The sequence below is a fragment of the Pseudomonas triticicola genome, assembly GCF_019145375.1.
GTDB classification, from domain to species: Bacteria; Pseudomonadota; Gammaproteobacteria; order Pseudomonadales; family Pseudomonadaceae; genus Aquipseudomonas; species Aquipseudomonas triticicola.
Genome location: NZ_JAHSTX010000001.1, coordinates 3,980,515 through 4,211,200 on the forward strand (window position 1 = coordinate 3,980,515; position 230,686 = coordinate 4,211,200).

At 60.4% G+C, this 230,686-nt stretch carries 181 protein-coding genes, 2 tRNA genes, 3 pseudogenes and 1 riboswitch (2 of these 187 running past the window's edge); of the genes and pseudogenes, 82 read left to right on the plus strand and 104 right to left on the minus strand.

What is annotated here, in order from left to right; all coding sequences use genetic code 11:
- Positions 1–1,805, minus strand: the 5' portion of a protein-coding gene (locus tag KVG85_RS17640; protein WP_073471692.1) for a YgiQ family radical SAM protein. It extends 499 nt beyond the left edge of the window; 1,805 of the gene's 2,304 nt are visible here — the first part of the coding sequence; it begins with the start codon at positions 1,803–1,805; its stop codon lies off the left edge, out of view.
- 227 nt (positions 1,806–2,032) lie between these two features.
- Between KVG85_RS17640 and KVG85_RS17645 the strand changes: the two genes are divergently transcribed.
- The 3 genes from KVG85_RS17645 to KVG85_RS17655 are packed head-to-tail and all read left to right on the plus strand — an operon-like array spanning position 2,033 to position 12,064.
- A complete protein-coding gene (locus KVG85_RS17645) occupies positions 2,033–4,735 on the plus strand; it encodes a hypothetical protein (protein ID WP_217864503.1) in 2,703 nt (900 codons plus the stop codon).
- A gap of 3 nt (positions 4,736–4,738) precedes the next feature.
- A complete protein-coding gene (locus tag KVG85_RS17650; protein ID WP_225926686.1) occupies positions 4,739–7,387 on the plus strand; it encodes a hypothetical protein in 2,649 nt (882 codons plus the stop codon).
- Positions 7,388–7,423: 36 nt separating this feature from the next.
- Complete coding sequence (locus tag KVG85_RS17655; protein ID WP_225926687.1) at positions 7,424–12,064, plus strand: NEL-type E3 ubiquitin ligase domain-containing protein; 4,641 nt, start codon at positions 7,424–7,426, stop codon at positions 12,062–12,064.
- Positions 12,065–12,103: 39 nt separating this feature from the next.
- On the opposite strand, the gene dnaB is transcribed toward KVG85_RS17655, so the two are convergent.
- From dnaB to rnr, 7 genes are all read right to left on the minus strand, one after another.
- Positions 12,104–13,501 (minus strand): replicative DNA helicase, encoded by a 1,398-nt coding sequence (gene dnaB, locus KVG85_RS17660; protein WP_016771936.1) that lies wholly within the window; start codon positions 13,499–13,501, stop codon positions 12,104–12,106.
- A 119-nt stretch (positions 13,502–13,620) separates the two neighbouring features.
- Entirely contained in the window at positions 13,621–14,067 is a 447-nt protein-coding gene (gene rplI / locus KVG85_RS17665) for a 50S ribosomal protein L9 (protein ID WP_003221136.1), read from the minus strand.
- Positions 14,068–14,085: 18 nt separating this feature from the next.
- Entirely contained in the window at positions 14,086–14,979 is an 894-nt protein-coding gene (locus tag KVG85_RS17670; RefSeq protein ID WP_016771937.1) for a hypothetical protein, read from the minus strand.
- Between the two features lie 36 nt (positions 14,980–15,015).
- Positions 15,016–15,246 (minus strand): 30S ribosomal protein S18, encoded by a 231-nt coding sequence (gene rpsR, locus KVG85_RS17675; protein ID WP_002551829.1) that lies wholly within the window; start codon positions 15,244–15,246, stop codon positions 15,016–15,018.
- A 29-nt stretch (positions 15,247–15,275) separates the two neighbouring features.
- The gene (gene rpsF / locus KVG85_RS17680) at positions 15,276–15,698 is read right to left on the minus strand and encodes a 30S ribosomal protein S6 (protein WP_016771938.1); all 423 of its coding nucleotides are present in this window, start codon (positions 15,696–15,698) and stop codon (positions 15,276–15,278) included.
- A gap of 287 nt (positions 15,699–15,985) precedes the next feature.
- Positions 15,986–16,756, minus strand: coding sequence for a 23S rRNA (guanosine(2251)-2'-O)-methyltransferase RlmB (gene rlmB, locus KVG85_RS17685; RefSeq protein ID WP_039756866.1), 771 nt, complete (start codon positions 16,754–16,756; stop codon positions 15,986–15,988).
- Positions 16,753–19,383, minus strand: coding sequence for a ribonuclease R (gene rnr, locus KVG85_RS17690; protein WP_073471681.1), 2,631 nt, complete (start codon positions 19,381–19,383; stop codon positions 16,753–16,755). The genes rlmB and rnr overlap by 4 nt, the downstream gene beginning before the upstream one ends.
- A gap of 225 nt (positions 19,384–19,608) precedes the next feature.
- Here rnr and KVG85_RS17695 point away from each other — a divergent pair.
- From KVG85_RS17695 to KVG85_RS17710, 4 genes are all read left to right on the plus strand, one after another.
- Positions 19,609–19,695 (plus strand) — tRNA-Leu (locus KVG85_RS17695).
- Positions 19,696–19,875: 180 nt separating this feature from the next.
- Positions 19,876–19,962, plus strand: a tRNA-Leu gene (locus KVG85_RS17700).
- Between the two features lie 185 nt (positions 19,963–20,147).
- Entirely contained in the window at positions 20,148–21,158 is a 1,011-nt protein-coding gene (locus tag KVG85_RS17705; protein ID WP_016771941.1) for an extracellular solute-binding protein, read from the plus strand.
- The gene (locus KVG85_RS17710) at positions 21,158–22,723 is read left to right on the plus strand and encodes an ABC transporter permease (protein WP_217864504.1); all 1,566 of its coding nucleotides are present in this window, start codon (positions 21,158–21,160) and stop codon (positions 22,721–22,723) included. The genes KVG85_RS17705 and KVG85_RS17710 overlap by 1 nt, the downstream gene beginning before the upstream one ends.
- Positions 22,724–22,813: 90 nt before the next feature.
- Here the strand turns inward: KVG85_RS17710 and KVG85_RS17715 are convergent, their stop codons facing one another.
- The 12 genes from KVG85_RS17715 to KVG85_RS17770 form a co-directional block, all read right to left on the minus strand.
- Positions 22,814–24,748 (minus strand): methyl-accepting chemotaxis protein, encoded by a 1,935-nt coding sequence (locus KVG85_RS17715; RefSeq protein ID WP_217864505.1) that lies wholly within the window; start codon positions 24,746–24,748, stop codon positions 22,814–22,816.
- A 139-nt stretch (positions 24,749–24,887) separates the two neighbouring features.
- Positions 24,888–26,177: an adenylosuccinate synthase gene (locus KVG85_RS17720; RefSeq protein WP_217864506.1), complete on the minus strand. Its 1,290-nt coding sequence runs from the start codon at positions 26,175–26,177 to the stop codon at positions 24,888–24,890.
- A 54-nt stretch (positions 26,178–26,231) separates the two neighbouring features.
- Positions 26,232–27,419, minus strand: a complete 1,188-nt coding sequence (locus KVG85_RS17725; RefSeq protein WP_016771944.1) for an ATP phosphoribosyltransferase regulatory subunit — start codon at positions 27,417–27,419, stop codon at positions 26,232–26,234.
- Between the two features lie 313 nt (positions 27,420–27,732).
- Complete coding sequence (gene hflC / locus KVG85_RS17730) at positions 27,733–28,602, minus strand: protease modulator HflC (protein WP_016771945.1); 870 nt, start codon at positions 28,600–28,602, stop codon at positions 27,733–27,735.
- The gene (gene hflK / locus KVG85_RS17735; protein WP_024011368.1) at positions 28,602–29,768 is read right to left on the minus strand and encodes an FtsH protease activity modulator HflK; all 1,167 of its coding nucleotides are present in this window, start codon (positions 29,766–29,768) and stop codon (positions 28,602–28,604) included. Before hflK ends, hflC begins: the two co-directional genes overlap by 1 nt.
- A gap of 96 nt (positions 29,769–29,864) precedes the next feature.
- On the minus strand, positions 29,865–31,166 hold the full coding sequence (hflX, locus tag KVG85_RS17740; protein ID WP_217864507.1) for a ribosome rescue GTPase HflX: 1,302 nt from the start codon (positions 31,164–31,166) through the stop codon (positions 29,865–29,867).
- A gap of 12 nt (positions 31,167–31,178) precedes the next feature.
- Positions 31,179–31,445: an RNA chaperone Hfq gene (gene hfq, locus KVG85_RS17745; protein ID WP_016771947.1), complete on the minus strand. Its 267-nt coding sequence runs from the start codon at positions 31,443–31,445 to the stop codon at positions 31,179–31,181.
- Positions 31,446–31,540: 95 nt separating this feature from the next.
- Complete coding sequence (gene miaA, locus KVG85_RS17750) at positions 31,541–32,512, minus strand: tRNA (adenosine(37)-N6)-dimethylallyltransferase MiaA (RefSeq protein WP_217864508.1); 972 nt, start codon at positions 32,510–32,512, stop codon at positions 31,541–31,543.
- Positions 32,512–34,419: a DNA mismatch repair endonuclease MutL gene (mutL, locus tag KVG85_RS17755; protein WP_133337186.1), complete on the minus strand. Its 1,908-nt coding sequence runs from the start codon at positions 34,417–34,419 to the stop codon at positions 32,512–32,514. Before mutL ends, miaA begins: the two co-directional genes overlap by 1 nt.
- Positions 34,416–35,795, minus strand: coding sequence for an N-acetylmuramoyl-L-alanine amidase (locus KVG85_RS17760; protein WP_370593506.1), 1,380 nt, complete (start codon positions 35,793–35,795; stop codon positions 34,416–34,418). Before KVG85_RS17760 ends, mutL begins: the two co-directional genes overlap by 4 nt.
- Positions 35,796–35,846: 51 nt before the next feature.
- Positions 35,847–36,317: a tRNA (adenosine(37)-N6)-threonylcarbamoyltransferase complex ATPase subunit type 1 TsaE gene (tsaE, locus tag KVG85_RS17765; protein ID WP_041480731.1), complete on the minus strand. Its 471-nt coding sequence runs from the start codon at positions 36,315–36,317 to the stop codon at positions 35,847–35,849.
- Entirely contained in the window at positions 36,305–37,804 is a 1,500-nt protein-coding gene (locus tag KVG85_RS17770) for an NAD(P)H-hydrate dehydratase (protein WP_217864509.1), read from the minus strand. Before KVG85_RS17770 ends, tsaE begins: the two co-directional genes overlap by 13 nt.
- 63 nt (positions 37,805–37,867) lie before the next feature.
- On the opposite strand from KVG85_RS17770, the gene queG reads away from it, so the two are divergent.
- Positions 37,868–38,980, plus strand: a complete 1,113-nt coding sequence (gene queG / locus KVG85_RS17775) for a tRNA epoxyqueuosine(34) reductase QueG (protein WP_217864510.1) — start codon at positions 37,868–37,870, stop codon at positions 38,978–38,980.
- 32 nt (positions 38,981–39,012) lie between these two features.
- On the opposite strand, the gene KVG85_RS17780 is transcribed toward queG, so the two are convergent.
- The 6 genes from KVG85_RS17780 to orn all read right to left on the minus strand — a co-directional run bounded on the left by KVG85_RS17780 (position 39,013) and on the right by orn (position 50,273).
- Positions 39,013–43,785: an RHS repeat-associated core domain-containing protein gene (locus KVG85_RS17780; protein WP_225926689.1), complete on the minus strand. Its 4,773-nt coding sequence runs from the start codon at positions 43,783–43,785 to the stop codon at positions 39,013–39,015.
- A gap of 93 nt (positions 43,786–43,878) precedes the next feature.
- A complete protein-coding gene (locus KVG85_RS17785; RefSeq protein ID WP_217864511.1) occupies positions 43,879–44,820 on the minus strand; it encodes a hypothetical protein in 942 nt (313 codons plus the stop codon).
- Positions 44,821–45,151: 331 nt separating this feature from the next.
- On the minus strand, positions 45,152–47,578 hold the full coding sequence (locus KVG85_RS17790) for a leucine-rich repeat domain-containing protein (protein WP_217864512.1): 2,427 nt from the start codon (positions 47,576–47,578) through the stop codon (positions 45,152–45,154).
- Positions 47,579–47,763: 185 nt separating this feature from the next.
- Positions 47,764–48,789: a hypothetical protein gene (locus KVG85_RS17795; protein ID WP_217864513.1), complete on the minus strand. Its 1,026-nt coding sequence runs from the start codon at positions 48,787–48,789 to the stop codon at positions 47,764–47,766.
- A 175-nt stretch (positions 48,790–48,964) separates the two neighbouring features.
- The gene (locus KVG85_RS17800) at positions 48,965–49,576 is read right to left on the minus strand and encodes a trimeric intracellular cation channel family protein (RefSeq protein ID WP_041480737.1); all 612 of its coding nucleotides are present in this window, start codon (positions 49,574–49,576) and stop codon (positions 48,965–48,967) included.
- A 154-nt stretch (positions 49,577–49,730) separates the two neighbouring features.
- On the minus strand, positions 49,731–50,273 hold the full coding sequence (orn, locus tag KVG85_RS17805) for an oligoribonuclease (RefSeq protein WP_217864514.1): 543 nt from the start codon (positions 50,271–50,273) through the stop codon (positions 49,731–49,733).
- Positions 50,274–50,380: 107 nt separating this feature from the next.
- Between orn and rsgA the strand changes: the two genes are divergently transcribed.
- From rsgA to KVG85_RS17820, 3 genes are all read left to right on the plus strand, one after another.
- Positions 50,381–51,412 (plus strand): small ribosomal subunit biogenesis GTPase RsgA, encoded by a 1,032-nt coding sequence (gene rsgA / locus KVG85_RS17810; protein WP_024011360.1) that lies wholly within the window; start codon positions 50,381–50,383, stop codon positions 51,410–51,412.
- Between the two features lie 311 nt (positions 51,413–51,723).
- On the plus strand, positions 51,724–52,683 hold the full coding sequence (locus KVG85_RS17815; protein WP_217864515.1) for a caspase family protein: 960 nt from the start codon (positions 51,724–51,726) through the stop codon (positions 52,681–52,683).
- Positions 52,683–53,168: a toll/interleukin-1 receptor domain-containing protein gene (locus KVG85_RS17820; RefSeq protein ID WP_217864516.1), complete on the plus strand. Its 486-nt coding sequence runs from the start codon at positions 52,683–52,685 to the stop codon at positions 53,166–53,168. The genes KVG85_RS17815 and KVG85_RS17820 overlap by 1 nt, the downstream gene beginning before the upstream one ends.
- A 263-nt stretch (positions 53,169–53,431) precedes the next feature.
- Here KVG85_RS17820 and motB read toward each other — a convergent pair whose 3' ends face one another.
- Both motB and motA read right to left on the minus strand, forming a co-directional pair.
- Positions 53,432–54,472 carry a flagellar motor protein MotB gene (gene motB / locus KVG85_RS17825; RefSeq protein ID WP_217864517.1) on the minus strand — a complete coding sequence of 347 codons (1,041 nt, stop codon included), beginning with the start codon at positions 54,470–54,472 and terminating at the stop codon, positions 53,432–53,434.
- A 3-nt stretch (positions 54,473–54,475) separates the two neighbouring features.
- Positions 54,476–55,327, minus strand: coding sequence for a flagellar motor stator protein MotA (gene motA, locus KVG85_RS17830; RefSeq protein ID WP_024011357.1), 852 nt, complete (start codon positions 55,325–55,327; stop codon positions 54,476–54,478).
- Positions 55,328–55,493: 166 nt separating this feature from the next.
- Between motA and KVG85_RS17835 the strand changes: the two genes are divergently transcribed.
- The 4 genes from KVG85_RS17835 to KVG85_RS17850 all read left to right on the plus strand — a co-directional run bounded on the left by KVG85_RS17835 (position 55,494) and on the right by KVG85_RS17850 (position 60,584).
- Entirely contained in the window at positions 55,494–57,032 is a 1,539-nt protein-coding gene (locus KVG85_RS17835) for an HDOD domain-containing protein (RefSeq protein ID WP_217864518.1), read from the plus strand.
- A 42-nt stretch (positions 57,033–57,074) separates the two neighbouring features.
- Positions 57,075–57,890 carry a thiosulfate sulfurtransferase gene (gene rhdA / locus KVG85_RS17840; protein ID WP_217864519.1) on the plus strand — a complete coding sequence of 272 codons (816 nt, stop codon included), beginning with the start codon at positions 57,075–57,077 and terminating at the stop codon, positions 57,888–57,890.
- Positions 57,891–57,908: 18 nt separating this feature from the next.
- The gene (gene asd, locus KVG85_RS17845; RefSeq protein ID WP_024011354.1) at positions 57,909–58,769 is read left to right on the plus strand and encodes an archaetidylserine decarboxylase; all 861 of its coding nucleotides are present in this window, start codon (positions 57,909–57,911) and stop codon (positions 58,767–58,769) included.
- 66 nt (positions 58,770–58,835) lie between these two features.
- Positions 58,836–60,584 (plus strand): cyclic-di-GMP receptor FimW-related protein, encoded by a 1,749-nt coding sequence (locus KVG85_RS17850; protein ID WP_217864520.1) that lies wholly within the window; start codon positions 58,836–58,838, stop codon positions 60,582–60,584.
- A gap of 103 nt (positions 60,585–60,687) precedes the next feature.
- Here the strand turns inward: KVG85_RS17850 and serB are convergent, their stop codons facing one another.
- Entirely contained in the window at positions 60,688–61,902 is a 1,215-nt protein-coding gene (gene serB, locus KVG85_RS17855; protein WP_041477650.1) for a phosphoserine phosphatase SerB, read from the minus strand.
- Positions 61,903–62,036: 134 nt separating this feature from the next.
- Between serB and KVG85_RS17860 the strand changes: the two genes are divergently transcribed.
- Positions 62,037–63,548, plus strand: a complete 1,512-nt coding sequence (locus tag KVG85_RS17860) for an AhpA/YtjB family protein (RefSeq protein ID WP_217864521.1) — start codon at positions 62,037–62,039, stop codon at positions 63,546–63,548.
- Positions 63,549–63,894: 346 nt separating this feature from the next.
- Here the strand turns inward: KVG85_RS17860 and KVG85_RS17865 are convergent, their stop codons facing one another.
- The 9 genes from KVG85_RS17865 to KVG85_RS17905 form a co-directional block, all read right to left on the minus strand.
- Entirely contained in the window at positions 63,895–64,605 is a 711-nt protein-coding gene (locus KVG85_RS17865) for a PqiC family protein (protein ID WP_039756820.1), read from the minus strand.
- Positions 64,606–64,790: 185 nt separating this feature from the next.
- Complete coding sequence (parC, locus tag KVG85_RS17870; protein ID WP_217864522.1) at positions 64,791–67,055, minus strand: DNA topoisomerase IV subunit A; 2,265 nt, start codon at positions 67,053–67,055, stop codon at positions 64,791–64,793.
- Between the two features lie 7 nt (positions 67,056–67,062).
- Complete coding sequence (locus tag KVG85_RS17875; RefSeq protein ID WP_024011348.1) at positions 67,063–67,587, minus strand: retropepsin-like aspartic protease family protein; 525 nt, start codon at positions 67,585–67,587, stop codon at positions 67,063–67,065.
- Positions 67,584–68,573 carry an esterase-like activity of phytase family protein gene (locus KVG85_RS17880; RefSeq protein WP_217864523.1) on the minus strand — a complete coding sequence of 330 codons (990 nt, stop codon included), beginning with the start codon at positions 68,571–68,573 and terminating at the stop codon, positions 67,584–67,586. The genes KVG85_RS17875 and KVG85_RS17880 overlap by 4 nt, the downstream gene beginning before the upstream one ends.
- Positions 68,573–70,480 (minus strand): DNA topoisomerase IV subunit B, encoded by a 1,908-nt coding sequence (parE, locus tag KVG85_RS17885; RefSeq protein ID WP_024011346.1) that lies wholly within the window; start codon positions 70,478–70,480, stop codon positions 68,573–68,575. The genes KVG85_RS17880 and parE overlap by 1 nt, the downstream gene beginning before the upstream one ends.
- Before the next feature lie 41 nt (positions 70,481–70,521).
- On the minus strand, positions 70,522–71,130 hold the full coding sequence (locus KVG85_RS17890; RefSeq protein WP_217864524.1) for a YqiA/YcfP family alpha/beta fold hydrolase: 609 nt from the start codon (positions 71,128–71,130) through the stop codon (positions 70,522–70,524).
- Positions 71,131–71,417: 287 nt separating this feature from the next.
- Positions 71,418–72,233 carry a 3',5'-cyclic-AMP phosphodiesterase gene (cpdA, locus tag KVG85_RS17895; RefSeq protein ID WP_217864525.1) on the minus strand — a complete coding sequence of 272 codons (816 nt, stop codon included), beginning with the start codon at positions 72,231–72,233 and terminating at the stop codon, positions 71,418–71,420.
- Positions 72,234–72,330: 97 nt separating this feature from the next.
- On the minus strand, positions 72,331–72,783 hold the full coding sequence (locus KVG85_RS17900) for a DUF1249 domain-containing protein (protein WP_016771972.1): 453 nt from the start codon (positions 72,781–72,783) through the stop codon (positions 72,331–72,333).
- A complete protein-coding gene (locus tag KVG85_RS17905) occupies positions 72,774–73,391 on the minus strand; it encodes an NUDIX domain-containing protein (protein WP_024011344.1) in 618 nt (205 codons plus the stop codon). Before KVG85_RS17905 ends, KVG85_RS17900 begins: the two co-directional genes overlap by 10 nt.
- 227 nt (positions 73,392–73,618) lie before the next feature.
- On the opposite strand from KVG85_RS17905, the gene KVG85_RS17910 reads away from it, so the two are divergent.
- Positions 73,619–74,365: an RsiV family protein gene (locus KVG85_RS17910; RefSeq protein WP_024011343.1), complete on the plus strand. Its 747-nt coding sequence runs from the start codon at positions 73,619–73,621 to the stop codon at positions 74,363–74,365.
- On the opposite strand, the gene cytX is transcribed toward KVG85_RS17910, so the two are convergent.
- Positions 74,334–75,626, minus strand: a complete 1,293-nt coding sequence (gene cytX / locus KVG85_RS17915; RefSeq protein WP_217864526.1) for a putative hydroxymethylpyrimidine transporter CytX — start codon at positions 75,624–75,626, stop codon at positions 74,334–74,336. The two genes, KVG85_RS17910 and cytX, sit on opposite strands and share 32 nt — an antisense overlap.
- Before the next feature lie 144 nt (positions 75,627–75,770).
- Positions 75,771–77,660, minus strand: a complete 1,890-nt coding sequence (thiC, locus tag KVG85_RS17920) for a phosphomethylpyrimidine synthase ThiC (protein WP_130927047.1) — start codon at positions 77,658–77,660, stop codon at positions 75,771–75,773.
- Between the two features lie 144 nt (positions 77,661–77,804).
- Positions 77,805–77,910, minus strand: a riboswitch (TPP riboswitch).
- A gap of 206 nt (positions 77,911–78,116) precedes the next feature.
- Here thiC and KVG85_RS17925 point away from each other — a divergent pair.
- Positions 78,117–79,550: a TolC family outer membrane protein gene (locus KVG85_RS17925; protein WP_016771977.1), complete on the plus strand. Its 1,434-nt coding sequence runs from the start codon at positions 78,117–78,119 to the stop codon at positions 79,548–79,550.
- A 93-nt stretch (positions 79,551–79,643) separates the two neighbouring features.
- On the opposite strand, the gene KVG85_RS17930 is transcribed toward KVG85_RS17925, so the two are convergent.
- From KVG85_RS17930 to KVG85_RS17940, 3 genes are all read right to left on the minus strand, one after another.
- The gene (locus tag KVG85_RS17930; RefSeq protein WP_217864527.1) at positions 79,644–82,391 is read right to left on the minus strand and encodes an RHS repeat domain-containing protein; all 2,748 of its coding nucleotides are present in this window, start codon (positions 82,389–82,391) and stop codon (positions 79,644–79,646) included.
- A 123-nt stretch (positions 82,392–82,514) separates the two neighbouring features.
- Positions 82,515–83,795, minus strand: a complete 1,281-nt coding sequence (gene waaA / locus KVG85_RS17935) for a lipid IV(A) 3-deoxy-D-manno-octulosonic acid transferase (protein ID WP_217864528.1) — start codon at positions 83,793–83,795, stop codon at positions 82,515–82,517.
- An 11-nt stretch (positions 83,796–83,806) separates the two neighbouring features.
- The gene (locus KVG85_RS17940; RefSeq protein WP_073471658.1) at positions 83,807–84,703 is read right to left on the minus strand and encodes a LysR family transcriptional regulator; all 897 of its coding nucleotides are present in this window, start codon (positions 84,701–84,703) and stop codon (positions 83,807–83,809) included.
- A gap of 107 nt (positions 84,704–84,810) precedes the next feature.
- Here KVG85_RS17940 and KVG85_RS17945 point away from each other — a divergent pair, with 107 nt between their 5' ends.
- From KVG85_RS17945 to KVG85_RS17960, 4 genes are all read left to right on the plus strand, one after another.
- Complete coding sequence (locus KVG85_RS17945; protein WP_217864529.1) at positions 84,811–85,143, plus strand: DMT family transporter; 333 nt, start codon at positions 84,811–84,813, stop codon at positions 85,141–85,143.
- Between the two features lie 117 nt (positions 85,144–85,260).
- Positions 85,261–86,436, plus strand: a complete 1,176-nt coding sequence (locus tag KVG85_RS17950; RefSeq protein WP_217864530.1) for an NAD(P)/FAD-dependent oxidoreductase — start codon at positions 85,261–85,263, stop codon at positions 86,434–86,436.
- Positions 86,433–87,245, plus strand: coding sequence for an aldo/keto reductase (locus KVG85_RS17955; protein WP_217864531.1), 813 nt, complete (start codon positions 86,433–86,435; stop codon positions 87,243–87,245). The genes KVG85_RS17950 and KVG85_RS17955 overlap by 4 nt, the downstream gene beginning before the upstream one ends.
- A gap of 32 nt (positions 87,246–87,277) precedes the next feature.
- Positions 87,278–88,243 (plus strand): metal ABC transporter ATPase, encoded by a 966-nt coding sequence (locus KVG85_RS17960; RefSeq protein WP_071174214.1) that lies wholly within the window; start codon positions 87,278–87,280, stop codon positions 88,241–88,243.
- Here the strand turns inward: KVG85_RS17960 and KVG85_RS17965 are convergent.
- The 7 genes from KVG85_RS17965 to msbA form a co-directional block, all read right to left on the minus strand.
- Positions 88,240–89,040 carry a hypothetical protein gene (locus tag KVG85_RS17965; protein ID WP_217864532.1) on the minus strand — a complete coding sequence of 267 codons (801 nt, stop codon included), beginning with the start codon at positions 89,038–89,040 and terminating at the stop codon, positions 88,240–88,242. The two genes, KVG85_RS17960 and KVG85_RS17965, sit on opposite strands and share 4 nt — an antisense overlap.
- 57 nt (positions 89,041–89,097) lie before the next feature.
- Positions 89,098–89,784: an HAD family hydrolase gene (locus KVG85_RS17970; RefSeq protein WP_217864533.1), complete on the minus strand. Its 687-nt coding sequence runs from the start codon at positions 89,782–89,784 to the stop codon at positions 89,098–89,100.
- A complete protein-coding gene (locus KVG85_RS17975) occupies positions 89,785–90,759 on the minus strand; it encodes a glycosyltransferase family protein (protein ID WP_217864534.1) in 975 nt (324 codons plus the stop codon).
- Positions 90,760–90,889: 130 nt separating this feature from the next.
- Entirely contained in the window at positions 90,890–92,311 is a 1,422-nt protein-coding gene (gene hldE / locus KVG85_RS17980; RefSeq protein WP_076565323.1) for a bifunctional D-glycero-beta-D-manno-heptose-7-phosphate kinase/D-glycero-beta-D-manno-heptose 1-phosphate adenylyltransferase HldE, read from the minus strand.
- 64 nt (positions 92,312–92,375) lie between these two features.
- Positions 92,376–93,773 carry a PIG-L deacetylase family protein gene (locus KVG85_RS17985; protein ID WP_217864535.1) on the minus strand — a complete coding sequence of 466 codons (1,398 nt, stop codon included), beginning with the start codon at positions 93,771–93,773 and terminating at the stop codon, positions 92,376–92,378.
- Positions 93,774–93,777: 4 nt separating this feature from the next.
- Positions 93,778–94,674 (minus strand): GNAT family N-acetyltransferase, encoded by an 897-nt coding sequence (locus KVG85_RS17990; RefSeq protein WP_217864536.1) that lies wholly within the window; start codon positions 94,672–94,674, stop codon positions 93,778–93,780.
- Entirely contained in the window at positions 94,668–96,494 is a 1,827-nt protein-coding gene (gene msbA / locus KVG85_RS17995; RefSeq protein ID WP_217864537.1) for a lipid A export permease/ATP-binding protein MsbA, read from the minus strand. The genes KVG85_RS17990 and msbA overlap by 7 nt, the downstream gene beginning before the upstream one ends.
- A gap of 125 nt (positions 96,495–96,619) precedes the next feature.
- Here msbA and KVG85_RS18000 point away from each other — a divergent pair, with 125 nt between their 5' ends.
- Positions 96,620–97,273, plus strand: a complete 654-nt coding sequence (locus KVG85_RS18000) for a lipopolysaccharide kinase InaA family protein (RefSeq protein WP_217864538.1) — start codon at positions 96,620–96,622, stop codon at positions 97,271–97,273.
- Positions 97,274–97,276: 3 nt separating this feature from the next.
- On the opposite strand, the gene KVG85_RS18005 is transcribed toward KVG85_RS18000, so the two are convergent.
- The 13 genes from KVG85_RS18005 to KVG85_RS26080 all read right to left on the minus strand — a co-directional run bounded on the left by KVG85_RS18005 (position 97,277) and on the right by KVG85_RS26080 (position 112,453).
- On the minus strand, positions 97,277–98,737 hold the full coding sequence (locus KVG85_RS18005) for a hypothetical protein (protein ID WP_217864539.1): 1,461 nt from the start codon (positions 98,735–98,737) through the stop codon (positions 97,277–97,279).
- Between the two features lie 50 nt (positions 98,738–98,787).
- Positions 98,788–99,696 carry a glycosyltransferase family 2 protein gene (locus KVG85_RS18010; protein ID WP_217864540.1) on the minus strand — a complete coding sequence of 303 codons (909 nt, stop codon included), beginning with the start codon at positions 99,694–99,696 and terminating at the stop codon, positions 98,788–98,790.
- Entirely contained in the window at positions 99,689–101,443 is a 1,755-nt protein-coding gene (locus tag KVG85_RS18015; RefSeq protein WP_217864541.1) for a carbamoyltransferase family protein, read from the minus strand. The genes KVG85_RS18010 and KVG85_RS18015 overlap by 8 nt, the downstream gene beginning before the upstream one ends.
- Before the next feature lie 172 nt (positions 101,444–101,615).
- A complete protein-coding gene (locus KVG85_RS18020) occupies positions 101,616–101,945 on the minus strand; it encodes a YceK/YidQ family lipoprotein (RefSeq protein ID WP_217864542.1) in 330 nt (109 codons plus the stop codon).
- A gap of 178 nt (positions 101,946–102,123) precedes the next feature.
- Positions 102,124–103,575, minus strand: coding sequence for a lipopolysaccharide kinase InaA family protein (locus KVG85_RS18025; RefSeq protein WP_217864543.1), 1,452 nt, complete (start codon positions 103,573–103,575; stop codon positions 102,124–102,126).
- A complete protein-coding gene (locus tag KVG85_RS18030) occupies positions 103,575–104,327 on the minus strand; it encodes a lipopolysaccharide kinase InaA family protein (protein WP_217864544.1) in 753 nt (250 codons plus the stop codon). Before KVG85_RS18030 ends, KVG85_RS18025 begins: the two co-directional genes overlap by 1 nt.
- Entirely contained in the window at positions 104,324–105,058 is a 735-nt protein-coding gene (locus KVG85_RS18035; protein WP_217864545.1) for a lipopolysaccharide kinase InaA family protein, read from the minus strand. Before KVG85_RS18035 ends, KVG85_RS18030 begins: the two co-directional genes overlap by 4 nt.
- A complete protein-coding gene (gene rfaP / locus KVG85_RS18040) occupies positions 105,058–105,864 on the minus strand; it encodes a lipopolysaccharide core heptose(I) kinase RfaP (protein ID WP_217864546.1) in 807 nt (268 codons plus the stop codon). The genes KVG85_RS18035 and rfaP overlap by 1 nt, the downstream gene beginning before the upstream one ends.
- Positions 105,864–106,985, minus strand: a complete 1,122-nt coding sequence (locus KVG85_RS18045) for a glycosyltransferase family 4 protein (protein ID WP_217864547.1) — start codon at positions 106,983–106,985, stop codon at positions 105,864–105,866. Before KVG85_RS18045 ends, rfaP begins: the two co-directional genes overlap by 1 nt.
- Positions 106,985–108,046 carry a lipopolysaccharide heptosyltransferase RfaC gene (rfaC, locus tag KVG85_RS18050; RefSeq protein ID WP_217864548.1) on the minus strand — a complete coding sequence of 354 codons (1,062 nt, stop codon included), beginning with the start codon at positions 108,044–108,046 and terminating at the stop codon, positions 106,985–106,987. The genes KVG85_RS18045 and rfaC overlap by 1 nt, the downstream gene beginning before the upstream one ends.
- 1 nt (position 108,047) lies before the next feature.
- A complete protein-coding gene (gene waaF / locus KVG85_RS18055; protein WP_122881210.1) occupies positions 108,048–109,082 on the minus strand; it encodes a lipopolysaccharide heptosyltransferase II in 1,035 nt (344 codons plus the stop codon).
- A 309-nt stretch (positions 109,083–109,391) separates the two neighbouring features.
- Positions 109,392–112,331 carry a bifunctional [glutamate--ammonia ligase]-adenylyl-L-tyrosine phosphorylase/[glutamate--ammonia-ligase] adenylyltransferase gene (gene glnE, locus KVG85_RS18060; protein WP_217864549.1) on the minus strand — a complete coding sequence of 980 codons (2,940 nt, stop codon included), beginning with the start codon at positions 112,329–112,331 and terminating at the stop codon, positions 109,392–109,394.
- Positions 112,328–112,453, minus strand: a complete 126-nt coding sequence (locus KVG85_RS26080; RefSeq protein WP_258604617.1) for a hypothetical protein — start codon at positions 112,451–112,453, stop codon at positions 112,328–112,330. The genes glnE and KVG85_RS26080 overlap by 4 nt, the downstream gene beginning before the upstream one ends.
- Before the next feature lie 262 nt (positions 112,454–112,715).
- Here KVG85_RS26080 and aceE point away from each other — a divergent pair, with 262 nt between their 5' ends.
- From aceE to msrA, 5 genes are all read left to right on the plus strand, one after another.
- The gene (gene aceE / locus KVG85_RS18065) at positions 112,716–115,361 is read left to right on the plus strand and encodes a pyruvate dehydrogenase (acetyl-transferring), homodimeric type (protein WP_217864550.1); all 2,646 of its coding nucleotides are present in this window, start codon (positions 112,716–112,718) and stop codon (positions 115,359–115,361) included.
- An 11-nt stretch (positions 115,362–115,372) separates the two neighbouring features.
- Positions 115,373–117,337, plus strand: coding sequence for a dihydrolipoyllysine-residue acetyltransferase (gene aceF, locus KVG85_RS18070; RefSeq protein WP_024011315.1), 1,965 nt, complete (start codon positions 115,373–115,375; stop codon positions 117,335–117,337).
- A 277-nt stretch (positions 117,338–117,614) separates the two neighbouring features.
- Positions 117,615–119,012, plus strand: coding sequence for an alkaline phosphatase D family protein (locus KVG85_RS18075; RefSeq protein WP_217864551.1), 1,398 nt, complete (start codon positions 117,615–117,617; stop codon positions 119,010–119,012).
- Between the two features lie 254 nt (positions 119,013–119,266).
- Positions 119,267–121,963, plus strand: coding sequence for a putative bifunctional diguanylate cyclase/phosphodiesterase (locus KVG85_RS18080; RefSeq protein WP_217864552.1), 2,697 nt, complete (start codon positions 119,267–119,269; stop codon positions 121,961–121,963).
- Positions 121,964–122,165: 202 nt separating this feature from the next.
- On the plus strand, positions 122,166–122,816 hold the full coding sequence (gene msrA, locus KVG85_RS18085) for a peptide-methionine (S)-S-oxide reductase MsrA (protein WP_129998224.1): 651 nt from the start codon (positions 122,166–122,168) through the stop codon (positions 122,814–122,816).
- Positions 122,817–122,880: 64 nt separating this feature from the next.
- Here msrA and KVG85_RS18090 read toward each other — a convergent pair whose 3' ends face one another.
- Positions 122,881–123,717: a 23S rRNA (adenine(2030)-N(6))-methyltransferase RlmJ gene (locus KVG85_RS18090; protein WP_217864553.1), complete on the minus strand. Its 837-nt coding sequence runs from the start codon at positions 123,715–123,717 to the stop codon at positions 122,881–122,883.
- Positions 123,718–124,125: 408 nt separating this feature from the next.
- Between KVG85_RS18090 and KVG85_RS18095 the strand changes: the two genes are divergently transcribed.
- Entirely contained in the window at positions 124,126–124,668 is a 543-nt protein-coding gene (locus KVG85_RS18095; RefSeq protein ID WP_225926690.1) for a hypothetical protein, read from the plus strand.
- On the opposite strand, the gene KVG85_RS18100 is transcribed toward KVG85_RS18095, so the two are convergent.
- From KVG85_RS18100 to putP, 4 genes are all read right to left on the minus strand, one after another.
- The gene (locus KVG85_RS18100; RefSeq protein WP_217864554.1) at positions 124,634–124,954 is read right to left on the minus strand and encodes a hypothetical protein; all 321 of its coding nucleotides are present in this window, start codon (positions 124,952–124,954) and stop codon (positions 124,634–124,636) included. The genes KVG85_RS18095 and KVG85_RS18100 overlap by 35 nt on opposite strands.
- 326 nt (positions 124,955–125,280) lie before the next feature.
- Positions 125,281–125,994: a DUF4123 domain-containing protein gene (locus tag KVG85_RS18105; protein WP_217864555.1), complete on the minus strand. Its 714-nt coding sequence runs from the start codon at positions 125,992–125,994 to the stop codon at positions 125,281–125,283.
- Entirely contained in the window at positions 125,984–127,999 is a 2,016-nt protein-coding gene (locus tag KVG85_RS18110) for a type VI secretion system Vgr family protein (protein ID WP_217864556.1), read from the minus strand. The genes KVG85_RS18105 and KVG85_RS18110 overlap by 11 nt, the downstream gene beginning before the upstream one ends.
- A gap of 350 nt (positions 128,000–128,349) precedes the next feature.
- A complete protein-coding gene (putP, locus tag KVG85_RS18115; RefSeq protein ID WP_217864557.1) occupies positions 128,350–129,834 on the minus strand; it encodes a sodium/proline symporter PutP in 1,485 nt (494 codons plus the stop codon).
- Between the two features lie 458 nt (positions 129,835–130,292).
- On the opposite strand from putP, the gene putA reads away from it, so the two are divergent.
- Both putA and KVG85_RS18125 read left to right on the plus strand, forming a co-directional pair.
- A complete protein-coding gene (gene putA, locus KVG85_RS18120; RefSeq protein WP_217864558.1) occupies positions 130,293–134,246 on the plus strand; it encodes a trifunctional transcriptional regulator/proline dehydrogenase/L-glutamate gamma-semialdehyde dehydrogenase in 3,954 nt (1,317 codons plus the stop codon).
- Positions 134,247–134,410: 164 nt separating this feature from the next.
- Complete coding sequence (locus tag KVG85_RS18125) at positions 134,411–136,213, plus strand: acyl-CoA dehydrogenase (RefSeq protein ID WP_217864559.1); 1,803 nt, start codon at positions 134,411–134,413, stop codon at positions 136,211–136,213.
- 201 nt (positions 136,214–136,414) lie between these two features.
- Here the strand turns inward: KVG85_RS18125 and KVG85_RS26340 are convergent, their stop codons facing one another.
- From KVG85_RS26340 to KVG85_RS18140, 4 genes are all read right to left on the minus strand, one after another.
- Positions 136,415–137,260 carry a methyl-accepting chemotaxis protein gene (locus tag KVG85_RS26340; RefSeq protein WP_437182201.1) on the minus strand — a complete coding sequence of 282 codons (846 nt, stop codon included), beginning with the start codon at positions 137,258–137,260 and terminating at the stop codon, positions 136,415–136,417.
- 83 nt (positions 137,261–137,343) lie between these two features.
- Positions 137,344–138,351 carry a cache domain-containing protein gene (locus KVG85_RS26345; protein ID WP_437182189.1) on the minus strand — a complete coding sequence of 336 codons (1,008 nt, stop codon included), beginning with the start codon at positions 138,349–138,351 and terminating at the stop codon, positions 137,344–137,346.
- Positions 138,352–138,450: 99 nt separating this feature from the next.
- Positions 138,451–138,753 (minus strand): cell division protein ZapA, encoded by a 303-nt coding sequence (locus KVG85_RS18135; protein WP_039756738.1) that lies wholly within the window; start codon positions 138,751–138,753, stop codon positions 138,451–138,453.
- Positions 138,750–138,980 carry a hypothetical protein gene (locus KVG85_RS18140; RefSeq protein WP_217864560.1) on the minus strand — a complete coding sequence of 77 codons (231 nt, stop codon included), beginning with the start codon at positions 138,978–138,980 and terminating at the stop codon, positions 138,750–138,752. Before KVG85_RS18140 ends, KVG85_RS18135 begins: the two co-directional genes overlap by 4 nt.
- A gap of 343 nt (positions 138,981–139,323) precedes the next feature.
- On the opposite strand from KVG85_RS18140, the pseudogene KVG85_RS26350 reads away from it, so the two are divergent.
- From KVG85_RS26350 to selO, 5 genes and pseudogenes are all read left to right on the plus strand, one after another.
- Positions 139,324–139,980, plus strand: a pseudogene (locus KVG85_RS26350) (MCP four helix bundle domain-containing protein); the annotation flags it as partial.
- Positions 139,981–140,283: 303 nt separating this feature from the next.
- Positions 140,284–140,883: pseudogene (locus KVG85_RS26355) on the plus strand (methyl-accepting chemotaxis protein); the annotation flags it as partial.
- Between the two features lie 321 nt (positions 140,884–141,204).
- Positions 141,205–142,947, plus strand: a complete 1,743-nt coding sequence (locus KVG85_RS18150; RefSeq protein ID WP_024011302.1) for a potassium/proton antiporter — start codon at positions 141,205–141,207, stop codon at positions 142,945–142,947.
- Between the two features lie 34 nt (positions 142,948–142,981).
- Positions 142,982–146,335: a mechanosensitive channel MscK gene (mscK, locus tag KVG85_RS18155; RefSeq protein WP_217864562.1), complete on the plus strand. Its 3,354-nt coding sequence runs from the start codon at positions 142,982–142,984 to the stop codon at positions 146,333–146,335.
- A gap of 48 nt (positions 146,336–146,383) precedes the next feature.
- Positions 146,384–147,847, plus strand: coding sequence for a protein adenylyltransferase SelO (gene selO, locus KVG85_RS18160; RefSeq protein WP_217864563.1), 1,464 nt, complete (start codon positions 146,384–146,386; stop codon positions 147,845–147,847).
- A gap of 5 nt (positions 147,848–147,852) precedes the next feature.
- Here the strand turns inward: selO and mazF are convergent, their stop codons facing one another.
- Positions 147,853–148,215, minus strand: a complete 363-nt coding sequence (mazF, locus tag KVG85_RS18165) for a type II toxin-antitoxin system toxin MazF (protein WP_217864564.1) — start codon at positions 148,213–148,215, stop codon at positions 147,853–147,855.
- Positions 148,215–148,484 (minus strand): type II toxin-antitoxin system antitoxin MazE, encoded by a 270-nt coding sequence (gene mazE / locus KVG85_RS18170; protein ID WP_008077592.1) that lies wholly within the window; start codon positions 148,482–148,484, stop codon positions 148,215–148,217. Before mazE ends, mazF begins: the two co-directional genes overlap by 1 nt.
- A 235-nt stretch (positions 148,485–148,719) precedes the next feature.
- Between mazE and trxC the strand changes: the two genes are divergently transcribed.
- Positions 148,720–149,154 (plus strand): thioredoxin TrxC, encoded by a 435-nt coding sequence (gene trxC / locus KVG85_RS18175; RefSeq protein WP_095181008.1) that lies wholly within the window; start codon positions 148,720–148,722, stop codon positions 149,152–149,154.
- 130 nt (positions 149,155–149,284) lie between these two features.
- Here the strand turns inward: trxC and KVG85_RS18180 are convergent, their stop codons facing one another.
- Entirely contained in the window at positions 149,285–150,055 is a 771-nt protein-coding gene (locus KVG85_RS18180; RefSeq protein ID WP_024011296.1) for a ParA family protein, read from the minus strand.
- Between the two features lie 356 nt (positions 150,056–150,411).
- On the opposite strand from KVG85_RS18180, the gene KVG85_RS18185 reads away from it, so the two are divergent.
- The 21 genes from KVG85_RS18185 to KVG85_RS18285 are packed head-to-tail and all read left to right on the plus strand — an operon-like array spanning position 150,412 to position 168,988.
- The gene (locus KVG85_RS18185) at positions 150,412–151,137 is read left to right on the plus strand and encodes a beta-ketoacyl synthase chain length factor (RefSeq protein ID WP_217864565.1); all 726 of its coding nucleotides are present in this window, start codon (positions 150,412–150,414) and stop codon (positions 151,135–151,137) included.
- Complete coding sequence (locus tag KVG85_RS18190) at positions 151,113–151,925, plus strand: lysophospholipid acyltransferase family protein (RefSeq protein ID WP_217864566.1); 813 nt, start codon at positions 151,113–151,115, stop codon at positions 151,923–151,925. The genes KVG85_RS18185 and KVG85_RS18190 overlap by 25 nt, the downstream gene beginning before the upstream one ends.
- Entirely contained in the window at positions 151,903–152,178 is a 276-nt protein-coding gene (locus tag KVG85_RS18195) for a phosphopantetheine-binding protein (RefSeq protein WP_039756723.1), read from the plus strand. Before KVG85_RS18190 ends, KVG85_RS18195 begins: the two co-directional genes overlap by 23 nt.
- Positions 152,179–152,187: 9 nt before the next feature.
- The gene (locus KVG85_RS18200; protein WP_217864567.1) at positions 152,188–152,442 is read left to right on the plus strand and encodes an acyl carrier protein; all 255 of its coding nucleotides are present in this window, start codon (positions 152,188–152,190) and stop codon (positions 152,440–152,442) included.
- A complete protein-coding gene (locus KVG85_RS18205; protein ID WP_217864568.1) occupies positions 152,439–152,984 on the plus strand; it encodes a COG4648 family protein in 546 nt (181 codons plus the stop codon). Before KVG85_RS18200 ends, KVG85_RS18205 begins: the two co-directional genes overlap by 4 nt.
- A complete protein-coding gene (locus KVG85_RS18210; protein WP_217864569.1) occupies positions 152,981–154,660 on the plus strand; it encodes an acyl-CoA synthetase family protein in 1,680 nt (559 codons plus the stop codon). The genes KVG85_RS18205 and KVG85_RS18210 overlap by 4 nt, the downstream gene beginning before the upstream one ends.
- Positions 154,653–155,387 carry a glycosyltransferase family 2 protein gene (locus KVG85_RS18215; protein WP_217864570.1) on the plus strand — a complete coding sequence of 245 codons (735 nt, stop codon included), beginning with the start codon at positions 154,653–154,655 and terminating at the stop codon, positions 155,385–155,387. The genes KVG85_RS18210 and KVG85_RS18215 overlap by 8 nt, the downstream gene beginning before the upstream one ends.
- Positions 155,384–156,331, plus strand: coding sequence for a lysophospholipid acyltransferase family protein (locus tag KVG85_RS18220; protein ID WP_122881227.1), 948 nt, complete (start codon positions 155,384–155,386; stop codon positions 156,329–156,331). Before KVG85_RS18215 ends, KVG85_RS18220 begins: the two co-directional genes overlap by 4 nt.
- Complete coding sequence (locus KVG85_RS18225; protein WP_137215151.1) at positions 156,312–157,856, plus strand: HAL/PAL/TAL family ammonia-lyase; 1,545 nt, start codon at positions 156,312–156,314, stop codon at positions 157,854–157,856. Before KVG85_RS18220 ends, KVG85_RS18225 begins: the two co-directional genes overlap by 20 nt.
- Positions 157,849–158,274: an acyl-CoA thioesterase gene (locus tag KVG85_RS18230; RefSeq protein ID WP_217864571.1), complete on the plus strand. Its 426-nt coding sequence runs from the start codon at positions 157,849–157,851 to the stop codon at positions 158,272–158,274. The genes KVG85_RS18225 and KVG85_RS18230 overlap by 8 nt, the downstream gene beginning before the upstream one ends.
- Positions 158,271–158,873: an outer membrane lipoprotein carrier protein LolA gene (locus KVG85_RS18235; RefSeq protein ID WP_016772032.1), complete on the plus strand. Its 603-nt coding sequence runs from the start codon at positions 158,271–158,273 to the stop codon at positions 158,871–158,873. The genes KVG85_RS18230 and KVG85_RS18235 overlap by 4 nt, the downstream gene beginning before the upstream one ends.
- The gene (locus KVG85_RS18240) at positions 158,857–161,187 is read left to right on the plus strand and encodes an MMPL family transporter (protein ID WP_217864572.1); all 2,331 of its coding nucleotides are present in this window, start codon (positions 158,857–158,859) and stop codon (positions 161,185–161,187) included. The genes KVG85_RS18235 and KVG85_RS18240 overlap by 17 nt, the downstream gene beginning before the upstream one ends.
- Positions 161,184–162,347: a cation:proton antiporter gene (locus KVG85_RS18245; RefSeq protein WP_217864573.1), complete on the plus strand. Its 1,164-nt coding sequence runs from the start codon at positions 161,184–161,186 to the stop codon at positions 162,345–162,347. Before KVG85_RS18240 ends, KVG85_RS18245 begins: the two co-directional genes overlap by 4 nt.
- Positions 162,334–163,581, plus strand: coding sequence for an NAD(P)/FAD-dependent oxidoreductase (locus tag KVG85_RS18250; protein ID WP_217864574.1), 1,248 nt, complete (start codon positions 162,334–162,336; stop codon positions 163,579–163,581). The genes KVG85_RS18245 and KVG85_RS18250 overlap by 14 nt, the downstream gene beginning before the upstream one ends.
- Positions 163,578–164,303, plus strand: a complete 726-nt coding sequence (locus KVG85_RS18255) for a class I SAM-dependent methyltransferase (RefSeq protein WP_130911767.1) — start codon at positions 163,578–163,580, stop codon at positions 164,301–164,303. Before KVG85_RS18250 ends, KVG85_RS18255 begins: the two co-directional genes overlap by 4 nt.
- Positions 164,303–164,914, plus strand: a complete 612-nt coding sequence (locus KVG85_RS18260) for a hypothetical protein (protein ID WP_217864575.1) — start codon at positions 164,303–164,305, stop codon at positions 164,912–164,914. The genes KVG85_RS18255 and KVG85_RS18260 overlap by 1 nt, the downstream gene beginning before the upstream one ends.
- A complete protein-coding gene (locus KVG85_RS18265; protein ID WP_217864576.1) occupies positions 164,911–166,107 on the plus strand; it encodes a beta-ketoacyl-[acyl-carrier-protein] synthase family protein in 1,197 nt (398 codons plus the stop codon). The genes KVG85_RS18260 and KVG85_RS18265 overlap by 4 nt, the downstream gene beginning before the upstream one ends.
- The gene (locus KVG85_RS18270; RefSeq protein WP_073471610.1) at positions 166,104–166,568 is read left to right on the plus strand and encodes a hotdog family protein; all 465 of its coding nucleotides are present in this window, start codon (positions 166,104–166,106) and stop codon (positions 166,566–166,568) included. Before KVG85_RS18265 ends, KVG85_RS18270 begins: the two co-directional genes overlap by 4 nt.
- Positions 166,561–167,289 carry a 3-oxoacyl-ACP reductase FabG gene (gene fabG, locus KVG85_RS18275; RefSeq protein WP_041477582.1) on the plus strand — a complete coding sequence of 243 codons (729 nt, stop codon included), beginning with the start codon at positions 166,561–166,563 and terminating at the stop codon, positions 167,287–167,289. The genes KVG85_RS18270 and fabG overlap by 8 nt, the downstream gene beginning before the upstream one ends.
- Positions 167,289–168,515: a beta-ketoacyl-ACP synthase gene (locus KVG85_RS18280; RefSeq protein WP_217864577.1), complete on the plus strand. Its 1,227-nt coding sequence runs from the start codon at positions 167,289–167,291 to the stop codon at positions 168,513–168,515. The genes fabG and KVG85_RS18280 overlap by 1 nt, the downstream gene beginning before the upstream one ends.
- A gap of 29 nt (positions 168,516–168,544) precedes the next feature.
- Positions 168,545–168,988 carry a hypothetical protein gene (locus KVG85_RS18285; protein WP_016772042.1) on the plus strand — a complete coding sequence of 148 codons (444 nt, stop codon included), beginning with the start codon at positions 168,545–168,547 and terminating at the stop codon, positions 168,986–168,988.
- 209 nt (positions 168,989–169,197) lie between these two features.
- On the opposite strand, the gene KVG85_RS18290 is transcribed toward KVG85_RS18285, so the two are convergent.
- Positions 169,198–169,581, minus strand: a complete 384-nt coding sequence (locus KVG85_RS18290; protein ID WP_217864578.1) for a type II toxin-antitoxin system PemK/MazF family toxin — start codon at positions 169,579–169,581, stop codon at positions 169,198–169,200.
- A 186-nt stretch (positions 169,582–169,767) separates the two neighbouring features.
- Here KVG85_RS18290 and KVG85_RS18295 point away from each other — a divergent pair, with 186 nt between their 5' ends.
- Complete coding sequence (locus KVG85_RS18295) at positions 169,768–170,205, plus strand: hypothetical protein (protein ID WP_024011278.1); 438 nt, start codon at positions 169,768–169,770, stop codon at positions 170,203–170,205.
- Positions 170,206–170,306: 101 nt separating this feature from the next.
- Here the strand turns inward: KVG85_RS18295 and KVG85_RS18300 are convergent, their stop codons facing one another.
- On the minus strand, positions 170,307–171,209 hold the full coding sequence (locus KVG85_RS18300; RefSeq protein ID WP_024011277.1) for a LysR family transcriptional regulator: 903 nt from the start codon (positions 171,207–171,209) through the stop codon (positions 170,307–170,309).
- Positions 171,210–171,327: 118 nt separating this feature from the next.
- On the opposite strand from KVG85_RS18300, the gene KVG85_RS18305 reads away from it, so the two are divergent.
- Positions 171,328–172,602, plus strand: a complete 1,275-nt coding sequence (locus KVG85_RS18305) for an MFS transporter (protein WP_217864579.1) — start codon at positions 171,328–171,330, stop codon at positions 172,600–172,602.
- A 176-nt stretch (positions 172,603–172,778) separates the two neighbouring features.
- Here KVG85_RS18305 and hemE read toward each other — a convergent pair whose 3' ends face one another.
- From hemE to KVG85_RS18360, 11 genes are all read right to left on the minus strand, one after another.
- The gene (hemE, locus tag KVG85_RS18310; RefSeq protein ID WP_076565240.1) at positions 172,779–173,846 is read right to left on the minus strand and encodes a uroporphyrinogen decarboxylase; all 1,068 of its coding nucleotides are present in this window, start codon (positions 173,844–173,846) and stop codon (positions 172,779–172,781) included.
- Positions 173,847–174,099: 253 nt separating this feature from the next.
- Complete coding sequence (locus KVG85_RS18315; protein WP_039757038.1) at positions 174,100–175,518, minus strand: FAD-dependent oxidoreductase; 1,419 nt, start codon at positions 175,516–175,518, stop codon at positions 174,100–174,102.
- Positions 175,519–175,641: 123 nt separating this feature from the next.
- Entirely contained in the window at positions 175,642–180,087 is a 4,446-nt protein-coding gene (gene gltB, locus KVG85_RS18320) for a glutamate synthase large subunit (RefSeq protein WP_217864580.1), read from the minus strand.
- Positions 180,088–180,438: 351 nt separating this feature from the next.
- Positions 180,439–182,025, minus strand: coding sequence for an AAA family ATPase (locus KVG85_RS18325; protein WP_217864581.1), 1,587 nt, complete (start codon positions 182,023–182,025; stop codon positions 180,439–180,441).
- 10 nt (positions 182,026–182,035) lie between these two features.
- A complete protein-coding gene (gene aroB / locus KVG85_RS18330) occupies positions 182,036–183,136 on the minus strand; it encodes a 3-dehydroquinate synthase (RefSeq protein WP_217864582.1) in 1,101 nt (366 codons plus the stop codon).
- A gap of 152 nt (positions 183,137–183,288) precedes the next feature.
- On the minus strand, positions 183,289–183,807 hold the full coding sequence (aroK, locus tag KVG85_RS18335) for a shikimate kinase AroK (protein ID WP_024011270.1): 519 nt from the start codon (positions 183,805–183,807) through the stop codon (positions 183,289–183,291).
- 4 nt (positions 183,808–183,811) lie between these two features.
- Positions 183,812–185,899, minus strand: a complete 2,088-nt coding sequence (locus KVG85_RS18340; RefSeq protein WP_217864583.1) for a type IV pilus secretin PilQ — start codon at positions 185,897–185,899, stop codon at positions 183,812–183,814.
- 13 nt (positions 185,900–185,912) lie between these two features.
- Positions 185,913–186,437: a pilus assembly protein PilP gene (locus KVG85_RS18345; RefSeq protein WP_122611069.1), complete on the minus strand. Its 525-nt coding sequence runs from the start codon at positions 186,435–186,437 to the stop codon at positions 185,913–185,915.
- Entirely contained in the window at positions 186,434–187,057 is a 624-nt protein-coding gene (gene pilO / locus KVG85_RS18350) for a type 4a pilus biogenesis protein PilO (RefSeq protein ID WP_186567531.1), read from the minus strand. Before pilO ends, KVG85_RS18345 begins: the two co-directional genes overlap by 4 nt.
- The gene (locus tag KVG85_RS18355) at positions 187,054–187,620 is read right to left on the minus strand and encodes a PilN domain-containing protein (RefSeq protein ID WP_217864584.1); all 567 of its coding nucleotides are present in this window, start codon (positions 187,618–187,620) and stop codon (positions 187,054–187,056) included. Before KVG85_RS18355 ends, pilO begins: the two co-directional genes overlap by 4 nt.
- Positions 187,620–188,684, minus strand: a complete 1,065-nt coding sequence (locus KVG85_RS18360; protein WP_024011266.1) for a pilus assembly protein PilM — start codon at positions 188,682–188,684, stop codon at positions 187,620–187,622. The genes KVG85_RS18355 and KVG85_RS18360 overlap by 1 nt, the downstream gene beginning before the upstream one ends.
- 219 nt (positions 188,685–188,903) lie before the next feature.
- Between KVG85_RS18360 and KVG85_RS18365 the strand changes: the two genes are divergently transcribed.
- Positions 188,904–191,348, plus strand: a complete 2,445-nt coding sequence (locus tag KVG85_RS18365) for a penicillin-binding protein 1A (RefSeq protein WP_437182202.1) — start codon at positions 188,904–188,906, stop codon at positions 191,346–191,348.
- Between the two features lie 128 nt (positions 191,349–191,476).
- On the opposite strand, the gene KVG85_RS18370 is transcribed toward KVG85_RS18365, so the two are convergent.
- The 3 genes from KVG85_RS18370 to rpmE form a co-directional block, all read right to left on the minus strand.
- On the minus strand, positions 191,477–192,745 hold the full coding sequence (locus KVG85_RS18370) for a malic enzyme-like NAD(P)-binding protein (protein WP_016772053.1): 1,269 nt from the start codon (positions 192,743–192,745) through the stop codon (positions 191,477–191,479).
- A 184-nt stretch (positions 192,746–192,929) separates the two neighbouring features.
- A complete protein-coding gene (locus tag KVG85_RS18375; RefSeq protein WP_217864585.1) occupies positions 192,930–193,712 on the minus strand; it encodes a thermonuclease family protein in 783 nt (260 codons plus the stop codon).
- A 41-nt stretch (positions 193,713–193,753) separates the two neighbouring features.
- Positions 193,754–193,975, minus strand: a complete 222-nt coding sequence (gene rpmE, locus KVG85_RS18380) for a 50S ribosomal protein L31 (protein WP_016772055.1) — start codon at positions 193,973–193,975, stop codon at positions 193,754–193,756.
- Between the two features lie 284 nt (positions 193,976–194,259).
- Here rpmE and KVG85_RS18385 point away from each other — a divergent pair, with 284 nt between their 5' ends.
- A complete protein-coding gene (locus KVG85_RS18385) occupies positions 194,260–196,479 on the plus strand; it encodes a primosomal protein N' (protein WP_217864586.1) in 2,220 nt (739 codons plus the stop codon).
- Positions 196,480–196,598: 119 nt separating this feature from the next.
- Here KVG85_RS18385 and KVG85_RS26085 read toward each other — a convergent pair whose 3' ends face one another.
- Positions 196,599–196,721 (minus strand): hypothetical protein, encoded by a 123-nt coding sequence (locus KVG85_RS26085; RefSeq protein ID WP_016772057.1) that lies wholly within the window; start codon positions 196,719–196,721, stop codon positions 196,599–196,601.
- On the opposite strand from KVG85_RS26085, the gene argS reads away from it, so the two are divergent.
- The 9 genes from argS (at position 196,720) to KVG85_RS18430 (ending at position 207,273) form a co-directional block, all read left to right on the plus strand.
- A complete protein-coding gene (gene argS, locus KVG85_RS18390; protein ID WP_217864587.1) occupies positions 196,720–198,456 on the plus strand; it encodes an arginine--tRNA ligase in 1,737 nt (578 codons plus the stop codon). The two genes, KVG85_RS26085 and argS, sit on opposite strands and share 2 nt — an antisense overlap.
- Position 198,457: 1 nt before the next feature.
- Entirely contained in the window at positions 198,458–199,168 is a 711-nt protein-coding gene (locus KVG85_RS18395; protein WP_016772059.1) for an SPOR domain-containing protein, read from the plus strand.
- Between the two features lie 290 nt (positions 199,169–199,458).
- A complete protein-coding gene (gene hslV / locus KVG85_RS18400) occupies positions 199,459–199,989 on the plus strand; it encodes an ATP-dependent protease subunit HslV (protein WP_007968352.1) in 531 nt (176 codons plus the stop codon).
- Positions 199,990–200,044: 55 nt separating this feature from the next.
- Positions 200,045–201,382 carry an ATP-dependent protease ATPase subunit HslU gene (hslU, locus tag KVG85_RS18405; RefSeq protein ID WP_016772060.1) on the plus strand — a complete coding sequence of 446 codons (1,338 nt, stop codon included), beginning with the start codon at positions 200,045–200,047 and terminating at the stop codon, positions 201,380–201,382.
- Between the two features lie 153 nt (positions 201,383–201,535).
- Entirely contained in the window at positions 201,536–201,913 is a 378-nt protein-coding gene (locus KVG85_RS18410) for a gamma-butyrobetaine hydroxylase family protein (protein ID WP_217864588.1), read from the plus strand.
- A gap of 257 nt (positions 201,914–202,170) precedes the next feature.
- On the plus strand, positions 202,171–203,850 hold the full coding sequence (gene phaC / locus KVG85_RS18415) for a class II poly(R)-hydroxyalkanoic acid synthase (protein WP_071174139.1): 1,680 nt from the start codon (positions 202,171–202,173) through the stop codon (positions 203,848–203,850).
- A gap of 94 nt (positions 203,851–203,944) precedes the next feature.
- Positions 203,945–204,799, plus strand: coding sequence for a poly(3-hydroxyalkanoate) depolymerase (phaZ, locus tag KVG85_RS18420; RefSeq protein WP_016772063.1), 855 nt, complete (start codon positions 203,945–203,947; stop codon positions 204,797–204,799).
- Between the two features lie 140 nt (positions 204,800–204,939).
- On the plus strand, positions 204,940–206,622 hold the full coding sequence (gene phaC, locus KVG85_RS18425) for a class II poly(R)-hydroxyalkanoic acid synthase (RefSeq protein ID WP_122751640.1): 1,683 nt from the start codon (positions 204,940–204,942) through the stop codon (positions 206,620–206,622).
- A gap of 30 nt (positions 206,623–206,652) precedes the next feature.
- Positions 206,653–207,273: a TetR/AcrR family transcriptional regulator gene (locus tag KVG85_RS18430; RefSeq protein ID WP_024011259.1), complete on the plus strand. Its 621-nt coding sequence runs from the start codon at positions 206,653–206,655 to the stop codon at positions 207,271–207,273.
- A 252-nt stretch (positions 207,274–207,525) separates the two neighbouring features.
- Here KVG85_RS18430 and KVG85_RS18435 read toward each other — a convergent pair whose 3' ends face one another.
- The 3 genes from KVG85_RS18435 to KVG85_RS18445 all read right to left on the minus strand — a co-directional run bounded on the left by KVG85_RS18435 (position 207,526) and on the right by KVG85_RS18445 (position 209,370).
- Positions 207,526–208,431: a phasin family protein gene (locus tag KVG85_RS18435; RefSeq protein ID WP_217864589.1), complete on the minus strand. Its 906-nt coding sequence runs from the start codon at positions 208,429–208,431 to the stop codon at positions 207,526–207,528.
- 10 nt (positions 208,432–208,441) lie between these two features.
- Positions 208,442–208,864, minus strand: a complete 423-nt coding sequence (locus tag KVG85_RS18440) for a phasin family protein (RefSeq protein WP_016772067.1) — start codon at positions 208,862–208,864, stop codon at positions 208,442–208,444.
- Positions 208,865–209,094: 230 nt separating this feature from the next.
- Positions 209,095–209,370, minus strand: a complete 276-nt coding sequence (locus KVG85_RS18445) for a polyhydroxyalkanoic acid system family protein (RefSeq protein ID WP_016772068.1) — start codon at positions 209,368–209,370, stop codon at positions 209,095–209,097.
- Between the two features lie 154 nt (positions 209,371–209,524).
- Between KVG85_RS18445 and ubiE the strand changes: the two genes are divergently transcribed.
- The 11 genes and pseudogenes from ubiE to KVG85_RS26365 all read left to right on the plus strand — a co-directional run bounded on the left by ubiE (position 209,525) and on the right by KVG85_RS26365 (position 217,766).
- Positions 209,525–210,295 (plus strand): bifunctional demethylmenaquinone methyltransferase/2-methoxy-6-polyprenyl-1,4-benzoquinol methylase UbiE, encoded by a 771-nt coding sequence (ubiE, locus tag KVG85_RS18450; protein WP_016772069.1) that lies wholly within the window; start codon positions 209,525–209,527, stop codon positions 210,293–210,295.
- The gene (locus tag KVG85_RS18455; protein WP_217864590.1) at positions 210,295–210,918 is read left to right on the plus strand and encodes a ubiquinone biosynthesis accessory factor UbiJ; all 624 of its coding nucleotides are present in this window, start codon (positions 210,295–210,297) and stop codon (positions 210,916–210,918) included. Before ubiE ends, KVG85_RS18455 begins: the two co-directional genes overlap by 1 nt.
- On the plus strand, positions 210,915–212,519 hold the full coding sequence (gene ubiB, locus KVG85_RS18460; protein WP_217864591.1) for a ubiquinone biosynthesis regulatory protein kinase UbiB: 1,605 nt from the start codon (positions 210,915–210,917) through the stop codon (positions 212,517–212,519). The genes KVG85_RS18455 and ubiB overlap by 4 nt, the downstream gene beginning before the upstream one ends.
- 120 nt (positions 212,520–212,639) lie before the next feature.
- The gene (gene hisI, locus KVG85_RS18465; protein WP_007899278.1) at positions 212,640–213,041 is read left to right on the plus strand and encodes a phosphoribosyl-AMP cyclohydrolase; all 402 of its coding nucleotides are present in this window, start codon (positions 212,640–212,642) and stop codon (positions 213,039–213,041) included.
- Positions 213,034–213,366 (plus strand): phosphoribosyl-ATP diphosphatase, encoded by a 333-nt coding sequence (locus KVG85_RS18470; protein ID WP_003220849.1) that lies wholly within the window; start codon positions 213,034–213,036, stop codon positions 213,364–213,366. Before hisI ends, KVG85_RS18470 begins: the two co-directional genes overlap by 8 nt.
- 25 nt (positions 213,367–213,391) lie before the next feature.
- Complete coding sequence (locus KVG85_RS18475; protein ID WP_073471591.1) at positions 213,392–213,673, plus strand: twin-arginine translocase TatA/TatE family subunit; 282 nt, start codon at positions 213,392–213,394, stop codon at positions 213,671–213,673.
- A gap of 10 nt (positions 213,674–213,683) precedes the next feature.
- The gene (gene tatB / locus KVG85_RS18480) at positions 213,684–214,142 is read left to right on the plus strand and encodes a Sec-independent protein translocase protein TatB (protein WP_217864592.1); all 459 of its coding nucleotides are present in this window, start codon (positions 213,684–213,686) and stop codon (positions 214,140–214,142) included.
- Positions 214,139–214,930, plus strand: coding sequence for a twin-arginine translocase subunit TatC (tatC, locus tag KVG85_RS18485; protein ID WP_016772075.1), 792 nt, complete (start codon positions 214,139–214,141; stop codon positions 214,928–214,930). The genes tatB and tatC overlap by 4 nt, the downstream gene beginning before the upstream one ends.
- Entirely contained in the window at positions 214,927–215,634 is a 708-nt protein-coding gene (locus tag KVG85_RS18490; protein WP_217864593.1) for a 16S rRNA (uracil(1498)-N(3))-methyltransferase, read from the plus strand. The genes tatC and KVG85_RS18490 overlap by 4 nt, the downstream gene beginning before the upstream one ends.
- Before the next feature lie 332 nt (positions 215,635–215,966).
- Positions 215,967–216,911, plus strand: a pseudogene (locus tag KVG85_RS26360) (methyl-accepting chemotaxis protein); the annotation flags it as partial.
- A gap of 141 nt (positions 216,912–217,052) precedes the next feature.
- Positions 217,053–217,766, plus strand: a complete 714-nt coding sequence (locus KVG85_RS26365) for a methyl-accepting chemotaxis protein (protein ID WP_371262571.1) — start codon at positions 217,053–217,055, stop codon at positions 217,764–217,766.
- 250 nt (positions 217,767–218,016) lie between these two features.
- Here the strand turns inward: KVG85_RS26365 and mdoH are convergent, their stop codons facing one another.
- The 9 genes from mdoH to KVG85_RS18540 form a co-directional block, all read right to left on the minus strand.
- On the minus strand, positions 218,017–220,587 hold the full coding sequence (gene mdoH, locus KVG85_RS18500; RefSeq protein ID WP_024011251.1) for a glucans biosynthesis glucosyltransferase MdoH: 2,571 nt from the start codon (positions 220,585–220,587) through the stop codon (positions 218,017–218,019).
- Entirely contained in the window at positions 220,580–222,361 is a 1,782-nt protein-coding gene (locus tag KVG85_RS18505; protein ID WP_225926694.1) for a glucan biosynthesis protein G, read from the minus strand. Before KVG85_RS18505 ends, mdoH begins: the two co-directional genes overlap by 8 nt.
- A gap of 350 nt (positions 222,362–222,711) precedes the next feature.
- Complete coding sequence (gene dtd, locus KVG85_RS18510; protein WP_217864596.1) at positions 222,712–223,149, minus strand: D-aminoacyl-tRNA deacylase; 438 nt, start codon at positions 223,147–223,149, stop codon at positions 222,712–222,714.
- Positions 223,146–224,117, minus strand: a complete 972-nt coding sequence (gene pip, locus KVG85_RS18515; protein ID WP_073471584.1) for a prolyl aminopeptidase — start codon at positions 224,115–224,117, stop codon at positions 223,146–223,148. Before pip ends, dtd begins: the two co-directional genes overlap by 4 nt.
- A 242-nt stretch (positions 224,118–224,359) precedes the next feature.
- The gene (hutG, locus tag KVG85_RS18520) at positions 224,360–225,163 is read right to left on the minus strand and encodes an N-formylglutamate deformylase (protein ID WP_217864597.1); all 804 of its coding nucleotides are present in this window, start codon (positions 225,161–225,163) and stop codon (positions 224,360–224,362) included.
- Between the two features lie 10 nt (positions 225,164–225,173).
- Entirely contained in the window at positions 225,174–226,379 is a 1,206-nt protein-coding gene (hutI, locus tag KVG85_RS18525) for an imidazolonepropionase (RefSeq protein WP_217864598.1), read from the minus strand.
- 244 nt (positions 226,380–226,623) lie between these two features.
- Positions 226,624–228,156, minus strand: coding sequence for a histidine ammonia-lyase (hutH, locus tag KVG85_RS18530; protein ID WP_217864599.1), 1,533 nt, complete (start codon positions 228,154–228,156; stop codon positions 226,624–226,626).
- Between the two features lie 116 nt (positions 228,157–228,272).
- Positions 228,273–229,796: a histidine ammonia-lyase gene (gene hutH / locus KVG85_RS18535; protein WP_217864600.1), complete on the minus strand. Its 1,524-nt coding sequence runs from the start codon at positions 229,794–229,796 to the stop codon at positions 228,273–228,275.
- A 133-nt stretch (positions 229,797–229,929) separates the two neighbouring features.
- Positions 229,930–230,686: the 3' portion of a quaternary amine ABC transporter ATP-binding protein gene (locus KVG85_RS18540; protein ID WP_042608737.1), read on the minus strand. The gene runs 74 nt beyond the window's last position; 757 of the gene's 831 nt are visible here — the last part of the coding sequence; its start codon lies beyond the right edge, outside the window; its stop codon occupies positions 229,930–229,932.

A 230,686-nucleotide genomic window follows, 5' to 3' on the forward strand; every position in this document is an offset into this window, starting at 1 on the left:
GGCGACGGGTAGAACGCCTGCACCTGGTCGGCGCGGAAGCCGTTGCCCTTGAGCCACAGAGCGAGGTTCATCATGTCTTCGTCGGTGGTACCCGGGTGGGCGGCGATGAAGTACGGAATCAGGTACTGCTCCTTGCCCGCTTCCTTGGTGTACTTCTCGAACATGCGCTTGAACTTGTCATAGCTGCCAATGCCCGGTTTCATCATCTGGTTGAGCGGACCTTCCTCGGTATGCTCCGGGGCGATCTTCAGGTAGCCGCCAACGTGGTGGGTCACCAGCTCCTTGACGTATTCCGGCGACTCGACCGCGAGATCGTAACGCAGGCCCGACGCGATCAGAATCTTCTTCACGCCCGGCAAGGCACGGGCGCTGCGGTACAGCTGAATCAGCGACGAGTGATCGGTATTCAGGTTCGGGCAGATGCCCGGGAACACGCACGACGGCTTGCGGCACGCGGATTCGATTTCCGGGCTTTTGCAGGCGATGCGGTACATGTTCGCGGTCGGGCCGCCGAGGTCGGAGATGACACCGGTAAAGCCCGGCACCTTGTCGCGGATCTCTTCGATTTCACGAATGATCGATTCTTCGGAACGGTTCTGGATGATCCGGCCTTCGTGCTCGGTGATCGAGCAGAAAGTGCAGCCACCAAAGCAGCCACGCATGATGTTCACCGAGAAACGGATCATGTCGTAGGCCGGGATCTTCTCCTTGCCGTACGCCGGGTGCGGCACACGCGCGTAAGGCATGCCGAACACGTAGTCCATTTCTTCAGTGGTCATCGGAATCGGCGGCGGGTTGAACCAGACATCGAGCTCGCCATGCTTCTGCACCAGCGCACGGGCGTTGCCCGGGTTGGTTTCCAGGTGCAACACGCGGTTGGCGTGGGCGTACAGCACCGGGTCGTTACGCACCTTTTCCATCGAGGGCAGGCGGATCACGGTCTTGTCGCGGGTCATGCGCGGGCTGGCCAGAATCTGCACGACCTTGGCTTCCTGCGGATCTTCGACCGGGCCTTTTTCCTGCTCGATGGCGCAGGCCTGGGTGTCCTGGGTATTGACGTACGGGTTGATGATCTTGTCGACCTTGCCCGGACGGTCGATGCGCGTGGAGTCGACTTCGTACCAGCCCTGCGGCGTGTCGCGACGGATGAACGCGGTGCCGCGCACATCGGTGATGTCTTCGATCTTGTGGCCCCACGACAGGCGCTGGGCGACTTCGACGATGGCGCGCTCAGCGTTGCCGTAAAGAAGAATGTCGGCGCTGGCGTCGATCAGGATCGAGTTGCGCACGCGATCCTGCCAATAGTCGTAGTGGGCGATGCGTCGCAGCGAGGCTTCGATGCCGCCGAGCACGATCGGCACGTGCTTGTAGGCTTCCTTGCAGCGCTGGCTGTAAACCAGGCTGGCGCGATCCGGACGCTTGCCGGCCATGCCGCCGGGCGTGTACGCGTCATCGGAACGGATTTTCTTGTCCGCGGTGTAGCGGTTGATCATCGAGTCCATGTTGCCCGCCGCGACGCCGAAGAACAGGTTCGGCTCGCCGAGCTTCATGAAGTCGTCTTTGGACTGCCAGTTCGGCTGCGCGATGATCCCGACGCGGAAGCCTTGCGACTCCAGCAGCCGGCCGATGATCGCCATGCCGAACGACGGATGATCGACGTAGGCATCACCGGTAACAATGATGATGTCGCACGAATCCCAGCCGAGCTGATCCATCTCCTCCCTGCTCATCGGCAGGAATGGCGCTGGCCCGAAACATTCGGCCCAATATTTTGGATAGTCAAATAACGGCTTGGCTGCTTGCATGTCGACGACCGGTGTTGAAGTGAAAAATCGCGGGCGCGGAATATAGCACAAATTTTGACCAATTCCGACGACGGTGGTCGGTTTCTCTGTGCGCTGCTCCCGCGCCACCAACCCGCCACACATTACGCGTTTTGTTGCACGCACGACGCACGAAACGGCAAGGAAGCCGCCCGCCCTTCGCACTCCCAAGAGCAGCGGGGCATTAGAAATGTAAAGGAAGACAGGCAATGTCACCCAAACCGCCAACCAGAGGCGTTACTACCGTCTCGGTACATCATCCGCGACCCGATTATTCGATAGCCCGACCTGGTTTTACGCCGCTTTTCGATGGCGGACCGGGGCACAGAATTCCCGCACGCCCGACTCCCACAACGGTATCGACATCGATCGATCACGGACTCAACCGCATTATCTCCGTGCCTTCGCGGGCAACGGTCAGCACGACAGCGGCCGCCGAATCGGCTGCAGTTGTGCATGAGCGGCCCTTGGGAGATTACTGGATCACTTCGCTGGTCGTGTTGCCGCCAGCCAATGCCGAAGGCATTTCGACGCTCAAGGGACGTCAGTATGTCCAAGTGCCTGAGGGTGGCACCGTGCAGGTCGGTCTGGACACCGCCAGCGGTCTTTACCGGGCGAAATTGCCCAGCGAATTGCACCCGTCTGGACCGCTATTGCAGTTCGATGCCGACAGCCGTCTCTGGCAACCGATCGAAACCTGGGCGCCATCGACCTACCCGCTATCCCCGACCCGTCTGGAGGCGTTTCGCACCGATCTGGATTTCAGCACGGCCGAGCCGGGGGAGGATGGCCTGTTGCGCTTCAACGGCAAACTCTATGTGCAGATCGAGAATCACGCCTATCAGGTCCTGCATGATCTTGATGCATCAGCGCCGCAGAGGGCGGTCATGCGCATCGTTCGCCCCGACGATCCTATCGCCACCGACGCCGCGAATGTTTACGTCGCATCCCGTTCAGGCAGGTCGGAACCGATCATTTTCCACGCTCGCCATGGCTGGCGAGGAACCTCTGTAACGGGGGCAGCCGGGATGCAGAGAGGGACAGGAGCGGCGCCCTTGGAGCCATGGCAGTACCTGGAAGTCGGAATCAGACTCAACCGTTTCAACAAGCGTATGGAGCAAGACATCGCTAAAAGTGAACACCTGAAGGATGTGTGGCGGAGCGTGAGGGAAGCAGGGGGTGAGCGCTCAGAAGCGGTCAGGCGCGAAACAATGGCACTGCTTGATCGCGAATTACACGGCCATCAAGCGCTGAAGTCCCTTGCAAAAGCAATCAAGTTCCATGAGCAGGAAAAACCCAAGGTACGGCGCTTCATAAAAAAGGACGATTACGAACAAAAAATGATTGTGCTGCAGAAGACCCAAATGAGCTTTTACAGTCAATTGGTCGAATGCGGCTTGACCCGCCATGCGCTGGGGGGGCCACTTATCGACATCGAAAGGCTCCCGCGAACAGTCAACGTCCTGGGTAAAATTCTCGGCCACATGCGAGAGCGCCAGCACATCGCCGACAATCTGGTGAACACATGGCGGGTCTCGCCGGACGCATTCAGTGCATACGCTCTGACACCAATGGACACACATGACGTCGTGGCTTCGTGGGTCTTGGCTAAAAGCCTGATACTGGATAATCCACAATCGACCGGCCACGCCCCTCTGGCATCAGAACTGGCAGCCCGCTTTGGTCAGGCGACCTTTGTTTACGGAGCGCTTGACGCAGTTCCCGAGGTTTCCCACCCTGCCGTATTGAACGGTCTGCTCCAGGAATGCACAGCCATCCGCCATTGGTTCGAACGCCTTGATCTGGCTGCGGGGGAGCAGCACGCGACTTCACGCATGGAGATCACTGCAGAACTGGAAATATTCGAGCAAACGCTGGTACACCGCTTGAACCAGCTGCTCCAACAGGCTGACCGTCCGGTGCTGACGTTCGACCAGCAGAACGTTGATTTCGAGTTCATACCGGCCCAGGACAGAAGCGGCGACCAACCGCCGCCCAAGCTCATCTTTCGGGCAAAGAAGAACGGCGTCTACAAGTTCCATGTCGGCGAGGGTCGACGCACTGCGCAAAACGAAAAGGTCATCGAGGTCCGCAACCTGCACAATCCCAGGCAGCCGTCACAGACCTATGACCCTGGACGCGGTGAATGGCGTACGCCCCGGGCAACGCCGCAGAGGAGCTTGCCGTCATTGGTTGCCGAAGCCAATCGGCACCTTGAGCGCGTCGAAGCGCATGTAGGCGCTGCCCGGCGCGAAGAACGGCGAAAAAACCATCCGAACAACATCGTCGAGATGCTTGAAAGCAGAGCCGAGGCATTGGATGACACCGCATTGCAGCTGCAGCGACCGGAACTGGCCCAAGGCGAGACAGGCGCGCTGATTCGGCAACTGCGGGACGCCAGTCAACGCCTGCGTGATGAGGGCGAAAAAATCCGCCTGCGAATCTATAAGGACAAGCACGTTCTGAACATCGACCGGCTGCTGTACCTGATCGACAAGGGCCACGTGAACGCCCGGAAAATCGAGAGTCGATTGAAACGTGGCAAAGGTTCGGATCGGGATTATCTCGACATCTATGTAGTCACCGATGCCCGTACCCACGATCCCCTCTGGCACGCACACTTTCATTATGCGAGGCGGGATTCCTCCGACTTGAATTTCAACGTGCGCGGCGCGCATCTGAAAACCCTTGAGCAAAGCCGCAGGGGTGTCAGTTCGCAGCGCAGGGAAGAGCTGGCGCAGCGGCCACACAGACCTATCTGGCGGGTCCCCCTCGATGGCCACACAGCGCAGAAAATCTTCGACCTGGCCGCCGCCTCTGCTCCCCCCATGACACAGCCTCAGGCAATGACGCCGAACAGGCCGGCAGCTTCCGTTGAAGAAGCTACCGTGCAACGACTACAAGGAATGTAAGACATGCCAGGCAAAACGCCTTCCAAAGGCACTGCAACCGTTACTGTCCATCGCCAACCGGATACGCCAGGGGCCCCACTCGCGCTACGCCCTGACCCTCCCGACATAACCCTGCGACCGGGCTTCGAAAATGCAACATCGATCGACCCACAATTCCGACCGGGCAGGCCAACAGGCAGCATCGACCAAGACGCAATCACTCCAGCTCCTACCGTTAGCGTGCGCCCATTGGCATCGCCGAACGAAACGTCACGCGCAGCCTTTCTACCGCTGGAGCATTATCGGGTGATGGCCGCTGCCAGCTTGCCGACAGCCAATACCGAGGGTTTCAGAACTCATAAAGGCCGCCAATACGTCGACGTGGTCGATGTCGGGATCGTGCTGGTCGCCAAAGACGCCGACACCGGACTGTACCGGGCACATCTTGCAAGCGAATCGAAACCTTCCGGCCCGGTTTTGTTCCGCGATCGTGATAGCGGATTCTGGCGGGCAAATGATGATGACGAAGTCAATACTGCCCCTCTTACCCAAGTCGGCCTGCAAGCGTTTCGCACGGATCTGGACTTCAGCACCAGCGCACCCGACAACGACGGTTTGTTTCGACACGACGGCAAGCGCTACGCGCTCATTAACGATCATGCTTATCAGGTAATGCTTGATAAGGATGGATCTACGCCGGTGCAAAAGGTCTGGCGCATCGTTAATGGCAAAGATCCGGTGGCTATTGATGATGACAACATCTATCACGCCAGCCGCAGCGGAGAGTCGAGGGCTGTCACACGCAACGCCAACAATACCTGGGTTGCTGTCTCCACCGGTTTGCTGGGAGGCATGCGCCGCCAGGAGGCGATCCCGATTCTGCTGCAACGGTATGAGCCATTCGTCACGAGAATGAACGAGATCAACGAGTCCGCTGAGCGCTATTACGTTCTTTCGGCGCAGGCAAATGCTCTGCCGAGCGGAAGCGCCGAGCGGACGGCGGCATGGATTGCCGTTGAAGTTCACTTGCTCAAGCACATCAAAAAGCAGGCTGACAATTTGCAGTCAATACTCGACCACAAATCCTGGTTGATTCATCTGAAAGCCAACGGGGTTTTCGCCGAAGAGTTACACGCACTTCGCCTGGATCGGGTGGTATACCTGAACCGACTGATGAGAGTCATGAACTTCAGAGGCGAGTCTGTATTCACCTCTCTGACTGCTGACAACTGTAAAAAAATCATCAGCTTCATGAACAAAAAGCTGAAGCTTCTCGAAGACCGGGAAGTGGTGATGGGGCAGATCCTGAAAGCAGACCGAGGAGCAGCCCCGGTACTTGCAGAACTCCGTAATGAAGTGGACACGGCCGAGCGAATCAACTTCAACAAGCTGAACATGTACGTCCACTTGTTCGCAGGCACGCCTGACTACCCGCCAAACGTGACCATGCGCTCGCTTCACGCCATCGACCTGATCACCGGCGACCTGCAAAACATTCCCGAAAGCGCGCAGCCGTTGTCGCTGATGCTGACCCTCGATCAAATAAGAGCCGAGAGAAGCCGCTTTGAAGCAGAGCTGTCGGCAGGCGGCGTCAAATCCGATTACGCCAGGGAGATCCTCGCGCTGACCGATCAGTTCGAGACCGGCATCGAAACCCGCTTGAAAGAAATCTTTGCCTCGTTCAACCGCAATACCGAGCTGCCCAGCCTGGATCAGAACATTGACTTCGACTTTATTCCCCCCCAGCCAAGCGATAGCGTGTCAGCCCGACCGCCGTCGATGAGGAAAGTGTTCCGCACCCGACGGCACGGCACTTCCAGAGTAATGGTTGGCGACACGGAAACCGCCGCAGACGGCAGCGTTATCGTCAAGGTTTCCAACCCGTTCCAGCCGAATGGCCCGGTCGAGCGATACGAAAAAAGACAGGGTGAATGGCTGCCTGTTCGCCCGCCCATCGCCAGCACTCCGCGGCCGGAACTGATCGCCGAGGCCAACCGCTTATTGGTTGACGTTGAAAGGCACATTGCCCAGGCACGGACCAGAGAAACCGCTAAAGACAATCCGACGGAAATAATTGAAGAGTTGGAAAAAGCCATCGACCCGCTCAATGAGCAGGCACGCCGCCTGCAAAACCACGATACAGCAGCCGAGGATGCCGAGATTCAAAGCCTGAGCGAGCGCTTGCAAAGAGCTGCAGACACACTGTCCGCGCATGGCCAAAGCGTGCTGGTGCGGATGTATAAGAACAAGGACGTGCTGGACATTTTGCGGCTCAATTATCTGATCGATCACGCTGAGCTGAATGCCGTCAAAACGGTTGACCGCAAACAGCTGGGCAAAGGCCGGGACAAATCCTTTCTCGACGTTTACTCGATCAGGGATAGCGCTAACGATGCGCCGTTGTGGGAAGCGCATTTCCACTATGAAAAACAAAGCAGCGAGCCGCTGAACTTCACCATCAAGGGCAGTCATCTCAAAACGCTGGAACAGAGCAGACGCGGCATCCAATCCCAACGCCGCGACGAGCAGGCCGGCCTGACCCACGTGCCAATCTGGCGCCAATATCTCGATGGACGCACAGGGCAGAAAATCTTCGACCTGGCCGCCGCCTCTGCTCCCCCCCATGACACAGCCTCAGGCAATGACGCCGAACAGGCCGGCAGCTTCCGTTGAAGAGCTACCGTGTAACGACTACAAGGAATGTAGGACATGCCAAGCAAACCACCGTCGAAAGTGACGCTCCCCGGTCATTTACATCTTCGACCGGACACATCCGTAGATACGCCCCCGCCACGCCTCAAGCTGACTCCGCGCCCCGGCCTCGATCAGACAACGTTGAGCGGCCCGTCAATCCGCGCGAACAGACCCACAGACGGCATCGATCCTGATGCAATCGTCCCTGCTCCGAACGTCACGGTGCATGCGATTGCTTCAATGCATCACCCCCTCGCTGATGCAGGCCACCCGCCTGAGCATTACCGGCTCGCTGCCACGATCGGCTTGCCCGACGCCAACGCTGAAGGCCTGAGAACGTTCAAGGGCCGCCATTACGTGGAAATGGCCGAGGGTGGTTTTGTGCAGGTGGGCAAGGATTCGCAGAGCGGCCTCTGGCGCGCCAGACTGGCGAGCGAATCGACACCCTCCGGACCGCTGATGCTGCACGACCTGGAGAGTGGGCGATGGCATGCGCTGGAATTTTCGCCACCGAACACCTTCGCTTTATCGGGGGCGCGTCTGCAGGCGTTTCGCACGCCGCTCGACTTCAGCACCAGCTCACCCGACAGCGACGGACTGCACCGCCATGACGGCAAACTCTATGCGGTTATCGATGATCACGGCTATCAGGTCTTGCACGACCCCGATGCGTCGACGCCTCTCGCCGAGGTGATGCGCATCGTTCGCCCGCAAGATCCTGTCGCCGCCGACGTCGACAACATCTACAGCGCGACGCGCCCGGGAAGATCAGAGCCTGTGGTGTTCGATGCCCATCAGGGCTGGCAAGGCATCGTAGTCGGCGGAGCCGGCGGAATGCAGCGCGGCAGTCCCGACCAACCGGCTTCGCCGGGGCTGCGGGAACGGCTCAACGCCGCGATCAACCGACTGCGCACGCCACAATCGCGACTGCGAAAACTTTACCCCTCTCTGGACAGCGAGCAGATCCGCGCGCTGCTGAGCCTCCACAGCGGCGATGTACAAGGCTTCTTGACCCGCGTCGAGACTGAATACAAGACCTTGAAGCTGGAACTCGCGACGTGGCTGCAGACCAGTGCGCTGGCCGGCGGGGCGGTCCATCCCTCGGTGGAGCGCGCCGCGCAAGAGATCAAGCGTTGCTGGAAACGGCAGACGGGAACAACGCTGCAGCTGGATCTTGGCGGCGCTGGCATCGCTGCGCTCTCGGCAGATTTCAGCCATGTACGCACGCTGCACTTGCAGGCGGTGGCATGGTCGGCGGGATCCGAAACTTTTCTCAAGGGGTTCACAGCCCTTGAACGCTTGAAAATCAATGCTTCGGCGCTCGATACACCGCCGGCGAACCTCACGCAGATGCCCGGTCTCAAGGAATTGGACCTGCGGGCGAACCGCATTGAACTGAGCGAGCAAACCGCCGCCGAGCTGGCCTCGCTCAGCCAACTGGAAAACCTTGATCTGTCGGATAACCCGCTGGGCAAAACCTTGGATTTCAGCGGCATGCTCCAGCTCAAGACGGTGAATCTGCGCAACACCCGGCTGGATGAATGGCCAACCGGGCTGCGAGATCAGCTAGCGATAGAGTCAATCGATCTGCGCAACAACCGATTGCGCGAAATACCACAGACAGTCATCAACCCGGCGAGTGATCAAGTGCTCGCCATCGCCAACATCAACCGCGTCACCCTGATTGAAGGCAATCCCTTTGCCAGCGGTTATTGGCGGCGGCTGGAAGTCTACTGGCAGAGGGTTACGGCCGAATACCCGGCACTGATCACCAGCGCACGCACGGATGCATTCCGGATTGATGGCGACATCCCTGAAGTCGTCATGCTGCTACAGATGTATCCAGAGAGAACCGCGCAAACTGCCCGGGAATACCTGATCGGTCTGGGGGATAATGCAGAAGCCACGATCAGCCGGCGTTTCGAGGAGTTCAAGGTGCTCGACGCACAGCTGCAGGCTTACGTTGCCGACAGCACGTCGGCAGCATCCAGCGCCGCCGGTAAGGAAAAGATCCGGGCAGAATACATTGCCCGGACTATCAAGGACTGCTGGCTCCAGGAATCGACGTCCCTCCTGCTGCCAGCAGTGAACGGACCGCTACCGCCACTGACTGCCGACTTCAGTCGATTGAAAATGCTCATCCTCAGTAACGTCGTCTGGTCCGACACTGCCGACACGTTTCTGTCGGGCTTGCCTGATCTGGACATCCTGACGATCACCCGCTCCGGCCTGGAAAAATTGCCCGCAGCCATCAGTGGGATGAGCCGGCTCGCCCACCTGGATCTGACTTCAAACCAGATAAAACTCGATGAGCACAGCGCTGGTGCATTGAGTGCATTGCATCAGCTGGTTACCGTCAAACTCTCTGACAACCCACTGCAGATACCGCCCGATTTCAGCGCGATGTCCGGGCTGCAGACACTGGAGCTGAGGAACACCGGAATAAGCGATTGGCCCCTCGGGCTGGCTGACAAGACCACTTTGACTGGCGTCGACCTCAGCAACAATAAACTGCGCAACGTCCCCGACGCGCATATCAACCCGCCTGTCGATCAACTGGCCGTGGTCGCGCGGATCAACAACCGCACGCTGATTGAGGGCAACGACTTCCCTTCGCCTTACTGGAGAAAGTTCGATGGCTACTGGCGAAGACTCAATCAACTGCATCCCGAGTTGATGACTCCAGCCCACCCCGCCGTATTCGATAGTGACAACTCGCGAGCGCAACGCTACCGAAAACTGTTCCCTGGCAAAAGCATCAAGGAATGCCGGGAATTTATCTGGAACCATGACAAGGGCACTGTCGCGACCAGGCTGTTGGCGCTCGAGCAGGATTTCGCCGTGTTGAAAAACCAGTTGGATGACTGGGTGTTTTCCGGAGGCAGCAATCGTCTGCGCTATGTCCGCTTCAATCAATTGCAGACCAACACTCAAACCCGCAATGAGCGCATCGAGGCACGCGATCGGATCATCAGTTGCTGGCGACGTGAGACGCCGCAGAAACATGCCTTCGACGGCACGCCGATAGGTCTGGAACTGGATTTGAGTGGCCTGACGTTGCCAACCCTGCCGGATCTGAACACCGACTTCAGCCATGTCGGCTCACTCAAACTCAACAACATGAATCTCACCGAATCCCCGGAAGGTTTTCTGACCCGCTTCCGCCATTTGCGCTGGCTGAACATGGCAAACAATCGACTCAGGGATCTCCCGCCGGCCATCGGCGAAATGCACGGCATGACGCGGTTGTTCCTGCAGGGTAACCAACTCGAACTCACCGCCGAGACCGCGCAGATACTGGCCGGGAGAACCACTCTGCGGGCCCTGTGGATTAACGATAACCCGCACTTGAGCGTGAGCCCGGATTTCAGCGCGATCACCGACATGCGCGAGGTCGACATGTCAAACACTGGCATCGATAGATGGCCAACCGGACTGTTCGATCAGCCCCTACTGGGCCAGATCCATCTGAACAACAACCGGATCACCATCCTCCCCGACTTTGTCGTCGCACCGGCAGCGGGTCGCCTGACGCATTCGATTCAAGTCAACAGCGGCACTCAGATAAGCGGAAATCCGCTGAGCGCATACACTCGAGAACGCCTGGCCGGCTACGGTGAGCGGCTGCGCCACTCCGCACTATCGCTTTACAACCCATTGAACCTGCTGACGACTTCAGTTCCGGTGGCCCGCCCGCAACCAATGGCAATAAATTCTGACCCGGTTCATCCGAAGTTGACCGTCGGCATGACGGCAAACGAGGCGATGATTCGCACCGGGCAATTGAACACGCTTAAAGCACAGGAGGGCTCAGATGGCTTTTTCAACATCATTGCCAAGCTCGCCCACCATGCCGATTTCCGCCGGCAGATCTGGGACGTGGTCGATGCCATCAGCGAGAACAGCGTGCAAACACGCGCTCTGCGCAGAGACGTTTTTGATCGCGCCTGCGAGGCTGGTTGCACTGACCTTGCCGCTGCCACGTTTACAGACATGCAAATACTGACCATCACCCATGGGGCGCGAATGCAGGCGAGGCAAGACGGCGATGGCACACGATTATTGAACCTGTCCAGAAGCCTGTTCAGACTCAGACAGGTCGATGATCTGGCCGCAGCCGAGATTGCTGCAAGCAGGGCAATTGTCGAGGATCCGCAAACATCAGCGAGTGAGCGCAATACCCATCGCCTGCGCTTGCGCGACCCGCATGAGATGACTATGGCATACCGCTTTGGGCTCAAGGATCGGCTGCAGTTACCGTTTCAGCCGCAGACACTGTCCTTTATCGGCATGGCTGGCGTCACATCGCCGATGCTTGAAGTGGCCTATCGAAAGATCATCGCCTTGAACGACTCCCCCGAAGAGTTTCAGGCTCTGGTATCGATGGATTCCTGGCAGGACTTCATCACGCACAAATACTCGTCCCGGTTCGACGCCGCACGTCAGCCCTATCAACAGAAACAGGCCGCACTGGACGATCAGTTCGCAACAAAAGTACTGAGCCAAAGCGAATATCAGGCGCAAACCAATGACGTCACTGCACAGTTGGCCATCAGCGAAGCGACGCTGATCCAGTCGCTCACACGCGAGGAAATTCGCACCGGCGGCGCCGTTGAAAAGCCTGCCGGCAGCGAGACGGCTGCTGTGGCCGATTAAAGCTGATCAGGACAGCAGGCCGGATGATCCGGTCTGCTGTTACTCGTCGTCGTCGAAGTTGTAACTGCCCGGCGCGAGGTTTTCGAAGCGGGTGTATTTACCGATGAATGCCAGCCGGATGAAACCGATCGGGCCGTTACGCTGTTTGCCGATGATGATTTCGGCGATGCCTTTGTGCTCGGTCTCCGGGTGATACACCTCGTCGCGGTAAACGAACATGATCACGTCGGCGTCCTGCTCGATCGCTCCGGATTCCCGCAAGTCGGAGTTGACCGGGCGTTTGTTGGGGCGCTGTTCGAGGGAACGGTTGAGCTGCGACAGGGCGACTACCGGGCAGTTGAATTCCTTGGCCAGGGCCTTCAACGATCGGGAGATCTCGGAAATCTCGTTGGTACGGTTGTCACCGCTGGAACCGGGGATCTGCATCAGTTGCAGGTAGTCGATCATGATCAGACCGACATCGCCGTGCTCACGCACCAGACGCCGGGTCCGCGCGCGCATTTCCGACGGGCTGATACCGGCGGTGTCGTCGATGAACAGTTTACGGTCGTTGAGCAGGTTGACCGCCGAAGTCAGGCGCGGCCAGTCATCGTCCTCGAGCTGGCCGGAACGCACCTTGGTCTGGTCGATACGGCCAAGCGAGGACAGCATACGCATGATCAGCGATTCGCCTGGCATCTCGAGGGAATAAACGAGGACAGCCTTCTCGCTGCGCAACACGGCGTTTTCCACCAGGTTCATCGCGAAGGTAGTTTTACCCATCGATGGACGACCGGCAACGATGATCAGGTCGGACGGCTGCAAGCCGCTGGTCTTCTCGTCGAGGTCGGTGTAGCCGGTGGACAGGCCGGTGATGGCGTCGGCGGTATTGAACAGGGTATCGATGCGGTCGATAGCCTTGGTCAGCAACTCGTTGACGCCAACCGGGCCACCGGTTTTCGGCCGTGCTTCGGCGATCTGGAAGATCTGCCGTTCGGCTTCGTCGAGAATCTCTTCGGCGGTGCGGCCTTCGGGGTTGAAAGCGCTGTCGGCAATCTCGGTGCTGATGCCGATCAGTTGGCGCAACGTCGCACGCTGGCGGACGATCTGCGCATAGGCCTTGATGTTGGCGACGGACGGGGTGTTTTTTGCCAGTTCGCCAAGATAGCCGAGGCCGCCGACTTGCGACGTCTGGCCTTCCTTATCCAATTGCTCGGCAAGGGTCACGACGTCGATCGGCGAGTTCTGATCGGCCAGTTTGGCGATCGCGCGGAAGATCAGACGGTGGTCATGTCGATAGAAATCGCCATCGGAGACTTGATCAAGCACGCGTTCCCAGGCGTTGTTGTCCAGCATCAGACCACCGAGTACAGCCTGTTCAGCCTCGATGGAATGCGGCGGCACCTTCAGGGCAGCGGTTTGCAGATCGTATTGCTCGGGAGCGGAGATATCGTTCATGGCCACTTGAGTATTAGTGAAAAGCAGGGAATTCAGAAAGACAAAGGGCACGACCTGTAAACAGGATCGTGCCCGATGTTAACCGCCTGACGGACAAGCCGCCAGCCGATCCGTGTTGCTTAAGCTGCTACCACGACAACGCGTACGGTGGCTTCAACTTCGGCGTGCAGGTGCACGGCCACGTCGAATTCACCCACGTTGCGGATGGTGCCGTTCGGCAGACGAACTTCGCTCTTCTGCACTTCAACGCCGGAGGCGGTCAGTGCGTCAGCGATGTCGTGAGTACCGATCGAACCGAACAGCTTGCCTTCGTCGCCAGCGGTGGCAGTGATGGTCACTTCCAGCTCGGCCAGTTGGGCAGCACGGCTTTCAGCCGATGCTTTACGGTCTGCGGCGGCTTTCTCCAGCTCGGCGCGACGCTCTTCGAACGCAGCCAGGTTGGCAGCGGTCGCAGCGGTAGCCTTGCCGAAAGGCAGCAGGTAGTTACGGCCGTAACCGGCCTTAACGTTTACTTTGTCGCCCAGGTTGCCCAGGTTGGCGATTTTTTCCAGAAGGATCAGTTGCATGTGAAAATCCTCTAACTTTTAACCTTCACCGTTCGCGCTGTCGGTGTCTTTCGACACGTGACGACCGCGAAAATCAATCAGGCTGTCGACAATGGCCAGAACCACGAGCAACGGATAGATCAGCTGCATGAACAACAGCAGCGTGACGTACAACCCCACCAGCCAGAAACCGGCCAGTCGCTTCTGCCCGACCAGCCCGTGAATCAGGGCCAGCCCGGCGAACACCAGCGGTACACTGCACAACGGCGTCAACATGGCCATCTGTGCACCGAGATTCGGGCCCAGAAGCATCAACGCCAGCAGTAACATCGCCGGCCCCAGCGGGATGCGGATGGCGCGAAACTCGCGACCGAAACCACCCGGGTTGTACAACAACGCCTGCCAATGCCGCCCGACAATCAGGCTCAGCACGCTGACGATCTGCAACAAGGCCGCAATCAGTCCGGTCAGGACCGGTGCAATCAGGGACGCGAAACGCGCTTGCTCATCGACCGACAATTGCTTGTAAGTCTCACCGAGGAGCGCCGGCATGACCTTTATGAGGGCCTGTGCAAGCATCTCGATCTGGGCCGCAAACGCGACCCCGAGCACCACTGAAAACACCACTCCGATCACTACGCTGACCAGCAGCGTGCGGACCCAGGATTCGCTTGCGCGCAAAACCAACGCAAGCCCCGAAGACCCCAGCAGCACCAGAAGTGCCCGTGGGTCGTCGGCATACAGCCACCAGATCAATGCCGGCAGCAGTCCCAGTGACAGAACGCCAAGGGCGTCCGTCAATCCGCGCCGCAGCAGCACAAGGCTCCCGGCGGCAGCACCCAACCAATACAACAACGGCAATGTTGCACATCCGGCCACCACGAGAGTGGCCTGCATTCGGCCTCGCATGATGAACTCAGCTAAGGCGCGCATGCATTCAATCCTTTGCTACTTGTCGACTGCCCGGTCTCAGCGGCCGTGGCTGTCGGTGTAGGCCAGCAGGGCCAGGAAGCGGGCGCGCTTGATAGCGGTGGCCAGCTGACGCTGATAACGAGCTTTGGTACCGGTGATGCGGCTTGGAACGATTTTGCCGGTCTCGGATACGTAGGCTTTCAGAGTGTTGAGATCTTTGTAATCGATCTCTTTCACGTCTTCAGCGGTGAAGCGGCAGAATTTACGACGACGGAAGAAACGTGCCATTTGATAGGCTCCTTAATAAGGTCCGTGGATTACTCGTCAGCGTTATCGCTGTTGTCGCTGTCATCACTGTCGGTGCCTTCGGCGCCTTCGTGCTCAGGACGGTCGCGACGCTCACGGCGCTCACTGCGGTTTTCTTCAGCCTTGAGCATCTCGGACTGGCCGGTAACGGCTTCGTCGCGACGGATGACCAGGTTACGGATCACTGCATCGTTGTAGCGGAAGTTGTCTTCCAGCTCGGCCAGGGCCTTGCCAGTGCACTCAACGTTCAGCATCACGTAGTGAGCCTTGTGAACATTGTTGATTGCGTAGGCCAGTTGACGACGGCCCCAGTCTTCCAGACGGTGGATTTTGCCGCCGTCTTCTTCGATCAGCTTGGTGTAACGCTCAACCATGCCGCCGACTTGCTCGCTCTGATCCGGGTGGACCAGAAAGATGATTTCGTAATGACGCATGAATGCTCCTTACGGGTTGTAGCCTGCCGCTCAAAAACGGTCAGACAAGGAGTGAATGACACTTATGGACTTGCTGGCGCGGGGCACATGCGTGCCTGCCGTCACAGCAAGGGGCGCAATTGTAGAGAAGGGACTGCGGGGGCGCAAGGCAATTGGTGAATAAATGAACAGCAGCTATGAGCTACAAGCCTCAAGCTGCAAGCGGACCGCTTTTGACTTGAGGCTTGCAGCTTGCAGCTTGCAGCTTGCAGCTTGCAGCTTGCAGCTTGCAGCTTGCAGCTTGCAGCTTATAGCTTGCGCGAAGCGCTGGCCTTGGCCTTCGCACCGCGCTGGCGCTGGGCTTCGAACAGACACACGCCAGTGGCAACCGATACGTTGAGGCTGCTGACACTACCGGCCATCGGCAGATTCACCAGATAGTCACAGTGCTCGCGGGTCAGGCGGCGCATGCCTTTGCCTTCGGCGCCCATGATCAGGATGGTCGGGCCGGTGAGGTCCTGGTCATAAATGCTGACCTCGGCTTCACCTGCGGTGCCGACTACCCACAAACCGCGCTGCTGGAGTTTTTCCAGAGTGCGCGCCAGGTTGGTCACGGCCACCAGCGGAATCACTTCCGCGGCGCCGCAGGCAACTTTACGCACCACCGGAGTCAGCGTGGCCGACTTGTCCTTCGGCACGATCACCGCCAGCGCACCGGCCGCATCGGCCGAGCGCAGGCAGGCGCCGAGGTTGTGCGGATCGGTCACACCGTCGAGCACCAGCAACAGCGGCGCGCCTTCGGTGCGATCAAGCAACTCGTCGAGCATCGCTTCGCCCCAGACCTGACTCGGGCTGACTTCCGCGACCACGCCCTGGTGCACGCCTTCAACCCAGGCGTCCATTTCGCGACGCTCGGCCTGGCCGACCTGAACACGGTTTTCATTGGCCAGCTCGACCAGCGTCTGCACGCGCGGATCGTTGCGGCTTTCCGCCAGCCAGATCTGCTTGACGCGTTTGGGGTGGTGACGCAGCAACGCTTCTACCGCGTGAACGCCGTAGATTTTTTCCAACTGACTCATGACTTCGCCTTCGGTTTACGCGCCCCGCCACTCTTGGCTGGAGCGGAACCCGCTTTTGGCGGGCCCTTACGGTGTTTGCTCGGCTTGGCTGGCTTGCCGTCGGTCGCCCTGTCAGGCGCCGACCGTCCGGTCTTTCCCCCGGACGCCGCTTTACCACCGTTTTTCGCATCGGCCAGCAAGGCCTTCTTCAATTCACGGCTTTTGCGCAGCTCGGCGTTTTTCGCCACGGCGTCGCTCGGGCGATAGGCTTCGGCGACCTTTTCCTTGGCCGGACGACGGCTGGCGGTTTTCGCTGGAGCCTTTTCTTCCGCAGCCCTGGCAGCAGGCGCAGCGGTTTCGGTGCCACGTTTCTTGCGACCGATCGGCGCGCTGATGGTTTTCTCGGCCATCTCGAAGTCGATCTTGCGCTCGTCTAGGTCGACGCGCATGACCCGTACTTCAACGGTGTCGCCAAGACGGAAACTGCGACCGGTGCGCTCGCCCGCCAAGCGGTGATGCACAGGATCGAAGTGGTAGTAATCGCCCGGCAGCGCGGTGACGTGCACCAGGCCTTCGACGTAGATATCGGTCAGTTCGACGAACAGACCAAAACCGGTCACAGCGGTGATCACGCCCGGGAACGACTCGCCGACGCGATCCTTCATGAACTCGCACTTGAGCCAGTTCACCACGTCGCGGGTCGCTTCGTCGGCACGGCGCTCGCTCATCGAGCACTGCTCGCCGAGCTGCTCCAGTGCCGCTTCGTCGTACGGATAGATGCGCGCTTTCGGAATGGTCATCGCCCCGGCACGACGAACGTGCGGGGTGTCCTGTTTCGAATGGATCACGCTGCGGATCGCGCGGTGCGTGAGCAGGTCCGGATAACGACGGATCGGCGAAGTGAAGTGGGTATAGGCTTCGTAATTCAGGCCGAAGTGGCCGTCGTTTTCAGCGCTGTACACCGCCTGACTCAACGAACGCAGCATCACGGTCTGGATCAGATGGAAATCCGGACGATCCTTGATGCTCGCCAGCAGGGCCTGATAATCCTTCGGCGACGGACCGTCCTTGCCTTTGTGCAGGGACAGGCCGAGCTCACCGAGGAACGCGCGCAGTTTTTCCAGACGCTCTGGCGGCGGACCGGCGTGAACACGATACAGCGCAGGAATTTCGTGCTTCTTGAGGAATTCGGCAGTGGCCACGTTGGCGGCCAGCATGCACTCCTCGATCAGCTTGTGCGCATCATTACGCACGGTCGGACGGATTTCGGCAATCTTGCGCTCGGAGCCGAAGATGATCCGGGTTTCCTGGGTTTCAAAATCGATCGCGCCACGTACGTGACGGGCAGCCAGCAATACTTTGTACAACGCGTAGAGCTGTTTGAGGTGCGGCACGACGTCGGTGTACTCACCGCGCAGTTTGCGCGCTTCGGTCGCCTTCGGCGTTTCCAGCATCGCGCTGACCTTGTTATAGGTCAGACGAGCGTGGGAATGGATCACCGCCTCATAGAAGCAGTAGTCGGTCATTTCGCCGGACTTGGAGATGGTCATCTCGCAAACCATGGCCAGACGATCGACTTGCGGGTTCAGCGAGCACAGGCCGTTGGACAGTTGCTCGGGCAGCATTGGAATCACGCGCTCGGGGAAATACACCGAGTTGCCGCGAACCTGAGCTTCGTTGTCCAGCGCCGAGCCGATCTTCACGTAGCTGGAAACGTCGGCAATCGCCACGTACAACTTCCAGCCACCGGAGAACAGACGCAGCTTGCCCGGTTTGGCTTCGCAATAGACCGCGTCATCGAAATCGCGGGCGTCTTCGCCGTCGATGGTGACGAACGGCAGATGACGCAGGTCGATGCGCTTCTCTTTGTCTTTTTCTTCAACTTCCGGCTTGAGCTTGGCGGCTTCTTTCACAACCGCTTCAGGCCAGACGTGCGGGATATCGTAAGTGCGCAGAGCGACGTCGATTTCCATGCCCGGCGCCATATAGTTGCCGACCACTTCGACCACATCGCCTTGCGGCTGGAAACGCGGCGTTGGCCAGTGGGTGATTTTCACCTCGACGAACTGACCGATCTGCGCGTTGGCGTTGCGGCCCGGCGTCACCAGCACTTCCTGCTGGATCTTCGGATTGTCGGCAACGACGAAACCGATACCGCCTTCTTCGAAATAGCGGCCGACGATGGTTTCGTGAGCGCGGGAAACTACTTCGACGATTACGCCTTCACGGCGACCACGACGGTCGAGACCGGAAACTCGGGCCAGCGCACGGTCACCGTCGAACACCAGACGCATTTGCGCCGGGCTCATGAACAGGTCGTCGCTGCCGTCGTCCGGCACCAGAAAGCCGAAACCGTCACGGTGACCGCTGATGCGGCCGAGGATCAGGTCGAGCTTGTCCACCGGCGCGTAAGTGCCACGGCGGGTGTAGATCAGTTGAGCGTCGCGCTCCATGGCGCGCAAGCGGCGGCGCAGGGCCTCGATCTGGTCTTCTGTGGTCAGACCAAACTCTTCGACCAGTTGCTCGCGGGCAGCAGGCGAACCCCGATCGGCGAGGTGCGCCAGGATCAGTTCGCGGCTGGGAATAGGGTTTTCGTATTTTTCCGCTTCACGAGCGGCCTCGGGATCGAGGGACTGCCAATCGGCCATTAGAGAGTTTTCACCTTGTCTATATGCGGGTTAGTTTGGCATAGGCGCCGGGAAACGGGAAATTTCCGAATCTATAAGGCCTTACAAGGCCCTGTATCGACGCTCTGATACGGTTTTGAACGCCGCTGGTAAAAAAATTCAGTTTTTTCTGCAGCAGGGGTTTACAGTTAAAAAGGCGCTCCGTATAGTGCGCGCCATCGACGACGCACAAGCGCTTTCGATGATGCCCAGGTGGTGAAATTGGTAGACACGCCAGCTTCAGGTGCTGGTGACCTTACGGTCGTGGAAGTTCGAGTCTTCTCCTGGGCACCAATTTCGAGTTTGAGACTAGATCAGTTTCAACACTCACACAAAACCCGCGAAAGCGGGTTTTTTGCATTTGCGGGAAAGCTTTTGCTCACACTGATTTATTAAAACCAAATCAGGGGTTTACAGATCAAAAAGGCCTCCGTATAGTGCGCCACATCAACAGCGGCAACGCTTGCGATGATTGCCCAGATGGTGAAATTGGTAGACACGCCAGCTTCAGGTGCTGGTGACCTTACGGTCGTGGAAGTTCGAGTCTTCTTCTGGGCACCAATTCAAATTCAAGGTTCAGGCCTTGGATTTCACAAAAACCCGCGAAAGCGGGTTTTTGCGTTTCTGCCTTCCTGAATTTCGCCATCCCTACAGGATCGCCAGTCGCCCCACAAGGCGCACTTGAGAAACAATATCGTTTATCATTGTTGCAAGTTTTTGCAATGCGACAGTGAGGAACCCTGCGAATGACGTTTCGAAATACCCTGCGCCGAGGCCTGACCTTCACCCTCCTCGGCCTGGCGCTCGCCACTCCCCTCACCCAGGCTGCCGATGCGGTTTCCCTGACTCTCTACAACGGCCAGCACAAGGAAGTCGGCGACGCGATTGCCAAGGCTTTCGAAGCCAAGACCGGCATCCACGTCAACGTGCGCAAAGGCAGCAGCAACCAGCTCGCGAGCCAGATCATCGAAGAAGGCGACCGCTCGCCCGCCGATGTGATCTACACCGAAGAGTCGCCGCCGCTGAACAACCTCGGCGAACAGGGTCTGCTGGCCAAGGCCGATGACGCCACCCTAGCGGTTTTGCCGGAAAAATACGTCGCCGCCAACGGTACCTGGATCGGCGTTACCGCGCGCGTGCGCGTGGTCGCGTTCAATCCGAAACTGATCGATGAAAAAGACCTGCCGAAATCGGTGATGGAATTCTCCGAGCCGCAGTGGCAAGGCAAGGTCGGCTTCGTGCCGACCAGTGGCGCCTTCCAGGAACAGGCCGTAGCAATCATCAAGCTGCACGGTCGCGACGCTGCCGAAGAATGGCTGACCGGCCTGCGCGCGTTCGGCAAGACCTACAGCAACAACATGGTCGCGCTTAAAGCGGTGGAAAACGGCGAAGTCGCTACCGTACTGGTGAACAACTACTACTGGTTCGCCCTGCAACGCGAGAAAGGCAAGCTCGACTCCAAGCTGCATTATTTCACCGGCGGCGACGCTGGCGGCTTGATCACCGTGTCCAGCGCTGCCGTGCTGAAATCCAGCAAACATCCAAAAGAAGCCCAGCAATTCCTCGCCTTCATGGCCAGCGAAGAAGGTCAGCGGGTGATCACTCAGACCACCGCCGAATACCCGCTGCACAAAGGCATGGAGTCGGATCGCGGCCTCAAGCCGTTCAGCGAACTGGAAGCGCCGAACGTCACTCCGGCGGATCTGGGCAATGCTGAAGAAGCGCTGGAGCTGGAACGCGAAGTTGGCCTGAACTGATGGCAGCATCGTTATCGGCCCCCGCCGCGCGCGGGGGTTATGTACCAAGGCGCAAACGTCCGTCGATCTGGCTGGTGCTGCCGGTGTTGCTGCTGGTGGTCATGAGCCTGCTGCCACTGGCCTACGTCGGACTCAAAGCCTGGCAGGCCGGATGGGCCGAGGCGCTGCATTTGTTGTGGCGTCCGTATGTGTTTGGCTTGCTGCGCAACACCCTGGCGTTAATGGTCGGCGTAACGGTTACTTGCGGCGTGATCGGCCTGTCCCTGGCGTGGCTGCTGGAACGCAGCAACCTGCCGGGGCGCCGGCTATGGGGCGTGATCCTGTGCCTGCCGTTTGCGGTGCCGGCGTTTGTCAGCAGCTTTACCTGGGTGTCGCTGAGTGCGCAGTTCGAAGGCCTCGGCGGGGCGATTCTGGTGATGAGCCTGTCAAAGTACCCGCTGATCTTTCTGCCGGTCGCGGCGACCCTGCGCAATCTCGATCCCTCCCTCGAAGAATCCGCTCGCACGCTGGGGCAGCATCGCTGGGGCGTGTTTTTCCGCGTCACTCTACCGCTGCTGTGGCCATCGCTGCTGGCCGGCTCGCTGTTGATTGCCCTGCACATGCTGGTGGAATTTGGCGCGCTGTCGATCATCGGCCTGCAGACCTTCACCACGGCGATCTATCAGCAATTCGAGCTGGAATTCAGCAACGCCAATGCCGCGATGCTTTCGGCGGTGTTGCTGGCGCTGTGTCTGCTGCTGTTGTGGCTGGAGTTGCGCGTGCGCGGCAAGGGTCGCCATGTGCGCACCGGCCAGGGCGCCGCCCGACAGGCCGAACAGGTAAAGCTTGGGCCGTGGGCCGCGCTCGGTCAGTTGTATTGCCTGTTGCTGGCGATTATCGGCAGCGGCATTCCGTTGGGGATGTTGGCGTATTGGCTGGCGGTCGGCTCATCGGCGGCGTTCCCGGTCGCGGCGATCACCGAGGCGCTGTTGTCATCGCTGGCATTGTCATTGGGCGGCGCGGCGCTGTGCCTGGTATTGGCAGTACCGGTCGGACTGCTGGTGGTGCGCTATAAAGGCCGATTGGCAATCTGGGCCGAACGCCTGCCTTATCTGTTGCACGCGCTGCCGGGCCTGGTGATTGCGTTGACGCTGGTGTATTTCGCCCTGCATTACGTGCCAGTGCTGTATCAGACGTCGGGCTTGCTGCTGATCGCCTATGCGCTGCTCTTCCTGCCATTGGCGCAGGCGCCGATCCGTACTGCGCTGAACAAGGCTGCACCGCAGCTGGAGGAAGCGGCGCGGACATTAGGCGCATCGTCGTTCACCGCGTTTTGCCGGGTGACCTTGCCGATCATTTTCCCGGCACTGGGCGCAGCGTTTGCGCTGGTATTTCTTGATGCGATGAAGGAATTGACGGCAACGTTGCTGCTTAGCCCAACCGGACTCAATACATTGGCGACCGAAGTCTGGGCGCATACGGCGAATGTCGAGTTTGCCGCGGCGGCGCCTTATGCGGCGTTGTTGATTGTGGTCTCGGGGTTGCCGGTTTATCTGCTGACGACACGGATGTATCTGAGCCGCTGATACCGTATTCGCGAGCAGGCTCGCTCTCACAATGGGTTGAGTTTCCCTGTGGGAGCGAGCCTGCTCGCGAAGAGGCCAGCCCGGATACCACTAAGCGCGGAACTGCCCCAGGCTGGCTTTCAATTGCGCAGCCAGACCATCCAGCACCTTGCCACTGGCCGTGGTTTCCACCACTGCCTGCGCCGCTTTCTCGGCCTGCGCATGAATCGTTTCGACGCGCCCACGCACTGCCTGTGCACCCTGCGCCTGATGCGCTGCTGCTTGCGTCGCCAGACCGATCGCCGCGTGCACCTGCTCGACCGAAGCCTGCACCGACTGCTGCAAACGCGCACTGTCGCGCAAGACCAGCAAACCTTCGCTGGCCTGTCGTCCGGCCTGACCAATCGCCTCGACTGCCTCACGTGCGCCCTGTTGCAGAGCGACGATGTGCGCTTGGATATCACCCGTCGAGCTTTGCGTCTTGCTCGCTAGCGCACGAACTTCATCGGCGACCACAGCGAATCCACGCCCAGTCTCACCGGCCCGCGCCGCCTCGATCGCAGCGTTCAATGCCAGCAGGTTGGTCTGTTCGGCGATTCCGTGGATTACCGTCAATACCACTTCGATCTGCTCGCTCTGCTGCGCCAGTCGCTCAATGACTTTCGCCCCGGTATCGACCTGCCCGGCCAGCGCTTCGATCAGGCTGCCGACCTTGGCGGAAGTACGGGTGTTCTCATCGGTAGCCTGGCGAATATCGACAACCTGCTTCAGCGCCGCCTGCATCGCCTGACTTTCCGACTGCGCCTCGTCTGCCATTTGCGACAGCGCGCGAAGGCTTTCTGCAACTTCATCGCGCTGCATTCCGGCAGCCGCATCGGCGCCAGCGTTGCGCAAAGTCATCGCGCCGATTTCCACGCCAGTGCGCTGCGCGACATCGCCCGCCTCGCGCACGATCGGCTGCAATTTATCCACAAAGCGATTGACCGCTGAGGCCATGTCGCCGATTTCATCCTTGCTGTTGATCTGCACACGCTTGGTCAGGTCGCCCTCGCCTGCTGCCAGATCGTCCATTGCCGCATTGAGCATTTTCAGGCGATTGACCACGCGATGACCGAGCACCACGGCCAGCAACAGCAGCACGCCGCAACCGACCAGCGCCAGACCGACACCGATGCGCCAGCGCAATGTTGCGGCCGCCTCTTGGACGGTTTGCGCGGTGTTGGCTTTCATTTCGCCAGCGGTGCCCTGCGCCGATTGCAGACGCGCCTGCATCGCTTTGGCACTGTCCGCCGCTGCGCCTTTGAGGCTGTCGCCGACCAATTGATCGCTGCTGGCAATCAGCGCGAGGAAGCGCTTGTCGAGCTCGGCCAGATCGGTTTCCACCGAGGCCGTGGACACGCCCATCAGCACTTTCCCGATTTCCACGCCATTGGGATTGATCGAGGCCTCGAGGTAGTAAACCGAAGGATCGTTTTTCGCCGCATCCAGTACTTTATCCAGCGCACGCTCGCCCTGACCTTTTTCCAGCAAGGCCTTGTTGATCGGATTTTCACGGTTGAGATAACGGGTCAGATGCTGGCCGGTGGCGTCGTCATACACCACGAACAGCACGTTGGGATTGCGCTGGGCGCGACGGGCGAACTCCGACAGCGTCGGCACGTCGCTGTCCCACATCGCACGCGGCGCTACGGATGCAAGCAACTGCGCCATGTCGTTGGCCGAATCCTTCAGATCCTTTTCCAGCGTTGCGCGCAGTTGCGCCTGCTCTTCTTTGAGGCGCGCCGACAGGCCAGCCGTGAGGCGCTGACGAGTACTGGCTGACAGTGCATCGAGACTTGAAGTGACTTCACGCCCGGCCTGCTCCAGCTCACCGGAGAGCTTTTGACTGTCGGCACCCAGGCGCGTGGCCAGATCGGCTTCCAGCGCGGTCACCGTGCTCCGCGTCAGGGCAACCGCCACCAACACCTGCACCAAAAGGGCGATACCAAGGGTAACGAACACCGGCCGCAACAAACGGCTTTGTAACAGTGAGAGAACGGCTGACACTTTAAATCCCTCTACTTCTGACGCCATTAATTTGATGGCACTCTTGTAGACAGATTCACAGCAAAGGTCATGCCGTCCAACGGGCATAAACGACAAAGGCCCCGATTAAGGGGCCTTTGTTTTTTACATCAACGACTTATCAGGCAAACGGATGACGCAGAACGATGGTTTCGTTGCGGTCCGGACCCGTCGAAATAATGTCGATCGGCGCGCCGATCAACTCTTCAACGCGTTTGATGTAGGCACGAGCATTGGCCGGCAGCTCTTCCAGGGTCTTGGCACCCACGGTCGATTCGCTCCAGCCCTGTACTTCTTCGTACACAGGCTGCAGGCCTACGTAGCTGTCAGCATCGGTAGGCGCAACGGCATTGCCCTGCGCGTCTTTGTAGCCGACGCAGATGTTGATGGTATCCAGACCGTCGAGTACGTCCAGCTTGGTCAGGCAGATGCCCGAGATGCTGTTCACATCGATAGCGCGACGCAGGATGACGGCGTCGAACCAGCCGCAACGACGGGCGCGGCCAGTGGTAGCGCCGAACTCGTGGCCTTGCTTGGCCAGGTGCGCACCGACTTCGTCAAACAGCTCGGTCGGGAACGGGCCGGAACCGACGCGAGTGGTGTAGGCCTTGGTGATGCCCAGGATGTAGTCGAGGAACATCGGACCCACGCCCGAACCGGTCGCCACACCACCAGCGGTGGTGTTGGAGCTGGTCACGTACGGGTAGGTGCCGTGGTCGATGTCGAGCAACGAACCTTGCGCGCCTTCGAACATGATGTCCTTGCCGGCACGACGCAGATCGTGCAGCTCGGCAGTCACGTCGAGCATCAGCGGCTTGAGCAGCTCAGCGTATTCCTTGCACTCGGCCAGAGTCTTTTCGAATTCTATGGCTGGTTCTTTGTAGTAACCGACCAGCATGAAGTTGTGGTAATCCACCAGTTCACGCAGTTTGTCTTCGAAGCGCGGCATGTTCAGCAGATCGCCGACACGCAGGCCACGACGGGCAACCTTGTCTTCGTAAGCCGGGCCGATGCCGCGACCGGTGGTACCGATCTTCAGCTCGCCACGGGCCTTTTCACGGGCCTGGTCCAGCGCGACGTGGAAGGACAGGATCAGCGGGCAGGACGGGCTGATACGCAGGCGCTCGCGCACCGGTACGCCTTTCTCTTCCAGCTTGGTGATCTCGCGCAGCAGGGCGTCAGGTGCAACCACCACGCCGTTGCCGATCAGGCATTGCACGCCTTCGCGCAGCACGCCCGACGGAATCAGGTGCAAGACGGTTTTCTCGCCGTCGATCACCAGCGTGTGACCCGCGTTGTGGCCACCCTGGTAGCGCACTACGGCGGCAGCATGTTCGGTCAGCAGATCAACGATCTTGCCTTTGCCCTCATCACCCCACTGGGTGCCCAGGACTACGACATTCTTACCCATAACACTTGTCCTCATTCGCGCAAACTTGGTGCCGGCGATGGCCGGCAGGAAAACTCAAGAAGCCAGTGGCGATACTTGCCAAAGCCCGTTCTGCTGAATCAATTGCCGGTCGCAGTCCGCATCACGGGCGGCGGCCAAAGGTTGCCCAGGCAAAGCCTGAACGACACGCTGACCCTCACTGCGCAACTGGCAAACCTGCTGCCAGAGTGCCGCATCCGTACTGTCAGGCATCCAGATACCGCCAGACGGTAGCTCGATCTCAGCACGCCCCAGGGTCACCAGGGTTTTCAAATCGGTAGAGAAACCAGTCGCCGGACGGGCGCGACCGAAGTCGGCGCCGATGTCATCGTAACGACCGCCCTGAGCGATGGACTGGCCAACGCCCGGCACGAACACCGCGAACACCACACCGGTGTGGTAGTGGTAGCCGCGCAACTCGCCGAGGTCGAAATACAGCGGCAGCTGCGGGAAACGCACGGACAGCCGCTCGGCGATCGCCAGCAGATCTTCCAGCGCCGCCAGCACCGGCGCCGGCGCATTGGCCAGACGCTCGCGGGCAGCGCTCAACACTTCACGGCCGCCGCACAGATCAACCAGTGCGCGCAGCATGCCCGACAGATCCGCCGGCAGGCCTTCGGTCAGGGTAATAACTTCGTCGATAGCCTTGCGTTGCAGGGCATCGAACAACTGCTGCTCGACTTCACCGGACAGACCGGCGGCGCGCGCCAGACCACGATAGATACCGACATGGCCGAGGTCCATGTGCACGTCCGGCACATCGGCCAGTTGCAGCATGGCCAGCATCAGGCTGATGACCTCGACGTCGCTGCTCGGGCTGGCGTCGCCGTACAGTTCGGCGCCCAGCTGGATCGGGCTGCGCGAGGACGACAATGCACGCGGCTGGGCGTGCAGCACGCTGCCGGCGTAGCACAGACGGCTCGGGCCTTCGCGACGCAGGGTGTGCGCATCGATGCGCGCGACCTGCGGCGTGATGTCGGCACGGAAACCCATCTGCCGGCCCGATTGCGGGTCGATGACCTTGAAGGTACGCAGATCCAGGTCCTGGCCCGCGCCGGTCAGCAGGGATTCCAGGTACTCGATATGGGGAGTCACGACGAACTCGTAACCCCAGCTCTGGAACAGATCCAACACCTGACGACGCGCGACTTCAATGCGCGCCGCCTCCGGTGGCAGTACTTCTTCGATGCCATCTGGCAGCAGCCAGCGGTCTACCGTTGCCATTACGCCATTCCCCTTTGATCCGGGCGGCCAGCACGAGGGCGAGCCTTGAGTGAAGCAGAAAATGACCGGGGCGTTCAAAACGCACGCGCATGAACGACGCAGCGAAAGGCCGGCTGGCGGCTTCGCCCATCACTTTCCTCGAAAAACGCTCGGGCTATTCAAACCCGATGTCTGCAACAAAAACAGCAATCAAACGTGCAGACGCAAAAAAGCCGGGAATTTCCCGGCTGCCGCATCATACACACGTTTTCCGAAAGGATCACCCCGCCCGAGGTTTTAGCCGCCGGGCGGACTGATTCAGGTCAACGTCGTATCAAGGTTTGGCTTTTTCCAGATAACGGAAGAAGTCGCTGCTTGGGTCGAGGACCAGGACGTCGGATTTGTTCGCGAAGCTTTCACGGTAGGCACGCAGGCTACGGTAGAAACCGTAGAACTCCTGATCCTGGCCGTAGGCCTTGGAATAGATCGCAGCAGCCTGGGCATCACCGTCACCGCGAACCTCTTCGGATTCACGATAGGCTTCGGCCAGCAGCACGCGGCGTTGACGATCGGCGTCGGCACGGATGCCTTCGGCCAGCTCGTTACCCTTGGCGCGGTGCTCGCGAGCTTCACGCTCACGCTCGGTGCTCATGCGTTCGAACACACTGCGGTTCACTTCTTTCGGCAGATCGATGGCCTTGACCCGGACATCGACCACTTCGATACCCAGCTCTTTTTCCGCCATCTTGTTCAGCGACGCAGTGATGTCAGCCATCAGCGCATCACGTTCACCCGACACCACTTCGTGCAGGGTGCGCTTGCCGAACTGGTCACGCAGGCCCGATTCGAGACGACGGGACAGACGCTCGTCGGCGATCTGCTTCAGACCCGAAGTCGCGGTGTAGAAGCGCTCGGCATCTTTCACCCGCCACTTGGCGTAGGCATCGACCATCACGGCTTTCTTTTCCAGGGTCAGGAAGCGTTGCGTCGGTGCATCCAGCGTCAGCAGACGCGCGTCGAATTTGCGCACCTGGTTGACGTAAGGCACTTTCACATGCAGACCCGGCTGGACATCGGCCTGAACCACGCGACCGAATTGCAGCAACACCGCGCGCTCGGTCTGAGCGACGATATAGAAGCAATTCCAGCCCACCAGTACCACAACGACGCCAACGATCAGGGCGATCAGCGATTTATTGCTCATCAGCGGGTCTCCCTTGTACGCGTCTGCGGCACGTCAGTGACATGCGGCGTGACGTCCGTGTTGTTGCTGGCGGCCGAACCGGTCACCGGTGCATTACCCGAACTGTTCTGGATCATTTTGTCCAACGGCAGGTAGAGCAGGTTGCTCTGGCCGTTCTTGTTGCCGGTCACGAGAACCTTGCTGGTATTGCTGAAGACTTCCTGCATGGTGTCCAGGTACAGACGCTCGCGGGTGACTTCAGGTGCCTTGCGATACTCGGCGACCAGTTTGGTAAAGCGATCAGCCTCACCCTTGGCGCGCGAGATGGTCTCGTCGCGATAACCGTTGGCATCTTCGATGATGCGCTGGGCCTGACCACGAGCTTCCGGCACCACGCCGTTGGCGTAGGTCTCGGCCTGGTTGCGCGAACGCTGTTCGTCTTCACGGGCGCGGATCACGTCATCGAAGGCTTCCTGTACTTCACGCGGTGCCGCTGCGCTCTGTACGTTGACCTGGGTGACGGTGATACCGGTGCGATAGGTATCGAGGAAACGTTGCAGACGCTCCTTGATTTCGCTGGCCATCAATTCACGACCTTCGGTCAGCACCTGGTCCATGGCGGTGGAACCGACCACGTGACGCAGCGCGCTTTCAGTCGCGTGCTGCAGACTGATTTCCGGCTGATCGACGTTCAGCACGAAATCCTGCAGGTTGCTGATCTTGTACTGCACGGTCAGCGGCACTTCGACGATGTTCTCGTCTTCAGTCAGCATCTGGCCCTGCTTGGTGTACGCACGCTCACGCGTCACGTTCTCCATGTACTTCTTGTCGATCGGCGGGAAGTAGATGTTCAGACCCGGGCCGACAGTCTCGTAGTACTTGCCGAAGCGCAGCACCACGGCTTGCTCCTGCTCGTCCACCACGTAGACCGCGCTGTATAGCCAGACAGCCGCCAGCACGACCAGGCCGATGCCGAGCAGACCGCCGAAGCCGCCACTGCTGCGCCCCGACCCGCCGCCGTCATCACCGCGTTTCTTACCACCACCGAACAACCCGTTCAGGCTTTCCTGCAGCTTTCGGAAGGCCTCGTCGAGATCCGGTGGCCCCTTGCGGTCGCCGTTATTGCGGCGCTTGCCACCCCAGGGATCCTGATTATTCGAGTTGCCACCCGGCTCATTCCAAGCCATAGCGCTCTCCATCTGATAAAGCAAAGACGCACCCACGGCGCGCCGACCAATGCTACAGAATGCCTGCCGTTGCGGCACAACCGCTTTGTCAGGCTTTTATTGCAAAGTGTGTTGCTCGATGAATTCCATCGGCTGCAATCCTTCGCGGCTTACCAATCGATTCAGCTCGATCCGGGGCAAACGAACGGCCAGCAGGCTGACACCTTCTTCATCGTATTCTTCTTTCTGCACCGCACCCAGTTCGAAGAACTGCGCACGCAGCCGAGCGAATCGTTGCGGCAAGCGCAAGGTACCGACGAACAGATCACTGCCGAGCAACTCGGCGATGGCCTGTTCAAGCAATTCCAGACCGCTGCCATCCCGCGCCGAGAGCCAGACCCGTTGCGGCTTGCCATCGGCATCGCGCTGGATCTGCGGCTCGACGCCTTCGAGCAAATCGAGTTTGTTATAGACCTCGAGGATCGGCAAGTCCTGGGCACCAATCTCGCCCAGCACCACCATCACCTGCTCGATCTGCAACATGCGATCCGGTTCGGCCGCATCGATCACGTGCAGCAGCAGGTCGGAATTGCTCGACTCCTCGAGCGTAGACCGAAATGCCTCGACCAGCTTGTGTGGCAGGTGACGAATGAAACCCACGGTGTCGGCGAGAACGATCGGACCGAGGTCGTCAAGCTCCAGCCGGCGCAGGGTCGGGTCGAGTGTGGCGAACAGTTGATCGGCCGCGTACACCTCGGACTTCGTCACGTTGTTGAAGAGTGTCGATTTGCCGGCGTTGGTGTAGCCCACCAGCGAAACGGTAGGAATGTCCGCACGGGATCGGCCACGGCGCGACTGCTCGCGCTGACTGCGCACCTTCTCCAGCCGCCCCTTGATCTGACGCAGGCGAACTCGCAGAAGACGGCGGTCGGTTTCCAGCTGGGTTTCACCCGGGCCGCGCATACCGATACCGCCACCCTGACGTTCAAGGTGAGTCCAGCCGCGAACCAGCCGCGTGCTCATGTGGTCAAGCTGGGCCAGTTCGACCTGCAGCTTGCCCTCATGGGTGCGTGCGCGTTGGGCGAAAATATCGAGAATCAGCCCGGTGCGGTCGATCACGCGGCACTCGAAAACACGTTCGAGGTTGCGTTCCTGGCTGGGCGTGAGGATGTGATTGAAAATCACCAGATCGGCTTCTTCAGCCTTGACCAGGTCGCGCAGTTCCTCGACCTTGCCGCTGCCGATCAGATATTGGGCGGTTGGCCGATGACGCGGCACGTTAAAAAACGCGACGGTCTCGGCGCCAGCCGAATTTGCCAACTCCTGAAACTCCTGCGGATCTTCGCGCGCCTCAGGGTCCTGTCCATCCAAGTGAACGAGGATGACTCGTTCACCACCACCGTGGCGCTCAAAGAACAAAGGAGACTCCTATCAGGCGTTACCCGGCGCTGCATCGGCATCGCCCTGTTCGTTTTCGGTTGCGCTAGGCAGACGAATTGGACGAACCGGCACGACGGTCGAGATAGCGTGTTTGTAGACCATCTGGCTTACGGTGTTTTTCAGCAGGATCACGAACTGGTCGAACGACTCGATCGTCCCTTGCAGCTTGATACCGTTGACCAGGTAGATGGAAACCCCGACTTTCTCTTTACGTAAAGTGTTCAGGTAAGGGTCTTGTAGCGAATGCCCTTTTGACATGTGCCGCACTCCTTTAAGGATTCAATAATAAAAACAGGTAAATTCAGATGGCTTCGGCCGTCACACCCCCAAGGATAGACGGCAATTGCAAGGACTCAGCTCAATATGGAGATGGTCCCAAGGTATTTCAAGGCGCGTGGCAGATTGTTGCAATCAAGACTGTCCAGCCAGTGCAAATCGTCCCAGCTGCGCAGCCAGGTAAACTGGCGTTTGGCCAATTGGCGCGTGGCGATGATGCCCCGCTCCTGCATCTGGGCCAATGTCAGCTTGCCGTCCAGGTAATCCCAGACTTGGCGGTAGCCTACCGCACGTATAGACGGCAACCCGGAATGCAGGTCACTTCTTTTACGCAGGGCTACGACCTCGTCGATGAATCCCTGTTCCAACATATTTGTGAATCTTTGTTCAATTCGCTGGTGCAGAACCTGACGATTCGCCGGAGCAATGGCCAGGTTCGCGACAGTATAGGGCAATTGTTGGCGTCCCGAAGCGGCTGCTTCAGTACTTTGCGCAGATTGTTGCTCGCGCAGGGCGGTCATGCTCTGCCCGCTGACTCGATACACCTCCAGTGCCCGACTCAAGCGCTGCGGATCATTGGGATGAATGCGCGCCGCCGACACCGGATCGATTTGCGCCAGTTGATCGTGCAGGGCTTGCCAGCCGAGGCGTGCAGCTTCTTCCTCGATCTGCGCGCGGACCTCGGGATCGGCTGCCGGCATGTCCGCCAGACCTTCGACCAGAGCCTTGTAATAGAGCATGGTGCCGCCGACCAGCAGCGGGATCTTTCCTCGCCCAGTGATTTCGGCCATGGCCTGCAACGCGTCGCGACGGAAATCGGCAGCGGAATACGCTTCAGCGGGGTCGAGAATGTCGATCAGCCGGTGCGGATATTCGGCGAGCAGTTCTTTCGAAGGCTTGGCCGTGCCGATGTCCATGCCGCGGTAGACCAGTGCCGAATCGACACTGATCAATTCGCACGGCAGCACCTTGGTCAGCTCGATGGCCAGATCGGTCTTGCCCGCAGCGGTCGGGCCCATCAGGAAAATCGCTGGAGGAAGCTGGCTCATCAACGACCGCGCAGGAACAGTTTGTCCAGATCGTCCAGGCCCAATTGGGTCCAGGTCGGTCGGCCATGGTTGCATTGACCGCTGCGCTCGGTGTTTTCCATATCACGCAACAGGCCGTTCATTTCCGGCAGGGCCAAGCGCCGGTTGGCGCGGATCGCGCCGTGGCAGGCCATAGTGCCGAGCAGTTCGTTGAGATGCGCCTGGATACGGTCGCTGGTGCCGTACTCCATCAAATCAGAAAGCACGTCGCCGACCAGTCGATTGGCTTCGGCCTGCTTGAGCAATGCCGGAATCTGCCGGATCGCCAGGGTTTCCGGGCCAAGGCGCTGCAATTCGAAACCGAGACGCTGAAACCACGCCGCATGCTCTTCAGCACAATCGGCCTCGCGCTGACTGACCGCCAGCGACTCCGGCACCAGCAACGGCTGGCCACTGAGACCTTCGCTGGCCATGGCGATCTTCAGGCGCTCGTACATGATCCGCTCGTGGGCGGCATGCATATCCACCAGCACCAGACCATGGGCGTTCTCGGACAAAATATAGATGCCCTTGAGCTGCGCCAGTGCATAGCCGAGCGGCGGGATATCTTCCTGACCGGTCGGCAGTGCGCTGGCATTGGCTTCAGGCAGCGGCGCAAAAAATTCCTTGTAAGCGGCTTGCGCCTCGGCAGCAGGCAGCGCCGATTGCGGACGCGGCGTGTATTGATACTGATAAGCGCCGCCAGCGCTGGCACCGGACGAAGTATTGAACACCGGCTGCGCCTGCGGCTGCTCCAGCAGCGCATTGGCGGCCAGACGCATCTCGCCTTGCGGGCCGAATTCGCCCGCCTCGATCCCGCTCGGCCGAACGATCGCCGTGGTGACCGAGCCAGCCAGCTGATCTTCCGGGCGCACATCGCCCAACGCGCGGTGCAGCGTGCCATACAGGAAATCGTGGACCATGCGCCCGTCACGGAAACGCACTTCGTGCTTGGTCGGGTGCACGTTGACATCTACCGCCGCCGGATCGACTTCGAAAAACAGCGCGAAGGTCGGATGCCGACCGTTGAACAGCACGTCGCGATAAGCCTGGCGTACCGCGTGGGCCACCAGTTTGTCGCGCACCGCACGGCCGTTTACGAAGAAATACTGCAAATCCGCCTGACTGCGGTTGAAGGTCGGCAAACCGACCCAGCCCCACAGGTGCAGGCCATTGCGTTCAATTTCGATCGGCAACGCCTGCTCAAGGAAACCTGAACCGCAGATCGCCGCCACACGCCGCGCACGGGCCGCATCATCGTGGGCCTCGTGCAGGCTGAGGATGGTCTTGCCGTTGTGGCGCAGATGAAAAGCCACGTCGAAGCGCGCCAGCGCCAGACGCTTGATCACTTCTTGCAGATGATCGAATTCGGTTTTTTCGGTCTTGAGAAATTTGCGCCGGGCCGGGGTGTTGAAGAACAGGTCGCGGACTTCCACCGAAGTGCCGACCGGATGCGCCGCCGGCTGCACGCGCGGCGCCATGTCCCGGCCTTCGGTTTCGACCTGCCAGGCCTGATCGGCATCGCGGGTGCGCGAGGTCAGGGTCAGACGCGCCACGGAGCTGATCGACGCCAGCGCCTCGCCACGGAAACCCAGGCTCATCACCTGTTCAAGATCCTCGAGGTTGCGAATCTTGCTGGTGGCGTGACGGGCCAAGGCCAGCGGCAGGTCATCGGCGGAAATACCGCTGCCGTCATCGCGCACGCGCAGCAACTTGACGCCGCCCTGCTCGACATCGACGTCGATACGCTTGGCGCCGGAGTCGAGGCTGTTTTCCAGCAGCTCCTTGATCACCGAAGCCGGGCGCTCAACCACCTCACCGGCGGCAATCTGGTTCGCCAGCCGTGGGCTGAGCAGCTCGATGCGCGCCGTGTTCAGTACCTGGTTCATTCTTTCGACGCCAGTTCGGTGCCGGGAATGGTCAGATGCTGACCGACTTTCAGCTCATCGCTTTTCAGGTTGTTGGCGGCGCGCAGGGTGGCCGGCGAAACCTGATAGCGCACGCCGATCATCGCCAGGGTTTCCCCCGGGCCGACACGGTGGTCACGCGGGCCTTGGGCGATCTTGCCGGAATCACGCAGCCAGGCGATGTAGGTGCCCGGCGGCGGATTCTGCTGGAAGAACTGGCGCACGCCGCTACTGATCGAGCGGGCCAGCGCCTGCTGATGGCTCGACGCGGACAGTTTGTTCGCTTCGTTGGCGTTGGAAATGAAGCCGGTTTCGACCAGGATCGACGGAATATCCGGTGACTTCAGCACCATGAACCCGGCTTGTTCCACACGTTGTTTGTGCAGCGGCGTAACGCGACCGATGTTGGTCAGCACCTTTTGCCCGACGTTGAGACTGGAAGTCAGCGACGCAGTCATCGACAGGTCGAGCAACACGCCGGCGAGCATGCGGTCCTTGTCGTCGAGGCTGACGTTGCCGGCCCCGCCGATCAGGTCGGAACGGTTTTCACTGTCGGCCAGCCAACGCGCAGTCTCGGACGTAGCGCCACGATCGGACAGGGCGAACACCGACGCACCGAACGCGGCTGCGGACGGCGCAGCGTCGGCGTGGATCGAGACAAACAGATCGGCGCCCTTCTTGCGGGCGATCTCGGTACGTCCGCGCAATGGAATGAAGTAGTCGCCGGTACGGGTCAGTTCGGCGCGGAAGCCTTTCATGCCGTTGACCTGACGCTGCAATTCGCGAGCGATCTGCAGCACAACGTCCTTCTCACGTTGGCCGCGCGAGCCGGACGCGCCCGGGTCTTCGCCACCGTGGCCGGCATCGATCACGACGATAATGTCGCGCTTGCCAGCCGGGGCTGGCGGCAGCTTGATCGCCGGTTCGGTCGGGGTCACCGGCACTGCCGGCACGGTCGCCACCGAAGGCGTCGGAGCTGGCGGCGGCGCGGCATCGGCCGGGTTGTCGAACAGATCGACCACCAGACGGTTGCCGTACTGCGCGTTCGGCGCCAGCGAGAAGCTTTTCGGGGTGACGGCTTTTTTCAGGTCGATGACCACCCGCAGGTCGGTCGGGGTGCGCTGGGCCGAGCGCATCGCAGTGATCGGCGTGTTCGCGGTCTGCACGTTCAACGGCGCGCCGAGGGTGGCGCCGTTTATGTCGATCACCAGCCGGTCCGGCGCGGTCAGGGTGAAAACGCTGTGCTGCACCGGGCCGCTGAGGTCGAAGACCAGTCGCGTGTTGTCCGGCGCCCGCCACAGGCGCACGCTGTTGACCTTTGAATCGGCCACAGCGTTGACGGTTACTGCCATCAACATCAGTCCAGCGGCAGCCACCAACGCGCGAAAGCGCATACCAAACCCCATCATTTAATTGGATTCCAATGCCAAAGCGGCACACCAGGCCTCGCCACGCGAGCCCTGGGCTAAAATTTTCAGCGAACGCCCGCTGTCTTGCGGGCTAATGGTAATGGTCAGGTCAGGCTTTGGCAAAAAGCCTGCACCTTTATCGGGCCATTCGATCAGGCACAGGGCATCGTCTTCGAAGTAGTCGCGGATGCCGAGAAACTCCAGCTCCTCGGGATCGACCAGACGATAGAGGTCGAAGTGGAAGGCACGAACGTCACCGATCTCGTAGGGCTCGACCAATGTGAAGGTCGGACTTTTTACCGCGCCGACATGCCCCAGCCCACGAATGATGCCCCGTGACAGGGTGGTTTTGCCCATACCCAGATTGCCTTCGAGAAAAATCAGGCCATGGCCCTGGGTGACGCGGGCGATTCGTGCGCCAAAGTCGCTCATCGCCTGTTCATCGGCCAGGTACAGGGTTACTTCAGACACGGTGCTTGCTCCTCCAACAACTGACGAATGGCTGGAATCAGATCACTGGCCGCCAGCCCACGGCCGAATTTGCCTTGTTGCATGCCGGCGTTGGCGTGCAGCCAGACGGCCAGGCATGCCGCATCGAACGCGCCCATGCCCTGGGCCAGCAATGCGCCGGTCAGACCGGCCAGCACATCGCCGAGCCCGCCCGTGGCCATCGCCGGATGGCCCTGATGACAGAGGGCCAGACGCCCGTCTGGATGGGCAATCAGACTGCCGGCACCTTTCAGAACCACTACCGCTGAATACTTCTTGCTCAACGCCAGAGCAGCGGCCGGGCGATCGGCCTGCACTTCGGCGGTACTGATGCCAAGCAAGCGCGCCGCTTCACCCGGATGCGGGGTGATCACGCAATCCTTGGGCAACTGGACAAAATCGCTGGCCAGCAGGTTCAACGCGTCAGCGTCCCACACTTGCGGCAACGCAGCATTGGCGGCCGCCGACAACAGGGCACGGCCCCAACTGGCCTGACCGAGACCCGGTCCGACCACCAGCACCGAAACCTTTTCCAGCAGCCCCATCAGTTGATTGGCTGACGAGGTGCCGAGCGCCATCGCCTCCGGGACCCGAGTCAGCGCCGCCGGCACATGCTCTGGGCGAGTCGCCAGCGAGACCATGCCCGCGCCGCCGCGCAAGGCCATTTCCGTGCTGAGCAGAATCGCTCCGCCGAAACCGTGATCGCCGCCGATCAGCAACACGTGGCCAAAGCGGCCCTTGTGCGAGGTCGGCGCACGGGACGCAAGTGCTGGAAGATTAGCGGCACTCAGGCGTTGAGCGCAGACGGGAATGTCACTGGAAATTTCGTCGGTGGCTTGCAGATCGTTGAAGACCAGTTCGCCGATATGATCCGCCGCATCACCGGTCAACAGCCCGATCTTCATAGCAATGAATGTCACCGTCAGATCGGCGCGGACCGCGACGCCCAGTTCACGTCCGGTATCGGCACATAGCCCTGACGGAATATCGACCGCCGCTACCGGCAAACCGCAGGCGTTGATCGCCTTGATCGCCGATGCATAGGGCTCACGCACTTCGCCGCTCAGGCCAGTGCCGAGCAAGGCATCGAGGACGACACCGCGCAGCTCGCTTTGCCCCTGCCAGCCTTGCACCACAACACCAGCAGCCACCGATTCGCCATGGGCCAGTGCGGCATCGCCCTGCAAACGCTGCGGATCGCCGACGGCGAGAACCCGCACCGTCCAACCGGCCCGCAGCGCCAGCCCGGCCACCAGATAACCGTCGCCAGCGTTGTTGCCGTGCCCGGCGAGCACGGTCAGTTCGTTCGCTGCCGGCCACTTGCGCACCAGTGCGCGCCATGTCGCGCGGGCGGCGCGCTGCATCAATTCGAAGCCCGGGGTGCCGGCGGCGATCAGCCGCGCGTCGAGTTCGCGCACCTGCGCGGCGCGGTACAGCGCGTCGGGTAATTCATCTTTCGTCTGCGGCATGCGTCTTCGGGCTCCGATGTCTGGCAGAATTATACGCACCTCAGCTCCGGTTTCTCTCGCCTCATGTCCGCCATCACCACAGACCTGCCCGCCCTCGCCCAATCGATCAAGGATTGGGGCCGCGAGCTGGGCTTCCAGCAAGTCGGCATCAGCGGTCTGGACCTGGCCGAGCACGAGCAGCATCTGCAACGCTGGCTCGACGCCGGCTATCACGGCGAAATGGACTACATGGGCGCCCATGGCAGCAAACGCTCGCACCCGGAAGAACTGGTGCCGGGCACGTTGCGCGTGGTTTCGCTGCGCATGGACTACCTGCCAGGCGATACCGAAATGGCCAAACGCCTGGCTGAACCGGAAAAGGCTTACGTGTCGCGTTATGCCTTGGGCCGCGATTACCACAAATTGATCCGTAAACGTGTTCAGCAATTAGCGGACAAGATTCAGGCGGAGATCGGACCGTTCGGTTTTCGTGCATTTGTCGACAGCGCGCCGGTGCTGGAAAAAGCCATCTCCGAACAGGCCGGGCTGGGCTGGATCGGCAAAAACACCCTGGTCCTCAACCGCAAGGCCGGCAGTTACTTCTTCCTCAGTGAGCTGTTCGTCGACCTGCCGCTACCGGTGGACGAGCCGCACAGCACCGAACATTGCGGGCGCTGCACCGCTTGTCTGGATATCTGCCCGACCAACGCCTTCGTCGGCCCCTATGTGCTGGACGCCCGGCGCTGCATTTCCTATTTGACCATTGAGCTGAAAACCGCGATTCCCGAAGAATTGCGGCCGTTGATAGGCAATCGGGTGTTTGGCTGCGATGACTGCCAGATCGTCTGTCCGTGGAACCGCTTCGCCCGGCCGACCGGGGAAAACGATTTCAAGCCACGGCACAATCTGGATAACGCACAGTTGGCCGAGTTGTTTTTGTGGGATGAAGATAAGTTTCTAAGCAGCACCGAAGGTTCGCCATTGCGGCGCGCCGGGTATGAGCGCTGGTTGCGCAATCTGGCGGTGGGGCTGGGAAATGCGCCTTCAACGATTCCGGTGCTGGAAGCGTTGAAGGCGCGACGGGATTATCCGTCAGAGTTGGTCAAAGAACATGTGGAGTGGGCGTTAAGCCAGCATTCGGCTTTGATCCATACCCATGCCACTACATTGCCAACGGACGGAACGGGTGACCCGTAGACTCTGCTACGAAAACGGGTCCGCCCCGCTAATCACCATTGCGGGTCGTGAGTGCCGACTTGCTTGATGATGATTTGTTTGGTGTTGTCATTCACCAGAAAAAAAGCACGGTGTCCATACGTCACACGCATGTGTGCATGCATGAACCCCTTATGCTCACCATTGGGCTTGAAGTTGTTGTAGTTGGGATAGTTCTCGTACAGGCCCGTGGGAAAAACCTTGGCTGCTTCTCGAGGATGCGTATTGTGGTTAATGATCTCTGCCTTGTACTCGTAGTACTTGGCAAGCTGTGCTTTTCCACGTTTTCCCTCATCGAGATAATTGTGACCGGCAAAATCTTCAATAACCGTCCAGTTTGCTGGCGGCTCCGCCTCAGCAGCAGCTGCTCCGGCTTTGCTTGATTTGGAAAACTCTTTTTTGAAAGGCATGCCGAACGTCGCGTATTCCTTTTCAACGATCCTGACTGGCGGCTCGTCAGCCAGTTTCACAAGATACGGGCGCGGCTTCAGTGTTTGCGCGACTGCGTGTCGAACCGCCAGTGCACCCGCAGCAGCCGACGCAATACCCAGTCCCATACTTACCCAGCCGAGTATTTCGCCTACCCGCGACTGCGGGTCATACGCATAGGCAATCTCGCTGCCAACGGCAGTCACCCCTGAAGCGACGCCCAACCCCATTGCCAACAGGGCTAATGGCGTAGCAGCACCGAGGGTCACGATACTCGCGACAATCCCGATAACCCCCAGCGCAATCCCCGCAATCGACTGCCAGGAAATATGTCCCGTAGGGTCAATGCGGTTGACCGGATCACCCAGGCAGTATGCATAGGCATTCAAACCGCCCGCACCAAACGGACTCATGCTGTCGGGACTGGTGAACCGCATCAGGGTCGGGCTGTAGGCCCGATAACCGTTGCCGAGCAGGTACAGACCTGTGACTGCATCCAGTTGCTCGCCATTGAACCCCGCCAGGCTGAACAACGCGCCTTCGGCAGGACGATGCCCATAAGGGCTGTAGGCATTATCTTCCCATTGCTCCCCGTGTAACTGTGTCAGCACTGTTTGCTGTTGATCCGCCCCGAAGATCCGGCTGCCGACGTTAGCCCCGAATTGCTGTTGCCCCAGTATCAGGCCACCATCGCGCACGACACTGCGCGAATCCGCGCCACGAATTTCGCTACTGACTGCCGAGTCGTGATAGTAGCGCTGCACATCCGGCATGCGCGGTTGCGACAGTTCAACGACTCGGTCAAAACCGTCGTAATGGAAACCACGCACCACATCCCCGCGTGCATTGCTCACCTGAGTCAGCCGACCGAAGGCGTCATAAGCCAAAGTGCGCGTCTGATCGTCCTTGATTATTCGACCGTTGGCGTCGTACTCCAGGGTGACCGGCGCGGGATAGTCAGCATGGGAGTGCATTACCCCAATAAGCTGCGCCGGATCGATTTCGCTGAAACTGAAGGTCGTTACGTTGACACCTTGGGGAAAGGTGGTTTGCAGCGTCAGGATGTTGTCCTGCGCGTCGAAGGTAAATATTTGCTGAGCAATCTCCTTTCCGTACGGATCCCGTGGCCGCTGGCTGCCATCACAGTCGTACTGTTTGAGGCGCCCGCGCACGTCGTAAGTGAAACGCTCGTCACGCAGCACGAAAGCGCCGCGCCTCAAAACCTTCTGCGCCAGTTTACCTGCCACGGTGTAGCTGGAGCTCAGCGTCTGAGTGGGCAAACCGCTGACTTCAAAACTTCGTTTTGTTTCACGCCCTATATCGTCGTAGGTCAGACGCGTCGTCAACAGGCGCTTGGTCGAAGTATCGCGTGTTTCGATCCTCTCCAGCAGGCCGCGTTTGTCATAGAAATAATCAGCCTGCACCGCACCTTGCTTGAATGAGGTTCTTCGCCCCCAGTTGTCGTACTGGGTCTGGTGCTTTGTACCGAGCACATCCATGTAGGTAAGGGGCAAACCGGCGAAAGAATAGGTATGGGAAACCGTCTTGCGCTGTTCGCCGAATTGGCTGGTTTCCGACTTCAGGCGTCCAGAGGGGAAATACTCGAAATGACGCTCGCGACCTTGTTCGATGCAGCTCTTGGTTTTTCCGTTCTGGACATCGTAGGTGAATCGGGTGGTCAACCCGTTATCTTCCCCCTCGGTCACTGCTTTGCGCTCAGTCAACACCCCGCCCAGCTCAGGGGCATGGACGAACTCGATCTTCTGACCCGCTGCATCTGTGGAGGACTTGGGTAGGCTGCGCCCGGCCTCGTAACTGGCGACCGACTTACGCCCCCCCACAGTAATCTCGGTCACACGGTTCAAACCATCGAACCTCTGTTGTCCCAGTGGCAAACCCGCCACTTTGATTTCAACCGGCAGCTCACCAGTGCTATGGGCGGCAAATGTGGTTTCCACGGCATGGCCGTCCGGCAGAACACTGCGAACCATCCGGTCGAACGCATCATATTCGTAGCGAGTGATGTTGCCGGCGGGATCGGTCTGACTCAAGGTTCGGCCCAAACCGTCATATTTATAAACGGTTTTACCCAGGCTTTGATCCTTGAGATCGAACATCTCGACGCTGTCCGGCTTACCGAAAGCATTGACGGCGACAACTGTCTTGCCCATGCCCTGCTGCCAGTTTTGCTGCTGGCGGCTGATCGGGTCGAACACACTATGCTCGATGCGCCCATCGCCATGGCGGGTCTCCGTGACCTGCCCCCAATTGTCGTAAGAAAACTCCGTCTTGACCTCACGCAGAAGGCCTTCCCACCAATCGCTGTGAATGACCTCCACGGGCCGTCCCGACTGGTCATGAAACGCGCTGTAGACCGTGCGCATCGGGCAGTTGCCATGCGTGTCGGGGTTGTCGCAATCCTTTTCCTGAATCGCCATGATGCGGCCCAGACCATCGTATTTGGCGATTTGCATACCACCTGACGAGTCTGTCGTGGTCATCCTCGCAGGCTTGTTATCTTTGGCAGCCTCATAGTTCCAATGAGTAGAGGAGGCATACGCCGTACCGGCTGCGAGTGTCTTGCGCAGACGGCGGCCAAGCTTGTCGTATTCGTACTCGATAACGCGGTCGTCAGCATCTCGCTCCGACACTATCAGTCCATTCAGGGTCGAGAGCGTTTGCTCACTCGAACTGGTGGTGTTGTCAAAACCGTGCACGGTTTTTTTCAGCACCAGCCTGCTACCGTCTAATACATACGAGTACTCGATGCGAGTTGTCGTGGCGTTGCGGACCACGCTTTGCTGTAGCAATAATCCGTGCCTGGCAGGGTCCTTGGGTGTATTGAGATAAGTCAGGTCGACTTGGGAGCGAAGAATCTCACTTCCATCCACCAGTTCGAAAAACTCCTCCTGGATGGGCACCACATTAGCGTGCGTCGCACCTTCGAGTGCGGGATGCAAAGCGTATCGATAGCGGGTAACGGTAGAGGCACCGCCGCCAACCGCAGGCACTACGGTCTTCTGCTTCAGAAAGCGGACAAACCCTAGGGGATCTTTCGGGCAGTCTTTTGATTCGGAGTTTGGGTAGTATTCAAACTGCGTGGTCAGCCCGTTGGCACTCACTTGCTTGACAAGGTTGCCGACAGAGTCGAATTCAGTGGTGGATACCTCGGTGCGCTTTTTTTTGGTCGTGCGGTTTTCATAACTGAGTGTAAGGGACTTGGGCATCCTGAATTGCGGGTCCTGCTCAGTAAACGGCTTGGTGACGTTACAGTGATATTCGGTAGCAGCCGCCGTCACCGCATTACCACACTGCGTCACTTCAGAGACCAACAGATGAAATTTGTTGTAAGTGCGTTTGGTGTGAGTATGGAGCTTACTCCCCACAATCAACTGTTCAGTGGAGCTGTACTGATATTTCGCCTGTGCACGGTAAAGCAGGTCAATGTCATCCTTGCTATCCGCTTCTACACCATAGCCCAGGTAGTTTGGTTCCGAGTAGGTATAGGTCTTGATTATTTTTCGCTGTCCTTGCTTGGCAAAAATATCATGCGCTATCACGTACGGCACGCGTTGCATTCCACCAGGAAGCAAGTGGCCATCGCGCTTGTAGCGAATGATTTCAACGGTCCCGAGAGGCGACTCCACACGACTGACATAATTAATACCGTCAATGATTTCGTACTGGAGATCCCAGCGCCCGCCGACCGGTAAGGCAATGGTGGTGACACGATCATTACTGAATGTCAGCGAGAACTCTGTGCTTTCCAGCATGCCGGGATTCTGCGTCAACGTAAGCTTGCCAGCAGTACCGCTGACCTTGAGCAGTACTCTTTTTGCGTCCCTTATCTCAACGAGTCTTGGTTGCTCATTGAACAAGGCATACTTCAAAGCGATGCTTGCGCCGTTCGCAGCGATAATTTTCTTGGGCACCGCGATCTGGGTGGCACCAAAAACCTCAAGCTCTTCTCGCCGACCATCCTTGTAGTGGACGGCATACTGCCCGACACCCGTTTTCAGAACCTTGGCGCTCTCCAGCTTCATTTCCTTAAAAAATAAAGCCTTAGAAGTTTCAGAGGCTTTATAGGTCTCACCGTTGGCCAGCGTCATGACCTTACTGCGCAAGTCATAACGACTGGTCGCCAGCGACCACCCTGAGCCATAACCTGCGTTACGCGTGTCAATAGGGTTGAAGCCCAGCGAAAGATTGAATGATGGTCCGTTAAGGTCGGTAGAGCGAATGGCACCTAGTGTCAGAGCCAAGGTATATATCCCCGTGCGGGGATCTACGCCACCAGCGACAAATCCGCCGAAATTGAATGCATTGGAACGCACTGAATCAGTAGCTTGACTGTTCATGGATAACTCCCTGTCATTTTCAAAAAAAGCACACCAGCTAGCGCCCCGCTTACTTTGCACAGAACAACGAACACGGGGGAATCGCAAAACTTGTCAACTCAATGTATAAGAGCGAGTAGCAATATCAGGATTGACACGAACTCTGTGCTCGGTACCGTATTCATCAAAAACCTGCAGACTCAATTGAGCCGTACGACCAGGTTTGTTCGGATAGTCTTGTGTCAAATGGCTAAGTATCGATATGACCCCAGGATCCTGAGCCAAAGAGCGAAATCCTTTTGAAGTGCGGGCGGTGACTTGCACACCATAGATCGGCCCAATAAAACCAACATAACTTCTCATCCCATGAGATACATTGAGGGCATTACCCGATGAGAAAAATTCGGTTGCAAACTCTTCGTCGTATCTGGTGTCGAAACTCGTCCAATCCAGCAAATTGATCTGCCGTCCTTCCGCATGTAAAGAGAGACTGTGTAATTCGGTTCGTTCAAAAAGGCTGGGCAGATCAAGAACTCTGGTTTTTTTTATCATGAAATTCGCGATTGGATACTGCTTGGGGGCGATCGCCTCCAGGGTAACGCTACTGTCATAGCCGTTCCGGCCATCGCTTCGATATGTTACGCCTTGCAATGTGATTTCAGCGGCAATCTGAATCGAACCCGGTCGATTGCTGGTGACCCAAAATTCAAAAATCTGCACACGTTCCGATGGACCCGATATCCGGTTATCAGGCGCTGGCACTAGCGGAAAAACGCGGGATGCGCCACCTGACATATCGTGCGCGTAACGGTTCTCCTGAGTTCCGACACTCCAGCTACCCCCCAATGGTGCGGAGGTGTCATAGCCGATCAGCTTGAGAGTCTCAAGGGCCGGATGCCCATAGAGCGACACCTCCTCAGCATTCGAATTTTCTCCCGAAATTAGCACCAATACCCTGACTTGCATACGACCGTTGGCGTAAAGCGCCTTATGCCGAATTGTTGAAGTGTCGAGCGTTACTTGAAACCGCTGAATACTCAAATCTTGCTCAAACATATAAAACCCTTTAACCAATTTATTTACGCAGCACGACAGCGCTGCTTGAACCGGTATTAATACACGCACTAAACACAAATAAAACAAGCGCTTTATTTCCACTTGTAATGATTAAAAACGCCCCGAATAACACAAACCGAAAAAACTTAGTCAGAGCCAGAAAATAATCTCAACACCGAAACCAACCAAACAGCCAACACAATGCAACACCGAAAACCTTCACACACAAAAAAGCCCACTCACACGAAACCGTTTGCAAAACGCGACTGAAAGTGGACTTTGTTAATATTGTCAATTGTTACTGGAAGGTGATTATCACGTCAGAAAAACTTCAACCCTCGTCACTATCAGACCCTACACCGCTGTCCGAAAATTCGGAAAGCTCGAAAATCTCATCAAACACCTGTTCCTGAGTCCTGATATCGATTTCGCTATCCATACTGGTGTTCTGGAGATAGTCATTGATACGCAATAGTGCTACCTGGCTTAACGGATTACCCCTCAGATCGACATACGTGTCTTGGGTATCCGGGATCTCAAAAAAATCATCCCCGACATCAACAATATTGTTATCGCGTAAATCAAGAATTTTCAGTCTACTCAATTGCTCTACACCGCCAGGAATACCGGTCAGCCCCGAGTTAGCCAGATACAACTCTTTCATCTGACGCATGAATCCCAGATGAAGAGCGACACCCAACGGGTTTCCATCAAGCCTTAACAGTGTCAGCGTTTCAATTCTCGAAAGCCCCTCCGCATCATTTTCGGACAGTCTCAGTGAGCAATCTTTCAAGATCAGGTGTTGCAAGCCACGCATCTGAAAAATGCCCGGAGCGAATCGATCCATGCGCACGTTTTCAAGGACCAGATAAGCCAGGTTGGGGAAGCTGTCGAGAAACCTACCCAATTTCACACCTGGATTGCGCGCCTCCAGCCCCAGCCCGGCCACATGCTCGAATCTGGCGCTCATTTGCGGCAACTCGTCGGTGAAATCGATAAATGAATCGAAGCTTTCATCTGCTACGCCGTCAACTGAAAGCAGCTTTTGCTGCCAAGTGGATTGCAGTTTTTCGCTAAACCTCTGACGCAACCGCGATTGCTCAGCAAACGCCTCGGCGCTCCATTCCACTCCCTTTGATGGATGTGGAGGCACCTCAGCGCGCCACACTTCCAATTCATGACGCAGCGTGGCGAACTCATTTTCCAGACGACTTAAAACTCCAGAGGGGTCGTGCTGTAAACGCTTGTGGATAAAAGCAGCCACGTCTTCATCCGAAATTTCTGGATGAAGATCACGCACGCGACGTTCGAAAGACTTTGGCGATTCAGGCCTGACGTCGGCTCCGCCGCGCAATAGCCCTTCTTGCCGGCCTTGCGTTCTGGCAGCGTTGACGGTGGCTGGTAGCGGTGCCAGGCGCAGCACTTCACTCACCACTCGCCGCGATGGTGAAGGCTGACTACGGATTAATTTTTGCAGCGCCTGGGCAGCGTCGTCCGAGATGCCGAGCGATTGGCGATGTACTGGCAACAACAGGGTCCAGAGTGTCGTATACAGATTTTGCGCACCCAGAACGGACGGCGGGCCGCCGCTTGCAACGATGTAACCATCATCATGACGAATCAGCAGGTGACGATCCGATGACCGGGCATCGCCGATCGCCGCAAAGACGTCTCCGTCAATCGCACCCTGGCGAATCTCGATACGAATCTGGTGGGGCCAATCCACGAGATCTCCGATCATATGCAGCACTAACCGATCACTGTCGGGATTGACTACCGCCTCCAAATAAATGCCTTCCACGGCCCTTGCCAAGCGTACTTCTCGCAGAGCCAATAGAGCCTCTAGCGCCACTCTCTGTGGGATGCCCGGTTGGTTATGCATATGCAAACGCTCGGCAGCACTGGTATTACGCCATATCGCTCGTGCAGCGGTTTTCGGTAGATCAGGAAATACCCGGCGCATCCGCAAAGTATCTTCATCACAATCGGACTCGAACGCATCCTCAACGTCCTTGAAGCGCGTGAAACTCTCAGGGGCTACCCGGCCCTCCGCCTGTACTTGCTGATCAAGTTCGAATCGCCTGAGGGTGTCCTCCAACAAAAAAGGCACAGGGCGATCATGCGCAATCACATCGCGCAGCACTGCTTCGTTGACCCCGCTCACTGCCAGCATGCGTACAACCGTGGTGTCGGAAAGCTGCGCAACGGAGCGTCCCGATCGGCGAAAAAGTTCTGCGGCCTGCGCTGCAATTAAATCGGAGATATTAAAACCGTCACTCTCCACTGCAACCCAGAACCGACCCTCGCTGTCAGGCCTCAACAGCGGACCGGAAGGATGCAATTCTCTGGCATGTGTGGCGCGAAACAGGCCACTTTCGGCGTCTCGGACCACTTGTACGATGTGATTATCAGCGACGGCAACATACTGACGCTGCTTCATGATTCTGATACCCCCTGCAACGGTCTCGTCGAGACGCTCCTGCGTAGGTATCCAGTAGCTCTCCAGCGAATTCCCTGCGGAAACACTTGCGAACTCGTCAATGGTGGAATATTTCGGGCTCGTGCTCAGACTGATGACCGGCATCACTGCCAGCGAATCTGAAGAAGATGGCGAAGTCAAAGGTCCCTGATGGTGTGCAATAGTCAAATGCGCCGCTGTCAAAGACGAAGACAGGAGTCGGGGGGAGCCGTCCCTGCTGGAATCGGGGGGTCTGGATGGGGCAGATACAGGTTTGATTTTCGGCGGTTTGCCAGTCATGGAAGCTCATCCTTGAGGAGTGGTTACGCTGGCCACCCATAGCTGCGTGGCCACCGCAGGACATCAGAAAGAGCACTTTCGTGCACATGCCTGATCATCGGACATGGCAGCTTAACTGCGGCCGCCATGCCAAACGCATATACAGCTACTACATCCAACGACATTGCATCATCGGATGATGAAACTCAGCCTCGCTGAAGAGACAAATTGCGCTCGTAAAAATTCACGCGAATCGCCAATTTATGCCCGGTACCATATTCATCGATAGCGATAAAGTAGAGGACATTTCCATATTTTTGCGCACCGGTATTTTCCGAGTATTCGGATAACGCCTGGACAATAGTCAGCTCCCCGTCGCTTTGAGTATTCACTTTGTAATGCTTGTGATTCCATGTTTGTGCATCGCCGGTGAAAGCATATACAAACGGATCACCCCTATCAGGCAAGGTGACGGTCACACTGGTTTTTTCGGGACGGACGAAAATGCACTTCATATAATTTGTTTTTATTTCGTTAAGCCTGTTCCCCCCCGCAAAATCGAGATTTTCGCCCTCTTCTGCCCCTTCGACAACCCAATCGACCAGGCGGATTTGCTTCCCGTCCGGGTACAGCCCCAGATGGTACTTCCAGATACGATTACCCGGTGACTCATTACCAATCCTGTTCTGATACAACTGAAAGACTGAATATGTCTCAGGCTTTTCAGCCGCTAGAGTCACGCTGCTGTAATGAACACTGGCAGGGGTGGTTCCGTTGCTCAAGATCCTCTCCCCGTTGAGAGACAGGCGCGCACCGACTTCAGTCGTTCCGGCGCTTGACGAGGAAACCCAGAACGTACGCACCTGTGGATGAACGCTGTCATTCTCAAGATCATCATCGTACCTGTCCAAGGCATCCGGTGCAGGCCGAGCCTCACGCGTAAACCGCCCTTGGGCTGCGCTCGCGGCCCAACCATTGCGCAAGGTCTTGCCGGTCGCGTAATGAATAAGCTGGATGCTTTCCATTACATCTTCCGGTACATGTACAGCGTTGCCGTCGGCGTCTACTCCGGCAACGAGCACCTGAACTTTAACTTGCATCCGCCCATTAGCGAAAAGTGCCCGGCTTTGAGTATTATCACTGGCGTCAAACTTTACCTTCAGACTGGACAACCCCACAAGAACAGGCGAAGTGCTTTGTTGATTACCTGTAGCGTCCATGCTTTCACTCATAATACAGCCCTCTGTGAGAATATAATTGATAGTGACATCGAAAACATGCCAGTAAAAAAAGTTACATACCCACCAAGAAAATATCAAAGTGAAAAGTGTAAGAAATATGCGCGCGCCAGCCGCCAGCAACTCATATGTCTCTAAGCCGGCTGCAAATACACCAATTCAAGAATGATCAATGTTCGTCGTTATAGACGAACTTCGGCATTTCCCAATGGAAACGGATGGCCAGCAGACGTAACAGGAACCCGCCAAACAAAGTGATCAGGATAGCTTGTTCGCCCGGCACATTTATATAAAGACAAAACATGTAGCACCATGCCGCAGCGAATGAAACACTGGCATAAAGTTCGCGGCGAAAGATCAGCGGAATGTCGTTGCAGAAGATGTCGCGCAGGATGCCGCCGAACACACCAGTGATAACGCCGCTGACCGATGCGACCAACATGCCGTGACCCATTTCCAGCGCCGTCATGCAACCGATCAAGGTGAATGCCACCAGCCCCACCGCGTCGAGCACCAGAAACAGCGAACGCAAATGACGCATCCAGCGTGCGGTGAACACGGTAAACATCGCCGCCACCGAGGTCAGCACCAGGTATTCGGGGTGTTTGACCCAGGTCAGCGGGTAGTGCCCGAGCAACACGTCGCGCACCGAACCGCCACCGAGCGCGGTTATGCAGGCGATCAGCACCACGCCGAACCAGTCCATGCCACGTCGTCCGGCGGACAGCGCGCCGGTCATGGCTTCGGCGGTGATGGCGATCAGATAGAGCATCAGCAACATGGTGGCAGTCCAGGCAGGAAGGCGCGCAGTCTAGCCATTTCAGCGTCGCACCAGAAGAGGGCGCGCCTCTCTCCAGCCAGCTCGCGTCCACATACGGCGCATCCCGCGTGGGAGCGAGCCTGCTCGCGAAAGCGTCTGGGCTGATGCCGCTGCCTCAGAACCTGATGAAGTGCTTGCGGTAGTGCTGCAGCTCGGCGATCGATTCGCGGATGTCATCCAGCGCCAGATGCGTGCTGCCCTTCTTGAAGCTGTCGCGCACATCCGGAGCCCAGCGCGCGGCCAGTTCCTTGAGCGTCGAGACGTCGAGGTTGCGATAGTGGAAGTAGCTTTCCAGCGCCTTCATGTGGGTATAAAGGAAGCGACGGTCCTGGCAGATGCTGTTGCCGCAGATCGGCGATTTGCCCTTCGGCACCCACTTTTCAAGGAAAGCAATGGTCTCAGCTTCTGCCTCAGCCATGCTGATGCGGCTGTCGCGTACACGCTGGGTCAGGCCGGAATTGCCGTGGGTGCGGGTGTTCCATTCGTCCATGCGCGCGAGCACTTCGTCGCTGTGATGGATGGCGATCACCGGGCCTTCGGCCAATGTATTGAGCTCACTGTCGGTGACGATGGTGGCCATTTCGATGATGACGTCGTTGTCCGGGTCCAGACCGGTCATTTCCAGGTCGATCCAGATCAGGTTCTGCGGGTTTTGCATATTCGGGCTCCTAGGCAATGCTGCGCAGTTTAGCCTAGGCCGGTGACCGGGCGTGCTAAACTCGCGGCCGTTTTACCTAATCGCTGCATTCTTCAGACGGAACACCCATGGCCAAACGCCAACTCAATCGTCGTCAAAACTGGCGCATCGAAAAGATTCAGGGCGAGCGCGCCGCACGCGCCGCCAAACGCGAGTCCTCGGCGGTCGAGGCCCTCGAGGGCGGCGACCTTGGCCCTGAGCAGCACGGCCTGGTGATCGCCCACTTCGGCGTGCAGGTCGAAGTCGAAGCTGTTGACGGCGAACTCGCCGGTCAAGTGTTCCGCTGCCACTTGCGCGCCAACCTGCCAGCGCTGGTCACCGGCGACAAAGTCGTCTGGCGCGCGGGCAACCAAGGCATTGGCGTGATCGTCGCGCAACTGCCGCGCAGCACCGAACTGTGCCGCCCTGATAGCCGTGGCCAGCTCAAACCGGTTGCTGCCAACGTCGACATGATCGTCATCGTGTTCGCGCCGCTGCCCGAGCCTCACGCCAACCTGATCGACCGCTATCTGGTCGCCGCCGAACATGCCGGCATCCGCCCGCTTTTGCTGCTGAACAAATTCGACCTGATCGACGAGCAGAACGCCCCGGCGCTGAACGCGTTGCTGGCGGTGTATCGCACGCTGGGTTATCCGGTGCTGGAAGTTTCGGCGCACCACGGCGATGGCATGGAACAGCTGCAAAAGCAGCTCGACGGGCGCATCAGCGTGTTCGTCGGCCAGTCCGGCGTCGGCAAGTCGTCGCTGGTCAACAGCCTGCTGCCGGAAGTCGAAACCCGCGTCGGTCCGTTGTCGGAATTGTCCGGTCAGGGCACGCACACCACCACCACTGCGCGGCTGTTCCACTTCCCCGGTGGCGGTGAACTGATCGACTCCCCGGGCATCCGCGAATTCGGTCTGGGCCACGTCAGCCGCGCCGACGTCGAAGCCGGTTTCATCGAGTTCGACGACCTGCTTGGCACTTGCCGCTTCCGCGACTGCAAGCACGATCGCGAACCGGGTTGTGCACTGCTCAAGGCGCTGGAAGATGGCCGCATCCAGCAGCAACGGATGAACAGCTATCGCTCGATCATCGCCAGCCTGCCTGAAAACGGCTATTAAACAGCCACGCCGGCAGTCCTACGCGATGGGCTGCCGGTTGTCGGACTGCATCTGACTCACCCTCTTCTCTTAAACGTCAGCTTCTTCTGTAGGCACTTGCGCGACTGCTTGCAGGACCTTTCTGTTTTGCCGCGCAGACCTTGTAGGCCTGAGCCAGCGGCCTACATTTTTTTCCTCCTTCGCTCACAGCGACCATCGAGGAAAGCCATGAAAAAACATCTTGTGTTCATCAGCCATTTGTCTCGCAGCGCCCGCCCGTGCAATACCCACAGAATCCCCGGCGCGATCCGCCTGCACAAGGCGGTGTGACCATGCGCAAGGGATTGTTCATTGGCATCAACGATTACACGCATATCGGCGGGCTCAGCGGTTGCTGCAACGACGCCATGGCCATGGCTTCGGTATTGAAAACCAACGCCAACGGCGACCCCAACTTCAAAAATGTCCTACTGACGTCTGCCGAGGATTACCTGAGCCGGGAAAAACTCGAAGATCAGATCCGCGAGTTGTTTTCCGGTGACTGCAACGTCGCGCTGCTGTATTTCGCCGGTCATGGCGGTTTCGATGCCGACACTGACGAAGGCATGTTGATACCCCAGGACTACCGCAACGCCAAGGACGGCATCCGCATCAGTGACATTCTCAACTGGGCGGACAAAACCACGCGGATCAAAAACAAAGTGATCATCCTCGACTGCTGCGAAAGCGGTTCGGCCGGAGAAGTCCGCGCCTTGCGCAGCGAGAGCAGCATGGTCAGCGAAGGCATGACCATCCTCACCGCCTGCAAAAAAGCCGAGCCGGCAATGGAGAGCGCGCAGCACGGCGTGTTCACCGGCCTGCTCCTGCAAGCGCTGCATGGCGGTGCGGCGAATATCCTCGGCAAAATCACCCCCGGCAGTCTGTATTCCTTCGTCGACAACGCCCTCGGCGCCTGGGAACAGCGCCCGGTGTTCAAGACCAATGTGTCGCAGTTCATTTCCCTACGCGAAGTCTCGCCGCTGATTCCCAAGGAGATCCTGCGCAAATTGCCGGACTGGTTCGCCGAAGCCGAATCGGTGTTCGCGCTCGACCCCAGCTATGAACCTACCGAAAAGGCTTTCGTGCCAAAGCACGGCGCGGTTTTCGCCCAGTTGCAAAAGTGCAACCGCCACAGCCTGATCGAACCGGTCGACGCCGAGCACATGTACTACGCCGCCATTCACTCGACCGGCTGCCGCCTGACGGCACTCGGCGCCTATTACCGCGAACTCGCCCTCAAAGGACATTTCTGATGCCAGTCTTTATCAGCTACCGCCACATGGATCGCGCCCATGCGATCGCCATCAACACCCGCCTGACTCAGGCGAAGATCAGGACTTACCTCGACGTGCTGGACCCGGAATCGCAGACCACCGACGACATCACTGGGGTCATTACCCGCAACATCACCGAGTGCACGCATCTGCTGGCGGTGGTATCGGAGAAGACTGCACTGTCGTGGTGGGTGCCGTTCGAGATTGGCGAGGCGACGATCAGCAATCGGCGAATCTGTACGTTCAAGACCGGGCCGGCACAACTGCCGATCTATCTGGACAAGTGGCCAAAGCTGAGCACGGCCAGCGATCTGGATCTCTTTATCGATGCGTATCGGGATGAGGTGTCGAACCAGCGCTCGATAACACTGGATTCGTTCAGCGACTCGGTCAAGGGTGCTTACAAGCGCGATGCGGAGATGTTTCATGAACAGTTGAAGAACCGGATTCGTCGCGGGTTCTAGAGTTTCGTTACTTTCGAAAAGCCCCTCACCCTAGCCCTCTCCCAGAGGGAGAGGGGACTGACCGAGGTGAATGTTCCGAGTACGCCGACCTGAAATACCGAGTCGAACTCGAATTCGAAAAGCACACAAATCGGCTCCCTTTCCCCCTCGCCCCCCTTGGGGGAGAGGGCTGGGGTGAGGGGGTTGCTCTTGGCAACGCACTAAATACAAAGCCGAAAATCAGCCGAAAAAAAACCGACATCACTGTCGGTTTCTTTTTTTAATCATTGCTTCGGCGCTGGCGCCGCCCCACCCGGCTCAGCCGGCTTCGGCGCAGCGTCATCAAACAGATTCAAGCGTTCGCGCAACTCATGAGCCGGCACCGGCTGCTTGTCCGCCGGCAAGGAATTCGGATCAACCGGGGCTGCCGGAGCAGCACCGTTCTGACCCTGATCCGCCGGTTTGGCCGCCTCGGGACCTTGCGCACCTTCAATCGCCGCCTGGGCTTTTTTGGTCAGCACGACAATGTCGATCCGGCGGTTGACCGGGTTGAACGGATTTTCCCGATCGAACAACGCCGACGAGGCATAACCGACCACCCGCGCCACCTGCGCGTCCGGATAGCTGCCGGCGACCAATGCGCGACGCGCGGCGTTGGCGCGGTTGGCCGAGAGTTCCCAGTTGCCGTAGTCGCCAGTACCGATGTACGGCTTGGCGTCGGTGTGGCCGCTGATGCTGATCTTGTTCGGCACCGCTTTGATGGTGTCGGCCATGGCCAGCAGGATGTCTTCGAAGTACGGTTTCAGGCGTGCGGACCCGGAGTCGAACATCGGCCGGTTCTCGGCGTCCATGATCTGGATGCGCAAGCCGTTCGGGGTGATTTCGAAGAGGATCTGATCCTTGAACTTCTGCAGTTGCGGGTTCTCGTCGACCTTGTTCTGCAGTTCTTGCAACAGCAGCTCGAGACGCTCCTTCTCGACCTGCTCGGCCATGCCTTCAACCTGATCGGTGTCGACCGTGACCTTGTCCGGTTGCGGCTGCGACTTCACTTCCGGGTTGAGGGTGTTTTCCGGCGCCAGGGTCGGTGTACCGCCGAGGTCGATGATGTACGGCGTGCCGCTTTCGGAGAAGCCGACCGGGTCCTTGAAATAACCGGCGATGGCGATCTTCTGTTCCGGCGTAGCAGTGGACAGCAGCCACAGCACCAGGAAGAACGCCATCATCGCCGTGGCAAAGTCGGCGAAGGCGATTTTCCACGCCCCGCCGTGGTGCCCGGCAGCAATGCGCTTGACGCGCTTGACGATGATCGGCTGATTATTTTCCATGACTTAGCGACCGCGAACCGCTTGTTCCAGCTCGGCGAAGCTTGGACGGTGCGCCGGGTACAGAACCTTGCGTCCGAACTCGACCGCCAGCGACGGCGGCATGCCGGACGCCGAAGCCACCAGCGAGGCCTTGATGGCTTCGTAGACGTTGAGCTCTTCCTTGGCATCGTGGGCCAGGGAATGCGCCAGCGGACCGAAGAAACCGTACGCCGCGAGAATACCGAAGAAGGTACCGACCAGTGCCGCACCCACGTGCAGACCGATCGACGCCTGGTCACCTTCACCCAGCGAGGCCATGGTCACCACGATACCGAGTACCGCCGCAACGATACCGAAACCGGGCATGCCGTCGGCGATGCCGTTGACTGCGTGCGATGGGTGCTCGAGGTCTTCCTTGAGGCTGTACAGCTCCATGTCGAACAGGCCTTCCAGTTCGTGCGGAGCCATGTTGCCGGAGGACATGATGCGCAGGTAATCGCAGACGAACGCGGTCATGCGTTCATCCTTGAGCACCGCCGGGTACTTGGCAAAAATCGGGCTCGCGGCGGCATCTTCGATGTCGCCTTCGATCGCCATCATGCCTTCGCGGCGGCTCTTGTTGAGGATCTCGTAGATCAGCCCGAGCACTTCCAGATAGAAGGTGTGGGTGAAGCGCGAACCGAACATGCTCAGGGATTTCTTGAGCACGTGCATCGTCATGTAACCGGGGTTGGCCTGGAGGAATGCGCCGAGGGCCGCACCGCCGATGATCATCACCTCGAAGGGCTGGATCAGGGCGGCAATCTTGCCGTGGGAGAGCACGTATCCGCCGAGCACGCTCGCGAATACGACGATGATGCCGATAATTTTAGCCATAGGTAGAAGGTACTTGTTTAAGTCGGGTTCAAGGTCATATTCGGAAGTTAAAAAATCTCTTCTTCTACTTATCGGCAAAACTGCGCCAGACTATAGCCAGTTCAGGCGAAAAGCCAATTTAGCCCATGCCGGGCGCGTCTACAGTCAGTGAAGATCTCGTCCAGACATGGCTAATGAAACGAACATTCCATCGGTAAAACCGACCACGCTCCAGGCTTGGGTCAAGCTGCTCGACAGCGTCCGCCTGCCCGTACCACAAGAGGCTCACGACAAAGTCTGCCGGGCGATCCGCGACAATCGCAGCTCGCTGCGCGACATCGCCGATCTGATGCAGGACAGCCCGGCGCTGGCCTTGAGCATCATCCGTGAGGCGAATCGTCACACCCACGGGACCATGGCCGCGCCAGCGGAAAATCTTGAGGTGGCAATCAATCGCCTGGGCCTTGCGCGCACCGAAGAACTGCTCGCGCGCCTGCCGGCCGAACCGCACCGACAGATCCCCAAGGCCTTGCGTCAGTTGCAGTTGATCAGCCAACACGCGACACAGCAGGCCAACGGTTTTTTTGCCAGTCGCCTGGCGCGGCTGTGGCAGGACATCCACTGGGGCAGCCTGCTGTTTTTGTCGCCGCTGTGGCCGTTGGCGCTGACCTATCCGCAGTTGCTCGAAGAGTGGGAACTGCGGGTGATCCACAAGGGCGAGTCGGCGCGGGTGGTCGAAAAGCAATTGTTCGGCGTGCGACTGTTGAAGATTGCCGAGGCTCTGGTCCAGGCCTGGCATCTGCCGATCTGGGTCGAGCAAGGCTACAAGTTGCTGCTCAGCGAACAACGCGAACTGGTCAAAGTGCTGCGCATCGCCCGCGACAGCGAACACCCACTGCGCCAGCAGAATCGCCTCGACGATGACCCGACATTGCGCCGCTGGCTCAACCAGCCGGCGAATACCGTGCTGCTGGCCAATGGGCTGGCGCTGTCGGCGCAACAGGCCTGGGACAGTCCGCACAGCAAGCGCTGGCAGTACCTGACCAGCCTGTATCTGCAGATTTCCATGGACGAAGTGCAGCAACAGCTGCACCAGCAAGCGGCGAACAGCGCGCGTCAGCATGCGATGCCTGATTTGTGGCACCCGGCGGTTTCGCTGATCTGGCCTTGGGGCGCTCGTCGTTTGCCGGCCGGCATGCTTCCGGCAGCAGCGCCGAATGCGGATGATCTGGGCCAGTGGCGTCGGCAATGCGCCGAACTCCTCGCCGAGCCCAGCCGCTTCACCAATGCCATGAGCCTGACCGTCGCCGCCCGCGAGGCACTGGTCGCCAGCGGCATGCGCCGGGTGATGATTATGATGGCCGACCGCACACACACGACCCTGCGCGTGCACCAGACCGCCGGTTTGCCGAAGGATGCGGCGGCGCTGAGTTTTGCCGTCGGCCAAAGCAAAGTCCTGCAACGCCTGCTCGCTCAGCAGGCGCAGGTGCGAATCACGCCGGAGAACAACGGGCAATTCTCGGCCTTATTGCCAGCGAGCCTGCGCACGCTGTTTCGCGGTGAGCATCTGTTCCTGCGTTCGCTGGTCAACAACGGCCGGGTGATCATGATCGTCGTTGCCGATCAGGGCGGCGGGCCGTTCGCCGACATCACCGTACAAGCCTTCGGCAAAACCGCGCAGTGCATCGAAAAAGCCCTGCACAGCTTTAGCAGCCGTGGCCAATGAGCCTGCGCTACAATCCTCCCCTTTGTGCTCTGGAGACCTCACATGTCTGACTTCTCTGGCTTGGCGCTTGTCATCGAGCCGAGCGACCTGCTGCCGCGTCTGGAGTCCCCGGAACTGATCCTGGTGGACCTGACGAGTCCTGCCCGGTATGCCGAAGGTCACTTGCCCGGCGCACGTTTTGTCGACCCGAAACGCACCCAGCTCGGCCAGCCACCGGCGCCGGGGCTGATGCCGGCGAAAGCCGATCTGGAAGCATTGTTTGGTGAACTCGGTCATCGCAAAGACGCGGTCTATGTGGTGTATGACGATGAGGGTGGTGGCTGGGCCGGACGTTTCATCTGGCTGCTCGATGTCATTGGCCACGACAAGTACCACTATATAGACGGTGGTCTGCCGGCCTGGCTGGCGGACGGTATGCCGATGTCGATCCAGGTACCATCCGTTGTCGGCGGCCCGGTCTCGCTGACCCTGCACGACGAACCGACCGCCACCCGCGAATACCTGCAAAGCCGTCTCGGCGCCGCCGATCTGGCGATCTGGGACGCGCGCGGGCCGCTGGAATATTCCGGCGAGAAAGTCCTCGCCGCCAAGGGTGGCCACATCCCCGGTGCGGTCAATTTCGAATGGACTGCCGGCATGGACCAGACGCGTCAGTTGCGTATCCGCAGCGACATGCCGCAGATCCTCGAAAAGCTCGGGATCACCAAGGACAAGGAAATCATTACCCACTGCCAGACCCATCACCGGTCGGGCTTCACTTATCTGGTGGCCAAAGCCCTCGGTTATCCCCGGGTCAAGGGCTACGCCGGTTCCTGGGGCGAATGGGGCAACCACCCTGACACGCCAGTCGAGATTTAAGGTTTTTAAGGACAACTAATGAAAGAGCGTCTGTTTATCCTCAGCCAGTACCTGCTGCCGCATCACCTGCTGTCGCGCCTGGCCGGCTGCATCGCCGAATGCCGTGTGCGCTGGTTCAAGAATGCCTTCACCCAATGGTTCGCCAAGCGTTATCAAGTGGACATGTCGCAAGCACTGGTCGAAGACCTGACCGCTTACGAGCACTTCAACGCATTCTTCACGCGTGCGTTGAAAGACGGCGCGCGTCCACTGGACGAAACTCCGGGCGCGATCCTCAGCCCGGCCGACGGTGCGGTGAGTCAGCTCGGCCCGATCGAGCACGGTCGCGTGTTCCAGGCCAAGGGCCACAGTTTCAGCGTGCTCGAATTGCTCGGCGGTGATGCGGCCAACGCAGCGCCGTTCATGGGCGGCGATTTCGCCACGATCTACCTGTCGCCGAAGGACTACCACCGCGTGCACATGCCGCTGGCCGGCACCCTGCGCGAAATGGTCTACATCCCGGGCCGCATTTTCTCGGTGAACCAGACCACTGCCGAAAACGTCCCGGAGCTGTTCGCCCGCAACGAGCGCGTGGCGTGCATATTCGATACAGAACGCGGGCCGATGGCCGTGGTGCTGGTCGGTGCGATGATTGTCGCTTCGATCGAAACCGTGTGGGCCGGTCTGGTCACGCCACCGAAGCGCGAGCTGAAAACCTTCCGCTACGACGAAGCCGCACGCGCACCGATTCATCTGGAAAAAGGCGCGGAACTGGGGCGCTTCAAGCTCGGTTCAACGGCGATCGTGCTGTTTGGCCCGGATCAGGTGAAGTGGGCCGAAGAGCTGGTGGCCGGCTCGCCAGTGCAGATGGGCCAAGGCCTGGCACTGCCAAAAGCGTGACCCAATTTGCGGAAGCAGCCGAGGCTGCTTCCGCAAACCGCGGCATTTGCTGCTATGGTTTTGCTCATGAGCCAGACCAACTTTTCTCCCAAGCTGCGCGCTCCGACTCCCACGCAAACGCGCCTGTCGTTCTGCGACGCCAGCCCGCGCGACCTCAAGCGCTGGATCGCCAGCCTGCCCAAGGCCAACATCGGCGAAACCGCCCGCCTGCTGTATCAAGGCCTCGGCGAACTGAACCTGTTGCTCACTCCCAGTGACAATCGCCTGCAACTCTTGGAACTGCTGCGGCCCGAGGTGTATTTCGTCTGCCAGCATCTGGAACGGCACTTTCTGCATCAGGCGATCATGCTCGACGAGCGCTCGCGCAAGGTCAGCAACCTGTGTCAGGCGCTACAAGGTCAGCTGGCCATCGGCTATAAACAGATCGTTCTGCGCATCCTGCCCAAATACAGCAAGGACCGCGCGACGTTGGTCAGCACCGCCTTGCAACGCGCCGCGCATGCCCTGAAGGCGCAACTGGTGCGCGCCACGCAGTTGTACAGTTCACCGCCGGAACATGCGTGGTTCGAATTGCACCAGCTGTATCGCAGCGCGGCGCAATTGCAGCTGCAACAACGGCGGCTGCGCGATGATCTGGCCTTTTTGACTAGCGAACTGAGCGTCGAACAGACCTACATCGCCGCACTGCTATTGGGCAGTGCCCGTTGCAACCAATTGCGTCAAAGCCAGATTGCCCGGCTGGCCGAGGTGATCGAGCCGTGGAGCGCCCTGCTCAAACTGCATCCCGACAGCGCCGACGACGGCTTGTTTGCGGTCAGTCCGGAACTCGATGTCGGCCCGCGCTACCGCAAGATGTTTCGCAGCGAACAACAGAACGGGCTGCTGGGCTTCGATCCGCAACCGCTGGTCAAACAGCTCGAAACGCACCTGCTGCACCAGTCCACCTCGACCCCGTTACCCGTTTCCGTCGGCCTCAGCGTCGACACCCTGCAACATCTGCACGCTACTTGGGGTCAAGCGGCCGAACGCAGCTTTCAACGCATCGCCGGCCAGGGCTCGCTGACCGTGTGCGTTGGCATGAGCGCCCTGCACTTCTACCTCGGCGGCGAGCGCACTTTCAGCGAGTTGCTCAAACATCCCGGCGCCCGCGCGGCAAACTTCAGCAGCGTCGTGGCCAACGGCGAAAAGGACAGCTGGAGTCAGGCGTTCGACGCTGCCCCGCAAAGTAACGATGAGCTGTTGCCGTACGAGGAAATCCAGTACGACCAGTTGAGCGAAGAAGAAGGCCCGGGCAACGCGCCGAATTATCCGACTTACGCCTTGCCGGTGATCAACCATAGCCCCGGCGGCTATTGCCTGGCCTGGCCGAGCGAAGTACCGGCCGAATTGCAGGCCGGGGAAATGCTCGGCATTCAGGACAGCGAGAGCAAAGGCTGGAGCATTGCGGTGATTCGCTGGATCCGCCAGGTGCGCGGCAGCGGCACGCAGATGGGCATTGAACTGGTCGCGCCACACGCGCAGCCGTGCGGTCTGCAACTGGTGCGAGCGAAAGACGATCACAGCCAGTATTTGCGCGGCTTGCTGTTGCCTGAGATCAGCGCGATCGATGTGCCGGCCACCGTGCTTGCGCCGCGCCTGCCGTTTCAGGAAGGCAACAAGGTGTTGATCAACACCCAGGGCGAGGAACACCGCGCCGGACTGGATCGGCGGGTGGCGAGTACCCACAGCTTCAACCAGTTCGCCTATCGCTCGCTGGATCCTGCGCAGAATGGCGGAGGTGAGGAGGATTTTGATTCGTTGTGGAATTCGCTTTAGACCGAGGTGCGGCCTTCGCGAGCAGGCTCGCTCCCACACTGGAATGAGGTTTCCCGTGGGAGCGAGCCTGCTCGCGAAGAGGCCAGATCAGCTTATCGAGATCTCAGAGCTGCCCGTCGCGATCGCGGAAACCCAGCAGATATAACACGCCATCGAGCCCCAGCGTTGAGATCGCCTGCTTCGCCGACTGCTTGACCAGTGGTTTGGCGCGGAACGCCACGCCCAGCCCGGCAATCGCCAGCATCGGCAAGTCGTTGGCGCCGTCGCCGACGGCAATGGTCTGCTCCAGACGCAGACCTTCCTTGTGCGCCAATTCCTTGAGCAAGTCAGCCTTGCGCTGCGCATCGACAATCGGCTCGATCGCCACGCCGGTGCACTTGCCGTCGACCACTTCCAACTCGTTGGCAAACACGTAGTCGATGCCCAGCCTGGCCTGCAGTTGCTTGGCGAAATAAGTGAAGCCGCCGGACAGGATGGCGGTTTTGTAGCCAAGGCGCTTGAGTTCGGCGAACAGGGTTTCGGCGCCTTCGGTCAAACGCAGCGAGGCACCGATCGAGTCGAGCACGCTGACGTCGAGGCCCTTGAGCAGCGCCAGACGCTCCTTGAAGCTGGCGCGAAAATCCAGTTCGCCGGCCATCGCGCGCTCGGTGATTTCCGAGACCCGATCACCGACGCCGGCCGCCTTGGCCAGCTCATCGATGACTTCCGCTTCGATCAGCGTTGAGTCCATGTCGAACACGGCCAGACGTCGGTTGCGACGGAACAGCGAGTCTTCCTGAAAGGCGATATCGACGTTCAATTCCTGGGCAACGCTGAGGAATTCGGCGCGCAGGGCCTGCGGATCGGCCGCTTCGCCGCGCACGGAAAACTCGATGCAGCCCTTGCCCTTGTCGGCCGGTGTGTCCAGCGGCATGCGCCCCGACAGACGGTCGATATGGTCGATGTTCAGGCCATATTTGGCGGTGATCGCGCTGACCGCCTGCAACTGGCCGGCGGTGACCTTGCGCGTCAGCAGGGTAACGATATGGCGCTTCTTGCCCTGATTGCCCACCCATTGCTGGTAATCCTCTTCGGACACCGGGGTGAAGCGCACTTGCTGATCCAGTTCGTAGCCCTTGAACAGGATGTCCTTGAGCACTGACTTGCCTTGTTCGGAATCGGGAATTTCAACCAGGATGCCGAACGACAGGGTGTCGTGGATCACCGCCTGACCGATGTCGAGAATGTTCACACCACCTTGTGCCAGAACACCGGTGATGGCCGCCGTCAGACCCGGACGGTCGACTCCCGTGATGTTAATCAGGACGATTTCGCGCAACGCGCACCCCCGCAACTGGAAAAAAACCGCATTCTACCCACTTTCAGTGACCATCGGGCACCGCGAGCGCTTTGCCGGTCTGGGGCCTGTCGCTATACTGCGCGTCAACTTCACGGACAAAGAGCCGAGCTCAAGTGAACCGGCCCACGCCAGTCAAAACCGATAACTTCTTCCTGCTGATCTTCCGTGCACTGCGCCATCGCCGTGTACCGATTGCATTGCGCATTGCCAGCCACAACGTGATCCTGGTCGCTCTGGCCCTGGTGATCTATGCCGGGGTGATGGGGCTGCAATTCAAGCAGGCCATGCACGAGCAGGCCGATGCGCTGGGCGAAAGCCTGACCACGCAGACCGCCACCTCCGCCACCGAGCTGCTGGTGTCCAACGACATACTCAGCCTCAACGTGCTGCTCAACAACCTGACCAAGAACAAACTGGTCGCCCACGCGGCAATCTACAGTGTGGACAACCGCATCCTCGCCGAGTCCGGTCAGCGTCCCAAGCACAGCCTGCTGGGCGAAGCCGAGGGCATGTACGAGAGCAAGATCACTTTCCAGGACGTGACTGCCGGGCAACTGCGCATCAGCCTGGACATGGATCAGTTCCAGCAGCCGATGACGATCAGCCTGCAGAGCATGGGCATTTTGAGCGCGATTCTGCTGGCACTGTCGCTGGCTCTGAGCCTGCGCATGGGCCGTTATCTGTCGACGCCGTTGCTGCAATTGCGCGTGTGGCTGCGCCGCATCGACGCGCACACCCCGGGCATCGATCGTCAGGATGAAATCGGCGATCTGGCGCGCCAGCTGCACGCCAGCTACGCCCCGGAACCGGAGCCCGAGCCTGAACCCGAGCCGGAATTCGCCGAGGAAGACGACGAGCTGGAGTTCGAGGTGCGCAACCTGCGCGATCCGAGCTTCGACGAAAGCCGCCCGCTGGCCGCGAAGAAACCGGCACCGCGTCACTTGGTCAGCACCGTCGAAGACGATGATGACGATGACGCCTTCGCCGACCTGCGCGACGAATCGCTCAACGGCGCCGCCCAACCGCTCACGCGCAAACCGAGCCCTGACGTGCCACAGCACACCGCCGTACTGGCCGTGCAACTGGGCTCGCAGGAACAATTGCGTCGTTTGCCTCGCGCACGTCTGGAAGAATTGCAGGAACGCTATCGCGACTGCCTCGAGCAGGCCGCTTCGCTGTATCAGGGCGAAATCGAGACCCTCAACGACGGCAGCACGCTGTTGCTGTTCCACACCGAAGATTGCGGCGACGATTACCTGACCAATGCCATCTGCTGCGGCGAACTGCTTCGTGCACTCGGCCACCAATTGCAGATCGAGGTCGCAGACAGCGGCATCACCCTGCAATTGCAGCTGGGCCTGACCTTGGGCGATGAGCTGTTTGGCCTGAGCCAGATTGATCTGCTACTGACCGATTCGGCCCAGGATGCACTGGCCTTGTCGCAGCACAGCCGCAATCTGCTGCTGGTTGAACGCAAGATCAGCGATGACGCGTTGATCCGCCAGCGTGCGCGGATCCGGCCGATCGCCAGCCCTGAGGGCGCTTGCTGTGTGGAGCGGTTGATGGAGCCTTATCCATCGATGCTGGAACGGCAACTGGCGCGGATGCATGAGCGCCGGGCGTAAGGCTTAGGCCAGATACGCAAAAGCCCGCAGATGAGTGATTGTCTGCGGGCTTTTTTGTGCGCGGTCTTATTGGAATCGTGCGCATCCCTGAAAAGCCCACCCTAGCCCTCTCCCTCCGGGAGAGGGGACCGACCGAGGTGTCTAGCGTCATACGTCGACCTGACAGATCTTGGCGATTATGGATTCACCGCCGCGCGTACACGTCGGTGTAGCTCTCGAATATCCCCCAATCGGTTCCCTCTCCCTCTGGGAGAGGGCTAGGGTGAGGGGCTTTTTGATCTTCCACCCTGCCTCCAGACACAACAAAGCCCGCACTAGGCGGGCTCTGTTCTGACGCGTTCCAGCTTCAGAAGCGAAACACTTCCATATCCGTACGAATCGGCGACGCCATCGGGATCTTCGGTTGCTTCTCCGCATCCGCCGCTGGCGCTGCGGGCTTCGGCGCGGCTTTACGCGGTGCCTCGGCCACGGGCGGCTGGTTGGCCAGTGGCTTGAGCGCCACCGACAATTGCTCGGCCAGACGCTGCAACAGAATCCCCTGTGCCTGCACCTGGGAAGCGGTGCTGCCGGCGTGCAACTCTTGCAGATGAATGATGCGGTTATCACGCACCTTGCCGCGACGATCGATCAAACGCCACTGCGCATCGAGAATCGCCGGTTGTTTCGCCCCGGAATCCAGACGGGTGATGGTCAGCAAAACCTGCACATCCGGCGTGAAGCCGGCGGTAGCAGGCGCCAGCACCACACGCTGGCTGTCCAGGTGACCGGCGACCTGACGCATCAACAGCTGATCGATATCCGACGAAAGGCTGCCAGCCCAACGACCGTCGGTCGCCGCTTGCAGGCTGCCGTCGGGTTGACGTTGCAGCAGGGTTTCGCGTTGCAGGTAATCGGCTACAACCACCGGCCCCAGCAAAACCGCCATGCCCGCGCTTTGCGCAGGCTGAACCGGACTTCCGCTGTCCAGTTGGTACAGCGACACCGGCTGGTGAACGCTGCAACCCGCCAGGCCAAGAACGCCGGCGAGCAACAAAATAAGGGGGCGTAGAGCAGTCATCATCCCGTCCAGGTGGCCGCCACAAGGCTGACCACAGTGAAAATACTCAATAAATATGAAGAACGCTCGGCCACGCCGGCGCTTGAAAGGCCATATCATCCGTGAATATGCGTTCCGACTCCAGCGCCAAAGCGTCGATCTACGCGTTTAATCGCAGATCGAACGCTCTAGGAAGGCGTTCTCGCCTAATTGAGGTTTTCGACGAGCAGCGCATCGACCCGTTGGAAGCCCCGCGGAAGTTTGTTTCCGCGCCGTCCACGCTCACCTTTGTAGTGCTCGAGGTCGTCGGCTTTCAGTGACAGAGTCCGTTTGCCAGCCTGCAACACCAGGGTGGCGCCTTCCGGCAGAACGGCGATGTCCGTGACATATTCTTCGCGACTGGCCACGCGTTCACCGGAAATGCCGATGATCTTGTTGCCTTTGCCCTTACCCAATTGTGGCAGATCGCTGATTTTGAAGATCAGCAGGCGACCTTCGGTCGTGACCGAGGCCAGCCAGTTCTGCTCGCGATCGGCCACTGGTCGCGGCGCGATGACCTTGGCGTTGTTCGGCAAGCTCAACAGAGCCTTGCCAGCCTTGTTCTTCGCTTGCAGATCCTCGCCTTTGACCACGAAGCCATAACCGGCATCGGACGCGATCACGTACAGCGAATCGTCTTCCGGCATCAGCACGCATTCGAAAGCTGCACCCGGTGGCGGCGTCAAACGGCCGGTCAACGGTTCGCCCTGGCCACGGGCCGAAGGCAAGGTGTGCGCGGCGACCGAATAGCTGCGTCCGGTGGAGTCGATGAACACGGCAAACTGGTTGGAGCGCCCCGCCGCCGAGGTCTTGAAGCCATCGCCGGCCTTGTACGACAGACCGGTGGCGTCGATGTCATGGCCCTTGGCCGAACGCACCCAGCCTTTTTCCGACAGCACGACAGTGACTTTCTCGTTCGGCAGCAGATCGTGCTCGCTCAACGCCTTGGCTTCGGCGCGCTCGACGATTGGCGAGCGGCGGTCGTCGCCGTAGGTTTCGGCGTCTTTGAGCAGCTCGGTGCGCACCAACTTCTTCAGCTTCGCTTCGCTGCCCAGCAGGGCTTGCAGCTTGGCCTGTTCCTTGAGCAGTTCGTCCTGCTCGTCGCGCAGCTTCATCTCTTCCAGTCGCGCCAACTGACGCAAGCGGGTGTCGAGGATGTAGTCGGCCTGAATCTCGCTGAGGGCGAAACGCTCGATCAGCTTGGCTTTCGGATGCTCCTCGGTACGGATGATGTGGATCACTTCATCCAGATTGAGATAGGCAATCAGCAAGCCGTCCAACAGGTGCAGGCGACGTTCGACCTTGTCGAGGCGGAATTGCAGGCGGCGACGCACGGTCAGCACGCGGAATTCCAGCCATTCGACCAGCAGCGCACGCAGGTTTTTCAGCTGTGGCTTGCCGTCCAGACCGATGATGTTGACGTTGACCCGGTAGGTCGACTCCAGCTCAGTGCTGGCGAACAGATGCTGCATCAGCGCTTCGTGATCGACGCGGCTGTTGACCGGAATGATCACGATGCGGCACGGGTTTTCGTGGTCGGATTCGTCACGCAGGTCGGCGATCTGCGGCGCTTTCGACGGTTTTGCCTGCATCAGCGCGGCGATCTGCTCCAGCACTTTGGCGCCGGAGACCTGATGCGGCAGCGCGGTGACGATGATGTCGCCGTCCTCGACGTGGTACACGGCGCGCATACGCACCGAGCCCTTGCCGGTTTCGTACATTTTCAGCAGATCGGCGCGCGGCGTGATGATTTCCGCTTCGGTCGGATAGTCCGGGCCTTGAATATGCTCGCAGAGCTGTTCGACCGTGGCTTTCGGCTCATCGAGCAGACGCACGCAGGCGGTGGCGACTTCGCGCAGGTTGTGCGGCGGCACGTCGGTGGCCATGCCCACGGCAATACCCGTGGTGCCGTTGAGCAGAATGTTCGGCAGGCGCGCCGGTAATACCAGCGGCTCCTGCAGGGTGCCGTCGAAGTTCGGCCCCCAGTCAGCGGTGCCTTGGCCCAGTTCGCTGAGCAGCACTTCGGAATAGCGCGACAGCCGCGCTTCGGTGTAACGCATGGCGGCGAAGGACTTGGGATCGTCCGGCGCACCCCAGTTGCCCTGGCCGTCGACCAGTGTGTAGCGATAGCTGAACGGCTGCGCCATCAGCACCATCGCTTCGTAGCACGCCGAATCGCCGTGGGGGTGGAACTTGCCGAGCACGTCACCGACGGTACGCGCCGATTTCTTGTGCTTGGAATCGGCGTCCAGCCCCAGTTCGCTCATGGCGTAGACAATACGCCGCTGTACCGGTTTCAGGCCGTCGCCGATATGCGGCAAGGCGCGGTCCATGATCACGTACATGGAGTAGTTGAGGTAGGCATTTTCGGTGAAGTCAGCCAGCGATCGGCGTTCTACACCGTCCAGGCTGAGATCAAGGGAGTCGCTCATGCGGGCCTCATCGGTTCGTTGTCTGGCGCAGCAGCATGGTGCCACCGCGCTGGGTAAATTCAAGTCTGTTCAGGGCGCTCATGCCGAGCAGCACCTGATCGCCATGCAGCCCCGGCGCCACCAGTGCGCGGACATCGCGCAGGACGATGTCGCCCAATTGCAGGCGGGCAATCTTCGTTCGATAGCCCTGGCTCAGGCCATTGGCCGTGCTCAGGGTCACGCCGAAACCTTCTTGCAGCTTCAAACGCTTGGCCAGATCCGCCGGGATCGCCACATCGGTGGCGCCGGTGTCGAGCATGAACTCGACCGGCTCGCCGTTGATCTGGCCGCTGGCGACAAAATGCCCTTGGGCATTGCTCGCCAGTTTCACTTCGATAAATCCTTCGCCCTGCTCCGACGTGACCACTATGTTCGGATTCTGCTGGCGCTGTTCCCACTGACCGAAAAACCGCGTCGCGAGAAACAGCGCCGCGCACCAGGCGAGGATCATCAACACCCGACCGGCACGCTTGCCCGGTGGCTGCTGGCTCATGGCCTGGCACTCCAGCCACCGTCCGGCGCGGCAAAGCGCCAGACCACCGGGCGGACTTCGCCATCGGCACGCGGGCCAAAATTGTTGTCGACGCCGATCCACGCACCTTCGGCATCAATGATCAGCGCTTCCTCCAGTCCGTAGTTCTGCGAGTAGCGACGTTTTTCCTGCAACAGTTCGCCGGCATACGACCAGCACTGCTCGACCTTGGCCGTCTGCGCATCGCGACGGCAGATCTGATAAGCGTTGCGTTCAAGGGTAAACAGCTTGCCGTTGAACAAGGAAATGTCGGAAAAGTCGCGATGAACCGCTTTCGCCTTGGGAAACTGTGGCGGCTGCATCTCCTTGCCGCCCTCACTGAGCAGCACGCAGCGACCGTCACAATCCCACACCGTCTGCTGGCGTTTGATCAGCAGCAAACCACGTTTTTGCCGTTCGGCGGCCAGCCATATCTGATCACCGGCCGGGTTGATCGCCAGGCCCTCGAAGATCGAATTGAACTTGAGCAGCAGGCCGCTCGCCCGCGCTTCGCGAACCAGCAGCGGCGAGATTTTCAGCCAGTTCGCCGGGCCGCTGACCGGCACCTGCAACACCGCCGCATGGGCTTCACTGACGATGTAGCGATTGCCTACGCTGTCGCAACTGATGCCCTCGAAATCCAGATCGCCACCGCGAATGAACGACGCCGCCCAGGTGCGCGAACTCAAGCCCCACGGCAAGCCGCTCTCCGGCACAGGCGGCACGTCGATGTGCACGGTTTGCGCCTGCCAGACCGGATCGCGGGTATCGAGCCGATAGATCTGCTCGTCATCGCGATCGGAAACCGTCCACAGCTCATTGCCGCACCTGGCCAGCCCCGACAGGTTACCGCCGCGCATGCCTTCGACCGGGTGTTCGGAAAGCAGCCGCAATTGTTGCAGCGGCTCGGCCGACACGCTCAGCGCACTCAGCAGCAACGCACCCGCCAAGGCCCAGCCAAACTGCATCAGGCCAGCACCTCGGCGAGGTTGCCTTTGGATTCCAGCCAGGATTTGCGGTCGCCGGCGCGTTTCTTCGCCAGCAGCATGTCCATCATTTCCGAGGTTTCGGCGAAGTCTTCGCCCAGCGTCAACTGCACCAGACGCCGAGTGTTCGGGTCCATGGTGGTTTCACGCAGTTGCGGCGGGTTCATTTCGCCCAGACCCTTGAATCGGGTGACCTGCGGCTTGCCGCGTTTCTTCTCGGCGACCAGGCGATCGAGAATACCGTCGCGCTCGGCCTCGTCGAGGGCGTAGTAGATTTCTTTGCCGAGGTCGATGCGGTACAGCGGCGGCATCGCCACGTAGACGTGACCGGCATCCACCAACGGGCGGAAGTGCTGGACGAACAGCGCGCACAGCAAAGTCGCAATGTGCAGACCGTCGGAGTCGGCGTCGGCGAGGATGCAGATCTTGCCGTAGCGCAGCTGGCTCATGTCCGCCGCGCCCGGATCGACGCCGATGGCCACGGCGATGTTGTGCACTTCCTGGCTGGCGAGCACTTCGCTGCCGTCGACTTCCCAGGTGTTGAGGATCTTGCCGCGCAACGGCAGGATCGCCTGGAATTCCTTGTCCCGCGCTTGCTTGGCCGAACCGCCGGCGGAGTCACCCTCGACCAGGAACAGTTCGGAACGCATCGGGTCCTGCCCGGCGCAGTCAGCCAGTTTGCCTGGCAGCGCCGGACCTTGGGTGACGCGTTTGCGCTCGACTTTCTTGCTCGCCTTGAGGCGACGACCGGCGTTATTGATCGCCAGTTCGGCCAGGGCCAGACCGGTTTCCGGGTTGGCATTGAGCCACAGGCTGAAAGCGTCTTTCACCACACCGGAGACAAACGCCGCTGCTTCACGGGAAGACAGACGCTCTTTGGTCTGGCCGGAGAATTGCGGTTCCTGCATTTTCATCGACAAGACGAAAGCGATGCGCTCCCAGACGTCTTCCGGCGCCAGCTTCACGCCGCGCGGCAGCAGGCTGCGGAACTCGCAGAATTCGCGCATCGCATCGAGCAGGCCCTGACGCAGACCGTTGACGTGCGTGCCGCCCTGCGCGGTCGGGATCAGGTTGACGTAGCTTTCCTGCACCGCGTCGCCACCTTCCGGCAGCCACAGCAGTGCCCAGTCGACCGCTTCTTTATTACCGGCGAAAGCGCCGCAGAACGGCTCGTTCGGCAGACGTTCGAATTCGCTGACCGCATCGACCAGATAAGAGCGCAGGCCGTCTTCGTAATGCCACTCGACTTTCTCGCCGGTGCCTTTGTCTTCGAAGCTGACCAGCAGCCCCGGGCACAACACAGCCTTGGCCTTGAGCACGTGCTTGAGGCGGCTGATGGAAAATTTCGGTGAGTCGAAGTATTTCGGGTCCGGCGCGAAGTACACGCTGGTGCCGGTGTTGCGCTTGCCGACAGTGCCGACGATTTCCAGCTCGGAGGCCTTGAAGCCGTCCTTGAAGGTCATCTGGTATTCGTTGCCGTCACGTTTGACCCGCACGCGCACTTCGGTCGACAGCGCGTTGACCACGGAAATACCCACCCCGTGCAGACCGCCGGAGAACTGGTAGTTCTTGTTGGAGAACTTGCCGCCCGCGTGCAGCTTGGTGAGGATCAGTTCGACGCCGGAGACACCCTCTTCCGGGTGAATGTCCACCGGCATGCCACGGCCGTCGTCGCTGACTTCCAGCGAATGGTCGGCGTGCAGGATGACCTGCACCGATTTGGCGTGGCCGGCCAGGGCTTCGTCGACGCTGTTGTCGATGACTTCCTGGGCGAGGTGGTTCGGCCGACTGGTGTCGGTGTACATGCCGGGGCGTTTGCGCACCGGGTCGAGGCCCGAGAGGACTTCGATGGCGTCGGCGTTATAAGAACTAGCGCTGGGAGTGGCCATAAGGTCTCGTCGTCAGTCATTCATGAAAGAGGGGCAAGACTTCACAGCGTGGTGAAATCGATTGCCTGATACATATCGGCAGCCATGCCGGCAAAACTCAGCAACGCCGGCAATTGCCCGGCAAAGCCCTGAAAACTGTGGTCGCCGCCAGCCTGGATGCGCAAGGCACAGGCGCGGTAATACTGTTGGGCGAGGCGATAATCCAGCGTTTCGTCGCCGGTTTGCAACCAGACCTGATAACGCTGCGGATCCTGCGGTGGCGGCACTTCCAGTTCGGCCAGCGCCGTGACGTGGTCGTGGGTCAGTTCCCAGGTTTCATCGGTGTAGAGGTTCTTCTGCGTGCCCAGATAACCATCGAACATCCGGTGCGGGCTGACCGCCGGGTTGACCAGCAGGACTTTCAGGCCATGGCGCTCGGCCAGGTGAGTCGCATAGTAGCCGCCGAGCGAACTTCCCACCAGCAACGGCCGGCCCAGCTCGGCGATTGCCTGCTCGAGCTGACCGATGGCTTCGCGCGGATGGTGATGCAGCGCCGGCACGCGCAATTGCCCGCTCAAACCCAGCCGCTCCATGACCGCGACCAGCTGACAGGCCTTCTTCGAGGCCGGCGCGCTGTTGAAACCGTGGATATAGAGGATCGAACCGGACATTTGAGCTCCCTGGCTGTCGGCGAAAGATAGCGGAGTTTACAGGGAGAAGGACCGGGATTGGGGGTGGGTTCAATAAATTGGTGTGACAGCACAAGCTGCCCTCACCCTAGCCCTCTCCCGGAGGGAGAGGGAACCGACTGGGGGATATTCGAGAGCTACACCGACCTGAACGTTTTGCTGCGAATCCATAATCGATTCGCTGTTTCAGGTCGATGCACAGCCAAAGACCCTCACCCCAGCCCTCTCCCTCTGGGAGAGGGCTGGGGTGAGGGTCTTTGATTGTCAGTTCAGTAACCGTTGGAGCCGTAATCGACTGTGAACTCGAAGTCGGTGACTCTTTCGACGCCCGTTTCCAATTTCCCGTCCGGCAACAACCGCAGCCAGCGATACCCCGGAGCCTGCTCGCCCACCTTGAAATCCGCACTCCCCGGCTCGAACTGGATGCACGTCGAGGGCGAGGCCATCAAGCGCACGCCATTGCGGTCGCGATCGATTTCCTGATGCACATGCCCCCACAGCACCGCGCGAACCTGCGGGAAGCGATCCAGCACTTCAAAGAACGCTTCCGGGTTACGCAAGCCAATCGGCTCCATCCACGCGCAGCCGATCGACACCGGATGATGATGCAGGCACACCAGATGATGACGCTCCGGCGCCTCGCTCAGCGCGCGGGCGAGCAGTTGCAACTGATCATCCTGCAGATAGCCCGGCACCGAACCCGGCACCGCTGAATCGAGCATGGTCACCCGCCAATTGCCGATATCGACTACCGATTCGAGCAAGGTGCTCTGCACCGCCGCCTCGGCCATGACCATCGGTTCGTCGTGATTGCCGGGTAACCAGCGCGCCGGTGCCTTGATCTGCGCGCTCATCTGGCGGAAGGCCTGATACGACTCCAGCGTGCCGTCCTGGGAAATATCGCCAGTGGCCAGCAGCAGATCGATCTGCGCCTGTTGCGCCAACACCAGGTCGATGACCTGTTGCAGGCTTTCGCGGGTCTTCATGCCCAGCAGCTTGCTGTGCGCTTGAGCGAACAGGTGGCTGTCGGACAACTGCACCAGCAGCGCCGGGTCGGCGCTGGTAATTGTCGATACGCTGGGCAAGGCGCTCTCCCGGGGCTAAGCACGCAATGGATGGGTGCGACAATTATGCTGGGGGATGACACAAAGGGGAAACCGCCGAAGCGGACGCAGTTCACAACTAGCGAACGACTTCGTACTCGTGCCCCAACGCCAGGCAATGACTCAGCCATTCGCCCAGAAACACATTGAGCTGGGCCTTTTCATCGGGCTGGTGCATGGCGGCGTTCGGATAAGGATAGATGCCGCGAAAGCGTCGTGCATGCTCGGCGCTGACCACTTCGGCCATGCGCGCGTCGTGGTAGACCTGCACTTCCAGTTGCGGCACCGGCAACCATGGCAGGCTGTGCTCCTGGCGTACCTGCAAGGTCGTGGTGTACGGGCAGGTCTGCAGCACTTCGAGGGCGAGCACGCCGAGCATCTGCTCGCCCTGGGTCACAGCGATACGCCGCGCCTCGGGTTCGTTGCGCATGTCCGGCAGCAGTCGCATCAGGCGCGCGTAGTTGGCCTCGCAGGCGGCTTGCAGCCCCACGAGGTCAACCCGATAACGATCGCGCAGCTTGTTTACGACCATAGCCCCCTCACTTCGGCGCGGTTCAGCGCCAGCCACTGCAAGGCGATGATGCTCGCCGCGTTGGCAATCCGACCGTCACGCACGGCCTGCAAGGCATCTTCAAAGGCCCAGACCGTTACGCGAATGTCTTCGGCCTCTTCTTCCAGCCCGTGCAGACCGCCGACACCGTCGGTGCTGCACCGCCCCAGATACAAATGCACGAATTCGTTGCTGCCACCCGGCGAGGGAAAGTACTTGGTCATCGGCCACAACGCCTTGATGTCCAGCCCAGCTTCCTCCTGCGCCTCGCGGTGAGCAACTTCTTCCGGTTGCTCATCCTTGTCGATCAGACCGGCGACCAGTTCGACCAGCCACGGGTTGTCGGCCTTGCCCATGGCGCCGACACGAAACTGCTCGATCAGCACCACTTCATCGCGCTGCGGATCGTAAGGCAGGACGCACACGGCATCGTGGCGCACGAAGATTTCCCGGTTGATCTCGCGGCTCATGCCCCCGGCGAACAGCTCATGGCGCAAGTGCACACGGTCGAGCTTGTAGAAGCCCTCGTAGCATTTTTCGCGCCGCACGATATCCACGGCGGTCGGAATGGCGTTGGCAAAGTCAGTCATGATCATCCTCTTTACTGCATATCCTTTACGGGGTTTCCGTGTACAACCGGCAACCTCGACTTCGCGCCATCCTAACGCGCCCGCACCGTTTGATGCAGCCCCTTTACCGTCAGCGGGATGGACGGTGAAGCTGAAAGACACTCTAATCAGCTTAGTGGCGAACTGACTGCTCCGTTGAGAGTCGAAGCGGTATCTTTTTGCCTTCCCCTGCTTTCGAAAGGACGCCCATGTCGCTTTTCAAAATTGCCTCTGTGGCCGCTATTGCCCTGACTCTGGGCGCCTGTGCCAGCCTGTTCCAGCCCAACTATCGCACGCCGCTGGAAACCACCCGCGACGCCTCGGAACAACTCAAACCCGGCTGTTCCAACGCCGATTGCCCGCTGGTGAACATCGACACCCTGCGCTTCCCGGATGAGCCGGCACTGGACGGCATCATCGAAAAACGTCTGCTGCAAATGACCCGCACCGAGAAGAACGCACCGGTCGCGCCAACCCTGGCCGCCTACCGCGAGCAGTTCCTCGCCAGCGCCGGCCCGCGCAACAGCAGCTATCTGCAAGCGAAAGTACGCGAGCAGCATGACGGACTGGTGATCATCGAGCTGTCGAGCTACCTCGATACCGGCGGCGCCCACGGCACGCCGGGTCGCGGTTTCATCAACTATTCGCGCCAGCAGCACAAGGTGTTGAATCTCTCCGACATGCTGCTGCCGGGTCAGGAAGAGGCATTCTGGAAAGCCGCGCAAGTGGCGCACAACAGTTGGCTGATCAGCACCAAGCTCGATCAGGAGGCGGAATTCGTCGCGAACTGGCCGTTCGTGAAAACCCCGCACGTGGCGCTGACCTACGGTGGCGTGATCCTCAAGTACGACGTGACCACCATCGCGCCCTATGCGCTGGGCCACGTCGAACTGAAGATCCCTTATCCGCGCCTGAACGGCATTCTCAAGCCTGAGCTGTTTCCCGGCCGTAACTGAAGGCCCGGCCCAGCACTAACCGCAACAGCCCTGCCAGCACCAGCGCCGGCAGGGTTGCGCCGACATACGGATACAGATTCGCCAGCAAGTGGTAGGTGCTCACCCCGCCCAGCCACGCCAGCAACGCCGGCCAGCGCAATGCGGCTGAGGCGACCTGAGCACTGCGCTTGCGCAGGATGAAGTGATCCACCAGCACCACGCCGAACAGCGGCGCGAACACCGAGCCGATCAACAGCAGGAAATTCTGGTACTGCGCCAATGGCGCCAGCAGTGCGATCAGCGTGCAGATCACGCCGATGGCCAAGGCCAGATGCTCGACTTTCAGACGCAACAGGATCCCGCTCGAGACCGCTGCCGAATGAATATCGGCAAAAGCGTTTTCCGACTCGTCGAGCAGAATCAGCAACAGCGGAATGCCCAGACCGGCGCCAGCCAGTGCCAGCAACAGCGCGTTGACTTCACCGCTCGGCGCAAACGCCAGGGTGTAGGCCACACCAAGGCTCATCAGCCAGAAGTTGCCGATGAAGAAACCCACAGCCGTGCCACCGAAAACATTCTTTGCGCGTTTGCCGAAACGCGAATAGTCGGCAATCAACGGCAGCCACGACAGCGGCATGGCGATGGCAATGTCGAAGCCCACCGCGAACGGCATCGAACCGTCACCGGCGCGCGCCCACAGCGCCGCGAGGTCGGCTTTGGCGAACAGGTTCCAGGTCAGCCACAGGCACGCTGCGAGCAACAGCCAGATGCCCCACTTGCGCAGAATCTGCCGCACGAACGTCAACGGCCCGCTCACCGCGAGCAAGGTCGCCAGTGCGCCGAAAAACAGCGTCCACAGCATCGGATTGGCCCACAGCGAACCTTCGCTGAAGGCGCGGGTGCCGAGCAGGCTGGCGGCATCGCGCATGACGATGATTTCGAACGAGCCCCAGCCGATCAGTTGCAGCAGATTGAGCAGCGCCGGCAGGCTCGCGCCTTTGCTGCCGAGGCTGAGCTTCAGCGCCGCCATCGACGAAAGGCCGGTGTCGCTGCCGATCACACCGACCGCTGCGAGCAGCAGCACGCCCACCAGCGTGCCAAGGAAGATAGCCAGCAAAGAACCGGACAGGCCCAAGCCCGGCGCGAGCAATGCGCCGGTCTGCAAAACCATCAGGCCGATGCCGAGGGAGAACCACAGGGAAAACAGATCGCGACCGCCGAAGACACGCTTTTCAGCGGGGACGGCGAGGTCGGGAGAATAAGTGCCGGGTTGAATGCTCAAGGGTGTTATCTCAAAGAGGAGCAGGAAAAAGCTGCAAGCTGCAAGCTGCAAGCCGCAAGTTAAAAGCGGTACGCGGACTGCTTCTAATCTTGCAGCTTGCCGCTTGCCGCTTGCCGCTTGCCGCTTGCAGCTTGCAGCTTGTGACTAGACTTTCTTGTACAGCTGACTGCCTTCCTGTTTGAACCGCTCGGCCTGCTCAGCTAGCCCCTTGGCGACGTCCACATCGACCGCGTCGATGCGCTGGTTGGCCGCATACTCGCGGACTTCCTGGGTGATTTTCATCGAGCAGAATTTCGGTCCGCACATCGAGCAGAAATGCGCGACCTTGGCCGAGTCCTTCGGCAGGGTTTCGTCGTGATAGGAGCGCGCGGTGTCCGGGTCCAGGCCGAGGTTGAACTGGTCTTCCCAGCGGAATTCGAAACGCGCCTTGCTCAGTGCGTTATCACGAATCTGCGCGCCCGGGTGTCCCTTGGCCAAGTCCGCCGCATGCGCGGCGATCTTGTAAGTGATGATCCCGGTTTTCACGTCATCCTTGTTCGGCAGGCCCAAGTGCTCCTTCGGCGTCACGTAGCAGAGCATCGCGCAACCGAACCAGCCGATCATCGCCGCGCCGATACCGGAAGTGATGTGGTCATAGCCCGGCGCAATGTCGGTAGTCAGCGGGCCGAGGGTGTAGAACGGCGCCTCGTCGCAGCATTCGAGCTGCTTGTCCATGTTCTCTTTGATCAACTGCATCGGCACGTGGCCCGGGCCTTCGATCATGCATTGCACGTCGTGCTTCCAGGCAATCTTGGTCAGCTCGCCGAGGGTTTCCAGTTCGCCGAATTGTGCTTCGTCGTTTGCGTCGGCAATCGAGCCCGGCCGCAGGCCATCGCCCAGCGAGAAGCTGACGTCGTAGGCCTTCATAATTTCGCAGATTTCGTCGAAGTGGGTGTAGAGGAAGTTCTCTTTGTGGTGCGCCAGGCACCACTTGGCCATGATCGAACCGCCACGGGAAACGATGCCGGTCACGCGTTTGGCGGTCAGCGGCACGTAGCGCAGCAACACGCCGGCGTGGATGGTGAAATAGTCGACGCCCTGCTCGGCCTGTTCGATCAGGGTGTCGCGGAACAGCTCCCAGGTCAGGTCTTCAGCAACGCCATTGACCTTCTCCAGCGCCTGATAGATCGGCACGGTACCGATCGGCACCGGCGAGTTGCGGATGATCCACTCGCGGGTTTCGTGAATGTGTTTGCCGGTGGACAGGTCCATCACCGTGTCCGAGCCCCAGCGAATGCCCCAGGTCAGTTTCGCCACTTCTTCTTCGATCGAAGAACCCAGGGCGCTGTTGCCGATGTTGCCGTTGATCTTCACCAGGAAGTTACGGCCGATGATCATCGGTTCCAGTTCGACGTGGTTGATGTTGGCGGGAATGATCGCGCGGCCGCGAGCGATTTCTTCGCGGACGAATTCCGCGGTGATTTCTTGCGGAATGCTTGCGCCGAAGCTGTGGCCGGCATGTTGCTGCTTGAGCAGGCCGGCCGCGCGGGCCTCTTGCAGCTTCATGTTTTCGCGGATGGCGACGTATTCCATCTCGGCGGTGATGATGCCTTTGCGCGCGTAGTGCATCTGGCTGACGTTGGCCCCGGCCTTGGCCCGGCGCGGGTTGTTGACGTGGGCAAAGCGCAGTTTGGTCAGTTCGGCATCGGCCAGACGCTGCTGACCGAAGTTCGAACTCAGGCCCGGCAGGCGCTCGGTATCGCCACGGTCATCGATCCACGCTGAGCGCACATCGGCCAGACCTTTGCGCACATCGATGACCACGTTCGGATCGGTGTACGGGCCAGAGGTGTCGTAGACCGTGACCGGGGCGTTGATCTCGCCGCCGAAATCGGTCGGGGTTACATCGAGGCTGATTTCGCGCATCGGTACGCGAATGTCCGGGCGCGAGCCCTGAACGTAGACTTTTTGCGAACGGGTGAACGGCTTGACCGATTGCTCGTCGACCTTGGCCGAGTCACTCAGGTTGATCGCGTTTTTTTCTTTTGTTGTCATCACGGGCTCTCCAGACAGCATCCAGCAGTGGATTGTCGGAGCAGAACCTGAAAGGCACGGACGCACCAGGACCGGTGCTGTGCATTCGTCATGGCGTTCGATTGTCGAACAATATCCCGGACGAAGCACAAGAGGACTCGCCGGGTGACGAGAAATCTTGTTCCCTACGCAGGCGCTAACCTGATCAGGTTCAACGGGATCCGAAATTATTCGATCTCAGCCTCATAGCAAGGCACCCCGACAAGAACCCGGCCAGTCTAGACACAACAGCCGAGGAACGCCAACACCGCAGCGAAGGCCATGATGAATGGCGTAAATACCCAGGCTTGCCCGATTGTTGCCGGAGCAATGCGCAACTACACTCGCTTGGCCTGGCTCAGCCTTGACGCTGTGCGGGCTGCGCCTTACCTTTGGCGCCCGGATTACTTCCATAATATTCATGCTAGGGATCGCCTCATGCTGCGCAAACTTTCATTGGCTGTTGCCGTGTCCTGTGCGTCCAACACAATGGCCTGGGCAGCGGAAGCACCCTTGTCGACCAAAACCGATCTGGTCAGCGTCTATCAGGAAGCGGTCGACAACAACGCCGACCTCGCGGCGGCCCGCGCCCAGTATGGCGCGCAGAAAGAAGTGGTGCCGCAGGCCCGCGCCGGTCTGTTGCCGAACCTGTCCGGTGGCGCCGAAGTTGCTGACGTGCGCACCTCGATCGACCAGCCTTCAGCCATCGCCAACCGCAGCGCGCATTCCTATCAGGCGACCCTCGCGCAGCCGCTGTTCCGCGCCGATCGCTGGTTCCAGTATCAAGCAGCCAAGGACGTCAACGAACAGGCCGCGCTGCAACTGTCGGCGACCGAACAGAACCTGATCCTGCAGAGCGCTGAAAGCTACTTCAACGTGCTGCGCAGCCAGGACAATCTGGCCTCGACCAAAGCTGAAGAAGCGGCGTTCAAACGTCAGCTCGATCAGTCCAATGAGCGCTTCGATGTCGGCCTCTCGGACAAGACCGACGTGCTGCAATCGCAAGCCAGTTACGACACCGCGCGAGCCAACCGCATCGTCGCCCAGCGTCAGGTCGATGATGCGTTCCAGGCGTTGATCACCCTGACCAACCGTCAGTACAACTCGATTCAGGGCATCGTCCATACGCTGCCGATCCTGCCGCCGGCACCCAACGATGCGAAATCCTGGGTCGACACGGCGGCGCGGCAGAACCTCAATCTGCTCGCCAGCAACTACGCGGTCAGCTCCGCCGAGCAGACGCTCAAGCAGCGCAAGGCCGGCCACTTGCCGACCCTCGACGCCGTGGCGAAATACGAGAAAGGCGACAACGATGCCCTCGGCTTCGCCAACCCCAACTCCTTCGGCGCGCCTTATGGCGGCAACGTCGAGCAGAGCACCCTGGGCCTGCAACTGAACATCCCGATCTACAGCGGCGGGCTGACCAGTTCGCAAGTGCGTCAGTCCTATGCGCAACTGGATCAGAGCGAACAGCAGCGCGAATCGCTGCGCCGGCAAGTGGTGGAAAACACTCGCAATCTGCACCGCGCGGTGAACACCGACGTCGAGCAGGTGCAGGCGCGCCGCCAGTCGATCATCTCCAACCAGAGCGCAGTGGAAGCCACGGAAATCGGCTATCAGGTCGGCACGCGCAACATCGTCGACGTGCTCGACGCGCAGCGCCAGCTGTACACCTCGGTGCGCAACTACAACAACACCCGCTACGACTACATCCTCGACAACCTGCGCCTGAAGCAGGCGGCGGGGACGCTGAACCCGGGTGACCTGGAAGATCTGCGGCGCTATCTGAAAGCCGATTACAACCCGGACAAGGACTTCCTGCCGCCGGATCTGGCGTCGGCGGCTGAAGCGCAGCTCAAGGCGCGGCCTTAAAAGCTAAAGATCGCAGCGTGCCGGAGCCTCTACAGAGATAGTCTGTGGACGCTCCGGTTGGCTTAAGATTACGCAGGGCAACGGAAGTGTCTTTCAGACATTGTTATTCTTGAACAACGGATATGACATCGACTTCACCAACAGCGCGTAAGAGTCCGCATTCGACAGTAAGGTTTTTTGCAAAAACCCAGGGTCAGCATTTAGTTTTTCGGTAACCGCTTGAACATCCATATCTGCAAAAAACTCTTTGCGCACATCATTAGTAAGCTTCGCCATTGCCGTTTCTGCCAAATATTTATTCTCCAGACCACTGGAGATCCTGTCGACTATAGAGTTTGAACGATCAGGATCATCAGCAGTCAACACAAAATCCAGAGCGTAATACATGAAATCGTGAGTCGGTTTGTTCAAGCGATGCGATGACTCGTGCACAATCGTGGTCACAAGATTGACCGGCGACAGATCCAGGGCTTCATCACTTAGAAATAAACGTTTTCTGGGATCTTCCGGGTGGGTATTTGCCGTGTTTCCCAGATTCCCGCCTGGCGCCGCCAAAACCAGTCGTTCTGACCTGCCACCCGCGTACTTGTCAGCCGTTGCCTTCAATGGCACAAGCACGCTTAATAGTTGCTCGCGTAGCGCCTGCGGGCTTGAGTGGGAGCCAAAGATTCGTGAAGTGAAATTTTGATAAACCCAATCAACATTTTCTTCCTTTAACATGCGAATCGCTTCTGCGGTCGCCTTGGGGATAAGTTGCAGGTTATTTTCCAGACGCTGACCTTTTTCCGGAGATAACTTCTTTATTTCTTTCAAACCTCGCGCAGCAATCACGCCTCCCATACTTCCTCTAAATTTCTCGATCGCATCACCCTTGCCCTTATATTTGGCCAACCCCGATACGTCTAGATAAGTTAAAGGGTTATTGGCGCAAAACATATAGACATTCAGTCCGTCTATATCGCTGGCAGGATCTGCCGTTATCCAGCGATGTAACCATGGTGCGTAATACCGATAACCGTAGTAATAAAGTCCGGTCTTATCCCGCTCCTTTCCCGAATAACGGATGGATTTGTACTGCGCCACCAACGAACTTCGCGCCGCCCAGCACGCCGTGCCGCCAAAGGGGTAATAGTGTTCGCGAGTCAATACACCAGCCTCGTGGTCCAGTTCCAAAGTACTGGAACCAAGATGATCGCTGAGGTTGTAACGCAACTGATCGCTTTGCGGAGCACCCGGCCAATGTAGCGCTCGTATCTGGCTGCGCCCGGCCTCGATGCTGATGACATGGCGCTCTACGCCATCACTCTCGCGGTGGATCTCCAGCCCCGGGAGATAACGCACGTCGCAATGCAGAGTCCGGCCGCTACTTCGGGCAATTCTTGTTTTACGTATCCGATGGCCAGGATGGTCGTAGACATAGCACTCATCATCGTCGGCCTCGCCCCCGCGCGCGACCAACGTCACCATGCGCAACTGATTTCGACAGTCCCAGATCATGTCTTGACCACGCTGCAATTGCCGTTGATTGCCGCAGGCATCGAAAGCAGAGGCTACATCGGACTCACCCGGCAGCGACCCATCATCTCGTTGAGCGAGGCTGCGGTTGCTGAGCGTCGAGGTAAACATCGAGAACCCCGGTGTACCATTTTGGTGGCGCGCGAGCAGGTTACCTGCACGATCGTAATCGAAACTCCGAGTGTAATTACGACGCTGGTTGGGATCCAACGGCAGGGGGAGCAGGGCAGGCAAACCCGGGCCGTGACTCGGCTGACTGACTTCCCACCCCCGAGCTTCGACGAGTTGATACAGGCTGTCGTAACGATATCGATTAATCGGCTCAACGCGCTGATTATTGAAATGACTGACGTCCTGGGACGTGTCTGCCTGCTCGATGACATTGCCCACCGGATCGTAGACGTAATTCAGATCCAGCAAGGGTTTCTTGTTTCCGACTCTGGCGACCAGCCTGATCAGGCTGCCATCTTCCGCCGAGTATCTGGCTTGGCTTGTCAGGCCATTACCAGTGGTTTCACTTTCAATCCGGCCCTGTCCGTTGTAGCGGATGTTACCAACCAGTAGTTGTGGTTGCTGGGTTCCACCCACCCGTAGCAGCCATGTTTCAACCAACTGGCCTGATACGTCGTAACAAAACCTTCGAACATTGCCCTTCGCGTCGGTTTGGCGATGGGCTTCGCCAGTGGGGCCAACGGTATGGCGCGTGACGAACTCCTGCGTCTCCAGCCATTCTTCTTTAGCATCTGTTTCGACTGGCCAGTCCGGTATTTCGAGATCGATGAGAAAGCGCCTGCTGTCAACTAGCACATCACCCGCTAGACCATATTCTTCGATGGTTTGAGAGCCAGCGGGATCATCATGGCGAATCAAACGACCGCACTGATTGTGCTCTGCAATGGAAGCACCGTAGAGCAACCGCTCGACCACTTTGGGAAGCTCATCAGCAGCATGCTCCGTCATCGCTACCGGGCGCTGCTGATCGTCGTACTCAACTTGACGCTGACTGCCCCGGCCGTCCCAAAGTAAATGAAGCGAGCCAACGTCATTCAACAACTTCAATTGCCAACCCGCATCAACACTGTCGGTCAATAACGCCTGGGCGCTCAAACTATAGACTGTCTCTATGTTTGGCTTCGGTGCAGTCCCCCACAAACGCGGGTCCCATGATTGCACCTCACGCCCCATACCATCGAGCACTTGCCGGGTAATGCGTGGCTCAATATCCGGTATATCCGGATGCAGGTAATAAGACACCCTGCGGACAGCCAGTCTGCGGGAATCCATGACCGATAACGTGGGGGTGACAGAAGAAGCCTGAACGCTCATGACTCAAGGTTCTCTTTCATTTGAGGGAAAGACTGAACGCTTTCTTGCAGACCCGATACTGTAAGAAGTAACAGGTGTACTTCAGGCCGGTTTGTGATGTGATCTACCTGTTTTGCCTCGCAGTCATGGATACTTGATCAATCTGCCCAAGCCATCCAGCAGCCGCTGCAACGCGCCCTGATTACGGCGCATCACCGCCAGCCCGGCCTCGGCCATGCGTTGCGCATCACGCGGCAGTTCGAACAAGCGCTGCACCTCGATTGCGAGGCCTTCGGCATCATCCACTTCGGCCAACGCCCCGGCTTCGCGCAGTTGCGCGGCAATGTCGAGGAAGTTGAACAGGTGTGGGCCGCTGAGTACCGGTTTCGCCAGAGCGGCGGGTTCGAGCAGGTTGTGCCCGCCGTTCGGCACCAGACTGCCGCCGACAAACGCGCTGTCGGCCAGGGCATAGAGAAACAGCAACTCGCCCATGGTGTCGCCGAGCAGCACGCGCGTCTGCGCATCGACATTAGCCCCGGTCGAGCGACGTACCGTGGCAAAGCCTTCGCGCTGGCACAGCTCGAACACCGAATTGAAGCGCTCGGGATGACGCGGTACCAGAATCAACAATGCATCCGGATGATTGGCCAACAGGCGACGATGGGCGTCGAGCACCACTTCGTCTTCGCCTTCGTGAGTGCTGGCGGCGACCCATACCGGGCGATCCTCTGCCTGCCACTGACTACGCAGATGGGCTGCACGCTGCAACAGTTTCGGGTCGATGGTCAGGTCGAACTTGATCGAACCGGTGACTTCAACGGTTTCCGAACGCGCGCCGAGATCGCGGAAGCGCTGGGCCTCGGCTTCGGTCTGCACGGCCAGCAAACTCATCTCCGCGAGCATAGGCGCGGTGAGTTTGCTGAAGCGGCCATAGCCTTTGGCGGAACGCTGCGACAACCGTCCATTGGCCAGCGCCACCGGAATCCCGCGCCTGGCACATTGATGAATATGGTTGGGCCACAGCTCGGTTTCCATGATCACTGCGAGCCTGGGCTGGACGCGATCAAGAAAACGCGCCGCCGCACAAGGCAAGTCATACGGCAGATAGCAGTGTTGAATGCGCGCCTCGTTGGCGAACAGTGCCTGAATCCGCTCCGAACCGGTCGGGGTCATGCAGGTCACGGTGATCGGCAGCGCCGGATAGCGCTCCAGCAGCGCGCGAATCATCGGCGCGGCTGCAATGCTTTCGCCCACCGACACCGCGTGCACCCAGATGCCGCCGGGCTGCAAGGTCGGCATGCCAAGAGTAAAGCGCTCGCCAATCCGTTTGGCATACGCCGGCGCCTTGCGTGCGCGCAGCCACAGCCGAATCGCCACCAATGGCAGCCCCAGGTAAAACAGCGCGGTGTAGAGAGTTCTATTCATGGCGGCGGAGTTTATCGGCTTTTGTCTCCGATCGCCCGCAAGTGCACGGCAAAACGTTCTGCCAGCCAGCGCGCGGCCGGGCCGAGCGGTTCGTCGCGACGCCAGACCAGTTCCACCACCAACGCCGGCGGCGTCCATTCGCTGTCGAGTTCAACCATTTGGCCCTGATACGCTGAGTACTGCACAACGTGGCGCGGCAACCACGCCCAACCGAGATCGCGCACCAGCCATTCGGACATCACATAAAAACTGTCGGCGCGCCACACCTGCGGGCTGGCCGGCTCATTGCCGGGATAGACGCTGGTCTGCGTCGACATCAGCAATTGCCGGTGCTGCGCCAGTTGCTGGCAGGTCACGTAGGCCTGCTGCGCCAGCGGATGATTGACACCGCAGACCGTGACCATTTCCACTCGACCCAGTACGCGCCGCTCAAGGGCTTCGGGGATTTCATCGTGATAGAACAGCAGGCCGAGGTCGGCGCGACGTTCGACCAGTTTGCGCGCGACTTCGCCTTGGGCGGCGCTGGTCAGTTGCACTTCTAGGCTGGGAAACTGCTCGGCCAGTTCGCCGAAACTTTCCACCAGCGCCTGATAGGGCATCGCCTCGTCCTGGGCCACCCGCAACTGCGCCTCCTGGCCGCGCAGCATCGCCATGGCCCTGCCGTTGAGGCGCTCGCACTGGCGCAACACTTCCCGTGCCTCTTCCAGCAATGCCGCGCCCGCCTCGGTGAGCATCGGCTGCCGACCGCTGCTGCGTTCGAACAGGCTCACGCCCAAATCCTCTTCGAGCATCGCAACAGCACTGCTGATCGCCGATTGCGCCTTGCGTTGTCGACGCGCCACGGCGGAGAAAGACCGCTGTTCAGCGACATCGACAAATACCCGCAGCTGATCGAGATTCCATTGCATGCTTGCTACCAACCCATCTATAGAACAGATAGGTAATGACTTTACCCCATCTGAGCAATCCCTAGAATGTCACTCCAGCAAGCGATGATTTATTTGAGGATCAAACCATGAACGCCTACGTCTATCTGGCCATCGCCATCTGCGCCGAAGTGGTCGCCACCGTTTCGATGAAAGCGGTCAAGGGCTTCAGCACGCCGCTGCCGCTGATTCTGGTGATTGTCGGCTACGGGATCGCATTCTGGATGCTGACGCTGGTGGTGCGCACCGTACCGGTGGGCGTTGCCTACGCTGTCTGGGCGGGGATGGGCATTGTCATGGTCAGTGTCGCGGCACTGTTCATCTACGGGCAGAAACTCGACGTACCGGCGATGCTGGGGATGGCGTTGATCGTGCTGGGGGTCGTCGTGATTCAGCTGTTTTCGAAAACTGCCGGGCATTAAAAAGCAGCAGCAAGCTTCAAGCGGCAAGCCGCAAGCATTGCTGATTTGCTGGTCCGGGTTGCAGCTTGCAGCTTGAAGCTTGAAACTTGCGGCTTCTTCAAGCTCCGAGGTCGCTGCATGCCATCCGTTATTTCCACCGACGTTCTGATTGTCGGCGCTGGTGTCGCCGGCCTCTGGCTGAATGCGCGCCTGCGCGGTCAGGGTTTTTCGACCGTGCTGGTGGAAAGCGCCAGCCTCGGTGGCGGGCAGAGTGTCAAATCTCAAGGCATCATCCATGGCGGCGCCAAGTACGCGCTGCATGGCGCGCTGACCGGCGCCTCGGAAGCCATCGCCGACATGCCGCGACGCTGGCGCGAGGCGCTGGCCGGTAATGGCGAGCTGGATCTGTCCGGCGTTCGCCTGCTGTCCGAAGCCCATTACCTGTGGTCGCCAGGCACTTTGGCCGGCAACCTCACCAGTTTCTTCGCCAGTAAAGCTGTGCGTGGCCGGGTCGATCAGGTCAAGGGCGATGAACTGCCGCCGGCCCTGCAAGACAAGCGCTTCAAGGGCAAGGTCTATCGCCTCGCCGAACTGGTAGTGGATGTCCCGAGCCTGATCCAGCGCCTGGCCGAGCTGGCCGGTGACGGTCTGCTCGCCGGTAAGGTGATCGAGCCGCTGCTGGAAGCCGGTGTGCTGGTCGGCCTGAAAGTCGATGGGCGGGAGATCCGCGCCCAGCGCATCGTCCTCAGTGCTGGCGCCGGCACGGCCGAACTGCTTGAAGCCTTGGGCCTCAGTCGTCCGGCCATGCAGCGCCGCCCCCTGCACATGATCCTCGCCAAGGGCCCCGGCTTGAAACCGTTGTACGCGCACTGCCTGGGCGGCGGCACCAAGCCGCGCATCACCGTGACCACGCACCCGGCGGCTGATGGTCAGTGGGTCTGGTACATGGGCGGTGACATTGCCGAAAGCGAAGGCGTGGCTCGCGAGCCGGCCGAACAGATTGCCACCGCACAGAAGGAAATCGCCCAGCTGCTGCCGTGGATCGACCTCAGCACCACGCGATGGGCGACCCTGCGCGTCGATCGCGCCGAGCCGCTGCAAACCGGCCTGACCCGTCCGGACAACGCGTTCCTCGCCGAGGAAGGTCGCTTGCTCGTCGGCTGGCCGACCAAACTGGCACTGGCGCCAGACTTCGCCGACCGCGTCATCGCTTCGTTGCAACGCGACGGCATCCAGCCGCAGGCGACTGAACCGCTGCCGCCGCTGCCGAAACCGCCGCTCGGTGTACCCGCGTGGGAGCAACTGCTGCCATGACCATCGCCACTCTGCACGAACTGCATCGCCCGCTGGGCAGCACCGGCCTGTCGGTTTCGCCGCTGGGCCTGGGTACGGTCAAACTCGGCCGCGATCAAGGGGTGAAATACCCCAACGGCTTTCAGATTCCCGGCGATGACGAAGCGCGCATGCTGCTGCGCCAAGCGCGGGATCTGGGCATCAACCTGATCGACACCGCACCGGCTTATGGTCGCAGCGAAGAACGCCTAGGCCCGCTGCTGCGCGGCCAGCGTCAGGACTGGGTGATCGTCAGCAAGGTCGGCGAGGAGTTTGCCGATGGCCTGTCGCGCCACGACTTCAGCGCTGCGCACACGCGAATGTCGGTCGAACGCAGCCTGCAACGTCTGGAAACGGATTTTATCGATCTGGTCCTCGTGCACTCGGACGGCAACGACATGGCCATCCTCGAGCACGAAGAGGTCTACGCCACCCTCGCGGCGCTGAAGGCCGAGGGCAAGATTCGCGGCTTCGGGTTTTCCGGCAAAACCGTCGAAGGCGGCTTGAAAGCGCTGGAGCACGGCGACTGCGCGATGGTCACCTACAATCTGAACGAACAAAACGAAAAGGCAGTCATTGACTATGCTGCTGCCCACGGCAAAGCCATTCTGGTGAAAAAAGCCTTGGCCAGCGGTCATGTCTGTCTGAGCCCGGGAGTCGATCCGGTGCGCGCCAGCTTCGAATTGCTGTTCACTCAGCCCGGCGTCGCCAGTGCTATTGTCGGCACGATCAATCCGCTGCACCTCGCCCATAACGTAGCGACCGTTGCCCAGGTCCTGCGTAGTCACTGACGCCGCCCCGCGGCCTTAAGCCAGGAGCCGATATGCCGCGCACGCTCATCCGCAAGAACCCGAGCAACTTCAAGACGCTGCCGCTGTTCGTCGAAGCCACGCCCGAAGGCCTGAGCTATCAGAGCGTCGGCATGCCGCTGAACTTCGCCCAGACCCTCCAACGGCGCAAACCGGTCAGCGTTGCCGACAGCGAACGCTTTGCTCTGGAGCTGGCCAACCTCGGCGTGTCCGTGCGCCTGACCCTGCATTGGCAGAATCGCGATTACTGGGTGCTGGTACGCCAGCGTCGCCAGGATCGCGGCGACGTGGTGCTGAAGCTGATTTCCGGCTACGTGCCGGCCCACGAATTGAATATTCCGCTGCACACGGCGATTCAGGAAATTGCCGAAGAGTGCCTGCTGGAAACCCCGGAAGGCTGGCTCGGCGGGCGTTTCAATGACACCTGGCTGCCCGCGCCCTACTCCGCCGCGCTGCATTACCGCGAAGCGCTGCCGTTTCGCCTGACACCGCTGTCCGGTTCGGCACGGCCGGTGCGCTGCGCCAACCTGCAACTGCTGGAGCGGCCACGGGCATATGTGCATCTACCAACCGCGTCGCTGCAATTGATCTACGATTTGCGCTTGGAAGTGCCCAGGGAAGCCAAATCGCTGAGCTTGTTTCATGTCGATGAACGCTTGGAAGGAGATCAGTTGGTCGCGCGCCTCGACCGAAAACGTCCTGACCTGTATTTGATGCCGCTCAAGGACGGCGCACCCACCGCCGAGCTGTTCACCCTCAAACGCGACAAGCTGATACCGGCCAGCACTCGCGGCATTCACCTGGCCGAGAGCTTCGCTACGCAACAAGGCTGGGTCGTGCACGACGAACGCATTCGCTGGAAGGACTGGCTGGTGCAACAGGGTCTGACACCGGCGAAAGCGCCACGCACCGGCCTCAAGCAGTTGAGCATCAAGGCACTGCGCCTGGTCGGGCTGGGCAGGAAACGCGCGAGCCGCTAGCGCCGGCGATCCCACCAGGTGCGCAGTGTCGCGAAGAAGTGGAAGTAGCGGTTTTCGCGCTTGCCCATGCCACGCTTGGGGGAGAACGACTCTTCGGCAAATGCGCCGGTGATGCGCACGCGGGAGGCCTGGATCGGCAATGTGCAGACCTTGGCGCCTGCCTCAAGCAGGGCGTATTTGAGCAAGCGCTCGGAGTGCAGCTTGCGGCCGGTCGCCTTGCAGAAATCGAAGATACGTTCAATGCGCTTGCCGTACGCAACGTAGGTATCGCGCCCGCACACGGCAAAACGGTCATTCAGGCCGCCCCACCACTGCCAGTCCGGGATATAAACATGGTGCCGCCGCGCCTCGGCGTGGTTGAACAGGTAGCCTGGCAGCGCGGTGTGGAAGAAATTGTCCGGCCGCACAAACACCACGAAGTCGGGATCGAATGACTCGATCTCGCTGGTGACCGTATGCAAGGAGTTCAACTGATAGATCAGGTTACGCAGCGATGCATAGTCATCGGCCCAGGTGTCACCCTGTGCCTTGACCCGCTCGAAATCCCAGCGCTCCAGCACGCCTTCGGTCGAGGTCAACGCGCCGCTCATGGATTCGAAGGGCTGATAGTTGTCAGCCGCCAGCTCGCCTCTCTCGCCGGAACGCGAATTCTGCACTTCATCGACTTTATACAGATGATAAAAGCACCGCACCTCGCTGCCCGCAGGCAACTGCGCCAGTACGTTCTGTTCGATTGAAGGGAAGCAGATCGGCGAATTTCTCGGAATCCCGAAAAACGCCACGGCAATTTTCAACACTCGATTGCACCTATGAAAAAATGATTCGGCCCGGCAGGCACCTGACTGCGGCGTGGCTTATTTGCGCTTGAACAGTTTCTGCCACCAGCGCCGGGGTTGCAGCGCTACGACTATCACATCGGACTTTATTAACCAGTCCCGCTCGTAATCCCAGGCATGGCCGCCCCAAAGCTTCCCCGCCTCGTTGGAGAAGCCCAAAGTCATCAACTGATAGGTGTAACCAACATGCCCGCGCAGCCAGTCGAACAGCACCAGCGTGTTGAAGCCGGTGGAGGGGCCGACGTAGCGCTTGCCGCCCGGGCGGTCGACCGGGTAGTTCCACAGCGGCGGCAACGGAATGCGATCCCAGTACATCGCTACGCGAGGCAACGGACACATCGGTGCTGCGCAACCCACCAGCATGGTGAAGCAGCGCTCGCCCGCGCGGTCGAACAGTCGCTGTACGTCCTTGTTGCAGGGCAACCCGAAAAAATAGGCGTCCGGCGCGTTGTAGCCGTGCACGAAGACATTGACGCTTTGCTCATTGAGCAGCGTCGCCTTGATGCAATGATTGAAACTGACGACGACGTCATCAGCGCCGATATTCAGCGCTGCGAAATCAGCTGCGGTAATCGCGGGATTATTAGCGATCAATACCACCCGCGCCGCACGGCTGAGGCATTCGCGCAGGGCTTCGGGCAAGGCTGGCAAAACCGACTGGTCGCCACCGGGCAGCGCATCCAGCGCCATGTATTCGTCCGCCATTCAGGCCGGCACCTTCATGCCATAACGCAGCTTGACCCAAAACCTTGTAAAACCTGACGGTGGTTGCCATGGGCGCATCTCGCGCTGTATGGCTTCGGCGAGCGCCTGGCCGACCCGGGAAAACGAATAGCGACTCTCGGCAAACGCCTGGCCGTTGCTGGCAATACGTTGTGCCAGCTCGGGGTCGTCCTGCAGCATCTTGATCTTCGCGACCGCTTCGTCTTCGCTGCGGTAGAACACCGTGTTGTGCATGTCTTCGAAACCGAGCAACCGGTCTTCTTCGCCCTGACTCCAGGCCAGCAGCACACAGCCGCACGCCATGGCCTCAAAGTTCTTGATCATGAATTCGTTCATGCCGATATCGGCGCTGACGAAGATCCTGATGCGATTGAGAGTCTGGAGGTACTCCGCCCCGGACTGGGTGCGAGTCACTAGCATGCCGGTGCGTCGCGAAAGGGATTCGAGCATGGCCTTGCGCTCGGCATACTCGGTGCTCTTCAGGCTGCCGAGGAAACCGATCGGGATGTCGCGCTCGACGCCGGTGTTGTGCAACATCTGCTCGTCGTAGCCTTTAGAGACGAACACGGTATCGATGCCTTCGGCGAGCATCTTGCGCGCGACCACTGCGCCGGAAACCAGCGCCCGGCAGCTCGGCAATCGGCTGTACAAGCGCGAGTAAACACCACGGTACTTACTGGCGGGCATGTAATTCTGGTAGGCGTCATGCTCCAGAAAGACCAGACCGGGAATGCACTTGAGCACGCGTAATTGAGGCGCCAGACGCTTGACCCGGGAGAAGATCACTACGCGGTCAAAGGTCTGGTACTCGACCGAAGCCAGAAAGGCTCCGAGGTTCATCTGCTGCTGTTTGCTCAGACGATAGATGAAACACTCATCGCAGTTCTGCTGAACGATGTCATAGAGCCGGTCGAGAATGACCCGCTGCTCGTCCATCACCAGAAGCATGACTTTCATAAATTAAATGACCACGTAACGTAGGCAGGCAGGCGCAGCGGATTCAAACCTGCCCACATCGACGGAAACGGTTAAATCCCCAAGGCAAAACCCGTTCACACGCGGTACACAACGGTAAAAATTCATCTGATCAGCGACTGCGGATTTTTTCGACAATTGCGGTCGTCGAGCTGTTTTCCACCAGTCCCAACACTTTCACGGTACCGCCATAAGCGGTGACGATATCTGCACCGACAACCTGATCGATGCCGTAATCGCCGCCCTTGACCAGCACGTCCGGCTTGACCTCGCGCAGCAGATTCTCTGGCGTGCCTTCCGGGAAGCTGATGACCCAGTCCACCGCACCGAGGCCCGCCAGAACCGCCATGCGCCGGTCGACACTGTTGATCGGGCGACCGGGGCCTTTCAGGCGGCTGACCGAAGCATCGTCGTTGACCGCGACAATCAGTCGATCGCCTTGCGCTCGTGCCTGCTCAAGGTAGGTCACATGGCCGGCGTGGAGGATATCGAAGCAGCCATTGGTGAAGACAATTCTTTCGTTATGCGCACGGGCGTCCGCGACGGCCAGCACCAACTGCTCAAGGCCCAGCACACCACGCTCGGAGCCTTCCTCGCGCTGAATGGCGCGACGCAGTTCCGGGGCACTGATGGCAGCCGTACCGAGCTTGCCGACCACGATACCCGCTGCCAGGTTGGCCAGGGCCACGGCGTGTGGCAGATCCTCACCGGCAGCAATCGCCGCGGCCAGGGTCGAAATCACCGTGTCGCCGGCACCGGTCACATCGAACACTTCTCGGGCTCGCGCAGGTAAATGCAACGCGGGTTGATCCGGGCGCAGCAGGGTCATGCCGTGTTCGCCACGGGTGACCAGCAGCGCCCCGAGTTCGAGATCGTGCATCAACGTTGCGCCCTTGCTGACAAGTTCGTGCTCGTCGACACAACCGCCCACGATGGCTTCGAATTCGCTGAGATTCGGCGTGATCAGGCTGGCGCCTCGGTAGATCGAGAAGTCCTTGCCCTTCGGGTCGGCCAGCACCGGTATGTTCTTCGCCCGTGCCGCCTGGATCAGCGCCTGATGATTTTTCAGTGCGCCTTTGCCGTAGTCGGAAAGCACCAGCACCTTGATGCCTTCGAGGAGGTCATCGACCTGCGAGCCGAGCGCCAAAGCGTCGGTGGCGAACGGTTCTTCGAAGTCGATACGCAGCAATTGCTGGTGCCGGCTCATGACCCGCAGCTTGACGATGGTCGGCTGGTGCGCAATGCGCTGGAACAAAGCACGTACGCCGGCGCCTTTGAGACTGTTGCTCAGGCTGTCGGCGGCTTCGTCATCACCGGTAACACCGACCAGCGACGCGGGCGCACCCAGTGCGGCGATGTTCAGGGCAACGTTCGCGGCACCGCCCGGACGGTCTTCGATCTGCTCGACCTTGACCACCGGCACTGGCGCCTCAGGGGAAATCCGTGAGGTTCCGCCATGCCAGTAACGGTCGAGCATGACATCGCCGACCACCAAGACAGGGGCTTGATCGAAACGCGGCATGGACAACTTCATGGAGCAACCCACATACAAAATGAACAGGGGCGCGATATTAACACAGGGTAAAGCGCCGTCCGCCTCAATCTGAAAGGTCGCGGACCCAGAACAGTTCGTGGCGGCGAACAGCCTTGCGGAAAAACTCGTTACTGCCAGTGACAGGCCAGCGACGTCCCGCCAGCACCTGTTGAATGACGCGACGCAACTGCCGCTTGAACCCGAGCGAGCCCTGCAGGTCATGCTCCATGGCCAGCGCCATGGCCTTGTCCAATTGCACATCCGCTGATAGCAATGGACTCCACAGACGATCGGACGGCAACGGCTCGATTGCCGGCGGCAGCGTGATACCGCCACCGGCCGGGCCCATTGGCCAGCGGTCATTGTCATGCAGATGATTGGCGTACATCAGCAAGGTCGACGGCTTCCACGTACTGGCGGCGATGGCTTCCAGCAGGGCACGGGTGGAAGCGACGTGATCGCTGTGCGGGTCCAGCTCGGGATGCGGAGTGACAACGACTTCTGGCTGAAAATGCTCGAGCAATTGCCGTATATCACCGACGAGATTGATCCAGGTCGGCGCACCATCGACATCGCCGGGCAGTTTGAGCGGATTGTGCCGCCGAACACTGCGCACATCGTTTTCGCCGGATTCCCGCGAGCCGAATGATGTGTCCGGCTCCTCGGCCATCGCGGGCAACTGCAGACAGTAATAACCCAGCTGTACGCAACGACTGGCCTGCACCCCGCCCCACAATGGGATGCTCAGGCTATCCCAACTACGCAGCCTGCCCTTCAGGCGAGCGGCTTGAGCCTTGTCCAGTCCGAGGCGCTGGAAGACTTCGGCTTCGATTTCGCCCTGGGTCAGTGTGACGATGCTCGCTTCTGCGCAGCGACTGTATAGCCCGAACGCAGCCAGCTCGGCGTCATCAGCGTGGGGCGCGATGACCATGACCCGTTGCTGCGCGTAATCGGGGTTGCTCATTACCCACAGTGTGCCGCTGGAACTCAGCGTGCAATGCCGTCCACGCACTGTCAGGGTATTGTCGCCAAGCGCCGCCTGCCCGGACAGATTGAGGTAACGCCGGCCGTTTACGCCCCGCTCGAAGTCCTGGCGATCGTCGTCCAGCTCGACGTAAGGATCCAGCCAGCGCCCGAGCCAGGTCGCCTTGACTTCAAGCTCAAGCACCAGCGTTTCTCCCGGCGCCAGCGACTCGCTCAGACGCAGGACACCGGCATCCAGATTCACGGCCTGCTGCGCAGCATCCTCAGGAAAGTGATATTGGTAGTCGTCGCTCGCGCGATAGAACAGGTGATCGGCAAACCACGCCTCATGCGCCACCCACGCCAAGGCCAGCAGCACCGGCACCAGCCACCAGCCAAGCAAGAAGCCGGCCGCCACCAGAGCGATCACAAACGCGATAAGGAACAAGCGTTTGCTGCGTCGGTGCGCCTTGAGAAGCTGTTGCTTGCGAGCAGTCATGGTTTCAGACCTTGTAGACGGGCACCGTGTGGCACCAGCGATCCTTGTATTCGCGGTCGGCACGGCCGAACGAATAGCGCAGTGTCTTGCCCAGTGCCTGAGCCTCCGCCCACGCTTGCTGGGTGTTGACGAAACTCAACACGCTGCCGGGACTGAACTCGCGGCTTTGCGGGTCGACACCACCGTTGACGTATTCCAGCGATACCCAGTGCGGCGCTTCGACACGGTACAGAATCTGGATAGCGACAGGCGCCGACTCGAGCACCACTACCGAACCGGTCATGAACTCGCGCAGCATCGTGAAGACTTCGACAAGTCCGGCCTTGCCGGGCACTTCAAAGCCCCAACGGCGCTGAAACAGATCACCATAAGCGGCGGCCTGCTCCTGTGGCGTCAAGTCGGACATCGGAATCAGCGCACCGCCCGCCTCTTCCAACAGGCGCTGTTCGCGGCGCTGGTTGTAACGAAACTTCTTCGAATAATCTTCAGGCAGCCGCGCCAGCGCCAACCCTTCCGGCTGCGGGCGCAGTGTGCTGATCTGCTCGGCGTTGAGTTGCGAAACATATGCCATGCGCTGGCGCACCGGAACCACGACATCCGCAGCAATCGGCAGAATCAGTTCGGCGTTGCCCATGTCCAGCAGGCCGCGCTTGCCTTCGCGCTTGAGCACTTCCTTGGACAGCGCGGCGTGCCTGCCCCAGCAAGCAACAGCCGCGACGACTTCGCCATCGACGATCCAGCCCAGGTAGTGAAGCTTGATGCCGACAAACGCCGACAGCCGCTCCACCACGTCAGGATGAGTTGCAAAACTGCCACCGAATCGCTGCCAGGCCTGTGCGTAGGCGGCCTGATCAATCTCGCTCCAGCCGCGCTCCCGCCAAGCGCGAAACGCCGTCAGCATAGGTCGGTCACATGGGTCGGTTGCGGCTCATCACCTTCTTCAAATTCCTTGGCGTGCAAGCGTGCGTAGTAGCCGTTTTGCGCCAGAAGCTGGGCATGGGTGCCCCGCTCGACGATCTTGCCTTCGTCCATGACCAGAATCAGATCAGCCTTTTCGATCGTACTCAGGCGGTGAGCGATCACCAGCGTCGTGCGGTTCTGCACAACGTGATCAAGAGCCGCCTGAATATGCCGTTCCGATTCGGTATCCAGGGCCGAGGTGGCCTCATCGAGAATCAGCAGCGGCGCATCCTTGAGCAACGCCCGCGCAATGGCGATGCGCTGACGCTGGCCACCGGACAGCAACACACCATTTTCGCCAACCAGGGTTTCATAGCCCTGCGGCATCTTGATGATGAATTCATCGGCGTAGGCTTCGGTAGCCGCGCGCTTGACCTCATCGAACGGTGCGCCCGCCAGGTCGCCGTAAGCGATGTTATTGGTCACCGTGTCATTGAACAGCGTGACCTGCTGGGTCACCAGGGCAATCTGCCGACGCAGGCTGCGCAGGGTCAGGTCCTGCACCTGCACATCATCAAGCAGAATCTGCCCGTGTTCCTGCTCATGCTGGTAGAAGCGCGGAATCAGGCCGGCCAGGGTGGACTTGCCACTGCCGGAACGACCGACCAGTGCGACCATTTGTCCTGGCTCGACGACGAAACTGATGTCGTCGAGCACCTTCTTCTCGCTGTTCGGATAACTGAAGCTGAGGTTGCGCACTTCGAGGCGACCTTGCAGTCGGTCGCGCTCGACCGTGCCGTTATCGACTTCCGCCGGCTCGTCCAGCTGCTCGAAAATACTCTCCGCACCGGCCACACCTTTCTGGATCGTCGAGCTGACTTCCGAGAGCTGGCGAATCGGTTTTGGCAGCAGCCCGGCCATGGTGATGTAGGCCACCAGATCACCGGGCGACGCATCACCGCGAAGGTACAGCACCAGAAACATCACTACCGCCATGGCGCTGTACGTCACCAATTGCAGCATCGGCGTATACACCGCGCCGGTCTTGGTCATCGTCAGTTGCTTGTCGGTGTTGCTCTGACTGGCGTCACGAAAACGCACCTTTTCATAGGTTTCGCCACCAAAGCTGCGCACCACGCGGTAGCCGTGAATCGTCTCGGATGCGACGTGCGTGACGTTACCCATCGACACCTGAATCTTTTTGCTCTGCTTGCGGAATTTCTTGCTGGTGCTGTTCACCATCAGGCCGATCACCGGCAGGATGGCGACCATCACCAGGGTCAGCTTCCAGTTCATCCACAACAGGGTGCAGAACAGGAAAATCACCGTCATACCTTCGCGGATTACCACTTTGATCGCGTCGGTGGCGGCGCCGGTGACCATGGTCACATTGAAGGTGATACGTGAAATCAGGTGGCCGGAGTTGTTCTTGTCGAAATAACTGTTGGGCAGATCCAGCAATTTATTGAACAGCACCACACGCAGGTCATGCACCAGCCCCAGGGAAACACGCGCCAGGAAGTAGTTGCCCAGGTACGAACCGACGCCTTGCCACACGGCAATCAGCACGATCAATAAAGGCACGCTTTCGAGCAACTGCAACTTGCCCAGATAAGGATTTCCGGGAAACAGGCTGGCCTCCGGATTGGCCAGGCCGTCGACGAAATACTTGAGGATGTAGGCGAGCATCGGTTGGGTCGATGCGAAGATGAGGAAGCCGACGATACTCAGGATGAACAGGCCGGCGTAGGGACGCACGTAAGCCAAAAGGCGGAAATAGATCGCCAGCGTTGACTGGGCTTTCGGTTCAGGACTGCTCATGGGAATCCGCGTAAATCAGTGAGGCGGCGATGATATCACACGCCCTTTTGCGCCGATCAACATCACCGGGCGCCAGCCTTTGGCCAAGTCGGTTAAGATAGCCGGCTCACGATGGGGAGTCAGGCATGCAATCGATTGATCACAGCACTTACGAGGCACTGCGCAAGGGTGCTCAGGTACTCGAAGCCGACGGTTCCGGCGACAAGGTGCTCAGGTTGGCCGACGGTCGCATGCTCAAACTGTTTCGCCGCAAACGCTTGCTGAGTTCGGCACTGTTCTTTCCTTACGCCCAGCGCTTCGCCAACAACACCAAAGCGTTGCAGCAGCGCGGCATCCTCTGTCCGAACGTCATCGCGGTTTACCGCATTCCAAGTATTCAGCGCGATGGCGTGTATTACGCACCGCTGGCGGGCGAAACCGTACGGCAATTGCAGGCCTCCCCCGAAGAGACCGAGACGTTGCGCAGTCAGTTGGGGGCATTTATTGCGCAACTGCACGAAAAAGGCGTGTACTTCCGGTCCCTGCACTTCGGCAATGTCGTGCAGACGCCGGAGAATCAGCTCGGATTGATCGACATCGCCGACCTGCGTTGCCAGAGGCGAGCTCTGAGCGACAGCAAGCGCCTGCGCAACTTCGCCCATTTGCTGCGCTACAAACAAGACCGGCAGTGGCTGCTCGGCGACGACGCCGGGAAAACCTTTCTTGAGGGTTATCGCCAGGCGTTGCCGAGCAAGCGACAGGCTGCGCTGATCGAACGCCTGCGCCTGCTGTTGAATTGAGCCTTACTTGCCGATCACCAGAATCGTTGCGCCCTTGCGATTGGCGAAGCGCTCGATGATGCGCATCTTGTGCGCCACCAGCCACTCGCTCAGCCACGGCTCATCACCCTTTCCCTCGATCAGGAAGTAGCGATATTCATCGGCATGCTCCGGCGACATGGCCTGTTCACGCGTGAGCGTCGGCAATACATAACCGCGCCCCGCGTAATAGCTGATGCGGCCGTCTTCGAACCAGGCGCTGGCCTCAGGCTCGACGTGCGCGGACATCCAGCGCCCGGCGGCCACGTAATGGGTCTTGCCTGCGCCAGTCGAAATCACATTCGACAACATCACCAGTAACGCTGCCACGACCAGTACTTTGGTCCAGCGCGGAAACTGCCGGGCAAATGCCGCCAGCGCCATCGCCAGCAGCGGTACGACCAGCAGATTGAGAAAGCTCAGATAACGGGCGTTCATGAATTGCTGCTTGATGAAGAACAGCATAAGCACGATCAGATACAGCAGTGCCGCCAAAGCGAACGGACGATAGTCACGCCAGTAAACACCCAATACCCCCCAGTTGCGACGCAGGACAAAGGGCACAGCGAACGGCCCCATCAGCTTGACGAATGTGATCATCATCGTCGCCAGCAGTCCGAAGAACACGATGCGCCCGGCTTCATCCTGGGAATATTTGTTGATCAGCGAGTTGGCGAACTGTTCGGACAGCATCTGAAACGACGCGTAGACGCTGTGCGGTGCAATCATGTCCAGATACAGGAGGAAGCGCCCGGACATGAAAACCCCGAAGGCCGATGCAACCAGCAGCCCCACCACCGGCAACAGAGCAAACTGCAGCAAACGAGTGCGCTGGCCAGAGCGCCACAGACCCGGCAGTTGCCACAGCCCGAGCGCAGGCAATAACAGCAATGCTTCAAGCCGAAACAGCGCTGCAGCAACAATGGCAAAGTGAATCAGACCGGCTCTGAGCCAACCGCCCAAGACTTGCCAACGCAGCGCCTGCCATAACGCCAGCGTGCAGAAAAACCAGAAACCGCATTCGCGGATGATGTCATTTCGAAAGGCATTGACTGCGGGCATCGCCAGCACAATCAGGCACGCCCAGCCGGCAAGCTCGGGAGAACGTCGACGGATACAATCGACCATCAAAGCACTGGTGCCGGCGAAAAACAGGCCGCACCACAGATAGGCGCTCAACTCCAGCGGCAATAGCAGGAAGCGATGGGTCAGAGCCAGAAGAATGGAAAACCATGGCCAGTCGAAATGCGTCCAGGCCACATCGGCCCCGTGCAAGACCACCTGATGGGCGATATCGATGTACAGCGCAGCATCGCGACCGACCGTTGCGGTACCCCACACAGCGATCAATGAAAGGAGAATGCTTGCCCAGAACGCGACACTGACCGGTCGCTCATTGATTACCCGAGCTACCTTGACCGCCCATTTACTGTCCGTACCTTTCACCCAGCCCCCTCAACATCACGCGCCACAGGTACGCAAAAAAACAGATCGATTCATCGGAACAGCAGGCGCAAGGCTTTGCGCATGTATGACCAGCGCCCGAGGATGCGCCAGTCGGCGCGCAGTGCTTGCATATAGAATGTTTTCGCCAACGCATATTCCCCATGCGAGTAGCAATCTCGAAACAATGACAGGCAACGTTGAGCAAGATACGCCTGGCGCAAGTCGTGAAACTCCTGCGGCATCCGCTGACTGGAAAAAACCTCACCGACCACCTGCTCGGTACCCGATGCCAGGCTCTGGCGCAGATCATGGCGCATGCTGTCGGCGTGCTTGTAAATGAGCGCCAGTGGCTGCTCGACCACTGTGCAGGGGAAGCGCGCCAACACTTGGGCAAACACCGGCAAATCTTCGACGTTGCGCAGATGCTCCGGATAGTTGCCCGGCGCGAATACCTCACGATGCATGGCGCAGGCACCGTTTGAGATCGACACCGTTTTGTCCAGCAAATAGCCCCTGACTCGCTGCCGCACCGTGACTGGCAACGGTTTGACAGCCTGCAGGCTGCGCCTGCCGCCGGAAAAGATCGACCAATGAGCGCCGATGATCATCCGCGTTTCAGGGTGACTGGCGATGTGTCGCGATAACGCTGCCAGAGCCCCGGAAGCCATCTCGTCATCCGCGTCGAGAAAAATTAGAAATCGCCCGGTGGTTTCCTTGATCCCGCGATTGCGAACTGAAGACAGTCCGCCGTTACTTTGGCGTATCGCACGAAAACGCCCGGCATGTTCGGCCAGCAACGCTTGCAACACCTCAGGCGTGGAGTCAGTGGAGCCGTCATCGATAACCAACAGATCCGCAGCTGCCTCGTGCAGCTGCGCCAGCACCGACTCCACCGCACGCGGCAGCGATCTGGCGTAGTTGTATGCCGGGATCACGACACTGATCAGTGTTTCAGTCAAGGCCGTTTCCTTGCACGCCTTCTTTGACGACAAGAATATCTTCCATGATCAGATATTGCAGGTCCGAGCCGAAAAACATGTTCAGCGCGTCGGTCGGCGAGCAGATCATCGGCTCGCCACGCCGGTTGAGCGACGTGTTCAGCGAAACGCCGTTACCAGTGAGGTTTTCCAGCGCTTTCATCATGTCGTAGTAGCGCGGATTGTATTCGCGCTTGAGCACCTGGGCCCGGGAAGTGCCGTCTTCATGAACAACTTCCGGAACGCGGGTTTTCCACTCCTCAGCCACTTCGAACGTAAAGGTCATGAAGGGGGCCGGATGGTCGATCTTGATCATCTGTGGCGCGACGGTGTCGAGCATCGACGGGCAGAAAGGCCTCCAGCGCTCGCGGAACTTGATCTGATGGTTGATGCGGTCGGCGACACCGGCCACGCTCGGGCAACCGATGATCGAACGGCCACCCAACGCGCGCGGACCGAACTCCATGCGCCCTTGGAACCAGGCCACCGGATTACCTTCAACCATGATTTTGGCGATCTGCTCCGGCATGTTGTCGAGCTTGCGCCAGGTCGGCTTGTTCTCGTGACGGGCGCAGGCGGCGATAACGTCTTCGTTGCTGTAGGACGGGCCGAGGTAGACGTGCTCCATCTTCTCGACCGGTACGCCACGGGCGTGCGACACGTAAGCGGCAGCGCCGACTGCGGTGCCGGCATCGCCGGACGCAGGCTGTACGAACAGCTCTTTGATGTCGTCGCGAGCGATGATTTTCTGGTTCAGCTTGACGTTCAACGCACAGCCACCAGCGAAAGCCAGTTTGCCGGTTTCCTTGAGCACGTCGCCCAGGTAGTAGTCGATCATCTGCAACGCCAGCTTCTCGAACAGCGCTTGCATGCTCGCGGCATAGTGGATGTACGGCTCGTCGGCGATATCGCCTTCGCGCTTCGGCCCCAGCCACTCGATCAGCTTCGGCGAGAAGTAGAAGCCTTTGCCCTTTTCTTTATAACGACGCAGGCCGATGACGTTGGCGTAGTCGGTGTTGATCACCAGTTCGCCATTCTCGAACGAGGCCAGACGCGAGAAGTCGTACTTGCTGGCGTCGCCATACGGCGCCATGCCCATGACCTTGAACTCGCCGTCGAGCATCTCGAAACCGAGAAATTCGGTGATCGCACCGTACAAACCACCGAGGGAATCAGGATCGAAGAATTCCTTGATCTTGTGGATCTTGCCGTTTTCGCCATAGCCGAAGAACGTCGTGGCATATTCGCCTTTACCGTCGATACCGAGGATCGCGGTTTTCTCTTTGAAACCCGAGCAGTGATAGGCGCTGGAGGCGTGAGCCAGGTGATGCTCGACTGGCTCGATCTTGATTTTCTTCGGATCGAAGCCCAGTTGCTCGAGGCACCAGACGATCTTGTTGCGGTAGCGCTTGTAGCGACGGTTACCCATCAGGATCGCATCGAGAGCACGATCCGGGGCGTACCAGTAGCGCTTGGCGTAGTGCCAGCGGGCCTTGCCGAACAGGCTGATCGGAGCGAATGGAATCGCCACCACGTCAACGTCGGAAGGTTTGATACCGGCCTGCTCGAGGCAGAATTTCGCCGATTCGTAGGGCATGCGGTTCTTTGCATGTTTATCGCGTACGAAGCGCTCTTCCTCAGCCGCCGCGACCAGCTTGCCGTCGATGTACAAGGCTGCGGAAGGATCATGGCTAAGGGCGCCGGACAGGCCAAGAATCGTCAATGCCACAGGGGTCTAGCCTCTTTAGTCTGCATGCAGGCGCGATGCGCCTTGAAAATTGATGCGCCCTCGCACAGGGCGAGTGGCAGCTAAAGGGCGGGATTATAGCGTAAACATGACGGGAATTACCTTGTGCGAATTGCCACCTGCACGATTGGTCCGAATCAACGGGTTCAACGACTCAATAGCCGTCCCTGCGCCAGTAAATACTCAGATTTGAATCGGTAATCTGCCGATAGACCGTGTAAGGCAGCGAAAGCGTATCGAACATGGCGGACAGCGGAAGATCGAACAACACGAAGGGCGCCAGCATACCCGTAGGATCGGGCGGCGCATTCAAGGTGCAAAAATCGAAGGCCACGCCACTGTAGACGCGCGGAATCGATTGGCAGTAGGTCTTCTTTTTGCGCAAGTCACGGGCAGCATCAGCGTCCCCCTGCAACACGGTTGAGACACTGCCACAGCCTGAGAGAGCCGAAGACAGGACGCCCAGCGCAAGAAATTTTTTCATGCCCAAGATTTGCCCTCCGAGATCGTCAGGCAAACTAGCATCGAGGCTGAGCAGAGCACAGTTCATGGTTTCTGGCGAAGCTGTAGGACATGTCGGTTTTTTTGTCCGCTACTGCTGGCAGGCTCATCCCCAGAGGAAATCGGGTCCGTTGTGGGAAGCGAGCCTGCTGGCCGAGAAATCACCCTGCGGTGGAGACTTCCTTCGGCAACCGCTGATCGATGACCTGATACAAGGCACTGCTTTGCGGCCAGTTGCGCATGAACCGCGCGCGATCGCGGGCATACGCCGGGGCAAAGCTGCCAATAGAGCCGTGCTGACACATCGAGTCGAGGTCGATCAGCGCCCAGCGATCCGCCTGCCAGAACAGGTTGTGCCCCTTGAAATCGCCATGACTGATGCGCTCGGCAATCAATCGGGCAAACAGCTGATCCAACGCACGCAGCTCGGCTTCCGGCGCCTGACCGTTTTCCACGTACGGTGCAAAGCGCTCGATAATGTCTGGCCCCGGCAGGAAATCGGTGACCAGATAGGCACTGCGGCGCAGCCACAAAAAACGCTTTTCCAATACCGCCAGCGGTTTCGGCGTGGAGATGCCGAGGAACGCCAGGCGATTGCCCTCACGCCATGAATGCCAGGCACGGCTCGGGCGCCAGAACCGCTTGAGCCAATGGGCGAAGCCCTTGATGTTGTAGCGCTTGATCACCAGAGTGCGCGCGCCGATCTGAACCTTGCCAACGCTCGCCGCGCCACCGGTCTTGTACAGATGCCCCTGTTCGAGCAGCGCATCGGCCTGCGCCAGCACCGGCAGCATGGCTGATTCTTCTTCGCGGCGAATGGCGCGCAAGGCGAATGCGCCGCGGTGAACAGCAAACAAGGTGCAGTCGCGGCCGACCTTGATCAGATAATCCCTGAGGCGCCAACTCCGGACCTTGTCGATCTGCTTCTGCAAGGCCTCCAGAGGCAGCGCATGCTCGCTGTTGCTCAGCAGGTAATACACCAGCAGTTCTTCGGTGAACGGTTCGAGTGATTTTGGCAACTGGGCGAAAAACACGCCTAGATTTTCCAGCACTTTCTGCCGGGACAAGGGCTGCCCCGGCGTTTGCGCACGAACGCCGGCACCATCGATCAGGTACAACTGACCGCCGTGGCGCAGCAGATTGTCCAGATGCAAGTCTTCCTGCCAGAGCCCCTTGCCGTGCAGGCGACCGATGGCATCCAGCGCTTCGGCCAACACGGCCGTTTGCTCATCGGCCAATGCCGGCAGCGACTCGACATTCGCCCACGCATCACCAAGGCTTTCGGCACCCTCCAGAAACTCAAAGAGCAGCCAGCCACCCTCGCTGTCTTTCAGGCCATCGGCCAACAGCAGCGGCGTGGTCATACCTTGTGCCGCGAGTAGCCGCACACCTTCGAGCTCACGCTGGAAATGTCGGGCGGCCTTGCTGCCGACCAGCAGTTTCGCCAGTACCGGCCGACCGCGCCAGACACCGGCCCCGACATAACGCTGCCCCGGCAAAACGCGCAACAGGCTCAGCAGTTGCAAATCCGCAGTACCGGCCGCATCGGCGAGACTCACGGTCAGCGGCAACGAAGGGGCGCGCCCGGATCGAGCCAGCTCGGACAATTGCATCAACGAGTCTCCTTGTGACTGCGCCGCGCCGTCAGCCGCATCAGCCAGCTGTCGAGCAGCGAGCTGTCGGCCGGCTGTTCGAGATACGCCGCGAGCAATTGCCGCAAGTCGCCCTCGCTCCATTGCGGCGCACGGCGTTGCAATGGCTCCAGATCCTTGACCCGATCACGCATGCCGAATAGCAACGGCCGGGTTTTCTCCAGATCGATCAGTTGCGCCTCATAACCGTCGCCGGTGGCGCGCAGGAAGATATGCTTGGGATAAAAACAGCCATGCACCTGACGCGCGCCGTGCAGCCGCCGCGCCAGCAGACCGCACGCAGTGAGAATGGCCGACTGTTGCGCGGCACTGAGCTGCGTCCAGCGCGCCAGCAGCGAATCCAGGTCGCTCCAGCCATCCAGTGCGCGGGTGAGCAGAATGGCGCGCACTTCCCCGGCAACCTTGCGCTCACCGAAAAACGCCGCCTGCAACGCCGGAATGCCCAGCTTGCGGTAACGGCTGATGTTGCGAAACTCACGGGCAAAACTAGGCTCGCCCAACGGCGCATGCAAGGTCCGCGTCAGGTAATTGCTCTGGCGCTTGAGGTAATAGCCCTGACCTTCAAGATCCAGGCGGAACACGCTGCTCCAGCCGCCACCAGCGGTGTTGGGCTCATCCACAGCTTCAAGCTGTTTGGCCCACAGTGCGTCGAAATTGCCGAGACCGTGGCGCTCCAGCAGAGCGCGGTCCTGTACGGCAAGAAAATCAGTCATTCACGTCCCTCAAAAAATCTCACCACGTGGCGAATCCGTTTCTTGTCGGCGACATCGAGCCGATCACACTGGCGATACTGCTTATAGAAGCGCAGGCGCTGGGTATTGGACAGGTGATATTTGGCCAGCTTATCGAGACAGGCGAGGTCCTTGGTGATCCGGTACTTGAGCCAGAAGCCGCGCCAGAACTCACCGTTCGGGCAATCGATGAGGAAGATGCGCGCCTGATCGTCGATCAGCAGATTGCGCCATTTCAAATCGTTATGCGTAAACCGATGGTCGTGCATGGTCCGGGTGTAGCCAGCCAGTTGCCGGCTGACACCGTCGACCCAGGCGCGATCCTTGAGTTTGGGATCCTTGCGCTCGGCCAGTGCCGAGAGGTCCTCGGTATGGGGCAGTTCACGGGTGATCATCGCACCCCGATCATAAGCCGCACCGCGCCGCTCCAACCCCCAGGCCACCACCTCGGCCGTGGGGATTCCCCACTTGGCGAAGCGCTTGAGATTCTGCCATTCCATTTTTACGCGCGGCTTGCCGAGGTAGCGGCGCAGGCCCTTACCGGCGCCGACGTAACGCTTGACGTAGTAATTGACGCCGTGGCGTTGGACGCGGATGACCTCCGACAGAGGATCACGAGTCAGACGCTCGCCCTGTAACGCAAACACCGCTTCGAGGCTGCCGAAATCTTCGGCGAGGTCGCCGTACTGCGGCTCAAGTGTCCAGCCCGCCATCAGAGCGCATCCCCGTAACGCTGTTTGCGCGCGTAGAGCTTGTCGGCCTTGCCTTGCAGCCAGCTCAGCAGTGGCGCTTCCTCCGCCAGAATCTGCCGCAGCGGTTGCTGGAAATAGCCTTTGAGGAAACGCAGCTTGTCGCGGCGAGTCAGGCCGATGTCCAGCGCGGAGAAGTACAGCGCCGCCAGATCCTTGTTGCGCCAGCGCTGAGTGATTTTCGCGCGGGTCTGGGCACGGTGCAGGTCAATCACCGAGAGTTTGAAATCTTGCGGCGTGACCGGTTTGTCGGTGTGCAGCAGAAAATGGCAGATGTAGCAGTCGCGGTGATTGACCCCGGCGCGGTGCATCATCCCGGTCATCCGCGCCACTTCGGCAATCAATGCGCGCTTGAGTGTTGGCTCCGGCGGCTGCTTGACCCAGTCAATGCTGAAGTCTTCGAGGCTGATGGTCGGCGCCAGTTCTTCGGTGACGATGAACGAATGCTGATCCGCCGGGTTGCTGCCCTTCTCGCCGTAGGCGACGGCGGTCATGGTCGGCACGCCGACTTCCTGCAGACGCTGGATGGCTGTCCATTCCTGACCCGCGCCGAGTACCGGCAGCTTGGCAGTGAGCAGGTTCTTGAAGATCTCGCCCCAGCCGATACCACGGTGAATTTTCACAAAAAACCCGTTGCCGTCGACTTCCGTGCGCAATGTCCGGCGCGCTTCCAGCTCGCGGTACACCTCGCCCTGCAAGCCTTCGACTGCGGCGAACGGGTCGCGTCCGGCCCAAAGGCTTTTGAACGGTTCAGCCAGCATCAACTTCATTAAGCGTGCTCCGCCAGAATCACATCCGCCGCGTGCTGCGGCATGCTGTAGAGGTCGGCCGTCTCGGCGAAGGCCAGACCGTTGCGGCTCCAGGCCGCACGTGCAGCGTCGTTGCTCAACATCTCGGTCAGGTATTGCGTCAGCTGCGCCTGCTCGAACGGCTCGTCGAGCACTCGCCCGGCATCGGCCTCGGCAATGTAATGGGCGTAACCGCAGACCGCGCTGACCAGCACCGGCAAACCGGCCACCAGCGCCTCAAGCAGCACGGTACCGGTGTTTTCGTTGTAGGCCGGGTGAATCAACAGGTCGGCGCCGAGCAGAAAACGCGGGATATCGCTGCGCCCTTTGAGGAAGGTCACATTGTCGCCCAGGCCCAGCGTCGCACTCTGCATCTGGAACAATTTGGGGTCATCCTGGCCGATTACAAATAGCCGGGTGCGTTTGCGCAATTCGGCGGGCAGTGCGGCCAGCGCCTTGAGGCTGCGATCGACACCCTTGGTCTTGAAGCCGGAGCCGATCTGAACCAGCAGCAGCTCGTCGTCCTTGAGATTGAATTCAGCGCGGAAACCAGCGCGGATTTCATCAGCATTCGCCGGACGCCGACGGTCCTGGGCGATGCCCGGCGGCAGCAGATGGAAGCGCTCAAGCGGCGTGTCGTAGTGCTTGATGAACAGTGGTTGCTGCACTTCGGAAATCATCAGCACTTCGGTCTTCGCGTCTCTGGCGAACACCGCGCGCTCGTACTCGGCGAAGTGGCGATAGCGACCCCAGCGGCGATACAGCGAGTTGCGCAGGTTCTGCGCCTTGTCTTCGAAGCAGCCGTCGGCGGCGTAGTAGACGTCCAGGCCCGGCATCTTGTTGAAGCCGATCAAGCGATCAACCGGGCGCTTGGCCAGATCTGCTGCCATCCACGCGCTGAGTTTTTCGTTGCGACGGTGATTGAAGAAGGCCTTGACCGGCGCCACCAGCACTTCGAAACCACGCGGCACGTCGCCTTCCCAGATCAGCGTGTAGACGCGAATCTGATGACCGCGCTTCTGGCATTCGAGGGCGATGCGCATGAAATCGCGCTGCAGGCCGCCGAACGGGAAATATTTGTACAGGACAAATGCCAATTGCATCAGCGCAGCTCCTCAGCCATTAACAACGTGCTCAGTCGGCTGGCGACACGCTCGGGGTTCACACGCGTGAAGCACAAAGGCTGCTCGCGTTTCAGGTCAAACTGACGGGCATCCTGCTCGGTCGGTTGATAGGTACATTTTTTCTGCATGCAGGGCGCACACGGGAAGTCGCTGGCCAGATGAATCTGCAGCTTGCCGTAAGCGCCGGTGAGGCCCGGATTGGTCGGGCCGAACAACGAAATCGTCGGTACATCCAGCGCAGCGGCCAGATGGCCGAGCCCGGTGTCCACCGCCACGCAGGCTTGCGCGCCGGCGAGGACTTTGCCGACGCCGGCCAGATTGAGCTTCGGCAGCACTTCGGCGTGCTTGAAACCGGCGGCAATGCGTTCGGCGCGGGCCTTTTCCTGCGGATTGCCCCACGGCAGCTTCACGCCAACGCCGAGGTAGCCGACCCGCTCGGTCAGCTCGCGCCAGTAGATTTCCGGCCAGTGCTTGGTGTCCCAAGTGGTGCCGTGGAGGAACACCACGTAAGCGTTCCTGCGTGGCAACTCGACCAGTCGCTCGACGTTGAGGCCGTAATCGCCGAGGCCTTTGGGCAAGTCGTAACCCAGAGCGATGGCGAATAACTGGCGTACGCGCTCGACGGCGTGCTGGCCTCGCGCGACAGCGAGTTTGCGATTGTAGAAGCGCGCAGCCATCGGCTCGCGCGCGGAAGTTTTATCGAGGCCGGCCACCGGGGCTTTGACGTAGCGGGTCAGCCAGGCACTTTTCAGCAGGCCTTGAGCGTCGATCACCAGATCGTATTTATTGGCGCGCACGCTTTGCTTGAAGCGTTTCCACTCGCCGCTGGTGAGGGTTTTCCACAAATTCTTGCGCCAGCGGCGGATCGCCACCGGAATCACTTTATCGACCGCCGGGTGCCAGCTCGGAATCTCGGCGAAACCCTCTTCCACCACCCAGTCGAACTTGATTCCGGGAATGGCCCGGGCGGCGTCGGTCAGCGCCGGCAACGCGTGAATCACGTCGCCCAGCGATGAAGTCTTGATCAGCAATACCCGCAAGTTAATGAACCTCGACCACGGAGCCCTGCAACTTCTGCAAGGCATCGTTGACCGCGTCCGGCATCAGCTGACGCAGGCAGTTGTAATGGCCGAACCGGCAAGTGCGATCGAAGCACGGGCTGCATTCGATGCCCAGGCGCACGATCTCGACCTGCTCGGCCAGCGGCGGGGTGAAGCCCGGCGAGGTCGAGCCGTACACCGCGACCAGCGGACGATTCAATGCCGCAGCGACGTGCATCAGGCCGGAGTCATTGGACACAACGGAATCGGCGCAGGACAGCAGGTCAATGGCCTCGGCCAGCGAGGTGCCGCCGCTGAGGTTGACCGATTCTTCACGCAGGCCCGGGATCAGCCGGGCGCGAATGTCTTCGCCGACCGCGTGATCGTTTTTCGAGCCGAACAGCCATACCTGCCAGCCTTCGCGGATGCGCGCTTCGGCGACCTTGGCGTAATGCTCGGACGGCCAGCGCTTGGATTCGCCAAACTCGGCGCCGGGGCACAGGGCCAGGACCGGGCGATCAAGGGTCAGGCCGAATTTGGCCAGTGCCGCTTCGCGGGTCACCGGGTCGATTTGCAGACTCGGGCGCGGGTACGGCTTTGGCAGCTCGGCGTTCGCTTCATAGGCCAGCGCCATGAAACGCTCGATCATCAGCGGGTAGCGTTCTTTGTCGAGAGTGCGCACGTCGTTGAGCAGGCCATAGCGGAACTCGCCGCGCCAGCCAGTGCGTTTCGGGATGCCGGCAAAAAACGGCACCAGTGCCGATTTCAGCGAGTTGGGCAGCAGGATCGCCTGATCGTACTGACCGCGCAGGGATTTGCCGATGCGCCGGCGCGTCGCCAGTTCCAGCGCGCCGTGGCCGAGCGGGAAGCTCAAGGCCTTGCGCACTTCGGGCATGCGCTCGAGGATCGGCCGGCTCCACTCGGGCGCCAGCACGTCGATTGCGCATTGCGGGTGGCGCTGCTTGAGACACTGAAACAGTGTCTGCGCCATCACCATGTCACCGACCCAACTGGGCCCAACGATCAGAATATTCATGTGGTTTCCAAAAACGAACCGGGGAGGCATTTACGCCTCCCCGCCTCGATAATCATTGTGGAAGCGGCGCTGCTGGCGATGGGTCATTTCGTTCAACATGTCTGTCGACTGTCACTCCACTATCGCGAGCAGGCTCACTCCTACAGGTTTTTGCATCTGTTCACATCACTGCGCTCACCGCAGATCACTGTGGGAGCGAGCCTGCTCGCGAAGGGGCCGGCACGTTCAACATTGCTGTTGACTGACACTCCGCGTTCGCGAGCAGGCTCGCTCCCACCGTTTGAATCTCATTGCGTTCATTGGCGCGTTTCAGCTTAGCCCCAACTCACGCCAAATCCGTAAAATCTGTCTTCGCTCTTCGACAAACTGATCCCCGGCTATCACCCCGGCGTCCTTCTGCAAGGCCTGCCGGTGGGCGGCGGAGCGATAGGCCTTGTAGGCCTCGCGCAACAGACTGGCATCTTCGGCGGGCATCAGCCCTTCGTGTTCCAGCTCTTCCAGAATGCGGATGTTATCGGTCCAGCGCAGCAGCGGTGGATGGCTGTGCGACCACGCCAGGGCCGCGTATTGCACCATAAATTCAATATCGACGATACCTCCGGCGTCCTGCTTGAGGTCGAACGGCACGCCCGCGTCGAACGCATTCGCCGCCGTGCCGGCTGCGGTGCTGCGGGTGCCAAGGTTGTCGCGCATCTTGGCGCGCATCTCGCTGACTTCCTGTTGCAGTTTGGCCAGATCCCGCGGTTTGCCCAACACCTGCGCACGGACTTTCTCGAAGGCCTGACCAACGTCCTGACTGCCCACCAGCACCCGTGCGCGTACCAGCGCCTGATGCTCCCACGTCCAGGCTTCGTTTTCCTGATAGCGGGCGAACGCGCCGAGGGAACTCACCAACAGCCCGGAAGCGCCGGACGGCCGCAGACGCATATCAACTTCATAGAGCTGGCCGGAGTTGGTCTGCGCCGTGAGCAGGTGGATGATCCGCTGCCCCAGACGCGTGAAGAACTGCGCGCCGTCGATGGATTTCGGTCCGTCGGTTTCCGCCTGCGGATCGCCGTCATGGATGAACACCAGATCCAGGTCCGAACCATGCCCCAATTCGATACCGCCGACTTTGCCATAACCGACAATGATGAAGCCGGGATCGCATAGCGTGCCGTCGGTGCGCAGCGGTGTGCCGTACTTGGCCACGGTCTGCCGCCAGGCCAGGGCCAGCACCTGTTCGAGAATCGCTTCGGCCAGCCAGGTCAGGTAATCGCTGACTTTCATCAGCGGCAGGCTGCCTGCAATCTCCGAAGCGGCGACGCGCAAGCGGTGCGCCAGTTTGAAATGGCGCAGGGCTTCCATTTGCTGCTCGAGGTCGTCTTCGGGAATTCGCGTCAGGCGTTCGCGCAACTCGGCCGCCAGTTCCGGCGCCAGCGGCGGCTTGAACAGCCGACCTTCGTTGAGCAATTCGTCGAGCAGCAGCGGGAAGCGCGTGATCTGCTCGGCAATCCACGGGCTCGCCGCACACAGGGTCAGCAGGCGGCGCAGCGCGCCGGGGTTTTCCGTGAGCAACACCAGATACGCCGAACGCCGCGCTACCGCTTCCACCAGTGGCAGCACGCGCTCGAGCACCAGATCGGGATTGTCATGCTCCACCGCTTGCGCGAGCAGTCGCGGAATGAACGCATCCAGACGTTCGCGTCCCAGCCGCTGCATCGCGCGCAGTTGCGGACTGCCGCGCAAACCGGCCAGCGCTTTCAGGGCTTTGCCGGCATCGACGAAACCGCCTTCCTGCAACTGCCGGCACGCGGCCTCTTCGTCCTGTTCTTCTTCCCACAACGGCAACCATTCACCGCCGACCACCACTTCGCTTTCGCTGCCTTCTTCCTCGTCGGGATCAGCAATCACCTGGGCGAAATGCCAGGCCACGCGCCCGCGCCAGTACATCAGTTGTTCATGGAACGCCGACCAATCGGCGAAGCCCAGCATGAAGGCGATCCGCGCCTGATCCTGAGCGCTGTCCGGCAGCATCTGCGTCTGGCGGTCGGCAATCGCTTGAATGGCATGCTCGGTGTAACGCAGAAACTCGTAACCCTCGCGCAATTCACTGACCACCGCCGGCGGCAGATAGCCTTGCCCTTCCAGCGTGCTCAGCACCTTTAATAGAGGACGCTGTTGCAGGCTCAGGTCGCGGCCACCGTGGATCAATTGAAAGGCCTGAGCGATGAACTCGACTTCACGAATGCCGCCGGAGCCGAGCTTGATGTTGTCGGCCATGCCCTTGCGCCGCACTTCCTGCTGGATCAACTGCTTCATGGTGCGCAGCGCTTCGATCGCCGAGAAGTCCAGATAGCGCCGATAAACGAACGGCCGCAGCATGTCGAGCAACTGCGCGCCGGCAACCTGATCGCCAGCCACCACCCGCGCCTTGATCATCGCGTAGCGTTCCCAGTCGCGCCCCTGATCCTGGTAATACTGCTCCAGCGCGTTGAAGCTGAGCACCAGCGCACCGGACGATCCGTATGGACGCAGGCGCATGTCGACGCGGAAGACGAAGCCGTCGACCGTCATCGGATCCAGCGCCTTGATCAGACGCTGGCCGAGCCGGATGAAGAATTCCTGATTATCCAGCGAGCGTTTCACGCCGACGGTTTCGCCGCCTTCGGGGTAGGCGAAGATCAGGTCGATGTCGGAAGACAGATTCAGCTCGACCGCGCCGAGCTTGCCCATGCCGAGGATGACCATCTGCTGCGGCTCACCACTGCGCCGACCGGTAGGCGTGCCGAATTGCTCGCAATGACGGCTGTACAGCCATTGATAAGCCTGATCGATGGTGGCGTCGGCCATGTCCGAGAGGTCACGGCAGGTCTGCACCAGATCGGCCTGACGGGTCAGGTCGCGCCAGATGATTCGCACCTGATGGCGTGCGCGCTGGCGACGCAAGGCGCGGCCGAGTTCGTCTTCGCTCTGCGCGCTGTTCACAGCGGCGGCAATCTGTGCGCACAGCTCGCCGGGCGCAAACGCTCGATCAAGTTCGCCGGACGCCACCAGCGACAACAACATCAAAGGGTCACGAATGCTCTGTTCAATGACAAATTCGCTGGCGGCGCTGACACGGGCGAATTGCGCCCAGCGCTCCGGCGTCCAGTTCGACAGGCCGTGATCGTCTTCAAGGGCGGCGACGGACGTACGGAACGACTGCTCGGATCGGCTGACCAACGGCAGGAGAATGGCGGGCAGTTCGGCAAGCACGGGCAGGGTCATGGTCTATCCTTGATCGGCGTATTGAGGGCCGCTTGTAGTGAATGATGAAAACCCGCTACGCGAAGGACTGTCGAACAAAAGTTAGAAATAGCTGAAATTTCTTCTTCTTTGGCATCCAGCATCAAACTTTCACCTTATTCGGATGGAAATCGACCCGCCTTAACGATTATCCTCACAACGCAGTCGGAGGCCACAAGCCTTTCATCTGTAGTTTTACTACTCGTCTATACATTCGAAAGGCTGAAATGCCGGAAGATTTGTAGTAAAACTACACGCCGCCGGAACAACCTGTCGGCAATCCAAGAATTTTAAATCGTCTGCCCACAAGGCCAGTCGCAAACTCAGGCAACCGATTCTGGAAGCCTTTCCGCCCTGGAGCAAGCCATGCAAGACCTCGATCCCGTCGAAACCCAGGAATGGCTGGACGCCCTGGAATCGGTTCTCGACAAAGAAGGCGAAGACCGTGCTCACTATCTGATGACCCGTATGGGCGAACTCGCGACCCGCAGCGGCTCGCAGCTCCCTTACGCGATCACCACGCCTTACCGCAACACGATCCCCGTTACCCACGAAGCACGCATGCCTGGCGACCTGTTCATGGAACGCCGCATTCGCTCGCTGGTACGCTGGAACGCGATGGCCATGGTAATGCGCACGAACCTGCGAGATTCGGACCTGGGTGGTCACATCTCCAGCTTCGCTTCCAGTGCGACCCTGTATGACATCGGCTTCAACTATTTCTTCCAGGCCCCGACCGACGAACACGGCGGCGACCTGATCTACTTCCAGGGCCACACCTCGCCAGGCGTTTACGCCCGTGCATTCATGGAAGGCCGCATCACCGAAGACCAGATGAACAACTTCCGTCAGGAAGTCGATGGTCAAGGCCTGTCGTCCTATCCGCACCCTTGGCTGATGCCTGACTTCTGGCAGTTCCCGACCGTATCGATGGGTCTGGGTCCGATCCAGGCGATCTACCAGGCACGCTTCATGAAGTACCTGGAGCACCGCGGTTTCATCCAGCCGGGCAAACAGAAAGTCTGGTGCTTCCTGGGCGACGGCGAATGCGACGAGCCGGAATCCCTGGGCGCGATCTCCCTGGCCGGCCGCGAGAAGCTGGACAACCTGATCTTCGTCATCAACTGCAACCTGCAGCGCCTCGACGGCCCGGTTCGCGGCAACGGCAAGATCATCCAGGAACTCGAAGGCGTGTTCCGCGGTGCACAGTGGAACGTGACCAAAGTCATCTGGGGCCGTTTCTGGGACCCGCTGCTGGCCAAGGACGTCGACGGCATCCTGCAACGTCGCATGGACGAAGTCATCGACGGCGAGTACCAGAACTACAAAGCCAAAGACGGCGCGTTCGTTCGCGAGCATTTCTTCAACACGCCTGAACTCAAGGCAATGGTTGCCGATCTGTCCGACGACGAGATCTGGAAACTCAACCGTGGCGGCCACGACCCGTACAAGGTCTACGCGGCGTACCACGAAGCGGTCAACCACAAGGAACAACCGACCGTCATCCTCGCCAAGACCATCAAGGGTTATGGCACCGGTGCCGGCGAAGCGAAAAACACTGCGCACAACACCAAGAAAGTCGATGTCGACAGCCTGAAGTTGTTCCGCGACCGCTTCGACATCCCGGTCAAGGACGAAGAGCTGGAGAACCTGCCGTTCTTCAAGCCTGAGCCAAACAGCGCCGAAGGCCGCTACCTGGCCGAGCGTCGTGCCGCACTGGGCGGTTTCGTGCCGCAACGTCGCGCGCAGAGCTTCAGCGTACCGACTCCGGATCTGGACACCCTCAAAGCCATCCTCGATGGCTCGGGCGACCGTGAGATTTCCACCACCATGGCGTTCGTGCGGATCCTCGCGCAACTGGTCAAGGACAAGGAAATCGGCCCGCGCATCGTCCCGATCATCCCGGACGAAGCCCGTACCTTCGGTATGGAAGGCATGTTCCGTCAGCTCGGTATCTACTCCTCCGTCGGCCAGCTCTACGAGCCAGTCGATAAAGACCAGGTGATGTTCTACAAGGAAGACCAGAAAGGTCAGATCCTTGAAGAAGGCATCAACGAAGCAGGCGCCATGAGCTCGTTCATCGCTGCCGGTACTTCGTACTCCAGCCACAACCAGCCGATGCTGCCGTTCTACATCTTCTACTCGATGTTCGGCTTCCAGCGCATCGGCGATCTGGCCTGGGCCGCTGGCGACAGCCGTACCCGTGGCTTCCTGATCGGCGGCACCGCCGGCCGTACCACCCTGAACGGTGAAGGTCTGCAACACGAAGACGGTCACAGCCACCTGCTGGCCGCGACCATCCCGAACTGCCGCACCTACGATCCAACCTACGGCTACGAGCTGGCGGTGATCATCCAGGACGGCATGAAGAAGATGACCGAAGAGCAACAGGACATCTTCTACTACATCACCGTGATGAACGAGTCGTACCAGCAGCCAGCCATGCCGGCCGGTGCCGAAGAAGGCATCAAGAAAGGCATGTACCTGCTCGAGGAAGACACTCGTGATGCGGCGCACCACGTTCAGCTGATGGGCTCCGGCACCATCCTGCGCGAAGTACGTGAAGCAGCGAAAATCCTGCGTGAAGAGTTCAACGTTGGTGCTGACGTGTGGAGTGTTACCAGCTTCAACGAACTGCGTCGCGACGGCCTCGCTGTAGAGCGCAGCAACCGTCTCAAGCCTGGCCAGAAGCCTAAGCTGAGCTACGTCGAAGAGTGCCTGAACGGCCGTAAAGGTCCGGTCATTGCTTCTACCGACTACATGAAGCTGTTCGCCGAGCAGATCCGTCAGTGGGTACCGTCCAAGGAATTCAAAGTCCTGGGCACCGACGGTTTCGGCCGTAGCGACAGCCGCAAGAAACTGCGTCATTTCTTCGAAGTCGACCGTCATTTCGTGGTGTTGGCAGCCCTGGAAGCACTGGCTGACCGTGGTGATATCGAACCTAAGGTTGTGGCCGAAGCCATCGCCAAGTTCGGCATCGACCCGGAAAAACGCAACCCACTGGACTGCTGAGGAGACATTTTGTGAGCGAACTCATTCGCGTACCTGACATCGGCAGCGGTGAAGGTGAAGTAATTGAACTGTTTGTGAAGGTCGGCGACCGCATCGAAGCCGACCAGAGCATCCTGACCCTGGAATCGGACAAGGCCAGCATGGAAGTGCCGGCCCCGAAAGCCGGCGTCATCAAGAGCCTGAAAGTGAAGCTGGGCGACCGTCTGAAAGAAGGCGACGAACTGCTCGAGCTGGAAGTCGAGGGCGCTGCTGAAGCGGCACCTGCACCTGCCGCCGCACCTGCTGCGAAAGCCGAAGAGAAACCGGCTGCGGCACCTGCCGCTGCCGCGCCTGCCGCTGCTCCTGCTGCCGCTTCGGTACAGCAAGTGCACGTGCCGGACATCGGTTCGTCGGGCAAGGCACAGATCATCGAAATCCAGGTCAAGGTCGGCGACAGCGTCGAAGCTGATCAATCGCTGATCACCCTGGAATCCGACAAGGCCAGCATGGAAATCCCGTCGCCTGCCGCTGGCGTGGTCAAGGCCATCAGCGTCAAGCTCAACGACGAAGTCGGCACTGGCGATCTGATTCTGGATCTGGAAGTGGCGGGCGCTGCGGCCCCGGCTGCGGCCGCTCCGGCTCAGGCTGCTGCGCCTGCTGCTGCCGCTGCGCCAGCCCCGGCGGCGGCTCCGGCTGCACCGGCCGCTGACAGCGTTCAGGACATCCACGTCCCGGACATCGGTTCGGCGGGCAAGGCGAAGATCATCGAAGTACTGGTCAAGGCCGGCGATACCGTCGAAGCCGACCAGTCGCTGATCACCCTGGAATCCGACAAGGCGAGCATGGAAATTCCATCACCTGCCGCTGGCGTGGTTGAAAGCGTTTCGATCAAGCTCGATGACGAAGTCGGTACCGGCGACCTGATCCTCAAGCTGAAAGTCAAAGGCGCGGCCCCTGCTGCTGCCCCGGCTCCAGCTGCCGCCGCTGCTGCTCCGAGCGCTCCGGCACCTGCCGCTGCTGCTCCGGCCGCTGCACCTGCTGCTGCCGCTCCAGCCGCCGCACCGGCCAAGCCGGGCGCCAAAGTTCACGCCGGTCCTGCCGTGCGTCAACTGGCTCGTGAGTTCGGCGTCGAGCTGAGCGCCGTTGGCGCCAGCGGTCCGCACGGTCGCATCCTCAAGGAAGACGTGCAGGTTTACGTAAAGGCGATGATGCAAAAGGCCAAGGAAGCACCGGCCGCTGCTGGCGGCGCTACCGGTGGCGCGGGCATCCCGCCGATCCCGGTGGTCGATTTCAGCCGTTTCGGCGAAATCGAAGAAGTGCCGATGACCCGCCTGATGCAGGTCGGCGCTGCCAACCTGCACCGCAGCTGGCTCAACGTGCCACACGTGACGCAATTCGACTCGGCGGACATCACCGAGCTGGAAGCCTTCCGTGTAGCGCAAAAAGCCGTGGCCGAGAAGGCTGGCGTCAAGCTGACCATCCTGCCGCTGTTGCTCAAGACCTGCGCGCACCTGCTCAAGGAGCTTCCGGACTTCAACAGTTCGCTGGCACCAAGCGGCAAGGCGATCATCCGCAAGAAATACGTGAACATCGGCTTCGCCGTCGACACCCCGGATGGCCTGCTGGTGCCGGTGATCAAGAACGTCGACCAGAAGAGCCTGCTGCAATTGGCAGCCGAAGCGGCTTCGCTGGCTGAAAAAGCCCGCACCAAGAAGCTGTCCTCGGACGAGATGCAGGGCGCCTGCTTCACCATTTCCAGCCTCGGTCATATTGGCGGCACCGGCTTCACGCCGATCGTCAACGCGCCAGAAGTGGCGATCCTTGGTGTTTCCAAGGCAACCATCCAGCCAGTCTGGGACGGTAAAGCCTTCCAGCCGAAGCTGATGCTGCCACTGTCGTTGTCCTACGATCACCGCGTGATCAACGGCGCTGCAGCTGCACGCTTCACTCAGCGTCTGGGCAGCCTGTTGGGCGACATCCGCACCATTTTGCTGTAACCCAAACGGCCCTCCGGCGACGGAGGGCCGCTTGCTGCACCCTTTCGAGCGCCACACGCTCGTACCTCAACCCCGTCAATTGACGGGGCTTTTTTTTGCCTGAAATAAACCGGATCGCGGCTCTTTCCTACAACCTGCGCTGACATCGGCCACAGCCCTGGTCCACTTAACGCCAATATTTTCTGCCGCCGGCCAACTAACCTCTGCTATGGAAAGTTGCTTCAATGCGCTCCGCTTATTTAATTATTGTTTATTAAAATCTCGAACGGAATCGATCATGTTCAAACCGACCATCGGCCCCATCGTGGGCCATACCACAACTAACGAAGTGCGCATTTTCATGCGCGGCGAACAACAGGACAAAAAACGCGTATTTGCCGGAGTTCGCGCTCGCAAGGCTGGTGCGGAAAAGTGGTCCAACAGCGTATTTGCACTTTTGAATCCAGCCACCGACATGTCGGGCGTACTGGTATTACAGGATCTGGACGCCGATTGTGAATACGAATATCAAGCCGGCTGGTTAAGCCCGATGAATCCGGTACACACCATCGACACAGTGGTGGAGTTTCCACTGCAATGGCCGCGACAGCTCTACCGCTTTCGCACCCGCACCGCGCAAGCCAGCCAGCCCCGGGGCTTTATCGTCGGATCTTGTCGTTATCTGCGGATCACCGCGGGCATCGCTTCCTTGCCGCAACTGGGCGATCGCATCTTTGGCTCGATCAATCAACTTGTCGAGAACAGTCATCTACCCGTCAGCGCGGTGATCATGACCGGCGATCAAGTGTATGTAGATGATTTGAATATCATTGCACCGGATCGCGAAGCCAAAGACATTCTGAAGAAGTATCGAACGGCATTCTCGCAACCGAATATTCAACGATTGATGTCCAATACATCGACTTACATGATGCTCGACGATCATGAAATAGAAGATAACTGGCCCGCCAATGCAAAAGATGCGGACAAGGACTTGTATCGCAACGCCATGGCCGCTTATGAACTTTATCAAGCCAGCCACAGCCCGGTTTACGCATATAACAGCGAGGGCCAGATAGACCGGAATACCTTGAAGCATTATTGGTATCAGTTCGGCGACAGCGATATCGCCTGGTTCGTCACCGACAGTCGCACCCGACGCAACTTGTCGAAGGATGACCGGCGCATTCTCGACATCGAGCAAGAACAGGCCCTGCTGCAATGGCTGATCCATAGCCCGGCACGGGTGAAGTTCGTGGTGACCAGCGTGATGTTCTATCCCGATCGCAAGTTCAACGGTGACGACGCCTGGAAAGCTTTTCCCGAGCAGCGTCTGCGCCTGCTGGAAACCATCCGCACTCACCGGATCAAGAACGTGGTGTTCGTCTCCGGCGACGTCCATGGCTCGCTGACCAGTCGCTTGAGTCACAGCGAGGACACCGATTTCGAGGTGCATACCATCGTGTCCTCGCCGTTGCACAACAGCAAATTGCTGCCGTATGCCAAGGCCTCGACGTTTATCCTCGATCAACCGCTGGTGCGCACGGCGGCCGGGGATTATCGGCACGAGCTCACCAGTGCCGTGGTGAGTCAGGACAATTTTGCGCATGTGGTAGTTGAGGCTGATCAGATATTGGTCAATTACCATGATCGCGATGGCAAGAAGTTGCAGTCGATCAGTATGAAATTGCGTTGAAACACCAAAAGATCGCAGCCTTCGGCACCTCCTGTATGGCTACGCGGCGCCTGCAAGAGTTGTTCAAGGCTGCGATCTTCTGCTCATTTCAGTTGTGCACTGGAGAAATGTTCACTGCAGCCGACATATTCTTATAGCACTTGGCCTTCATCTCTCTTGTCAGTCGGTGCCGCAATGATGCAACCTTGCCGCAGCCAACAGACAAGAGGGCGAGAGCCCGGCGCATTCAGCATATTTCCAAGCGAGTTTCCTTCATGAAGAGCCAGCCCGATGCCGCCAGCCGTATGGCGGCCGAGGTAGTGACGCAGTTGCCTGTGCCCTCGCGGCTCGGCATGCTGCGTTTCGAGCGCTTGAATGAAGCCAGTTGGGCGATGCTGTTCCTTGATCCCAACTGCGAACGCCAGTTTGGCCAGCCGGCCGTCGAGCTCTGCGCACTGGTCGGCTCGCCCTACGCCAGCCTCATGGAGCCCGAAGCGCGCTACCTACTGCATGACGCGATCCAGCAGCAACTAAGCAAAAGCGCGCATTACGTGGTGCGCTACACCCTGCACACCGCCGCCGGCGCGTTGAACATGCTCGAGCTGGGCGAAGCTTACAAACAGCACAACCGGCACTTGCTGCGCGGCTATCTGCTGGCGGTCGACGAGGTGTTCGACGAAACCCAGGCGCTGCCTTCGGTGGATCTGGAAACCCAGAACTCGCGCCTGCAAATCGCCCTTGAGCTGAACCAGCGTGCCCAGCAGGAACAACTGCAGCATCTGGAACGCGTGCGCGCCCAGCAGGATCTGATTCTGCTGCTCGCACGCCAGCGCTACAGCACGCACAACTCGCTGCAGGAAGCCGCCGAGCTGATCACCCGCTGCGCCTGCGATATCTACGAAATCGACTGCGCCAGCCTGTGGAACCTCGAAGGCCAGCGCTTGCTGCCGATCTCCGCCTACCACCGGGCAACTCAGGAATATCTGCTGCCGGAGCCGATCGATATCAGCGGCTTCCCCGATTACATGGAAGCCCTGCACAGCAGCCGCGCCATCGATGCCCACAACGCCATGCACGACCCGCGCACCCGCGAGATGGCCGAGGCGATGCGTCCGCGTGACGTCAACGCCATGCTCGATGCCAGCATTCGCGTCGACGGCCAGGTAGTCGGCGTGTTGTGCCTGGAACAGACCGGCGTGACCCGCGCCTGGCAGTCCGACGAAATCGCCTTTGCCGGCGAACTGGCCGACCAGTTTGCGCAAGTGATCAACAATCACAACCGGCGTACCGCCACTAGCGCCCTGCATCTGTTTCAGCGCGCGGTCGAGCAAAGCGCCAACGCCTTTTTGCTGGTCAACTGCGACGGCGTGGTCGAGTACGTCAACCCGAGCTTCACCGCGATCACCCAGTACACCACCGAGGAAGTCCACGGCCAGCGCCTGTCGGAACTGCCCGCCCTGGAAAATCTCAGCGAACTGCTGTTCGACGCGCCCTCGGCGCTGGCCCAGAACAACAGCTGGCAGGGCGAATTCAAAAGTCGGCGCAAGAACCTCGAACCGTACTGGGGGCAGTTGTCGATTTCCAAGGTCTATGGCGACAACCGTGAGCTGACGCATTACATCGGCATCTACGAAGACATCACCCAGACCAAACTTGCGCAGCAACGTATCGAGCGCCTGGCCTACACCGACAACCTGACCAACCTCGGCAACCGTCCGGCATTCATCCGCAATCTCGATGAGCGCTTCGCCCGCGACAGCGATACGCCGATCAGTCTGTTGCTGGTGGACATCGACAACTTCAAGCGGATCAACGACAGCCTCGGCCACCAGACTGGCGACAAACTGTTGATCAGCCTCGCCCGGCGCCTGCGCAACAGCCTCAGCCCGAGTGGCAGCCTGGCGCGTTTTGCCAGTAACGAATTCGCCGTGTTGCTCGACGACACCGACCTTGAGGCCGGGCAGCAGATCGCCAGTCAGTTGCTGATGACCCTCGACAAGCCGATGTTCGTCGACAATCAGCTGATCAGTGTCACCGGCTCCGTCGGCCTCGCCTGCGCGCCGCTGCACGGGCGCGATCCGCAAACCCTGATGCGCAACGCCGGCCTGGCGCTGCACAAGGCCAAGGCCAACGGCAAACATCAGTTGCAGGTGTTCACCGAAGCGCTGAACGCTGAAGCCAGTTACAAACTCTTCGTCGAGAACAACCTGCGCCGCGCCCTGACCCAGAATGAACTGGACGTGTTCTACCAGCCGAAACTGTGCCTGCGCAGCGGTCGCTTGCTGGGCATGGAAGCGCTGTTGCGCTGGAACCATCCGGAACGCGGCATGATTCGCCCGGACCAGTTCATCAGCGTCGCCGAGGAAACCGGCCTGATCATTCCGATCGGCAAATGGATCGCGCGTCAGGCGTGCCGCATGAGCAAATCCTTGACTGCTGCCGGCCTGGGCAATCTGCAGGTGGCAATCAATCTGTCACCGAAACAGTTCTCTGATCCGGATCTGGTCGCCTCGATCGCCAACATCCTCAAGGAAGAAGCGCTGCCGGCCAATCTGCTCGAACTCGAGCTGACCGAAGGCTTGTTGCTGGAAGCCACCGAAGACACGCATTTGCAGCTCGACCAGCTCAAACGCCTGGGCCTGACCCTGGCCATGGATGACTTCGGCACCGGGTACTCGTCGCTGAGCTATCTGAAGAAATTCCCGATCGACATCATCAAGATCGATCGCAGCTTCATCCATGAAATCCCGGACAACCAGGACGACATGGAAATCACCTCCGCGGTGATCGCCATGGCCCACAACCTCAAGCTCAAGGTCGTCGCCGAAGGCATCGAAACCGCCGAGCAACTAGCGTTCCTGCGCCGGCATCGGTGCGACGTCGGCCAGGGTTATCTGTTCGACCGACCGATTCCGGGTGATGAACTGATCAAAGCGCTCAGGCGCTATCCGCGTGGGCCGCTCTGTCTCTAACCCCTCTACCCCATTCTCGCCATAACATGCCGCCCTCTGTAGGAGCTGCCGAAGGCTGCGATCTTTTGGTCTGGTTTTTAAAAAGCAAAATCAAAAGATCGCAGCCTTCGGCAGCTCCTACATTGGGTAGTGATTAACTCGGCATCATTCGGCACACTGGCGGTCTGACTTTTTACCTCCAACCTGACTGAGAGGAACGATCATGGTTCTGCGCTCGGAAATTCTGGTGAACAAAAACGTGCTTCCAACCAAAGAACAAGCCCTGCCCGGCCGCGAAACCCCGATGACCCTGCCGGAAAAACACTTCGTCTTCGAAGACACCCCGCTGCTCGGTCCATTCTTTCAGGACGTCGACTTCGCGATTTTCGGTCTGGGTTGCTTCTGGGGCGCGGAACGACGCTTCTGGCAGCGCGAAGGCGTGGTCAGCACCGTGGTCGGTTACGCCGGTGGCTTCACGCCAAACCCGACGTACGAAGAAGTCTGCTCGGGCCTGACCGGCCACGCCGAAGTGGTATTGGTGGTGTATGACAAGGCTCAAGTCAGTTACGAAGAACTGCTGGCGATGTTCTGGGAACTGCACAACCCGACTCAGGGCATGCGTCAGGGCAACGACATCGGCACTCAGTACCGCTCGGTGATCTACGCGACCACCCCGGAGCAACTGGATGCGGCACTGAAAAGCAAAGACGTGTATCAGGCGGAACTGGCCAAGGCCGGTCTGGGTGAAATCAGCACCGAGATCGACCAGGCCCCGACCGTGTACTTTGCCGAGGCTTATCACCAGCAGTATCTGGCGAAGAACCCTGAAGGTTACTGCGGGATTGGCGGCACCGGCGTTTGCATGCCGAGCTGAAAGCTGCTAGCGGCAAGCTTCAAGCTGCAAGCGCTGTTTTCGCTTCAGCTTGTAGCTTGTAGCTTCATTCCGCTATTAACCAATCCATCTGCCAGCCACCCTGAGTCTGCCCCAGCTTCTTCGACAACCACGGCAGCAACTCACGCAATTCTTCTTCCAGCCCCCACGGCGGATTGGCGATCGCCAGCCCGGAACCGTTCAGGCTGTTCGGCGTATCCAGCGGATGCACCAGCAGCTCCACACGCAGCAACTTCGGCGCCCCCGTGCCTGCCAGGTCCTGATAGAAACGGCGCAGTGCACGCTGATCCTTCACCGGATACCAGATCGCCGCCACAGTCTGGCGCATGCGGCCGATGGCTTCTTTCATCGACGCCGCGCAACGCTGCATCTCGTCGAGTTGCTCGAACGGCGGATCGATCAGCATCACCGCGCGCTTTTCCTGCACCGGCAACATCGCCCGCGCCACATGCCAGCCCTCGCCCAGATGCACTTTCACTCGACGATCGCCGGCCATGTTGTCCTTGAGCAACACGCCATCTTCGGGATGCTTCTCGTTGAGCATCACCCGATCCTGCGGCCGCGTCAGACGCCGTGCCAGCTCCGGCGAACCCGGGTAATAGCGCAACTGGCCATCCGGGTTCATCTCGTGCAGCACCTTCATGTAGTCGGCGGTCAGCGCCGGCAGATCCGGCTGAGCCCACAACCGCGCAATGCCTTCCAGGTACTCGCCGGTGCGATTGGCCTGATCGCCCTGCAAGTCATACAGGCCAATGCCGGCGTGCGTGTCGAGATAGGCAAACGGCTGCTCCTTGCGCGACATCAGGGCGATGAGGCGGGTCAAGGTCAGGTGTTTGAACACATCGGCGTGATTGCCGGCATGGAAGGCGTGACGATAATTCATGGTTGCTCCTGCGAGGGCCGCAAAGTTTACCTTTTACCGGGCGGCAAGTCAGGGGTTGGCGGCTGAGCGGACAAAAGCCTGCCCCTCACCCTAACCCTCTCCCGGAGGGAGAGCGGACTGACGGTGGTGATCTTGCGAGTTACATCGACCTGAGTGATCGACTTGATCTCAGGCTTGGCCAAGCGTAGATAAGCGCGCAAGTCGCAAGTCGTCACACGACCAGTCCCCAGAAAGAACACCACCATCCAGGCTTGGCCAAGCGAAGTTCACCCCTGAAGTCGCAGGTCGGTATACATCACCCAGACAACTCGGTCAGTCCCCTCTCCCTCTGGGAGAGGGCTAGGGTGAGGGGCTTTGCTTTTATAGCGTTAAACTGGCAAACCATGAACGACAGGAAGTCAAAAACTCATGCGATATCTGATCATCTGTTTACTCAGCCTTCTTAGTCCATACCTCGCCCTTGCCGACGAAACCCACATTGAACAGGCACGCCAGACACTAAAGAACTACGGGCTGAGCCACTCCATCCTGGCGCCATTCAATGAGCAATCAGCCCTGAGGAAAGACATTGCACTATCCGCCAATGCCTACTCATTCATGGGCAACGGCCTGCATTCCATCCTGCAAAATGAAGACATGCTGCAAGTGCTGCACGATCCCTATAAAGAAACACTGAGCTACATATCGGCGGCTTACCAGCAGACACCGTCACGCAGCAAACTCTCAAATGAAAAAGTGGTGTTCCTTGCGTGCCTGAAGATCTACAACTCCGAAGCGTTCAACCGCTTTATCAAAACCCAAGATGCCTACATCTCTGACTGCCCCCCCGATTTCAATCAATCAAAAGATCGCAGCCTTCGGCGGCTCCTACATGGGATAGGCGCTCACTCTGCCGAAGGCTGCGATCTTTTGATCTTCAGGCGGGCAAGCTGCGCAGGCGCTTGCCGATGACATCGAGCACATCACAGCCATCGCGCAATGGGATGGCGCACAGCAGGGCGAAGTCGCTGAGGATCACGGAGTCGCATTCGATCGAGCCGCGCATGCACATGTTTTCCAGGACCTGGACCACGGCGCGGATGCGATGGTTGGCGGCGTCCATGAGGATGTCGAGGGGCACGTGGGTGTCGATGAACAGGCTGGGCATGTCGCTGCAATTGCCGGTGAGGGCCATGAAGCGGTTATCGGGGTGAGGCGTGATTTTCTTGTAGGGCGGATCATGTTTTGTCGTTGTCATTCTTGGCATCCCTGAAGTTCTGAGTGGAGCCGCCATTGACCTTCCTACGGGTTTGGGTGGCAGCCATGTGCGGGAGTAGGAACTGAGAACTCCAAATCAGCCACGTCGAAACGTGTCCCGCACAAAGCCGCCGTCAACTTGTCATGAATACGTTTTGACCCTTGTATTCAGCCTGCGGCACTTATGCACTTCAGAGTTCGGGATCCTACCCCCTGTCACCGTTCTCGTGGTGACAACGAAAAGACTATCCCTGCAACCCACCGCGCACCAGTTCATGAAAACCGCCGCGATTCGAAGGAAACGTCCGAAGCGTTTGCCCCGAAATTTCACTCTGCCTCTGCCAGCAAAAACTCCAGAAGCGCCGATCGTGACGAATCTTCCGACATCGATAATTTGAAAAACTGCCCGACCTTGCAGCGCAGGACCGTCTCGGGAAACGCCTCGAACACGGCCCGTTGCTCCTCGCTCAGCCATTGCAGAGCATTGGCGATGCGTACGCTTGCATCAGTCTGCGTCAACAGCGATTGCGGCACGCTCCACCACGGAAAGACCCGCCCCGAAACCAGCGCACGGCCCCCGATTTCAATGGCCTGGCCATTGATCAAGGCTCGTGAAACGACTGGCAGCAATTGCGCGGGAATGACCTCGTCAGAGTACAAAAGAGGCAGCAGAAACCGACCATCCCAAAAGCGAAAAAACACCGCTTTACCGTCCGGCATCAGCACTTGAGTCAGGCTGCGGAAATGTTCGACCAGCACTTCCATATCTGCCGAAGACACCGCCAACCATCCCCAGTCCCGGGATTGTGTTTCCGCCACCCAACGTAAAAACTCACTGTCCGCAGCGACAATTCCCACATAGGGCATCACCGCGTCCCACTCGGCATAAATGGTCTCGGCCCAGACCGGATGAGCTGTGCCCCGCCAGGCTTTGAATGCATCGGCATCGCTGGCGCGGCTGAAAATGGCGAACAGTTGTTCCGACGCGTGCAGCGGCTGCCGCGCCAGCCAATCTTCGGGCGTCAATTGTTCAGGCTGCACAGACACCGTCCTTGCACCGCTCACACTCTTCGCAGAAAGGCGCATCACCTTTGAGACTCATGATCTGTGCGGCGGTGAGAACCGCCGCCGACTCAGCGACCAGTTTCTCTGGCAAGCCCGGCACCACCGGTGCCGCACTCGTTGCCGCCATTGGCGAGCCACCCACAACAATCGGCACGCTGCTGAAAATTCCGCCGGGGCCGATGTTGATCCACTGTCCGCCGGCCTGAATCGTCGCGCTCGCGCCGCCATCAATGACCACTTGCTGGCCTGCGCTGATATGGATCTGCGCCGAGGCGCTGGTGGCCTGGCTGTTTACCCGAACCTGTCGGTCGCCAAGCACAGACAAATGATCATCCTGCCTGACTTCGGTCTGGCGCTGGCCGTGGGTGATGCGTTGCTCGTCGGCCTTGAGTTCATGCCGGGCAGTCCCTGTGACCACCACACTGCGCTGATTATCGACCTGCAGCTGCTGGTCGTTGAGCACATGCTGGGTCCAGTTGCGCTGCGCACGCAGGTAGATTTCCTCGGCACCTTTTTTGTCTTCGATGCGCAGTTCGTTATAACCGCCACCGCCAGGGCTGCTCTGGCTGCGGAAGATACTGCGGGTCTTGTCTGCCGGCAGATCCAGCGGCACCGGGGTCGCCGCATTCGGCAGGCAACCCATGACCAGCGGCTTGTCGGCATCGCCATCAATGAAGCCGACCAGCACTTCCATGCCGACGCGCGGAATCAACACGCTGCCGTAGTGATCGTGAGCCCAACCGGTCGCGACGCGCAGCCAGCAACTGGAGTGCTCGTTGAGTTCGCCATCACGATCCCAGGCCAGTTGCACTTTGACCCGTCCGTATTCATCGCAATGGATTTCCAGGTCTTTCGGGCCGGTGACCACGGCAGGTTGGTAGCCCGACATGCGCGGTTTTTCCGGGCACAGCGTTGGACGAAAGACCACGTCCCACGGCGTGGCGACGAAAGTATTGCGGTAGCCCTGGAAGGATTCGCCATCGCTGGTCACCGATTCCTCAAGCACCTGCGGCTGACGGCCGTGATGCTCGACACAGGTGAGCAACCACAGATCATTCCAGTCGCTGCGCGGATGCTCGGTGAGTTGCAGAAAATGCCCGCAGACGAGTGAGGATTCGTCGCTGCTGCCCTCGGCCTGACGGTAATCGGCGACGTGCCGTTCCAACGCTCGCCGAGTCAGCTGTTTGCCGGTTTCGCGATCATTAAATTGGCCGGGGAAGTGATAGTCCTCCAGCACCGGACGCTGCTCGCCGTCACTGCGACTTTCCAGCGACAGCCGTGGTTTTTCGAAGTTGTAGTCGCGCCGGGTGACGACGCTGGTGCGGGTCTCCACGCGCACATTGAAACGTTGAATCGCCGGCGCGCCAGCCGACATGCCGCTGCCCGGAAGATACAGCGTCGGCTCGGGCAGCTTGGGGAACACGGTCTGATCGTCGCCGAATACCAGCAGATGGCCTTCGGGGCTGTGTTGAAAGTGGTAATGAATGCCGACTTCGGCACACAGGCGCTGGATGAAGGCCAGATCGCTTTCGGCGTATTGCACGCAGTATTCGCGCTCCGGGTATTCGCTGCCCAGGCGAAATTCAAAGGCATCGCGCAGGATCGAATGATCCTTGAGGATCTGTGTGATGATCTGCGGCACGCTCTGATGCTGAAAAATACGCTGGTTGATGCGATGCCCCAGATACGTCAGACGCGGGACAAGGCTGAGGTGATAGCGTGTCAGACGTTTCCCGGAATCGCCCTGCCCGACCTGATAAATCTGACCATGAATACCGCAACCCTGAGCATCGAAACTCAGAAACGCCTGACCATGCAGCAGGCTTTCCAGATCCAGGTCCGGCCGCTCGCTGACCAGTTCCAGTTCGAAGCGAAAGGGTTGGCTGATGGCTTCCCTGCCCGTGAACTCAAGGACCTTGAGGTCATGCCGGGCGCCTTCGAGTGTCAACGTGAAACGCGGTTGATTGGCAGGCGCGAACATCCGATGTCTCTCTGCAGTGTGAGGGCGGGCGATTCTGCATGAGGGGCAAGAGGTGCCGAGCAGGTGACGGGAAATTCAGATTTGCCCTACGTGGTTTGCTGAAACGACCTTGTTAATTCGGCCGTTCGACTACAGACAATTCAATCAAACCTGCCACCCACCCTGTGGGAGCGAGCCTGCTCGCGAAAGCGGCATGTCAGTCGACACATTCATTGAATGATCAATCGCATTCGCGAGCAGGCTCGCTCCCACAATGGATTTCCACAGGATTCGAGAAATCACAGGCACAAAAAAACGGCCCGCTTCCTGTAGGAAACGGGCCGTTTTCATGTGAGCCGAAGCTCAGTCCATCACTTGTTCAGATGGAAGTCTTTTTCCGCTGCCTCGAAACGCTCAACCATGCCACGAGTCGGCTCACCCGCCTTGCTGACAAAGTAGATGGCCAGGCTGGCGAAGATGAAGCCCGGAATGATTTCGTACAGACCCAGCAGTTCGAAATGCTTCCAGACCACCACGGTGATCGCGCCGACCAGAATACCGGCCAGTGCGCCGTTGCGGGTCATGTCTTTCCAGACCACCGAAATCAGCACCACCGGACCGAATGCAGCACCGAAACCGGCCCAGGCGTAGGACACCAGGCCCAGCACGCGGTTTTCCGGGTTGGCAGCCAGCGCGATAGCAATCAGGGCTACCAGCAGCACCATGGCACGACCGACCCAGACCAGCTCCAGTTGCGAAGCGGATTTGCGCAGGAAGGCTTTATAGAAGTCTTCGGTCAGGGCGCTCGAGCACACCAGCAACTGGCAGCTCAGGGTGCTCATCACCGCAGCCAGAATGGCCGACAGCAGTACACCGGCAACCCATGGGTTGAAGAGGATTTTCGCCAGTTCGATGAACACGCGCTCCGGATTCTCGATCACAGGACCGGCGACTTCCGGGTGCGCCGAGAAGTAAGCGATACCGAAGAAGCCCACCGCAACGGTGCCGCCCAGGCACAGGATCATCCAAGCCATGGAAATGCGACGCGCCTTGGCGATCGACTTCACCGAATCCGCCGCCATGAAACGCGCGAGGATGTGCGGCTGGCCGAAGTAGCCCAGACCCCAGCCCATCAGCGAGATGATGCCGATGAAGGTGGTGCCTTTGAGCATGTCGAAGTTGCTTGGATCTTGCGCTTCGATGGCGAGGAACGTGGTGTCAACGCCGCCTGTGGCCAGCAGGACGATGATCGGCGTAAGGATCAGCGCGAAGATCATCAGCGTGGCTTGGACGGTGTCGGTCCAGCTCACTGCGAGGAAACCGCCGATGAAGGTGTAGGCAATCGTCGCCGCAGCACCGGCCCACAGCGCCGTTTCGTAGGTCATGCCGAACGTGCTTTCGAACAGACGGGCACCAGCGACGATGCCGGAAGCGCAGTAGATGGTAAAGAACACCAGAATCACGATCGCCGAGATAATCCGCAGCAAGCCGCTTTTATCTTCGAAACGGCTGGAAAAATAATCCGGCAGAGTCAGGGCATCGCCGTTGTGCTCGGTCTGCACACGCAGACGGCCGGCGACAAACAGCCAGTTCAGGTAGGCACCGACGATCAGGCCGATGGCGATCCAGCTTTCGGACAGACCGGACATGTAGATGGCGCCCGGCAGGCCCATCAGCAACCAGCCGCTCATGTCGGAGGCACCGGCAGACAGCGCGGTGACGACGCTGCCGAGGCTGCGACCACCGAGAATATAGTCGGAAAGGTTGTTGGTGGAGCGATAGGCCATCAAGCCGATCAGCACCATTGCTGCGATGTAGATCACGAACGTGATCAGGGTTGGATTGCTTACGCTCATTGAGTTACGCCCTGGCTTTGTTTTTATGTAGCGGCGGTGGTGAACCGCTCGCAAACGACGACGTTTGGCAGACGATCCGGGATCCCGCGCATTTAAGACTGATGTTTCCCCAGGAAAGCCATCAGCCGGTGCACCGGGTTATTCCCGGTTGCACCTTGGCGGCGAATGCTATGCAACAAAGCAAATAAGGTGCAACCAGTTTCGCGAGAATTAGTTGCACCCAGTCGGATTAATCGACGATCACCGCGTTTTTGCTCCCTTTTGTCGCAGTCACGGCTATTTGCTAGAAGCAAAAGCACCAAGCAGGAGCGGCACTTTCGTACCAGAAATTATTTCCTGACGAGCTGCGTATTATTCCGGCAAAAAAAGGGTTGCACCCGGTTGCACCTCATTCAACGCACGGCTAATCTTGCGGCCAGCTGATGCCACGCAACTGTGGCAACCATGAGGATAAAAATATGGCTACCACCACCCTTGGGGTCAAACTCGATGACCCGACCCGCGAGCGCCTGAAGGCTGCCGCAACCTCGATTGATCGCACGCCGCACTGGCTGATCAAGCAGGCAATTTTCAATTACCTGGAAAAACTCGAGGGTGGTGCAACCCTGACCGAGTTGAACGGTTTAACCGCCAAAGACGCCGATGACGCAGGCGAAGTGCAGACCGATCACGCTCACCAATGCTTCCTCGAATTTGCTGAAAGCATTCTGCCGCAATCCGTGCTGCGTGCTTCAATCACCGCCGCCTACCGCCGCCCTGAGCCGGAAGTGGTGCCGATGCTGATCGAGCAGGCGCGCCTGCCAGCACCGATGGCCGAAGCCACCAACAAACTCGCGGCGACCATCGCCGAAAAACTGCGTAACCAGAAAAGTGCCGGCGGTCGTGCGGGCATTGTTCAGGGCCTGCTGCAGGAGTTCTCCCTGTCGTCCCAGGAAGGCGTGGCGCTGATGTGCCTGGCCGAAGCGTTGCTGCGCATCCCGGACAAAGGCACCCGCGATGCGCTGATCCGCGACAAGATCAGCACCGGCAACTGGCATCCGCACCTGGGCAACAGCCCTTCGCTGTTCGTCAACGCTGCGACCTGGGGTCTGCTGCTGACTGGCAAACTGGTCTCCACCCACAACGAAGCCGGCCTGACCTCGTCGCTGAGCCGCATCATCGGCAAGAGCGGCGAGCCGATGATCCGCAAGGGCGTCGACATGGCCATGCGCCTGATGGGCGAGCAGTTCGTGACCGGCGAAACCATCGCCGAAGCGCTGGCCAATGCGAGCAAGTTCGAAGCCAAGGGCTTCCGTTATTCCTACGACATGCTCGGTGAAGCGGCACTCACCGAAATCGACGCGCAAAAATACCTGGCGTCGTACGAACAAGCGATCCATTCGATCGGCAAAGCGTCCCACGGCCGTGGGATTTATGAAGGCCCGGGCATCTCCATCAAGCTCTCGGCGCTGCACCCGCGTTACAGCCGTGCGCAGTACGAGCGCGTGATGGACGAGCTGTACCCGCGCCTGCTGTCGCTGACTCTGCTGGCCAAGCAATACGACATCGGCCTGAACATCGACGCCGAAGAAGCCGATCGCCTCGAGCTGTCGCTGGATCTGCTTGAGCGCCTGTGCTTCGAGCCGCAGCTGACTGGCTGGAACGGCATCGGTTTCGTTATCCAGGCTTACCAGAAACGTTGCCCGTACGTGATCGACTACGTGATCGATCTGGCCCGCCGCAGCCGTCATCGCCTGATGATCCGCCTGGTGAAAGGTGCGTACTGGGACAGCGAAATCAAACGCGCTCAGGTCGAAGGCCTGGAAGGCTATCCGGTCTACACCCGCAAGGTTTACACCGACGTTTCCTACATTGCGTGCGCACGCAAACTGCTGTCGGTACCGGAAGTCATCTACCCGCAATTCGCTACGCACAACGCCCACACCCTGTCGGCGATCTACCACATCGCCGGTCAGAACTATTACCCGGGCCAGTACGAGTTCCAGTGCCTGCACGGCATGGGCGAACCGCTCTACGAACAGGTTGTCGGCAAGGTTTCCGAGGGCAAGCTGAACCGTCCGTGCCGCGTGTACGCACCGGTCGGCACTCACGAAACCCTGCTGGCTTACCTCGTACGTCGCTTGCTGGAAAACGGCGCGAACACTTCGTTCGTCAACCGCATCGCCGACCAGTCGATTTCGATTCAGGAACTGGTGGCCGATCCGGTGGCACAGATCGAGCAGATGGCCACCGTGGAAGGCGGTTTTGGCCTGCCGCACCCGCGCATTCCGCTGCCGCGTGACCTGTACGGTGCCGAGCGCGCCAACTCCAGCGGCATCGACATGGCTAACGAACATCGTCTGGCCTCGCTGTCCTGCGCTTTGCTCGCCACCGCGCACAACGACTGGAAAGCCGCGCCGATGCTCGGTTGCGCCTCCAGCAACGAAACGCCGGTCGCGGTGCTGAACCCGTCCGATCACCGCGATGTGGTCGGTCACGTTCAAGAAGCTACGGTCGAAGATGTCGACAACGCCATTCAATGCGCGCTGAACGCCGCGCCGATCTGGCAGGCCACCCCGCCGGCCGAACGTGCTGCAATTCTGGAACGTGCCGCTGATTTGATGGAGGGCGAAATCCAGCCGCTGATGGGCCTGTTGGCTCGCGAAGCCGGTAAGACTTTCGCCAACGCCATCGCCGAAGTCCGCGAAGCGGTCGACTTCCTGCGTTATTACGCAGTGCAGGCACGCAACGATTTCAGCAACGACGCCCACCGTCCACTTGGTCCGGTGGTGTGCATCAGCCCGTGGAACTTCCCGCTGGCAATTTTCAGCGGTCAAGTCGCTGCCGCTCTGGCCGCCGGCAACCCGGTACTGGCCAAACCGGCCGAACAGACTCCGCTGGTCGCCGCTCAAGCCGTGCGTCTGATGCTCGAAGCCGGCATTCCGGAAGGCGTGCTGCAACTGCTGCCGGGGCGCGGTGAAACCGTCGGCGCCGGTCTGGTTGGCGATGAGCGCGTCAAAGGCGTGATGTTCACTGGTTCCACCGAAGTCGCGCGCTTGCTGCAACGCAACATCGCTGGCCGTCTCGACAGCCAGGGCCGTCCGATTCCGCTGATCGCCGAAACCGGTGGCCAGAACGCGATGATCGTCGATTCCTCGGCACTGACCGAACAAGTGGTGATCGACGTGGTGTCGTCGGCCTTCGACAGCGCCGGTCAGCGTTGCTCGGCACTGCGCGTGCTGTGCCTGCAGGAAGATTCCGCCGATCGCGTCATCGAAATGCTCAAGGGTGCCATGGCTGAAAGCCGTCTCGGCAACCCCGAGCGCCTGTCCGTGGATATCGGCCCGGTGATCGACGCCGAAGCCAAGGCCGGCATCGACAAGCACATCCAGGGCATGCGCGACAAAGGTCGGAATGTTTACCAGGTGGCGATTGCCGACAGCGAAGAGGTCAAGCGCGGCACCTTCGTCATGCCGACCCTGATCGAGCTGGAAAGCTTCGACGAACTGCAACGCGAAATCTTCGGCCCGGTACTGCACGTGGTGCGCTACAAGCGCAAGGAGCTGGACCAACTGATCGGCCAGATCAACGCCTCCGGTTACGGCCTGACGCTGGGCGTGCACACGCGCATCGACGAGACCATCGCCAAGGTGATCGACAACGTCAACGCCGGTAACGTCTACGTCAACCGCAACATCGTTGGTGCCGTGGTCGGCGTGCAGCCATTCGGCGGCGAAGGCCTGTCGGGTACTGGCCCGAAAGCCGGTGGCCCGCTGTATCTGTACCGCCTGCTGTCGACGCGTCCTGCCGACGCCATCGAACAATCCTTCGCCCGCGGTGATGCCATCGTCGCCCCGGACGTGCGCTTGCGCGATGCCATGAGCCAATCGTTGAACGCGCTGAAAGCCTGGGCCGATAACAACAAGTTCGCCGACCTGAGCACTCTGTGCGTGCAATACGCGGCGCAATCGCAGAGCGGCATCACCCGCGTGCTGGCCGGCCCGACCGGCGAGAAAAACAGCTACGCCATCCTGCCGCGCGAACACGTGCTGTGCCTGGCGGAAGTTGAAGGTGATCTGCTGACGCAACTGGCGGCGGTGCTGGCGGTGGGCGGTTCGGCGGTGTGGCCGGAAACCGAGCTGAGCAAGGCGTTGTTCGCCCGTCTGCCGAAAGAAGTGCAGGCGCGGATCAAGCGCGTCGCCGACTGGAACAAGGACGAAGTGGTGTTCGATGCCGTGCTGCATCACGGCCACTCCGACCAGTTGCGCGGCGTCTGCCAGCAGATCGCCCAGCGTGGCGGTGCAATCGTTGGCGTTCAGGGCCTGTCTCAGGGCGAGACCAACATTGCCCTGGAGCGTCTGGTGATCGAACGGGCATTGAGCGTCAACACCGCTGCGGCGGGGGGTAATGCCAGCTTGATGACCATCGGATAAAAGCAGCTACAAGCTTCGAGCGACAAGCTGCAAGTAAAAGCAAACTGCTCTTACTTGCAGCTTGAAGCTTGTGGCTTGTGCCGCCCCATCACCCTTATCTATCTTCCTTCCCCATTTTTATGGGCCTACCTAGACTGCGGCATACTTTCTTAAGGTAGGCCGCCATGTCCGAGACGCTGCTCAGTTCCCGCAATCTGGCTTTCGAGTTGTACGAAGTCCTCGATGCCGAGGGCCTGACCCGGCGCGAGCGCTTTGCCGAGCACAATCGCGAGACCTTCGACGCCGCCATCGGCACCGCGCGCAACATCGCCGAAAAGTATTTCGCCCCGCACAACCGCAAGGGCGATGAAAACGAGCCGCGCTATGAAGACGGCCAGGCCATTCTGATTCCCGAAGTGAAACCGGCGGTGGATGCCTTTCTCGAAGCCGGATTTCTTAACGCCGCACGCAGTTTTGAAGCGGGCGGCATGCAATTACCGACCCTGCTGTCGCAAGCCTGCTTCGCGCACTTTCAGTCCGCCAACGCAGCGTCGACCTCGTACCCGTTCCTGACCATGGGCGCGGCCAACCTGATCGAGAGCTTCGGCAGCGAAGAGCAGAAACAGCGCTTCCTGCAACCCATGATCGACGGACGTTTCTTCGGCACCATGGCCCTGACCGAGCCCCATGCCGGTTCGTCGCTGTCGGACATTCGCACCCGCGCCGAGCCCGCATCCGACGGCACCTATCGCCTGAAGGGCAACAAGATTTTCATTTCCGGTGGTGATCACCCACTGTCGGAAAACATCGTGCACATGGTGCTCGCCAAACTGCCCGACGCCCCGCCGGGGGTGAAAGGTATTTCGCTGTTTATCGTGCCGAAGTTTCTGGTCAACGACGACGGCAGCCTCGGCCAGCGCAACGACGTGCTGCTCGCCGGCTTGTTCCACAAGATGGGCTGGCGCGGCACCACATCGACGGCGCTGAACTTCGGCGATAACGGCGAGTGCGTCGGCTATCTGGTGGGCAAACCGCACCATGGTTTGAGCTACATGTTCCAGATGATGAACGAAGCGCGGATCGGCGTCGGCATGGGCGCAGTGATGCTCGGCTATGCCGGTTACCTGTATTCGCTGGAATATGCGCGTGAGCGGCCGCAGGGCCGGGTGCCAGACAGCAAGGATCCGACCACCGCGCCGGTGGCGATCATTCAGCACGCGGACGTCAGACGCATGCTGCTGACGCAGAAGTCCTACGTCGAAGGGGCATTTGACCTCGGCCTGTATGCCGCGCGGTTGTTCGATGACACCACCACGCTGGAAACCGAAGCCGAACGCAAACAGGCTCATGAACTGTTGGACCTGCTGACGCCGATCGTCAAATCCTGGCCTTCGGAGTTTTGCCTGAAGGCCAACGAACTGGCGATCCAAATTCTTGGCGGCCACGGCTACACCCGTGAGTACCCGGTGGAGCAGTACTACCGTGACAACCGCTTGAATCCGATCCACGAAGGCACCCACGGCATCCAGTCGCTGGATCTGCTTGGGCGCAAACTGGTGCAGAACGGTGGCGCCGGTCTCAAGCAACTGATTCGATTGATCGCCAACACGGCCGAACGTGCCACTGCCTACGACTCGTTGACTACCCTGCGCGAACCGCTGGAAAAACTCGTGGCCCGCTTGCAAACCGTGACCATCGGCCTGCTCACGGATCTGGCCCAAGGCAAGGTCAACAGCAGCCTGGCGAACTCGGCGCTGTACCTGAAAGTGTTCGGCCACGCGGTGATCGGCTGGCGCTGGCTAGAGCAGGCGATCCGCGCCGAGGAAGGCCTGGCCAAAGGCAATTCGGCGGATGTTGACTTCTACAAGGGCAAGTTGCAGGCGGCGCGGTATTTCCTGACATGGGAAGTGCCGGGTTGCCAGCATGAGCTGGACCTGCTGGAGGCGCGGGATGAAACGTGTCTGGGGATGCAGGATGCGTGGTTCTGAAACGCTACCCTCACCCCAGCCCTCTCCCGGAGGGAGAGGGGGCCGAATGGGGGATATTCAAGAAGTACGCCGACCTGAAAGGGCCTTGTCGGATCCATAATCGACTGGTGTTTTCAGGTCGATGTATAGCGAGAGACGCCTCGGTCAGTCCCCTCTCCCTCCGGGAGAGGGCTAGGGTGAGGGGCTTTTCAGGTCTGATACTCAACTCAACTTGAACCCACCCATCTGCCGCGCCAGATCATCCGCCAGCCGCTGCAACATCTGACAATCCTCACGACAGGCCCGAACCTCCCCCGCCGTCGCCCGCGCCAGATCGGAAATCCCCTGCACGTTGCGGTTGATCTCTTCGGTCACCGCCGACTGCTCCTCGGTCGCGGTCGCTACCTGATGGTTCATGTCACTGATGCGCTCGACCTGGCCGGTAATCGCCGTCAGCGACGCGCCGGTGCGCTGGCTCGATTCTACCCCGGTGCCGGTTGCAGCCTGACCGGTGCGCATCGACGACACGGCGTTTTCCGCGCCTTGCTTGAGGCTGCCGATCATCAGTTGAATTTCGTCGGTCGAGGCCTGGGTTCTGCGCGCCAGAGTGCGTACTTCGTCTGCAACTACGGCAAACCCGCGCCCCATATCCCCGGCGCGCGCCGCTTCGATAGCGGCATTAAGTGCGAGCAGATTGGTCTGTTCGGAAACGCCACGAATCACCGCCAGTACCGAATCGATCGACGCCACTTGCTGCGCCAGCTCAGCCACTGCGCCCGCCGCTACGCCGATTTCATCGGACATGCTTTCGATATGACGGATCGAGCCACCGACCACTTCCCGCGCCTGCAACGCCTCATCGCGCGCGGTTTGTGAGGCAAGCGCGGCGTTGCCGGCGTTTTGGGCGATCTCCTGCACGGTCAGGCCCATTTCGTGGACGGCGGTGGCTACCATGTCGGTCATTTCCTGCTGCCGGCCCGAACGCTCGGCGGTGTTGTCCACCACCTTCGCCACTTGCCCCACGGCCGTGCGCAGGCGTTCGCTGGTGGTCAGCACCTCGCCGATCATCGCGCGCTGGCTGTCGAGGAAACGATTGAAGCCGCGCGCCAGGTCGCCCAGCTCATCGGCACGGCTGGAATCTAACCGGTGGGTCAAATCTCCACCACCGCTACCGATGGCCACCAGCGCCGTGTTACTTGTCGAATCGGTCGTACCAGCCCCTGCGCCAGCCACACCACCAACGCCAGGCAGACCAACGCCACCACCAGACCGATGCCGCCACTCATCCACATCGCTTTCCGTGCTTCGGCGTAGATTTGCGACTGCGGCACTTCGGCCACCAGCGTCCAGCCGAGATCACGCAGCGGCAGGCTGAAGGCGAGGAAGTCTTCACCGTCGCGTTCGAAACTGCTGTTCACCGCATCCTTGTGCCCCATCAGCGCTTGCGCCGCATTGGCACCGATCTGCTCGGTCAAGGTGCGTTTGCCGCTGTACTGCGCCTCAGGATGGACCTGAATCAGACCGTCGGAACGCACGAGATAGACCTTGCCGCGCTCGCCGAAACTGAAGTTGTGGATCAGCTCCGACAGCTCTTTCATGCTCAGCCCAAGTCCGGCGACACCGACGACTTTGCCGGCCTGCTCGACCTTCAGATCGATGAACAGGGCCAGCTCGCCAGTGGCGCCGTCGTTGTCGATATTGAGGGTGCGCGGCTGACTGCTGTCGAGAAAGGAATAGAACCACGCATCGGCCGGTTTCGCGCGACTGAGGGTGCGGTCCAGGCCTTTTTCGGTGATGTAGTGGTTGGATTCGGTGCCGATGATCAGCGCAGTGAAGGCCTTGTGTTCGGCGCGGATCCCTTCCAGATACTGCGCAAAAAGCGCGGTTTTGCTGCTGTCCTCGCCTGTCGCCAGCCAGTCACGCACCATGCTGTTGCTGGCGATGTCCTTGGCGGCGGTGAGCGGTTGCACGAGGATGCGTTCGATATCGTTGCGCGTCGCTTCGATACTCGACGGCAGTGCTTGCTCGACCAGATAGCTCTGGGCGAGGCGGTTGACCACCAGGGTATAAATGCCAACCACGATCACGATGCTGATCAGCAGGGCCGCGCCCATGCCGAGAATCAACTGCCACTGAATACTGCGTCGCCACCACTGCATGGAGCACCCCCAAGGAATAAGTGGCCGAAACACTGCAACAGCCGTGCCGATTGTATACACCCCAACCGACAATCTATTCCTTGGTTGTGCGCAACCTCATCAGCCCTGACTGATGGTCTTGGCAATCGTCTCGACCGTGGCGCTGACTTGCTCTTGATAACGCTCGAGTTCTTCTTTGTGCTGCTTCTTCATTTCGATCTGCTGCGAGCACAGATTCATCGCCGCCAGCACCAGCAAACGGTCGCCGATCAGCGTCGGGTATTTGCGCTTGGTGTCTTCCAGCGCTGCCTTGAGCATCATCGCCGCGTCCAGCAGGGTCTGTTCTTCCCCGGCCGGTGCCTTGATCGAATAGTCCTCGCCGAGAATGGAGATGACTTTTACCCCTGCTGTGCCGTGGTTCATGCGCTGACAGGACCGGCATTGACGCGATCAACCAGCGCCTGAATGCGCGCGGCGGTGGCGCCGTGTTTTTCTTCCTGCTCCATCAGGCTCAGTTGCAGGTTTTCGTTTTCATCCTTGGCCTGGGCCAGTTCCGTGGACAGGGTCTGGTTGGTCTGCAGCAAGGTCTGGTTCTGTTGCACCAGGTCGCTGACGAGCTGTTCCAATTGGCTGAGGGATGCTTCCAACATTTTGATCTTCCAAGCGTTTTTCAAAGGGCGCGTACGATAAAGAAAAGTCACCACGGATGCCAGGGCTAAACCGGCGCAAGGCCTTGATTTTCCTGGGTGGCGAAGCTTCTCGCGAGTTTAAAAGACTGTGATTGGTCGATCTGGTTCCTGCACTTCGTCGCTCAAGCCCCTCTGCGACAAATACGCACACCACCTCAAGACTTTAGTCGTATGACCGATAAGTCACCCATACAGCAGTCTCAGCCCGCATGGATGCGGCCCTTTTCGGTATCCGCCCATGTCCCTTCGCAATATGAATATCGCCCCACGGGCGTTCACCGGCTTCGCCCTGATCGGCGGCCTGATGTTGATCCTCGGCGTGTTTGCGCTGAACCAGATGAGCAAGATCCGCGCGGCCGGCGAAGACATCGCTACCGCCAGCGTGCCGTCGATCAAGGCTCTGGACGAATTCACCCAACTGACCCTGCGCCTGCGCGTGCTGTCCTATCGTTTGCTGATCAATCGCGAACCCGACGTGCAGCAGAAAACCATCGAACTGTTCGACCTGCGCAACCGCCAGATCAGCGATGCGCAACGCGCCTATGAACCACTGATCTCCAGCCCCGAGGAACGCGCGGCGTACGATCAGTACGTGCAGTTGCTGGCGCAGTACCGTCAGCTTGAAGAACGCATGAAAACCCTGTCGCGCAACAATCAGGTCGACGAGTTGCGGCAGATGCTCAACAGCGATTTGCTGAGCAACTCAGAGGCCGTCAACACCGCACTTGCGCGTCTGCTGGAGATCAACACTCAACAAATTGCCGAGACTGATCAGGGCGCCAAGGATCAGTACTCGATGTCGTTCGATCTGGTCGTCACTCTGCTGGTGATCGCCAGCGGCCTGACCCTGCTGTTCGCCTGGCTGCTGACCGTGAGCATTACCAAGCCGATTTCAAAGGCACTCGAGGCGGCGGAAACCATCGCCGAAGGCAACCTGACCCAGCCGATCCATGTCGATGGCGAAGATGAAGCCGGGCGCCTGCTGGCGGCGATGGCGAAGATGCAATCGAAGCTGCGCGATACCCTGCAGCGCATCTCCGGTTCGGCCACACAGCTTGCGTCTGCTGCGGAAGAGCTGAACAGCGTCACCGATGAAAGTGCGCGCGGCCTGACCCAGCAGAACAACGAAATCGAGCAGGCCGCCACTGCGGTCAATGAGATGACCAGCGCCGTCGAAGAAGTCGCGCGCAACGCGGTCAGCACTTCGGAAGCCTCGAAAAACGCCACCACTTCGGCGGGCGACGGCCGTGATCTGGTGCAGGAAACCGTCAGCGCCATCGAACGCATGAGCGCCGACGTGCAGAGCACCGCGTCGCTGATCGGCGACCTGGCCAATGAATCCCGCGACATCGGCAAGGTGCTCGACGTGATTCGTGGGCTGGCCGACCAGACCAACCTGCTGGCCTTGAACGCAGCGATCGAAGCAGCCCGTGCCGGTGAGGCCGGTCGTGGTTTTGCCGTGGTGGCGGACGAAGTGCGCGCACTGGCCCATCGCACCCAGCAGTCGACCAGCGAAATCGAGCGCATGATCGGCAGCATCCAGAGCGGCACCGAACACGCCGTAGATTCGATGCGCAACAGCACCGAACGCGCCGAATCGACCTTGAATATCGCCCGTGGCGCCGGGATGTCGCTGGACACCATCAACAGCGCCATCGTCGAAATCAACGAGCGCAACCTGGTCATCGCCAGCGCCGCCGAAGAGCAGGCGCAGGTGGCGCGGGAAGTCGATCGCAATCTGGTCAACATCCGCGATCTGTCGGTGCAATCGGCAACCGGCGCCAATCAGACCAGTGCGGCGAGCAATGAGCTGTCGCGCTTGGCACTGGACCTTAACAACATGGTTGGGCGGTTCAGCCTGTAACCGAAAGCAAGATCAAAAGCTACCCCCTCACCCCAGCCCTCTCCCCCAAGGGGGCGAGGGGGAAGGGAGCATCGGGGGCTTTCGAAATGCCCGTTCGACTCGGTAGTTCAGGGCGCAGCAGCAGGCACATTCACTCCGATCAGTCCCCTCTCCCTCCGGGAGAGGGCTAGGGTGAGGGGCAGCAATGCCGTGTCGAACTCGAATTCTGATGCCCCCCTGAAATCCTTTTTGACAGCATCACATTTCAACAGGTTAGAATCGCTGGCACGCAGACTGCATGGTCAGTTTGTGCCTCGTCTTTACGCTTCCGGAGTACTGCCTTTGAATGCGACGACCATCAACAGCCTGTTCTTGATCGGCGCGTTGCTGGTAGGCGCAAGCATTCTTGTCAGTTCTCTTTCTTCACGTCTCGGCATTCCGATTCTGGTCATCATTCTCGCGGTCGGCATGGCCGCCGGGGTCGATGGTGGCGGGATCATTTTCGATAACTACCCGACGGCCTATCTGGTCGGCAACCTCGCCCTGGCAGTGATCCTGCTCGACGGCGGCTTGCGTACGCGGGTGTCGAGTTTCCGCGTGGCCTTGTGGCCGGCGCTGTCGCTGGCCACGGTCGGGGTGTTGATCACCACCGGGCTGACCGGGATGGCCGCTGCGTGGCTGTTCGACCTCAATCTGATTCAGGGCCTGCTGATCGGCGCCATCGTCGGCTCGACCGACGCCGCTGCGGTGTTCTCGCTGCTCGGCGGTAAAGGCCTCAACGAACGGGTCAGCGCCAGTCTGGAAATCGAATCCGGCAGCAACGACCCGATGGCGGTGTTTCTCACCGTGACCCTGATCGACATGCTCGCCAGCGGCGAAACCGGCTTGCACTGGAGTCTGCTGACCCACCTGATCCGCGAATTCGGCATCGGTGGCGTGATCGGTCTGGGCGGCGGCTGGGTGATGCTGCAACTGGTCAACCGCATCAATCTCGCCGCTGGGCTCTATCCGATCCTCATCATTGCTGGCGGTCTGGTGGTGTTCGCGCTGACCAACGCCTTGCATGGCAGCGGCTTCCTCGCTGTCTATCTGTGCGGCCTGGTGATCGGCAACCGCCCGGTGCGCAGCCGCCACGGCATTCTGCACATGCTCGACGGCATGGCCTGGCTGGCGCAGATCGGCATGTTCCTGGTGCTGGGCCTGCTGGTCACGCCCCACGATCTGCTGCCGATCGCCCTGCCCGCCCTCGGTCTGGCGCTGTGGATGATCCTGTTTGCACGGCCGCTGTCGGTGATGGTCGGCCTGCTGCCGTTCAAGGCCTTTCACGGTCGCGAAAAAGCCTTTATTTCCTGGGTCGGCCTGCGCGGCGCGGTGCCGATCATTCTCGCGGTATTCCCGCTGATGGCCGGGCTGCCGCAAGCGCAGTTGTATTTCAATCTGGCGTTCTTCATCGTGTTGGTGTCGCTGCTGGTGCAGGGCACGAGCCTGCCGTGGGTGGCCAAATTGCTCAAGGTGACCGTTCCGCCAGAGCCAGCGCCGATATCCCGAGCGGCACTGGAAGTGCACGTCACCAGCGAGTGGGAACTGTTCGTTTACAAGCTCGGCGCGGAGAAATGGTGCATCGGTTCGCCCCTGCGTGAGCTGAAAATGCCCGAAGGCACACGCATCGCGGCGCTGTTTCGTGGTCAGCAACTGCTCCATCCGTCGGGTAGTACGGTGCTGGAAGTCGATGATTTGCTGTGTGTTATTGGCCATGAACACAACTTGCCGGCCCTCGGTAAACTGTTCAGCCAGGCACCGCAACGCGGCCTCGATCTGCGTTTCTTCGGCGACTTCGTGCTCGAAGGAGACGCCCAGCTTAAAGCGGTTGCAGCGCTGTATGGCTTGCCGGCCGAAGGCATTGATCCGGACATGACTCTGGGCGCGTTCATTGCGCAAAAAGTCGGGGGTGCTCCCATCGTCGGCGACCAGGTGGAGTGGAACAACACCCACTGGACGGTGGCGGTCATGGACGGGAACAAGATCGGCAAAGTGGGCGTCAGATTCCCCGAAGGAAGTCGCCCGGGCCCCGGACTCTTCCTCTAAACTGCCTCCACTCTCACTTGCTTGACCGGTCTCTATGCCTACCCTGCGCTCCTTTTTCGCCGCGGCCCTGCTGGGCCTCAGTCTCGTCGTCGGCCCGCTGCATGCTGCCGAACCACCGTCCAGCGACGCCGTGCAGGCCAGCCTCGACAAGCTGGCCGACAGCAAACTGCCGGACGCCGACAAGAAGACCCTGCAGACCGTCCTGCAGAACACCCTCAATCAACTGAACAACCAGCGTGATTACGAGCAGAAGCTGATCGATCTCAAGCGTCAGCTGGCCAACGCGCCGAAGCAGACGATTGAAAACACCCGCGAACTCAGCCGTCTCAAGGCCACCGCACCGGTGCCGGTAGCGCAGCGCTTTCCGAAAGAGTCGATCCAGCAACTGGAGCAGATCCTTACCGATCGCTCGACCCAGCAAAGCGATCTGCAAAAAGCTCTGGCCGAAGCCAACAGCCTGATCATCACTGCACAGACTCGCCCCGAGCGCGCTCAGGCGGAGATTTCCGCCAGCCAGACGCGCATCCAGCAGATCAACACCATCCTCAAATCCGGCAAGGACACCGGCAAAACGGTCACCGCCGAACAGCGCGACCAGTTGAACGCCGAACTCGCCGCACTCAATGCACTGATTCCGCTGCGCCGCCAGGAACTGGCCGGCAACACCCAGTTGCAGGATCTCGGCAATGCCCAGCACGACTTGCTTTCGGAGAAATCCGATCGCCTCGACCGCGAGATCCAGGAACTGCAAACCCTGATCAACCAGAAACGTCTGGCGCAGTCGCAGGAAACCGTTACCCAGCAATCGATCGAGGCGCAGAAGGCCGGCGGCAGCAGCCTGCTGGCGAGCGAGAGCGCGACCAATCTCAAGCTTTCCGACTATTTGCTCAAGAGCACCGACCGTCTCAACGAAGTCACGCAGCAGAACCTGCAGACCAAACAGCAACTCGACACCCTGACCCAGAGCGATTCGGCGCTGGACGAGCAAATCAACGTGCTCAAGGGCAGCCTGCTGCTGTCGAAAATCCTCTACAAACAGAAGCAGGCGCTGCCGCACTTGAAGGTCGACCGCGACCTCGCCGACCAGATTGCCGATATTCGCCTGTATCAGTTTGATGTCAGCCAGCAGCGGGAGCTGCTGAGCAACCCGGCGTCCTATGTCGACAATCTGCTGGCTACCCAGCCGCCAGAGCAGGTCACCCCGCAACTGCGCAAAAGCCTCCTGGATCTGGCCAACACCCGCGCTGATCTGCTCGAGCGGCTGAACCGCGAGTTGAGCGCGATGCTCAACGAATCGATCACCCTGCAGCTCAACCAGAAACAATTGCTGAGCACCGCGCAAAGCCTGCGCGCGACCCTCGACGAACAGATGTTCTGGATCCCCAGCAACAAGCCGCTGGACGTGGAATGGATGCGCGGTGTGCCCGAGCGCCTGGAGCGGCAGGTCAATACCTTGCCCTGGGCGTCGAGCCTGAGCGAGCTGGCTGACGGCCTGACCCAGCGGCCATTGCTGTTCTTGCCTCTGGCGCTGCTGATTGGCGCCCTGTTGTGGCGCCGCAAGGCGCTGTACGGACGACTCAACAAGGTTCACCAGGACATCGGCCACTTCAAGCGCGACAGCCAGTGGCACACGCCGCAGGCGATTCTGATCAACATCCTGCTGGCGATGCCGGTGGCGCTGGGTCTGGCGCTGTGCGGCCTGGCCCTGCAGATCGACGCGCGCGGGCAGAACGCCAACATGGGCGCGGCGCTGTTGCAGATGGGCCAGGCCTGGCTGGTGTTCTACACCGCGTACCGGATTCTTGCGCCGGGTGGCGTGGCGGAATTGCACTTCCGCTGGGAAAAACCGCAGGTCGAGTTCCTTCAGGGCTGGGTGCGTCGATTGGGCCTTGTGGTCATGGCGCTGGTGGCCGTGGTGGCCGTCGCCGAATTGCAACCAGCGGCGCTGGCCGATGACGTGCTCGGCATGCCGGTGGTGCTGACCTGCTACGCCTTGATGGCGTGGCTGCTCAGTCGCCTGCTGATCAGCAGCCCGACGCACCAGAACGCTTCGCTGTTCCGCAAAGCCGTCGGAGTGATGTTCACCCTGCTGCCGATCGCCCTGTTTGTCGCGGTGTGCTTCGGCTACTACTACACCGCGCTGAAACTCAGCGACCGCTTGATCAATACCCTGTACCTGCTGATGTTCTGGCTGGTGATCGAGGCCACCTTCGTGCGTGGTCTGAGCGTTGCCGCGCGGCGTCTGGCTTACCAGCGCGCGCTGGCCAAACGGCAGGCGGCAAAAGAGGCCGGCGACGGCGAAGCGGTGATCGAAGAGCCGACGCTGGATATCGAAAAGGTCAACGAACAGTCCCTGCGCCTGATCCGCCTGGCCCTGCTCGGTGGTTTCATCGCGGCGCTGTACTGGGTCTGGTCGGACCTGATTTCGGTGTTCTCGTATCTGGACAACATCACCCTCTACGAATACACCAGCGGCACCGGCGCCAACATGAGCATGGTGCCGATCAGCATCGGCGACATGCTCGGCGCGCTGATCATCATCGGCATCACCTTCGCGCTGGCGCGCAACTTGCCCGGTCTGCTCGAAGTGTTCGTGCTGTCCAAGCTCAACCTGGCCCAGGGTAGCGCTTATGCGACAACGACGCTGCTGTCCTACGTGATTGCCGGCGTTGGTTTTGTCACCACCCTGTCGACCCTCGGCGTCAGTTGGGACAAGTTGCAATGGCTGGTGGCGGCGCTGTCGGTAGGCCTCGGTTTCGGTATGCAGGAGATCTTCGCCAACTTCATCTCCGGCATCATGATCCTCTTCGAACGCCCGGTGCGAATCGGCGACACCATCACCATCGGCAACCTCTCGGGTACGGTGAGCAAGATCCGCATCCGCGCCACGACCATCACGGATTTTGACCGCAAGGACATCATTGTCCCGAACAAGACGTTCATCACCGGGCAACTGATCAACTGGTCGCTGACCGACACCATCACCCGCGTCACGTTGAAACTGGGCGTCGATTACGGCTCGGATCTGGATCTGGTCAAGGAACTGCTGCTCAAAGCAGCCCGGGAGAACCCGCGTGTGCTCAAAGAACCGGAGCCACACGTGTACTTCCTCAACTTCGGCGAAAGCACCCTCGACCACGAACTGCGCATGCATGTACGCGATCTCGGCGACCGCAACCCGGTGCTGGATGAGGTTAACCGCTTCATCAATCGCGAGTTCAAGAAGCAGCACATCAACATCTCGTTCCGGCAGATGGAGGTTTATCTGAAGAACCTGCACGGTCAGGAATACAAGATGGTGCCTGTGGAACCCGAGAACAAAACCATCGTGCCGATCGTCGACGGGCAGAAACCGTTGCCGGAACCGCCACCGAGCAAACTCGACTAACCGACATGGTCCCAGCAGAATGCTCGGACATTCTGCTGGAGCCGGCCCGTGAAAGCCCTCGACGAACTGACTTTCGACAACCGCTTTGCCCGCCTGGGCGACGCGTTCTCCGCGCACGTGCTGCCCGAACCGATCGACAATCCGCGTCTGGTGGTCGCCAGCCCGGCCGCTCTGGCCTTGCTCGATCTCGATGCGGCCAGCGCCGAAACCGAAGAATTCGCGCAACTGTTTGGCGGCCACAAGCTGTGGGCCGACGCCGAGCCACGGGCGATGGTGTATTCCGGGCATCAGTTCGGCGGTTATACCCCGCAACTGGGCGACGGGCGCGGTCTGCTGCTGGGCGAGGTGTACAACACCGCCGGCGAGCATTGGGATTTGCACCTCAAGGGCGCCGGGCAGACGCCGTTTTCGCGCATGGGCGATGGCCGCGCGGTGCTGCGCTCATCGATTCGCGAGTTTCTCGCTTCTGAAGCGCTGTACGCACTGAACATTCCGTCCTCGCGGGCCGCCTGCGTGATTGGCTCCGATACCCCGGTCTGGCGGGAAAAGCAGGAACGCGCGGCGATGGTGCTGCGTCTGGCGCCGAGCCACATCCGCTTCGGCCACTTCGAATATTTCTACTACACCAAGCGCCCCGAGCAGCAGAAACAGCTCGGCGAGCACGTGCTGGCGATGCACTTCCCCGAATGCCTCGAACAACCGGAACCGTATCTGGCGATGTTTCGCGAGATCGTCGAGCGCAACGCCGAACTGATCGCCAAGTGGCAGGCTTATGGCTTCTGCCACGGCGTGATGAATACCGACAACATGTCGATCCTCGGCATCACCTTCGACTTCGGCCCGTTCGCCTTCCTCGATGACTTCGACGCGCATTTCATCTGCAATCACTCCGATGATCAGGGCCGCTACTCGTTCAGCAATCAGGTGCCGGTGGGTCAGTGGAACCTCAGCGCGCTCGCCCAGGCGCTGACGCCGTTCATCAGCGTCGAGGCCCTGCGCGAAACCCTCGGCTTGTACCTGCCGCTGTTCCAGGCGCACTACCTCGACCTGATGCGCCGCCGCTTCGGCTTCACCACCGCCGAGGACGACGATCAGCAACTGCTGGAAAACCTGCTGCAACTGATGCAGAACAGCGGCGTCGACTACACGCTGTTCTTCCGCCGCCTCGGTGAAGAGTCAGCCGAACAGGCCATCGCCCGCCTGCGCGACGATTTTGTCGATATCAAAGGTTTCGATGCATGGGGCGAACGCTACGTCGCCCGGGTCGGCCGCGACGGCAATGCCGATCAGGCACAACGCCGCGCACGGATGCATGCCGTCAATCCGCTGTACATCCTGCGCAATTACCTTGCGCAAAAAGCGATTGATGCGGCTGAGCAAGGGGATTATGCCGAGGTACGCCGACTGCATGCGGTGCTGAGCAAACCGTTTGAGGAGCAGCCGGGGATGGAGGGTTACGCCGAGCGGCCACCGGAGTGGGGAAAGCATTTGGAGATCAGTTGTTCTTCGTAGGCGCTTCAGCTTAGCGGGTCGATTGCACTGATTACACGGTCGACGATGTCAGACATTGTCACGTCATCCAGTCGCTCGATGAATTTGGCCGTGCCGTCTCGTACCCGTTGTTCTATGTCAAAACTGCGAATCTGATTACACACCGCTACACCATTGGTTTCGTGGCCAGTAATGGCGACCGCCAAACCCATATTCCGGCTGAAATTCCCACCGCTAGTAACAGGCACCGTCATGCTCACGCCCAATGCGTTGATCTCTCTGGGCGTGATCACCACAAAGCGATGTCTGTTCATCATCTCCCGCCCCGCCACTGGGTTTGGATCAATCCAGTAAACGTCACCCCGCTGAGGGGGCTGTCGGCGCACCATCAACCCAGCTCCCGGCCGACAGAATCACCTTCAAGGGTCTCGCTAGTCTGGGCGTTAAGTTTCTGCAATTCTTCTGCGCCTTCGAGTAGCTCTGACAAACTATAACGCTTACGCGTAGCGGCTACGGCTGGACGAGCAATCAGTTCGCCATCGACCACATTCAGCTCTAGCTGTGCGCCAACCTCCAGATGCAACAACTTTAAAAGCGTGGGCGGAATCGTAATGACGGCAGCGCCGCCTTGGCGGCGTATCTTGGAAGTTACGGACATTATGTCGCTCCGATTTGATGCATAGGAATCATCGATTCCTGGACTAGTGCAACAAAAGTAGCACGCAGATAAAGACAAAGCGATCTCCTCACGACAAGCTAAAACGCCGAATTGGTCTTCAGACTAGCCATCGATCCCGGAACGGTTTTGAGAAAAATGTGAGCAGTTGCGACATTGATAAGTTGGCAGATCGACTCCAAATCAGTTCTATAGACTGCCTATCAGAGAACCAATCATGACCACCCCACTCCTCATCCCCTGCCCCTCCTGCAACGGCGTCAACCGCATTCCAGCCGAGCGTCTCGCCGATCAACCCAAGTGCGGACGTTGCAAATCTGCGGTACTGCTGAGCAAGCCTTTCGAACTCAAGCAAGGCGATTACGCCAGTCAGATCAAGGGCGATCTACCGTTACTGGTGGATGTCTGGGCGGACTGGTGCGGGCCGTGCAAGTCGTTTGCGCCGGTGTTCGAACAGGCTGCTGCGCAGCTGGCGGGCAAGTGTCGGCTGGCCAAGCTCGACAGCGAAGCGAACCAGCAATTGTCGGCGCAGTTGGGGATTCGCTCGATTCCGAGTCTGATTCTGTTTAAAAACGGCAGGGAAGTGGCGCGGCAGAGCGGTGCGTTGCCATTGCCGCAGTTGATGGCGTGGCTGCGTAGCCAAGGCATCTGACCCGACACAGACCACCCTGTGGGAGCGAGCCTGCTCGCGAAGGCGGTCGATCATTCAGCGCCGATGTTGAATGTGCCGGCCTCTTCGCGAGCAGGCTCGCTCCCACAGGATTTGTGTGTGAGTCGGGGAATCAGTGGTCTTCCAGCAGATTGTGCAGTTCCACAAACTGCTGGGTCAGCTTGTGCCGTGGATCGAGGTGGATCAGCGGCATGCTGGCCTGGTGCGACTCGCGCATGCGCACCGAACTGCTCAGGTACACCGGCAATACCGGCAAGCCTTCGGCGATCAACTCATCGAGCATCTGCTGCGGCAGGCTGGCCCGCGCCTGAAACTGATTGACCACGATGCCTTCGACTTCCAGGCCTTCGTTATGGTCGTCCTTCAACTCCTCGATCTCGGCGATCAGTCCGTACAGGGCCTGACGTGAAAAGCTGTCGCAGTCAAAGGGGATCAACACTCGATCCGCGGCAATCAGCGCCGATACCGCGTAGAAATTCAGTGCCGGCGGGGTATCCAGATAAATCCGGTCGTAGTCTTCCGATAGCTCATCGAGCAACTTACGCAGCTTGTTGATCTTGTGCTTGGCCTCGAGCTTGGGCTGCAGGTCGGCCAGTTCGGCAGTGGCGGTAATGATGTGCAGGTTGTCGAACGGGGTTTCGTAAATGTCCGCCTGATTCTTTTTCGAGAACGGCCCGGAGGACAGGGTTTGTTTGAAGAAATCGGCGATGCCCATCGGGATATCGTCGCCGGTGAGCCCGGTCAGATACTGAGTGGAATTGGCCTGCGCATCGAGGTCGACCAACAACGTGCGATAACCCTCGCTGGCGCTGACCGCCGCCAGATTGCAGGCGATGCTGGATTTGCCCACGCCACCTTTCTGATTGAACACCACGCGCCGCATGACCAAACCTCCGTGTATCAAAGAATGACCGAGTGTAGTTGGCGGTGACCGCGCTTCGCTACCTTCACCGACATGGACTACGTCGTCAGGTGTAAAAATCGACGCCCAGACATGGAAAAAACCGCCAGCCATCCCAGAGACACCTGACAGACACGCCGCGTCAAATCTGGATAATGGCCAAGTGATAGCCATGCAGCGAACCGCTCGGTACATTTTGTTGGGCAAAATGTAACCAACATTTGCTACACACCCGTCGCACCGGGATAATGCGCGCCACCCGGCGCCCTGCGCCAAGCCAAGCCTGCTGCGGCGCTGGCGACTCAACGCGTCAACGAAAGCCCGCAGGGGCGGGATGAATGTCCGTGATCAACTTCAACATCGCCCAATGGCGCGCGTGGGCCCCGGGGCTCGACAGCGTGGACGCCTGGCAGGCCTGGAGCCGACAACCGGTCGTGCTGCAGAGCAGTGATGCCGCGCCCGATGTGTCGTTTCTGCCGGCCATGCAACGCCGTCGCCTCAGCCGCCTGGCGCGGATGGCCTTCAGCGTTGGCTGGCCACTGGCCGACGGACGGGAGAATCTGCCGCTGGTGTTCGTCTCGCGGCACGGCGAAACTCCACGCACGTTTGAAATCCTCCGCGATCTGGCCACCGAACAGCCCTTGTCGCCGACCCAATTCAGCCTTTCAGTGCATAACGCGATCATCGGTTTGTGGTCGATCATGCGCGGTGAAACCAGCGAAATGACCGCCCTCGCGTCGGCTGGCGATGGTCTGGAGCACGGCATGCTTGAGGCAGCCGCGCTGCTCGAAGAAGGCGCCCCGGCCGTGCTGCTGGTAATCACCGAAGAGCAGCCGCCGGAGGCGTATTCGCAGTGGGTCGATGATGTGCCGTTCCCTTACGCGCTGGGTTTATTGCTCACGCCCGGTACCGACTGGCGGCTGACCCTGAACAGCAGCACCGAAACCCGGTCAAAGGCGCACTGGCCGCACGCGCTCAACCTGCTGCGAACCCTGCTCGGCCAGCAACCTGACTGCCAACATGCGTGGAAAAATCGTGTATGGACCTGGCATCGCAACCCGTGACCGCCAAACACCGCGATGCCTACTACTGGCGCCTGCTGGCCACTGCTGCGAGCTTCGCGTTGTTCGGGCTCGGCGGGCTGTGTCTGCGCCTGCTGGTATTTCCGCTGCTCGGCTGCCTGCCCGGTGACGCGCTGGTCCATCGCCTGCGCGCGCGGCGCACGGTCAGTCGCTTGTTCTGGTTTTTCGTGCGTTTCATGGCCCGCACCGGCGTGCTCTCTTACGACATCGAGGGTGCCGAGCGCCTTGGTCGGCCGGGGCAGATGATCATCGCCAACCACCCGTCGCTGATCGATGTGGTGTTTCTCATCGGCCTGGTGCGCCACGCCAATTGCGTAGTGAAGAAAACCCTTTGGGAAAACCCGTTCACCCGTGGCCCGCTGCGCCGCACCGAGTACATCAGCAACGACGGCAGCATGGACATGCTCGACGCCGCCGCACAGTCGTTGCAGAACGGTCAGACCCTGATCATTTTCCCCGAAGGCACGCGCACCCAGCCGGGGCAGGCACCGGCCTTTCATCGGGGGGCGGCGGCGATTGCCTTGCGCGGTGCGAAAATCGTTACACCGGTGATCATCAAGGTCAACCCGACCACCCTGACCAAAGCCGAGCCGTGGTATCGCATCCCCCATCGCCGCGTGCACTTCAGTTTTCGCGTGGGGGCCGATATAGACCCACAGACCTTCGCCGCGCAAGGCCCCGCACCGCAGGCCTCGCGCAAGCTCAACGATTATTTGCATGACTATTTCATTAAGGAGCTCGCCGCAGATGAGCGAACTGAACACCGCTAGCCTGGTGCGTGACATCAAACTGCTGATCATCGACGCCCTCGGCCTCGAAGACATCAGCCCTGAGGACATCGGCGACGAGCAAACACTGTTCGGCGAAGGCCTCGGCCTGGACTCTGTGGACGCGCTGGAACTGGGTCTGGCGATCCAGAAAAAATACGGCATCAAGATCGACGCCGATGCCAAAGACACCCGCAACCATTTCACCAACGTGGCCAGCCTTGCGGCATTCGTCACGGCAAAACAGGCAGCTTGAGACCGGACCATGCAAACTCGTGACGATATCTTCAACACCCTGCGCGATGCCCTGGTCGAGCTGTTCGAGCTGGATCCGGCCCGTGTGAGCCTGGAGTCCAATCTGTATCAGGATCTGGAAATCGACAGCATCGATGCGGTCGACCTGATCGATCACATCAAACGCCAGACCGGCAAGAAAATCGCCGCCGAAGAGTTCAAATCGGTGCGCACCGTCGGTGACGTGGTCGAGGCGGTGTTCCGTCTGGTTCAACCGGCCGCATGAGCCGACTGATCGGCCTGGGCCTGCTGCTGGCCGGTCTGCTGTACCCCTTTGCCGTGTATTTCGGCATGGAGCATTTCGCCCCGTGGCAATTTGCGCTGCTGCTGGGCAGCCTGTGGCTGGCGCGCGCCCTGACCGGCGAGCGCAAGCCCGGCAGCCTGTGGATGGCCTGCACAGCGATCGGGTTCTGTCTGTTGTTGGCGGTATTCGACAGCCCGCAGCTGTTGCGCTGGTACCCGGTGCTGATCAGCGCATTCATGCTGGTGCTGTTCGGCGCCAGCCTGAAATACGGCCCGCCAATGGTCGAGCGTCTGGCGCGCTTGCGCGAGCCGGAACTGCCGCAGGTTGCCATTCGCTATACGCGCAAGGTGACGCTAGCCTGGAGCGTGTTTTTCTTCTGCAACGGTTTGTGCGCTGCCCTCCTCACCCTGTGGGCGCCGCTGGATTGGTGGATGTTGTACACCGGCCTGATCTCCTATGGATTGATCGGCCTGATGTTTGCCATTGAATGGCTGATACGACAACGGGTAAGAGGCCGTACATGAATTGGATAAAGCTTGAGCAGCTGTTGCTCAAGGCACTGCCGGCACGGGCGATCTGCCAGGCGCCGGCACTCGACCACACGCAACTGCGAGCGCAGGCCTTGAGCGTCGCCGCGGGTCTGCAAAGCCGAGGCGTGAACAGGCTGGCCGTGCATCTGGAAGATGCCGCCGACCTTGCCATCGCCCTGCTCGGTGCCTGGCGTGCCGGCGTCAGCGTGTTGCTGCCGGCGGATCTGCAAGCGCAGACGCGTCAGCGCTGGTCGCAGGAAGTCGATCTATGGCTGACCGATCAACCCGGCGACGCCCAGTTGCACGACTTCACTCAGCCCGGCCTGCCCGGTGCGGAACTGGATCTCGATCAATGCCGCCTGAGCCTGTGCACTTCCGGCTCCAGCGGCGAGCCCAAGCGCATCGACAAGACCCTGCGCCAATTGGTCAACGAGGTCGAAGCGCTGGAACAGTTGTGGGGCGCAGACCTCGGTGAAGCCTGCATCATCGGCAGTGTCGCCACCCAACACATCTATGGCCTGCTGTTTCGCGTGTTGTGGCCATTGTGCGCCGGGCGCCCGTTCGTGCGCCGGCAACTGGCGTTCTCCGAAGACTTGCAGCGCGCCAGCCGCGAATACCCGGCCTTCGCCTGGGTCGCGAGCCCGGCGCTGCTCAAGCGTATGGGCGACAACCTCGACTGGCCGGCCCTCAGCGCGGTGCGCCGAGTGTTTTCCTCCGGGGGCGCATTACCGCCGGAAGCGGCGCAAAGTCTGCAACAGCGCTTGCAGCAATGGCCGACAGAAATCCTCGGCAGTTCGGAAACCGGCGGCATCGCCTGGCGTCAGGGCGAGTCGTTGTGGCAGCCGTTTGCTGGCGTCGAACTGAGCCAGGACAGCGACGGCGCCCTGCTTATTTCTTCGCCTTATCTGCCTGCCGGCCACGTCGAACACAGCGCCGACGCCGCACGCATTGCCACCGATGGTCGCTTCGAACTGCTGGGGCGACTGGACCGCATCGTCAAACTGGAAGAAAAACGCATCTCGCTGCCGATGCTCGAGCAGGCCTTGGTAGCCCATGACTGGGTCGCCGAAGCGCGCCTCGGTGTGGTCCAGGAAAACCGCGCCTCGCTCGGTGCGCTGCTGGTGCTCAGCGAATCGGGCCTGTTCGCCCTGCGCGAGCACGGTCGCCGCGACCTGACCGAAACCCTGCGCAAACATTTGAGCCAGCATTGCGAAGCCCTCGCCCTGCCCCGGCGCTGGCGCCTGCTGCGGCAGATGCCGTTGAACAGCCAGGGCAAACTGGCGCAAGCCGACGTCGAAGCGCTGCTGCTGGCCGCACGGCCGAAATCCCCCGAAGTGCTGGAGCAAAGTGCAAGCGACGGCGAGTGGAGCCTGCAACTCAGCGTGCCGCCGGATCTGGCCTACTTCAGCGGACACTTTCCCAAGGCACCGGTGTTGCCCGGTGTGGTGCAGGTGGAGTGGGCGCTGAATCTGGGTCGGCAGTTGCTGAAGCTGGACGGCGCGTTTGCCGGAATGGAAGTGCTGAAATTCCAGCAACTGGTGCGCCCGGGTGATGAAATCCAGCTGCATCTGCGTTTCGATGCCGAGCGCGGCAAGTTGTATTTCGCTTATCGCAATGACACGGCGACGTGTTCCAGCGGACGCATTCTCCTGGGGCCTGCCCATGCATAACCCCTGCGCCGTAATCCCGGTGTACAACCACGAAACCGCGATCACCACCGTGGTCGATGCCCTGCTTGCACAAGGTCTGCCGTGCATTCTGGTGGACGATGCCAGCGAGCCGTCCTGCGCGCGGGTGCTCGACGCCCTGGCCGAGCGCGACAGGGTTTTTCTGGTGCGCCTCACGGCCAATCAGGGCAAGGGCGGCGCGGTGATGACCGGTCTGCGTGAAGCCTCGCGTCTGGGCTACAGCCATGCCTTGCAAGTCGATGCCGACGGCCAGCACGATTTGCGCGACGTCGCGCGCTTCGTCGGCGAATCTCGCGCCCATCCCGAGGCGATGATCTGCGGCTATCCGCTGTTCGACGAGAGCGTGCCGAAAGGGCGCTTGTACGCGCGCTACCTGACCCACGTGATGGTGTGGATCAACACCCTGTCGCTGCAGATTCGCGATTCGATGTGCGGCTTCCGTGTCTATCCGCTGGCGCCGACTCTGGCGGTGATTGACTCGGCGAAAGTCGGCAAACGCATGGATTTCGACTCGGACATCCTCGTGCGTCTGGCCTGGCGCAATCAGCCGATGCGCTGGCTGCAGACCAGCGTGCATTACCCGTTGGACGGTGTATCGCACTTTCGCCTGTTCCACGACAACGCGCTGATTTCCAGCATGCACACGCGGCTGTTCTTCGGCATGTTGCTGCGTTGGCCGCTGATCCTCTGGCGGCGGTGGAAACCATGAGCGAAGAAGTCGACAAGAAGCACTGGGCCGACCGCGAAGAGCGCGGCAGTTTCCTGCTGATGAAATTCACCGCGTTCGCCGCCAAAGTCCTCGGCCGCCGCCTGCTCAGTCCGTTGCTCTATGGCATCGTCCTGTATTTTTTCCTCTTCGGCCGCGTCGCCCGTCGCAGTGCCTGGCAGTACCAGCAGCGGCTGGCCGAGTGGAGCCGGCGCGACGACCTGCGCCCGAGCCACTGGCGGGTGTTCGGCCAGTTCATGACATTTGCCGATTCGCTGCTCGACAAGCTCGACGTGTGGAACGGCAAGCTGAGCATCGAGCAGATCGAAATCATCGACCCGGCGCTGCTGCGCAAGCAGTTGCGCGGCAGTCGCGGGCAATTGCTGGTCGGCGCACATCTGGGCAATCTCGAAGTCTGCCGGGCGCTGGCGGAGATCGGCGAAAAGGTCACCATGAACGTGCTGGTGCACACCAAGCACGCCGAGCAATTCAACCGCTTGCTTGGCGAGGCCGGGGCGACCAATCTGCGCCTGATCCAGGTCAGCGAACTCGACCCGGTGATCATGCTGCAACTGCATGAACGGCTCGAGCGAGGCGAGTGGCTGGCGATTGCCGGCGACCGCGTGCCGCTGCACGGCGGGCGCAGCGTGACGGTGGACTTTCTCGGCCATCCGGCGCCATTTCCGCAAGGCCCGTGGTTGCTGGCCGGCCTGCTCAAGTGCCCGGTCAATCTGCTGATGTGCCTCAAGCAACCCGACGGCCACTATCGCCTGACCCTCGAACCGTTCGCCGACGCGGTGGTGTGGACACGCCGCGAGCGCGAGCAGGTCATTCATCAGTGGGCCACTCGCTACGCGCAGCGCCTGAGTCACTATTGCCTCGAAGCCCCGCAGCAATGGTTCAACTTTTACCCTTTCTGGAAGACCGATGACGACGCCAACCCATGAGCCGGTAACCTTCGGCGAACGCCCTTTGCGCATCGAAGACGTGCTGGCCCTGGCCAACCGTCAGGCGCCCGTGCAATTGCAGGCTGACGCCGACTATCGCGAGCGCATCGCCAAGGGCGCGCGGTTTCTCGATTCGCTGCTGGACAAGGAAGGTGTGATCTACGGCGTCACCACCGGTTACGGCGATTCCTGCGTGGTCGCGGTGCCGCTGCATCACGTCGAGGCGCTGCCGCGTCATCTCTACACTTTTCACGGCTGCGGCCTGGGCAAACTGCTCGACGCGCAGGCAACCCGCGCGGTGCTGGCGGCGCGTTTGCAGTCGTTGTGTCACGGCGTTTCCGGGGTGCGCGTCGAACTGCTCGAGCGTCTGCATGCGTTTCTCGAATACGACATCCTGCCGTTGATTCCCGAAGAGGGTTCGGTGGGTGCCAGCGGCGATCTGACGCCGCTGTCCTATGTCGCCGCAACCCTGTCCGGCGAGCGCGAAGTGATGTTCCGTGGCGAACGTCGTCAGGCTGCCGACGTGCATCGCGAGCTCGGCTGGACGCCGCTGGTGCTGCGCCCGAAAGAGGCGCTGGCGCTGATGAACGGCACAGCGGTGATGACCGGCCTCGCCTGCCTCGCCTTCGCTCGCGCCGATTACCTGCTGCAACTGGCCACGCGCATCACCGCGCTCAATGTCGTCGCGCTGCAAGGCAACCCGGAGCACTTCGACGAGCGTCTGTTCGCCGCCAAACCGCACCCGGGGCAGATGCAGGTCGCCGCGTGGCTGCGCAAGGATCTGGCAATCGACGCGCCGACCGCGCCACTGCATCGTCTGCAGGATCGTTATTCGCTGCGTTGCGCGCCGCATGTGCTCGGCGTGTTGGCCGACAGCCTGAACTGGCTGCGCGGCTTCATCGAAACCGAGCTGAACAGCGCCAACGACAACCCGATCATCGATGCCGAAGCCGAGCGTGTTCTGCATGGCGGGCACTTCTACGGCGGGCACATTGCCTTTGCCATGGACAGCCTGAAAAACCTCGTGGCCAACGTCGCCGATCTGCTCGATCGGCAATTGGCGTTGCTGGTCGACGAGCGCTACAACCACGGCTTGCCGAGCAACCTCTCCGGCGCACCCGCCGATCGGGCCATGATCAACCATGGCTTCAAAGCCGTGCAGATCGGCACCAGCGCCTGGACCGCCGAAGCGCTGAAAAACACCATGCCGGCCAGCGTGTTCTCGCGCTCCACCGAGTGCCACAACCAGGACAAGGTGAGCATGGGCACCATCGCCGCCCGTGATGCGATTCGCGTGCTGGAGCTGACAGAACAGGTCGCCGCCGCCACGCTGCTCGCCGCCAATCAGGGCGTTTGGCTGCGCGCTCAAGCCGCCGATGCGCGCCCGCTGCCGCCAGCACTGGCAGCGATGCACGAAGAGCTGGGCAAAGACTTCCCGCCGGTCATCGAAGACCGTGCGCTGGAAGGCGAACTGCGCCTGTGCCTGCAACGCATCGCCGCGCAACACTGGAGGCTGCATGCGTAGTGCCGGAGTGCTTCACGCCGATACCGAGATTCTCGTGCCGTTTTTCGACGTCGACACCATGCACGTGGTCTGGCACGGCCATTACGTCAAATATCTCGAAGTGGCACGCTGTGCGCTGCTGGACAAGATCGGCCATAACTACACGCACATGGTCGACTCGGGTTACGCCTGGCCGATCATCGACCTGCAACTTCGCTACGTGCGCGGCGCGGTGTTCGGCCAGCGGCTGAACGTGCGCGCCAGTCTGATCGAGTGGGAAAACCGTCTGAAGATCAACTATCTGATCACCGACCTGCAGACCGGCGAACGCCTGACCCGCGCAAGCTCCGTGCAAGTCGCTGTCGAAGTGAGCAGCCGCGAGATGCAACTGGCTTCACCCAAAGTCTTCACCGATGCCGTAGAAAGGATGCTGCGATGAATGTGTTTTTCAGAAGCCTCGGCGCGTTGACGCTGCTGGCCGTGTCGTCATGGGCCAATGCCTTCGACCTGCAACAACTGAGTGAACAACTGGCGAAACCGGATGTTATCCACGGCCAGTTCATTCAGGAAAAACACCTGCGCGCCCTGCCGCAGCCGCTGATCAGCAAGGGCAGCTTCGTCCTCGCGAAAAATCATGGCCTGCTGTGGCTGTTGAAAACTCCGCTGCAACAGGATTACCGCATCACCGCCAATGGCATCGCCCGCCGTGACACCAACGGCTGGCAACTGCTGCCGAACAAGAGCGCCGGCGCCGAGCAGAACCGTTTGTTCCTCGCCGTGCTGCAAGGTGACAGCAGCGGTTTGCAGCGCGATTTCGAACTGGCCCTGAGCGGCACGGCGCAGCAGTGGCAACTGACTCTGACGCCGCGTTCGATGCTGCTCAAGCAAGTGTTCAAGCAGATCAATATCGATGGCGGCGCCCTTGTGCAAACCATCGAGCTGCTGGAAACCCAAGGCGACAGCACCCTGCTGCGCATGCAGGACAGCACGGCCGAGCAACCCCTGAGCGAAGCGGAGCAACATGACTTTGCCGAGTGAACGCAGGCTGCCCTGGCTGTTTCTGAGCCTGCTGCTGGCCGTCGTCGCGCTGGCTGCCTGGCAGTGGCGCGACGGTGCGCCGCTGTCGGCCAATCTCATGGAGCTGCTACCCGGGACCAGTCCAGACGCGCTGGAAGTGCGCGCCGAACAGCGCATGCAAGAACCGCTCAATCGCGAAATGCTGGTGCTGGTCGGTCACGCCGATCGCCAGCAAGCACTGAACATGGCTCAGCAACTGGGCGAACAATGGCAGGCCAGCGGTCTGTTCGAAACCGTGCAATGGAATCTGCAAGCCGACTTGCCGGCGCTGCGCAAGCAATTGCTGCAAGGGCGTTTGGCGATGCTCTCGGCGGATGATCGGCAGCTACTCAGCGAGCACCCCGACGCGTTCATCCAGCAGCAGGTGCAGGCGCTGTTCGATCCGTTCAACGGCTTCACCCTGGTGCCGAGCCAGGACGACTGGCTGGGCCTGACCGGACGCATCCAGAACAGCCAGCCGAAACATGGCGCAGTGCAACTGGACATTGGCAGCGGCGCACTGGTCGCCGAGGCCGACGGCAAGAGCTGGGTGATGCTGCGTGCGCGCACCACCGGCAATGCTTTCGACATGAACCTGCCGCTACAAGTGGCAGAGCTGCTCCAGCACAGCCGCGAGCAAGCGGCGCAAAGCGGCGTGCAGTTGCTCGCCGCCAGTGGCCTGCTCTATGCCGCCAACGGCCAGCAACAAGCCACCCGCGAAATGACCTGGGTCGGCGGTGGTGCGACGATCGGCATTCTGCTGTTGCTGCTGTTGGCGTTTCGCCGCTGGGGCGTGCTGCTGGCGTTTGTGCCGGTGCTGGTCGGCATGCTGTTCGGCGCGGTGGCCTGCGTGGCGCTGTTCGGTCACATGCATGTGATGACGCTGGTGCTCGGCTCAAGTCTGATCGGCGTTGCCGTCGATTACCCACTGCACTATCTATCCAAGAGCTGGAGCCTCAAGCCCTGGCGCAGCTGGCCGGCCCTGCGCCTGACGTTGCCGGGGCTGACCCTGAGCCTGATCACCAGCGTCATCGGCTATCTGGCGCTAGCGTGGACGCCGTTCCCGGCATTGACGCAGATCGCCGTGTTCTCCGCTGCCGGCTTGCTCGGTGCCTATCTGTCGGCGGTCTGCCTGCTGCCGGCGCTGCTGAAAAATGTCCAACTGCGCCCGGCGCAATGGCCGCTGCGCCTGGCCGAACGCCTGATTCATCTGCGTGAGGCGCTGCTCGGTTGCATTCGCACGCCCGCGCTGCTGGCCCTGCTGATCGCCTTCTGCGTCGGCGGCCTGATGCAGTTGCAGAGCAAAAACGACATCCGCCAATGGGTCGGCGCGCCGCAGCATCTGACCGACGAAGCGCAGACCATCGCGCGCATCACCGGGTATCAACCGACCAGCCAGTTCTTCCTCGTCCGTGCGGCCAATCAGGAGCAATTGCTCGAGCGCCAGGCAGCACTGAGCGAGCGCCTGCAGCAACTGGTCAACCTCGACAAACTGCAAGGCTATCAGGCCCTCGATCAACTGGTCAGCGCGCCGAGCCAGCAACAGCAAGTGCGCGAATCACTGAACAGGCTGCCGTCGTTCTGGCAACCGCTGCTCGATCTCGGCGTGCCGGTGGCTGCGTTGCAAAACGAATTGCAGCAATTGCAGACCCTGCCCGCCGAAGACATTGACGCCGCGCTGGCCGGCCCGCTCGGCGAGCCGTATCGGACACTGTGGCTTGGACCGACTGAAGACGGCGTCGCAGCAATCACCAGCCTGCAGGGCTTGAACAATCCGTCATTGCTGCGCGTGCAGGCACTGGACTTGCCGGGAGTGGTACTGGTCGATCGCCTCGGTGATCTGAACAAGGTGTTCGCCGCCACGCAGATCAGCGCCGCCGAACTGAAACTGGCCTCCTGCGTGTTGATCGTGCTGGTGCTGATGCTGCCGTTCGGCCTGACCGGCGCCCTGCGTATCGTCGCCATGCCGCTGCTGGCGGCGCTGTGCAGTCTGGCCAGCCTTGGCTGGCTCGGTCAGCCACTGACCTTGTTCAGTCTTTTCGGCCTGTTGCTGGTGACGGCAATCAGCGTCGATTACGCAATCCTCATGCGCGAACAGGTCGGCGGCGCGGCGGTAAGTCTGCTCGGCACCTTGCTCGCCGCCGTCACCACATGGCTATCGTTCGGCCTGCTGGCGGTTTCCAGTACGCCGGCGGTGAGCAATTTCGGCTTGTCGGTAAGCCTCGGCCTGGCGTTCAGCTTCATGCTCGCACCGTGGGCCGGGCGCCATGAACCGGTTGCGGAGCCAGCCGCATGATGGTCTTCGGCTTCTGGTTGCTGGCCTTGGCGCTGTTTGCCCTGGCGACCCGGGTCGGCCGTCACTTCGGCCTGATACCGATCGTCAGTCAGTTGCTGCTGGCGAGCTTCGGTTTGCCGTTGCTGATGTATTTCTGGATCGAACCGGGCTGGCAGCTCAGCGGCGCACAACTGATCGCTCCGGACTGGTTGAAAAACCTCTACAGCCTGAGCTTCGCCTTGCTGCTCGGGCACATCCTCAGCGATGTCATCGATCTGCGTCTGGATCGCCAAAGCGTAAAAATCGCTGTGCCGAGTTTCGCCGTGCCGTTCGCTTGCGGGCTGGCGGTCGCGTATTGGTTGCTGCCGTCGCAGCAGTGGCTCAACGCACTGGCCATCGGACTGGTCTTCGCCATAACGGCGATCCCGGTGTTGTACCTGTATTTGCGCCACATCGATTACCCGCCCGCTGCCACACGGCGTCTGGTGCAAACCGCGATCCTTATCGATCTGACTTGCTGGACGCTGTTCGGCCTCGCCCAGGGCAGTCTGCACTTGAGCAGCCTGTTGCTGCCTGTGGCCATGGCCGGCGTGCCACTGCTTTTGCACCTGCTGCGCGTGCGTCGCCCGCTGACCTACAGCCTCGGCTTCTTCGCCCTGCTGGTCATGGCCGAGCATTACAAACTCAACGCGCTGATTTTCGGCATCGGCTATCTGCTGTGCATGGCGCTGCTGAAAGTGCCGTTGGTGCTGCCGTTGCCGGCACGCTGGATGAGCCGCTTGCAGACGTGGATCGCGATCCCGCTGATCCTCACGTTCGGTATCGTCCAGATCGACGTGCACAGCGCCCTCGCCAGCCTTGGCGCCGGGCAGTGGGCGGCGCTGCTGCTGTTGCCGATTGCCAGTAAACTGCTGGGCAACTGGCTCGGCCTCGGTTGGGCGGGCGCCTCGTTCGCTGGCGCCAGCCGCTGGCGCGAAAGCGTGCTGCTGAACATTCGCGGCCTGAGCGAAATCGTCTTTCTCAATCTGCTATTGCAACAACAGCTCATCACCCCGGCGCTGTATTTCGCGCTGATGCTGATGGGCCTGATCGCGACGCTGCTGCCGGCCCTGATCGGCCTGCATCGCGCGCCCCTGAATCTGAACAGTCCCTTGCCCCGGAGCTCACGTGCCAATCGTTGAAATGGAATCCCGTCAGGTCGTGATCATCGGTGCCGGCCCGTCCGGTGCTATCGCCGCCGCCCTGCTCAAACGCAAGGGCCACGATGTGCTGGTGCTCGAGCGCCAGCACTTCCCGCGCTTCTCCATCGGCGAAAGCCTGCTCAGCCATTGCCTGGATTTCGTCGAAGAAGCCGGCATGCTCGACGCCGTCAACGCCGCCGGTTTCCAGCGCAAGACCGGCGCGGCGTTTGCCTGGGGCGAGCGCTACAGCGCTTTCGATTTTGGCGACACCTTCACCGCCGGCAAGCCGACCACGTTCCAGGTGCAGCGCGCCGACTTCGACAAGTTGCTGGCCGATCAAGCAGCATTGCAAGGTGCGGAAATCCGTTATGGAGATGCGATTGTCAGCGTCGACTTCGATCAGGCGAAACCATTCCTTGATGTGCGTCGCGAAGACGGCAGCGAGTACCGCGTCGAAGCCGATTTCGTCCTGGACGCCAGCGGCTACGGCCGCGTGCTGTCGCGCTTGCTCGACCTCGAAGCACCTTCGAATTTCCCGGTGCGTCAGGCGGTGTTCACCCATGTCGAAGATCGCATCGACAATCCGGCGTTCGACCGTGAAAAGATCCTCGTCACCACCCATCCCGAGCATCGCGATGTATGGTTCTGGACCATCCCGTTCAGCAACGGCCGCTGCTCGGTGGGCGTGGTCGCGGCTGAGGAACACTTTCAGAGCCGCGACAGCGACCTGGATGCCTGCCTGCGCAGTTTTATCGCCGAGACGCCAAGCCTCGCCGGGGTTCTGAACAACGCGATCTGGGACACCCCGGCGCGCACCCTCGGCGGCTACGCAGCCAATGTGAAAACCCTGCATGGCCCGGGCTTCGCGCTGCTGGGCAACGCCGCAGAATTCCTCGACCCGGTGTTCTCCTCCGGCGTGACCATTGCCATGCGTTCGGCAAGCATGGCCGCCGGCGTGCTGCACCGTCAGTTGCAAGGTGAAACGGTGGACTGGCAACGCGAATTTGCCGAACCGTTGAAACGCGGCGTCGACACGTTCCGCTGCTACGTCGAAGGCTGGTACGCCGGCACCTTCCAGGACGTGATTTTCTATGAGGACAGCCAGGCGGAGATTCGCCGGATGATCTGCTCGATCCTCGCCGGTTACGCCTGGGACGAGCGCAACCCGTTCGTCAGTGAAGCGCGGCGCCGGCTGAAGATGATTTCCCAACTCTGCGCGCAGGACACCCCATGAATTACCTGAGCGACAGTTACGTCGAGGAAACCCGCTTCGGTCTCTGGTTCCTGCGCAGCCACACCTGGCAGCACCATGTGCTGCGTGTGGCGATCAACGACCTGCGTGGCTTGTTCAGTGAAGCACTGCCGGAACACCCGGTGCTGCTGGACGCCGGTTGCGGTCAGGGCAAGTCGTTCGGCCACCTGCGCCAGACCTTCGCCCCGCAACGCCTGATCGGCGTCGACGCCGACCCGCACAGCCTGCAACTCAGCGCCGAAGAGGCCACGCGCCTGGGCATGCCAGTCGAGTTGATCGGCAGCGATTGCGCCACGCTCAACGTCGCCGATGCCAGTGTCGATCTGCTGTTCTGTCACCAGACCTTCCACCACTTGGTCGAGCAGGAAAAGGCCTTGGCCGAGTTCTATCGCGTGCTCAAGCCGGGCGGCTATCTACTGTTCGCCGAATCCACCGAGGCTTACATTGATACCTGGGTGATTCGCTGGCTGTTCCGCCATCCGATGCACGTACAGAAGAGCGCCGCCGGTTATCTGCAGATGATCCGCGAGCAGGGTTTCGAGTTTGCCGAGCGCAATGTGTCCTATCCGTATCTGTGGTGGAGCCGGTCGAAGGATTTTGGTTTGCTGGAGCGGCTGGGGTTGAGCAAACCCAAGCCATTCGGTGAGCGTGAAGAGACGCTGGTGAATGTTGTTGCGCGCAAGCCATTGCAGGAATCTGTCTGATGTACGGCTATCGATCTGAACACCTGAAACCCTGTGGGAGCGAGCCTGCTCGCGAAAGCGGTGTATCAGTCAGCAAAGGTGGCGAATGTCAGATTGCATTCGCGAGCAGGCTCGCTCCCACAGGGTTTGCTGCATGGCTGGTGATCGTTTTGTCAGTCCTGCTGCTCAGTGCCTGCGCCAGCCAGCCACCGCTGCCAGCGGCCAACCCGACACTGCCCCTGCCGCTGCAACTGCACATCGAGCGCGAGCAGGCCGGGCAACGTCAGGACTGGCTGCTGGTGATCCAGCGCGAAGGCGCCGGCACGCGCTGGTCAATGATGGATCCGCTGGGCATTCCCCAGGCCCGCCAGCAACTGATCGACGGGCACTGGCAGGCCGATGGTCTGCTGCCGCCGAACCCGGAAGCGCGGGAGTTGTTCGCCGCACTGCTGTTCGCTTTGACGCCTTCCGCCGAACTGCTGCGCAATTATCCCGACGCCCGGCAACAGGCCGATCAGCGTTCACTGCCGGCGCGCTGGAACATCCGCTATTCACAACCGTTGAGCTTTCAATTGAATCTGCCTCAAGGCCCGCACTATCGCGTTTCCCAGTTAGGTGAATCGACGCCATGACCGCTTACCTGAATGCCCTCGGCGTGATCTGCGCTTTGGGCCGCGACAAGTCTGAAGTCGCGCGCAATCTGTTTGCCGGCGACTGCTCGGGCATGCGCCGCGAGTCCGGCTGGGTCGCCGAACGTGAGCTGCCTGTCGCCGGCGTGCACGGTGAATTGGCGCCGATCCCGGCCGAACTGATCGAACACAGCAGTCGCAACAACCAACTGCTGCTGGAAGCCGCGCTGCAGATTCGAGACGACATCGATCGTGCGATCCAGACCTTCGGCCGCGAGCGCATAGGCGTGGTGCTAGGCACCAGCACCTCGGGTATCGACGAGGCCAGCCGGGGTCTGGCGCATTACATCCGCGAACAGCAATTTCCTCGCGAGTACGACTATCGCCAGCAGGAACTCGGCGCCCCGGCGAATTTTCTCGCCGAATGGCTGCAACTGAGCGGCCCGGCCTACGTGATTTCCACCGCCTGTACCTCCAGCGCCCGCGCGCTGATGAGCGCTCAGCGCCTGCTCGATCTGGGCCTGTGCGACGCGGTACTGTGCGGCGGCGTCGACAGTCTGTGCAAGCTCACGCTGAACGGTTTCTCATCGCTGGAAGCTGTTTCAGATGAGCGCTGCAATCCGTTTTCCGCCAACCGCAAAGGCATCAATATCGGCGAAGCAGCGGTGCTGTTCGTGATGAGCAAACAGCGCGGCGAAGGCCCGGGAATCGCCTTGCTCGGCGCCGGTGCCAGCTCGGATGCGCACCATATTTCCGCGCCGGAGCCGAGCGGTCGCGGCGCTCTGCAAGCGATGCAGAAAGCCCTCGGCCGCGCTCATCTGCAAGCCGGGCAAATCAACTACCTGAACCTGCACGGCACCGCGACCCAGCACAACGACGCGATGGAAAGCCTGGCGGTCGCGGCGCTGTTTCCCGAAAGCGTCGCCTGCTCGTCAACCAAGCCGCTGACCGGCCACACCCTCGGCGCTGCCGGCGCGCTGGAAGCGGCGTTCTGCTGGCTGAGCCTGAGTGCCGACAACCCTGAACAGGCGTTGCCGCCGCATATCTGGGACGGCCAGGCCGATCCCGCGCTGCCGCCGCTCAAGTGGGTGACCGCGAGCGAACGCCTGACGTCCATTGCACCGCGCTACCTGATGAGCAACTCGTTTGCCTTCGGCGGCAACAACGTCAGCCTGATTATCGGAGACGCACCATGAGCCACTGGCCGCTCGCCGAACTGCTGCCGCATGCCGGCGACATGATCCTGATCGACGCCATCGAGCGCTTCGATGACGAGCAGATTTTCACTCGCCTCACGGTCAAGCCCGACGGCCTGTTCAACCTGCCCGACGGCAGCCTGCCGGCGTGGGTCGGCGTCGAGCTGATGGCGCAGAGCGTCGCCGCTTTCGCCGGTTGCCACGCCCGGCAAAAAGGCAATCCGCCGGAGCTGGGCTTTCTCCTCGGCACGCGCAAATTCGAGTGCAACGTCGAAGCCTTTGCGCCCGGCAGCGAGCTGACCATCCATGGCCTGCGCTCACTGGAAGACGACAACGGCATGGGCGTATTCGAATGCCATATCCACGGCGACGGCATACACGCCAGCGCCCGGCTGAACGTGTTTCGTCCGCCGCAAGCCAACCAATATCTGCAACAGACAAAGGAGTCGCACGATGACTGAATCCGTACTGGTCACCGGCTCCAGCCGTGGCATCGGCCGCGCCATTGCCTTGCGTCTGGCGCAAGCCGGGCACGACATCGTCCTGCATTGCCGCAGCGGCATGACCGAAGCCCAAGCGGTGCAGGCCGAAATCGAAGCGCTGGGCCGCCGCGCGCGCATCCTGCAATTCGACGTCGCCGACCGTGAAACCTGCAAAAGCATTCTCGAAGCCGATGTCGAAAATCACGGTGCCTATTACGGCGTGGTGCTCAACGCCGGGCTGACCCGCGACGGCGCGTTTCCGGCGCTGAGCGATGACGATTGGGACGTGGTCCTGCGCACCAACCTCGACGGTTTCTACAACGTCCTGCACCCGGTGATGATGCCGATGATTCGTCGTCGCGCCGCCGGGCGCATCGTCTGCATCACTTCGGTGTCGGGCCTGATCGGCAACCGTGGCCAGGTCAACTACAGCGCTTCGAAGGCCGGGGTGATCGGTGCGGCAAAGGCGTTGGCGATCGAGCTGGGCAAGCGCAAAATTACGGTTAACTGCGTCGCCCCTGGCCTGATCGACACGGCCATGCTCGACGAAAACGTGCCGGTGGAGGAACTGATGAAAATGATCCCCGCGCAACGCATGGGCACCCCGGAAGAAGTGGCCTCTGCGGTAAATTTCCTGATGTCGGCGGAAGCCTCGTACATCACCCGTCAGGTCCTGGCGGTCAACGGAGGCCTGTGCTGATGAAGCGCGTCGTCGTCACCGGCATGGCCGGCATCACCTCGCTGGGCAGCGACTGGCCGACCATTGCCGGCAATTTCGCGGCCAATCGCAGCGGCATTCGCCGCATGGACGAGTGGGATCGCTTCACTGAGCTGAACACGCGCCTGGCCGGGCCTATCGATGATTTTCTCGTACCGTCGCACTGGACCCGCAAGCAGTTGCGCAGTATGGGCCGGGTTTCGCGACTGGCGGTCGGCGCAGCAGAAAAGGCTCTGGCCGATGCTGGCCTGCTCGGTGACGAATCGATCAAGGACGGGCGCATGGGCGTCGCTTGTGGTTCGTCTACCGGTAGCACTGACGAGATCAAGGCATTTGGCAACATGCTGCTCAACTCGGTGGCCGAGGGGCTGAACGCCAACTCCTATGTGCGGATGATGCCGCACACCACCGCCGCCAATATCAGCATTTTCTTCGGCCTCACCGGCCGCCTGATCCCCACCTCCAGCGCCTGCACCAGCGGCAGCCAGGGCATCGGCTACGCCTATGAGGCAATCAAGTTCGGCCGCCTGCCATTGATGCTCGCCGGCGGCGCGGAAGAACTGTGCCCGACCGAAGCCATGGTGTTCGACGCGCTCTACGCCACCAGCCTGAAAAATGATGCACCACAGACCAGCCCACGCCCGTACGACAAGGGCCGCGACGGTCTGGTGATCGGCGAAGGCGGCGGCATGCTGGTGCTTGAAGAGCTGGAACACGCCCTCGCCCGTGGCGCGCACATTCACGCGGAAGTCGTCGGTTTCGGCAGCAACGCCGACGGCCAGCACACCACCCGCCCGGAACAGGTCACGATGCGCCGCGCCATGGAGCTGGCCCTGGAAGATGCCGGCCTCAGCCCGGACGCCATCGGCTATGTAAACGGCCACGGCACCGCGACTGAACAGGGCGACATCGCCGAAACGCTGGCCACCAGCAGCCTGTTCGGCGAACACATGCCGATCAGTTCGCAAAAGAGTTTCCTCGGCCACACCCTCGGTGCCTGCGGTGCGCTGGAGTCATGGTTCAGCATCGAGATGCTCAAGAGCGACCGTTACGTGCATACCTTCAACCTCGACGAGGTCGACCCGCACTGCGGCAAGCTCGATTACCTGCGCGGCGAATTTCGTCAGATGCACCACGATTACGTGATGAACAACAATTTCGCTTTCGGCGGCGTCAACACCTCGTTGATCTTCCGCCGCTGGGCATAACCGAATCAATCCAGGTCAAGGAGACCTACATGCACTTCAACAAACTCGCCGCCGTCACCCTGCTGCTCTGCGCCCTGCCAGCGATCAGCCAGGCACGCGACACGGCGGTCTACCTGCCATTCGACAAAGCCGTCGCCGAAGCCACCCGCTCCGGCAAGATCGATGGCAGCGTGAAATTCTATCTGGCCGGCAACACCCCGGCCGGCAAAGTCACCGTGGTCAGCCCCGACGCCGTGACCAACAAGAAAACCAACGCCTTCAACAAATCCGATGAAGTCGCCTGCGAGTGGGTCGCCCAATCGGCAATCATCAGCCTGCACCAGGCCGCGAAAAACGCCGGCGCCAATGCCGTGACCAACATCGTCAGCTTCTACAAGCGCAACGAGCGCAAGGACGCGCAAACCTACGAATGCCACGCCGGCGCGATCATGGCGGGCGTTGCGCTGAAGGGTGATCTGGCGAAGGTTCAGTAAACGCCAGAAATGACAAAGGGCGCCGTTTGGCGCCCTTTCACAGACAGGTTGGCTTGTCATCGCCGATTACCTGCCTGGCTCTGCGATGGCTGGTTACCCAGGATCCTCAGAGTCTCACAAGCCCCTTTCGGGAACGCAGGCAGTATTGCTTGAAATGCATCGGCAGACAACGGCTGGCGTTTCGCCTCTCGGCGCCATATTCAGTGCCATCACAATCCCAGGGCCTGTCTCACTGCGGCTTTGATGGCGCTGAATTCTTCTATTGCGAGATGTGAAATCAGATAGACGCGCCTCCCTCTCCGATCTCGACTTTTAATTCGGTCGAGCCGTGAAAGGTTGACCGTCGCCACCATGTCACATTTGGCCCAGCATTTCGGACTGGCGCCTTGTAGATGACTCGCCAGCTCAAGATGGTGATCAAGCAGACGATCAGGCGCTGTAGTACTCAAAGGCACCACAGTTACCAACAGACTATTGCTGCGGTGTTTACGCAGAACGACAACGGGCCTGACTTTCACCATCTCAGGCACTTCATAGCCTCTGAAATCGCAAATCAGCACGCTGCGCTCCTTGGGCTGGTATCGAAGAGGCATCCGTGGCACTCACTGGAAAAGAGGCGATTTTGCGCAAAAATCGAGCGTTCCCCTAAGGCAGATCCGTAACGGGAAATGTAGCTCTCTGCAATCCCCTCGCTCCCTTGCACCATCTAGACTCGCTTAAGCAGGTCCCGGCTCAGTACCTGCCCTCGCAGTTCCCTTTCACCGTCAAAGGAGATGACCATGCAAGTGAAAGCCCTGATGGCCGCTGCGCTTATCGCCCTGCTGCCCAGTGCCAGCCATGCCACCAACCTCATGTACATGCCTTTCGAAACCGTGCTGTCGGACGCCATTCGCGCCGGTCGGCTGGATGGCAGTGTGAAGTTCTACCTGATCGGCAACGGGCCGCAGGGCACTCAGCAGTTGCTGCGCCAAGGGGTGGTCAGTGATTTGAAAACCAACGGTTTCAACAAGAGCGACCAGGCTTCGTGCGAATGGGTGCTGCAGTCGAATCTGATCAAATTGCAGGCTGATGCCAAGCGGGTCGGGGCGAATGCGGTTGTGAATATCGTCAGTTACTACGACCAGCATGTGCGCAAGGATTTGAATACGTACGAGTGCCGGGCAGGAGTTTTTGTTACCCGGGTGGCTTTGAAGGGGGATTTGGTGCGGTTGCCCTGAAATCTGTGATGTTTGGGCCGACGCCTTCGCGAGCAGGCTCGCTCCCACCTTGGAATGCTTTTCCCTGTGTGCGAGCCTGCTCGCGAAAGCGCCAGCCGCCTTCACACCGTCAGGGGCTCAACCTTGCGCGTCAGCAGTTCGACAAACGCCTTGGCCATCGGTGATTTCTGATCTTTGCGCTGCACCAGCCAAACCGCCGAAATCGCTTCAGGATCGAGCAGCGGGCGGTAGACCACGCCGTCGATGCGCATGCGTTGGTAGGACGCTGGCAGCACCGATACACCCAAGCCCGCCGCCACCAGACCGATGATGGTCATCGCCTCGCCAGCCTCTTGAGCGAAGTGCGGGCTGAAGCCGGCGTCACGGGCCAGACTGAGCAGTTGTGCGTACAGCCCGCTGCCATAGCTGCGCGGGAAAAACACGAATGGCTCCAGCGCCAGCGCCGAGAGAAACAGGCCTTCGTCGCTGCCTTGGGCCAACGGATGCTTGGAACTGAGCACCGCCACCAATGGCTCGCGCATCAACTCCACAACACTCAGTGAATCCGGCAATCCGAGCGGGCGCATGATGCCGACTTCGATCGACTCGTCCACCAAGGCATCGGCGACCATGGTGCTGCTCATTTCGCGCAAATTCAGATGCACCGCCGGAAAGCGCTGACGAAAGGAAAAAATCGCCTGCGGAATGGTCGAGTTGAACGGCGCCGACGAGGTGAAGCCAATCTTCAACTCACCCAGCTCGCCAAGTTGCGCACGGCGGGCAACATCCGCCGCCTTGTCGACTTGTGCCAGCACCAGCCGCGCCTCCTGCAGAAACAACCTGCCCGCCTCGCTCAATTCGACCCGACGATTGGTGCGCTCGAACAATCGCGCGCCGAGCTGTTGCTCCAGCGCCTGAATCTGCTGGCTCAGTGGTGGCTGGGAGATGCCCAGCACCTGTGCGGCCCGGCCAAAATGCAGTTCTTCGGCGACGGCGATGAAGTAACGCAGATGACGCAGTTCCATAGGATTACCATTAGGTCGCTGAAGCTATCAAACAGGTCGAACAATATATTGGATAGAAACATTAGCCAGCTATATGATTTTTTCATTGCCTGCCCGGCTGTGCTTTCCGAGGTCTGAAGTGAAAACTGCTGTTGCGCCCCTTGCCCACGAAGTCCCGCCCGCTGCCGGCGATGATACCCTCGCCGAGCTGCAGGAGATCTACATCGAAAAAGGCACGCCGGCGTTCATGCGCACGGTACTGGCGCTGTTCTGTGGCGGTTTTGCGACGTTTGCCCTGCTCTACTGCGTGCAACCGATGATGCCGCTGCTGTCCCACGAATACGGGATCAATGCCGCGCAGAGCAGCCTGATCCTCTCGGTGGCGACCGGCATGTTGGCCTTCGGTCTGCTGATCACCGGGCCGATTTCCGACCGCATCGGCCGTAAACCAGTGATGGTCGCGGCGCTGTTCGCTGCCGCGGTGTGCACCATCGCCAGTTCGATGATGCCGAGCTGGCAGGGCGTATTGATCATGCGTGCGCTGATCGGCCTGTCATTGAGCGGTCTGGCAGCGGTAGCGATGACCTATCTGAGCGAAGAAATCCATCCACAACACATCGGCCTGGCGATGGGTTTGTACATCGGCGGAAACGCGATCGGCGGGATGAGCGGGCGCTTGATCACCGGCGTGCTGATCGACTTCGTCAGCTGGCACACGGCGATGCTGGTGATTGGCGGTCTGGCGCTGGTCGCGGCGGCGGTGTTCTGGAAGATCCTCCCGGAGTCGCGCAACTTCCGTGCTCGCTCGCTGCACCCGCGCAGCCTGCTCGACGGCTTCACCATGCATTTTCGCGACGCCGGGCTGCCGCTGCTGTTTCTCGAAGCGTTTGTGCTGATGGGCGCGTTTGTCACGCTGTTCAACTACATCGGGTACCGCTTGCTGGCGGCGCCGTACAACCTCGATCAGGTATTTGTCGGATTGCTCTCGGTGGTCTACCTGTCGGGGATCTACAGCTCGGCGAAAATCGGTTCTTTGGCGGACAAGCTGGGGCGACGCAAAGTGCTCTGGGCGACCATTGCGCTGATGTTCGCCGGACTGGCACTGACCATGTTCACTTCCTTGTTGCTGGTGATCGTCGGCATGCTGGTGTTCACCTTCGGCTTCTTCGCCGCGCACTCGGTGGCGAGCAGCTGGATCGGCCGGCGCGCGTTGACCGCCAAGGGTCAGGCGTCGTCGCTGTATCTGTTCAGTTATTACGCCGGGTCGAGCATTGCCGGGACGGCGGGCGGAGTGTTCTGGCATCTGGGCGGGTGGAACGGGATCGGGCTGTTTATTGGTGCGTTGTTGCTGATTGCCCTGCTGGTGGCGTTGAAACTGGCGAAGTTGCCGCCGTTGCAGGGTGTCAAAGCCTGACATAAAACCCTGTGGGAGCGAGCCTGCTCGCGAATGCACTGTGTCAGGCAACATCAGTGTTGAATGACACACCGCTTTCGCGAGCAGGCTCGCTCCCACAGTTGATTTGGGTACGACATTAGATCGTGCAAAAGAAAACGCCCGGCATTGGCCGGGCGTTTTTTATTGGGCGCTGATCACTCGTGATACTGCGCCGACAGCTCATGCACCGCACGAAGGAACGCGCCGGCATGTTCTGGATCGACTTCCGGGGTGATGCCGTGGCCAAGGTTGAACACGTGGCCGCTGCCCTTGCCGTAGCTGGCGAGGATGCGCCCGACTTCAGTGCGGATCGCTTCCGGTTTGGCGTAGAGCACGGTCGGGTCCATGTTGCCTTGCAGCGCGACCTTGTCGCCGACACGGGCACGGGCGTTGCCGATGTCGCAGGTCCAGTCCAGACCGAGGGCGTCGGCGCCGGCTTCGGCGATGCTTTCCAGCCACAGGCCGCCGTTCTTGGTGAAGAGGATCACTGGCACTTTGCGTCCGTCGTTCTCGCGGATCAGGCCGCTGACGATTTTCTTCATGTAGGCCAGGGAGAATTCCTGATACGCCGCCGCCGACAGGTTGCCGCCCCAGGTATCGAAGATCTGCACCGCTTGTGCACCGGCCATGATCTGGCCGTTGAGGTACGAAGTCACCGATTGCGCCAATTTGTCGAGCAACAGGTGCATGGCTTGCGGATTGTCGTAAAGCATCGCCTTGGTCTTGCGGAAGTCTTTTGACGAGCCGCCTTCGACCATGTAAGTCGCGAGGGTCCACGGGCTGCCGGAGAAACCGATCAGCGGCACACGTCCGTTCAGCTCGCGACGGATGGTGCTGACCGCGTCCATCACGTAGCCGAGGTCTTTGTGCGGATCCGGGATCGGCAGGGCTTCGATGTCGGCCAGGGTGCTGACAACTTTTTTGAAGCGCGGGCCTTCACCGGTCTCAAAGTACAGGCCCTGGCCCATGGCATCGGGAATGGTGAGGATGTCGGAAAACAGGATCGCCGCGTCCAGTTGGGGATAGCGGTCGAGCGGTTGCAGGGTGACTTCGCAGGCGAATTGCGGATTCATGCACAGGCTCATGAAGTCGCCGGCATGCGCGCGACTGGCGCGGTATTCCGGGAGGTAGCGACCGGCCTGGCGCATCATCCACACAGGGGTGACGTCAACGGGTTGCTTGAGCAGGGCGCGGAGGAAACGGTCGTTCTTCAGGGCAGTCATGTCGGCATCCGGAAAAAAAGTGCGGGCATTTTCTCAGAGCGCGAGGCAAAAGGCACGGATGTGGGTCAGCCTTTTGTCTATCGGGTCAATTTGTCGCGCTGGAACACGATTTTCCGCAACACCCTAAAACAACTGTGGGAGCGAGCCTGCTCGCGAAGAGGCCGGCACATCCAACATTGAAGTTGGCTGACAGACCGCTTTCGCGAGCAGGCTCGCTCCCACAGGGTTATTGCGTTTGGCTCAGGTGCCGGGGTTAGACACCCAGGTAATCGAGGATCCCTTCAGCCGCATTGCGCCCTTCAAAGATCGCCGTCACCACCAGGTCGGAACCGCGCACCATGTCGCCACCGGCGAAGATTTTCGGGTTGCTGGTCTGGTGCTTGTACTGACCTTGCTCGGGCGCAACAACGCGGCCCTGGCTGTCGGTCTGGATCTCGAACTGTTCGAACCACGGTGCCGGGCTCGGACGGAAGCCGAAGGCGATGACCACGGCATCGGCCGGGATGATCTCTTCGGAACCCGGGATCGGCTCGGGGCTACGACGGCCACGGGCGTCCGGTTCGCCGAGACGGGTCTCGACCACTTTCACGCCTTCGACCTTGTCTTCACCGACGATGGCGATCGGCTGGCGGTTGTAGAGGAATTTCACGCCTTCTTCCTTGGCGTTCTTCACCTCTTTGCGCGAGCCGGGCATGTTCGCTTCGTCACGACGATACGCGCAGGTCACCGACTTGGCGCCCTGACGGATCGAGGTGCGATTGCAGTCCATCGCCGTGTCGCCGCCGCCGAGCACCACAACCTTCTTGCCTTTCATGTCGACGAAATCTTCCGGCGACTTTTCAAAGCCCAGGTTGCGATTGACGTTGGCGATGAGGAAGTCCAGCGCGTCATAAACGCCCGGCAGGTCCTCACCGGCAAAACCGCCCTTCATGTAGGTGTAGGTGCCCATGCCCATGAAGACCGCATCGTACTCGGCGAGCAGTTGTTCCATGGTCACGTCTTTGCCGACTTCGGTGTTGAGACGGAACTCGATGCCCATGCCGGTGAAGACTTCGCGACGATTGCTCAGCACGGTCTTCTCAAGCTTGAACTCGGGGATGCCGAAGGTCAGCAGGCCGCCGATTTCCGGGTTCTTGTCGAACACCACCGGAGTTACGCCGCCACGCACCAGCACGTCGGCACAACCCAGACCCGCCGGGCCCGCGCCGATGATCGCCACGCGTTTGCCGGTCGGCTTGACCTTGGACATGTCCGGGCGCCAGCCCATGGCGAACGCGGTGTCGGTGATGTACTTCTCGACCGAACCGATGGTCACCGCGCCGAAGCCGTCGTTGAGGGTGCAGGCACCCTCGCACAGACGATCCTGCGGGCACACCCGGCCGCAGACTTCCGGCAGGGTGTTGGTCTGGTGCGACAGCTCGGCGGCCTGAAGGATGTTGCCCTCGGCGACCAATTTGAGCCAGTTTGGAATGAAGTTGTGCACCGGGCACTTCCATTCGCAATACGGGTTGCCGCAACCCAGGCAGCGGTGGGCCTGGTCGGCCGACTGCTGGGGTTTGAACGGTTCGTAGATTTCGACGAACTCTTTCTTGCGTTGACGCAACAGTTTCTTCTTCGGATCCTTGCGCCCGACATCGATGAATTGAAAGTCGTTACTGAGACGTTCGGCCATCTTCAAAACCTCATAACAGCAGCTTCAAGCTACGAGCTTCAAGCTGCAAGAAAATCACTCTGCAGGCACATCGCGCACTGCTGTTAACTTGCGGCTTGTAGCTTGCCGCTTGCAGCTGCGTCGTTACTGCGGACTCGCACGAGTGCTTGAGAGCAGAGATTTCAAGCTCGCCGCCTTAGGCTTGACCAACCAGAAACGACGCACGTAATCATCGAGGTTCTCGGCGAGTTCACGACCCCACTCGCTGTCGGTTTCGGCGACGTACTCGTTCAGCACGTTCTGCAGGTGGCTGCGATAGGCTTCCATCGCCTCGCCGCTGATCCGCTGGATCTCCACCAGTTCGTGATTGACCCGGTCAACGAAGGTGTTGTCCTGATCGAGCACGTAGGCGAAACCACCGGTCATGCCAGAACCGAAGTTGTAACCGGTCTTGCCGAGCACGCAGACGAAACCACCAGTCATGTACTCGCAGCAGTGATCGCCAGTGCCTTCCACGACGGTGTGGGCACCGGAGTTACGCACGGCGAAACGCTCGCCTGCGGTGCCGGCGGCGAACAGCTTGCCGCCAGTGGCACCGTACAGGCAGGTGTTGCCGATGATGGCACTTTCCTGAGTCTTATAAACGCTGCCCTTCGGCGGCACGATGGTCAGCTTGCCACCGGTCATGCCTTTGCCGACGTAGTCGTTGGCGTCGCCTTCGAGGTACATGTTCAGACCGCCGGCGTTCCACACGCCGAAGCTCTGCCCCGCCGTGCCTCTGAAACGGAAGGTGATCGGCGCCTTGGCCATGCCCTGGTTGCCGTGCTTGCGCGCGATTTCGCCGGAGATCCGGGCGCCGATCGAACGGTCGCAGTTGCAGATATCCAGCTCGAACTCGGCGCCGCTGAGGTCGTTGATCGCCGACGAGGCCAGCTCGACCATCTTCTCCGCGAGCAGACCTTTGTCGAACGGCGGGTTGCGCTCAACGCCGCAGAACTGCGGTTTGTCCGCCGGGATGTGATCGCTGCCCAACAGCGGCGTCAGGTCCAGGTGATGCTGCTTGGCGGTCTGGCCTTCGAGGATTTCCAGCAGATCAGTGCGACCGATCAGCTCTTCGAGGGAGCGCACACCCAGTTTGGCCAGCCACTCACGGGTTTCTTCGGCGACGTAGGTGAAGAAATTCACCACCATGTCGACGGTGCCGATGTAGTGATCCTTGCGCAGTTTCTCGTTCTGCGTCGCGACGCCAGTGGCGCAGTTGTTCAGATGGCAGATGCGCAGGTATTTGCAGCCCAGTGCGATCATCGGCGCGGTACCGAAGCCGAAGCTCTCGGCGCCAAGGATCGCGGCCTTGATCACGTCGAGACCGGTTTTCAGGCCACCGTCGGTCTGCACCCGGACTTTGCCGCGCAGGTCGTTGCCGCGCAAAGTCTGGTGGGTTTCAGCCAGACCGAGTTCCCACGGCGCGCCAGCGTACTTGATCGAGGTCAACGGCGAAGCACCGGTGCCACCGTCATAGCCGGAAATGGTGATCAAGTCCGCATAGGCCTTGGCCACACCGGCAGCAATGGTGCCGACGCCCGCTTCTGCTACCAGCTTCACCGAAACCAGCGCCTGCGGGTTGACCTGCTTCAAGTCAAAGATCAACTGCGACAAATCTTCGATCGAATAGATGTCGTGGTGCGGCGGTGGCGAAATCAGGGTCACGCCCGGCACTGCATAACGCAGCTTGGCAATCAGCCCGTTGACCTTGCCGCCCGGCAGTTGCCCGCCCTCGCCCGGCTTGGCGCCTTGGGCGACCTTGATCTGCAGCACTTCGGCGTTGACCAGGTATTCCGGAGTTACACCAAAACGGCCGGTGGCAACCTGTTTGATTTTCGAGCTCTTGATGGTGCCGTAACGTGCCGGATCTTCACCACCTTCGCCGGAGTTGGAACGCGCACCGAGGCGGTTCATGGCTTCGGCCAGGGCTTCGTGAGCTTCCGGCGACAGTGCGCCCAGCGAGATGCCGGCGGAATCGAAGCGCTTGAGCACCGACTCCAGCGGCTCGACTTCACTGATGTCCAGCGGCGTGTCGAGGGTCTTGACCTTGAACAGGTCGCGAATCATCGACACCGGACGGTTGTCCACCAGCGAGGTGTATTCCTTGAACTTGGCGTAGTCGCCCTGCTGCACAGCGGCTTGCAGAGTGTTGACCACGTCCGGGTTGTAGGCGTGATATTCGCCACCATGGACGAACTTCAGCAGACCGCCCTGCTGAATCGGCTTGCGCGGGCTCCAGGCTTCGACGGCGAGGGCTTTCTGCTCGGCTTCGATGTCGACGAAACGCGCGCCCTTAATGCGGCTCGGCACACCACGGAAACTCAGCTCGCAAACTTCTTCGGACAGGCCGATGGCTTCGAACAGCTGCGCACCGCGGTACGAAGCGATGGTCGAGATACCCATCTTCGACAGGATCTTCAGCAGACCTTTGGTGATGCCTTTGCGGTAGTTCTTGAACACCTCGTAGAGGTCGCCCAGGACTTCACCGGTACGGATCAGGTCACCCAATACTTCGTAGGCCAGGAACGGATAGACCGCCGAGGCGCCAAAGCCGATCAGCACCGCGAAGTGATGCGGGTCACGGGCGGTCGCGGTTTCAACGAGGATGTTGGAATCGCAACGCAGGCCTTTCTCGGTCAGGCGGTGGTGCACTGCACCGGTCGCCAGCGAAGCGTGGATCGGCAGCTTGCCCGGGGCAATATGGCGGTCGCTGAGGACGATCTGGGTACGCCCGGCGCGCACAGCTTCTTCAGCCTGATCGGCAACGTTGCGGATCGCCGCTTCGAGGCCGAGGCTTTCGTCGTAGTTGAGGTCGATGATCGCCCGTTCGAAACCCGGACGGTCGAGGTTCATCAGCGAGCGCCACTTGGCCGGAGAGATCACTGGCGAGCTGAGGATCACGCGCGAGGCGTGTTCCGGCGACTCCTGGAAAATGTTGCGCTCGGCACCGAGGCAGATTTCCAGCGACATCACGATCGCTTCACGCAGCGGGTCGATCGGCGGGTTGGTCACCTGCGCGAACTGCTGACGGAAATAGTCGTACGGCGTGCGCACACGCTGGGACAGCACGGCCATCGGCGTGTCGTCGCCCATCGAGCCCACGGCTTCGTAACCTTGCTCGCCAAGCGGGCGCAGCACCTGATCACGCTCCTCGAACGTGACCTGATACATCTTCATGTACTGCTTGAGCTGATCGACGTCGTAGAAAGCCGAACCGTGGTCGTTGTCTTCCATGGTCGCCTGGATGCGCAGGGCATTCTTGCGCAGCCATTGCTTGTACGGATGACGGGATTTCAGACGGTTGTCGATCGCATCGGTGTCGAGAATCTGCCCGGTTTCGGTATCCACGGCGAAGATCTGGCCCGGGCCGACGCGACCCTTGGCGAGCACGTCTTCGGGCTGGTAGTTCCACACGCCGATTTCCGAGGCGAGGGTGATGAAACCGTTCTTGGTGGTGACCCAGCGCGCCGGACGCAAACCGTTACGGTCGAGCAGGCACACCGCGTAGCGACCGTCGGTCATTACCACGCCGGCCGGGCCGTCCCACGGTTCCATGTGCATCGAGTTGTACTCGTAGAACGCACGCAGATCCGGGTCCATGGTTTCGACGTTCTGCCACGCAGGCGGAATGATCATGCGCACGCCACGGAACAGGTCGATGCCACCGGTGACCATCAGTTCGAGCATGTTGTCCATGCTCGATGAGTCGGAACCGACACGGTTGACCAGCGGGCCGAGTTCTTCCAGATCCATCAGATCGTTGGTGAACTTGGTCCGCCGGGCCTGCGCCCAGTTGCGGTTACCAGTGATGGTGTTGATCTCGCCGTTGTGGGCGAGGAAGCGGAACGGCTGCGCCAGCGGCCATTTCGGCAGGGTGTTGGTAGAGAAGCGCTGGTGGAACACGCAGATTGCGGTTTGCAGGCGCTCGTCACTCAGGTCCGGATAAAACGCCGCCAGGTCGGCCGGCATCATCAGGCCTTTATAGATGATGGTCTTGTGCGAAAAGCTGCAGATGTAGTGGTCGGTGTCAGCGGCGTTGGCCACCGACGAACGGCGACGGGCACTGAACAGCTTAACGGCCATGTCCTGATCGCTCAGGCCTTCGCCGCCAATGTAGACCTGCTCGATCTGCGGCAGGCGCTCAAGGGCCAGGCGGCCGAGGACGCTGGTGTCGATCGGCACTTTGCGCCAGCCGATCAGTTGCAGGCCTTCGGCGAGGATCTCGCGGTTCATGTTCTCGCGAGCGGCTTCGGCCTTGGCCGGATCCTGATTGAAGAACACCATGCCCACGGCATATTGCTTGGGCATTTCGACGCCGAAGCTTTCCTGGGCAATGGCTCGCAGGAAGGCGTCGGGTTTTTGAATCAGCAGACCGCAACCGTCACCGGTCTTGCCGTCGGCATTAATCCCACCGCGGTGGGTCATGCAGGTCAGGGCCTCGATGGCCGTTTGCAAAAGGGTATGACTGGGCTCGCCCTGCATATGAGCTATCAGGCCGAAACCGCAGTTATCCTTGAATTCATCTGGTTGGTACAGACCTGCTTTCATAGACACTTTCTCACCAGGCTGCCCCTATTCGAGGCAAATTTCTTTTCAATTCAACCACTTGCGTTCCGCGCCGAACGTACGCCGGCTTAGCGGGGGCAAAAGGGTGGTCATTGTACACAGCGACACAGAGGCTCACAAATTTGACGACGAACTGTCGCAAATTCATGTCGCATTTGTGAAAGGTTTAAAGCGATCTGCTGTGCTAGTCAAAACTTTTTTAAATTCTGACCGCAACGACTCAAAAACTACTGTGACGCAGACACCACAAGGCACGCGACCTTTTCAGGAAGCGCGCACTCGTGGAGATTTTGAGGTGCCGGGAGAGGCGGCCTGGGTAAGGCCGCCGAATCTTCAGCGAGTTGTTGCCAGTTCCTGTTGGACGCTGGCGACAGTGCGAGGCCAAGGTTTACCAGCCTGAACCTTCGCTGGCAAGGCCTTGATGGCAGAAACGGCCGCATCACGATTGGCAAAGTTGCCGTAGGTGATCACGTAAAGCGGCTTGCCGTTGAGGACTTTCTTGAAATAACGGTACTCGCCGCCCTGCTCCTTGACGAAGTTCTGCGCGGCGGACTCCGAGCTGGTGCCGAGGATCTGCACGACATAGTTGCTGGTCGGCTGACCGGCGTACCAGCTGCCACCGGCAGCCTTGGCCACGGTAACTGGCTTGTCGGCAGGCTTGGCCGGAGCAGGAGCCGGTTTCGCAGCTGGCGCCGGGGTGGCCGGAGCAGGCTTGGCTGTGGCGATCTGCGTCGGTGCCGGGGTTGGCGCCGGTTTGGCAGCAGGAGTCGGAACCGGTGTCGGCGCAGGACCGGCCGGAACGCCAGCAGGCGGCGCGGAGGTGGTTACGGTCGGCGGCGTATCGCTGGAGCCTTCCAGCGGCACGCCGTCGTCGCCTTCGGTGATGCCACCGGCGGCTTCTGCCAGCGGGCCACGCATGACCGGCTGCGAGTTGCCGACCAATGGCAGCGGCATCGGCTGGGTGTTGCCGGCGAATTCGACGGACGGGTTGGCGCTGTTTGCTGCGCCCTGACCCAATGGCAATTGCGCCTGTTCATTGGCCGGAGCACCGGTGGTCGGTGCCTTGCTGCGACCCGGCATCAGCCAGGCGGCGGCAACCGCGACCACAACGACGGCGGAAATCGCCAATACGTGTTTCTTCGGCATGTTGAACCCCATACTTGGACGCTTGACCGCGGAGCGGCTGGCAATCATGACTTCGATCAGTGCATCGCGAGCGACCTGGTTGATGTTGCCCGGCCAGCCCTCGGAGCTTTCGTGAATATCAGAGATCTGATCTGCGGTGAAAAGTTCGACACCCCGGCCCGCGCCTTCCAGCCGCTGGTCGAGATATTCGCGGGTCTCTTCTTCGGTGTACGGCTGCAATTCGATGACGTGGAAACGCTCTTCCTCGAGCTGCAACGCCTCGAGCTGAGCGATCAGCGACGACTCGCCGAACAGGAACACATGCGGACGACCTTCCGGCGTGCCGGCGCCGAGCGCCATCAACGCTTCCAGCGCGGACTCGTCGAGCTGCTCGGCATCGTCCACGAGCAGATAGACTTCCTGCCCGGTCAGACCCAGTTGCACCACCTGCTCGAGAATCGCACCGACTTCGGCCTGAGCGACATCCAGCGCCTGCGCCACCTGGCGCAGCACGCCGGCCGCATCACCGGCGCCACGGGCGGAAACCACCACGCTCTGCACCGATTGTTTATTGGTGCTGGCAACGAGCGCCTGCCGCAGCAGGGTCTTGCCGCTGCCCTGCGGGCCGGTGACCACCAGCAGCAACTGGCTGTAACGCGCCAGGTGATGCAGTTGACCCAGCACCGGTTTGCGCTGGGCCGGGAAGAATTTGAAGCCCGGCACCCGTGGCGCGAACGGGTCGTGACTTAACTGGAAATGGCCGAGAAACGCCTCGTCGGCATGCAAACTAGTCATCGGAATCGTTTTAACCTTTAAGCTGAGCCAGGGCGCGGTAATCCGCTCCCAGCGTGGCCTGTAGAACCTCTTTCGGATAATCGTCGGTCACTACCGCTTCGCCCATCCGGCGCAGCAGCACCAGGCGCAGACGACCGTCGATCACTTTTTTATCAATTGCCATATGTTGGAGAAAATCGGCTTCGTGCATCTCTTCAGGCGGAATGACCGGCAAGCCGGCACGCTGGAACAGACGAATGCCGCGATCACGCTCCTGTTCGCTGATCCAGCCCAGGCGCGCGGACATTTCCAGCGCCATCACGGTACCAGCCGCCACCGCCTCGCCATGCAGCCAGACACCATAGCCCATGTGGGTTTCGATGGCGTGGCCGAAGGTGTGGCCGAGGTTGAGCGTGGCGCGCACGCCGGTTTCCTTTTCATCGGCACCGACCACCGCAGCCTTGGCCGCGCAGGAACGCTCGATCGCATAGGTCAGCGCGGTTTGATCCAGCGCGCGCAGAGCGTCGACGTTTTCTTCCAGCCAGGTCAGGAACGGCTCGTCGCAGATCAGACCGTACTTGATGACTTCCGCCAGGCCCGCCGACAACTCACGCTCCGGCAGGGTTTTCAGCGATGCGGTATCGATCAGCACCACGTTCGGCTGATAGAACGCGCCGACCATGTTCTTGCCCTGCGGATGGTTGATGCCGGTCTTGCCGCCGACCGAGGAATCGACCTGCGACAGCAGTGTGGTAGGAATCTGGATGAAATCGACACCGCGCTGATAGCAGGCGGCAGCGAAGCCGGCCATGTCGCCGATCACCCCGCCGCCCAAGGCGATCACGGTGGTGCGGCGGTCATGACGGGCGGTCAGCAGACCGTCGAAAATCAGTTGCAGGGTTTCCCAGTTCTTGAAGGCTTCGCCATCAGGCAACACCACCGAGATCACCGAGAACTGCGCAAGGCTGCGGGTCAGACGTTCGAGATAGAGCGGCGCGACGGTTTCGTTGGAGATGATTGCCACCTGCCGCCCGTGGATATGCGGCGCCAGCAGTTCCGCCTGATCCAACAGACCTTCGCCAATATGAATCGGGTAGCTGCGCTCGCCTAGATCGACCTTGAGTGTCTGCATGTGTCCCCACAGTGAAGATGGAAGCAGGCATCCTGCCCTGAAATTATTGGTGTTCTGCGGCCTGTAGCGGTATGACGCCGCTCGCCCGGCATCCGCCACACCCTCGGCGGACGCTGACAGGACGCCGAGGATAGCGCATTTCCGTCGATGCTTTAACGGGGTGGCAACTGCGCGAGACGGTCCAGAATGTCGAGCACCACCATGCGTGGCGGCCGCTCGTCGGTTTCCACCACCAGATCGGCGATTTCCCGATAAAGCGGATCACGGATTTCGAGCAGGTCGCGCAGGGTTTTCGCCGGATCGGCGGTGCGCAGCAGCGGCCGATTGCGATCGCGGGAGGTGCGGCCCACCTGCTGCTCGACGGAGGCGTGCAGATACACCACGCGCCCGCCTTCATGCAGGGCCTTGCGATTGGCATCACGCATCACTGCGCCGCCGCCGGTCGCCAGCACCACGCCATCGAACGCGCACAGCTCGGCGATCATCGCCTGCTCACGGTCACGAAAGCCCGGCTCGCCTTCCTTGTCGAAGATCCATGGGATATTGGCACCCGTGCGCAGCTCAATTTCCTTGTCGGAATCCTTGAACGGCAGGCGCAGCTCTTTGGCCAGCAATCGGCCGATGGTGCTTTTGCCAGCACCCATCGGTCCTACAAGTATCAAATTTCGCACAGAATCAACGACTCACAGCAATCGCCTGGTTATTCATGATACGCGGAGTGAGAAATACCAGCAGCTCGGATTTTTTCTCCGAAACCACATCACGCCGGAAAAGGCGGCCAAGATACGGCACATCGCCAAGAAATGGCACCTTATCTACGACCTTGCTTTGAGTATTTGAAAAAACACCGCCGATTACGATGGTCTCGCCGTCATTTACCAGCACCTTGGCGTTGACCTCGTTTTTCTTGATCGGCGGCACATCCTGCACTTTGTTCAGGTAGTCCGGCTCATCCTTGGTGACCTTGACCTCCATGATGATGCGGTTGTCCGGAGTGATCTGCGGAGTGACTTCCAGCGACAGCGAGGCCTCCTTGAACGACACCGAGGTCGCGCCGCTGGAGCTGGCCTCCTGATAGGGAATCTCGGTGCCTTTGAGGATCTTCGCGGTTTCCTTGTCCGAGGTGACCACCTTCGGCTGCGAGACGATTTCGCCGTTGCCGGTCTTTTCCATCGCCGTCAGTTCGAGATCCAGCAGCACGTTGTCGGTGATGAATGCGATGCCGATCCCCGAAGTGTTATTGACCGTGCCCATGTCGACGAACGGCGAGTTGGTGCCGGTGCTGCCCGGCGTACCGATAGTGCTCGACGAACCGTTGACCCCGGAGGCGTTCCAGTTGCCCTTGTTCTGCACCGAACCGCCCCAGCGCACGCCCAGGCTCTTGTCGTAATCGACGTTGGCCTCAACGATGCGCGCCTCGATCATCACCTGGCGGACCGGAATATCCAGCTGCGCGACGATCCGCCGGAGTTCGTCGAGGCGATCCTGGGTCTGGTAGGCAATGATGTTGTTGGTTCGCTCATCGACGGTAATCGAACCGCGCTCATCGACCTTGGCCTCGGCACTGGTCACCGACTGGAACAGCTTGGCGATGTCCGCCGCCTTGGCGTAATTGACTTGCAGCAGCTCGCGACGCAGGGGCGCCAGCTCGGCGATCTGCTTCTGCGATTCCAGTTCCTGACGCTCGCGAGCGGCAATTTCATCGGCCGGCGCGACCAGCAGCACGTTGCCGATCTTGCGCTTGTCCAGCCCCTTGGTTTTCAGCACCAGATCCAGCGCCTGATCCCACGGCACGTTCTGCAGGCGCAAGGTGATACCGCCCTGCACCGTATCGCTCGCCACCAGATTGAGATTGGTGAAGTCCGCGATCAGTTGCAGCACCGAGCGCACGTCGATGTCCTGAAAATTCAGCGAGAGCTTGTCGCCGACATAGGCCTGACGGTCGGCGTTGCGCTTTTGCAGGTCGTCGATGCTCATCGGCCGAACGCTGACGGTGAGCTTGTTGTCGGTCTGAAACGTGGAGTAGTCGAAGGTGCCGCTGGGCTCGACACTGATCACCGTGCGATCGCCGGTGAGCGCTGCGTTGACGAACTGCACCGGCGTGGCGAAGTCCTTGACGTCGAGGCGCACGCGCAGCTTTTCCGGCAATTGCGTGCGGGCGAAGCTGAGGATGATCTTGCCATCGTGCTCCTGGATATCCGGGGCGATGGTCGGATCAGAGAGGTCGATGACTACGTTGCCCTCGCCCTCGGTGCCGCGCTGGAAATCGACGCCGCGAATCGCCCTGCTGCGTTGCGCGGCTGGTCTGGCAGGTGCCGCAGCGGCCGTGGCGGCCGTGGCGGCACGCGGTGCCACGGCAGCCGGGCGCGGCGCAGTCGCGGAAGCGCCCTGACCGACCACCACAAACAGATTATTGCCCTCGACCCGCGTGCTGTAAGGCGCCAACTGCGTCAGGCTGACAATCAGCCGCGTGCGATCCTTGGCTTCGGCCACCGTGGCCGTGCGCGCGTTGCCGCTGCCCAGATCAAGATTACTGTTGGCCAATTGGCTGGTCACGCCCGGCAGATCCAGTGCAATGCGCGCCGGCGACTCGGTTGTGTAGCCCTTGGGCTGCGGTGGCGGGCCGTCGAACGACAGCTTCAGTTCGACGCGGTCACCCGGCAGCGCGGCAACATCCAGCGCTTTCAGACTGGCCGCCATTACCATCGGTGACAACAGCGCTATCCATAGCGAAAAACCGAGGGTGGAGAAAATCCTGTTCATTGTTCGACTTCCACTATGAGTGCTCTTTCAAAGGAATGGTGCGCGGCCGCTCCAGCCAGGCGCCGGCGCCGTCGGGCACGATCTCGACGACATCGACCTGAGTGGCGCTGATGGCGACAATACGGCCGTCGTTGCGGCCCAGATAGTCGCCGACCTTGAGGCGGTGCACCCCGCCCGCGCCGCGCAGCAGCGCGAACGAGCCCGAGGCATTGGCGATCGTGCCAACCATTTCGAACTGCTCGATATTGAACCCTTCAAGGTATTGCTTGACGCGGTTGGGGTCGGGTTTGACGTTGCGCGACCCATGCTTCTGCCCGGCCAGATCGACCCGCGCCTGCCGCGAAAACGGACTGCGCAGGTTGGCGGCGCTGTAAGTGAATGTGGGGTAAGACCGGAATGTCGGCGTTGGTTCAATCTTGCCCGCCGGGCGCAGGCGCACTTCGTTGAGGTAAGCATCGAGGTCGCTGAAGTCATCGCCGCCACCGCAGCCGCTCAACGCCAGCATCATGGGCAGGACGAGATAACGAATCGGGGTCATTTCTCCAGCCCCTTGTCGTTATAGCGGTACGTCTTGGCAAGAATACTCATGCGCAGCTTCGTCCCGCCTTCGGGATTGGCCGGCGCCAGTTCGAAATCGTGCAGAGTGACAATCCGTGGCAGGCCGGCGACGCCGCTGACGAAGGTCGCGAGGTCGTGATAGGCACCGGTTACGGTGATCTGGATCGGCAGTTCGATGTAGAACGGCTGGGTCACTTCCGGCAGCAGCTTGATTTCCTCGAATTCCAGGCCGCTGCCCAGACCAGTGCGGGTGATATCTTCGAGCAGGCCCGGCACTTCGGTGTCGCTGGGCAATTGCCGCAGCAGCACGCCGAAGGTGTTTTCCATTTCCTTCATTTGCTGGGTATAGAGCTCAAGGTTCGCCGACAGCCGCGCCTTGCTGGCGAATTGTTCCTTGAGGGTGATTTCTTCTTCGCGCTTGAGGTCGAGCTGATTTTCCATATCGCTGATAAAGAAGTAATAGCCGAGCGCGAGGATCAACACCATCACCAGCGCACCGCACAGGGTTTTCACTGCCGGTGGCCAGGAGCCGATGTTGCTGGTGTCGAGGTCGTTGAAATCGATGCTGCGCAGGCCCTGCAGCCACTCGGAGGCTTTCATTGCTCGTCCTCCACAACCTTGGGCTGGGTCTGACGAACGGTCAGCTGGAAGATGTTGGCCTGCTCTACCTGATCGGCGCTGGTGGCCTTGACCTCATTCAGGCTCGGCGCGTCGAACCAGTCGGACGCGTCGAGATTGCGCATCAGCTCGGAGACCCGGTTGTTCGACTCCGCCGCGCCACTGATGGACAAGGTCTTGCCGGCCATTTTCACATCGGTGAAATACACGCCGTCCGGCAACGTGCGCGCCAACTGATCGAAGATTCGCCCGCTGATCTGCCGGTTGCCCTGCAGGTCCTGGATGATGCGCATGCGCTCGACCAGTTGCTGGCGGCGCGCCTTGAGCTCGCTGATCTGCTTGATGCGTTCGTCGACCACGGCGATCTGTTTGCCGATGTAATCGTTGCGCGCCATTTGCCGATCGATGGCTGCGGTGATGATCTGGTCGGCAATCAGCACCGCGCCGATAGAGCCGGCCAGCACGCCGATCAGCACCAGCAGAAAGCGTTTGCGCCGTTCTTCGCGGCGCTCCTCGCGCCAGGGGAGAAGGTTGATCCGCGCCATCAGTCGAAACTCCTGAGCGCGAGCCCGCAGGCAATCATCAAGGCTGGCGCGTCGCTGGCCAGCGCTCCGGCGTTGACCTTGCTGCCCAAGGCCATGTCGGCGAATGGATTGGCGACCTGCGTCGGCGTGTCCAGACGCTGTTCGATCAGACGGTCCAGGCCGGGCACCGAGGCGGTGCCGCCGGCCAGCAGGATATGGTCGACCGCGTTGTACTGGCCGGAGGCGAAGAAGAACTGCAGCGAGCGCGAGACTTGCTGCACCAGCGCCTCGCGAAATGGCTGCAGGACCTCGCTGACGTAATCGTCAGGCAGCCCGCCCTGCTTTTTCGCCAGGCCCGCCTGTTCGACCGTGAGGCCGTAGCGGCGCTGGATCTCCTCGGTGAGCTGGCGTCCGCCGAACAATTGCTCGCGGGTATAGATGATCTTGCCGTTGTGCAGGACGCTGAGAGTGGTCATGGTCGCACCGATGTCGACCACTGCCACGGTCAGGCGCTCCTGGGAGGCCGCCAGATGCGTTGCCAGCAGGCCGAACGAGCGCTCCAGCGCGTAGGCCTCGACATCCACCACCCGCGCGGTCAGGCCGGCGAGCGCCAGCGCCGCTTCACGCACCTCGACGTTTTCCTTGCGACAGGCGGCAAGCAGCACGTTGACCCGTTCCGGGTTGCGCGGCGAGACGCCCTGGACTTCAAAGTCGATGGCGACTTCGTCCAGCGGATAGGGAATGTATTGGTCGGCCTCGATCTTGAGCTGGTTTTCCAGTTCGTCGTCGGACAGCCCGGCGTCCATCTCGATGACCTTGGTGATCACCGCCGAACCCGCCACTGCCACCGCCACGCTCTTGACCCCGGTACGCGCCTTGACCAGCAGGCGGCTCAGTGCCTGGCCAACGCCCTCGAGTTCGGCGATGTTCTTTTCGACCACAGCGTTCGCCGGCAACGGCTCCACCGCGTAGGCCTCGACCCGGTAGCGCTCGCCCTGACGGCTCAATTCCAGCAGCTTCACCGACGTGGAGCTGATGTCGATCCCCAGTAACGCATTGGTCTTTTTATTGAAGAGTCCCAGCACTACCAATTCCCTATGACTTTCCGTGAGTTACGGACTCTGTAATACGCATTGCGTTCCTTCACCCCCGTCTTGACAGAAGCGCCAATGACGCCTCCGACGGAAAAGTGCTTATAATGCCCAGCGATTTTTTCCGCTTTTTACTGCCCGCGCGGATGGCTCTGTGTGTAACCGCAGCCCCGTGCCAAATTCATTCTTTGCCCTGGATGTCCAAAAGCCTTGATTCGTCTGCTGAAATTTTTCGGTTGGTCCATCGTCGCCGTTTTCTGCGGACTGCTCTTAGGTCTCAGCGGCGCCTTTCTTTACCTTAGTCCGGGTTTGCCGTCTGTGGAGGCGCTGAGAAGCATTCAGTTGCAGATTCCTCTGCGCGTCTACAGTAGCGACAACAAGTTGATCGCAGAATTTGGCGAAATGCGCCGTACACCGATCCGTTTCGCCGACATTCCGCCCAATTTCATCAATGCGTTACTAAGTGCTGAAGACGACAATTTTGCCAACCACTATGGCGTCGACCCGAGCAGCCTGATGCGCGCGGCAACGCAATTGGTCAAGAGTGGGCACATTCAGTCCGGCGGCAGCACCATCACCATGCAGGTGGCGAAGAACTTCTTCCTCACCAGCGAGCGCAGCTTCTCGCGCAAAACCACGGAAATCCTGCTGGCCCTGCAGATCGAACGGCAACTGACCAAGGACGAGATCCTGGAGCTGTACGTCAACAAGATCTACCTGGGTAACCGCGCCTACGGCATCGAAGCCGCGGCGCAGGTGTATTACGGCAAATCGATCCGTGACATCAGCCTCGCGCAGATGGCGATGATCGCCGGTCTGCCAAAAGCTCCGTCGCGCTTCAACCCGCTGGCCAACCCGGCACGCAGCAAAGAACGCCGCGACTGGATCCTCGGGCGCATGTACAAGCTGGGCAAGATCAGCGAAGCCGACTACACCGCGGCGATCAACGAGCCGCTGAACGCCAGCTACCACGTGCCGACCCCGGAAGTGAACGCACCGTACATCGCCGAAATGGCCCGTGCCGAAATGGTCGGTCGTTATGGCAGCGAGGCCTACACCGAAGGCTTCCGTGTCACCACCACGGTGCCAAGCAATCTGCAGGAAATGGCCAACACCGCACTGCACGAAGGCTTGATGACTTACGACCAGCGCCACGGCTACCGTGGCCCCGAGTCGCGCCTGCCGGGCAAGACCCGCGAAGCGTGGGCCAGCGAACTGACCAAGCAGCGCACCATCAGCAGCCTCGAACCTGCGATCGTTACCCAAGTCGATAAAACCGGCCTGCAAGTGTTGACCCGCACCGGTGAAGAGCACGTTGCCTGGGACACGATGAAATGGGCGCGACCGTTCCTCAATACCAACAGCATGGGCGCCAACCCACGCCAGCCGTCGGATGTCGCGCAGGTCGGTGATCTGATCCGCGTGCAGCGCCAGACCGACAATTCGCTGAAATTCAGCCAGATTCCCCAGGCTCAGGGCGCACTGGTGTCGCTGGATCCGCAGAACGGCGCGATCCGTTCGCTGGTGGGTGGCTTCGCTTTCGAGCAGAGCAACTACAACCGCGCCATGCAGGCCAAGCGTCAGCCTGGTTCGAGCTTCAAGCCGTTCGTTTACAGTGCCGCGCTGGATAATGGCTACACCGCTGCCAGCCTGGTCAACGATGCGCCGATCGTGTTCGTCGACGAGTACCTGGACAAGGTCTGGCGACCGAAGAACGACACCAACACTTTCCTCGGCCCGATCCGCCTGCGTGAAGCGCTGTACAAGTCGCGCAACCTGGTGTCGATCCGCCTGTTGCAGGCCATGGGCGTGGGCAAGACCATCGACTACATCACCCGCTTCGGCTTCAACAAGCAGGACCTGCCGCCGAACCTGTCGCTGGCACTCGGCACCGCAACGCTGACGCCGATGGAAATCGCCACTGGCTGGAGCACCTTTGCCAACGGCGGCTACAAGATCACCCCGTACATCATCGACAAGATCGAAAGCCGTAACGGCGACACGCTGTTCGTCGCCAACCCGCCGACCGTGCCACAGGGTGGTGCGGCGACCGACGGTATCGCTGCGCCGGCTACCGAGTCGTTCACGGTCAACGCCACACCAGTTGCCGGTGAAGCGCCCGGCAATCCGGCAGTGCCGCAAGCGCCGGCCGTGGCCGAGCGGATTGTCGATGGACGTACCACCTACATCCTCAACAGCATGCTGCAGGACGTAATCAAACTCGGCACCGGCCGCCGTGCACTGGCCATGGGCCGCAGCGACATCGCCGGCAAGACCGGTACCACCAACGAATCGAAAGATGCCTGGTTCTCCGGTTACAACGCTGATTACGTCACCACGGTATGGACCGGTTTCGACCAGCCGGAAAGCCTCGGTCGCCGTGAGTTCGGTGGCACCGTGGCGCTGCCGATCTGGATGAATTACATGTCGGCCGCGCTGAAAGACAAGCCGCCGCATGTGCAGCCTGAGCCAGAAGGTCTGCTCAGCCTGCGGGTGGATCCGGTCAGCGGCCGTGCAGCAACACCGAGCACACCGGGTGCGTACTTCGAACTGTTCAAGGCCGAAGACACGCCGCCATCGGTGAACGAGCTGGGCAACGGCGCCGTACCGGGCAGCCCGCTGCCGGCGGATGAGCAGGCGCCGATCGATCTGTTCTAGGGGAGCAGCTGCAAGCGCCAAGCTACAAGCGGCAAGCAAAAGCGCGAACGATGCACGCTTGCAGCTTGTAGCTTGTAGCCCATAAAAAAACCCAGCACCAGGCTGGGTTTTTTTATGGGCGGCTGCTTTTAACCGTTGAACACGTCATCCACGCTTTTCAGCGGGTAGTTCTTCGGATACGGCAGGGTGGCCACGCCGGTCTCGATCGCAGCCTTGGCCACGGCGTCGGAGATCAGGGTGATCAGGCGCTTGTCCATTGGTTTCGGAATGATGTACTCACGGCCGAATTCCAGCGGAGCACCGCCGTAGGCATCGCACACGTCCTGTGGAACAGGCAGTTTGGCCAGTTCGCGCAGGGCGTTGGCGGCGGCGACTTTCATTTCTTCGTTGATGCGCTTGGCGCGAACGTCCAGGGCACCACGGAAGATGAACGGGAAGCCCAGCACGTTGTTGACCTGGTTCGGGTAGTCCGAACGGCCGGTGGCCATGATCACGTCGCTACGGGTGGCGTGCGCCAGTTCCGGGGAGATTTCCGGATCCGGGTTGGAGCAGGCGAAGACGATCGGGTTGGCCGCCATCGACAACAGGCCTTCGGCGCTCAGCAGGTTCGGACCGGACAGACCGACGAATACGTCAGCGCCGGCCAGTGCGTCTGCCAGGGTGCGCTTCTCGGTGGCGTGGGCGAATACGGCTTTGTACTGGTTCAGGTCGTCACGGCCGGAGTGAATTACGCCGGTACGGTCAACCATGAAGATGTTTTCGATGCGAGCGCCCATGCTTACCAGCAGTTTCATGCAGGAGATGGCGGCAGCACCGGCGCCGAGGCAGACAATCTTCGCTTCCGGCAGGGTTTTGCCAGCGATCTCCAGGGCGTTGATCATACCGGCAGCGGTCACGATCGCGGTGCCGTGCTGGTCATCGTGGAACACCGGAATATCGCACTGCTCGATCAGAGCGCGTTCGATCTCAAAGCACTCAGGCGCCTTGATGTCTTCCAGGTTGATGCCACCGAAGGTGATGGAGATGCGCTTGACGGTGTCGATGAAGGCTTGCGGGCTTTCGGAGTCGACTTCGATGTCGAATACGTCGATGCCGGCGAAACGCTTGAACAGCACGCCTTTGCCTTCCATTACAGGCTTGGAAGCCAACGGGCCGAGGTTGCCCAGGCCGAGAATCGCGGTGCCGTCGGAAATGACTGCCACCAGGTTGCCCTTGCCGGTGTATTTGTAGGCCAGTTCAGGATCGCGAGCGATCTCGCGCACTGGTTCAGCTACGCCGGGGCTGTAGGCCAGCGACAGGTCGCGGGCGGTAGCAGTGGCCTTGGTGAGCTCGACACTCAGCTTCCCCGGACGAGGATTGGCGTGGTATTCGAGAGCGGCAGTTTTCAGATCAGACATTTTGGCATTCCGCTTTTTTACTGTTGGACAGACTGGTCAGCGAGGATACGCGCCTCGCAAAGTCCCCACAAGACTGGGCAGTCACCGCTGTCAAGCGCCCTGCCCTACGACTTTGGGCCAAGAGCCACGGCGCACAAGGGCTGGACTGTTCACAATCAGCCGTAAAAATGTCTACAATTTTTCTTCAGCGCGGTACGTGCAGCATCGAAGGATCGGTCAACGGCAGCAACCAGCGCGCCTGACCTTTTTGCAGACCACCGCGCCGGGATCGGTCAACCACCCAGCCACGCGCCTCGATCTGCATGCCTTTCAATGCTTGCAAACCAGCACTGTCAAATTGTCCGAGCAGATTGGGTGCAACCCGCAATACAAGCGTGTCCTGCAACTCGATCCAGATTCCGCCGCGATTGCGCTGCACCTTGCTCACCCGACCGCTGACTATGGCGAAGCCCGAACGCTGGATCTGCTGCGCTTTCTGGACCGGCGATTGCCGCCAGAGACCAAGCCCGGCCTGTCGCGCGCTGCGTTCGGCGGCCTGCTGGCAGGCGACCAGATCGATGTTCGGCGCCACCGCGACCTGAAAACCCAGGCCAGCGGCAAGCATCTGCGCTTCGAGATTGGCACCGCTGACACTGTAAACATGCGCCAGCGTACGCCCGTAATGGTCTTTCGCCTGCTTGCCGGGCCGCAGACCGACCCGGCCGCCGCTGTCATCCACCAGCGCTTGCAGGCGTTTGCGCGCTGCCACGGCGAAGGGCTCGTCGCTGCGGCCCTGCTTGCCCAGCTCCGGCGTATTGAGGCCGATCATGCGCACGCTGCGGCCATCGCTCAGGCGCAGGGTGTCGCCATCGACCACTCGCTGCACGGAAACGCTGGTCAGCCCTCCGGGTGCCGGGCAGAACGCCTGGGCGGCGGACAGCCAAATCGCAGACACAAAAAAGGCGCCCGCAAGGGACGCCTTTTTCATCAGTCTGGAGCAGTCGAAGCGACCTTCCAAAATGATCAGCCTCAGGCTTTTTTGCCGACGCCGAAAGTAGCGAAACGGTCTGCGAACTTCTGCACGCGGCCGCCGGTGTCCAGAGTCTTCTGCTTACCGGTGTAGAACGGGTGGCATTCGTTGCAAACGTCGATCGCCAGGGCTTTGCCGTAGGTCGAACGAGTTTCGAACTTGTTACCGCAGCTGCAGGTAACAGCGATTTCCGGGTAGTTCGGATGGATTTCGGCTTTCATGGTGTCTTCCTCAGGCTAGCGTGCCGCCACCCAACACTATTGTTGAATACCGCACGTAATTAGGCCGCGGATTCTACCAGACCTTTTCAATCGCGCAAGCTGTCACCGAGACCGACCGTCTGCTAGGCTCCCGGCCTTGAACGCACTTCCCTGTGGGAGCGAGCCTGCTCGCGAAGACGCCAGGTCAGTCGACACATGTGTTGCCTGACCCACCGCCTTCGCGAGCAGGCTCGCTTCCACAGGTCATGCATATCCGATCATTTTGCGTATCGAGATCCCCCCGCGTGCCCGACGCCATTCTGCGCCTTGCCCTGCCTTCGCCTTTGCGCCGCCTGTTCGATTACCGGGCGCCGGCCGGGGTGCGGCGCGAGCAATTGCAGCCGGGCATGCGCCTGCGGGTGCCGTTCGGTCGGCGCGAGATGATCGGCATTCTGGTCGAGGTCACCGACACCAGCGAAGTGCCGGCAGAAAAACTCAAGCCGGCGCTGGCCCTCCTCGACACGACTTCGCCACTGCCGCCAGCGCTGTTCAAGCTGTGTCTGTGGACCGCGCAGTATTACCAGCACAGCCTCGGCGACACCTTGAACTGGGCCTTGCCGGTGCTGCTGCGTCAGGGCGAGCTGGCCGAGGTCCGGCAGGAACGCTTCTGGTCGATTGCTCCGGGCGCCAGCGTTGACGACCCGCGAGTGGCCCGCGCGCCACGCCAGCGCGAGGCGCTGACCACGCTGGCCCAGCACCCCCACGGCGTCGCCCATCAGTTGTTGAGCAAACTGATGCTGAGCAAGGACAGCCTCGATCTGCTGCTGGCCAAGGGGCTGGTGCAGGTCGAAATCCGCCGCCACGCCCCCGGCGTTCGCCATGAACATTGGCTGGCGCAACCGGAGCTGCCGCTCAACAGCGAACAGCGCGCGGCGTATGAAGCGATTCGCGCCGGCTTCGACAGTTACCACGCGTTTCTCCTGGCCGGCGTCACCGGCAGCGGCAAGACCGAAGTCTATCTGCAGCTGATACGCGAGACCCTCGAAGCCGGCAAGCAAGCCTTGGTGCTGATTCCGGAGATCAACCTCGGCCCGCAAACCCTGGCGCGTTTCGAACAGCGCTTCAACGCGCGCATCGCCCTGCTGCACTCGGCGGTAAATGATCGCGAACGCCTGGAAGCCTGGCTCGCCGCCCGTGATGGCGAGGCCGACATTATTATCGGCACCCGTTCGGCCCTGTTCACGCCGATGAAAAATCCCGGGCTGATCATCATCGATGAAGAACACGACGGCTCCTATAAACAGCAGGAAGGTCTGCGCTACCACGCTCGCGATCTGGCGCTGGTGCGCGCGCGGCAGGAAAACATCCCGATCGTGCTCGGCTCCGCCACGCCGTCGCTGGAAAGTCTGCACAACGCTTACACGGGGCGCTACGGCCTGTTGCGCCTGAACGAGCGCGCCGGCGGCGCCAAGCAACCGCGCTTCCTGCGTCTGGACGTCAAAAGCCGTCCGCTCGACAGCGGTATTTCCGGGCCGATGCAGCAAGCCATCGGCCAGACCCTCGCCAACGGTCAGCAGGTGCTGGTGTTCCTCAACCGGCGCGGCTTTGCCCCGACCCTGCTCTGCCACGATTGCGGCTGGATGTCCGAGTGCTCGCGCTGCGATGCGCGCATGACCGTGCACCAGCGTTACGGCGAGTTGCGCTGTCACCACTGCGGCAACGTTGAGCGCACGCCACGCCAGTGCCCGAAATGCAGCAAGGTCGATCTGCGCCCGGTCGGCGCCGGTACCGAACGCGCCGAAGAACGTCTGGCGATTCTGTTCCCGGATTACCCGGTACTGCGCGTCGATCGCGACAGCACCTCGCGCAAGGACGCGATGAATCAGCTGTTCGCGACAATCCAGAAAGGTCAGCCGTGCATTCTGGTCGGCACGCAGATGTTGGCCAAAGGGCACCACTTCCCCCGGGTGACGCTGGTGTCGATTCTGGATGCCGACGGCGGCCTGTTCTCCGGCGACTTCCGCGCCAGCGAGCGCATGGCGCAGTTGATCGTGCAGGTCGCCGGGCGCGCCGGGCGGGCTGAGGAGCCGGGCAAGGTGATCATCCAGACGCACCTCGCCGACCATCCTTTATTGGTGCAACTGACCGAGCAGGGTTATTTCGCCTTCGCCGAACAAGCCTTGAGCGAACGCCGCGCGGCCGGGTTGCCGCCGTTTGCCCATCTGGCGCTGTTGCGTGCCGAGGCGCACAAGCCGGGGCAGGCGGAAGGTTTTCTCGATGAAGCGTGCAGCGCGGCCGAACGCCTGCTGGCCGAATTGAATCTGAGCGGCATCGAGCTGCTCGGGCCGGTGCCGGCACCGATGGAGCGCCGCGCCGGGCGTTATCGCGCGCAACTGTTGTTGCAGGCGACCGCGCGGGCGCCGTTGCACCGGCTGCTGGCCAGCTCGATGCTGGTGCTGGAGCAGATGCCGAGCGGGCGGGCGGTGCGCTGGTCGCTGGATGTTGATCCGGTGGATCTGTATTGAGCTGAAGATCGCTTTCGCGAGCAGGCTCGCTCCCACAGTGGATCAGCGCCGTACATACCTTGTGTGTCCTGCGCAAAAACCTTGTGGGAGCGAGCCTGCTCGCGAAAGCGGACTTTTTGTCACCACATATCCACATCCTGCCTGCTAAGGTTGGCAAGCCCGTCTTCGCAACGGATAATGCCCAGTTTTTCCACCCGCGCATCGATGCGCCCGCCGCGCTTGCGGTCGAAAGAGAAGACCATGAAAGACACCATTCGCCAGCTGATCCAGCAAGCCCTCACCCAACTCGTCAACGAAGGTGTGTTGCCTGAAGGCCTGACGCCGGCGATTCAGGTGGAGAACGCCCGCGACAAGACCCACGGCGACTTCGCCAGCAACATCGCCATGATGCTGGCCAAGCCTGCCGGCATGAAGCCGCGCGATCTGGCGGAGAAAATCATCGCCGCCCTGCCCGCTGACGAGAACGTCACCAAGGCCGAAATCGCCGGCCCGGGCTTCATCAATTTCTTCCAGAACACCCAAACCCTGGCCTCGCGCCTCGACGCCGCGCTGGCCGACGCCCGTGTCGGCGTGCGCAAGGCCGGCCCGGCGCAGCGCACCGTGGTCGATCTGTCGGCGCCGAACCTGGCCAAAGAGATGCACGTCGGCCACTTGCGCTCGACGATCATCGGCGACGGCGTGGCCCGCGTGCTTGAGTTCCTCGGCGACGAAGTGATCCGCCAGAATCACGTCGGCGACTGGGGCACTCAGTTCGGCATGCTGATGGCTTATCTGCAGGAAAACCCGATCACCAGCGACGAATTGTCCGATCTGGAAAACTTCTACCGTGCGGCCAAGCAGCGTTTCGACGAGTCCGAAGAATTCGCCGACCGCGCCCGTGGCCTGGTGGTCAAGTTGCAGGCTGGCGACGCTGAATGCCTGGCGCTGTGGACCAAGTTCAAGGACATCTCGCTGTCGCACTGCCAGAAGATCTACGAACTGCTCAACGTCAAACTGACCATGGCCGACGTCATGGGCGAAAGTGCCTATAACGATGACCTGATCAATGTGGTCAACGATCTCAAGGCTGCCGGCATGCTGGTCGAGAGCAACGGCGCCCAGTGCGTGTTCCTCGACGAGTTCAAGAACGCCGATGGCGATCCGCTGCCGGTGATCATCGTCAAGGCCGATGGCGGTTACCTGTACGCCACCACTGACCTGGCGGCCGTGCGCTACCGCAGCGGCAAGCTCAAGGCTGATCGCGCGTTGTATTTCGTCGACCAGCGCCAGGCCCTGCACTTTCAGCAGGTCTTCGCGGTGGCGCGCAAGGCCGGTTTCGTCACCCATCCGATGGAAATGGAACACATGGGTTTCGGTACCATGAACGGCGCCGATGGCCGTCCGTTCAAGACCCGTGATGGCGGCACCGTGAAGCTGATCGACCTGCTCACCGAAGCCCAGGAACGTGCCTACAACCTGGTGAAAGAGAAGAACCCGACCCTGGCCGAAGACGAGTTGCGCAACATCGCCAAGGTCGTCGGCATCGGCGCGGTGAAATACGCCGACCTGTCCAAGCATCGCACCAGCGACTACAGCTTCAACTTCGACCTGATGCTCAACTTCGAAGGCAACACCGCGCCGTATCTGCTGTACGCCTACACCCGCGTGGCCGGTGTGTTCCGCAAACTGGGCAAGGACTTCAGCGAAGTCGACGGCCAGATCGTCCTCGAAGCGGCGCACGAGCAAGAGCTGGCGGCGAAGCTGGCGCAGTTTGGCGAAGTGCTGAACAACGTGGCTGAAAAAGGCACGCCGCACATTCTCTGCACCTACCTGTACGACGTCGCCGGCCTGTTCTCCAGCTTCTACGAGAACTGCCCGATCCTCGCCGCCGACACCCCGGTGCAGATGCAGAGTCGTCTGCGTCTGGCCGCACTGACCGGTCGCACCCTCAAGCAAGGCCTGGAGCTGTTGGGTCTGGAAACTCTGGAGCGTATGTAAGTTGGCTGCCAAGAAAAAACCTGCACCCAAACGCGGCGCCAGCCGCTATCAGGCCCCGGCGAAACAACCGATTCCGGGCTGGCTGTGGATGGCCATCGGCCTGACCGTCGGCGCGTTCATCGTGTTTCTGATGAAACTGGAACCGGGCAAGGGCAGCGACACGGTCAAGCGCGAGAAAGTCGAACAGCAGCAGAAAGCGTCGAAGATCGCCGAGGCCAACAAGACTCCACCGAGCCCGACGCAACCGGTGAAGCCGAAGTACGACTTCTACACCCTGCTGCCGGAATCGGAAGTGATCGTGCCGCCGGACGCGGTGCCGGAGAAGACCCTGCCAACGCCGCAAGTGCCGGCCATCCCGACCACGCCGGTAACCCCGGCCGAAGCGGCGAAGATCGACACCGCACGGGCTCAAGCGGCTCTTGCCGGGATCACGCCGCCGCCAGCGCCACCCGTGAGCAAGGCCGCGCCAGTGACCAAGTTCTTCCTCCAGGCCGGTTCGTTCCGCAAGGAAACCGATGCTGACAAGGTGCGTGCGCAGATCATTCTGCTCGGCCAAGCCGTCGCGGTGGAGTCCGGCACGGTCAAGGATGAAACCTGGTACCGCGTCTTGGTCGGCCCGTTCAGCAACCGTGAACAACTGACCACGGCGCAGAAACAACTGGCGGGCGCCGGCTTCAGCAACCTGTTGTTACAACAACGCCAGAGCCGCTAAGGCTCCCAGAGGTCAGCTGCAACTTGCAGGTGACCTTCAAACTTTGTGGCGAGGGGATTTATCCCCGTTTGGCTGCGGAGCAGCCCTGAAACCAGCCATTGCAGTGCCGCAGGCATACCGCAAATGATGGTTTCGCGACTGCTTCGCAGCCGAACGGGGATAAATCCCCTCGCCACAGTCATCACACACACCATTCGTCTCCCATCGCCCCTACCGGTTGAAATCCCCTCCAGCACCCCCATATGAATGGGCATAAGGCATTTTCGCCCCGCTGCGTGGAGACTCTTCCCTTGACCACCATCGTTTCAGTCCGCCGCCACGGCAAAGTCGTCATGGGCGGCGACGGCCAGGTTTCTCTCGGCAACACCGTGATGAAAGGCAACGCCAAAAAGGTTCGTCGCCTGTACCACGGCCAGGTCATCGCCGGTTTCGCCGGTGCCACCGCCGACGCCTTCACCCTGTTCGAACGTTTCGAAGGCCAGCTCGAGAAACATCAGGGTCACCTGATCCGCGCCGCCGTCGAACTCGCCAAAGAATGGCGCACCGACCGCTCCCTGAGCCGCCTCGAAGCGATGCTCGCGGTTGCCAACAAGGATGCCTCGCTGATCATCACCGGCAACGGTGACGTGGTCGAACCCGAAGATGGCCTGATCGCCATGGGTTCCGGCGGCGCCTACGCGCAAGCCGCCGCCAGCGCCCTGCTGAAAAAGACCGACCTGTCGGCGCGCGAGATCGTCGAAACCGCTCTCGGCATCGCTGGCGACATCTGCGTATTCACCAACCACACCCAGACCATTGAGGAGCAGGATCTCGCTGAATAAGCCTGTTGCGGCCCATGTGCCACGGCTTGTTTCTGCTTGAGGACCGTCAATTACTATGTCCATGACTCCCCGCGAAATCGTCCACGAACTCAACCGCCATATCATCGGCCAGGACGATGCCAAGCGCGCCGTCGCGATTGCCCTGCGCAACCGCTGGCGCCGCATGCAGCTGCCTGAAGAGCTGCGCGTTGAGGTGACCCCGAAGAACATCCTGATGATCGGCCCGACCGGTGTCGGTAAAACCGAGATCGCCCGTCGCCTGGCGAAACTGGCCAATGCGCCGTTCATCAAGGTCGAAGCGACCAAATTCACCGAAGTCGGTTATGTCGGCCGTGACGTCGAGTCGATCATCCGTGATCTGGCCGATGCCGCGATCAAGATGCTCCGCGAGCAGGAAATGACCCGCGTACGCCACCGCGCCGAAGACGCCGCCGAGGATCGCATCCTCGACGCGTTGCTGCCGCCGGCACGCATGGGCTTCAGCAACGAAGAAGCGCCGAGCTCCGATTCCAACACCCGTCAGCTGTTCCGCAAGCGCCTGCGCGAAGGCCAGTTGGACGACAAGGAAATCGAGATCGAAGTCGCCGAAGTCTCCGGCATCGAAATCGCCACGCCGCCAGGCATGGAAGAGATGACCAACCAGCTGCAATCGCTGTTTGCCAACATGGGCAAGGGCAAGAAGAAGTCGCGCAAGCTCAAGGTCAAGGAAGCGCTGAAACTGGTGCGCGATGAAGAAGCCGGGCGCCTGGTCAACGAAGAAGAGCTGAAGGCCAAGGCGCTGGAAGCGGTCGAGCAGCACGGTATCGTCTTCATCGACGAGATCGACAAGGTCGCCAAGCGCGGCAATGTCGGCGGCGCCGATGTCTCCCGCGAAGGCGTACAGCGCGACCTGCTGCCGCTGATCGAGGGCTGCACCGTTAACACCAAACTGGGCATGGTCAAGACTGATCACATCCTGTTCATCGCCTCCGGTGCGTTCCACCTGAGCAAGCCAAGCGATCTGGTGCCGGAGCTGCAAGGCCGTCTGCCGATCCGCGTCGAGCTCAAGGCGCTGAGCCCGGAAGACTTCGAACGCATCCTCAGCGAACCGCACGCCTCGCTCACCGAGCAATACTGCGCGCTGCTGAAGACCGAAGGCCTGAACATCCAGTTCCAGCCCGAGGGCATCAAGCGTCTGGCGGAGATCGCCTGGCAGGTCAACGAGAAAACCGAGAACATCGGTGCCCGTCGCCTGCACACCCTGCTCGAGCGCCTGCTCGAAGAGGTGTCGTTCAGTGCCGGCGACCTGGCCAGCGCCCACGATGACAAGGCGATTCTGATCGACGCCGACTACGTCAACAGCCACCTCGGCGAATTGGCGCAGAACGAAGATCTGTCCCGTTATATCCTGTAAGCCATACTTACAGCGGTAGCGGACCCTGTGGGAGCGAGCCTGCTCGCGAAGAGGTCGTGTCAGGCGGTATCAATGCCGTCTGACCCACCGCTTTCGCGAGCAGGCTCGCTCCCACATTTGAATCAGGGCCGCCCACACATCGGACGCCAGCCCATGAATCGAATCCCCACCGACATCAAACTGCACAAAGCCTCGAAAACCCTGACGCTCACTTACGCGTCCGGCGAGGAATACACTCTGCCCGCCGAGTTTCTGCGCGTGCACTCTCCCTCCGCCGAGGTCCAGGGCCACGGCAAACCGATCCTGCAATTCGGCAAGCTCAACGTGGGTCTGAGCAAGCTGGAACCGGCTGGCAACTATGCACTGAAACTGACCTTCGACGACGGTCACGACAGCGGCCTGTTCACTTGGGAATACCTCTACGAACTCGGCAAGCGCCAGAACGAACTCTGGGACGATTATCTTGCCGAGCTGCGCGCTGCCGGAAAATCCCGCGATCCGAACGAGTCGTTCGTCAAGCTGATGCTCTAGGCCGTGGCTCTTGCTCTTTAGAGGGCATTTTCTAACTTCATCTGTTTGAATGCTCCGCGCATACGGCCCCGGATCGGCCGCTTGCGAAAAAAATTAAACTCGGGTAACCAATGGAGCTGGCAAGTTCCCTGCAGTGCTCTACGACTGTAAAGCAGCTATGCAGAATCAACGGTCACCCGAGCAGTAGTACCCGGCATTGGCTGTGGAAGCGACAGCGTGAAACCGGGTACTCGTCTCAGGACAATGGAGCGTCGTAGATGAGTGACAAGAATAACGATGACCTGAAGTACCAAGCCTCGGAAAACACTCTGGGGCTTAACCCCGTCGTCGGGCTGCGCGGAAAGGATCTGCTGGCCTCTGCTCGAATGGTGCTGAAACAGGCCATCAGACAACCGATTCACAGCGTCAGGCACGTGACCCATTTCGGCCTCGAGCTGAAGAACGTGCTGCTGGGAAAATCCGCGCTGCAACCGGCCGGTGATGACCGCCGCTTTGCCGACCCGGCGTGGAGCCAGAACCCGCTATACAAACGTTATCTGCAAACCTACCTGGCCTGGCGCAAGGAACTGCATGCCTGGATTGATGACAGCAGCCTGTCCCCCAAAGACATCGCTCGCGGCCATTTCGTCATCAACCTGATGACCGAAGCCATGGCGCCGACCAATACGGCGGCCAATCCGGCGGCGGTCAAACGCTTCTTCGAAACCGGCGGCAAGAGCCTGCTCGATGGCCTCTCGCATCTGGCCAAGGATCTGGTGCACAACGGCGGCATGCCAAGCCAGGTCAACATGGGCGCGTTCGAGGTCGGCAAGAGCCTCGGCGTCACCGAAGGTGCTGTGGTGTTCCGCAATGATGTGCTGGAGCTGATCCAGTACCGGCCGATCACCGAGCAGGTCCACGAGCGCCCGCTGCTGGTAGTGCCGCCGCAGATCAACAAGTTCTACGTTTTCGACTTGAGCCCGGACAAGAGCCTGGCGCGCTTCTGCCTGCGCAACAATGTGCCGACCTTCATCATCAGCTGGCGCAACCCGACCAAGGCCCAGCGCGAGTGGGGCCTGTCGACGTATATCGAAGCGCTGAAGGAAGCGGTCGACGTGGTCACCGCGATCACCGGCAGCAAAGACGTCAACATGCTCGGCGCCTGTTCCGGCGGCATCACCTGCACCGCCCTGCTCGGCCACTACGCCGCGCTCGGCGAGAACAAGGTCAACGCCCTCACCCTGCTGGTCAGCGTGCTCGACACCACCCTGGACAGCGACGTCGCCCTGTTCGTCGACGAGCAGACCCTGGAGACCGCCAAGCGCCACTCCTACCAGGCCGGCGTGCTCGAAGGCAAAGACATGGCCAAGGTCTTCGCCTGGATGCGCCCCAACGATCTGATCTGGAACTACTGGGTCAACAACTACCTGCTCGGCAACGAGCCGCCGGTGTTCGACATCCTGTTCTGGAACAACGACACCACTCGCCTGCCCGCTGCGTTCCACGGCGACCTGATCGAGATGTTCAAAAACAATCCACTGATCCGCCCCAATGCACTGGAAGTGTGCGGCACGCCGATCGACCTCAAGCAGGTCACCGCCGACATCTTCTCGCTGGCCGGCACCAACGACCACATCACGCCGTGGAAGTCCTGCTACAAGTCGGCGCAGCTGTTCGGCGGCAAAGTCGAATTCGTGCTGTCGAGCAGCGGCCATATCCAGAGCATCCTCAACCCGCCGGGCAATCCGAAGTCGCGCTACATGACCGGCGAAGAGATGGCGCCGACCGCCGATGACTGGCAGGAAAACTCGACCAAACATACCGATTCCTGGTGGCTGTACTGGCAGGCATGGCTGGCCGAACGCTCGGGCAACCTGAAAAAGGCCCCGACGAAACTGGGCAACAAAGCGTACCCGGCAGGCGAGGCTTCGCCGGGCACTTACGTACATGAGAGATAGCGGCAAGTTTCAAGCTGCGAGCGACAAGCTGAGCGGGTTCTGCTTGAAGCTTGCGGCTTGCAGCTGCTCCCAACTGACCCGAAGGGTTTGACCCATGCCGCAACCGTTCATATTCCGCACCGTCGATCTGGATGGCCAGACCCTCCGCACGGCGGTGCGTCCCGGCAAGCCTCATTTGACGCCTCTGCTGATTTTCAACGGCATCGGCGCCAACCTGGAGCTGGTGTTTCCGTTTGTCGCAGCGCTCGACCCGGATCTGGAAGTGATCGCCTTCGACGTACCCGGGGTCGGCGGGTCGTCGACGCCCAACCGGCCGTATCGCTTCCCCGGCCTGGCCAAACTGACGGCGCGGATGCTCGACTATCTCGACTACGGTCAGGTCAATGTGATCGGCGTCTCGTGGGGCGGCGCCCTGGCGCAGCAGTTTGCCTACGACTACCCCGAGCGCTGCAAGAAACTGGTACTGGCGGCGACCGCGGCCGGTGCGGTGATGGTCCCCGGCAAACCGAAAGTACTGTGGATGATGGCCAGCCCGCGCCGCTACATCCAGCCATCCCATGTGATTCGCATCGCGCCGATGATCTACGGCGGCTCGTTCCGCCGCGATCCGACGCTGGCTGCCAGCCATGCGGCGAAAGTGCGCTCGGCGGGCAAGCTCGGTTACTACTGGCAGCTGTTCGCAGGCCTCGGCTGGACCAGCATCCACTGGCTGCACAAGATCCATCAGCCGACGCTGGTGCTGGCCGGCGATGACGACCCACTGATTCCGCTGATCAACATGCGCATGCTCGCCTGGCGCATTCCCAACGCGCAGTTGCACATCATCGATGACGGCCATCTGTTCCTGATTACCCGCGCCGAAGCGGTGGCGCCGATCATCATGAAGTTTCTCGAAGAGGAGCGTCTGCGCGCAGTCATGCACCCGCATCCGACCCCGCTCGGCGGCTGATCGCGGCGGCCTGCTTTATGCAGCACTTTTCAAATCAAGCGCGCGGCAGGACGCCGCGCAGGCAGCAACCGGTAACAGCGTCTATGGTGTTCTGGTTCGGTGAGTGTGTTTTTGCCCTGAAGACGAAGGAGTGTTGAGTCATGCGCGAAAAACCAGCGACGGGCGTGGTGCCCAGCCCCGCCGTGTTTATCAACGCCCAAAGTGCGATCGCCGGTCTGCGTGGCAGGGATCTGCTGTCGACACTGCGCAGCGTCGCCGCCCACGGCTTGCGCAATCCGTTGCACAGCGCAAAGCATGCGCTGAAGCTTGGCGGACAGTTGGGGCGCGTGCTGCTCGGCGAAACCCTGCACCCGACCAATCCGCAAGACAGCCGCTTCGCCGATCCGGCGTGGAGCCTCAACCCGTTCTACCGGCGCAGCCTGCAGGCGTATCTGGCCTGGCAGAAACAGGTCAAGAGCTGGATCGATGAAGGCGACATGAGCCCTGAAGATCGTGCCCGTGCGCACTTCGCTTTCACCCTGCTCAATGACGCCGTGGCGCCCTCCAACACCCTGCTCAATCCGCTGGCGGTCAAGGAGCTGTTCAATTCCGGCGGGCAGAGTCTGGTGCGTGGCCTGAGCCATCTGTTCGATGATCTGTTGCACAACGACGGCCTGCCACGGCAAGTGACCAAGCAGGCGTTCGAGGTCGGCAAAACCGTAGCGACTACCACTGGGGCTGTGGTGTTTCGCAATGAAATGTTCGAGTTGATCCAGTACAAATCGATGAGCGAAAAGCAGTACGCCAAGCCCTTGCTGGTGGTGCCGCCGCAAATCAACAAGTACTACATTTTCGATCTGAGCCCGCAGAACAGCTTCGTCCAGTACGCCCTGAAAAACAGCCTGCAGACTTTCATGATCAGCTGGCGCAACCCGGATGTGCGCCATCGCGAGTGGGGCTTGTCGAGTTACGTCGAAGCGGTCGAAGAAGCGATGAATATCTGCCGGGCGATTACCGGCGCCCGCGAAGTCAACCTGATGGGCGCCTGCGCCGGCGGCCTGACCATCGCCGCCCTGCAAGGGCACTTGCAGGCCAAACGGCAACTGCGCCGGGTTGCCAGCGCGACCTATCTGGTCAGTCTGCTCGACAGCCAGATCGAAACTCCGGCGACGCTGTTTGCCGATGAACAAACACTGGAAGCTGCCAAGCGTCGCTCGTATCAGAAAGGCGTGCTCGATGGACGCGACATGGCCAAGGTCTTCGCCTGGATGCGTCCCAACGATTTGATCTGGAGTTACTTCGTCAACAACTACCTGCTGGGCAAGGAGCCGCCAGCCTTCGACATCCTCTACTGGAACAACGACAACACCCGCCTGCCAGCGGCGCTGCACGGCGATCTGCTGGACTTCTTCAAGCACAACCCGCTGATCCACGCGGGCGGTCTAGAAGTGTGCGGTACGCCGATCGATCTGCAGAAGGTCAATGTCGACAGCTTCAGCGTCGCCGGCATGAACGACCACATCACGCCATGGGACGCGGTGTATCGCTCGACCCTGCTGCTCGGTGGCGAGCGACGTTTCGTGCTGTCCAACAGCGGCCACGTGCAGAGCATCCTCAACCCGCCGAGCAACCCGAAAGCTGCCTACGTCGAAAACGCCAAACTGAGCAGCGACCCGCGTGCCTGGTACTACGATGCCAGACACGTCGACGGCAGCTGGTGGCCGCAGTGGCTGGAATGGGTCGCGCAGCGCTCCGGCGCCCTTAACGAGACCCGCACAACACTGGGTAACCCGAACTATCCACCGATGGAAGCGGCACCCGGCACCTATGTGCATGTGCGCTGACGCTCAACCGAAATTTTCTAAGAAGACTGGATGAAAACCCGCGACCGGATTCTCGAATGTGCACTGCAACTGTTCAACGAAAAGGGTGAGCCGAACGTTTCCACCATGGAGGTGGCCAACGAAATGGGGATCAGCCCGGGCAATCTCTACTACCACTTCCACGGTAAAGAACCGCTGATTCTCGGCCTGTTCGAACGCTTCCAGCACGAGCTCGCGCCCCTGCTCGACCCGCCGCCGGACGTGGAGCTTGCACCGGAGGATTACTGGTTGTTCTTGCATTTGATCGTCGAGCGCCTGGCGCAATACCGGTTCCTGTTCCAGGACCTGTCGAACCTCGCCGGGCGCTTGCCGAAACTGGCCAAGGGGATTCGCAATCTGCTCAATGCGCTGAAGCGGACGCTGGCGTCGTTGCTGGCGCGATTGAAGGCTTCGGGGCAACTGGTCAGCGATACCCAGGCCTTGGGGCAACTGGTGGAGCAGGTGACCATGACGCTGCTGTTCTCGCTGGATTACCAGCGGATTCTTGATCGTGAGGGAGAGGTCAGGTTGGTGGTTTATCAGATCATGATGCTGGTGGCGCCGCATTTGCTGCCGCCAGTGAAGGTGGCGACAGAGCGGATGGCGCTGCAATACCTTGAGGATCACGACTGACCCGAAAAGCCCCTCACCCTAACCCTCTCCCGGAGGGAGAGGGGACTGATTGGGGGATGTTCGCGAGCTACGCCGACCTGAGCGAGCTTCTTTGAATCGATAATCGACTCGATTGGTTCAGGTCGATGTATGACGCAGGACACCTCGGTCGGCTCCCTCTCCCTGGGGAGAGGGCTGGGGTGAGGGGCCGCTTGGAATGCACAAACAAAAACGCCCGACCTTCACAGGCCGGGCGTTTTATTTGCCCTGCAATCAGGACTGACTGGATGGCGTCGACGGTGTCGATGGTGCAGTCGGGGTAGCGGCTGCCGTAGGTGCCGCAGCGGAGTTTGCCGCGTTGGCCGGAGCTGTTGGAGCAGTCGATGGTGCGGCGGCCGGTTTCGGCGCAGCGGCTTTCGGCGCGGCCGGTTTTTTCACTGCCGGCTTTTTCGCCGCAGCCGGTTTGGCCGCAGGCTTCGCAGCGGGTTTGGCGGCAGCACTTTTCGCTGCTGGCTTGGCCGCTGGTTTCGCTGCAGCTTTAGCCGCAGGTTTTGCTGCCGCTTTGGTTGCCGGTTTGGCAGCGGCTTTGGCGGCAACCGGTTTGGCTGAAGCTTTGGCCGCAGGCTTGGCGGCTGCAGTTTTGGCCGCAGCTTTCGCAGCCGGTTTGGCCGCCGCTTTGGCCAGTGGCCTGACTGCGGTTTTCGCCGCAGGTTTGGCCGCTGCAGTTTTAGTGGCAGGTTTCGCCGCAGCGGTTTTCGCCGCCACAGGCTGAGCTTTCAGACCGGTGAGTTTTTCGATCTGTTTGGTCAGCGTATCGACCTTGGCGTTGAGCGCCTTCACCTCATTGCGGCTCGGCACACCCAGGCGCGAAATCGCGCTGTTCAGGCGCTTGTCGAAAGCGCCTTCCAGCTCGTCCCACTTGCCCATGGCGCGGTCTTTCACGCCGCTGATGCGCGACTTGGCCGAAGAGGTCGAGTCCTCGACTTTCTTGCCGACGGCAGTCTTGGTGAGCTTCTCGGCTTTCTCGCCGTCTTTGACCAATGCATCGAAGAGTTTGCTGCCGTCAGTGTCGATCTTCGAGTACACGCCTAAACCAGCCAGCCAGATTTTGCGGGAGTAGGACTCGACCTTCCCGACCCACGAGCTGCTTTCTTTATCGGTGTTCTTTTTGCCAGCCATCCCGTTCTCCTTAAGATTTTCGCGCGACGCGTTCGAGCAATGCCGTCAGCTCATCGAGCTTAGCAGAGAGTGCCTCAACGTCATGTTTAGACGGAATGCCGATCCGATTCAAGGCGCTGGCCACACGGTTGTCGAAGGCCTTCTCGACCTTGTCGAGCTGAACTTCAACGCGACCCTTGAACGAGCTGACCTGGGTGGCCGCGTCATCGATCTCGGCGTTGGCCGCGAGGAGTTTTTCGCTGACGGCTTTTTTGCCTTTCTTTTCAACAGTTTGACCGGCGGCTACGAGTTCTTGAAAGTACTCGCTGCCCTCCTGGCCGACCTTGGTGTAGGCGCCCAGGCCTGCCAGCCAGATCTTGCGGGCATAGGATTTGACGTCGCTCAGAGTGGAAGTCGGAGCGTCGATTTTTTTCTTCAAAATGACTTTGGCCATGGTGCACCTCACGCGCAGAAGGTTTGAGGAACTGCCGGACGAGTGTCGGGCTCAGGCACAAAGTAGGGAGAAAAATTAGAAAGGGCACCCTAACCAGCGGGAGCATCACTAAACAAATGTGGGAGCGAGCCTGCTCGCGAAAGCGGTTTGTCAGTCACGGATAATTTGACTGAAAGACCGCTTTCGCGAGCAGGCTCGCTCCCACAGGGGACTGGATTTCAATCTGGAAATCAGGCGAGGGCTTTGTCTAGGGCTTTCTCGATCTCGGCTTTGATCATGCCGCTCATGGCCGACATCATCAGGCCCAGTTCGACGTCGACCCTGATCGAATCGTCCGCCACATGCACTTCACCTTTCACGCCCGAGCGTTTGAGGTTCAGGGTGTCGCCCGACCATTGCGGCTCCAGGCCGTATTGTTCATTGAGCTTTTTGGCCAGTTTGTCGGCCTTTTCGCGGGCGGCGTCCTTGCCCAGAGTGTGGGCGCGCTCAACACTGATTTTGGCCATGGAATGACTCCTGATGATTGAATGGCTGACGTTGAATCTTGACCGCATCTGCGGCAAATCGTCCCGAAGGTTGCCCATCTTACCTTTAGCCATTCCAAGACAAAGCATGGCTTGAGGATTAGAATGTCGCGCATTCTCTTTTGGTGACAGCGATATGACTGATCAGCGCAAAGGCAGCGATGCCGAACCCACCACTCACTTCGGCTTCAAAAACGTTCCGGAAAGCCAGAAAGCGGAAAAAGTCGCTGAGGTTTTCCATTCCGTAGCCGCTAAATACGACCTGATGAACGACCTTCTGTCGGGCGGCATGCACCGTCTGTGGAAGCGATTCGCGATCGAGCTTTCCGGCGTGCGCAGTGGCAACCGCGTGCTCGACATCGCTGGTGGCACCGGCGACCTGACCCGCAAGTTCTCGAACCTCGTCGGCCCGACCGGCCAGGTCGTGCTGGCCGACATCAACGAGTCGATGCTCAAGGTCGGGCGTGATCGCCTGCTCGATCTGGGCGTTGCCGGCAACGTCGAATTCGTCCAGGCCGACGCGGAAAAACTGCCGTTCCCGGACAACCATTTCGACTGCGTGACCATCGCCTTCGGCCTGCGCAACGTAACGCACAAAGAAGACGCGTTGCGTTCGATGCTGCGCGTACTCAAGCCCGGCGGACGCCTGCTGGTGCTGGAGTTTTCCAAGCCGACCAACGCACTGATGTCGAAAGCCTACGACGCCTACTCGTTCGCCTTCATGCCGCTGATGGGCAAGCTGATCACCAACGATTCGGAAAGCTATCGCTACCTGGCCGAATCGATCCGCATGCACCCGAATCAGGAAACCCTGAAGTCGATGATGGTCGAGGCCGGTTTCGACCGCGTGACCTATCACAACATGACCGCAGGCATCGTCGCCCTGCACCGCGGCATCAAACCCTGATGTTGCTCACCGGGCTGCTCGCCAGCGTCGAACTCGGCCTCATCCGGGTGCTGCGTCTCGACAGCACGGCGCTGCCGCGCCTGGCGCATTTGGCCGGCAAGGTGATTGCCGTCGACTGCCGCAGCCCGGCGCTGCAATTGTTCATACTGCCCAGTGACGAAGGACTGATGCTCGCATCGCAGTGGGCGGCGGACGTCGATTGCACGTTGCGCGCACCGGCCTCAAGCCTGGTGAAACTGGCCCTGAGCAAAGACAAGACCGCCGTGCTGCACGCACCGGAAGTCGAGCTCGATGGCGACAGCGGTGTGTTGCTGGAGCTGGCCGGCGTACTGCAGGATCTTGAGCTGGACTGGGAGTACGAACTCTCGCGCTGGCTCGGTCCGGTCGCCACGCAATTGCTCGGTGGTCACCTGCGCAGCCGCGCGCGCTGGTATCAACAAGGATTTGCCAGCCTCAACCAGAATCTTGCCGAATACCTCGCCGAAGAATCGCGCACCCTCGTCGGGCAGCGCGAAGCGGAAGCGCGATTCAGCGAACTGGACCGGATCAAACTTGATCTGGAACGACTCGAGGCGCGTTTCGAGCGCCTTTCCCGATCCCTCGACCCAAGCGATAACGCATGAAGCTGCTTGCCGTCCGCCGTCTGTTGCGCATCCAGCGCGTCGTGATCCGCTACCGCCTCGATGACCTGCTGTTCGATCTGCCACTGCCCTGGTTCCTTCTGGCCGTGCGCTTTTTGCTGCCGTGGCGCTGGCTGCCGCGCAAGCCGCTGGAACTCAACCGTGGTGCGCGCTTGCGTCTGGCGTTGCAGGATCTGGGGCCGATCTTCATCAAGTTCGGGCAGATTCTTTCGACCCGCCGCGACCTGTTGCCGGAAGACATCGCCGATGAGCTGATGCTGCTGCAGGACCGCGTGCCGCCGTTCAATTCGCAGGTGTCGATCAAGCTGATCGAAGAACAGCTGGGCAAGAAAATCAGCGAAGTGTTCAGCCGTTTCGACGTCGCCCCGCTGGCCTCGGCCTCGGTGGCGCAGGTGCATGCGGCGCAGCTCAAAAGCGGCGAAGAAGTCGTGGTCAAGGTCATTCGCCCGGGCCTGAAACCGATCATCGCGCAGGATCTGGCATGGCTGTTCATCCTCGCCCGCGCGGCGGAAAAATTCTCCGCTGACGCGCGCCTGCTGCACCCGGTCGATGTGGTGCAGGATTACGAAAAGACCATTTACGACGAACTCGATCTGTTGCGCGAGGCGGCCAACGCCAGCCAGTTGCGCCGCAACTTCGAAGGCTCGCAGTTGCTGTACGTGCCGCAAGTCTATTGGGACTGGTGCCGGCCGAAAGTGCTGGTGATGGAGCGCATCTACGGCATCCAGGTCACCGATCTGGCGACCCTCGCCGACCAGCGCACCGACATGAAAATGCTCGCCGAGCGCGGCGTGGAGATTTTCTTCACGCAAGTGTTCCGCGACAGCTTCTTCCACGCCGACATGCACCCGGGCAACATTTTCGTCAGCACGGTCAATCCGTGGAGCCCGCAATACATCGCGATCGACTGCGGCATCGTCGGCAGCCTGACCCCGGAAGACCAGGATTATCTGGCGCGCAACCTGTTCGCCTTCTTCAAGCGTGACTACCGCCGTGTGGCGCAGTTGCACATCGATTCGGGGTGGGTGCCGGCGGAAACCAAACTCAACGAATTCGAAGCGGCGATCCGTACGGTGTGCGAACCGATCTTCGAAAAACCGTTAAAAGATATTTCATTTGGCCAGGTGCTGATGCGCCTGTTCCAGACCGCTCGCCGTTTCAACATGGAAGTGCAGCCGCAATTGGTGCTGTTGCAGAAGACCTTGCTGAACATCGAAGGCCTCGGTCGTCAGCTGTACCCGGATCTGGATCTGTGGAACACCGCGCAGCCGTTCCTCGAGCGCTGGATGCGCGAACGCGTCAGCCCGAAAGCCTTGCTGGGCAACGTGCAGAGCCAGCTGGAACAGATTCCGCACCTGTCGAACATGGCCCGCGATCTGCTCGAACGCATGTCGCAACCCCACGCCAAAGACCCTCCGCCGCCGTGGCGCAAACGCAAGGACGACTGGTTCCTGCGCCTGCTCGGCTGCGCTCATCTGGCCGGCGGCGCGATCCTCGCTGCGGGTGGTCCGTTGACCGAGTGGGCGCACTGGCCCGCCGGAATCATGGTGGCGGTCGGTTTGTATCTGGTCGTTCGCCGATAGCACGAATCAGCTGCAAGTTATAAGCTGCCAGCTGCAAGCTTGACGACACCGGAACACCGCAACCTGCTTTTACTTGCAGCTTGAAGCTTGAAACTCGAAGCTGCTTTTCAGGAATTGAAGATGAAAAACTGGCTGGACGAGATCAAGTGGGATGCTGACGGCCTGGTGCCGGCGATTGCCCAGGATCACAAGACCGGGCGCGTATTGATGATGGCCTGGATGAACCGCGAAGCGCTCGAACTGACCGCTGCGGAAAATCGTGCAATCTACTGGTCACGTTCCCGTGGCAAGCTGTGGCGCAAGGGCGAAGAGTCCGGCCATGTGCAGACACTGCATGAGATGCGCCTGGACTGTGACGCCGACGTGATCATCCTGATGGTTGAACAGATCGGCGACATCGCCTGCCACACCGGCCGTCAAAGCTGCTTTTACCGGGTCTTCGAAAACGGCGACTGGAAAACGGTCGACCCGGTACTGAAAGATCCGCACGCTATCTATTCCGCAGGACACACACATGAGTGACACCCTGACCCGCCTCGCTCAGGTACTTGAAGAGCGCAAAGGCGCAGCCGCCGACAGTTCGTATGTCGCCAGCCTGTATCACAAGGGGCTGAACAAGATTCTGGAGAAAGTCGGCGAAGAGTCGGTCGAAACCATTATTGCCGCCAAGGATGCCGCGATCAGCGGCGATTGCAGTGATGTGATCTACGAGACCGCCGACCTGTGGTTCCACAGCATGGTCATGCTCGCCCAACTGGGGCAGCATCCGCAGGCCGTGCTGGATGAACTGGACCGTCGCTTCGGCCTGTCCGGACACGTCGAGAAAGCCTCGCGTCCGTCCGCCTGAACAACTTTTAGAGAGGAATCGCCACATGGGCATTTTTGACTGGAAACACTGGGTCGTCATTCTGATTGTCGTGGTGCTGGTATTCGGTACCAAGAAACTGAAAAACCTCGGCACCGACGTTGGCGAATCGATCAAGGGTTTTCGCAAAGCCATGAACGATGACGAAAAACCGGCCGAGCCGAACGTGACCCCGCCGGCCCAGCCAGTGCCACCGGTGCAGCCGCAAACCACCGCTCAGGCCAACCCGCCGCACACCATCGACGTGCAGGCGCAGAAAGTCGAAGAGCCGATCCGCAAAGACGTGTGAGCACTGACTAATGTTTGGTATCAGCTTCTCTGAACTGCTGCTCGTCGGCCTCGTCGCCCTGCTGGTGCTCGGCCCCGAGCGTCTGCCGGGCGCGGCGCGCACCGCCGGTCTGTGGATCGGCCGCCTGAAGCGCAGCTTCAACGCGATCAAACAGGAAGTTGAACGTGAAATCGGTGCCGACGAGATCCGTCGGCAACTGCACAACGAACATATTCTGTCGCTGGAGCAAGAGGCGCGGAAGATTTTCAATCCGAACCAGCAGGAGCCGACGCCGGTCGAGCCTGTGGGCGAGCAGACGATTCACAGCGCTGCCGCTCCCACTGCACCTGCACCTGCACCTGCACCTGTTGTAACACCGCCAGGACCGGCGCCGGTTACCACAGACACATCGGTTGAACACGTAGCGCCCTCCGCCGCGCCGACTACACCAGCGCCTCAAGACCCTACACTGCCGCCGCGAGCCCCATGAGCGATCTTCCGGAAAACGACCAGCACATGCCGCTGGTTTCGCACCTCACCGAGTTGCGCACCCGCCTGCTGCGTTGCGTGGCGGCGATCTTCATTATCTTTGCCGGGCTGTTCGCGTTTACCCAGCAGATCTACACCTTCGTCTCGACGCCGCTGCGCCAGTACCTGCCGGTCGGCGCGACGATGATCGCCACCGACGTGTCGTCGCCGTTCCTGACGCCGCTGAAACTGACGATGATGGTTTCGCTGTTCCTTGCGATTCCAGTGATCCTGCATCAGATCTGGGGCTTTATCGCACCGGGCCTGTACAAGCATGAAAAACGCGTTGCGGTACCGTTGCTGATCTCCAGCATCCTGCTGTTCTACATCGGCATGGCGTTCGCCTATTACTTCGTTTTTCCGCTGATCTTCAAGTTCTTCGCCGCTGCCACCCCGGCCGGCGTGGAAATGATGACCGACATCGCCAGCTACCTCGATTTCGTCATGACGCTGTTCTTCGCCTTCGGCGTGGCGTTCGAGATCCCGGTGGCCGTGGTCCTGCTGGTGTGGATCGGCGTGGTCGACGTCAAATACCTGAAGAAGATCCGCCCGTACGTGATCATCGGCTGCTTCGTGGTCGGCATGATCCTGACCCCGCCGGACATCTTCTCGCAGACCCTGCTGGCTGTGCCGATGTGGATGCTGTTCGAGATCGGCATTCTCTTCGGCGCGCTGGTCAGCAAGCGCGAACGCCCGGACGAAACCCCGGCCGACGACCACAACGACCAGCCGCCAGCGACCCAGGCATGAACCTGCTGCTGCTCGAAGAGGCCGACTTCATTGCGGCCGACCGCGTGATCCTGCGCGACCGGCGCCTGACCCACATGCAGGAAGTGCATCGTTCGGAAGTCGGCGACAGCCTGCGCGTCGGGCGCATCAACGGGTTGATGGGTTCGGCCGAGTTGCTGCGCCTCGAAGCGGGCGAAGCGGAGCTGCGCGTCAACCTCGATCAGCCACCGCCGGCCAAACTGCCGCTGACCCTGGTGCTGGCCCTGCCCCGGCCGAAAATGCTCCGCCGCGTGTTCCAGACCGTCGCGACCATGGGTGTGGCCAAGGTGATTCTGGTCAACAGCTATCGCGTCGAAAAAAGCTTCTGGCAGACGCCATTTCTGGAGCCGGAAGCGATTCGTGAGCAGTTGATCCTCGGGCTCGAACAGGCTCGCGATACGGTGCTGCCAGAGATCGTCATCGAAAAACGCTTCAAGCCTTTCGTTGAAGATCGCTTGCCGGCGATCGCCGAGGGCACCCTCGGCCTGGTAGGCCACCCCGGCAACTTCCCGCCCTGCCCGCGCGCTCTGAGCGAACCGGTGACCCTGGCCATCGGCCCCGAGGGTGGCTGGATTCCCTACGAAATCGATCTGCTGGCCAGATCCGGCCTGCAACCGGTGCAACTGGGCGAGCGCATCCTGCGCGTCGAAACCGCCGTCACCGCCCTGCTTGCACGCCTGTTCTAGCGCGACAGCGGTCCTTGTAGGAGCTGTCGAGTGCAACGAGGCTGCGATCCTTTGACCTTGTTTTTTTAGAAGCAAAATCAAAAGATCGCAGCCTCGTTGCACTCGTCAGCTCCTACAAGCTTCTACGGTCGCGGACAAGTGGCGTTACAGATTGCCATCACCCAGCCGATACAGCCCCTATAAGTCCAATCAAGTGGTCCGAAGGGAGTGGTCGCATGTACCGTTGGTTAGCCGAGAGTCTTGGAAACGTCAGCGTCAAACGCAAGCTGGGCATCGGTTTCGGCCTGGTGCTGTTGCTGACGCTGTTGATCACTTTCACCGGCTGGACCGGCATGAGCGGCATCATCAGCCGTGGCGACAAGCTCGGCTTCATTTCCAGCCTCAACGAGTTGACCAAAGACCTGCGCCTGGCGCGCATGGACTACGACATGCGTCGTGGCGAACAGGGTCCGGGCGCGGTCAATGAATTGCTCAACAAACTCGAAAGCGGTCTGCAATCGGCACGCGGCATGATCGAGCAGCCGTCCGATGTGGCGATGGTCGATCAACAGCTTGCTGCGGTCGCCGAATACAAACGCGCCTTCGGCGAAATGACCCAGGCCACCGTCCAGCGTGAAGACGCGCGGAGCAAGCTTGGCGCCAACGCCGATAATGCCGTGGCCAAGGTCGGCGAAGTCGAAAGTGCGCTGCTGCAAGGCGACAGCGTTGCGCAGTACAACGCGGTGATCGAGCTGAGCAAACTGTTGCAGCAGGCGCGCTATCAGGTGCGCGGTTACACCTATAGCGGCAAGGCCGATGCCGAGCAACCGGCGCTGACCGCTATCGACAACGCCCTGAAAAATCTCGAGAGCCTGCCGACCCGCGTGCCGGAGCAACACATCGCCAACCTGCAGCAAGCCACCGACTCGCTCAAGGCCTATCGCGCCGCCGTCGCTCAGTTCCGTGATTCGCAGGTGAAGAACGCCGCTGCACTGGCCAGCATGTCGGCTCAGGGCGACATCCTGATCACGGCCAGCAAGAAGCTCACCGAATCGCAAACCGTGGTGCGCGACACCGACGCCGCCCACGCCAAGAACATGCTGCTGATCGCCACTGTGTTGGCGCTGATGTTCGGTTTGCTGGCAGCGTGGATCATCACTCGGCAGATCATCATTCCGCTGACCCAGACCCTGAAAGTCGCCGAGCGCGTGGCCGCCGGCGACCTGACCCACAACCTGGTTTCCCTGCGTCGCGATGAACTCGGTCAATTGCAGCGCTCGATGCAAAGCATGACCCAGGGCCTGCGCGAGTTGATCGGCGGTATCAGCGACGGCGTCACGCAGATCGCCAGCGCCGCCGAAGAACTCTCGGCGGTGACCGAGCAGACCAGCGCCGGGGTCAATAATCAGAAGATCGAGACCGATCAGGTCGCCACCGCCATGAACGAAATGGCCGCTACCGTGCAGGAAGTCGCACGCAACGCTGAAGAAGCTTCCGAGGCCGCTGTCGCCGCTGACCAACAGGCCCGCGAAGGTGACAAGGTCGTCGGCGAAGCCATCGCCCAGATCGAACGTCTGGCGGTCGAGGTGGGGCATTCCACCGAAGCCATGGGCGAACTCAAGCGCGAAAGCGACAAGATCGGCAGCGTCCTCGATGTGATCAAGTCTGTGGCCCAGCAAACCAACCTGCTGGCCCTCAACGCTGCCATCGAAGCGGCCCGTGCCGGTGAAGCCGGGCGTGGTTTCGCCGTGGTTGCCGACGAAGTGCGCAGCCTCGCCCAACGCACGCAGAAGTCCACGGAAGAGATCGAAGAGCTGATCGTCGGCCTGCAAAACGGCACTCAGCAAGTGGCGACGATCATGGACAACAGCCGCAGCCTGACCGACAGCAGTGTCGAACTGACCCGTCGTGCGGGTGGTTCGCTGGAAAGCATTACGCGCACCGTCTCGGCGATCCAGGCGATGAACCAGCAGATCGCCGCCGCTGCCGAGCAGCAGAGCGCCGTGGCCGAAGAGATCAACCGCAGCGTGCTGAACGTGCGCGATGTGTCCGATCAGACCTCGGCGGCGAGCGAGGAGACTGCCGCATCCAGCGTTGAACTGGCGCGACTGGGCACGCATCTGCAGATGCTGGTAGGCCGTTTCAAAGTCTGAGTTGATGCACAACCTCGGTTCGCCTGTAACCGAGGTGATGCCATTCGCGAGCAGGCTCGCTCCCACAGGGAAACGCATTCCAAGGTGGGAGCGAGCCTGCTCGCGAAGGCAGCGGCGCGGTCTGCGCGTCGTAGGTAACGGGCGCGCCAATTTGGCGACGGATGCTATGCACTGGTTTTAGGCTTTATCCGGATTTGTTCGCAAATCAGCGGACATAAAAAAACCCCGCTGAATCAGCGGGGTTTTCTCATCAGGCCGGCTGAGCCTGCAGGCTCACCGGTCGCAGCGGCAGCAACGGCGCATGCGGATCGGCTTTCACCGAAGCGCGCCAGGCGTCCAGCCACTCAGCGTGACCTTCGGCCCAGACCTGCTCGTGCAGGCGTGCCAGTGCGACAGGGTCGCTGAGCAGTTGCAGGCGATCATGGTTGTTCAGCCCGGCCGGGCCGACCTTGATCGCGTGACGCACACGTTCCTGACGCAGCCACTCGATCGGCTCGGCCTGGCCATGACGCGAGGTCGCCAGCGAGCACGCCAGGGCGTTCTGCTGAGGATCGACCACGGCGCGGACGAAGCCGTCGTTGAGGGCGTGATAGCGGTTTTCGTGGGTGTACTGATCGGTTGCCAGCAAGGCCTGTGGCGGATTGTATTCCTCAGGAATGAGGAACAGGCTCTCGTCACGGGTCTTCAGGCCCAGGCCGACACGGCTGGAGATCACCGATACCGGGATCGACAGCATCAGCGAACCGACAATCGGCACCAGCCACCAGAGGAAGCTCGGGTTCAGCCAGATCACCAGCAGCGCCCACAAGAAGCCGAGCAACGTCTGCGGACCGTGGCGCTTGACCGCTTCGCTCCACGGCGTCGAGTCGTCGTCACGCTGCGGCGAGTTCCAGGTCGCCGCCCAGCCGAGGAACGCGGCGAGGACGAAGCGGGTGTGGAATATCATCCGCACCGGCGCCAGCAGCATGGAGAACAGCATCTCCAGCAGCATCGACAGGGTCACCTTGAACTTGCCGCCGAACTCTTTCGCGCCCTTGGCCCAGATCAGGATGATGCTCAACAGCTTCGGCAGGAACAGCAGCACGATGGTCGTCGAGAACAGCGCGATGGCCTTGTCCGGGTGCCATTGTGGCCACAGCGGATAGAGCTGGCGCGGTTCGAGGAAGTACTGCGGCTCCATCAGCGTGTTCACCGCCAGCAGCGCGGTCGACAACACCAGGAAGAAGAACCACAACGGCGCCGACAGGTAAGACATCACGCCGGTGAGGAACACCGCGCGGTGCACCGGGTGCATGCCCTTGACCAGGAACAGGCGGAAGTTCATCAGGTTGCCGTGGCACCAGCGACGGTCACGCTTGAGCTCGTCGAGCAGGTTCGGCGGCAGCTCTTCGTAACTGCCCGGCAGGTCGTAGGCAATCCACACGCCCCAACCGGCACGGCGCATCAGCGCAGCTTCGACGAAGTCGTGGGAAAGGATTGCACCGGAGAACGCGCCCTTGCCCGGCAACGGCGCCAAAGCGCAGTGATCGATAAACGGCTTCATGCGGATGATCGCGTTGTGACCCCAGTAGTGGGATTCACCCAACTGCCAGAAGTGCAGACCGGCAGTAAACAGCGGGCCGTAAACGCGGGTCGCAAACTGCTGCATCCGCGCATACAGGGTGTCCATGCCCGACGCACGTGGCGCGGTCTGGATGATCCCGGCGTCCGGCGTGGCTTCCATCAGGCGCACCAGACTGGTCAGGCACTCGCCGCTCATCACCGAGTCGGCGTCGAGCACGACCATGTACTTGTAGTCACCACCCCAACGACGGCAGAAGTCGTCGAGGTTGCCGCTCTTGCGCTTCACACGACGGCGGCGACGGCGATAGAAGATCTTGCCGAAGCCCTTGGCCTCGCGGCAGACATCCAGCCAGGCCTGTTGCTCGGCGACGCAGATATCGGTGTCGTTACTGTCGCTGAGGACGAAAAAGTCGAAGCGATCCAGATCACCGGTGGCCGCTACCGATTCGAACGTCGCACGCAGACCGGCGAATACACGCGGCACGTCTTCGTTGCAGATCGGCATTACCAGCGCAGTACGCGCATCTTTGGGAATCGGCTCGTTACCGGCGCTTTTCCCGGAGATACGGTATTTATCGTGGCCAGTGAGCAACTCGAGGAAGCCCATCAGCGCGGTCCAGAAGCCGGCCGAGACCCAGCAGAACAGAATCCCGAACAGAATCAGGATGCTGGTTTGCAGCGCATACGGCAGCACTTGCGTGGCAGTTTGCAGCAGCGGCTGATGCAGGACTTCTTCCAGATCGACGAACGACCAGCCCTGGTACGGCATGATGCCTTTCATGTACCAGCCGGCAACGATGGTCTGGCCGAGCATCAGCAGCAACAGAATGTAGCGGCGGATCGAACCGACGGTGCGCCAGCGCGCGGCCGGCAGGACATTGGCGTCCTTCGGCGGCTGCGGCGGGTTGGTGCGCCCGGTCAGACGGCGCCAGCCACGCACCAGGATATTGGTGCGCCATGGCTCCGGCACGACCTTGGTGCGGCGAATCGGCGGGGTCGCCTTGAGGCTGACCCGACCACTGGCGTCGAGCATCAGCATTTCCGCTTCAGCCAGTTCTTCGGCAGTGCTCAGGGTCAGACGCTTGCCTACCGAAGCCTGGGCGGCTTCGGCAGGGGCGTCGAATGTCGAGGACGACAGGCGTTCATGCAGCTCGCTGAACGACTGGCAACCCGCGAGTTCCGCGCGTTGCTCGTCGGTCATCGGCAGATGCGCCAGATACTCGGACAGAGTCTCTGGCTGTACTGGTGAATTACTCATCGGCAGGCAACTGATAGCTCCAGGTCTCGGTCAGGACTTCTTCAGTCGGCGCCGATTCCGGTGTGGCTGGGGCCGCGTCGGCAGCGACTGGCTGCTTGGCGTCTTTGTTGGCCTTGTCCTTGGCGTCGGCTGCAGGCTTGGCTTCAGCCTGTTTGGCTTCGGCGGCCTTGGCTTCCTTGTCGAGTTTTTCCTGTTGCTTGGCGGCAACCTTGTCAGCCTTGGCCACCGACGAATTGGACGCCGGCACCGATTTGCCCAGATCTGCGGTGACAACCGGCTGAACCAGGGCGGCGCGCATCTCGGTAGCCTTGCTGGCGTCCTTGATCTTCATCCGCAGGGTCAGGCGCCAGCCCTTGGTTTCCGGGTTGTAGCGCACGCTGTTCTCGACCAGTTCGGCGTTGTCACCGACGCTGACCTGACTGCGCACGTCGGCATCCGGCGTCAGTGCCGCCAGCGATGGACCTTCGAAGTCGACCAGATAGGCCACGCTGCCATCGGGCTGACGGATCAGGTTCGATTGCTTGACGTCACCGGTCGAACGCAGGGTCTGTGCCACCCAGGCGCTGTCCGGCGCGTGGAGTGCTGCTTCGTCCATGGTCCAGTGCATGCGGTAGGCGAAGTCCAGCGGCTGGCCTGGCTCCGGCATTTTTTCCGGGCTCCAGAACGCAACGATGTTGTCGTTGGTTTCGTCAGCGGTCGGAATCTCTACCAGATCGACAGTGCCCTTGCCCCACTCGCCCTTCGGCTCGATCCAGGCGCTTGGGCGCTTGTCGTAGCGGTCGTCGAGGTCTTCGTAGTGGCTGAAGTCACGACCACGCTGCAGCAGACCGAAACCACGCGGGTTCTCGACGCTGAAGTTGCTCACGGCCAAATGTTTCGGGTTGTTCAGTGGGCGCCAGATCCACTCGCCGTTGCCGGCATGAATCGACAGACCGCTGGAGTCGTGCAGTTCACGACGGTAGTTGAGCACTTTCGACGGCTGGTTGGCGCCGAACAGGAACATGCTGGTCAGCGGCGCGATACCCAGTTTGCCAACCTTGTCACGCAGGAACATCTGCGCTTTGACGTCGACGATGGTGTCGCTGCCCGGACGCAGGATCAGACGGTAGGCACCAGTGGCACGCGGCGAGTCGAGCAGAGCAAAGATCACCAGGTGCTTGTCGCCCGGCTTGGGCTGCTGAATCCAGAACTCGCGGAAACGCGGGAACTCTTCACCCGACGGCAGCGCAGTATCGATCGCCAGACCACGGGCCGACAGACCATAGGTGTGGCCCTTGCCGACGACGCGGAAGTAACTCGCGCCGAGCATGGTCATGATCTCGTCTTGCTTGTCGGCCTTGTTGATCGGGTACAGCACACGGAAACCGGCATAGCCCAGTTGTTCGGTGGCTTTCGGATCGAATTTCAGATCGCCGAAATCGAAGCGGCTCGGATCGTATTTGATCTCCGAGACGGTGTTCGCAGTGATTTCGTTGATTTTCACCGGTGTATCGAAGTGCATACCCTGGTGATAGAAGGAGAGCTTGAACGGCGTCTTCTGATCGGCCCACTCAGCCTTTTCGGTGAGGAAGCGGATCTTCTGGTAGTCCGCGAACTTCATTTCGCGGAATTCGTTCGGCAGGTTGCTGCGCGGGGCTTCGAACTTCTGCCCGGCCAGCTCTTTGGCCTTGGCCGATACGTCGTCAAGATTGAACGCCCAAAGCTGACCGGCGCTGAGCAGGCACAGGAGCGCCGAACCCGCTACCAGAGCACTTCGCATGCGTTTGGCAGACATTTTTGCTGCATTACAGGGACTAACAATCACGAGCAACCCTCGCCGAAAACAGATCAATAAACCAACGGCCAGATGAAGTGCCTTTAGGGTTTTCGGCAGTGAAAAACCGACCTTTCAGGGCACCCTTGCCAAGTTGGCGAGCATTGTTCCGACTCCGCCGGGGCAAAATGATTCCCCAATCGGATCCAGACAAGTCTCTACCTAAGTCAAAACGGATCAACGAATGTCGATCCCCGCAGCGCGCGATTATCTAGTAGCCCGGATGACAACGCATCAGGGGTAACAAAGTATTTATCGCGAAAACAGCCTAAAAACAGTCGAAATTGCCGAAAAACATGTTTCAGGCACTGTCAGGTCTGTAACAGGAAGGTTACCGGGCCATCGTTGACCAGGTGCACCTGCATATCGGCGCCGAATCTACCTGATGCCACAGTGCCATGCACCTGTTTCGCCTGACTCAATAAATAGTCGAACAATTCTTCACCCAGCGCCGGCGGTGCGGCCGTGGAAAAGCTCGGACGTAGGCCGTTTTTGGTGTCGGCGGCGAGGGTGAACTGAGAGACCAGCAGCAACCCGCCACCCACATCCGCCAGGGACAGATTCATCTTGCCCTCGGCGTCACTGAATACCCGATAGTTAAGCAGCTTATGCAGAAGTTTGTCGGCGCTGGTACGCGTGTCGTCGGGTTCTACCGCCACCAGCACCAGCAAACCTTGATCGACCGCGCCGACAACCTCGTCGGCGACCTCTACCCGCGCGCCGCGTACGCGTTGCAACAGCGCCTTCATGCTTCTTCGAGCGGCAGGTCGAGCAGGCGCTGGGCCATTTTGCTCGCGGCGCGCACCAGCGCATCGGTGATGCCCGGCTCGGACGCGGCGTGGCCGGCGTCGCGGATCACCTGCAATTCACTGTTCGGCCAGGCCTGATGCAATTCCCAGGCGTTGTCGAGCGGGCAGATCACGTCGTAGCGACCGTGAATGATCACGCCGGGCAGATGAGCGATCTTGCCCATGTCGCGAATCAGCTGGTTAGGTTCAAGGAAGGCATTGTTGGTGAAGTAGTGGCATTCGATCCGCGCGATCGACAGCGCACGTTGCGGCTCGGAGAAACGATCGACCACCAGCGGGTTCGGGCGCAGGGTCGCGGTGCGCCCTTCCCAGGTCGACCACGCCTTCGCCGCATGCATCTGGGCGATCTGGTCGTTGCCGGTCAGGCGTTTGTGGAAAGCGTTGAGCAGGTCGTCGCGCTCGTCCAGCGGGATCGGCGCGATGTAGTCCTGCCAGTAATCGGGGAACAGACGGCTGGCGCCGGCCTGGTAGAACCATTCGATTTCCTGCGGACGGCAGAGAAAGATCCCGCGCAGAATCAGACCGTGGACCCGCTCCGGGTGGGTTTGCGCGTAGGCCAGCGCCAGGGTCGAACCCCATGAGCCGCCGAACAGCACCCATTTTTCAATGCCCAGATGTTTGCGGATGCGCTCGAGATCCTCGACCAGATCCCAGGTGGTGTTGTTTTCCAGGCTCGCGTGCGGGGTGGAGCGACCGCAGCCGCGCTGGTCGAAGGTGACGATGCGATACAGATTCGGATCGAAATAGCGCCGGCTCTGGGCATCGCAACCGGCGCCCGGGCCACCGTGGATGAACACCACCGGTAAACCCTCCGGCGAGCCGCTTTCATCGACGTACAGCGTATGGGTGTCATCGACAGCCAGATCGTGCCGGGCGTGGGGTTTGATCTGCGGAAACAAAGTCTGCATTGCGCGCTCCGTAAGGGGTCGAGGTCATCCCTGGGGGGGACTCGTATTATTCTGCCGTTGGGCATCATAAACCCGATTTGCGTCAATGAGCATGCCTGTGCGCTGTCACCGTTTGTCAGCCATCACCCTCACGGGCTGAACGCGATCCTGTGGGAGCGAGCCTGCTCGCGAACGCGGTGTGTCATTCAGCCTGGTTGTCGGCTGAACGGATGCCTTCGCGAGCAGGCTCGCTCCCACAGGGGTTATGCGCTGTAGTGAGATTTTGCCCAGGCCAGATAGCCCTGCAGCAATTCCCTGAGCACCACCCGCGTCGGTTCGGCCAGGTCGGCGCGGTAGCGGAACGGTTCGAACTCTTCCATGTAGGTGGACTGGCACAGTTCCAGCTGCACGGCGTGGATGTTCTGCGCCGGGTCGCCGTACTGGCGGGTGATGTGGCCGCCCTTGAAGCGACCGTTGAGCACGTGGGTAAACTGCTCGTGCCGCGCGCAGATCGCTTCCAGTTGACTGGCCAATTGCGGATCACAGCTGGCGCCATTGAAGGTGCCGAGGTTGAAGTCCGGCAACTTGCCGTCGAACAGATGCGGGATGATCGAGCGGATCGAGTGCGCATCGAACAACAGCGCGTAGCCGAATTCGGCTTTCAATCGCGCCAGTTCCTCCTGCAAGGTGCGGTGATACGGCGTCCAGATCTGCTCCAGGTAAGTCGCGCGCTCCTCTTTCGACGGCTCCAGACCTTGCTGAAACAACGGAATACCGTCGAACAACGTCGCCGGATACAACCCGGTGGTCGCCCCGGCATACAACGGCTTGTCGTCGGACGGCCGGTTGAGGTCGATGACGAAGCGCGAATACTCAGCCGCCAGGGTGCTGGCGCCCAGTTCCTCGGCAAAATCGTAGAGCTGCGGGATATGCCAGTCGGTGTCCGGCAGGCTTTTCGCCGCGGGGATCAGCCCGGCCTCGACCGTTGGGGTCAGACGCACGCCGGCGTGGGGCATGCTGATCAGCAGCGGCACGTGACCTTGTTTGAAACTCAGAACCTTGTCCACAACCGCCCTCCTAGAAATTCGATTCGACGCCGTGACGCACGACGCGCTTGTCCAGATCGCCACCGAGCCAATAGGCCAGATCCGCCGGACGCTCGATGTCCCACGCCACGAAATCGGCGACCTTGCCAACCTCCAGCGAGCCATGGGTAAGCGCCATGCCCAGCGCCTGCGCGGCATGGATGGTCGCCCCGGCCAGAGCTTCTTCCGGGGTCATGCGGAAACAGGTGCAGGCCATGTTCAGCATCAGGCGCAACGACAGCGCAGGCGAGGTGCCGGGGTTGAGGTCGCTGGCGATGGCGATTTTCACCTTGTGTTTGCGCAGCGCGTCCATCGGCGGCAATTGGGTTTCGCGCAGGAAGTAGAACGCGCCGGGCAGCAGGACTGCGACGGTGTCGGCGGCGGCCATGGCGATGGCATCGTCTTCGTCCATGAATTCCAGATGATCGGCGGACAAGGCTTTGTAGCGCGCGGCGAGGCTGGAGCCGTGCAGCGAGGACAATTGCTCGGCATGCAGCTTTACCGGCAGACCGAGTTGTTGCGCGGCGACGAAGACCCGCTCGACCTGCTCCGGCGAAAACGCCAGGTATTCGCAGAACGCATCCACAGCGTCGATCAGACCCTCGGCAGCGAGGGCCGGGAGCATTTGCTTGCAGACCAGATCGATGTAATCGTCGGCGCGATCCTTGTACTCCGGCGGCAACGCGTGCGCCGCCAGGCAAGTGCTGCGCACACTTATCGGCAGCTCTTCGGCCAAGCGCCGGATGACCCGCAGCAGCTTGCGCTCGTTGGCCAGATCGAGACCGTAGCCGGATTTCATTTCCACCGTGGTCACGCCGTCGCGCATCAGGCTTTTCAGGCGTTTGGCGGCGCTGGCGAACAGCTCGTCCTCAGTGGCTTCGCGAGTGGCGCGCACGGTGCTGGCGATGCCGCCGCCCTGCGCGGCGATCTCGGCATAGCTGACGCCTTGCAGACGCTGCTCGAATTCGCCGCTGCGGTTGCCGCCGAACACGGTGTGGGTGTGGCAGTCGATCAGACCGGGGGTGACCCACGCACCCTGCAAATCATTGACCGCCGGGTATTCGCCGGACGGCAATTGAGTGCGTGGGCCGAGCCACTCGATCAGCGTGCCGGACGTCACGATCGCGGCATCCTCGATGATCGAATAGGCGCCGTTGGCCATGGTTGCGACGTGGCAGTGTTGCCAGAGGGTTTTCACTGTTGGCCTCCGTTTGGGTTTGTATGGTGAGCAGCCTCAAAAGCCCCTCACCCTAGCCCTCTCCCAAAGGGAGAGGGGACTGACCGTGTTGTTCTGTCGAGATATGCCGACCTGAAATTTCTCAGCCGAACTCACGTTGCGAAAACAATGAAGATCGGCTCCCTTCCCCCTCTCCCCCTTGGGGGAGAGGGCTGGGGTGAGGGGGATCGATTTCACTAACCATACAAATCTCCCCGTAAAGCGCTTACAAACTAGGCAACAACTGCCCAGCAACAAGCTCGGTCAAGCACCGCGACGCCAGCAATTGCGTCGCCGCATTGATGTCCGGCGCAAAGAAGCGGTCCTTTTCATAGAACGGCACTTCCTTGCGCAAAATCGCCCGTGCCTGTTCCAGCTTCGGCGAGGTCTTCAGGCCGTTGCGCAGATCCAGCCCCTGCACCGCCGCCAGCCATTCCACAGCGAGAATGCCGCGAGTGTTCTCGGCCATTTCCCACAGACGCTTGCCCGCCGCCGGGGCCATCGATACGTGATCTTCCTGGTTGGCCGAGGTCGGCAGGCTGTCCACCGAATGTGGATGGGACAGCGCCTTGTTTTCGCTGGCCAACGCCGCAGCGGTGACCTGGGCGATCATGAAACCGGAGTTCACTCCGCCATTGGCCACCAGGAACGGCGGCAGTTGCGACATGTGCTTGTCCATCATCAGCGAGATGCGCCGCTCGCTCAGCGAGCCGATTTCAGCGATGGCCAGGGCCATGTTGTCAGCGGCCATGGCCACTGGTTCGGCGTGGAAGTTGCCGCCGGAAATCACGTCGCCTTCGGCGGCGAATACCAGCGGGTTGTCGGAAACTGCGTTGGCTTCCACCGCCAGCACTTCAGCGGCCTGGCGGAACTGGGTCAGGCAGGCGCCCATGACTTGCGGCTGGCAGCGCAGCGAATACGGGTCCTGAACCTTGTCGCAATTCTGGTGCGAGGCGGAGACTTCGCTGCGCTCACCGAGCAGATCGCGATAAGCCGCAGCGGCGTCGATCTGCCCTTTCTGCCCACGTGCAGCGTGAATGCGCGCGTCGAACGGCGAGCGCGAACCCAGCACGGCTTCAACAGTAAGACTGCCCAGCGCCACTGCACCGGCAAACAGATCCTCGCCTTCGAACAAACCGCGCAGCGCAAAGGCTGTGGAAACCTGGGTACCGTTGAGCAGCGCCAGACCTTCTTTAGCCGCTAACGTCAGCGGCGCCAGGCCGGCGACTTTCAGTGCTTCGGTGGCTTCAAGCCATTCGCCCTTGTAGCGCGCCTTGCCCTCGCCCAGCAGCACCAGCGACATGTGCGCCAACGGCGCCAGATCCCCCGACGCACCGACCGAACCTTTCAGCGGAATGTGCGGATAGACCTCGGCATTGATCAGCGCGATCAGCGCATCGATCACCTGCCGACGGATCCCGGAGAAACCGCGACTGAGGCTGTTGACCTTGAGCACCATGATCAGTCGCACCAGCTCATCGCTGATCGGCTGGCCGACCCCGGCCGCGTGCGAAAGCACCAGCGAACGCTGCAGGTTTTCCAGGTCTTCACTGGCGATGCGCGTCGAGGCCAGCAGGCCGAAACCGGTGTTGATGCCGTAGGCGGTGCGGTTCTCGGCGAGGATCTGCTCGACGCAGGCAACGCTGGCTTCGATCTGCGCGCTGGCGCTGTTATCGAGGGTCAGTGTGACCGGGTTCTGGTAGACGTCACGCAGTTGGGCCAGGCTCAGTTGGCCGGGGATCAGATTCAGCGCAGTCATTAAAATGCTCCTGTCAGGCATTGTTATTAACTACCAGTCGCTCCGGAGCATTCCGTTATCCGTCGCTTCTCGTCTTGTGAACGATCCACGCCTTGGCACGCTGGTATGGGTAGTTGTCAGTGCAAATTCGGTAAAAGGTTGTGCGGCAGATTCGGGTCTTTCAATACAGTCGCAGCGGCAGCGATGTCCGGCGCCAGCCAGCGATCCTGATCGTAGGCCGGGACCGTTTCGCGCAGCAGTTTCCACGCGCGGTCAGTGCCCACGCCAAAGCGCTGTTCCTTGAGGAATTCAAACGCCTGCGCCGCCAGCAAATATTCAATCGCGAGGATCTGCGTGCAGTTTTCCAGCGCGCGGTGCAGCTTCAGCGCGGCGTTGGTGCCCATGCTCAGGTGATCTTCCTGCAGGCCCGAGGTGATGTAGTTGTCGAGTACCGCCGGTTGCGCCAATTGACGGTTTTCCGCACACAGCGAGGCGGCGACATATTGCACGATCATCATCCCCGAGTTGACCCCGGGATTGGCCACCAGAAACGCCGGCAGACCGCTGACGTGCGGGTTGACCAGACGATCGAGACGACGCTCGGCAATCGAGCCGATTTCGGCCATGGCAATCGCCAGCAGATCCGCCGCCATCGCCACGGATTGACCGTGGGGGTTGGCCTGCGACATCACCCGGAAATTGTCCGGTGTGCCGAGCAGTAACGGGTTGTCGGTGCAGCCGTTGAGTTCGGCTTCGACCTGTTTGATCGCATGCTTCAGTTGATCACGGGCGGCGCCGTGGACCTGCGGGATCGAACGAATGCTCAGCGCATCCTGAGTGCGAATGCCTTTGCTCGCAGCGATCACTTCGCTGCCATCGAGCAAGGCGCGCAGGTTGTTGCCGACCTGCTGCATGCCCGGATGCGGCTTGAGCGCAATGATCTCGGCATCGAACGCATCGATCTGACCGCGCTGGGCTTCGAAACTCATCGCACCAATGACATCGGCCCATTGCAACAGCCGCGTAGCGTCGGCAATCGCCAGACAACTGAGGCCGGTCATGCACGGCGTGCCGTTGACCAGACACAAGCCATCCTTCGCGCCGAGCTGCACAGGTTGCAGGCCCTCTTCGGCCAGCGCCTGTTGCGCCGAAATGATCTGCCCGCGATAACTGACATTGCCAACGCCGAGCAGCGCGATGCCGATGTGCGCCATGTGCGTCAGGTAGCCCACCGAACCTTGCGACGGCACTTGCGGAGTGATGCCGCGATTGAGCAGCGCCAGCAGCCCTTCGACCACACGCCGATGCAGGCCGGACTTGCCGTGGCTGTAGTTGTGGATCGCGGCGCAGATGATTGCGCGGGTCTGCTCGTCGCTAAGCACCGGGCCGACACCGCAGGCATGGCTGAGCAAGGTGTTGCGCGAGAGTTGGCTGAGCTGTTCGTCCTGCAGCGAGACGTTGGACAGACCGCCCAGACCGGTGTTGACGCCATAGGCGCGCTCGCCGCTGGCGACGATGCGCTGAACGATGGCCTGAGCATTGTCGATGCGCGCCCATGTGTCGCTGGACAGTTCCAGCGGCGCACCGTGACGGGCGACAGCGACCACGTCCTGCCAACGCAGAGGGCTGCCTGTGATAACGATTTTTTCAGCCTGGGACATCTTTAACCTCATCCAAATATCGATGCAGCTTCACCGCCGCCTTCGCGAGCAGGCTCGCTCCCACAGGGGACCGCATTCCAGGGTGGGAGCGAGCCTGCTCGCGAAGAGGCCAGCCCAGCCAACACAAATCTACCTAGACCACCGCCGCGCGCCGCTGCACGAACCGGTCGACATACTCATCGGCCGGCGAATGCAGGATCTCTCTTGGCGTACCCACCTGGATCAACCGGCCATCCTTGAGAATCGCGATGCGATTGCCGATGCGCACGGCTTCGTCGAGGTCGTGGGTGATGAAGACGATGGTTTTGTGCAGGGTCTTTTGCAGTTCCAGCAACTGGTCCTGCATCTCGGCGCGGATCAGCGGATCCAGCGCACTGAATGCTTCGTCCATCAGGATGATGTCGGTGTCCGCCGCCAACGCACGGGCGAGGCCGACGCGCTGACGCATGCCGCCGGAGAGCTGGTGCGGGTATTTGTTTTCGTAGCCTTTGAGGCCGACGGTGTTGATCCAGTGCAGCGCGCGTTCGGCGCAGACCTGCTTGCTCTCGCCGCGCACTTTCAGACCGTAGGCGACGTTATCGAGTACGGTCTTGTGCGGCAGCAGGCCGAAGCTCTGGAACACCATGCTGATCTTGTGTCGACGAAATTCGCGCAGGGCCTCCATGTCGTACTGCAGGATGTCCTCGCCATCGACCAGAATCGCCCCACTGGTGGGATCGATCAGGCGATTGAAGTGCCGTACCAGGGTGGATTTGCCCGAGCCGGACAGGCCCATGATCACAAAGATTTCGCCGGTGCCGATGCTCAGCGACAAGTCGTTCACGCCGACCACGCAACCGGTTTCGTTGAGCACCTGATCCTTGCTCTTGCCCTGGCCGACCATGGCCAGC

What these genes read in the sequence shown, in the direction of transcription:
- KVG85_RS17645 (WP_217864503.1), top strand. Translation starts at nt 2,033, where the DNA reads ATGTCACCCAAACCGCCAACCAGAGGCGTTACTACCGTCTCGGTACAT.
- KVG85_RS17650 (WP_225926686.1), top strand. Translation starts at nt 4,739, where the DNA reads ATGCCAGGCAAAACGCCTTCCAAAGGCACTGCAACCGTTACTGTCCAT.
- KVG85_RS17655 (WP_225926687.1), top strand. Translation starts at nt 7,424, where the DNA reads ATGCCAAGCAAACCACCGTCGAAAGTGACGCTCCCCGGTCATTTACAT.
- dnaB (WP_016771936.1), bottom strand. Translation starts at nt 13,501, where the DNA reads ATGAACGATATCTCCGCTCCCGAGCAATACGATCTGCAAACCGCTGCC.
- rplI (WP_003221136.1), bottom strand. Translation starts at nt 14,067, where the DNA reads ATGCAACTGATCCTTCTGGAAAAAATCGCCAACCTGGGCAACCTGGGC.
- KVG85_RS17670 (WP_016771937.1), bottom strand. Translation starts at nt 14,979, where the DNA reads ATGCGCGCCTTAGCTGAGTTCATCATGCGAGGCCGAATGCAGGCCACT.
- rpsR (WP_002551829.1), bottom strand. Translation starts at nt 15,246, where the DNA reads ATGGCACGTTTCTTCCGTCGTCGTAAATTCTGCCGCTTCACCGCTGAA.
- rpsF (WP_016771938.1), bottom strand. Translation starts at nt 15,698, where the DNA reads ATGCGTCATTACGAAATCATCTTTCTGGTCCACCCGGATCAGAGCGAG.
- rlmB (WP_039756866.1), bottom strand. Translation starts at nt 16,756, where the DNA reads ATGAGTCAGTTGGAAAAAATCTACGGCGTTCACGCGGTAGAAGCGTTG.
- rnr (WP_073471681.1), bottom strand. Translation starts at nt 19,383, where the DNA reads ATGGCCGATTGGCAGTCCCTCGATCCCGAGGCCGCTCGTGAAGCGGAA.
- KVG85_RS17705 (WP_016771941.1), top strand. Translation starts at nt 20,148, where the DNA reads ATGACGTTTCGAAATACCCTGCGCCGAGGCCTGACCTTCACCCTCCTC.
- KVG85_RS17710 (WP_217864504.1), top strand. Translation starts at nt 21,158, where the DNA reads ATGGCAGCATCGTTATCGGCCCCCGCCGCGCGCGGGGGTTATGTACCA.
- KVG85_RS17720 (WP_217864506.1), bottom strand. Translation starts at nt 26,177, where the DNA reads ATGGGTAAGAATGTCGTAGTCCTGGGCACCCAGTGGGGTGATGAGGGC.
- KVG85_RS17725 (WP_016771944.1), bottom strand. Translation starts at nt 27,419, where the DNA reads ATGGCAACGGTAGACCGCTGGCTGCTGCCAGATGGCATCGAAGAAGTA.
- hflC (WP_016771945.1), bottom strand. Translation starts at nt 28,602, where the DNA reads ATGAGCAATAAATCGCTGATCGCCCTGATCGTTGGCGTCGTTGTGGTA.
- hflK (WP_024011368.1), bottom strand. Translation starts at nt 29,768, where the DNA reads ATGGCTTGGAATGAGCCGGGTGGCAACTCGAATAATCAGGATCCCTGG.
- hfq (WP_016771947.1), bottom strand. Translation starts at nt 31,445, where the DNA reads ATGTCAAAAGGGCATTCGCTACAAGACCCTTACCTGAACACTTTACGT.
- miaA (WP_217864508.1), bottom strand. Translation starts at nt 32,512, where the DNA reads ATGAGCCAGCTTCCTCCAGCGATTTTCCTGATGGGCCCGACCGCTGCG.
- mutL (WP_133337186.1), bottom strand. Translation starts at nt 34,419, where the DNA reads ATGAACCAGGTACTGAACACGGCGCGCATCGAGCTGCTCAGCCCACGG.
- KVG85_RS17760 (WP_370593506.1), bottom strand. Translation starts at nt 35,795, where the DNA reads ATGTTGATGGCAGTAACCGTCAACGCTGTGGCCGATTCAAAGGTCAAC.
- KVG85_RS17770 (WP_217864509.1), bottom strand. Translation starts at nt 37,804, where the DNA reads ATGCCGCAGACGAAAGATGAATTACCCGACGCGCTGTACCGCGCCGCG.
- queG (WP_217864510.1), top strand. Translation starts at nt 37,868, where the DNA reads ATGTCCGCCATCACCACAGACCTGCCCGCCCTCGCCCAATCGATCAAG.
- KVG85_RS17780 (WP_225926689.1), bottom strand. Translation starts at nt 43,785, where the DNA reads ATGAACAGTCAAGCTACTGATTCAGTGCGTTCCAATGCATTCAATTTC.
- KVG85_RS17785 (WP_217864511.1), bottom strand. Translation starts at nt 44,820, where the DNA reads ATGTTTGAGCAAGATTTGAGTATTCAGCGGTTTCAAGTAACGCTCGAC.
- KVG85_RS17790 (WP_217864512.1), bottom strand. Translation starts at nt 47,578, where the DNA reads ATGACTGGCAAACCGCCGAAAATCAAACCTGTATCTGCCCCATCCAGA.
- KVG85_RS17795 (WP_217864513.1), bottom strand. Translation starts at nt 48,789, where the DNA reads ATGAGTGAAAGCATGGACGCTACAGGTAATCAACAAAGCACTTCGCCT.
- KVG85_RS17800 (WP_041480737.1), bottom strand. Translation starts at nt 49,576, where the DNA reads ATGTTGCTGATGCTCTATCTGATCGCCATCACCGCCGAAGCCATGACC.
- orn (WP_217864514.1), bottom strand. Translation starts at nt 50,273, where the DNA reads ATGCAAAACCCGCAGAACCTGATCTGGATCGACCTGGAAATGACCGGT.
- rsgA (WP_024011360.1), top strand. Translation starts at nt 50,381, where the DNA reads ATGGCCAAACGCCAACTCAATCGTCGTCAAAACTGGCGCATCGAAAAG.
- KVG85_RS17815 (WP_217864515.1), top strand. Translation starts at nt 51,724, where the DNA reads ATGCGCAAGGGATTGTTCATTGGCATCAACGATTACACGCATATCGGC.
- KVG85_RS17820 (WP_217864516.1), top strand. Translation starts at nt 52,683, where the DNA reads ATGCCAGTCTTTATCAGCTACCGCCACATGGATCGCGCCCATGCGATC.
- motB (WP_217864517.1), bottom strand. Translation starts at nt 54,472, where the DNA reads ATGGAAAATAATCAGCCGATCATCGTCAAGCGCGTCAAGCGCATTGCT.
- motA (WP_024011357.1), bottom strand. Translation starts at nt 55,327, where the DNA reads ATGGCTAAAATTATCGGCATCATCGTCGTATTCGCGAGCGTGCTCGGC.
- KVG85_RS17835 (WP_217864518.1), top strand. Translation starts at nt 55,494, where the DNA reads ATGGCTAATGAAACGAACATTCCATCGGTAAAACCGACCACGCTCCAG.
- rhdA (WP_217864519.1), top strand. Translation starts at nt 57,075, where the DNA reads ATGTCTGACTTCTCTGGCTTGGCGCTTGTCATCGAGCCGAGCGACCTG.
- asd (WP_024011354.1), top strand. Translation starts at nt 57,909, where the DNA reads ATGAAAGAGCGTCTGTTTATCCTCAGCCAGTACCTGCTGCCGCATCAC.
- KVG85_RS17850 (WP_217864520.1), top strand. Translation starts at nt 58,836, where the DNA reads ATGAGCCAGACCAACTTTTCTCCCAAGCTGCGCGCTCCGACTCCCACG.
- KVG85_RS17865 (WP_039756820.1), bottom strand. Translation starts at nt 64,605, where the DNA reads ATGACTGCTCTACGCCCCCTTATTTTGTTGCTCGCCGGCGTTCTTGGC.
- parC (WP_217864522.1), bottom strand. Translation starts at nt 67,055, where the DNA reads ATGAGCGACTCCCTTGATCTCAGCCTGGACGGTGTAGAACGCCGATCG.
- KVG85_RS17875 (WP_024011348.1), bottom strand. Translation starts at nt 67,587, where the DNA reads ATGAGCCAGCAGCCACCGGGCAAGCGTGCCGGTCGGGTGTTGATGATC.
- KVG85_RS17880 (WP_217864523.1), bottom strand. Translation starts at nt 68,573, where the DNA reads ATGCAGTTTGGCTGGGCCTTGGCGGGTGCGTTGCTGCTGAGTGCGCTG.
- parE (WP_024011346.1), bottom strand. Translation starts at nt 70,480, where the DNA reads ATGGCCACTCCCAGCGCTAGTTCTTATAACGCCGACGCCATCGAAGTC.
- KVG85_RS17890 (WP_217864524.1), bottom strand. Translation starts at nt 71,130, where the DNA reads ATGTCCGGTTCGATCCTCTATATCCACGGTTTCAACAGCGCGCCGGCC.
- KVG85_RS17900 (WP_016771972.1), bottom strand. Translation starts at nt 72,783, where the DNA reads ATGGTCGTAAACAAGCTGCGCGATCGTTATCGGGTTGACCTCGTGGGG.
- KVG85_RS17905 (WP_024011344.1), bottom strand. Translation starts at nt 73,391, where the DNA reads ATGACTGACTTTGCCAACGCCATTCCGACCGCCGTGGATATCGTGCGG.
- KVG85_RS17910 (WP_024011343.1), top strand. Translation starts at nt 73,619, where the DNA reads ATGTCGCTTTTCAAAATTGCCTCTGTGGCCGCTATTGCCCTGACTCTG.
- thiC (WP_130927047.1), bottom strand. Translation starts at nt 77,660, where the DNA reads ATGACAACAAAAGAAAAAAACGCGATCAACCTGAGTGACTCGGCCAAG.
- KVG85_RS17925 (WP_016771977.1), top strand. Translation starts at nt 78,117, where the DNA reads ATGCTGCGCAAACTTTCATTGGCTGTTGCCGTGTCCTGTGCGTCCAAC.
- KVG85_RS17930 (WP_217864527.1), bottom strand. Translation starts at nt 82,391, where the DNA reads ATGAGCGTTCAGGCTTCTTCTGTCACCCCCACGTTATCGGTCATGGAT.
- waaA (WP_217864528.1), bottom strand. Translation starts at nt 83,795, where the DNA reads ATGAATAGAACTCTCTACACCGCGCTGTTTTACCTGGGGCTGCCATTG.
- KVG85_RS17940 (WP_073471658.1), bottom strand. Translation starts at nt 84,703, where the DNA reads ATGCAATGGAATCTCGATCAGCTGCGGGTATTTGTCGATGTCGCTGAA.
- KVG85_RS17945 (WP_217864529.1), top strand. Translation starts at nt 84,811, where the DNA reads ATGAACGCCTACGTCTATCTGGCCATCGCCATCTGCGCCGAAGTGGTC.
- KVG85_RS17950 (WP_217864530.1), top strand. Translation starts at nt 85,261, where the DNA reads ATGCCATCCGTTATTTCCACCGACGTTCTGATTGTCGGCGCTGGTGTC.
- KVG85_RS17955 (WP_217864531.1), top strand. Translation starts at nt 86,433, where the DNA reads ATGACCATCGCCACTCTGCACGAACTGCATCGCCCGCTGGGCAGCACC.
- KVG85_RS17960 (WP_071174214.1), top strand. Translation starts at nt 87,278, where the DNA reads ATGCCGCGCACGCTCATCCGCAAGAACCCGAGCAACTTCAAGACGCTG.
- KVG85_RS17970 (WP_217864533.1), bottom strand. Translation starts at nt 89,784, where the DNA reads ATGGCGGACGAATACATGGCGCTGGATGCGCTGCCCGGTGGCGACCAG.
- KVG85_RS17975 (WP_217864534.1), bottom strand. Translation starts at nt 90,759, where the DNA reads ATGAAAGTCATGCTTCTGGTGATGGACGAGCAGCGGGTCATTCTCGAC.
- hldE (WP_076565323.1), bottom strand. Translation starts at nt 92,311, where the DNA reads ATGAAGTTGTCCATGCCGCGTTTCGATCAAGCCCCTGTCTTGGTGGTC.
- KVG85_RS17985 (WP_217864535.1), bottom strand. Translation starts at nt 93,773, where the DNA reads ATGACTGCTCGCAAGCAACAGCTTCTCAAGGCGCACCGACGCAGCAAA.
- KVG85_RS17990 (WP_217864536.1), bottom strand. Translation starts at nt 94,674, where the DNA reads ATGCTGACGGCGTTTCGCGCTTGGCGGGAGCGCGGCTGGAGCGAGATT.
- msbA (WP_217864537.1), bottom strand. Translation starts at nt 96,494, where the DNA reads ATGAGCAGTCCTGAACCGAAAGCCCAGTCAACGCTGGCGATCTATTTC.
- KVG85_RS18000 (WP_217864538.1), top strand. Translation starts at nt 96,620, where the DNA reads ATGCAATCGATTGATCACAGCACTTACGAGGCACTGCGCAAGGGTGCT.
- KVG85_RS18020 (WP_217864542.1), bottom strand. Translation starts at nt 101,945, where the DNA reads ATGAAAAAATTTCTTGCGCTGGGCGTCCTGTCTTCGGCTCTCTCAGGC.
- KVG85_RS18025 (WP_217864543.1), bottom strand. Translation starts at nt 103,575, where the DNA reads ATGCAATTGTCCGAGCTGGCTCGATCCGGGCGCGCCCCTTCGTTGCCG.
- KVG85_RS18030 (WP_217864544.1), bottom strand. Translation starts at nt 104,327, where the DNA reads ATGACTGATTTTCTTGCCGTACAGGACCGCGCTCTGCTGGAGCGCCAC.
- KVG85_RS18035 (WP_217864545.1), bottom strand. Translation starts at nt 105,058, where the DNA reads ATGGCGGGCTGGACACTTGAGCCGCAGTACGGCGACCTCGCCGAAGAT.
- rfaP (WP_217864546.1), bottom strand. Translation starts at nt 105,864, where the DNA reads ATGAAGTTGATGCTGGCTGAACCGTTCAAAAGCCTTTGGGCCGGACGC.
- KVG85_RS18045 (WP_217864547.1), bottom strand. Translation starts at nt 106,985, where the DNA reads ATGCAATTGGCATTTGTCCTGTACAAATATTTCCCGTTCGGCGGCCTG.
- waaF (WP_122881210.1), bottom strand. Translation starts at nt 109,082, where the DNA reads ATGAATATTCTGATCGTTGGGCCCAGTTGGGTCGGTGACATGGTGATG.
- glnE (WP_217864549.1), bottom strand. Translation starts at nt 112,331, where the DNA reads ATGACCCTGCCCGTGCTTGCCGAACTGCCCGCCATTCTCCTGCCGTTG.
- KVG85_RS26080 (WP_258604617.1), bottom strand. Translation starts at nt 112,453, where the DNA reads ATGCTGGATGCCAAAGAAGAAGAAATTTCAGCTATTTCTAACTTTTGT.
- aceE (WP_217864550.1), top strand. Translation starts at nt 112,716, where the DNA reads ATGCAAGACCTCGATCCCGTCGAAACCCAGGAATGGCTGGACGCCCTG.
- KVG85_RS18075 (WP_217864551.1), top strand. Translation starts at nt 117,615, where the DNA reads ATGTTCAAACCGACCATCGGCCCCATCGTGGGCCATACCACAACTAAC.
- KVG85_RS18080 (WP_217864552.1), top strand. Translation starts at nt 119,267, where the DNA reads ATGAAGAGCCAGCCCGATGCCGCCAGCCGTATGGCGGCCGAGGTAGTG.
- msrA (WP_129998224.1), top strand. Translation starts at nt 122,166, where the DNA reads ATGGTTCTGCGCTCGGAAATTCTGGTGAACAAAAACGTGCTTCCAACC.
- KVG85_RS18090 (WP_217864553.1), bottom strand. Translation starts at nt 123,717, where the DNA reads ATGAATTATCGTCACGCCTTCCATGCCGGCAATCACGCCGATGTGTTC.
- KVG85_RS18095 (WP_225926690.1), top strand. Translation starts at nt 124,126, where the DNA reads ATGCGATATCTGATCATCTGTTTACTCAGCCTTCTTAGTCCATACCTC.
- KVG85_RS18100 (WP_217864554.1), bottom strand. Translation starts at nt 124,954, where the DNA reads ATGACAACGACAAAACATGATCCGCCCTACAAGAAAATCACGCCTCAC.
- KVG85_RS18110 (WP_217864556.1), bottom strand. Translation starts at nt 127,999, where the DNA reads ATGTTCGCGCCTGCCAATCAACCGCGTTTCACGTTGACACTCGAAGGC.
- putP (WP_217864557.1), bottom strand. Translation starts at nt 129,834, where the DNA reads ATGAGCGTAAGCAATCCAACCCTGATCACGTTCGTGATCTACATCGCA.
- putA (WP_217864558.1), top strand. Translation starts at nt 130,293, where the DNA reads ATGGCTACCACCACCCTTGGGGTCAAACTCGATGACCCGACCCGCGAG.
- KVG85_RS18125 (WP_217864559.1), top strand. Translation starts at nt 134,411, where the DNA reads ATGTCCGAGACGCTGCTCAGTTCCCGCAATCTGGCTTTCGAGTTGTAC.
- KVG85_RS26340 (WP_437182201.1), bottom strand. Translation starts at nt 137,260, where the DNA reads ATGATCGGCGAGGTGCTGACCACCAGCGAACGCCTGCGCACGGCCGTG.
- KVG85_RS26345 (WP_437182189.1), bottom strand. Translation starts at nt 138,351, where the DNA reads ATGCAGTGGTGGCGACGCAGTATTCAGTGGCAGTTGATTCTCGGCATG.
- KVG85_RS18135 (WP_039756738.1), bottom strand. Translation starts at nt 138,753, where the DNA reads ATGAACCACGGCACAGCAGGGGTAAAAGTCATCTCCATTCTCGGCGAG.
- KVG85_RS18140 (WP_217864560.1), bottom strand. Translation starts at nt 138,980, where the DNA reads ATGTTGGAAGCATCCCTCAGCCAATTGGAACAGCTCGTCAGCGACCTG.
- mscK (WP_217864562.1), top strand. Translation starts at nt 142,982, where the DNA reads ATGCCTACCCTGCGCTCCTTTTTCGCCGCGGCCCTGCTGGGCCTCAGT.
- mazF (WP_217864564.1), bottom strand. Translation starts at nt 148,215, where the DNA reads ATGGTGCGCCGACAGCCCCCTCAGCGGGGTGACGTTTACTGGATTGAT.
- mazE (WP_008077592.1), bottom strand. Translation starts at nt 148,484, where the DNA reads ATGTCCGTAACTTCCAAGATACGCCGCCAAGGCGGCGCTGCCGTCATT.
- trxC (WP_095181008.1), top strand. Translation starts at nt 148,720, where the DNA reads ATGACCACCCCACTCCTCATCCCCTGCCCCTCCTGCAACGGCGTCAAC.
- KVG85_RS18180 (WP_024011296.1), bottom strand. Translation starts at nt 150,055, where the DNA reads ATGCGGCGCGTGGTGTTCAATCAGAAAGGTGGCGTGGGCAAATCCAGC.
- KVG85_RS18185 (WP_217864565.1), top strand. Translation starts at nt 150,412, where the DNA reads ATGTCCGTGATCAACTTCAACATCGCCCAATGGCGCGCGTGGGCCCCG.
- KVG85_RS18190 (WP_217864566.1), top strand. Translation starts at nt 151,113, where the DNA reads ATGGACCTGGCATCGCAACCCGTGACCGCCAAACACCGCGATGCCTAC.
- KVG85_RS18195 (WP_039756723.1), top strand. Translation starts at nt 151,903, where the DNA reads ATGAGCGAACTGAACACCGCTAGCCTGGTGCGTGACATCAAACTGCTG.
- KVG85_RS18200 (WP_217864567.1), top strand. Translation starts at nt 152,188, where the DNA reads ATGCAAACTCGTGACGATATCTTCAACACCCTGCGCGATGCCCTGGTC.
- KVG85_RS18205 (WP_217864568.1), top strand. Translation starts at nt 152,439, where the DNA reads ATGAGCCGACTGATCGGCCTGGGCCTGCTGCTGGCCGGTCTGCTGTAC.
- KVG85_RS18210 (WP_217864569.1), top strand. Translation starts at nt 152,981, where the DNA reads ATGAATTGGATAAAGCTTGAGCAGCTGTTGCTCAAGGCACTGCCGGCA.
- KVG85_RS18215 (WP_217864570.1), top strand. Translation starts at nt 154,653, where the DNA reads ATGCATAACCCCTGCGCCGTAATCCCGGTGTACAACCACGAAACCGCG.
- KVG85_RS18220 (WP_122881227.1), top strand. Translation starts at nt 155,384, where the DNA reads ATGAGCGAAGAAGTCGACAAGAAGCACTGGGCCGACCGCGAAGAGCGC.
- KVG85_RS18225 (WP_137215151.1), top strand. Translation starts at nt 156,312, where the DNA reads ATGACGACGCCAACCCATGAGCCGGTAACCTTCGGCGAACGCCCTTTG.
- KVG85_RS18230 (WP_217864571.1), top strand. Translation starts at nt 157,849, where the DNA reads ATGCGTAGTGCCGGAGTGCTTCACGCCGATACCGAGATTCTCGTGCCG.
- KVG85_RS18235 (WP_016772032.1), top strand. Translation starts at nt 158,271, where the DNA reads ATGAATGTGTTTTTCAGAAGCCTCGGCGCGTTGACGCTGCTGGCCGTG.
- KVG85_RS18240 (WP_217864572.1), top strand. Translation starts at nt 158,857, where the DNA reads ATGACTTTGCCGAGTGAACGCAGGCTGCCCTGGCTGTTTCTGAGCCTG.
- KVG85_RS18245 (WP_217864573.1), top strand. Translation starts at nt 161,184, where the DNA reads ATGATGGTCTTCGGCTTCTGGTTGCTGGCCTTGGCGCTGTTTGCCCTG.
- KVG85_RS18255 (WP_130911767.1), top strand. Translation starts at nt 163,578, where the DNA reads ATGAATTACCTGAGCGACAGTTACGTCGAGGAAACCCGCTTCGGTCTC.
- KVG85_RS18260 (WP_217864575.1), top strand. Translation starts at nt 164,303, where the DNA reads ATGTACGGCTATCGATCTGAACACCTGAAACCCTGTGGGAGCGAGCCT.
- KVG85_RS18265 (WP_217864576.1), top strand. Translation starts at nt 164,911, where the DNA reads ATGACCGCTTACCTGAATGCCCTCGGCGTGATCTGCGCTTTGGGCCGC.
- KVG85_RS18270 (WP_073471610.1), top strand. Translation starts at nt 166,104, where the DNA reads ATGAGCCACTGGCCGCTCGCCGAACTGCTGCCGCATGCCGGCGACATG.
- fabG (WP_041477582.1), top strand. Translation starts at nt 166,561, where the DNA reads ATGACTGAATCCGTACTGGTCACCGGCTCCAGCCGTGGCATCGGCCGC.
- KVG85_RS18280 (WP_217864577.1), top strand. Translation starts at nt 167,289, where the DNA reads ATGAAGCGCGTCGTCGTCACCGGCATGGCCGGCATCACCTCGCTGGGC.
- KVG85_RS18285 (WP_016772042.1), top strand. Translation starts at nt 168,545, where the DNA reads ATGCACTTCAACAAACTCGCCGCCGTCACCCTGCTGCTCTGCGCCCTG.
- KVG85_RS18290 (WP_217864578.1), bottom strand. Translation starts at nt 169,581, where the DNA reads ATGCCTCTTCGATACCAGCCCAAGGAGCGCAGCGTGCTGATTTGCGAT.
- KVG85_RS18295 (WP_024011278.1), top strand. Translation starts at nt 169,768, where the DNA reads ATGCAAGTGAAAGCCCTGATGGCCGCTGCGCTTATCGCCCTGCTGCCC.
- KVG85_RS18300 (WP_024011277.1), bottom strand. Translation starts at nt 171,209, where the DNA reads ATGGAACTGCGTCATCTGCGTTACTTCATCGCCGTCGCCGAAGAACTG.
- hemE (WP_076565240.1), bottom strand. Translation starts at nt 173,846, where the DNA reads ATGACTGCCCTGAAGAACGACCGTTTCCTCCGCGCCCTGCTCAAGCAA.
- KVG85_RS18315 (WP_039757038.1), bottom strand. Translation starts at nt 175,518, where the DNA reads ATGGCCGAACGTCTCAGTAACGACTTTCAATTCATCGATGTCGGGCGC.
- gltB (WP_217864580.1), bottom strand. Translation starts at nt 180,087, where the DNA reads ATGAAAGCAGGTCTGTACCAACCAGATGAATTCAAGGATAACTGCGGT.
- KVG85_RS18325 (WP_217864581.1), bottom strand. Translation starts at nt 182,025, where the DNA reads ATGACTAGTTTGCATGCCGACGAGGCGTTTCTCGGCCATTTCCAGTTA.
- aroB (WP_217864582.1), bottom strand. Translation starts at nt 183,136, where the DNA reads ATGCAGACACTCAAGGTCGATCTAGGCGAGCGCAGCTACCCGATTCAT.
- KVG85_RS18340 (WP_217864583.1), bottom strand. Translation starts at nt 185,899, where the DNA reads ATGAACAGGATTTTCTCCACCCTCGGTTTTTCGCTATGGATAGCGCTG.
- KVG85_RS18345 (WP_122611069.1), bottom strand. Translation starts at nt 186,437, where the DNA reads ATGACCCCGATTCGTTATCTCGTCCTGCCCATGATGCTGGCGTTGAGC.
- pilO (WP_186567531.1), bottom strand. Translation starts at nt 187,057, where the DNA reads ATGAAAGCCTCCGAGTGGCTGCAGGGCCTGCGCAGCATCGATTTCAAC.
- KVG85_RS18355 (WP_217864584.1), bottom strand. Translation starts at nt 187,620, where the DNA reads ATGGCGCGGATCAACCTTCTCCCCTGGCGCGAGGAGCGCCGCGAAGAA.
- KVG85_RS18370 (WP_016772053.1), bottom strand. Translation starts at nt 192,745, where the DNA reads ATGTCTGATCTGAAAACTGCCGCTCTCGAATACCACGCCAATCCTCGT.
- KVG85_RS18375 (WP_217864585.1), bottom strand. Translation starts at nt 193,712, where the DNA reads ATGAAAAAGGCGTCCCTTGCGGGCGCCTTTTTTGTGTCTGCGATTTGG.
- rpmE (WP_016772055.1), bottom strand. Translation starts at nt 193,975, where the DNA reads ATGAAAGCCGAAATCCATCCGAACTACCCGGAAATCGCTGTTACCTGC.
- argS (WP_217864587.1), top strand. Translation starts at nt 196,720, where the DNA reads ATGAAAGACACCATTCGCCAGCTGATCCAGCAAGCCCTCACCCAACTC.
- KVG85_RS26085 (WP_016772057.1), bottom strand. Translation starts at nt 196,721, where the DNA reads ATGGTCTTCTCTTTCGACCGCAAGCGCGGCGGGCGCATCGATGCGCGG.
- hslU (WP_016772060.1), top strand. Translation starts at nt 200,045, where the DNA reads ATGTCCATGACTCCCCGCGAAATCGTCCACGAACTCAACCGCCATATC.
- KVG85_RS18410 (WP_217864588.1), top strand. Translation starts at nt 201,536, where the DNA reads ATGAATCGAATCCCCACCGACATCAAACTGCACAAAGCCTCGAAAACC.
- phaC (WP_071174139.1), top strand. Translation starts at nt 202,171, where the DNA reads ATGAGTGACAAGAATAACGATGACCTGAAGTACCAAGCCTCGGAAAAC.
- phaZ (WP_016772063.1), top strand. Translation starts at nt 203,945, where the DNA reads ATGCCGCAACCGTTCATATTCCGCACCGTCGATCTGGATGGCCAGACC.
- phaC (WP_122751640.1), top strand. Translation starts at nt 204,940, where the DNA reads ATGCGCGAAAAACCAGCGACGGGCGTGGTGCCCAGCCCCGCCGTGTTT.
- KVG85_RS18430 (WP_024011259.1), top strand. Translation starts at nt 206,653, where the DNA reads ATGAAAACCCGCGACCGGATTCTCGAATGTGCACTGCAACTGTTCAAC.
- KVG85_RS18435 (WP_217864589.1), bottom strand. Translation starts at nt 208,431, where the DNA reads ATGGCTGGCAAAAAGAACACCGATAAAGAAAGCAGCTCGTGGGTCGGG.
- KVG85_RS18440 (WP_016772067.1), bottom strand. Translation starts at nt 208,864, where the DNA reads ATGGCCAAAGTCATTTTGAAGAAAAAAATCGACGCTCCGACTTCCACT.
- KVG85_RS18445 (WP_016772068.1), bottom strand. Translation starts at nt 209,370, where the DNA reads ATGGCCAAAATCAGTGTTGAGCGCGCCCACACTCTGGGCAAGGACGCC.
- ubiE (WP_016772069.1), top strand. Translation starts at nt 209,525, where the DNA reads ATGACTGATCAGCGCAAAGGCAGCGATGCCGAACCCACCACTCACTTC.
- KVG85_RS18455 (WP_217864590.1), top strand. Translation starts at nt 210,295, where the DNA reads ATGTTGCTCACCGGGCTGCTCGCCAGCGTCGAACTCGGCCTCATCCGG.
- ubiB (WP_217864591.1), top strand. Translation starts at nt 210,915, where the DNA reads ATGAAGCTGCTTGCCGTCCGCCGTCTGTTGCGCATCCAGCGCGTCGTG.
- hisI (WP_007899278.1), top strand. Translation starts at nt 212,640, where the DNA reads ATGAAAAACTGGCTGGACGAGATCAAGTGGGATGCTGACGGCCTGGTG.
- KVG85_RS18470 (WP_003220849.1), top strand. Translation starts at nt 213,034, where the DNA reads ATGAGTGACACCCTGACCCGCCTCGCTCAGGTACTTGAAGAGCGCAAA.
- KVG85_RS18475 (WP_073471591.1), top strand. Translation starts at nt 213,392, where the DNA reads ATGGGCATTTTTGACTGGAAACACTGGGTCGTCATTCTGATTGTCGTG.
- tatB (WP_217864592.1), top strand. Translation starts at nt 213,684, where the DNA reads ATGTTTGGTATCAGCTTCTCTGAACTGCTGCTCGTCGGCCTCGTCGCC.
- tatC (WP_016772075.1), top strand. Translation starts at nt 214,139, where the DNA reads ATGAGCGATCTTCCGGAAAACGACCAGCACATGCCGCTGGTTTCGCAC.
- KVG85_RS18490 (WP_217864593.1), top strand. Translation starts at nt 214,927, where the DNA reads ATGAACCTGCTGCTGCTCGAAGAGGCCGACTTCATTGCGGCCGACCGC.
- KVG85_RS26365 (WP_371262571.1), top strand. Translation starts at nt 217,053, where the DNA reads ATGAACGAAATGGCCGCTACCGTGCAGGAAGTCGCACGCAACGCTGAA.
- mdoH (WP_024011251.1), bottom strand. Translation starts at nt 220,587, where the DNA reads ATGAGTAATTCACCAGTACAGCCAGAGACTCTGTCCGAGTATCTGGCG.
- KVG85_RS18505 (WP_225926694.1), bottom strand. Translation starts at nt 222,361, where the DNA reads ATGTCTGCCAAACGCATGCGAAGTGCTCTGGTAGCGGGTTCGGCGCTC.
- dtd (WP_217864596.1), bottom strand. Translation starts at nt 223,149, where the DNA reads ATGAAGGCGCTGTTGCAACGCGTACGCGGCGCGCGGGTAGAGGTCGCC.
- pip (WP_073471584.1), bottom strand. Translation starts at nt 224,117, where the DNA reads ATGCAGACTTTGTTTCCGCAGATCAAACCCCACGCCCGGCACGATCTG.
- hutH (WP_217864599.1), bottom strand. Translation starts at nt 228,156, where the DNA reads ATGACTGCGCTGAATCTGATCCCCGGCCAACTGAGCCTGGCCCAACTG.
- hutH (WP_217864600.1), bottom strand. Translation starts at nt 229,796, where the DNA reads ATGTCCCAGGCTGAAAAAATCGTTATCACAGGCAGCCCTCTGCGTTGG.